We start from the raw sequence: 230,686 nt of genomic DNA, 5'->3' as shown, positions 1-230,686 counted from the left end.
GTGTCCTCGGCGGCATAGGCCTTGGAAAAGTCGTACTCTTCCATCTTCTCGGTGGGGAAGAGGTGGATGTGGGTGTGCGGCACATCGAAGCCGGCGATGACGTAGCCGGTGCGCGGGGTATCGTACGCGTTCTTGATGGCCTCACCGATTTCTAGGGCCACCTCGTTCAGGTGCGTCCAGGTCTGTGGATCCAGGTCGGTCCACTTATCTACTTCCTCTACGGGCACGACCAGGGTGTGGCCGTAGCGCAGCGGCTCGATGGATAAGAAAGCCACGCAGGTCTTATCGCGGTAGACAAAGCGGGCGGGTAGGTCACCAGTGATGATTTTGCTAAATACAGAAGCCATAGCTGCCAGGCTACCCCAGCTATGATGGTGGGCATGCGCATTCTCGTAATTGGTTCGGGCGGCCGTGAACACGCCCTCGTGAAAGGACTGCACGCTGATCCACAGGCTGCGGAGATCCACGTCGCGCCGGGCAGCGCGGCCATGGCACCGCTGGCTACCCTGCACCCGGAATACTCCCAGGTAGATGATCCAGAACGCATGGTGGAACTCGCCCGGGAGATCGCTGCCGAGCTCGTGGTCATCGGCCCCGAGGTGCCGCTGGTCGCCGGTGTGGCGGATGCGCTGCGGGCAGAAGGCATCGCCGTGTTCGGGCCGAATAAGGACGCGGCCCAAATTGAAGGCTCCAAGGCCTTTGCCAAGGAAGTCATGGAGGCCGCTGGGGTCAAGACGGCCCGCGCGCAGCAGCTGCGCCCAGGCGCTAGCGAGGCCGATATTGAGGCCGCGCTGGATAATTTCGGGCCGCAGTTCGTGGTCAAGGACGATGGCCTGGCAGGCGGCAAGGGCGTCGTGGTCACCGGCGAGCGCGCCGCCGCCCTCGCCCATGTGGATGCGGTCTTAGGTGCCGGCAACCCCGTGCTCTTGGAATCGTTCCTGGACGGGCCTGAGGTATCGCTATTTTGCCTTGTCGATGGCGAGACCGTCGTGCCGCTGTTGCCCGCCCAGGACCACAAACGCGCCTACGATAACGACGAGGGCCCCAATACCGGCGGCATGGGCGCGTACACACCGCTGCCGTGGCTTGGCAGGGACGACGTGCAGCGCATCGTCGACGAGGTATGTACCCCGGTTGCCAAGGAAATGGTGCGCCGTGGCACCCCCTATTCCGGCCTGCTCTATGCCGGGCTGGCTTGGGGCGAAGAGGGCCCGGCGGTGGTGGAATTTAACTGCCGCTTTGGTGACCCAGAGACCCAAGCGGTGCTCTCACTTCTTAAGTCCCCGCTGGCGCAGGCGCTCAACGCCACCGCCACCGGCACGCTGGCAGAACTCGAGCCGCTGCAGTGGGAGGACGGCTTTGCCATCACCGTGGTCATGGCGGCAGAGGGATACCCCGCTTCTCCCCGCAAGGGCGATGCCATTACGGGCGAGGGCCTCGAGGATCCAGAGCGCGTGCTGCACGCCGGCACGAAGCGCTCCAATGGGGTATTCCAGAGCAATGGTGGCCGCGTGCTCAACGTGCTGGGCAAGGGCGACACGCTAGACGCCGCGCGCGAGAATGCCTACGCCACCGCCCAGGGCATTGAGTTTGCGGGCGGGTTTGTTCGGGGGGACATCGGCAAGCGCGCGGCAGCCGGGGAAATTTCTATCTAGCAAGTAGCCACGGGGGAGGGCAGGCATGGAATAATGAGCCACGTGGCTGAGAAGAAGAATATCCCCAACGTCCTGTCCTCCCGTTATGCTTCTGCGGAGCTTGCCAATATCTGGAGCGCGGAGCATAAAATCATCCTCGAGCGCAAGCTATGGATCGCCGTGATGCACGCCCAGAAGAACCTGGGCGTGGACATCCCCGCCAAGGCCATTAGCGCGTATGAAGCCGTTATCGAGGACGTGAACCTCGAATCCATTGCTGAGCGCGAGCGCGTCACCCGCCACGATGTGAAGGCCCGCATCGAAGAATTCAATGCGCTGGCCGGCTACGAGCACATCCACAAGGGAATGACCAGCCGCGATCTCACCGAGAACGTGGAGCAGCTGCAGATCCACACCTCGCTGGAAATCATCCGCGATAAGGCCATCGCCGTGGTCTCGCGCATTGGCCGTCACGCCGCCGAGTACCAATCCCTAGTTATGGCTGGGCGCTCGCACAACGTGGCCGCGCAGGCCACCACGCTGGGCAAGCGCTTTGCCACCGCCGGTGATGAAATGCTGCTGGCCATCGAGCGCGTGGAAGACTTGCTGTCGCACTACCCGCTGCGCGGCATCAAGGGCCCCATGGGTACCTCGCAGGACATGCTCGATCTCATGGGTGGTTCCGAGGATAAGCTCGCCTCCCTAGAGACCAATATTGCGGATTACCTTGGCTTCCGCCGCATCTTCAACTCCGTGGGCCAGGTGTACCCGCGCTCGCTGGATTTCGATGCCATCTCCTGCCTCGTCTCCCTGGGCACCGCCCCGGCATCGCTTGCCACCACCATCCGCCTGATGGCCGGCAACGAGACCGTCACCGAGGGCTTCAAGGAAGGCCAGGTGGGCTCGTCCGCCATGCCGCACAAGATGAACGCCCGCTCCTGCGAGCGCGTGACCGGCCTGCAGGTCATCCTGCGCGGCTACCTCACCATGGCCGCAGACCTCGCCGGCAGCCAGTGGAACGAGGGCGATGTCTCCTGCTCTGTGGTGCGACGCGTGGCGCTTCCCGATGCCTTCTTTGCCATCGATGGACAATTCGAAACCTTCCTCACCGTGCTCGATGAATTCGGCGCCTTCCCGGCCATGATCGACCGCGAGCTGGAGCGCTACCTGCCCTTCCTCGCCACCACCCGCATTCTCATGGCGGCGGTGCGCGCCGGGGTGGGCCGCGAGACCGCCCACGAGGTCATCAAGGAAAACGCCGTGGCCGTGGCCCTGAACATGCGCGAAAACGGCGGCAACCAGGACCTGGTCCAGCGCCTCGCCGCGGACGACCGCCTGCCCATGGACGAGGCCGAGCTCGAAAGGGTCCTCGAGGATAAGCACGCCTTCATCGGCGCCGCCGAATCCCAGGTCTCCCAGGTCCTGCACCGCATCAAGGCCCTCGTGGGCGAGCACCCCAAGGCCGCCGCTTATACGCCGGGCGAAATCCTTTAGCGCTGTGCGCGGGCTTATGTGTCCGCGCGTTATGATGAGGACCATGCGTCCTGAGCTTTCTTCTTATACCCATGTAGCCTCTGGCAAGGTCCGCGATATTTACGATGTGGACGACACCACCCTGCTGATGGTGGTCTCTGACCGCATCTCCGCCTACGACTTTGCCTTGGAACCCGCCATCCCGGATAAGGGCCGGGTTCTCACGGCCACCTCGAAGTTTTTCTTCGATGCCATCGATTTTCCCAACCACCTCGCCGGACCGCTCGATGATGAGCGCATTCCGGAAGAGTGCTTGGGTCGCGCCATGGTAGTCAAGAAGCTGGATATGCTGCCCTTCGAGTGCGTGGCGCGCGGTTTCCTTACCGGCTCCGGCTTGAAGGAATACCAGGCAGACGGCACCGTGTGCGGCATCGAGCTGCCCGCAGGCCTTGTCGAGGCCTCCCGCCTGCCCGAGCCCATTTTCACCCCAGCCACCAAGGCTGAGCAGGGCGATCACGATGAGAACGTGTCCTTCGCGCACGTGGCGGACAAGCTCGGCCGCGAGCGCGCCGAAGAGCTGCGCGCGGCCACCTTGCGCATTTACGCCAAGGCCGCCCAGCTTGCAGAAGAGAAGGGCATCATCTTGGCCGATACCAAGTTCGAGTTCGGCCTTGATGAAGACGGCACGCTCGTGCTTGCCGATGAAGTCCTCACCCCCGATTCCTCCCGCTACTGGCCCGCCGATTCCTACGTGGAAGGCGAGGTACAGCCCTCCTTTGATAAGCAGTACGTGCGCGATTGGCTGACTTCTGCTGCCTCCGGCTGGGATAAGTCCTCTGAGACCACCCCGCCCGCGCTTCCCGATGACGTAGTTTCCGCCACCCGCCTGCGCTATATCGAGGCCTACGAACGGCTATCGGGCGAGCGCTTCGCGGACTTCCTCGCGCCAAGTTCCTAGCTGGGGGCTGGGGTTCTGGTCTTGCCCTGCTCGCCGCGGCCCCCTCGTCGCCTTCTGCTGGGGCAAGGCAGCTGACGCGTACAGTGGTAGGGCATGAGTGATGAAAAGACGACCGCACCGGTAGCCCCAGTCCACCCCGTCAAGCGCGAATTTCACGGCCGCGAGTTCGTGGATAATTACGAGTGGCTGCGCGATAAGCAATCGCAGGAAACCCTGGATTACCTCAACGCCGAAAACGATTACACCGCGGCGCATACCGGGCACTTGGATGCGATGACGGAAAATATCTTCCAAGAGATTAAATCCCGCATTAAACAAACCGATATGTCCGTACCGGCCCGCCGCGGTAAGTACTGGTACTACGGACGCTCCGAAGAGGGCAAGAACTACGGCTATTCCTGCCGCATCCCGGTAGAAGAGGGCAGCGATCCGTGGACCGCACCGGTGATTCCGGAAGAAGGCAGCCCAGAGGGCGAAGAAATTATCCTGGACGCCAACGCCCTGGCAGAGGGCAAGGACTTCTTCGCTCTTGGTGCAGCCTCCATCTCAGATTCCGGCCGCTACCTGGCCTATTCCGTGGATTTTGCCGGCGATGAGCGCTTTGAGCTGTCCATTAAGGACCTCGAAACGGGAGAGCTGCTGGAGGATCACCTCACCGGCATTTTCTACGGCGCTACCTGGGCAGGCGATGGCTACATCTTCTACACCACCGTGGATGATGCCTGGCGCCCGGATGCGGTGTGGCGCCATAAGGTAGGCACCGAGCAGTCCGCGGATGTGCGCGTCTTCCACGAGGAAGATGAGCACTTTAATGTGGGCATCGGCAGTGCTCGCTCCGATAAGTACCTCTTCATTGGCGTGGTCTCGAAGATTACCTCGGAAGCTTGGGTGCTGGATACAGAGGACCCCGAGGGCGAATTCCGCCCGCTGTGGACGCGCGAGACCGGCGTGGATTATGACGTAGACCATGCCGTAGTGGGCAGCGAGGACTATTGGATTGTCACCCACAACGCCACCGGCCCGAACTTCGCGGTGGGCTATGCCAAGGTCGGTGAGGAACTTCCCGCCCTGCGCGATCTGCCGGAGCTGCTGGCACACGATGACACCACCCGCATCGAGGGCGTGGATACCTACCGCGACCACATGGTGGTGGGCTATCGCCGCGGCGGCATCGGCAGGGCCGCCATTATGCGCGTGGGCGATGACTTCGGGGAATTCGAAGAACTCAACTTCAACGAGGAGCTTTTTACCGTCGCCGTGGCCGGTAACCCGGAATGGGACGCGCCGGTAGTCCGCGTGAATTACGTGTCCTATATCCAGCCCGCGCAGCTTTTCGATTACCGCGTGGATACCGGCGAGTACACGCTGCTGAAGGAACAAGAAGTCCCCGGCGGCTATGACCCGGATGATTATGTGGCCTACCGCATCTGGTCTACCGCTAATGATGGCACCAAGATCCCGGTCTCCGTGGTGCACCGTTCTGACCTGGACCGCACCAAGCCCAATCCGACGCTGCTGTATGGTTACGGCTCCTATGAGGCCAGCATGGACCCGTACTTCTCCGCGTCCCGGCTTTCGCTGATGGACCGCGGCATGATTTATGCGGTCGCCCACGTGCGCGGCGGCGGCGAGATGGGCCGTCAGTGGTACGACGACGGCAAGATGTTGCAGAAGAAAAATACCTTCACCGATTTCATCGCAGTGGCCGATGATCTCATCGAGCGCCGCGTGACCAACCCGGATCAAATGGTGGCCGAAGGCGGATCCGCCGGCGGTATGCTCATGGGTGCCGTGGCCAATATGGCACCTGACCGCTTTACCGCCATTCAGGCCGTGGTCCCCTTCGTGGATCCGCTGACCTCGATGCTCATGCCGGAGCTTCCCCTCACCGTTCCCGAGTGGGAAGAGTGGGGCGATCCGTACCACGATCCTGAGTACTACGACTACATGAAGTCCTACTCGCCCTACGAGAATGTCGAGGCCAAGGACTATCCGGATATCTTGGCTATCACCTCGCTGAACGATACCCGCGTGCTGTACGTGGAACCGGCAAAGTGGATTGCGCAGCTGCGCGCTACCGCCACCGGGGGCGAATTCCTGCTCAAGACCGAGATGGTGGCCGGCCATGGTGGCGTCTCTGGCCGTTACGATAAGTGGCGCCAAAACGCCTTCGAATACGCCTGGACCATCAATAAGGCCACCGGCCTTACGGAGTAACCACGCCGCACAGTCACGCGCTGGCCGGCACCCTGGCCAGCGTTCTGGCCAGCGCGCGGATCTGGCGGTACTGTGCGATAATTTGAGCTATGACTAGCCACCTTCTGGTTTCTATCTCCAGTATTTTTGAGGACACTCGGAAGCAGGCTACAAGCTTCCTGTCGGTTCTGGACCGGGAGGAAATTCCCGTCTCCCTCCTCATCGCCCCGCATATTGATGGCAATTGGCACCTGGCCAAGGACAAAGACACCCAACAGTGGCTGAAAGACCAGGCGGCCGCGGGCCGTCCGCTTATCCTCAATGGCTTTGATCAAGCAGTGCAAGGCCGCCGCGCGGAGTTTGCCAACCTCAATTCACATGAGGCGAAGCTGCGCCTAGCCGGTGCGACCCGGCAGATGGCGCAGATTGGTTTCGAACCCACCATCTTCGCGCCCCCGCGCTGGCGCATGTCTCCCGGAACTTTGCAGGTCCTGCCCAAATTCCCCTTTGAGGCGGCGGCTTCTACACGTGGCATCTTGGAGGTGCCCACCGGGAAATTCCACCAAGCCCGCAACCTTTCTTTTGGTGAGGGATTTGGTTCCGCCAAATGGTGGCGCAAAAACATTATCCGCGCGGCAGAGCGCTCCGCCCAGCGCGGCAATACCGTGCGCCTTTCCATCTCTGCCCGCAACCTGGATGACCGCAAGGTCATTAAGGACTTTGTCAAGGCAGCTCGCCGTGCCCTCGACGCGGGCGCTACTCCCGCTGATTACAGCATTTACCTTCCGCGTTAGTCCGGCGGAGGTTTTATAGTAGGTAGCATGAAACGAACAGATGAACTAACAACGCAACAGGCGGCAGACGAGCTCGTGGTGCTTTCTGACGAGATGGGCCTGTACGAGTAGGCGCTCCTACTTGCTTAGGCCGTTAATGAAGTCCTTAGCCTGCTGCGGGAGCAAGCCCCAGATTCCAGCGGGGATGATCTTCTGCAGGTTGCCGGTGGCCGCCATGAAACCGGGGATAGCGAGAAGGCCAGCTAGGATGGCGAAGCCGATAATGGCGCCGGTGCCAAGTGAGCTAGAGCCGAATCCGAAGCCTGGGCCATCGGTGTTGTCGTCGTCCTGGTCGTCGCCGCTTGGGGCGTCGGTGGATTCATCCTCGCCGAGCGTGAAACCGACCTTGACGGGGTCGTGGTCAGAGGCGCGGAAGGGGGAATCGTCGTAGAAATCCACGACATTGTAGTTGCGGCGGGAGTACTCAAAGGCGACGGGTTCGTCGGCGTTGATGTTCCACACTTGGGCATCGGCAAGCGCGCCCGAAGCAACCTCATTGGCCAGGACGTGGTCTAAGGTGCCGAGCAGGCCGCCGAACTGGTAGGAGGTATCGGCGCCGTACTTTTCGGCAGGCACGGTAAAGCCATCATTGCGGAAGACATCGAGCGCGGTTTCGTGGGTGTAGGTATTGAAATCACCCAGGGCGAATAGCGGCTTATCCTTCCAATCGTCCTGTTTGTGCAGGGCATCGAGTACGGCTTGGGCCTGGGCATTGCGGACGTTGGGGTTATTGCCCTGGCCATCGCCGGAATCTTCATCGCCCTTAGCCACCGAGCCCTTGGACTTGAAGTGGTTGGCCACGGCGACGAAGGACTCGTCATCGCTTTTGAGCGGTTGGAATTCCTGAGCCAACGGCTCGCGGGCGGTGCCGGAAAAGCGCGGATCCTGGAAGATGCGGGATTCGCCTACGGGCTTGACCACGTCCTTGTGATAGATAAACGCGGTGCGGATGACATCGGGGCGCTCAGGAACCTGATCCTTGGAAGGGGAGGGAACGAAGGCCCACTTTTCTGAGCCCGCGGCCTCGTTGAGTTTTTCGGTCAGGCGCTTCAGCGCCTTATCGCGCTGGTTAAAGTCCCCGGTGACGGCGTAGCCATCTTCGATTTCGGAAAGGCCAATGACATCGGCATCCAGGCCATTGATGGCGGCGACGATCTTGCGTTCTTGGTCCTGCAATGCGGATTCGGTGTAGGCGCCGCGGGTCTTGCCGCGGTTGACGGTGACCTTATTGCCTTCGCGGTCGGTATAAGCGCTGCCGCCGTATTCCTCGCCCAAGGAAGTAAAGTAGTTCAGCACGTTGAATGCGCCGATGGTGTATTCGCCCTTGACGTCATCGACGGCGTGCAGCTCGGCGGGGCGGGAATCCTCCCAGGAAATGGGGAGATCGGCTCCGGTCGTATTACCGGTGACCGGTTCTGTGGGTTGGAAGCGCCACTGATCGTGGGAATAGTCCACGATGACCGGATGCTGGAATTCGACCGTATCGGTGGTGCGCAGGGACTTGATGGTCTTTCCACCGTCTTGGGAGATATACGGCAGCGGGGTGTCCTTATCCGTCTTCAGGTAATCGCGGGTGCGGCCATCATCCAGGGTGACGAGCTTTTCTGCGTTATCCTTGGCCAGTTTTTGCAGCTCGGAATTGGGGTCGGTGGAAGGGGAGTGGACATCGGAAGGCTGGCGGAAGGCCTCATCGCCCGGGGCGAGGCCGACCTCGCCGTATTGGTTGAGCGAGTAGTTATTGGTCACGGTGTGCGTGCCGGGCTGGATGAGCATGTGCTCAAAGGGCTCGCGGGCGGAATCGCCTTGGGGCAGCTCGTCCACGGCGAGCGGGGTGACCTCCTCCAGCGCGGTATCGAGCTGCTTGAGGGAAGAAGCGCTGACCTGGGTAGCGCCGTAATACTCGGAGACCTGGCCGGTGACCTCGACGGAGTCGCCGATGCTGGGGTATTTATCGGCGCCCTTTTTACCCATGTGGATAAATAGCGCCTGGGAGGCATCGGTGGCTTCTTTGCCGGTGCCGCCGGTCTGGATGGTAAAGCCGTTTAAGCCGCCCTCGCTCCACACGCCGGTGACAACGCCCTGGGTAGCAACGTTTTGGCCCTCGAGCGGGGAGGTAGCGCCGGTGCCCTGGATTTCAGCAATCGGGGTTATGCCTTCGGGAGCAGGGAGGTTCTCGGAGCCACCCGAGCCATCCGGCTGTGGGGCCGGGGACTCGTTGCCGGAATTGGTAGGAGAAGGCGTGCCGACGGTGAAGTCCGCGGAGTTGTCATCGGTATCGGCGCCCGCCGCGTTGCGGGAAGCGGAGGTGTCATTGGATAGTGCGCCGGTGGCAGAGCCTTCAAATTTAGAGGCGGCGCCGTAACCTAGGAGGTCAATGGTGTTGCCGGTGGCATCGGCAAGCTGCACCGAGCCCTTCGTGCCGGACATATTGACCTTGCCTTCCGCATCCGGGGTGGGAAGAGCCTGGGCTTGGCCATTGCCGGCAGCGCCCTGCACCAGGTAATAACCGTGGGGAGCGATGGAGCCAGACAGGGTTATCTTGCCGCCGCTATTGCCGTTGGAGGCAAAGTACTCCACGGACCAGCCGGTGAGATCGATCGCGGCATCGGTGGGGTTATAAAGCTCGATGAAATCATTGGAAAAGCTCGCGCCCTTGTTTCCGCCACCGCCGTAGACCTCAGAGATGACCGCGGTTGAATTTTCCGGGGCGCCCATGGCGGTAGGCACCGCGACGGATAGGGAGAGGGTGGAAAAACCGGCAGCGAGGGCTACCCTGCCAAGGCGGCGAAGAGCCATAGAAGTCACCTTAATCATAGAGGAAGTTGTCATGGACGCCTTTTATATTTACTCGCTGAACAATTGGTGCACCCGTGGCCGCAAGGGGCGGGTTTCGCGCGAGCAGGCGGTGAAACCTGGGTGCCGCGCAAAATTCGTTTTCCTGTTGGTCGTAATTTACGCGGTGTTTGCTTTGCTGGGGTGAAAACCCTGCAGTGGGGGTATATCTAGGGATTGGGCGGGGGTATGACTACACTGAATCGGGCAGACCTAAGCCCCATACAGTAAGGCAAAAATTTCATGGCTCGTGTAGTTGTCAATGTCATGCCCAAGGCGGAAATTCTGGATCCGCAGGGCCAAGCTGTCGTCCGCGCATTGGGTCGCATCGGAGTATCCGGTGTCAGCGATGTGCGCCAAGGAAAGCGCTTCGAACTCGAGGTAGATGACTCCGTTACCGCGGAGGAACTGGATAAGGTGGCAGAAACGCTGCTGGCTAATACCGTCATCGAGGACTACGAGGTTACGCAGCTGGAGGTCAAGTAAGTGACCGCAAAAATCGGAGTAATTACCTTCCTCGGCACCCTGGATGATGTGGATGCCGCCCGCGCGGCCCGCACCGCCGGCGCCGAGGTCATTAACCTCTGGCACGCGGATGCTGACCTGCGCGGCGTGGACGCGGTAGTCGTGCCGGGCGGTTTTTCCTATGGTGACTACCTGCGCTCGGGCGCTATTTCGGCGCTCGCCCCCGTCATGCGCAGCGTCATCGACCGCGCCAAGGAGGGAATGCCGGTGCTCGGCATTTGCAATGGTTTCCAAATCTTGACTGAAGCAGGCCTCTTACCGGGCGCATTGACCCGGAATAAGGGCCTGCATTTTCATTGCACCGATACTTACCTGGAGGTGGAGCACTCCACCACGGCCTGGACCAGCGAGTTTGAAAAGGGCCAAAAGATTTTGGTGCCCGCCAAGCACGGTGAGGGCCGTTTCCAGGCAGGCGATGACGATATCGCCCGCATCGAGGGCGAAGGCCGCGTGGTCTTCCGCTATACCGATAATTACAACGGCTCCATCAATGGCATTGCCGGTGTGAGCGATGAGTCCGGCCGGATTGTTGGCCTCATGCCGCACCCCGAGCACGCCATTGACCCGCTGACCGGCCCATCCACCGACGGATTGGGACTTTTCGTATCCGCCATCAAGGCCGTCGCGGAAGCGCCGGCGGTTTAAGGAGGCCACCTACATGACCGTTTCTAATGACACCGTAGAAAAGGCACAGTCCACCCCGGATGAGCAGCAGCCTTACGTTGAGCTCGGCCTGAAGGATGACGAATACCAGCGCATCCACGATATTTTGGGCCGGCGCCCCACCGACGCGGAGCTGACCATGTACTCCGTGATGTGGTCCGAGCATTGCTCCTATAAGTCCTCCAAGACGCACCTGCGCTACTTTGGTGAGACCATGACGGAGGAGATGGGGGAGAAGATCCTCGCCGGCATTGGTGAAAACGCCGGCGTGGTGGACATCGGCGATGGCAATGCGGTGACCTTCCGCGTGGAATCGCACAACCACCCCTCCTACGTGGAGCCCTACCAAGGCGCGGCCACCGGCGTGGGCGGCATCGTCCGCGACATCATGGCCATGGGTGCGCGCCCGATTGCCGTGATGGATCAGCTGCGCTTTGGGCCTGCCGATGCCCCCGATACCAAGCGCGTGCTGCCCGGCGTCGTCTCCGGCGTGGGCGGCTACGGCAACTCCTTGGGTCTGCCCAATATTGGCGGAGAAACCGTCTTTGATGAAACTTATGCGGGAAACCCGCTGGTCAACGCCCTGTGTGTGGGTACGCTCAAGGTCGATGACCTGAAACTCGCCTTCGCCTCCGGCAAGGGTAACAAGGTCATGCTCTTCGGTTCCCGCACCGGCCTGGATGGCATCGGCGGCGTATCCGTGCTGGCCTCCGATACCTTTGAAGACGGCGCGGAGCGCAAGCTTCCTGCCGTGCAGGTGGGCGACCCCTTCGCGGAAAAGGTGCTCATCGAATGCTGCCTGGATCTCTACCACGCCGGCGTCGTGGTGGGCATCCAGGACTTGGGCGGTGCCGGCCTGGCGTGTGCCACCTCTGAGCTGGCTGCGTCCGGCGATGGTGGCATGGAGGTCAACCTCGATGCGGTGCCGCTGCGCGCGGAAAACATGACCGCCGCGGAAATCCTCGCCTCCGAGTCCCAGGAGCGCATGTGCGCCGTCGTGGCCCCGGAAAATGTGGAGAAGTTCCGCGAAATCTGTGAGCACTGGGAGGTCACCTGCGCCGAAATCGGTGAGGTTACTGAGGGTGACCACTTGGTCATCCGCCACCAGGGCGAGGTCGTCGTCGATGCGCCGGCCGGCACCATCGCGGATGAGGCTCCGGTGTACGAGCGCCCTTACGCCCGCCCCGAGTGGCAGGATGAGCTGCAGAAATACCAGGGTACGGACAAGCGCGGCCTGGTGGAATCCCTGCAGAAGCTCGTCTCTTCGCCCTCGCTGTGCTCGCGCGATTTCATCATGAACCAGTATGACCGCTACGTGCGCGGCAATACCGTCCAGTCCCACCACGCGGACGCGGGCGTGCTGCGCATCGATGAGGAGACCGGCCGCGGCGTTGCCGTTTCCGCCGATGCTTCCGGACGCTACACCAAGCTGGACCCGAACATGGGCGCGCGCCTGGCCTTGGCGGAGGCCTACCGCAACGTCGCGGTTACCGGCGCGAAGCCCGTTGCGATTACCAACTGCCTCAACTACGGTTCCCCGGAAAACCCGGACGTGATGTGGCAATTCCGCGAATCGGTGCATGGGCTTGCCGATGCCGCCGTCGAGCTCGCCATCCCCGTGTCCGGCGGCAACGTGTCCTTCTACAACCAGACCGGCTCCGAGCCGATTCTGCCCACCCCGGTCGTGGGTGTGCTCGGCGTTATCGACGATGTGCACAAGGCCATTGGCAATAACTTGGGCACCGTCAATGAGAAGGAGGTCCTCATCGCCTTGGGCGAGACCAAGGATGAGTTCGGCGGTTCCATCTGGCAGCTGGTGAGCGCCGAGGGTGCCGATAAGGACAACCTCAACGGCCTGCCGCCGCAGGTGGACATGGCCAATGAGAAGCGCCTTGCGGACTTCTTCCACGGCAACGATCTGCTCACCGCCGCACACGATGTCTCCGAGGGCGGCCTTGCCGTCGCCGCCTTTGAGATGGCCAAGCGCGCCGGTGCGCTTGCCGATGCCGCCGGCCTCGGCCTCGACCTCGATCTCACCGCCGTGCATGAGGATGCCTTTACCGCGGCCTTCTCCGAGTCCGCCTCCCGCGCGCTCGTGGCTACCACCGCCGACCGCGCCGATAAGGTGCTTGCCCGTGCGGCAGAGCTCGGCATCTCCGCGGCCATCGTGGGTGAGACCACCGAAACCGGTGCCCTTACCCTGGGCGGCGAATCCGTGGCCATCTCCCAGCTGGTTGAGGCATGGTCTGCCACCTTGCCTGACCTCTTCGGCCACGCCGTGGGCGCTAATTCCGTCGTGGAGTAAACCAGCCCCTGGCACTGCCTAGCACAAGCCCGGCTTCGGCCGGGCTTGAGTAGCGTTTAGGCAATCTTCGATTTTCCCGGCCGCCGCCTAATAAACAAAGCCTTTTCTCCCTGATTCGAATCATGATTTTTACAGTAGGAGTCCCATGAGTGCGCATTCCCGCCACCAAGCCTCCGCACCCGCATCAACAGTGCTGCGGTGGTGCCACCATGGTATTGGGCTGGTATTTGGCCTAGTGGTTGCCATAATTTCCGCCGGAAAAATGAATTACGATGACTGGGACGCGTTATGGGTAGCGGGATTGCTCGTACGCGATGGAAACCGGGATCACCTCTATAGCATCAATGAACATGATTTCGCACTACCCCGTGGTGATGTGTGGTTAGACACCATCGCCCACTCTGATGTCACAGGGTTCCCACACCCTTATGTTCACGCCCCATTTCTTGCCGATGTCATGAGCTTGGTCGTGCAAGTCATGAGTTTTGATGTCTCCGTGATAGTGCTCGCGATTGTTTCCGGTTGGGCGTTGGTGGTGCTGATAGCCTCCGCCTGGTTCTTGTGGTTTGAAGAAGAGATACCGACCATGACATTGCTTTTCGGCATACTCTTGGGCTGGGTATCGACGGCTTTTCAGTCATCGTTGATCCTTGGGCAGACGAGCCCGTTGATCTTTGCGGGGGTTGCATACGGCCTTGCTGCTTCTCGCGTGCATCCAGTGCGCGCGGGAATTGCACTGGGACTTGTATCTGCGGTGAAGCTAACCCCCATTGTCCTCGTACTCATCTGTGTGGCATTTCCGCGGGCGCGGAACACGGGAGTGGTGGCACTCGGGACAGGCGCCATCGCTGTGCTGTACTCAATCGTTGTTTCTGGCTGGAACGTATTTACCTCTTGGTGGGATACCCTTCAGGACATCATGGGGTCAGTAATGGTCGCTCCTGTGAACGGATCGATTGCCTCCCAGCTCAGCACCAACCGCGTTGAAGATGACAACCTTCTTGTCACCATTGTCGATGATCCTTCAACGGCTGCCAGCATTATTCCGCCACTTGTCACCCTGGCATTGGTTGCACTGGTTATTGTTACCGCTGTGCGGTCACAGGACCCGTGGCGCATTACTGCCGTCGGCATCTTTACGGTGCTTACAGCTACCAGCAGTATCTTGTGGGATCATTACGTCTTGTGTGCCGTAGTGCCACTGCTAGGCGTCCTGGCGCGCGGGCAGAATCGCATCATTTATGCCGTCCCAGTCTTGGGACTCTTCCTATTCCCGCCGCTGGCCAAGTCAGATTCTGATTTGTGGTTGCCGTGGTCCTCGTTCATCGCCTTGGCAGGCTTCGTAATCGCACTATGTATCGCGGAGCTAAGCCGGAAGGACGCCCTGCCCCTGCGGGACCGCCGCCTTTCCTTTAAAAACGCGAGCTAGCAGGCGGCTTTTCTCCACTAAAGCCGCCACCACGCATCTCCGGACACGAATACTTGAGGATCGTTGTCCGGCTGCTATCCGCCCAATGATGGTGGCACCCACTCAGTGATGGTGTATTTCCACGGCGGCCAGTTGGTGCTGAATGCGCTTGCCGATGCCGCCGGCCTCGACCGAGCTTTTTGCTTGGTTTACGCTACTATTTAAGACCTACGGATAGTGAAGGAGGATCGTCATGGCACCTGTACGAGTGACGATTCAACCTGCTGTGCTGGCTTGGGCGGTATCCCGCACAGGGCTCTCACAATCCGCGCTACTCAAGCAATTCCCCAAAATCCATGAATGGGAAACTGGTGAAGAGCGTCCCACTCTAAAACAAGCGAAAGACCTAGCGAAGAAAGCTCATATCCCTTTCGGCAGGCTGCTTCTCGATGTCCCCACAGGCGATGGAGTTGAGGTCGCGGATTTTAGAACCGTGCGCAATGAGCAGCTCGATACCGTCAGCCCAGAGCTGCAGGAAGTCATGTTCGCTTCCCAGAGTCGCCTCGATTGGTACGCCGAATACGCACGGGACATCGGAATTGAGCCGCCGGAGCTTTTCCGTACCGCGACGATTTCTGAGTCTGCAACAGCTGCTGCCAGCAGCGTTCGGGACGTACTCCGCCTCACTCAAGAAACACCTCTTCCCGGGCGTGACAAAGTTCGTGAATTGGTTTCATTGATGGAAGATGCCGGGATACTCGTCGCCCGAAACTCCATTGCCGAAAACTCCACCCGTAGGGCACTTAATGTAGAGGAATTTCGTGGATTCACCCTTGAAGAGGATGGCTACTGCCTAGTTTTCATCAATACCCGCGATACCAAGACGGCTCAGCTTTTCAGTCTTGCGCACGAATTGGCGCACGTTGTGCTTGGCAAACCCGGAATTTCTGATCACTCGGAGCGCCTAGAAACTGAGCAATGGTGTAATCAATTTGCTGCGGCTTTCTTGTGCCCGGGAGCTTCCCTAGGGGAGAAATTCCAGCCCACTGACGAGCTAGCAGAACAGGTTCCCGCACTATCCAAGACATACGGCATGAGCCGCGAAGCATTGTTGTGGCGGCTGGTAGGACTTGGAATGGTCTCACAAGAAGAAGCTATTCCACTTGCGGCACGGTTCCGGAAAGAACAGGCGCTAATGAAGACTTCGCGAGATGCTAAAGGTGCGCCTCCCCGCCATGTCTTGATTAAAGCAAGGGTGGGAGAGAATTTTTTTGAGACAGTATTAGGTGCCGCAGAATCAGGAGTCCTACCTGAAAAACAAGCTGCAAGTCTTCTGGGAACAACAACGTATGATTCCTTTGAAAAGCTTGTGTCGGCTGCACGATCTTCGGGCAGAAAAGCGGTATAAGCGATGTACGTCATCGATACGAATTTTCTAGGTGAGTTAACGACTACTTATCCAGAAGACATATTCCCCAGCCTGTGGAAAGAGCTTGAGGTGAAGCTTTTTGTTCCGGGGATTTGCTTCCATGATGAGGTCCACGAAGAAATGAAGAGCTGGGGGCATCCTCGTTTTGCGTGGTATGAAAACCTTGTCCGCCCCAGCCAGCGGTTGTCTCCTGATGGGGAAGAAATCCTAGCCTATGAAGCGATGACACGTTGGGTCAGTATGGAGCGCGAGCCTAAATACAAAGCAAACGCAGTAAATATATTTTTGGATGCTGCAGATTCTTGGTTAGTTGCCTCCGCGTATCGGCATAACGCGAAGATTGTGACCAACGAGAAACCCGCGCCAGATGGAAAAGCACGAGTGAAGATTCCGGATGTAGCACAGCACTTTGGCGTCGAGTGTTTGGATGGTATTGATTTCTTAAGAAAACTTAATATCAGTATTTAGTCTCCTGTATGTGGTATAGAAAATTGTGGAGCTAAAACCGTGTGTATGTAGGTGAATATCTCGTCCGCGAGAGCATCGCTATGGTACTTCGAAAACATCATCGTACCTTTTCGCATTTGTCCGAGCGCCAATTCACGAGACTTGGCTCTTTTGAACCGGAGACTATTCATTGCTTTCCCACTTTATTGTTCTGGTTTAATTAAATCAGGCTGTGGGCGTGCCTTCCACGTAGGTGCGCGGAAACATTCGCGTGTGACTCTGGTCCTCTTATTAAAGGCAAAATCTCCACCACGCATTTCCAGAAACGAGGACTAACGTTGCCGGTATGAAGATCGTTGCCCGGCTGCTCTCCGTCCCGCTTGCGCTTGTCGCTTTCCTCACGCTGTGGCTTGCGGTGGCACCGTTTACGCCGCATATTCCGTATTGGGGTGCCGGCGCGCTCATCGGCCCGCAGTATATCGGGCCGGTGATTATCTTTTCCCTTATTCTCCTGGTCCTTGCGGCGCTTGGAAGGCTCGGCTCCCGCAGCTTCTACGTGCCAGGCGCGTTCGCGGCGGTTGCGCTCATTGCAGGTATCGCGCTTTTTGGGACGCAGATTCATGCTGCGAAGGAGCAGGGGACCGACGTGGATATTCGCGCCGCGTTTAGTTGGGCTGGTGTGGAAAGCACCGACGAGGGCCCTGATCATACGGTGGCCTACGATTCCTTCCATGGCGAGGACCTAGACATGGATATTTATACGCCCAATGATGGCGGCACCCACCCGGTGATGATGTATGTCCACGGCGGCGGCTGGGATCAGATGAATAAGCATTCCCAGGCGTTCAACATGCGTCAGATGGCGCAGCGCGGCTATCTCGTATTATCCGTCGATTACACGCTGTCCAGTTGGGAGCAGCCCACGTGGAAGGTGGCAGCGGGGCATGTGGGGTGCGCGATGAATTGGGTCAATGCCCATGCAGCGGATTATGACGGCGACCCAGGGCGTTTCTTTACATACGGCGAATCCGCCGGCGGCCAGTTGGTGCTGAATGCGACTGCCGATGCCGCCGCGCACCCCAACCACTTACCTTCCGCCGATTGTCCCGGCACGCCGGCCGTTCCCCGCGCCGTGTATGCGGACTCACCGGCCCTCGATGTCCGCCACATCTATGATTCTGACGATCCTTATGCCGCGCAGGGTTCCCGCGATACCGTGCAGAAATACCTGGGTGGAACGCCCGAGGAATATCCCGACCGTGCAGATTTCGTCACCTCAGCTACGCATCTCACCACGGATATGCCACCCATCAAGATTGTCCGCAGCGACAACGATCGTCTCGTTCCGCCGGAAAGCTACGACGATTTTCGCCGCATAGCCCAAGAAAAGAATATCGACCTTAGCGAATACGTGCGCCCACATGCTGACCACGCATCTGCCCTTAGCGCACATGGAGTCTGGAACCAGCACCTGCTCCGGGCGATGCCCCAATTCTTCGCCGAGCACGATCCACAAGGTTCTTAACCTGCCGAAACCCCTGGAGCTATGCGTGACTCATTTGGCTGACCTTGAAATGCTCGGAAACGGTTTTGATGGCTCCGAAAGCAGCCCAAGTGACGTGGAGGAGGAGCAGAACCAGCAGGGCGGCGCTCACGGTATCCATCCAGCCCAGGCCCCATGCCAGCGCCGCGGGCTGCGTGGATAGGGTATGGGTGCCAAGGCAGCAGGTGCCCACGGGGAAGGTGCTGGCCCACCAGCTGGGGTTATAGGACATCGGGGTATTTCCCAGGGCTGCGCCCCAATGCTTGGCGATGGCATAGACCGACAGCGGCACACCCAAGCCCAGCATCGCCACACCGTAGACCATGGCGCGGAAGTGCCATTGGTCACCGGCGAGAAGCTGCGCCGCGGCGGTGGACTGGCCGACCAAGCCCATCGGGATCCAAGCGGTGGCAGCGAAGTTAATGGGAACCTTGGGAAAGGTGTGCAGGTAAATAAAGGTAAATATCGGCATTCCCGTCACCAAAGCCACTACGAAGCAGAAAACGCCAACGCCGTGGACAAGCGAGCTCCACTCACCGACCTGCGTTGCCAGCTGCGCCGAAGAGGTTGCGGAAACCATCGGTGCCACCAGCGGCAGACCCAATGCAAAGGCGGGATCAGCGGGGTGGTTGAAGAAAAGATACTTTAAATATTTGATGCAGGTCATGAGGCTGAGGACGGTACCCACGGCCCAACACACAGTGTGAATCAACCAGGCATCAAGGATGAGGGAGTAGGCGCTACCCAATGCGAGGATGCCCATGGAGACCATGCCCCATGCAGGCATATCGTCGGAATGAAACCCAGGATTCCGGTACTTAATGAATCCCGCCGAGAGCGCCAAGAAGACAAGAGTTGCCACGCCGAGCATGATTTCAGCTGGAAGGTGCCCCAACACCGGACTCAGGTGGGCATCAATAAGGGATGAGGAGATCGATAGTCCCATGAGTGCTCCCGCCCAGGCAGGCCCTAGCGGCGGAATTTTCATGTCATTCCGAACTTTAAACATTTCAGGTTATGTGCTTCCTCATGCGTGCGGGGAGTGTGTAATCCGAACAGGATTCCAATGAATAAATATACTCCTACGTGAGGGGATGACAGGGATCGGGCTTCTTCCCGTTCCAGGCCGCCATGTCATGACGACGCGGCCTGCGCAATGTCGCAGACATCGAGAAACCGCAACATTCATCAGGCATAATGTTCCTATGTCAAAGTTCTCTGAGGTCCTGGAACAGCTGCGCGAAAACCAACCAAAGGCGAAGTATGGTATCGCTTTTGAAAAGCTGATGGTCAATTATTTTCAGACTGATCCCACTCTCAAGGCACAGTTTGATGAGGTCAGCCGGTGGACTGACTGGCGCTATAACGGTGGCAAGGCCGATACCGGGATTGACTTGGTAGCTCGCCGCCGCGATGACGGGACCTGGACTGCGATCCAGTGCAAGTTCTATGCCTCCACCGCGAGCATCCAGAAATCGCACTTAGATTCCTTCTTTGAGGCCTCAGGGCATTCTTTTGAAACGGAGCACGGGCGCGAGCACTTCAGCAGCCGGATTATTATTTCCACTACGGATCGCTGGTCCTCGCATGCTGAGGAAGCATTAGCCAACCAGATCATCCCCACTAGCCGCATTGGTATTTCCTCCATTGCGGAATCGCCCATCAACTGGGACGTGGCCTTTCCGGGCTCTGAGGTGCAGGATAAGAATATCCAAATTAACCTCTCCCAGCGCGAGACCTTTGAACCACGCCCGCACCAGCAAGCGGCCATTGATAAAGCCATCGAGGGCTTTGACACCCACGACCGTGGCAAGCTCATCATGGCCTGCGGCACCGGTAAGACGTTTACCGCGCTGCGCCTGGCAGAGCGTGTAGCGGAAAATAACGGCGGCAAGGCACGCATTTTGTTCCTTGTGCCTTCTATTTCTTTGCTCTCGCAAACCTTGAAGGAATGGACTGCGCAAGGACGCCTAGACATGCGTACTTTTGCGGTGTGCTCTGACTCGAAGGTATCCAAAAAGGCCGAAGATATTGCCGTCTATGACTTGGAAGTTCCCGTCTCTACCGATGGGGCAGACATTGCAAAGCGTTTTGCCTCTGGCAAACGCGCCAAGGGCCTAAATATCGTCTTTTCCACCTATCAATCCTTGCCGGCAGTACATGATGCACAGCAGCAGGGGTTGGATGACTTTGATCTGGTCATTTGCGATGAAGCCCACCGCACCACGGGTATTACGTTGGCGGGGGAGGACTCCAGCAACTTCGTGCGCGTGCACGATACGGATTACATCAAGGCCGCAAAGCGTTTGTATATGACTGCAACGCCACGGCTTTTCGATGACGCCGTTAAAGGCAAAGCCGCAGAGCACTCCGCCGAACTGACCTCCATGGATGATGAGGGAATCTATGGACCGGAGTTCTATCGTTTGGGTTTCGGCGAGGCCGTGGACAAGGGCTTGCTTACGGACTACAAGGTCCTCGTGATGACCGTCGATGAATCCGTGGCTGCTAACGCCATGGCGCATAGTGAAAATAACCAGATCAACCTGACGCTGGCCTCGGCGATGATCGGTGCGTGGAATGGCCTGGCTAAACGCTCGGGCGAGTTGCAGGGAAAGAAGGGCGGCTTCGACGAAAACGCGCGGCCTATGCAGCGCGCGGTGGCCTTTGCCAAAGACATTAAGACTTCCGAGCAAATTGCGGAGAGCTTTCCCTCCCTGATTAGGACTCATCAGGAGTTGCTCAAGGATAAGGCGGCGCTTAGCGATGTCTCTTTAACCAACGTCGACCTGCACATTGCCGCTCAGCACGTCGATGGTGGCATGAACGCCATGGAGCGCGGCACCAAGTTGTCTTGGATTGAATCGCCCGCGGCCGAAAATGAAGCCCGGATACTTACCAATGCGCGCTGCCTTTCGGAGGGCGTGGATGTACCTGCACTGGATTCGGTGATCTTCTTCAACCCCCGCAATTCTATGGTGGATGTGGTCCAGTCCGTGGGCCGCGTGATGCGTAAATCGGCGCGCAAGGATTATGGCTACATCATCTTGCCGGTTGCTGTCGCACAGGACGTGTCACCCTCGCAAGCCCTGAATGACAACCAACGCTTCAAGGTGGTCTGGCAGATTCTGAACGCACTGCGTGCACACGATGATCGCTTCAATGCCAAGATCAATTCCATTGCGCTCAATGGTGCAAACGCGCAAGATGAATTGCCTATTGACGTCAACCACGTTGGCGGTGACGAGGAGAAAAGCGATAAAGAAAAGCTAGAAGAGGCAGATCGCACCAAGTCCCCTGAGGCCTTTGAAGATTCCTCGGCCATGACGCAGCAGATTGCGTTGTTCTCTCTAGAGCAATGGCAAGAGGCCATTTACACCAAGCTGGTGGACAAGGTCGGCACCCGCTCCTACTGGGAAGACTGGGCCGATGACGTTGCCACTATCGCGGAAAACCAAATCACCCGCATTACCGCACTGGTAGACAATGCCGATGAAGACTTGCGCCAAGAATTCGATGAGTTTGTCGAGGGCCTGCGCAATAATTTGAACGATGGCATTACCGCCGATGATGCCATCTCCATGCTCTCGCAACACCTGATTACTGCACCGGTGTTCAACGCGCTATTTGAAAACCATGACTTCATTACGCATAACCCCGTGGCGCAGGTCATGGAGAAAATGGTTGCGGCCCTATCGAAGGCGAACCTGGATACGGAGACCGAATCGCTGGAAAAGTTCTACGAGTCTGTGCGCGTGCGCGCTTCCGAGGTAACCTCTGCTTCCGGTAAGCAGCAGGTGATTAAGGAACTGTATGAGCGCTTCTTCCGCAAGGCTTTCAAGAAGCAAGCGGAAGCCCTCGGCATTGTCTATACTCCGGTGGAAATCGTGGACTTCATCCTGCGCGCTGCCGATGAGGTCTCCCGCAAGCACTTTGACAAGGGGCTCAGCGATGAGGGTGTAAGTATCCTTGACCCCTTCGCTGGGACCTCGACGTTTATGGTGCGCTTATTGCAGTCTGGGCTGATTAAGCCAGAAGACATGGCACGAAAATATGCCAACGAGCTGTTTGCCACCGAGATTATGCTGCTGGCGTATTACGTCTCTGCCGTCAATATCGAGACCACCTATAATGCCCTGCGTGAGGAAGCCGCGCAGCGCAACGGTGAACCAACACCGGACTACGTGCCGTTTACCAACATTGCCTTGGCGGATACCTTCCAGGTCCACGAAGACGGCGATATTCCAGACCTCAACATCTTCCGCGAAAACAACGCCACCATCGAGCGGCAGAAGAATGCGCCCATCAACGTGGTCATTGGTAATCCGCCATACTCCGCGGGTCAAAAGTCCGCGAATGACCTCAACGCCAACCAGAAGTACCCCGGCTTGGATAAGCGCATCGCGGAAACTTACGCAGCGAAGTCCACGGCTACAAATAAAAACTCGCTTTACGACTCCTACCTGCGCGCTTTCCGATGGGCTACCGACCGCATCGGCGACCAAGGCGTGGTGGCGTTCGTATCCAATGGCGGGTGGATTGATGGCAACACCGGTGACGGTGTGCGCTTGTCGATGGCCGAGGATTTCACCGACCTTTATATTTTTAACTTGCGCGGCAACCAACGTACCGCTGGTGAACAGTCACGAAAGGAGGGCGGAAAAGTCTTCGGTTCGGGGTCCCGCAATACTGTAGCCATCGCGATCGGCATCAAAGATCCCACAAAGTCTGGCTTTCAGCTGCACTACCGAGACATCGGTGACTATCTCACCGCGGAAGAGAAGCTTGGGATCGTCGACTCCTCCTCGACAGAAACTATTGACTGGCAGACCATCGAGCCGAACAAAGAGGGTGATTGGCTCAACCAGCGCTCTGAGGAGTTCGAAACGTGGCCGGTTATTGGCGAAAAGAAGGGGAATTCAACGCGGATTTTCACAACATTTTCTGCGGGGCTGAAAACTGGGCGTGATTCCTGGGCATATGCTCAGACTAAAGAACAATTGACTGAGCAACTGGGACTGCTAACGGATACGTATACAAAAGCAATCGAGGAGCTCCAGCACTGGCTAGGAGACAAAGGTGTAACCAAGGCTAAAGAAGCTGATGTGACGGATTTCTTAAAGGGAAATACAAAATTCGCCGATACCAAAAACATTTCTTGGAATCAAACCCTTAAGAACTATGCGGCTAAGAGCGCAGAAATTGTTGTCAATCCAGCTAGATTCTATCCTTCGTTGTACCGTCCATTCACCAAGCAACATGTCTATTTTGAGCAAAAGCTCAATGATAGGACTTACCAATTGCCATCAATCTTTCCTACTCCTACACACAGTAATTTGGGACTATTGATCTCTGCCCCCGCTGCATCCGCACCGTTTACATGTACTGCAACTGATCGAATACCAGATCTTGTAGCCGTTGCAGGAGCAGGCAACCCAGGCCAATTCTTTCCCCGCTTCACCTGGACCCCAGTTGATGCCGAAGATGGTGGTCTGTTCGGTGAAGGGAACGTCGTCAAGCAAGGTGAGACCAGTGCTTACGGCCAAGTCGGTGAGGTTGTTGATGGGTATGTGCGGGTGGACAACATCACGGATGAGATTAAGCAAATTTACCGGGATGCGTTGGGCGGTGACGTCTCGGGCGATGACATCTTCCACTTTGTCTATGGCAAGCTGCATGATCCGGGCTATCGCACGCAGTATGCGGCGGATTTGAAGAAGATGCTGCCGCATATTGAAACACCAAACTCGCGTGCGGAGTTCGATAAGTTTGTTGCGGCGGGTAAGGAACTCATGGCGTTGCACGTGGATTATGAGTCCGTGGAACCCTGGCCGCTGGATATTCAGGTCAAGGGTGATGAGTCCAACCGTGAGACGTGGCGCGTGCAGAAGATGAAGTGGGCCAAGCGCAAGGATCCGGAAACGGGCAAGAACGTCAATGATGTGACGAAGTTGATCTACAACAAGCAGGTGACCATCTCCGGTATTCCGGCAGAGGCGGATGAGTACATGCTGGGTTCGCGCTCAGCGGTGGCGTGGTTGATTGACCGGTACCAGGTGAAGAAGGACAAAGCCTCCGGGATTGTAAATGACCCGAATGATTGGGCCGATGAGGTATGCAATCCGCGCTACATCGTGGATCTGATTGGCAAGGTCACTCGCGTGGCGATGGAGACCGTGCGGATCGTGGATGACTTGGAGATTGAAGAATAAGGCGGGGAGACGATTGGCAAAGCAAAAAAGCTCCTTTGAAATAGAAAAGACTATCCACCTGACTCCAACTGAATCTATTCAGCATGCGCTGGGGGCTAATCATGATATTTGTTCGGGCATCGATGAGTTGGTGGATAACTCCATTGATGCGAAGGCAGAAAAAATCTGCATTGTTTTCCATGTGGAGGGAAACAGACTGACCCAAATTGCGGTCCATGATGATGGTCGCGGTATGGATACTGCAACTATGGAACGTGTATTGCGACTAGGCGGGCATGAATCGCAATCACATAGCAATATTGGTATCTACGGCATGGGGCTCAAGGAAGGCTCATATGCCAATGCCGATACGGTCACCGTGCTTTCCCGAGTGAAAGGGCAATTTCCAGCGGGGATTCGACTGCATAAGGAAAGCTTTACTGCGGATGTGTTGAAACAGCAGACAACGACTACCGCGTGGAATTTCAGAGATCGACTCGTAAATCTCAAACGCGGTACATCGATTCTCTGGAACGATCTGACGGGAATTTATGAAGGAAGCGATGAGGGAGAGGCAAACAGGTTTCTCTCCAAGACGAGTGAAAAGCTCCGCCGACATTTAGGGATCCGTTATCACCGTTTTCTCCAGGACAATCGCGTAGACATCAAAATGTTTATGCTTTATGACGAATTCAGTCCTGTACCTGCTCCAGATATTAAGCCCATTGATCCATGCGGTTACCGGAAGTCAGGGGATAGCCGCTACCCACTCCGTCTCACGGAGCATGGGGAAGAAGCGGGACTTGGCGTTACCGCACATATCTGGACCAATCGATCCAAAGCGGATGAGTTCGGATTGGAAGGAAAGGACGAACTTGGGCATCAAGGTTTTTACATCTATATCGCAGACCGTTTAATTACGCAGGGCGGCTGGTGCGGATTTCAGGAACCCCGAAAAGACTACAAATTGCTGCGTATTGTCATCGATGATCCACGAGTGGTTAACGAGTACATCACTATCAGCCCGCAAAAAGGTTCTGTGAGACTTGGAGAAGGGTTTCATCGATTTATTGAGCAATTGCGAGTATGCGGAGACCAGACAAAGAGTTTTGCTGACGTGTGCGACGATGCAATCGCAGTACTTCGCAATTCTAATAAGAAATCTGGTAACCCAGATGTCCTGGCAGAGGCCGGGCAGGGGATTGCTCCACCAATCAAAGAAGCAATCGAAGACGAGGCGGTTTTAAAGAAGGGCGACTCGGTCAATGTTGTGTGGGCGGATCTTGAAGGCGATACATTCGTAGAGGTTTCTCCGCGTGATAGCACGGTTAAGATCAATCGCCAGTATCGAAAGATGGTTAACCCTGGCAGAGGTGCCCTCAATGATGCGCCACTGTTAAAAACACTTCTGTATTTGCTCTTCAATGACATAGCTACGTCAAAACAAACCAGAAAATCGAAAGCTAATGCTTCTTTGTGGTCTGAGCTTCTTACTGTCGCGGCCAAAGAGCAGGAGCGTCAGGAAAAACTCCGCTAGGCCCAAATATAAACTCACCGATAGAACAGACGTTTGATTGTGGCCCGTTTCCTCCGCCAGATGTCTGTTGGCGCTGTAGTCTAGATCTCAATTGATGTGAGCCACCAAATTTCCAGTGCTAAACATCGATGGAGAAGTACAGATCAGAGGAGACAATATCTTGACCAGCAGTCACGACAGCCAGGCAACGAGTTTCCCATCGTTGAAGGAAGCTATCGGCAATGTTCTCAATCCGTCGGATTTAAAGCTCTTTGCGTCATTGCAAGACAGGCTTAAGCTGATGGAGGGGATGGAGGTCGATGCTTCTACGATTCTTAAGTACATCGAGGAAGCTGATGATAACGATATCCAGCCATTGATAACGTTCATCGTGGCAGCGAAGGATGCTGACGCCGCAGTTGTTAAACCTGAAACCCAAACGCCTCCAGATAGTGACGAACGATTTCAATGGGTGATCGCCCAACTTGGGCTAGGTGACTTTGCGGCAGCGGTGGAGAAACGTATGCCGGACCCTGAGCCCGCGGTTATTATCGAGGAAAATTTTACCGAGTGGTATACGCCGGAAAGGCAGCAAGAAAATACTCGCTACTGGGATGACTACCGGAGGGTCCTCAGTAGAAATAACTGGGACGCTGAGTCCATCGATACTGTTGGCACGCAGGCTACGGAGGTAATTCGCCGTTTAGAAGATCCGAAGAAGCCGCACTACCTTTCCTCAAGGGGGCTCGTGGTTGGCTATGTCCAGAGCGGCAAGACGGCCAACTTCACGGCTGTCACTGCGAAAGCTATTGACGCTGGTTACAGGTTTATTATCATCCTTGCCGGCACAATGGACAACCTGCGAGATCAAACACAACGTCGTTTAGACAAAGAGCTGTGCGGCAAAGAATCGGTGTTAAGTGGCCTCGATGAGGATAACCTTACCGCAAAAGAACGAAAAGATGAGACCTATTTCAATGGAGACGAAGAGTGGGATCGTGACTGGGACGAAGCAGGTAGCGCATTTGTCAGTCATGGTCCTGCCTTTGGAACCAAAGGGTTTCCACGTATTAAGCGCGTGACGACTTCGGTTCGCGACTACCGCAGAACCGGAACAAGTGCGATTGAAATTGAGCGCCCGGATAAGTCAAAGCCTGTTCATCATCCAGATAACCTGGACAACATGCCTTGCCTTGTTGCGGTGGTAAAGAAAAACTCCTCTGTGCTCAAAAACCTCAACTCGGATTTGCGTCGTGCTGCGCGGCTTAATGAGGATTTGAAGCATCTGCCGGTTTTGGTCATTGATGATGAGTCTGATCAAGCGTCCATTAACACGAAAAGGCAGAAGAAGGAAGACATCAAAGAGGAACGGGAACGTACTGCAGTTAATGATCAGATTACGCAGCTGCTTAGTAACTGCCCCCGGGCCCAGTACGTCGGTTATACAGCCACACCATTCGCCAACGTCTTTGTTGATCCTTCTGACCCGGTAGATCTATATCCGCGGCATTATGTGCTCATGCTCAACGAACCTCCTGCGTACCGTGGGGCAAAGTGGTTTCACGATCGCATGGATTTTGCAGATGCCCCAGAGGAAGCCACTCGCGAAAACTCCCAGAGCGAAGCGTTTATTCGTGACATCGTTGATTCCCGTGAATTAGACGATGATGCATTCGACCAAGAGCGCGCAGAGGAATTGGAAGAAGCGCTCGATATGTTTGTCCTTACCGGTGCGATTAAGAAATTCCGGGAAGCTAAGCACCCTGGGCTGACGTTCAAACATCACACCATGTTGGTCCATGAAGGTACCGGAACTGCAATCCATGAAGATGGCAAGAAAATCCTGGAAAGGATTTGGCGTAGCCGCGGATACAATCTGTCTCGGCCGATTCCAGACATGAAGCGGTTATTTGAAGAAGACCTTCTTGATGTCATGAATATCGAAAGATACAGGGAAGGTTTTGCCGTTCCGCAGACCTATGAGGAGCTCCTTCCCTACATCAATCAAGCTTATGCCGAAATGATGGTGGGCGTGCAGGCAGGGGATTCGCCGATTCTTCAAGTGGATACTCAAGGAAAGCAAAGTCCTAACTTTGAATCAGGGCGTGTGTGGAAGATTCTTGTCGGCGGGGCGAAGCTTTCTCGTGGCTACACGGTCGAGGGCCTGACTATTTCTTATTTCCGCCGGCGTGCCGGAAGCGCGGATACTTTGATGCAGACTGGTCGCTGGTTTGGATTCCGAAAGGGATACCAAGATCTTGTACGGCTTTATGCACCGCAGGATTTGGTGGAACTTTTTGAGGCAGCGATGCATGATGAAGAGGTTTTCCGGGACAACGTGAAGATTTATGCAGACAATCCTCAAGACTCTGATAAGCGTTTGACGCCGAGTCGTATTGCTCCTCTGGTGCGGCAATCTTTGCCGGACTTGAAGCCAACGAACTCAAATAAGATGTTTAATGCTTATATCCGCTCTACCGCGGCTGCGCCGAATGTTGTGGAGCTGAACTCAATTCCGGATCGCCAAAGCAGAAAAGATTTGGAGTGGAACTTCCAAGAAGTTGGAATTCCCCTGTTGAAGAGTCTTGACCCTAGCGTTGCGAAACTGGCTTACTTCCGCTTGGAGGGGATGCGGAGCGGCAAGCCCTTTGCACACGCTGGATATAAGGATTTCCACGTAGGAACTGTCGCTGCCGATTCGTTTGTGAACCTCCTTGAAGCTATGAAGTGGTATGAGGGGTCAAACTACAAGGAAAACATCGTCAATCCGCATGTCCGCTATCTTCGCGGGTTGATAGGGGATGGCAAGCATGCAAGTGTAGCGGGCTCTGACTTTCGCGAGGTTGCGGTTATGCTGCCGATTTTGTCCAAAAATCCTAAAACCGTCGAAGTCCCAGGTGTTCCGTTTCCCGTGCCACTAGTAAAGCGCAGTCGCCGTGAAGAACGTCATGACATCACCGGTACGGATCGAAAGAACACCTACATCATGCAAAGCGTAGCGAGCGGTCAGTCCGTATTGTCCCCGCGGGTTGATGACTTGATGGAATACTCGCAATTTCTCCGCAGCAGCTTCACCAAGATCAAGGGGGAAGAGCCATTTGAATTAACTTCGTTCGACGCGAAGAAGCGCGGGGCCGTTCTCGTGACCGTCTTCGACGATCGGAACCAAGACGCGGTAGCGAAGAGTGAAGTAGACGGCACCTACACTCCACCGCGTTGGGAGAAGGGGGAAGTAGGATTGGCCCTTGCCTTTAATTCACCACATGAAGCTGTGCGCGGTACCGGCAACGTAGTTGAATGGGGCGTACATTTGCGCGGCAACGGCGATGGAGAAGATGTCGTTATTGAAAGCATGGACGCCCAAAAATAGGTATTACGGGTAATCAGGTGGGGTTGCCCGCAAATCGTGGACACGTTGTTAAGCCGCTTAGGGGTTAAGCAGCGGCCTTCTTATTACCATTTTGATCAGCGAGCTGGGCTTCGAAATCGACGGGGCTTACCATCCCGATGGACGAGTGGCGACGGCGCCGGTTGTAGACAATCTCAATCCAGCGAGCCACCGCCTTCCGGGCTTCGTCACGGGTTCGCCATTTCCTCCGGTCATAGAATTCGGTCTTCAATGTCGACCAGAACGACTCGGCCATCGCATTGTCAAAGCAGACACCAGTACGGCCGACCGATTGAGCAATACCTAGTTGCTGGCAAACATTCCACAATTGTTCACTCGTGAACTGAGTGCCACGATCTGCGTGGAATACCACGCCATCGGGTACGTCACCACGCAGGGTATAAGCCATGCGCAGTGCACGTTCAACCAGGTAAGAATCCTGCACACTATCCATGGACCAGCCTAGGACTCGGCGGGAGTGTCCATCGCGGATAACGCATAGGTACAGCCAGCCCTCACTCGTGCGTAGATAGGTAATATCCGACATCCACACTCGATTAAGCTGCCCTTGATCAAATAGGCGTTTCACCAGGTCTGGAAGCGTGGACCTCCGCTTGGATTGAATCGTCGTTACGGGAACAAACGCCCTGGGCGAGATGCCCTCAATACCCATCATCCGCATGCGCTTGGCCACGGTTTTACGATTCACATAGACCCCACCCTCGGCGAGTTCTGCAGTAATCCGTGGGGCACCGTAGACTTCGTCAGAATCTTCCCAGATGTCATGAATTTTCCTGTCTAACTGGTCGAGGAATCTCTGACGCTGATTTTCACCACGAAGCCGTACTGCTTGAGCCTTGTGCCATTTATAGTAGCCAGAACGAGAAACCTCTAATAACCTGCTCATTCGTTTGATGCTGTAGTTCGCCTTGCTCTGGCTGCATTAGCTCAAATTTTTCCGATCGCGTTGCTTCGCAGCGAAGAAGGCGGTGGCTTTTGACAAGAACTCATTATCCATCTTGGCCTCAGCTAACTCACGACGCAGGCGAGCGTTTTCGGCTCGTATATCGGCATCACTGCGGCCATCTACCGAGCCTTGGCGTTCCCGCTCAAGTTTGACCCACCTGCCTAAAATTGTGGCCGATACGCCAATTTCCTTAGCCACATGAGCGATTGGGCGCCCAGACTCAATGACCAGTCTGGCGGCCTCCTGCCGGTACTCCGGGGTGTACTTCTTCCTTGACGAACTCACAATGAACATCCTCTCCTACGGACACAAGATCCGCACTAATCGGGTGTCCACTAAACGAGGGTAACCTCACAGGTTACTCGTATAGCCCTGAGGTCATCTTTCCTTGAAGCTTCCCGCCCACGCCCGTAGACTTACGGTATCGTAACTTAGCTTTAGTGGAAGAAAGAAGTATCGCTGTGGCTCAGATACATGCTGAAGGCAATCAAGAAGCGGGGAAGTATTCCTTGAGGGAAGGCTTGGTGCAGCGCACCTATTGGATGGCGGACCGCGGCGAGCGGCCGCTGACCCGTGGCTGGGGTCATGCGCTGGCGGCGTTGCTCTCTGTCATTGCCTCCACCGTGCTTATTACGTATGCGTGGATGACGCTGCAGTGGTGGCAGGGACTGGGAGTGACGGTCTACGGTTTGGGCTTGGTGGGTCTTTTTGGTGTGTCCGCGCTGTATCACCGCTACCCGTGGGCTAGTCCGCGGGTGGTGCAGTGGTGGCGCCGGGCGGATCATGCGACGATTGCAGTGTTTATTGCCGCGACTTACACGCCGTTGTGTTTGATTGCGTTATCCCCAGGGCAGGCTGCCTGGATGCTAGCCACTGCGTGGGCGGGCGCGATTTTGGGCGTGATATTGAGCCTCGTGTGGATTGAGCACCCTAGATGGTTGGACGTTGTGGTCTATTTGGCGCTGGGCTGGTTGGTGCTACCGCTGTTGCCCACGCTGTGGAGCCAGGCCGGTCCGGCGGTGGTCTGGCTACTGTTAGCCGGCGGCGTTGTCTACTCCGTGGGTGCGCTGGTCTATGGCTTTAAGTGGCCCGGGCGCAACGCGCGTTATTACGGCTATCACGAGCACTTCCACACCGCGACCATCGCGGCGGCGGTAGTGCACCTCGTGGCGGTGTGGCAGGTTGTCGTAGGGGCTAGCTAGACCACGTTCTTCATCGTAATCTGAAGCGCCTGAGTGATCGCGTTTACGAATCTCTTGTTTAAGCAAGACTATGCCGGTACCGTCCACTTTCTGGGGGTCGGGCCCTTCCGCATTGTTTGTTCACCTTGCATGCCACACGGACGAGGAAAGTGGCGACCTTTTCCTCGTCCGTTGGTGCTTCTTTATTAGATGGCATTCCTGTTTAGCGGTTTGCCAAAATCCGGAAAGTTTCCCACCAGTCGTGTTCGACTTGCTTGGCTTGTGGTGAAGCTAAAATCTGCTCCACGTCCCCGTCGAGTTCGACATTGGGTAAGAGAATTTCTGGTGATTGAAGGGGAGATTGAGGAGTGGGCTTGCGCGAGTCTAATGCTTGGGAAAACTCTTGAAGTATTGCCGTAGCTTGGAGAACCTCGTTCGATTTTTGATCTTTCGCAATGCCACGACGGGCCTTGTTCCAGGCAAGTCCATGACTCAAATCAGACAGCTTGGTGAAGTCAACGCCACCGTAGAAAGCAATAATGCTATCTACTACTTCGCGCTCGTATGCACTTAGATTTTCGGTAAGGCCCCCAGGCACGCAAGGAATCGGCCAAGGACGGTGGGAGCCCGCTACCTGCCATGTCCGAGCGTGTAGCTCACGGGAGACGGGGCCATGCCGCCAAGCCTGAAACTCTTCGCAAAACATTGGCCGCCCTGTCCACGCGAAATGCCAGCCTTGGGAAAAGTAGCACAGCTTGTACAGCTTAAGCTTATCTACATTGGGAATACGTTCAGTGATGTATTGTCCCGCATCTACAATGCTAGCCATGCTCTCCTCCTTTCAATGCTGCGACAAATTATACGGCCTCATTCGTTAGCAGGGAAGAGCTTCTGTGCATCGGTTCCGGTGGCCACGGCGGCGGCCAGCAGCATGCGGGATTGGGGCGCGCGGAGATCGCCGGAGGTGATAACGCCGGCATCGGCAAGCGTGGCGCCGCCACCGGCACCGCCGTAGATGCCGGCGACGGGGCCGTGATCCACGCGGGTGGAAAGCACGACTGGGACGGTCTTGGCGGCTTCCATGGCGGCGTTGGCCAGATCCGGGCCGATGTTGCCGGAACCCATGCCTTCAATCACAATGGCCTGTGCGCCCTTGGCCAGGGACTGCTCAATCAGATCGGCAGGGGCGCCGGGGTAGGCGGCGATGATGTCCACGCGGACATCGCGCAGCGGCGAGAGGTCGAGGGGGTCGGGGCGCTCCGGGAACTTCTCCTTGCTATTGGTGGCAAAGCCGTCGGCCTTTTCCGTGTCCGATTTAAACGCACCGCGAGCTGGGATAACCTTGCTGCCAAAGGCGATGAATGTGCCGTGGCCGGCATAGTCCGGGTTGGTGACGGTCTCTACTGCGGTGGCGAGGTTTTCTGGCCCATCCGGGTTGGAATCATCGAAGGGGCGCATCGCGCCGGTGAGTGCAACTGGCTTGTCGCTGTCGTGGAAGGTGTCGAGCGCAATGGCGGTTTCTTCCATGGAGTCCGTGCCGTGGGTGACGATGACACCATCGACGTCATCGCGCTGCAGCTGTTCGTGGACGGCGGTGACGATCTTATCGGTATCGGCCAAGGTCATCGCGGAGGAATCCAGGTTCGCAATGTCCTTGACCTCGAGGTCCAGCTTGTCTTTATCGAATTCGTCATACAGTGGCTCTACCAGGTCAGAGCCGGTGACGGTGGGAACCACCGCGCCCTTGTCATCATGGGTGCTGGCGATGGTGCCGCCGGTGGAAAGAACCACGACGTGGCCTTCAATGGAGGAGCGCTCCTTGGCCGCTGCGCCAGCGGCCTTGGAGGAGGTGGCGCTGCTGGAGCTCGAACTCGTAGCGGAGCTGCTGGCGCTACTGGAGCTGGTCGCGGAGCTGGAGCTCGACGCGGTCGTGGATGACTCCGAGGTTTCTTCCGTGGTGGACGCAGACGAGCTGGTCGTCTGCGTGGCGGAGGCATCGTCCTTGTCGGTCTGGTTAGCCGGGTTCTGGCAGGAGGCCAGCAGCAGCGCGGAGGCAACTAATGCGGCGGAGTACTGTACCCTGCGGCGCAGGCGTGGGTTAGACATATCAACTCATTTCTCTAGCGTGGTTTCTGTTACCTATTTAATACCACGCTAGGGTATAAGCGCCGCGCAATCGAAAATGTGTTGGAAATTTAATCCACGTGTTGGTGGTGCGGCGCCACAATGAGCGGCTTAGGGGTGTACTCGCCGCGCAGTTCGCGCAAGATATTGGCGTGTTCGGCCAAGCGGATGTCTTCCTCCGTCCGCGGGGTGAAGGTGCGCGCGGTCATCGGCTGCCCATCGCGGTCCATGCCAATATAGGCCACGGTGGCGTGGATGGCGGTCTTTAAATTGTCGCGGCCGCCGCGGGGATCGCCGGCGCGCACGTGCACTGACATCTGCATCGAACGGCGGTCGGTGCGCATCATGCGGGCATCGACCTCAATGAGATCCCCGATGGAAATGGGCTTATAAAAGCGGATGCCGCCGGCATAGACGGCCACGGTGCGCTCACCGGACCACTCCATGGTGCAGGCGGTGCCGGCCTCATCGATCCACTGCATCGCGGTGCCGCCGTGCACCTTGCCGCCCCAGTTGACGTCGGTGGGCTTGGCCAAAAAGCGGTTGACCATCCGTGGGGCATCGGAAGGCCCATCGTAGGTTTGCTTGTCCATCTCCAGCTCGATGGCCTTGCGCAGCTCGATGCGGGATTTCGCGGCCTCGGCCACGCGCAGGTGCTCATCGGTATCCGGCACGAAGGTGGGAACCGGGGTGGTCTTATCGCTTTCGGGATCCTTGGCCACGAAGATGACCAGGCAATCGCAGGCGCGGGTGAAAATTCCCTCGCGGGGATCGGCAGACAGCACCTCGTTGATGATGTGCATGGAAGACCGGCCGGTCATCGCGATGCGCGAGCGCACCTCCACGATGTGCCCGGAGGGAATGGGCCGGGTGAAGTGGATATGGCCCACATAGGCGGTCACGCAGTACTGCCCGGACCACTGCACGGCGCAGGCGTAGGCGGCCTTATCGATCCATTCCAGCACGCGCCCGCCATTGATGCCGGGGGCGCCGGCCATGGTGACATCGGTTGGCGATGCCATAAAGCGCAGCGTCAGGGTAGGGGACTTCTGGGTTTCCGCAGCAGCGTCAGTAGGTGACATAAACAATAAGATAACAGTAGCTATGCTGTGGCTATGCCTAAACCCGTAGATCCCGCCGCCACGCGCGCGGCCATAATCGCCATCAAGGATTGGATTCAGGACCCGGACGGGCAACAAAAGCCAGGCAGGGCCCTGCTTGCCGATGCCGTCCGCCGCACCGCCCGCACCCTCGAGGCCGACGCGCCGGGGCACTCGGTGGAGCTGCGCGTACCCCCATTTGTTGCGGTGCAGTGCATTGAAGGCCCCCGCCACACGCGCGGCACCCCACCCAATGTGGTGGAAATGGATGCGGAGAACTGGCTGCGTTTGGCCACCGGTGTCACGGACTGGGACGAGGTCAAAAACACAGGTCGCGTCGATGCTTCCGGGTCGCGTTCAGGGGAGATTGCACAGTGGCTTCCCATCATTCCGTTAGTTTTCGACGGCCCAACGCGCTAATATAAACGCCGTGGTAGAAGTACATACTCCTAGTATCACTGACCTTGACGATCATAACGAGGAGGAACCCCGCGAAGAGTGTGGCGTCTTTGGCGTCTGGGCTCCCGGGGAGGAAGTCTCCAAACTTACCTACTTTGGCCTTTTTGCTCTCCAGCACCGCGGCCAAGAAGCCGCCGGCATTGCGGTGGGCGATGATGACCGCATCGTCGTCTTCAAAGACATGGGCCTGGTGGCCAATATTTTCGATGAATCGACCCTTTCTGCCTTGACCGGCAACGTGGCGGTGGGCCACACGCGCTATTCCACGGCCGGCGGCAAGGAATGGTCCAATGTGCAGCCAATGTTTTCCACCTCTTCGACGGGCGTGGACATTGCCTTGGGCCACAATGGCAACCTGGTCAATTACCTCGAGCTGCGCGCTGAGGCCGTCGAGCGCGGCCTGATTAAGCCGCACGAGGAATCGGTTTCTGACTCGATGTGCTTGTCCATGCTGCTTGCCGATGGCGTCGATGAGACCACCTCCGTCTTCGACTCCGCCCGCGAGCTCCTGCCGCGGGTCAAGGGCGCATTCTGCTTGACCTTTACCGATGGCCACACCATGTACGCCGCGCGCGACCCGCAGGGCGTGCGCCCGCTGGTGCTGGGCCGGCTGGCCAAGGGCTGGGTCGTTGCTTCCGAAAGCTGCGCGCTGGATATCTGCGGCGCGCAATTTATTCGCGAGATCGAGCCGGGCGAGCTCGTCGCCATCGATGAGGCCGGCATCCGCTCTGAAAACTTCGCGCCCGCCAAGCGCAGCGGCTGCGTTTTCGAGTACGTGTACTTGGCCCGCCCGGATAGCGATATCAAGGGCCGCTCCGTCAACGCCTCCCGCGTGGAGATCGGCCGCCGCCTGGCCCGCGAATACCCGGTTGAGGATGCAGACCTGGTCATCCCCGTGCCGGAATCCGGCAACCCAGCCGCGGTGGGCTACGCCCGCGAATCCGGCCTCACCTTCGCCCACGGTTTGGTAAAAAATGCGTACGTGGGCCGCACTTTTATTCAGCCCACGCAGACGCTGCGTCAGCTGGGCATCCGGTTAAAGCTCAACCCACTGCGCGAGGTCATCGACGGCAAAAAGCTCGTCGTGGTGGATGATTCCATCGTGCGCGGCAATACCCAGCACGCGCTCATCCGCATGCTGCGCGAGGCCGGCGCCGCCGAGGTCCACGTGCGCATCGCCTCCCCGCCGGTAAAGTGGCCGTGTTTTTATGGCATCGACTTTGCCTCGCCCGGCGAGCTCATTGCCAACGCCAGCCCGTCCGATGATCCGGACGAGATTTGCTCTACCATCTGTGAGACCATCGGCGCTGACTCCTTGGGCTTTGTCTCCATCGATGAAATGGTTGCCGCCACCGAGCAGCCCCGTTCCGAGCTGTGCACCGCCTGCTTCTCCGGCGAATACCCCCTTGGCCTTCCCGCCGGAAACCCCAATGCCGATGCCGTGCGCACCCTGCTCGGAACCCGATAAAAACACTTAAGGAACTTTCAAAAACATGAGTGACAACACCTACGCCGCAGCCGGCGTCAATATCGAAGAGGGCGACCGCGCGGTTAGCCTGTTTGCCCCACACGCCAAGCGTGCCACCCGCCCAGAGGTCATGGGCGGCCTCGGCGGCTTTGCGGGGCTATTCAAACTGGGCGACTACAAGGAACCCATCCTCGCCGCCGGCTCCGATGGCGTGGGCACAAAGCTCGCCGTTGCGCAGGCCATGGATAAGCACGACACCATCGGCATCGATCTGGTGGCCATGTGCGTCGATGACTTAGTCGTCTGCGGCGCCGAGCCGCTATTCCTGCAGGACTACATCGCCGTGGGCAAGGTCGTGCCGGAAAAGGTGGTCGAGGTAGTCAAGGGCATTGCCGAGGGCTGCGTGCAGGCAGGCGCTGCGCTGCTCGGCGGCGAGACCGCGGAACACCCAGGCATGATGGGGGAGAACGAATACGATGTCTCCGCCACCGCCGTCGGCGTGGTCGAGGCCGATGGCGTGTTGGGCCCAGACAACGTGCGCGAGGGCGATGTGCTCATCGCCATGGGCTCGTCCGGACTGCACTCCAATGGCTACTCGCTCGCGCGCCACGTCCTGCTGGAGCAGGCAGGCATGCCGCTAGATGGTTATGTGGAAGAGCTCGGCCGCCCGCTAGGCGAGGAGCTCTTGGAACCCACCCGCATCTACGCCAAGGAATGCTTGGCGCTGGCGCAGGAATGCTCCGTATCCACCTTCTGCCACGTCACCGGCGGCGGGTTGGCCGGCAACCTGGAGCGCGTCATCCCAGAGGGATTGAGCGCTGAGGTTAACCGCTCCACGTGGAATCCGGGCCAAATCTTTAAGCTCATTTCTTCCATGGGCAAGGTCGAGCTGGCGGAGATGGAAAAGACCTTCAACATGGGCGTGGGCATGATTGCCGTCGTCAACCCGGAGGACCGCGACCGCGCGCTGGCCATGCTTACCGCCCGCCACATCGACGCGTGGGAGCTAGGCAGCGTCCGCGAGGCGGACGGCGAAGAACCGCGCGTTATCATGCACGGCGAGCACTCAAACTTCTAGGTACAAGAGGAAGGCCTTAGGTCAATAACCTAAGGCCTTTTTCGGATTTAGCCGGCGAGCGGAAGATTAGCGCTCGTCGTCGTTGTCCTCATCCCATTCGTCGACATACTCGGCGTAGGGATCATCCTCTTCGTAGTCGTGGGAGTCACCCTCCTGCTGAGCAGCGAGTTCCCGCTGAAGGGACTCGATATCCATCTCGGGTGAGTTGTACTTGAGCTGGCGTGCAACTTTGGTCTGCTTTGCCTTAGCGCGTCCGCGTCCCATGTGCATGACCCCCTTGGGCTAGTAGGGCGCTCCAGGGATTCTTGGGCGCCCCATCGGCTTGTCAATTGTGTATCTTCCTGTAAGACACAATAGCGCGTGTGACGAAAAAATTCCGCACCGGCCCCCCGATGAGTGGAAAATCTACCGCCCGCGCAGCCGGTTTACCGCCTCGCGCCCGGCCTTTGGGCCCTCATCTTCGGGGATGGAGGACTGATCGATCGACGCCGCGGTATCGCCGATATCCAATGTGCCTGCATCTAGCGCAGAACGCTTGACTAGACCTAAGGCGATGGGGCCGAAATCGCAGTCATCCACGATGGTGCCGATGCGACCTACCTTACGTCCATTAAATGAAATGTCATCGCCCACATTCGGCCGTTCCGGCGCGGATCCGTCGAGGTGGAGGAGCACCAAGAGGCGGGGAGAGCGGCCCAGGTTTTCCACGCGCGCCACGGTTTCTTGGCCGCGGTAGCAGCCCTTATTTAGGTGTACATGGGCGGGGTCGGCGTCGCTGCGGCTAATCCACTGCGGAACCTCGTGCGGGATGGATTTCTTATCCAAGTCGGCGGCAAGTTCCGGCTCGCGGGCGCGCACGCGCTCGGCAGTAAAGGCCATGAGTCCGGCCAGCCGCGCGCCCTCTGCCTCTAGGGCGGCCATGGATTCCACCAACTTTTCGCGCGGAACGGCTAGGTCAACGCGCTTGATTCCCGGCCATTGCACCTCGCGGGAAAAGACCACGGTGGGTGGGGTAGGAATATCGGCCTCACCCAGCAATGTCACGATGGCGATATCGGCTTCCTCGACCGTGACCTCGGACCAGAAGACCATCTTGGTCAAAAAGTCCTGGGCGGACTCGAACTGCGCGGCGGGCAGATCGAGGTAGAAGTCCTCACTCTCGCGGGTGATATCCATGTGGTGCAAAATGTGGCCCTGGATATCTAGGTCGAGGGCGCCGGCGGAGAAGCCGGAGGGGGCATCGTCAAGCTTCTGCGTGAGCAGGTTATTAAGAAAACCCGGCGCATCCGCACCGCTGACGCGCAGCACGCGGCGCTGCGAGCGGTCGATGGCGATGGTCCCAGTCTCGGCCGCACGCTGTTCCCCGAGGGGATTGCCATAGTGCCAGGCCACACCTTGGGCATCGAGTACAGTCGCGTCCTGGTGCTCGGCGGCACCGGCGCGTTGAAGAAGTGGCGAAGAATAACTCACATCTACCGATGGTAGGGCATAATCGAGTCTATGAAACCCTCCCCGCGAAAAGAGCCGGTCATCTACGTCGTGGAACCCTTTGGTGGGTCGGTGCGCAAGCATTCGCCCTCCCTGCCGCTGGTTTATGCCGATGATGCCGCCGTGACCCGCGGCGATGGCATCTTTGAATCGCTTCTGGTCCGCGGCGGCAAGGCGGCCAACCTCGCCCGCCACGCCCAGCGCTTTCGCGATTCGGCGCGGGCGCTCGATTTGCCGGAACCGCCGATGCACAAGTGGGAGGAGGCGACCCGGCTGGCGATCGCGGATTATTGCGGTACCGATGCTGAGCATCCCGATGCCAAATGCACCTGGACCTATACCCGCGGCCGCGCCTCAACCGGCGTGCCTACCGCGTGGGTGACGGTGCAGCCGCTTGGCGATGCCCCTCTTCGCCAACGCACCACCGGCGTTACCGTCCTGACGAGCCCGCGCCTGTGGCACGTGGCCGAAGAGCTACCGGCCAAGACGCTCAACTACGCCGCGACGATGGCGATGCTGCGCATGGCCAAGGACAAGGGTTACGACGATCTCATCCTGACGGATCCGGATACCGGCGAAATCTTAGAGGGCGCTACCTCTACCGTGGTGGCGGTGCGGGGAAGGAAGCTGCGCACTGCCGCCGGCCGCGGCATTTTGCCCGGCACCACGCAGGCAGCGCTCTTTGACTATGCCCAAGACCGCGGCTACCGCTGCAAGGCCAAGCCGCTGACGGTGGAGTACTTGGAAAAGTCCGACTCGGTGTGGCTGGTCTCTTCCGTGCGCGTGGCGGTGCGGGTGACCAAGCTGAATGAGAAAACGTTAAAAGCCCCGGATAACGAGGAAGAAATCCGGGGGCTTATCGATGCCGCGCTAGGGGCCTAGCCAGCTGCTTAGCCCGCGATGCGGGTGAGCTCGGCGGACATGTAGGGTCGCATCTCGCCATCGACCATGCGCTCATCTACCCAGCCCAGGTTGTTATTGGGCATGAGGCCGTACATGCGCTTGCCGGGGCCCAGGTTCTTCGGGCCGGTCTCGGTGACCATGGTGGAGGCGGATTCGAGCTGCCAAGCGCGCTCGTTGAAGGGCTCGCCGTAGAAGATTTCCACGATGCCGGTAGAAGAGGTGTAGGTGACCTCGATTTCATCCTTGGCGGAGATGCGCCAGAAACCGGTCTCGCGGGTAGACGGGCCCTGCGGCTTGCCCTCGGTATCGATCTTCCAGGTGCGCGAGCTAAAGGTCAGGTAATTCTCGCCGTCGTGGGCGACGACCAGCTGCTGGCCAAAGGTGTATTCGCTGCCATCGGTGTCGTGGGCCTGGCCCTCGCCCTGCCAGACGCCGACGAGGGGGAGGAGCCCCAGCAGGCCGTCGTGTAGCGACGGGCCTTGGCGCAGGTTGGCGGTATCGGCGGGAACGGGGGCATCGCCAAGCTCGATGGCGGGGATATTGTGGCTGGCCGCATCCTTCCATTGCTCGGCGGCCTGGTTGACCGCGTCATTGCCATTGAGCGCGCCGGAGGTGTTTTCCGGGTGGGACGCGGCGGCGGTCTCGACGTTCGGGGTATTGGTGTTCTCGGTATTTTCGCTCATGGGCGTCCAGCCTAGTCGTGCCGGGGCCGCTTTAACTACTAGACTGGTCCGTTGTGCATGCGCTGATGATTTCCAATCCCAATTCGACCTCGCAATCCAACGGGCTCTTTCGCCAAATCGTGCCCGCCCTGCGGGCAGTAGAAGGCATGCAGCTATTGGTGAAATTCACCCATTACCCAGGGCATGCAGAAGACATCGTCCGGGGGCTGACCAGGGATGATTATGATGTCATCATTGCCGTGGGCGGCGATGGCACCGTCAATGAGATCGTCAACGGCCTGCTGGGGCCGGCCGGTGGAGATCTCCCCAGCCCGCACGAGGTCCCGGCGCTCGCCGTCATTCCCACCGGATCCGCGAACGTCTTCGTCCGTGCCCTTGGCTTCCCCAATACGCCGGTCGAGGCTACCCACGTCTTGGCCCGCATGCTCGAGCGCGATCTGCGCCGCACCATTTACCTGGGTACCTGGAACGAACGCTGGTTTGCCGTCAACGCCGGCTTTGGCATGGATGCGGACGTCCTCGCGCGCGTGGACCGCGCCCGCGAACAAGGCTTTTCCGCCACGCCGCTGCGCTACTTGAACGTGGCCATTCGGGCCTGGCTGCGCGCGCGCCGCAACCCGCCGCAGATTACGGTGCACGCGGAATCCCGCTTGGGGCAGACGCTCCATAAAAAGGACTTCCCGCTCCTATTTACCTCTAATACCAACCCCTGGACCTTCTTGGGGCCCTTGCCGGTGGTGACCAACCCGCGCAATTCCTTCGATGAGGGCCTGGCCCTTTTCGGCCTGGAAAAGCTCAGCGGCGTGCGTGGGGTCATCGGCCTGCTGCACCTCTTTGGCGCCGATAAACACGGCTGGCTCAAACGCCTGGTGAAGGAAAAGACCCTGGGCTTTGATGATGCCAAGCGCGTCGAGCTCGATTGCCACACCCCGCAGCGCTTCCAAGCCGATGGCGAATCCGAGGGGACCTTCCGCCACGTGACGCTGACCTCTGTGGCCGATGCCATCGAGGTCTACGCCCCGCAAGACAGGCGGCAGGTGGCCCAGCGCTCCGTGCAGGAAGTGCTGCGGGACTTTATTCGCCTCCGCTAGGATTCGCCCTCTTGTGGTGCGGGGCCTACCTTATTGGCGGTATCGGCCGCCTTCTTTTCGGCCTCTTCCACGGCCCGTTGCTCCGAACCTTCGATTTCCAGCGGGGATAGCTGGGCCATCTGGACCTTGATATTGCGGCGCTGGACCTCAAAGTAAATGGTGCCGCCCTGCAGCCTCACCATGGTGGCCTGCGCCGGCAGTGGGAGCTCGCGCGTATCGAAGTTGAGGGAAAACGCCTCCTTGAGGCGCGGATCATCGGTGCCGTAGACCTCCATGCGGAACTCCGGGCCCACCAGGCGCAGTGTGACCATAGCGGTGGATTTTTCCTTATCGCCGGGCAGGGTGCCGGTAAGCTCAGCCTCGGCAGAAACGCCGCCAGAGGGAGAAATATCATCCGGGTTTGCAATGGAGAGATCGGTAATGCCCAAAAGGCGGCCCAATGCCACGCCGTCTAGGGAAATTCCGCGCGAATATGTGGATACGGGCGCGCCTTCAATATCGCCGCTTACTACCTGCTCAGGGGTGACGGTAATATCACGCAGCACGGTCGAGGCATTGACCATGCCCAGCTTGGGAACCTCCACATCGAGCGCCTTGACCTGCAGATAAGGAATTTCTTTGGAGCCTGCCGCCCATAGGTACGGGGTGCCGCCGATATACACCTGGGGCGAGTTTTCCAGCCTGGAGTTCTCCTTAACCTCCTGGGCAATCTTGTGTTCAGAATGCATGGCCACGCAGGCATCGGCCACCCATGCGGCAATGATCACGCCCACCACGATGAGGACGTGCACAATGCGCCGGTCGACTTTGACTACACTCACGCCTTCAAATTTAGCCTACGTATTATGGGCACCATGAATATCACCGAAGAAAACCTCCCCGCTTCCCCAGAGCTGGCGGGCACCCTGGAAGAACTAGCAGCGCACGCAGAAAAGGCCGACGGCATCGCCCCGCTGTCGGAGCAATTCCTCAACGGCCTGCGCGATGAGCGCCTGCACCACAAGCACTTGGTGGCCTGGCTGGATGGCGAGCCCATCGGCGTATCCAGCCGCGAAAATTCCACCGCGGAGCTTTTTATCGCCCCAGACTATCGTGGCAAGGGCTATGGCACCGCGCTTTACGATGCCACCGCTAACGCCACCACCAACCTCGAGACTTGGGCGCATGGCAACGGCAAGCCCGCTCAGGCCTTGGCTAATTCCCGCGACCTGAAGGTCACCCGCACCCTCGTGGTCATGGGCATCGAGGGCAGCGATCTGGATAGCGCAGCCCAAGTAGGCGAGCTTCCGCTGCAGGCCGCGAATTACGCCGAAGCAGTGGACAAGTGGGGCAAGGACACCGTGGAAAACGAGTGGCTGCGCGTAAATAACGAGGCCTTTAATTGGCACCCAGAACAAGGCGGCTGGGATTTAGAGCGCCTGCACCGCGGCATGGAGGCCGAATGGTTCGATCCTAAGGATGTCTTGTTCTTCTGGGACGAAAAAGAGCAGGGGCACCCGACGCTGGCTGGCTTCCACTGGACCAAGTGGCACGAGGAAGAAGATCCCGGCTTTGGTGAGGTCTACGTGGTGGGCCTTGCAGAGGCGTACCGCGGCCAAAAATTGGGCGGACCATTGCTACAAATTGGCCTGCGCCGCATGGTAAAAAAGGGAGCTCAACGGGTTATTTTGTACGTGGAAGCGGATAATGAGCCGGCGCTGAAGGCCTACAAGCGGCTGGGCTTTTCCGTTGATGAAGAGCACGTTGTCTGGGGCTAGTGAGATTAAAGTCATGTCAACTTCTTGGTATGTTCATTAAGTGTTTACCTCACGTCACCCTGCTGGTTAATTCCTCCGGTTAGCTTTACTGATTGTGAGAAAGCCGCGCCTGCGCACCTGCACCCCGCTGCCGAAAAGCGGACGTGGGATGTAGGTTCCCCTTTAACGGGGATGCGGTTTCCTCGGACAATCAATCTCTGATCTGCACCGGAAAGGGTTTTCCCGTGATTCGCAACTTCAAGCGCTCTGCCGCTATCTTCGGCCTCGTGGCCGCTACCTCTACCGCTCTCGTAGCGTGCTCTGAGGACACCTCCTCTTCCTCTGACTCCTCGGGATCCTCCGAGGGCAGCGGCGTCGCTGGCGAGCTTGTTGGTGAGGGCGCATCCTCCCAGCAGAACGCAATGTCCTACTTCGGCACCGTCTTCGCAGAGGACAACCCAGACGCAAACCTGTCCTACACCGCTTCCGGCTCCGGTAAGGGTGTTGAGGCATTCCTGAACGGCCAGGCAGACTTCGCTGGTTCTGACTCCCCGCTGAAGGAAGACGACGGCCAGATTGAGGCTGCCAAGGAGCGTTGCGATGGTAACGACGCATGGCACCTGCCTTCCACCATCGGCCCAGTTGCCATCGCTTATAACCTGGGCGACCAGGAGATCAACCTCTCCACCGATACCATTGCCAAGATCTTCAAGGGCGAGATCAAGAAGTGGAATGACGAGGCCATCGCCGCTGATAACGAGGGCGCAGACCTGCCGGACACCGACATCCACGTTATCTTCCGCTCTGACGAGTCCGGTACCTCCGATAACTTCCAGAAGTTCCTGAACGCCTCCACCGGCAACTGGGACGGCGAAGGCAAGCAGTTCCCTGACTCCGTTGGTGAAGGAGCAAACGGCTCCTCCGGCGTTGCTGACCAGGTAGCAAACATCGAGGGTGCTATCACCTACGTTGAGGCCGGCTTCGCTGACCAGAAGGAAGCTGACGGCGTCAAGAAGGCCAAGATCGACTTTGGCAACGGCCCGGTTGAGCTGAATGACGATACCGTCAACAAGGCGCTGGAGAACCTGGAGTTTAAGGACACCGCTTCCGAGAACGACATGGTCGTTGACTCCAAGGCCCTCTTCGCTTCCGATGCAGAGGGTGCATACCCGCTCATCCTGACCACCTACAACATCGTCTGCTCCGCTGGCTACGATGACGAGACCGCTGAACTGGTCAAGACCTTCTTCAACGACGTTCTGGACCACCAGGATGACCAGTTGGCAGAGCAGGGCTTCATCCCAGTTAAGGGTGACCACCTTGACCGCCTGAAGAGCGCCGTTGACGCACTGCAGTAAGGCGTAAACTGCGCTTTACCTCGCGAAATAACGCTCCGCCCGCCCCCACTGCCGCCCTCGAGACGCGCTTTGGGGGCGCAGGCATGTAACGCATGACCCTTTGTTCCACTTTAAATAAGGATTAGTACGTCTCATGGCAGACAATAATCTCACCAAGGCATCGACCTCGGAGACCCTTCCCGTCTCTGGCGTTGAACAGCCTCATACCCATGGCGATAACGAGAATGACTTGGCTACCTCCAGCTCCGGTAGCTCCGTCAAGCGCCCCGGTGACCGCATTTTCGAATTCCTCTCCACGGCCTCTGCCACGCTGATTACCGTGATGATCGCGGCGATTGCTGCCTTCCTCATCTGGCGCGCCGTGCCGGCGCTCAGCGTGAACGAGAATGGCCTGCTGGGCTTTTTCACCCACGGTGAGCGGTGGGAGACCACCGATACCTCCGCGATGAAGTTCGGTATCCCGACCATGTTCGGTACCACCGTCCTCATCTCGGTCTTCGCCCTGATCCTGGCCATGCCAGTGGCGCTTGCGATTGCCATCTTCTTGTCCAACTACGCCCCGGCACGCCTGGTTAAGCCGCTGGGTTTCTTGGTGGACATGCTGGCCGCCGTGCCGTCCATCGTTTACGGCCTGTGGGGTTGGCAGGTCCTCGGCCCGGCCCTGTCCGGCTTCTACACCTGGTTGGAATCCTGGGCCGGCGGGTTCTTTCTGTTTACCCATTACGATAATTCGCCCGCCTTTGCTACCGGCCGCAACCTCTTTACCGGTGGCATCGTGCTCGCCGTGATGATCCTGCCAATTATCGCCGCCACCGCCCGCGAGGTCTTCGTGCAAACCCCTCCCGGCCAGATCGAGTCCGCCCTGGCACTGGGCGCTACGCGCTGGGAAGTCATCCGCATGACCGTCCTGCCCTTCGGCATGTCCGGCTACGTCGCCGGCTCCATGCTGGGCTTGGGCCGCGCTTTGGGTGAAACCATGGCGCTGTACATGGTGGTCTCGCCGCTGGTGGACTTCCGCTTCTCGCTTTTCGATGGCGGTACTACCTTCGCCACGGCCATCGCCCTCGCAGCTGCCGAGTTCGGCAACGAGACGCGCGCCGGTGCGTATATCGCTGCCGGTTTGATGCTGTTCTTGCTGACGTTCGTGGTCAACGCCATTGCCCGCGCCATCGTGAAGAGCAAGTAAGGAAGGACAACAATGACTACTACGACAAATAACAAGCCTGCCTCCGCTGGTGGGGCAACCTTCCTGGAAATCTCCGGTTCCCGCAAGGCGGCCAATAGTATTGCCACCGTGGTTGTATGGGCCGCTATGGCCTTGGCGATGGTCCCTTTGATCTGGGTCCTCTGGGAGCTGATCTCGCGCGGTAGCGGCGTGATTTTCTCCGCTGACTGGTGGACGCTGTCCCAGCGCGGCGTGATGAATAGCGCCGAAGGCGGCGGTGCCGCCCACGCCATCGTCGGTACCTTTGTCCAGACCGCCCTAGCATCCATCCTATCCATCCCGATCGGCATCTTTACTGCCATCTACCTGGTGGAATACTCCAAGGGTGGCTGGCTGGGCCGCACCACGACCTTCATGGTGGACATCCTGTCCGGCGTGCCCTCCATCGTCGCGGCGCTGTTCATCTTCGCCATGTGGATCACACTCTTTGGCTTTGGCCGCTCCGGCTTTGCCGTCGCCCTGTCCCTGGTCCTGTTGATGATTCCCATCGTGGTGCGCAATACCGAAGAGATGCTGCGCGTGGTTCCCATGGACCTGCGCGAGGCTTCCTATGCGCTCGGCGTGCCCAAGTGGAAGACCATCGCACGCATCGTGCTGCCAACCGCCCTGTCCGGTATCGTGACCGGCATCATGCTGGCCATTGCCCGCGTGATGGGTGAATCCTCCCCAGTGCTGGTCTTGGTTGGTTCCTCCTCGGTCATCAACTGGGACGCGTTTAAGGGCTCGCAGTCTTCGTTGCCGCTGATGATGCTTGATATGTACAAGGCCGGCGCGCAGCCTGCCGTGCTGGATAAGCTGTGGGGCGCAGCGCTGACGCTGGTCATCCTCATCGCCATCCTCAATATCGCGGCGCGCGTAATTTCCGCGAAGTTCTCGGTCAAGAAATAGCCGCTCTCGATTCCGCCACTTATACACCCCTTAAGAGGAGAAACCTCCACAATGTCTAAGCTCGAGCTCAATGACGTCGATATTTTCTACGGCGATTTTCACGCCGTACAGAACGTAAATATGCAGATCCCGGCGCAGGCCGTGACCGCCTTCATCGGCCCCTCCGGCTGCGGTAAGTCCACCGTGCTGCGCACCTTGAACCGCATGCACGAGGTCATCCCTGGCGCATCCGTCAAGGGCGAGATCCTGCTCGATGGCACCAATATCTACGGCCCCAAGGTGGACCCTGTATCCGTGCGCAATACCATCGGCATGGTCTTCCAGAAGGCCAACCCATTTCCCACCATGTCCATCGAGGACAACGTGGTTGCCGGCCTGAAGCTATCCGGTGAAAAGAATAAGAAGAAGCTCAAGGAAGTCGCCGAACAGTCCCTGCGCGGCGCCAACCTCTGGGACGAGGTCAAGGACCGCCTGGATAAACCGGGCGGCGGCCTTTCTGGTGGTCAGCAACAGCGCCTGTGCATCGCCCGCGCGATCGCCGTGGAGCCAGAAGTCCTGCTGATGGACGAGCCCTGCTCCGCACTGGACCCAATTTCCACCCTGGCCGTGGAGGATCTTATCCACGAGCTGAAGGAAAACTTCACCATCGTCATCGTGACCCACAACATGCAGCAGGCCGCCCGCGTGTCCGATAAGACCGGTTTCTTCTCCTTGGAAGCTACCGGTAAGCCGGGCCACCTGGTGGAATTCGATGAAACCACCCGCATCTTTGAGAACCCTTCCCAGAAGGAGACCGAGGATTACATCTCCGGTCGCTTCGGCTAATACGTAGCCCCCTGATTGTCCGACAAGGGCGGTACCTCCAGCGCAGGGAGGTACCGCCCTTGTGGCAGTTTTAGGTCTATGGTCCTAGCGGCGGAATTGGCGTTCCAATTCGCTCATGCGGGCCTCGAACTCGGCGTCCTTTTGGTCCTCTTGGAGTTTTCTTTCAAACTCCTCTGGCAATAGGCCGGTGGCAAAGTAAATGATGCGCCCAGCCACGGAGACGCAGTGATCGGCGTAGCGCTCGTAGTAGCGGGTAATCTGCGCCGTCTCTACGGCCTGTCGCACCGTTCCTTCCCATTCGCGCTGGGTGAGGATTCGCAGCAGGTGGTGGTTAATATCGTCCACCGCATCATCATCGGAACGCAGGTTGACGGAGAGCTCGGCATCAGGGGTGACCAAAATATCGTGCACCACGGAACCCATTTCCTGGGTCAGGCGGAACATTTCTTCCATGAACCCGAGGTATTCAGCGGGCACGACGGCCTCTGGGTGGCGGCGGCGCGCGGCATCGGCAATGTGCTGGGCTAGCTGTCCCATGCGGAAGAGGTCTTCGACGATGTAAATGGAAGATACCACCTGGCGCAGATCCTGGGCCATGGGATTTTCTAGCGCTAAAAGCTTTACCGCGCGTTCGGAGCAGCGGGAGCGGATCTCATCGAGTTCCTCGGTGAGGCTAAGCGCTTCCTCCGCGGGTTCCAAGGCGCGATCGAGCAACGCCTGGGAGGCCTTATCCATGATGGTGCGGACGGTATCGCACATGACGATGAGGTCGTGCGAGAAGTTGTCCAGATGCTCACGGTAGGCAGTACGCATGCAGGAAATGATAGCTCACAAACCGCGCAAATGCTTGCTGAGTCACACCAGTGTGGGTTTAACCGCCAGAGTTATAAATATCGGCGCCAACCGGAACGAATTCGTCCTCGGGGTCATCAAGCCAGCCATCGGGAAGCGCGACCTTGGAGGGCGAGCCTTGGCGTCCCCGCGCACCATCGGCATCGGCAGCCAAGGCATCAGAATCCGCCCAGGGCGCCAGCAATTCGCGCAGGCTCTCTAGGGAATCCACCTTGGCCAAGCCAGCGCGGACCTGCCCGCCGACGGGGAAGCCGCGCAGGTACCAGCCAATGTGCTTGCGGATGTCCCTGGACGCGTGATCCTCGCCCTCGTGCTGGGCGAGCAGCTCTGCGTGGCGGAGAATGACCTGGGTGACCTCGCCCAAGGTTGGTTCGGCGGGAATAGACTCGCCGCGTAGGGCAGCGCCCAGCTCCGCGAAGAGCCACGGCCGGCCCAGGCAACCGCGGCCGACCTGCACGCCATCGCAGCCCGTAGCCTCCATCATGCGGCGGGCGTCATCGGCGCGGAAAATGTCGCCATTGCCCAGCACCGGAACGCCAGTATCCGCCAGGTGCTCCTTGAGCCGGGCGATCTCATCCCACCGAGCATCGCCGGAGTAGCGCTGCGCGGCCGTGCGCCCGTGCAAGGTCACGGCGGCGGCGCCGGAATCCACGGCGATGCGCCCGGCATCGAGGTGCGTGTGGTGCTCGTCATCGATGCCCACGCGCATCTTCACCGTGACGGGGATATTCGTGCCCTCGGTGGCCTTGACGGCGGCAGAGACGATATTGCCAAACAGGCGGCGCTTATAGGGAAGGGCAGAGCCGCCGCCACGCCTGGTCACCTTGGGGACGGGGCAACCGAAATTCATGTCGATATGGTCAGCCAAGTTCTCATCCACGATGATCTTGGCGGCCTTATAGGTGTATTCCGGGTCCACCGTATAAATCTGCAGGGACCGCGGATCCTCATTCGGGGCAAAGGTGGTCATGTGCATGGTTTTCTCGTTGCGCTCCACCAAGGCGCGCGCGGTGACCATCTCGCAGACATACAAGCCCGATACCGTCCCGGTGCGGGCCAGCTCCTGTTCCCGGCACAACGTGCGGAAGGCAACGTTGGTTACCCCCGCCATGGGGGCGAGGATGACGGGGGAGGAGAGGTCATAGTTTCCAATGCGCAAATTCACGCCCTAATTGTGCTCGTTAACGGCGGAATTTAGCAACTAACAGCAAGGTGGTGGTTACCGAGGATTCCCATGATTGGGGTGAAGATCACACAATGATGGTGGCAAAAACGTTAATTTTCGCTACTGTGGTCTGTGTAACTAAATTGGGTTGGCCGTAACCCCGGTCTACTCGCAGATAAAGGAGGATGACAGTTGTCCGATAGAATCGCATACGCCCCGTTTGAGAAGCTCGTAGTTTCTGCAGAAGAGGCTGCGAAGCACGTCAACAATGGTGACCGCGTAGGCATCTCCGGCTTCACCGGCGCCGGTTACCCCAAGGGGCTGCCTACCGCCATTGCAGATAAGGCGAAGGCGCTGCATGACAAGGGCGAAGAGTTCAAGATTGACCTCTTCTCCGGTGCTTCTACCGCCCCGGACTGCGACGGTGTTTTGGCAGAGGCGGAAGCCATTAACTTCCGCTCCCCGTACAACTCTGACCCGCTGCTGCGTAAGCAGTTCAACGATGGCACCGCACTCTACCAGGACATTCACCTGTCCCACCTGGGCCAGCAGGTAGAAGAAGGCTTCTACGGTGACTTCCAGGTAGCCATCATCGAGGCCGTACGCATTACCGAGGAAGGCAATATCGTGCCTTCTTCCGCAGTGGGCAATAACCTCGAGTTCGTCGAGGCTGCAGACAAGATCATCATCGAGATCAACGAGTGGCAGTCCGAGAACCTTGAGGGCATGCACGACATCTACCGCATCGACAAGCTGCCTAACCGCCAGCCCATCCCGATTAACAAGCCGGGCGACCGCATCGGTACCACCTACATGGAGATCCCAGAGGAGAAGGTCGTTGCAGTTGTTAAGACCAACTCGGCCGACCGTAACGCTCCATTCCGCGAGCCGGACGAGACCTCTGAGAAGATCGCCGCTAACTTCATCGAGTTCTTGGAGGGCGAGGTTGCCGCAGGCCGCCTTGAGTACGACAAGTTCATCATGCAGTCCGGCGTGGGTAACGTGCCGAACGCCGTGATGGCAGGCCTTTTGGACTCCAAGTTCGAAAACATCCAGGCATACACCGAGGTCATCCAGGACGGCATGCTCGATCTTATCGATGCCGGCAAGATGACCGTGGCTTCTGCAACCTCCTTCGCACTGTCGCCGGAGTACGCAGAAAAGATGAACGCGGAGGCAGACCGCTACCGCAACCACATCATCCTGCGCCCGCAGCAGATTTCCAACCACCCTGAGGTCATCCGCCGCGTCGGCCTGATTTCTTCCAACGGCATGATCGAGGGAGACATCTACGGCAACATCAACTCCACCAACGTGTCCGGTTCCCGCATCATGAACGGCACCGGTGGCTCTGGTGACTTCACCCGTAACGCGTACATCTCCACCTTCGTGTCCCCGTCCATCGCGAAGGATGGCGCCATCTCCGCCCTGGTTCCGTTTGTATCCCACACGGACCACACCGAGCACGACACCATGGTCATCATCACCGAATACGGTGTGGCTGACCTGCGTGGCCTGGCTCCAAAGCAGCGCGTAGAGAAGATTATCGCCGTGGCTCACCCGGACTACCGTCCGCTGTTGGAGGAGTACTACGAGCGTGCGAAGGAAAACAAGTTCCAGCACACCCCGCACGACTTGAAGTCCGCCTTCGACTTCCAGGTTAACTTCATGGAAAAGGGTGACATGCGCGGTTAATCTCCACCGCCATGGCAAAGGAGGGCCTCCCGGCTGGGAAGCCCTCCTTTTGCTGTGTGTGGATGCTTTCAGGCGAGGGGTGAATTAGGAGATCTAAAAGTCAACACGCTAATATAGAACGACGTTGGGCCTTTAGCTCAGTTGGTAGAGCTACGGACTTTTAATCCGCAGGTCGTGGGTTCGATCCCCACAGGGCCCACATCAGGAGCCGCCTTCGGGCGGCTCCTTTTCTAGTTTTTTACGAGCTTCTTAATGGCGTGCATAGCCTCCGCTAGCTTCTCCTTAGCCACCTCGCCGTCCTCGGCCGCCGCACCGGCCACGCAGTGCTCTATATGGTCCTCTAAGAGCGCCAGAGAGACGTTCTCTAGTGCGGAGGTCACCGCGGAGATTTGGGTGATGATATCGATGCAGTACTGGTCCTCATCGACCATGCGGTGAATCCCGCGCGCCTGGCCTTCGATGCGCTTTAGGCGCGCCAGATAACGCGCTTTGCTCTTACTATCGGCGTTGTATCCGTGTACATCCGGCTCGTGGCAGGAACAGGTTTTCTGCTGCTCAGACATGGTAAAAACTCCTTCTGGGGGAGCGATTTTGTTTCTTGGTGATGTCTCCAGTATATTTCTAGAAGTCGCCAAGAAGCGACTGGCCCCCATCGTCTAGCGGCCTAGGACACTGCCCTTTCACGGCAGCGGCACGGGTTCGAATCCCGTTGGGGGTACCAACACTTTCGTGTTGGTTCTAAATAATTTCTCATTTGGCCTTGTGGCGCAGTTGGTTAGCGCGCCGCCCTGTCACGGCGGAGGTCGCGGGTTCAAGTCCCGTCAAGGTCGCATTCTGAACAGTACACGCTTCGGCGGGTGCTGTTCTTTTTTGGTTTTAGGCCGCTGTGTGGTGGTGCCACCTTGATGCAGGGGCATCGGCAAGCGCGGGAAAACCGCCTTTGTAGTGCTGATTTGTGTTGTTTCTAGACTGCTGTGTAAAGTAACTACCCGTGCCCAAGAGGCATACAAAACTGAAAATGGCCTTGTGGCGCAGTTGGTTAGCGCGCCGCCCTGTCACGGCGGAGGTCGCGGGTTCAAGTCCCGTCAAGGTCGCGGAAACCTTCGGGTTTCTGGCCAGATAGCTCAGTCGGTAGAGCACACGCCTGAAAAGTGTGGGGTCGCCAGTTCGATCCTGGCTCTGGCCACAACTATGGTCCCTTCTTATTATCAAGGAGGGGCCATTTTTGGTTTAATGGGGGACATGGAAAAAGCAATTTCTCATCAGTCCGATTTGTCCCGTTTCGTGCTCACCGTTGATGGTGTGGAGGCAGGAATCTGCGAGTACGTAGATTCCGGTGATACCCGCGAATTTAATCACACGGTCATCGGGGATGACTTCCGCGGCCAGGGCTTATCCTCCCCGCTGATTAAGGCGGCCCTCGATGAAACCCGGGAGGCCGGCATGAAGGTCATCGCCACCTGTTCCGCAGTGGCGCACTTTATGGACAAGAACTCCGAATACCAGGATCTGCTGCGCGGTTAAGCACAGCAAAAAGCGGCCCACATAAGCCTGTGGGCCGCTTTTAGTCTATTTAGATGTAGTAGTCCGGATCCACGAGTTTGACCCGCTCATGCCTATTTGAAGGCCGGTTTTGGGCGGGGATACCCACGGCGATGTGATCGGCCGGGACGTCCTTCGTCACCACGGCATTGGCGCCGATGGCGGAACCAGCCCCGATGGTGATGGGGCCTAAGACCTTGGCGCCTGCGCCGATGGTGACGTTATCTTCCACCGTGGGGTGGCGCTTGGTCTGGGTGAGCACCTGACCGCCGAGCGTCACGCCGTGGTAGAGCATGACGCCATCGCCAATTTCCGCGGTTTCGCCGATGACAATGCCCATCCCGTGGTCGATAAAGAAGCGGCGACCGATGGTTGCACCAGGGTGGATCTCGATGCCGGTAAAGAAGCGGTTAATTTGGGCCAGGATGCGCGCAGGGCCCCGCAGGCCGCGCTTCCATAGCCAGTGGGAGACGCGGTGAGACCAGATGGCGTGCAGGCCGGAATAGACGATCGCGTTCTCAACGTCGCCGCGGGCAGCTGGGTCATGGTCGCGGGCATTGGCTAAATCTTCGCGGATATATTTAATAATGCTCATGCGGACTATAGTACTGGTCACAAAAAGGCACCCGCCAAGCTTGACGGGTGCCTTTTATTCATGGACTAGGTTGCGGGGCTAATTATGCCTCGCGAATGTCCTCAAAAAGAACGGTGGAAACGTAGCGCTCACCAAAGTCTGGCAGGACAACGACGATGGTCTTGCCCTCGAACTCGGGGCGCTCAGCCAGCTTCAGTGCGGCGGAGAGGTTTGCGCCGGCGGAAATACCAACCAGCAAGCCCTCTTCGGTAGCTAGGGCGCGGGAGAGCTTGATGGACTCCTCGAGGGAGGCGGTCAGTACCTCATCCAGCTGCTCGCGGTTGAGCACGTCCGGCACGAAGTTGGCACCCAGGCCCTGGATCTTGTGCGGGCCTGCCTGGCCTTCAGACAGGACAGGGGAGTCAGCCGGTTCAACGGCGGCGAGGTAGACGTCTGGGTTCTTGGACTTCAGGTAGCGGCCTGCACCGGTGATGGTGCCGCCGGTGCCGACGCCAGCGACGAAGGCATCGACATTGCCCTCGGCGTCTTCCCAGATCTCCGGGCCGGTGGTGGACTCGTGGATCTTGGGGTTGGCCTCGTTAGCGAACTGGGAAGCCAGGATGGCGTTGCCGCGCTCGGCGACGATCTCGTTGGCCTTGTCAACCGCACCCTGCATGCCGGCAGCGCCCGGGGTCAGGATGATTTCTGCACCGTATGCGCGCAGCAGCACCTTGCGCTCGTTGGACATGGTCTCTGGCATGGTGAGGACCACGTCATAGCCCAAGGTCGCACCAGCCAGTGCCAGGGCAATGCCGGTGTTACCGGAGGTAGCCTCAACGATGGTGCCGCCCGGCTTCAGGTCGCCGGACTCCTCGGCGGCCTTGATGATGGCCAGACCGATGCGGTCCTTCACGGAGTTACCAGGGTTAAAGGACTCTACCTTGGCCAGCACGGTGGCGCCCTTGCCCTCTGCTAGGCGGTTGATGCGGATGAGCGGGGTACCGCCGATGGTCTCCAGGACATTGTTATAAATAGCCATTTATTAAGACTCCTTTGGGAATCAGATTCGCGGTCAAATCAGGTACAAGCGTAAGGATACACTATTTAAGTAGACAGAGTGGTATATTTATTGCAGACAGCCTATTCGGGCATGGAATGTGGGATTCACCGCTGGGGAAACAAAGAGGCGATTTCGAATTACCCCCACTTGCTGTCTATAATTCCACGTAGTTACCCGCTGGTCCCCAAGTTTTCGGGGATATCGGGTGCACCTGCTTGGTTACCCCCGACGAGGAAAGAGTCTCATGGAGTCGCATCGCCTCAAAGATGATGAAGAATCCGTACGCGCGGCACTGTCGTCCCTCAAAACCGCCACCGGAATCCCGGTGACGATGTACGCGACATTATTGGCGGATAACCGCCTGCAAATTACCCAGTGGGTGGGCCTGCGTACGCCGGCGCTGCAGAATCTGCTTATCGATGCCGGCGTGGGCGTCGGCGGGCGCGTGATTACCACCCGCCGCGCGGTGGGCGTATCGGACTACACGCGGGCTACCACCATTTCCCACGAGAACGACAGCGTCATTCAAGACGAAGGCCTGCACTCGATCGTGGCCGTGCCCGTTACTGTGCAGCGTGAAATCCGCGGAGTGCTCTACGTTGGCGTGCACTCCCCGGTGCGCTTGGGAGATAAGGTCATCGAGGAAGTAACGATGACGGCCCGGACCCTGGAGCAAGACCTTGCGGTCAATTCCGCGATGCGCCGCGCCGATGGCGGAAAGGGAGGCGCTTCCCGCGGTCACGCCATGAACGGTGCGGAATGGGAACAGGTTCGTTCCACCCACTCCAAGCTGCGCATGCTAGCCAACCGCGTCGAGGACGAGGAATTGCGCAAGGAACTTGAGGCACTCTGCGATCAGATGGTTTCTCCGGTGCGCGTGAAGCAATCAACCAAGCTGTCCGCCCGCGAGCTCGATGTCCTTTCCTGCGTGGCGCTCGGCCACACCAATGTCGAAGCGGCAGAAGAAATGGGCATTGGCGCCGAAACCGTGAAATCCTACCTGCGCTCCGTGATGCGCAAGTTGGGGGCGCATACTCGCTACGAAGCCGTCAATGCAGCCCGCCGGATCGGCGCGTTGCCCTGATTACCGGTAGCGTAGAAACCTGTGAAAGATCAGTTTATTGTTTCCGGCGGTGCCCGCCTTGCAGGTACCGTCAAAGTAGATGGCGCCAAAAACAGCGTCCTTAAGCTCATGGCCGCCGCATTGTTGGCGGAGGGGACGACGACGCTGACCAATTGCCCAGAGATTCTGGACGTACCTTTGATGAAGAAGGTGCTCGAAGGTTTGGGCTGCGAGGTGACAATCGATGGCAGCACCGTTCGCATCACCACCCCCGCGAAGCCGCAATCGAACGCGGACTTTGATGCGGTTCGCCAATTCAGGGCATCGGTATGCGTCCTAGGCCCACTGACCTCGCGCTGCGGGCATGCCAAGGTAGCGCTGCCCGGCGGTGACGCCATTGGCTCCCGCCCGCTCGATATGCACCAGACCGGCTTGGAAAAGCTCGGCGCTACCACGCGCATTGAACACGGCGCCGTGGTGGCTGAGGCCTCCGAGCTTCGCGGCTCCACCATCCGCTTGGACTTTCCTTCCGTTGGTGCGACGGAAAACATTTTGACCGCCGCCGTCTTGGCCGAAGGCACCACCGTCCTCCACAATGCCGCCCGCGAGCCGGAGATCGTGGACCTGTGCGAGATGTTGAAATCCATGGGTGCCAATATCGAGGGCGAGGGCACCTCTGAGGTCACCATCCACGGAGTCGAGCGGCTCAATCCCACGGAGCACGAGGTCATCGGTGACCGCATCGTGGCCGGCACTTGGGCTTATGCCGCCGCCATGACGCAAGGCGATATCACCGTCGGCGGCATTGCCCCGCGCCACCTGCACCTTCCGCTGGAAAAGCTGAAGTCCGCCGGTGCGGATATTGAAACCTATGAAAACGGCTTCCGCGTGCGCATGGAAAAGCGCCCCACCGCGGTGGATTACCAGACGTTGCCTTTCCCAGGCTTTCCGACGGACCTCCAACCCATGGCCATCGGCATTTCCGCCATCGCCGAAGGAACCACCGTGATCACGGAGAACGTCTTTGAATCCCGGTTCCGCTTCGTTGACGAGATGCTGCGCCTGGGTGCCGATGCCCAAGTAGATGGCCACCACGTGGTGGTGCGCGGTAAGGAACATCTTTCTTCTACGCACGTGTGGAGCTCCGATATTCGCGCCGGAGCCGGCCTGGTCCTCTCCGCGCTGTGCGCAGACGAAGCCACGACCGTTCACGATGTCTTCCATATTGACCGCGGCTATCCCCACTTTGTGGAGAACCTTTCGCGGCTTGGAGCCACCATCGAAAGGACGCAGGAAGAAGAACTCTTCTAAATTAACCTCTCCCCAGTACGCATTTTTACGGTGTGTGCTGGGGATTTGTGTGTTTTTCGGGGTTGGGTGTAACTTTATCGAAGTCGCCGAGAGGTAGCCGGTTGGTTACTTGTTTGTGACTTTGTGTACTGACTTGGCTCGAGGATTTGACTTGGTTCAGGTTGTTGGGTAAGTTGGTACGAGCCGCCGCTGAGAGGTTAACGTTTGGTTAATTTTCTTGTGGTGTGTGGATGTTGTTTGAGAACTCAATAGTGTGCCAATGTACTTATTTTTTATTTTTGTGTGCATGGTTGTGTGTTGATTGGTCTGTTGGCCGGCAAGCCTAGTGTGCTTGTTGGTTGGTGTGTGCCGGTAAGGTGTTGGAATACGCATCTTTTTGAATACTGTTTAGTGTTTCGGCTGCATTGATGGATTGGTTGGCATGTGATTGTGTTCAACTTTTTTGTCTCCCTTTTTTGTGCCCCGTCGGGTTGGGGAGGCAGTTTATTTTTCTTTGTAGTAATTTTTGGACGCCAGCATGGGCCTGCTTTTGTGGGTTTGTGGTGGTTTGTTCTTTTGGTTAGGTTTGGGCTTTTCACGGCCTTTTCAGGATTTTGTTGTTCTGAAATTCTTTTTGTGGAGAGTTTGATCCTGGCTCAGGACGAACGCTGGCGGCGTGCTTAACACATGCAAGTCGAACGGAAAGGCCCTGCTTGCAGGGTACTCGAGTGGCGAACGGGTGAGTAACACGTGGGTGATCTGCCCTGCACTTCGGGATAAGCTTGGGAAACTGGGTCTAATACCGGATAGGAACCATCTTTAGTGTGGTGGTTGGAAAGTTTTTTCGGTGTAGGATGAGCTCGCGGCCTATCAGCTTGTTGGTGGGGTAATGGCCTACCAAGGCGGCGACGGGTAGCCGGCCTGAGAGGGTGTACGGCCACATTGGGACTGAGATACGGCCCAGACTCCTACGGGAGGCAGCAGTGGGGAATATTGCACAATGGGCGCAAGCCTGATGCAGCGACGCCGCGTGGGGGATGAAGGCCTTCGGGTTGTAAACTCCTTTCGCTAGGGACGAAGCTTTTTGTGACGGTACCTAGATAAGAAGCACCGGCTAACTACGTGCCAGCAGCCGCGGTAATACGTAGGGTGCGAGCGTTGTCCGGAATTACTGGGCGTAAAGGGCTCGTAGGTGGTTTGTCGCGTCGTCTGTGAAATTCTGGGGCTTAACTCCGGGCGTGCAGGCGATACGGGCATAACTTGAGTGCTGTAGGGGTAACTGGAATTCCTGGTGTAGCGGTGAAATGCGCAGATATCAGGAGGAACACCGATGGCGAAGGCAGGTTACTGGGCAGTTACTGACGCTGAGGAGCGAAAGCATGGGTAGCGAACAGGATTAGATACCCTGGTAGTCCATGCCGTAAACGGTGGGCGCTAGGTGTGAGGGTCTTTCTACGACTTTCGTGCCGTAGCTAACGCATTAAGCGCCCCGCCTGGGGAGTACGGCCGCAAGGCTAAAACTCAAAGGAATTGACGGGGGCCCGCACAAGCGGCGGAGCATGTGGATTAATTCGATGCAACGCGAAGAACCTTACCTGGGCTTGACATACACCAGATCGCTGCAGAGATGTAGTTTCCCTTTGTGGTTGGTGTACAGGTGGTGCATGGTTGTCGTCAGCTCGTGTCGTGAGATGTTGGGTTAAGTCCCGCAACGAGCGCAACCCTTGTCTTATGTTGCCAGCATTTGGTTGGGGACTCATGAGAGACTGCCGGGGTTAACTCGGAGGAAGGTGGGGATGACGTCAAATCATCATGCCCCTTATGTCCAGGGCTTCACACATGCTACAATGGTCGGTACAACGCGCTGCGACACTGTGAGGTGGAGCGAATCGCTGAAAGCCGGCCTTAGTTCGGATTGGGGTCTGCAACTCGACCCCATGAAGTCGGAGTCGCTAGTAATCGCAGATCAGCAATGCTGCGGTGAATACGTTCCCGGGCCTTGTACACACCGCCCGTCACGTCATGAAAGTTGGTAACACCCGAAGCCGGTGGCCTAAACGTGTTAGGGAGCCGTCGAAGGTGGGATCGGCGATTGGGACGAAGTCGTAACAAGGTACCCGTACCGGAAGGTGCGGGTGGATCACCTCCTTTCTAAGGAGCTTTTATTTTGGCTGCAGTTGCAGCCATGACCCACAGTTGTGGGTTGTCCACTGTTGTTTGATGGTGGGTTGGTGGTTGAGTAGGCGAGTGTTCTGCTGCCACCGATGTTTGGAAATTCCGGGTAGGACATACACCTTAATCAGCAGGGTCTAAGTGTTGAGACAGTGCTTTGTGACATGCGTAAAAGTGTCCATGCATACAGGAAGTAAAGTTGATTGGTAAGTCGTTGGTGCATTGTTGGGTGTCTGGGGCATTATCCCCCTTTTGTGTGTGCCTGACTAGTTGATGCATGCCGTGTGTTGTGTGGTGTGTGTTGCTGGTTGGGGTGTTGTGTGAGAACTGTATAGTGGACGCGAGCATCTCACATGATGCCGCCTGCTTTTGTGGGTGGTGTCTTGTGTGTGTGATGTGATTTTTCTTTTTGTTTATTTTGTCAAGTTCACTTGTTGCTGCCACATGCTGGCTGCATGGCTTCGTGTTGTGTGGTTTGTGTGTGGTGGTTGGTGTGTTCGTTATTTAGGGCGCATGGTGGATGCCTTGGCATGCTGAGCCGATGAAGGACGTGTAAGGCTGCGTTAAGCCTCGGGGAGTTGTCAATAAAGCGTTGATCCGAGGATGTCCGAATGGGGAAACCTGGCCCTGGTTATGTGGGGTTACCCTTCAGTGAATTCATAGCTGTTGTGGGGGTTACGCGGGGAAGTGAAACATCTCAGTACCCGTAGGAGGAGAAAATAATAATGATTCTGCTAGTAGTGGCGAACGAACGTGGATGAGGCTAAACCGTGTGCATGTGATACCTGGTAGGGGTTGTGTGTGCGGTGTTGTGGGGCCTGATTTTGTGTCATCTACCAGTGGCACGCCCTTTTTTGCATTGTTGTTAGGTGAAGTGGTTTGGAATGGCCCACCGGAGTAGGTGAGAGTCCTGTAGCTGAAGATGATGATGTGGGGGTTGTTGGGTTCCCGAGTAGCAACGGGCTCGTGGAATCTGTTGTGAATCTGCCGGGACCACCCGGTAAGCCTAAATACTCAGTGTGACCGATAGTGGATAGTACCGTGAGGGAATGGTGAAAAGTACCCCGGGAGGGGAGTGAAATAGTTCCTGAAACCATGTGCTTACAATCCGTCAGAGCACTTTTTATTGTGTGATGGCGTGCCTTTTGAAGAATGAGCCTGCGAGTCAGCGGCATGTCGCGAGGTTAACCCGTGTGGGGTAGCCGTAGGGAAACCGAATCCTAATGGGGTGATAAGTGGCATGTCCTGGACCCGAAGCGGGGTGATCTACCCATGGCCAGTGTGAAGCAGCTGTAAGAGGTTGTGGAGGCGCGAACCCACGTAGGTTGAAAACTGCGGGGATGAGCTGTGGGTAGGGGTGAAAGGCCAATCAAACTCCGTGATAGCTGGTTCTCCCCGAAATGCATTTAGGTGCAGCGTCGTATTAGCTTGGTGGAGGTAGAGCGACTGGTTGGTTGAGCGGGACTACAATCTTAGCAATGTCAGCCAAACTCCGAATGCCATCAATTGTGTTGTGCGGCAGTGAGACTGTGGGGGATAAGCTTCATAGTCGAGAGGGAAACAGCCCAGATCGCCGGTTAAGGCCCCTAAGGGTGTACTAAGTGGAAAAGGATGTGGGATCGCGAAGACAGCCAGGAGGTTGGCTTAGAAGCAGCCATCCTTGAAAGAGTGCGTAATAGCTCACTGGTCGAGTGGTTCTGCGCCGACAATGTAGTGGGGCTCAAGTACACCGCCGAAGCCGCGGCAAGCAACAATTTTTTGTTGTTTGGGTAGGGGAGCGTCGTGCATGGGTGGAAGCGTTACCGTGAGGAGGCGTGGACTGTGTGCGAGTGAGAATGCAGGCATGAGTAACGAATTGTAAGGTGAGAATCCTTACCGCCGGATGACTAAGGGTTCCTGGGTCAAGTTCGTCTTCCCAGGGTGAGTCGGGACCTAAGGCGAGGCCGACAGGCGTAGTCGATGGATAACCAGTTGATATTCTGGTACCCGTACATGTGCGCCCATGATAAAGCACGGATACTAACCACTGCGGATACGCTACCTTGGCACTTTTTTGAGTGTTGGTGGTGTTGATGTCGTGGGGCCTGATGTGTGGTTCAAGTGATGGGGTGACGCAGTGAGGTAGCCGCGCCACTTAGTGGATTGGTGGTGTAAGCGTGTAGGCCGTGTGGTAGGTAAATCCGCCACACATATAGGTTGAGGCGTGATGCGTAGACCCTATGAGGGTTGATGGTGGTGATCCTGTACTGTCGAGAAAAGCCTCTAGCGAGTGTGTGTATGGCCCGTACCCTAAACCGACACAGGTGGTCAGGTTGAAGATACTAAGGCGTTCGGGTGAACTGTGGTTAAGGAATTCGGCAAAATGCCCCCGTAACTTCGGGAGAAGGGGGGCCCTGTGATGTGAAGACCCTTGCGGTTGGAGTGTTGTGGGGTCGCAGAGAATAGAGGGAAGCGACTGTTTATCAAAAACACAGGTCCATGCGAAGACGTTAAGTTGATGTATATGGACTGACGCCTGCCCGGTGCTGGAAGGTTAAGAGGACCGGTTAGTAGTCTTTTGGCTGCGAAGCTGAGAATTTAAGCCCCAGTAAACGGCGGTGGTAACTATAACCATCCTAAGGTAGCGAAATTCCTTGTCGGGTAAGTTCCGACCTGCACGAATGGCGTAACGACTTCTCTGCTGTCTCGACCACAGGCCCGGTGAAATTGCATTACGAGTAAAGATGCTCGTTACGCGCGGCAGGACGAAAAGACCCCGGGACCTTCACTATAGCTTGGTATTGGTGTTTGGTTCGGTTTGTGTAGGATAGGTGGGAGACTGTGAAACCGTCACGCTAGTGGTGGTGGAGTCGTTGTTGAAATACCACTCTGATCGGATTGAGCATCTAACCTTGGCCCATGATCTGGGTTGGGGACAGTGCCTGGTGGGTAGTTTAACTGGGGCGGTTGCCTCCCAAAATGTAACGGAGGCGCCCAAAGGTTCCCTCAGCCTGGTTGGCAATCAGGTGGTGAGTGTAAGTGCACAAGGGAGCTTGACTGTGAGACAGACATGTCGAGCAGGGACGAAAGTCGGGACTAGTGATCCGGCACCTACTTGTGGATGTGGTGTCGCTCAACGGATAAAAGGTACCCCGGGGATAACAGGCTGATCTTCCCCAAGAGTCCATATCGACGGGATGGTTTGGCACCTCGATGTCGGCTCGTCGCATCCTGGGGCTGGAGTAGGTCCCAAGGGTTGGGCTGTTCGCCCATTAAAGCGGCACGCGAGCTGGGTTCAGAACGTCGTGAGACAGTTCGGTCTCTATCCGCCGCGCGCGTTGAAACTTGAAGAAGGCTGTCCCTAGTACGAGAGGACCGGGACGGACGTACCTCTAGTGTGCCAGTTATCCCGCCAGGGGTATCGCTGGTTGGCTACGTACGGAAGGGATAACCGCTGAAAGCATCTAAGCGGGAAGCCTGTTTTAAGATGAGGTTTCTTTTGAGGTCCCCTAAAGACTATGGGGTAGATAGGCCAGACTTGGAAGCACTGTAAGGTGTGAAGGCTACTGGTACTAATTGACCAAAACAAACACACCACAACAACCCAAACACCATGTGGTTTAAGGGAAGTTGAAGAGTGTTCTTGTTTAGCGAGTAAACAAACAAAAATACACATTATCGTGTGTGTCGCGTCCACTATGCAGTATCTGACACAACACCACACACAGTGGGTAGTGTTCTGATAGGTTTGTCGGTGGTTCATAGCTGCAGGGAAACGCCCGGTCCCATTCCGAACCCGGAAGCTAAGCCTGTACGCGCTGATGGTACTGCAACCGGGAGGTTGTGGGAGAGTAAGTCACCGCCGACACCAAACAACAAAACAACAAAATAGTGATTCTGGTAGTCCCCGAAACACCAACCACCCTGATTCGTTGGGGTGGTTGGTGTTTCGGGGACTACTTGGTGTTTTACCCCCGCTTGTATTTGCGACGTGTACACTGTCGAGCTGGGGGAATGCGTGGTAGGTGTCGTGGTTTTACCCCCTACTGTCAGGTGTGGTGGATAGGGTGAATGCGTGTTAGACGAAAACACATTCGACACTTTTGAGGGTGTAGTACACCCCGGGGGATACGGTTACGATGACAAGTAGCACACCACCAGCTACCACCAGGCACGAGCCAGTAGGCGACACCACGCCGGGGAATACCCGTAAAGCCGGCGAGCCACTGGACTACGACACCAACACTGATCCTGATACCAACACTGATCCTGATTACGACTCTGATGGTGAGGCTGAGGGGGAGGTACCGGTAGTCTTTTATGCCACCAACACCCCAGACAATCCTATTGCCGCAGCTGGAGCACACGCCCGGAAGAACTCCTGGTTTTTCTACCAGTCACTGTTGCCAGACCTCGACGACGACGTGGACTTGACACTGACCAGCCTGGCTAAAGACCTAGGCCTAACCCACAGCACCCTGTCGGGGATTATCAGGGCACACTTCCGCATGCAAGAACTACCGCTAGTGGCAGCCACGAATTCTGAGCAGTGGATCCTGGATACACCACGCCTGAGGGTTATCGACAGGGAAATAGAACGTATAGGCGACAACCACGACCACATAGGCCTAGTCGATGCCGCCCTGGCAGACTTCCTCACCCCGACAGCACCGTGCCAGCATGTACCCACAGTGGCAGAAATCCGCCGGTTTATCCGCGACTTCATCGACACCCACAATCTCACAGACGAAGACACCGACGAGGTCGAGCCCACCCTTAACGTGTCAGTGCATAACAACCGCGCCACTATCAGTCTGACGTGTGATAAAGCTACGGCCGCTATTATCGCCCGCCACATCGATTCCCAAGCCGACAATAATCAGTGTGGTGCCGGTGAGGCGCTTATCCAACTCATCCTGGATGACACGCATACGGGCCTGACCCCCGGAAAGTAGACACGACGGGGGTTAGCTATGCTGCTTGGGTCAGTGTAGCTGATGTGAGTGCTTCGAAGTCATCGGGGGCTAGAAGGTTGCACCAGGAATGCCGTCTGCGGGTGTTGTAGCGCATGCACCATCGAAAGACTTCCTGCCGGCAGATAATGGGATTATCAAAGACTTTCCGATCACGCAGAACTTCACGCTTTAAGGTGGCGTTAAATGACTCTGCCAGGGCATTATTGAAGCGTCCTGGGTTTAGTTCCTACCTCAGCTAAGGAAGGATTGAACTATGCCTAGAAAGTATTCCGTCGAGTTCAAGGAGAAGGCGGTCCATCAGATCATCGAAATGGTCCGCCTGGAGTCTTGCTCACTGCAACGCGCCTACACGGAGGTCGGTGAGCTGCTTGGAGTATCTCACCACACGTTGCGGGCTTGGTACCGTGACAGTGAGGTTACCCTCGTTTAGTGGACACCCGATTAGTGCGGATCTTGTGTCCGTAAGAGAGGATGTTCATTGTGAGTCAACAACGCCAGAAATACACGCCGGAGTACCGGCGTGAAGCCGCAAACCTAGTAATCGAGTCAGAACGCCCGATTGCTCATGTAGCGAAAGAAATTGGTGTCGCACCTGGCCTTTTAGGTCGGTGGGTGAAAAATGAGCGTCAACGCCGAGGATCCTCTGATGGGCTAAGCGAGGCTGATCTTCGTGCTGAGAACGCTCGTCTGCGTCGTGAGCTGGCAGAAGCCAAGATGGATAACGAGTTTTTGTCAAAAGCGACAGCCTTCTTCGCCGCAAAGCAACGCGATCAGAAAAGTTCGAATTAATGCAGCAGGAGAAGGCGAATTTCAGTATCAATCGCATGGCACGCCTTTTGAAGGTATCTCGGTCTGGATACTACAAATGGGCCCATATGCAGCAGCAACGCTTATCCGGTAAGGATGATCGTGCAGCATTTTACGATGATGTTGATCGCAAGATTCATCAGATCTGGAAAGACTCCAACGAGGTCTACGGTGCCCCGCGAATCACCGCAGAACTAGGTGAGCGCTACCAGATTGTTCTTAACCGCAAGACTGTGGCTAAGCGGATGCGCCTGATGGGAATTGAAGGAATTTCACCGCGTGCCTTCGTCCCAGCGACAACGATTCAATCTAAACGTAAGTCGAGTCTTCCTGACCTGGTAAAGCGCATGTTTGATACCGGCGAGCTCAATCGAGTATGGATGTCAGACATTACCTACCTGCGAACCGGCGAGGGTTGGTTGTACTTATGCGCAGTTCGCGATGGTCATTCCCGCAGGGTGCTGGGCTGGGCTATGGATAGCGTGCAAGATACATTCCTGGTCGAACGAGCACTGCGGATGGCACATACACTTCCGTGGTGACGTTCCTGACGGGCTGGTGTTTCACGCCGACCGGGGAACACAATTTACCAGCGAGCAGCTCTGGGAGGTGTGCCGCAACCTAGGTGTTGCTCAGTCTGTGGGGCGTACTGGGGTGTGTTTCGATAATGCGATGGCTGAGTCGTTCTGGTCGACGCTTAAGACCGAGTTCTACGACCGGAAGCGCTGGCCAACCCGCGATGCTGCGCGTCAGGCGAGAGTGTCTAATGGTTTGTGTGTGGGAACCTAACCCGCATGAGGAGATGAACCAGAATGACTACTATGGCGAGACGAGATCCGGCTGATAAGGCCAAGATTGATGCGATTGAAAAGAAGCTGCTTGCTAACCCAGAAATCGCGAAACTGATTGATGAGCTAGGCACGTCCACCACGGATGCCAACGACCTAGTTCGGGGCATGTTGCAAGCCTCAATTACCCGGGGTTTGAATGCTGAAATGGATGCCCACCTAGGCTATGAGCCCGGCGATAGAGCAGCTAAAGCTACTGCTGAAACAGACAATCACCGCAACGGCACCTACCCGAAAACCGTGGATTCTAACTACGGGCCAGTAAACATTGATGTTCCACGAGACAGAAACGGCACGTTTGTTCCTACTATGGTGCCCAAAGGCTCCAGGCGGCTAACAGATGTTGACGATATGATTGTCAGCTTATATGCCGGCGGAATGACCATTCGGGATATCCAGCACCATATGGCTACTGCGATGCGGGTTGATATCTCCCATGAGACGATTTCGGCGGTTACAGACGCAGTCTTGGATGAGGTCATGATCTGGCAAAACCGCCAGTTAGACGAGTTCTACCCCGTGATATTCCTGGATGCGTTGCGCATTAAAGTCCGCGACGGCGGCCGGGTAGTTAACAAGTCTGCGTACATGGCAATCGGGGTGGACCTCGACGGGATCAAGCACATCCTGGGATTGTGGATCGCCAAAGAAGAAGGCGCCTCCTTTTGGGCACACGTGTGCGCCAACTTATCTAACCGTGGGGTCAAAGACGTCTTTATCGTCTGCTGTGACGGGCTGAAAGGCCTACCAGAAGCAGTGGAGGCAACCTGGCCGAACTCTATGGTACAAACCTGTATCGTGCACCTGATTCGCGCCGCGAATCGGTGGGTGTCTTACGGGGATCGCCGGGCTGTATCAGCCGCGTTGAAGAAGGTTTATACGGCTACTGATGAATCCACGGCAGAAGCAGCGTTGAAGGAATTTTCCGATTCTGAACTGGGTGTGAAGTATCCTCAGTCGGTCAAGGTCTGGCAGGATGCATGGGATAGATTCGTGCCATTTTTGCAGTTCCCACCAGCAGCAAGAAAGGTCATCTATACGACGAATTCCATTGAGTCGTTTAACAACCAATTGCGTAAAGCCACCCGCAACAGGGTGCAGTTCACCAACGATGAATCCGCGCTCAAGACGCTGTGGTTGATGATCTGCAATATTGAAGACAAACGAGCCGCAAAGAGAGCAAAGCAGGGCAAACGAGTCTCCGCGACAGCCGGCAGACTCATGGAAGGAGCCCGAGTTTCCGGCTGGAAACAAGCCATCAACCAAATGGCCGTGGCCTTTCCCGACCGCTTCGACAAATACCTATAAACCTAGCCCCACACACAAACAACTTGACACGCTCCGTCAGGCCGTTGCCTACTGGATTGAAGCCGTCTACAACCGTCGGCGCCGGCACTCCGCACTCGGGATGGTCAGCCCCGTCGATTTCGAGAACCACACCAGCCTAACCACCAGCAGAAAAGAAATAGCTGCCTAACCACTAGGTAGCTCTACTACGTGTCCACGATTTGCGGGCAACCCCAACAGCGCTTCAGTACGTGATGACTCTGACGCTTCAGGCGGCGAAACAATGGAAGAAGAGCTCAAGCGTCTGCGCCGAGAAAACCGCGAACTGAAACGAGCAAACGGGATTCTTAAGACTGCTTCGGCTTTTTTCGCAGCGGAACTCGACCGACCCACGACCAAATGATCTCTTACATCGACGCGTATAAAGATCAGTTTGGGGTCCGGGTCCATCTGCAGAGTCCTTAAACAAGCAGATCGTGGATTCATCACCTCACGCGGCTACCGCAAAGCCACCACACGTGTTCCCAGCGCAAGAGCCTTAAGCGATAGCCTGCTCATCCCAGAGATACAGCGTGTGCATGCGGAAAACTTCTCGGTCTACGGCATCCGCAAAATGTGGCACGCCATGAACCGTGAAGGCTTTCATATCGGCCGCGACAAGACCGCACGTCTGATGAAACTCGCAGGTGTTTCCGGCCGCCGACGTGGACGAACCCCTGTGACAACGATTAGCCCGAAGGCACCGGATCATCGCCCAGACCTTGTACAGCGAGACTTCCGTGCGCAGGCGCCAGGCAGGTTGTGGGTTGCCGACATTACCTACGTTCGCACCCTGTCAGGATTCGCCTACACCGCATTTGTCGTGGATGTCTACAGCCACAAAATAGTCGGTGTTGCCACCCGCTCTACGATGCGCACCGACGCGCTGCCGATGGAGGCTTTGGAGCATGCGTTAACGACTGCAGGGCGAATTCATGGAAACCAGTTAATTCACCATAGCGATCGGGGCAGCCAGTACGTGTCGTGGAAGTATTCCACCGCGCTAGCTGAGTCAGGAATCCGCCCGAGTGTGGGAACAGTCGGCGATTCTTACGACAATGCGCTAGCCGAAACAGTCAACGGTCTCTACAAGGCTGAACTGATTCATGCCCAAGGCCCGTGGACGTCGGTCGGAGAAGTCGAACTGGCCACCTTGCGGTGGGTGCATTGGTGGAACACCAAGCGGCTTCATGAAGCTTTGGACTACGCCACCCCACAGGAAGTAGAAACCGAGTACTATCTCACCCAGCCCATCAACACAGGGCCGTAAAAGAAGCGGAACTAAACCCAGGACGCTTCATGCGAAAGACACCACAGATCCACGCGCGGATTTAATGCTAGGCATTTTAGGTTCGTTTGCGGAGTTTGAGCGGGCCATTATCCGCGAACGCCAAGCAGAGGGGATTGCGCTGGCGAAAAAGGCAGGAAAGTACAAAGGCCGCAAGCCTGCTCTTAGCCCGCAGCAAGTAGCGGAGATTAAGCAGCGCACAATGGCAGGGGAGTCGAAAGCAGCCTTGGCACGGGAATTCGGAGTCACTCGCCCTACTGTGTATCGGGCGTTGAAGAACGCATAGATGCGGCGATGGGGGCGGGTGAATATACGCCCCACGGCGCTTGCCACATGGCAGGACATTTACGGTTCCAGGCACGCCTACAGGTAGCCTTACGCACATTTCCCCTCGTGGGCGGCTTTTACAAGGGCTGGCGAAGGCACGCCCCCAGGTCTCGCTAGCGTGTGGTTTTACCTGCACTTTCTCCGCCTGGGCAACGTTCACCGAATAAAGAGAAAGGGCGCCCCCACCTTGAAGAATCGGAGCTGTCGACGCCGACGATAATCGGAGCTGGACCGGTGAGAAATGTCAAGTCAGGTTCCTTCCTAAAAGGTCATGTGGTGGGCGGACGAGGTATCAGCTTGGGCGGAGACTGCAGGATGTGGTTCCCTATCAGAGGTGGACGAGTTCGATGCCTGCAAGTGCGATGCCTGTGACGAGAATGGTTGAGGCTGCGGCCAGGATGAAGGGTCGGGCTCCGACCCGGATGAGGTTGCGGATCTTCACCCCACATCCCAGTCCAAACATTGCGGCGGACAACAAAGCCGTTTGCGCGAGGCTTCCTGCGTGGATGAGGCCCTCGGGCAGGTCCAGTGTGGAACGGAGCACGATCATGACCAGGAAGCCAATGATGAACAGTGGGACGATCGCAGGACGCTTTTCATCGGGTTTGACGTTTCCTGACCGGCGTTGGCGAATGCTCAAAATCGCGACGATCGGGGCGAGCAGCAGGACGCGGGCGAGTTTGACGATGACGGCGACAGCCAGCGCCCCGCCGCCGATTATTCCTCCGGCGGCGACAACCTGAGCGATCTCGTGGATGGAGCCACCGGCCCACATGCCGTTGAGTTCAGGCTCCATGCCCAGCAGCTGGCCGAGCAAGGGAATCGCCGGAATCATGAGTGTGCCGAAGATGACCACCAAGGCCACGGCGGTGACCACGTCCTCTTCGTCTGAGTCGGTGACCCCTTCGACTCCGGCCACAGCGGCGGCGCCGCAAATAGAGAAACCACATGCTATGAGCAGAACCTGGGCGGAACGCATCTTCATCAGCCGCCCGATCAGGATGGTTCCGAAAATGCCTCCGGCCACGATGCACACGATGACCACGAGCATGGGCGCACCGAGGGAGACAATGTCTGAGAGCACCAGTTGCAGGCCCAGGAAGACGATTCCCAATCGGAGCAGCTTCTTGGAAGCCAGCGTCAGTCCCGGTGCCGTGGACTCGGGTAGGCGAACCACGTTGGTCAGGGCGATGCCGAGCACGATCGCGACGATCAGTGGGCTGACACCGGGAAGGAAGACGTTAACGGTCATCGCGATTGCCACAGCGACCGCACACAAAAGCAACCCGGGGGAATATTTTTTCAGTGCGTAGGAGCCGCGGCGGGCTGTTATGGGATCTGTCTGTTGTATTTGCGTTGACATACTTCCATACTTCACTGATCCCCGTCAGCCCGCTAGACGGCAATTTCGCATCATGGTATATGCTTTTGATATGAGCGAAGCTTGGCCGAACCTTCAAGTACTGGAACTCTTCGTTGCCGTGGTGGACGAAGGCAGCGTGGGGGCAGGCGCACGGAAAGTGGGGATGGCGCAGCCCAACGCAAGCCGAGCCATCGCGGAGCTGGAGACGGGGATGAAAACGGCTTTGCTTGAGCGCAGCCCCCGCGGTTCGGAACCGACGGCACTGGGGTTGTTGCTGGCTGTTCAAGCCCGTGAACTACTTGATGCCGGGCAACGCTTCAACGATTGGTCACGGTCTAGCCGCAGCAACGAAACGTTGGAACTTCGTGTGGGGGCCAGCATGACCATCGCAGAAACCCTGCTACCGGTCTGGCTGACAGAGTTGAAACGTCGATTGCCGCCGGTCCGCATCGAGGTGCAGGTGCTGAATTCGGCGCAGGTTCTCCAAGAAGTGCAAAGGGGCATTCTTCAACTGGGTTTCGTTGAGACCCCGAACGTTCCCATGCGGTTGAATGCCCGGGTCGTCCAAGAGGATGAGTTGCTGGTAGTTGTCGCTCCCAACCATGAATGGGCGAACCGTACGAGCAGGATCGGTTTGCAAGAGCTGGCGGAAACCCCCTTGGTTGTCAGGGAGCCTGGCTCAGGTACCCGCGAGGCGCTGCAAGAGGTGTTGGCTGGGGCCGTCACTGTCGAGCCGATGCAGGTGCTTGCCAGCAACGCCGCGGTGCGCGTTGCTGTTGCTTCCGGGGCGGGTCCTGCTGTCCTGAGCGAACTCGCCCTTCGTAGCCAGCTCGAGAGCGGGGACCTGTTGCGCGTTCCCTTTGAGGGTCAAGGGATCAGCCGCCCCCTGACGGCCGTCTGGTCAGGACCTCGACGATTGACAGGAGTCGCGGCCGAACTGGTCGCTGTGGCCGCTGCCAAACCGTAGCCGGTGGCAGCAAGTCCCGTCTTCGAAGAAGTCATCAGCATCCGTACAAGATGCTCCCCCTGTAGTCCCGAGCCCCAAGCAGTGCCCGTGCCTTGGGCGGTCTGACATGCCAACCCTTCCGGCTCAACATCGTCCGCCTCTTACCCGCAAGCCATGAATTAAATACGGGGTAGAGAGTTGTAAATAACCCGGACCGGCTGAGAATTCGGCAAGGCAGCACCTTCTTGAATCCGCATGGTTCCTCGGCCATGTGCTTTACTCTCGTCTGAGCACGAGTTTGCCTCGAGCCCTCCGGGTCTGTACTTTCGCCAGGGCAGCCAGGGCATCTGCAAACGGATAAACCTGCTCAAGCTCCAAATGAATCTCCCCTGCGGCGATCTGCTCCATGAGTTGCACCAAATCATCGAGAACGTCCATTTGATAGGGGACCCCGTTATGTGTATGCCACGTTCGGAGATGTGTGCATCTCCGGAGATCGACACCAATGTTCCACCGTCCTTCACGACGGGCAAACTTTCCGCCGAGGTGCCCGGTTGCACCGCCAAGACAGCGTCGACGCCATTGGGCATCCACTCCAGGATCTGCTCGCGCCAATGGGGGTTGCCGTAGTCAACTACCTTGTGCGCGCCGAGCGAAAGCATGTAGTCGTGATTGGGTTTCGACGCGGATGCGGCAACGTGCCATCCGCGTTGGCGTGCAAGTTGGATGGCGACCGTGCCGATCGCCCCCGAGCCACCAGCAATGAAGAGCGACCCGTCAACGGGCGCTGAACTGCAGGTTTGGCTTCCAAACGAAAAGGACGCCCCACCCGCCAAAAATTGAACTGGCCCCCGAATCAGCCCATGGGATGATGGGACACTGCGACCAGGCGGGTTACTATGTAGAAAGGTAATTTCCCATTTACAAGGAGAACACGCTTTATGACTGATGCCGCGGCACGCGCCGTTGAATTGTTTAAGCAATACGGAAGCGATGACACGGCCGTTATCGCCCTTGATCACGTTTCCATTGAGTTTGGAAAGAACCAATTCACGGCCATTATGGGCCCTTCGGGTTCGGGCAAGTCCACGTTGATGCACACGATGGCAGGGTTGGACTCTGCTACCTCTGGCTCGGCGTTTATCGGAGATACCGATATGTCCCACCTCAATGACAAGGAAATTACGGCGCTGCGCCGAGACCGCCTGGGATTCATCTTCCAATCCTTCAACTTGGTTCCCACCTTGACGGCTGCGGAAAACATCACGCTGCCGACCGATATTGCGGGCAAGGACGTCGATAAGCAGTGGTTCGAAGAAGTCACGCGTCGCCTGGGGCTGGCGGAGCGCTTGGAGCACCGTCCGGCGGAGCTGTCTGGTGGTCAGCAGCAGCGTGTGGCCTGTGCTCGCGCCTTAGTGTCGCGGCCGGAGATTATTTTTGGCGATGAGCCTACGGGTAACTTGGACTCCAATTCTTCGGCCGAGGTATTGGATATTCTGCGCACTGCGGTGGACCAGGATAACCAGACTGTGGTCATTGTGACGCACGATGCTAAGGCGGCATCGTACGCCGATCGCGTTGTTTTCCTTGCTGATGGCAAGCTCGTTAACGAACTGCAGGATCCAACGATGGAGGCCATTCACAATGTAATGGCAGAGATTGAGGGTTAAATGGCACGCGGAAACGCAATGCGCAGGGTATCCGTGCGCAATATTTTGGCGCATAAATTGCGCCTTGGCCTGACAATTCTGGCGGTGGTTTTGGGCACCGCCTTTATTGCTGGCTCTTTCATGTTCACTAACTCATTGAAGGCCACTTTTGATTCTGCGGTGGATAACCAATTCCGCGGGGTAGACGCGGTGGTCAGTGAGAACGATGACAGCGACCAGAAGCTGGATGAAGGGCTGCGCAAGCAGCTGCTTGATGATGATGACGTTAAAAACATCAACGTCGCTGACTCGCAGACTGTGGTTGTTGCCGATGAAAACTCGGAGGCCTTCCAAACCCAAAGCGGTACTGCGAGCCTCGTGCCGTACTATTCCGCGGATAAAACCGTCGGTGGCGCGAGCGAACTCACGGAAGGCGATGAGCCAAAGGCCAAAGATGAGGTAACGATCAATTCGTCCGCTGCGGAGAAATACGATATCTCCGTTGGTCAGAAGCTTTTGGTGGTTCATCCGGATAGCCAGGATGAGGTTAAGGTTACGGGCATCGTGGAGCCGCCGGTGGAGCAGGGCGATAGCATCGAACTGCGCATGGACGAGTCGGATTACCTAGAACGCTTTGGTGATCCCTCCCAGCTGAAGGTCTCTGCCGCCGATGGTGTGGATGCGAATGCGCTTGTCGATGACCTCAATGACAAATTTGACATCAAAGCCGAGTCAGGTGAGCGCCTTGCAGAGCAGACCAGTGAGGCAATGACCGAGGCATTGAAGTTCGTGAACTACTTCCTCGTTGCCTTTGGTCTGATCGCCTTGTTGGTGGGCACGTTTATTATTGCCAATACGTTCTCCATGATCGTGGCCCAGCGCATCAAGGAGTTCGCGCTCTTGCGTGCTTTGGGCGCGTCGCGCCGCCAGATCACCAATTCTGTTGTGGTGGAATCCGTCATTGTGGGCGTTCTGGGATCCATCGTCGGTGTCGTTGCCGGCGTGGGATTGGTCGCCGTGATCAAGGCGGTTATGGGCGCCAACGGTATGGACATTGGCGGTGGCCTGGGCCTGAGCGTTTCCGCCGTGGTAGTTCCGATCATTTTGGGCACGATTGTCACTGTGGTCTCCGCATGGGCTCCGGCGCGGCGCGCGGGTGCCGTGGAGCCGGTTGAAGCGATGCGCACGACGGAATCGGCCTCCGGTTCTTCGCTGAAGGTCCGCACGATTTTCGGTGCGATCCTCATGATTGGCGGCATTATTGCGGCTTTTGCGGGCGTGCTTAGCGATGCCGAAACGAACGTCCGCGCCATCCTCGTCGGCCTCGGAGCCGTCGGGGTGATTATCGGTTTCTTCCTGGCAGGGCCGGCGCTCTCTTTGCCGCTGGTGCCAACGCTGGGTAAGGCAATTGGGGCGCCTTTCGGGTCCATCGGCAAACTGGCCGCTACCAACTCGCGGCGTAACCCGCGCCGCACTGCCGCCACGGCCTTTGCCCTGACCTTGGGCGTGGCATTGGTCACGAGCATCGGCATGCTGGGCCAGACAATGAAGGCTTCCATCTCGGATACGGTGGACCAAACTATTACGTCGGACTACATCTTGTCCGGTCCAAGCTCCGGAAGCTTCCCGACGCCGAAGGAAACCGGCGAGCGTGCCGCAGAGGCAGACGGTGTGGATAAGGTCATTACCGTTGGCTCGGCACCGGTTGCCGTGGACGGTCAGGCCTCCTTGGACTTTGCCGGTGGTTTGTTTACCGTGACGGTGGATGCTGACCCCACCTCGATGCTGGCGATGAACATGGTGGAAGGCGATGCCAATATTGAAGGTGGCTTTGCCGCCACGGAAGACTTTGCCAAAGAAAATGGCTGGAAGGTAGGAGAGACCTACGAGGTTACCGGCAGCAAGCCGGGCAAAACTGCGGAAGCCAAACTGGTCGGTACCTTTGAGCCCATCGAGACCATTCAAAATATGGTGGTTTCGCAGGACGTGGCAGAAGAAGTTGCCGCTGACGGAGAATTCTCTGTGCAGATGGTGGGCGTATTAGGTAAAGAAGGCTACGACAAGGAAGAGCTACGCCAGAACCTCGAGGATGCCGTCAAGGATCTCGTGGTGGTGCAGGTCAACACCGGTAAGGAATATGCGGGTCAGGCCGCTGGCTTCATCGACCAGATGCTGGCCATTCTCTACGGTCTTCTCGCACTCGCCGTGATCATTGCCGTGCTGGGCATTGTCAATACCTTGACCTTGGGTGTTATCGAGCGCCGCCAGGAGATTGGCATGTTGCGTGCGGTGGGTACGCAGCGCCGCCAAATCCGCCGGATGATCACGCTGGAGTCGGTGCAGATTTCGCTCTTTGGCGCAATCATGGGCATCCTCATCGGCCTCGGCTTGGGCTGGTCCTTCATCGAGATCCTGAATGACCAAGGCCTTGGCGGTGCCGAGGTTCCGTGGGGCATGCTGGTGATCATGCTGCTGGGATCCGCGGTTGTGGGCGTCATCGCAGCGGTATGGCCATCGCAACGCGCGGCAAAGACCCCGCCGCTGGAGGCGATTGCGGATTAATGCTTGGACATCCAGCCCTTGACCGATATTAGGAAGTTTCAGCTCGTCGTCATAGCACGGGAACCATGGGTGCTTTTCGGGCTGGAACTTCTTTTTGCTTGCCACCGGATCCAGGTACAGCCCTCTGCGTTCGTTCCATAACTTCGGCCAACGGCAGGTCCAGAAAGAAGTTCACACAGAGAAGTCGTAGGGGCACTGTAGCTAGGGGCGAGTTGGGAATTGCGTACCTAAATCCCGTGATAGATAAGCCCGGCCCACATCACCCCGCGCCATGCTAGGACCACTCCGATCCCGATGGTCCAAAATAGGTACTTACACAGCGGCCACCATTGCCGCTGCTTCACCATCTCCCCAAGCTCTTTCGCCATGGTGGACCACGTAGAAAGACCACCGGCGAGGCCGAGGGCGAAGAGGGGATGGGCAAAGGGGGCATCGGCAAGCTGCGCAAAGCCCACCGCCAGGCCGAAGACCAAGGAACCCAGGATATTGGATGCGAAGGTGCAATACGGCGAGGGCAGCAGGCGGGTAAAGCCGTAGCGCGCCGCGCCGCCGAAAAAGCCGCCGATAAGGACGAAGAGCAGGTTCATCGCAGCTTATCCCCAGCGAGGTAGGCGGCGGTGCAGCCCACGAGCGTGGCCGCGACATAGGCCAGGGCGATGCTCCAGTGTGAGTCTGCGGTGAAGAAAGCAAAACCGGCGAAACTGGTAAAACCGCCCAAGAATCCGGTGCCCCAGAAGGGGCTTGGGCGGGTATATCCCATCAGCGCGCTGCCGACGATATTAAGGATGAGGAGCGGGAGCATTCCGCCGCCGAGAGCGATGGTAAGCAGGTAGCGGGCACCGGCGCCGAGCGCGGCACCGGAACCGACGATGAGGGAGTGCGGCATGGGGTACATCATAGTGGGCGAAGTCTCAGGAAAAGCACAGGGGTTTGTGTCCGAAAAGGGGAGGTTAAACGCTAAACTAATCGGCGTGAACAATGCGTTTGATGTGGTGAGCTTTATCGCCCGCTTTGGCATGGCCGTGGTGTGGATCATCGCCGGCGTAGAAAAGATGGCGCACCCGCTGGATACCATGCAATCCATCAAGGCCTATGAGATTTTCACGCCGGAATGGTCTGGGTATCTGGCCCAGCTCATTGGCCCGTTGGAGCTAGTGGGCGGAATGCTGCTCTTGCTGGGGATTTTCCTTCGCGAGTCTTCCAAGGTGGCGGCCGTGGTCATGGTGCTTTTCATGGTCGGCATCCTGCAGGCATGGCTGCGTGGGCTGGATATCGATTGCGGGTGCTTTGGTGCTGGTGACGCTACTGCGGAGCCGGGCATGAACTATGGGCTGACGCTGCTTCGCGATGCCGCCTTCCTCGCCCTTACCGCATGGACCATCAAACGTCCGTTCACGAAATTTGCGCTCCACCCGTAGCGGTGGGCACAGTAGGTTGCAAGAGTCCGAAAGTATCAACAGGCAAGGTTTAAATGAGCAAAGTAAGTGACCCAAATGCCAAGTCTGGCAATGGTTTCATCTGGGGCGTCGGCGTCCTCCTCGTCATTATCGCCGTGGTCATTGGCTACATCGTGTGGAATGGCAAGCAGGCCAATGAAATCGAGGTGCAAGACGTCAACATGTCCATGGACTACAAGGACAACGCGATTACCCTGAAGTCCGATGCGGCCAATGACGATACTCCAGAAGTAGACCTGTACGAAGACTTCTCCTGCCCCCACTGCGCGGATCTGGCGGAAAACACCGATGAGGACATGAAGCAGGCGATTGAGGACGGCAAGCTAGTCGTCCACGTGCGCACGCTGAACTTCCTGGATGGCAAGGATGTCGAAAACGAGGACGGTTACTCCACCAAGGCCGTCGCAGCCATGTCAGAGCTGGCTAAGTCTGGCGACGTAAAGACCTACTGGAATTTGCGCGACTACATGATGAAGAACCAGCAGAGCATCGCCACTAAGTGGGATATCGAGGACATTGCTGACCAAGCCAAGGAACTCGGTGCCGAGGATGACGTGGTTGATTCCATCAAGAACGTGGATATCAAGCAGGGCAATAAGGTGGCCAAGGCCAATTATGACAAGTTGAATAAGGAAACCGGCTCTGTTTCCTCGCCGCGCATCGTCCAAGACGGCAAGGACATTCCGGACCGTGAATCCGGTGAATCCTTGAATGACTGGGTAGACATCGCCACCAAGTAGCAGGCGATTTGGTGAGTTAAATACTTGCCATGTATATTTATACGAGTTGCGGCCCACAGGGTTGCACCTCGTATATGGGGCTATGGCGCAGCTGGTAGCGCACCACACTGGCAGTGTGGGGGTCACGGGTTCGAATCCCGTTAGCTCCACAAATTAAGAGTCTCGAGAGGCTAGTTAGCTTCTCGAGACTCTTTTTCTTACTTCAGCGAGTGGCCGATGAGCTCGCCCAGCGCGTGGGTGCCGTTGGCGTTGAGGTGCAGCGGCAGGTTACCTGGCGCCGGTGGCAGCGGGTCTACTAGGTTGACCCACCAGCGGTCAGGAGAGCAGTTATCGTGGCCCGTGGATATCGGGTGGGCATCCAAGAAGGAAGCGCCGTTCTGCTCAGCTACCTCGCGCAGGGTGTTTTGCAGGCGCTCTTCGGTAGAAGCAACCCTGCTAGCCGGAATCGGGATGGTGGCAGAGGTCAGGCACGCGGAGTTGTTATTGGATACCCGCGGGTAGCCCACGATGGTTACCTTCGCATTCGGCGCAAAGTGGTGGGCGACATCGATGGCGCTGCGCATGCCGGTGCGCAGGAAGTGCTCGGAAGCTGCGATATTGTCCTTGTGCGGGTAGGTGTCATTTGCGCCGGCGTGGATGACAACATTCCTAGTCTCGGGGTTGAGATCCCCGTTGCGGGCGGCCGTGCGCAGGGTGTCATCGATGTGCTGGCCGCCGGTGCCGAAGGATGCGCCGGCGCACTGGTATTGATCCACATGCGCACCGGACACCCGCGTCATTTCGTTGGCGATGGAGTTATCGGTAATGCAACCGACTTTGGTGTTTTCTTTTACACCGGCGCGGTTTTGTACGTAGTCAAGGAAATTAGGGTTGGCGACGACGCTATCGCCAGTCAGGACCGTATTGCCAGGCACGGCCGCGGTAGCGACGGTGCTGCCTCCCACGAGTGCGGCAGTGCAAGCGGCAATCGCGGCAAGTTTACTGAAGTTTTTCATGGTGTACCTCAAGGCTTTCGCAGGGACGAAAGCCACACTGATAGGGGATGATTAAGGCCACGATGATCCTAAAGGTTTTCTGGGACAAGCAAAAATGGAGCAGCGAAGATCGTTATGCTGGCGGGTATGCAGACTTTCTCGAAGCGAGTACGCGATGAAGATCAAGCAGGCGCCGAAGCCGCCGGATTGCGGTGGCTGGCGGAAGCCACGGATGCGGTAGTCACCGTCGTGCGCGCGGACGGGAAGGAAATCGTAACCAAGCGCATTGACGAGGTAGCGCCCACCCCAGAGGCCGCGCGGAAGTTTGGTGCGGAGCTCGCGCGCATGCACCGCGCCGGGGCTGCGGCTTTTGGCAGCGCGCCGGAGGGGTGGGAAGGCAAAAACTTCATCGGCACCATTGAACAGGAGTGCACGCCCACCGATAACTGGGGTGAATTTTATACCCAGCAGCGCGTGCTGCCCTTTGCGGAGCCGGCCGGAATCAGCACCGCGCAGCGGGACCTGGTCAAGCGGGCCTGCGATGCCATTGCCGCCCGCAGCTGGGACGTGGTGCCCGCGCGCATCCACGGTGACCTGTGGGCGGGCAACCTGCTTTTCGATGCCCAGGGTGGCATCATGATCGACCCCGCCGCCCACGGCGGGCACCCGCACACTGATTTGGGCATGCTGGCGCTATTCGGCGCGCCCTATATAGAAGAAATCTTCCGCGGCTATGGGGCGCCGCAGGATATTGAGACCTGGATTCCCATGCACCAACTGCACCCGCTGGCCGTGCACGCGCTGACCCACGGCTCGGCGTATAACCGGCCGCTGGAGCGCGCGGCGCTCGCCACGCTGGAGGCGCTGGCCTAGGCGGTTGGCCCCTGGGGCATTTGGCGCTTGTGGATGCCGCGGTGCCACAGGGTCTCGATGCGCTCGCGGGCGGCATCGGGAACCGCCTTGCCCTCTAAGTAGTCATCGATGTGGGCGTAGGTAACGCCGAGCGCCTCTTCATCGGGAAGCTGCGGCTTATCGTCTTCCAAATCAGCGGTAGGGACCTTGGACCAGGTGGACTCCGGCGCGCCCAGGTGCTTGAGCAAAGCCGCGCCTTGGCGCTTATTCAGCCCGGCCAGGGGGAGTAGGTCTGCCGCGCCATCGCCCCACTTGGTGTAGAACGCGGTGACGTTTTCGGCGGCGTGGTCCGTGCCTACAACGAGGGCGCCCACCTCGCCGGCGATGGCATATTGCGCGGTCATGCGCAGGCGCGCCTTGGCATTGCCGCGATTGAAATCGTTCAAGGAATCCTGGCCCACCGCACGTGCCACCTCGTGGCTTAGCGCCGCGGTGGCCGGTTGAATATCAACGGTGAGCCGGCGATCGGGCTGGATGAAATCGAGGGCGATTTGGGCATCATCCTCATCCGCCTGCGTGCCGTGGGGCAGGCGCACGGCCCAGAATTCGGCGCCTTTTACCCGCTCTACCGCTAGCTGGGTGAGCTTTCCCGCCAAGGTGGAATCCTGGCCGCCGGAAATGCCTAGCACGTAGCCTTTGGCATGGGTCATTTCCAAGTATTCCACGAGGAAATCCACGCGACGGGCAATTTCCTCTTCTGGATCGATAAAGGGGCGTACATCCAGCTGTTTTATGATGGATTGTTGCAAGTTTTCGGCATCGGGTGACATGACGTTCATCGTAGTCTCCTGACACAATTGCGTGCTGTGAATAAAGAAAGTTATGTCAAGGTAGTTGCAGGAATTGCCGCCCTTGGCGGTTTATTATTTGGATACGACACCGGCGTGATGTCCGGTGCTTTGCTGTATATCACCCCGGAATTTAATATGACCGCCCACCAAGAGGGCTGGGTGACCTCCATGCTGCTGGTGGGTGCCGCGGTGGGCGCGTTGACCGCAGGCCGCATCGCGGACCGTTTTGGCCGCCGCTTTACGCTGATTGCCGGCGGCATCATTTTCGTTTTGGGCTCCATCTGGTGCGCGCTGGCTGGATCGGTGACCATGCTGGCCACGGCCCGTACCTTCCTGGGCTTTGCCGTTGGTGCGGTATCCATTGTTTCCCCGATGTATATCTCTGAAATGGTGCCGGCCAAGATCCGCGGGCGCATGGTCTCCCTGAATACCTTGCTGATCGTGGTGGGCCAGCTCTTGGCCTACCTTGTAAATTCGGCCCTCGCGCCCACGGAAAGCTGGGAATGGATGCTGGGGCTTGCAGCCGTACCGGGTGCCGCCCTCGCCGTCGGCATGCTCTTCTTGCCAGAGACCCCAGTCTGGCTCGCCACGCATAACAAGATGTCGCGGGCCCGTGAGGTCGCAGGCCGCGCCGGGATGGATCTGGCGGAGCTTACCTCCCAGGAAACGGCGCGCCGCTCCAGCGGCTCCGAGTGGAAGGCGCTGAAGGCCAATCGCTGGATGCAGGTGACGGTATTGCTCGCCATGCTGATGGGCCTGACCCAGCAGATCACCGGCGTTAATGCCATCGTCTACTTTGCGCCCACCATGATGAGCCAGGTGGGAATCTCTACCACCAACTCGGTCTATACCTCGATTGTCATTGGCGTGGTATCCGTTATTGCCTGCTGGGTGGGCCTCAAGGTGGTCGACCGCATCGGCCGCAAGCGCCTGCTGCTCATCGGCCTGACCGGCAACGTGATTTCGCTCTTCATCTTGTCCGTGGCGTACTCGCACGCCGCCGATTCCACCACGATGGCGATGGTCTCCCTGGTATTTATGGCCTCGTTCATTGCCTTCCAGCAAGCAGCGGTCTCGCCGACGACCTGGCTGCTCATCTCGGAGCTCGTGCCCCTGCAGGTGCGTGGCCTCGGCATGGGCATCGCCGGGCTCTCGCTGTGGGCCACCAACTGGGCCGTGGCCCAGTACTTCCTGCCGCTGGTGGAGTGGCTCACCGGCCCGGTAGCCTTTGGTGTCTTCGGCGTGCTGGGGCTCATTGCCATCGGCTACACCCGCATTTTGGTACCAGAGACCATGGGACGTAGCCTGGATGAGGTAGGCGAGGAGATGAAAACCCGCTACTCGCGGGAATCCGCACCCCGTTAAGCCCTAGTGTTTTGGTCTTAATGGCCGGGTGAGGTAAAATTATTCCTCGTGTCATGGCTGGGGATTCCCAGTCCGTGCTTTATTTACTCAACCGCATGTAGATTGCGCATAACGAAAGGAGCGCCCGATGAAGGTCCGTAAGTCCCTTCGGTCGCTGAAGAAGAAGCCGGGCGCCCAGGTTATTCGCCGCCACGGTAAGGTCTTCGTGATCAACAAGAAGGATCCCCGTTTCAAGGCTCGTCAGGGCTAATTGAAACTTAAGGAAGTCCGCCTCCTCCGAGAATTCGGAGCGAGGCGGATTTTTTCGTTGCTGGGGTTCGACGCCAGAATGTGAACTTTGCCACATGTTTAGGTGAACAGAAGGTAAACCCGCAGGAATGGCAGGCGTGTAGTTTTACGGTTGAGTGTCGGGGTGGTCAACATGTGGGGTCTTGCCCCTGGCCCTCCTGGGAATATCATGGGTGTAACTACTATATGTTGTGTCAGTTGCGGTCAATTCCCCCAAAGTATAGTGTCGTTGGTGTCGCTCAGAGCGGTGCAGGAAGTGGCCCGAAAAGGGGTCAGAACCTCCGCTTTCTACGAGCAAAAGCTATCTCGCAAAAGGATTTTAGGGAGTTATTATGTCTATCACCGTCTACACCAAGCCCGCTTGCGTTCAGTGCAACGCCACCAAGAAGGCCCTTGACCGCGCGGGTCTGGATTACAACGTGGTAGATGTCACCGTGGACGATGAAGCCCGTGACTACATTATGGCTCTGGGCTACGTCCAGGCGCCCGTCGTAGAAGCAAGCGGCGAGCACTGGTCCGGCTTCCGCCCTGACCGCATCAAGAACCTTGCAGCGCTAGCTGCCTCTGCGTAAGCAGCCGAGGAGGGAGGTGCCGTCATGTTGGTCGTGTATTTTTCCTCTACTACGGAAAATACGCACCGGTTCGTGCAGAAGCTAGGTTTCCCTAGCGCGCGAATCCCCCTGCGCCGCACCGATGAGCCGCTAGTGGTCAACGAGCCTTTCGTCTTGGTGTGCCCCACCTACGGCGGGGGAGCCTCCATTAGCCACCAAAACTCCCGGCCCGTACCGGTGCAGGTAATTAGATTCCTTAATAATGAGCACAACCGCAGTTTTATTCGGGCGGTTATCGCCGGAGGAAATAGCAACTTCGGCGCCGATTTTGGCAAGGCTGGTGACGTCATCAGCGCCAAATGTAAGGTGCCCTATGTATATCGTTTCGAATTGCTCGGCAACGATGAAGATATAAAAATTTGTCGCGAAGGCCTGCTGGCTAATGCTTCCCAGCTGGGACTGGATGAGGCCGCCTAGCCGCGGTGCGACACACCTAATAGAATCCTGATTTTAAGAAAGGCCGCGTCAGCTGTGAGTACGCAATTGGGAAAGACCGTAGCAGAGCCAGTATCGCAGGAAGAGCAGCTGGATTACCACGCGCTCAACGCCATGCTGAATCTCTACGACGGAGACGGCAAGATTCAATTTGATAAGGACCGCGAGGCCGCCAATCAGTTCTTCTTGCAGCACGTTAATCAGAACACGGTCTACTTCCACGACTTGGAAGAGAAGATCGATTACCTGGTGCGCAATAAGTACTATGACCCCGCGGTTATTGAGGCTTATGACTTCGAATTCATCAAGTCCCTATTCAAGCGCGCCTACTCTTATAAGTTCCGCTTCAAGTCCTTCCTTGGCGCCTATAAGTACTACACCAGCTATACGCTGAAGACCTTCGATGGCCGCCGGTACTTGGAGCGGTTTGAAGACCGCGTCTCCATGACGGCGCTTTTCCTTGGTGATGGTGATGGTGAGCTGGCAGAGCGCCTCGTCGATGAGATCATGACCGGCCGCTTCCAGCCGGCTACGCCAACCTTCCTGAATGCCGGCAAGCAGCAGCGCGGAGAATTGGTTTCCTGCTTCCTGCTCCGCATCGAAGACAATATGGAATCCATTGGCCGCTCCATCAACTCCGCGCTGCAGCTGTCCAAGCGTGGCGGCGGCGTGGCTCTCCTGCTGTCCAATATCCGCGAATCCGGCGCGCCAATTAAGCACATCGAGAACCAGTCTTCTGGCGTCATCCCTGTGATGAAGATGCTGGAGGATGCATTCTCCTACGCTAACCAGCTCGGTGCGCGCCAGGGCGCGGGCGCGGTCTACCTCAACGCCCACCACCCGGACATCATGAACTTCCTCGACACCAAGCGCGAGAACGCGGATGAAAAGATCCGCATTAAGACCCTGTCCTTGGGCGTGGTGATCCCGGATATCACCTTCGAGCTGGCCAAGAACAACGACGATATGTACCTGTTCTCGCCGTACGATGTTGAGCGCGTCTACGGCAAGGCCTTCGGCGATATCTCCGTTACCGAGCACTACGAAGAAATGGTCGAGGACCCGCGCATCCGGAAGAAGAAGATCAACGCGCGCCACTTTTTCCAAACCGTGGCGGAGCTGCAGTTCGAGTCCGGCTACCCGTACATCATGTATGAAGATACGGTAAACCGCGCCAACCCGGTCAAGACCTCCCGGATTAATATGTCCAACCTGTGCTCGGAGATCTTGCAGGTCAACTCCGCTTCCGAGCTCAACGCGGATCTTTCTTATGACCAGGTGGGCAACGATATTTCCTGCAACCTGGGTTCGCTGAATATCGCCATGACCATGGACTCGCCGGACTTCTCCCAAACGGTGGAGACCGCGATTCGCGGGCTGACCTCGGTGGCGGATAAGACCTCCATCGATTCCGTTCCATCCGTGCGCAAGGGCAACGATGACTCACACGCCATCGGCTTGGGCCAGATGAACCTGCACGGTTATTTGGGTCGCGAGCACATCAAGTACGGATCCGAGGAGGGCTTGGACTTTACCAACGCCTATTTCGCGGCCATCATGTATGCCGCCCTGCGCGCCTCCAATAAGATCGCCCGCGAGCGCGGCACGACCTTTACCGAGTTCCCCGAATCCGATTACGCCAGCGGCGAGTTCTTTGACTCCTACGATCCGGCGGAGTTCCAGCCGCGCACGGAGAAGGTCAAGGCTCTTTTCGATGCCTCCTCGATCTACACCCCCACCGCAGAGGACTGGGCGGAGCTGAAGGAGGACGTCGCCAAGCACGGCCTCTACAACCGCAACCTGCAGGCGGTGCCGCCGACGGGCTCGATTTCCTATATCAACAATTCCACCTCGTCCATCCACCCGATTGCCTCAAAGATTGAAATCCGCAAGGAGGGCAAGATCGGCCGCGTGTACTACCCGGCAGCGCATATGGATAACGACAACTTGGAGTACTTCAAGGACTCGTACGAGATTGGCTACGAGAAGATCGTTGATACCTACGCTGAGGCCACGAAGTACGTGGACCAGGGGCTATCGCTGACGCTGTTCTTCAAGGACACCGCCACCACCCGCGATGTGAATAAGGCGCAGATTTACGCTTGGCGCAAGGGCATTAAGACCTTGTACTACATCCGCGTGCGCCAGATGGCCCTGGAAGGCACCGAGATCGAGGGCTGCGTTTCCTGCATGCTCTAAGCGCGGGCGCGGTCCAGGATAGCGCGGGAGGTGCGCTCGGCGGCTTCGGCCTCGCCGGCGTCAATCTCCCGCGCTAAATCCATATGTAGCTGCGTCGTGCCGCGAATCGGATCCCGCTTGCGGGAACCAAAGACGGACTTGCCCTTCAAGATGGCCAGCAAGGCCGGCGCCAGCGCGGCAATCATCTCATTGCCGGAGGCCTCCAAGATGAGGGTATGAAATTGCAGGTCGGTTTCGAGTTCTTCGCCCACCCGTGGGGAAGGGGTGGTCTCGAGCTCGCTGAGCCTTCCTGCTAGCCGCAGCAATTCGCGGCGCTGCTGTGGGCTGGCATTGCGCGCGGCAAGCTGCGCCGCCACCGGTTCGATGCCAAGGCGCAGCTCGTTGAGGCGCGCGACCTGTTCCGCGCGCGTTCTATCGTGGCCCAGCCGCCACGAAATAACGGCGGGATCATAAACCGCCCAGCTGCTGCGCGGCAGCACCTTGAGGCCCACCCGGCGCCCAGAGGAAACCATCCCTAGATGCTCGAGGGTGCGCATGGCCTCGCGCGCCACGGTGCGGGAGATGCCAAAACGCTTTTCGATGTCCCCAAGGCGAAACCGCGTGCCCTCCGCCATGTCCCCGCTGACAATATCCGTGCCCAGTTGATCCACCACGGGTCCCAAGAGGGGAGTGGTGCCTGTCATTTCTTCCTCCATGGTTATACAGCGTTGATTCAGTATAAGCGGTGGCGAAAATCATGCCCTATGCGGCGGGCTTCGTGCGCGCCGAATTGGGTAAACTAGACATCAAAAATCAATCAGTTTCGAGTATTGGAGTGACGTCGCGTGTCGCATGAGTACGATGACTACCTTTCTAGTCACGACCAGCCAGTGAAGGCCATCAACTGGAATAATATCCCAGATGACAAGGACCTAGAGGTCTGGGAGCGGTTGACCGGTAATTTCTGGCTCCCGGAAAAGGTTCCGGTCTCTAATGATCTTCCTAGCTGGAAGACGCTGACGGAAAAAGAAAAAGAAACCACCATGCGGGTCTTTACCGGCCTGACGCTGCTGGATACTATCCAGGGCACGGTGGGCGCGATCTCCCTGCTGCCGGATTCGCAGACCCTGCACGAAGAGGCGGTGTATACCAATATCGCCTTCATGGAGTCGGTGCACGCCAAGTCCTATTCCAATATCTTTATGACCTTGGCCTCCACACCGATGATCAATGACGCCTTCCGTTGGTCCGAGGAAAATGAGAACCTACAGAAGAAGGCGAAGATCATCTTGTCCTACTACAACGGCGATGATCCGTTGAAGAAGAAGGTGGCCTCCACGCTGCTGGAGTCCTTCTTGTTCTACTCCGGCTTCTATCTGCCGATGTACTTCTCTTCCCGCGCGAAGCTGACCAATACCGCCGATATCATCCGGCTGATCATCCGCGATGAGGCCGTGCACGGCTACTACATTGGCTATAAATTCCAGCAGGAATACAAGAAGCTGGATGAAAAGCGCCAGGAAGAATTGAAGGACTACACCTTCGACCTGGCCTTTGAGCTCTATGACAACGAGATCGACTACACCGAGGATCTCTACGACGAGCTGGGCTGGACCGAAGACGTCAAGCGCTTCCTGCGCTACAACGCCAATAAGGCCCTGAATAACTTGGGCTTTGAAGGCCTCTTCCCAGCTGATGAGACCCGCGTCTCGCCGGCCATCTTGTCTTCTCTTTCGCCCAACGCCGATGAGAACCACGACTTCTTCTCCGGCTCGGGTTCGTCCTATGTCATCGGCAAGGCCGAGGACACCACGGATGACGACTGGGACTTCTAACCTTTCCCGCGCACCCTCGCTTTAACCTCAACCGAAAGGTTGATAACGAGCGGGGGTGCGTTTTTCGGTTTTTGACCTGCGTATCTGGCGCACGCTGTGACATGCGACACCACAACCTGGGCGAGAGAACGTAGGCCTTAAATGATGCCCGCCCCACGTGCAGGGGCTATGTGACGGTTGTGGTTATTGAGGGAATACCCCCAAGCTGGCAGACCTTTAAGGGAAGCTGGCAAGAACAGGGGAAAATGTCCTAATATAATCGAGGTAAACCTAGGTGTAGGTGGACCCAGTCCGCTGACACTTTGTTATTCAGGAGGATTCTATGACCGCTGTGGCGCCACGGGTCGACGATTACGTCGCTCCCACACGTCCAGAGCCAACCGGTAGGGAAAAGACCGGTTCAAAGGCTTGGGTATTTTTAACCACCACCGACCACAAGCAGCTGGGCATCATGTACTTGATCATGGCCTTCAGCTTCTTCTTCCTCGGTGGCTTTATGGCATTGCTGATCCGTGCGGAGCTTTTCACCCCGGGTCTGCAGTTCCTGTCCAATGAGCAGTTCAACCAGCTGTTCACCATGCACGGCACTGTGATGCTGCTGCTGTTTGCTACGCCAGTTGTCTGGGGCTTTGGTAACTACATCCTGCCTCTCCAGATCGGCGCGCCGGACGTGGCCTTCCCGCGTCTGAACGCCTTTGGTTTCTGGGTTACCCTGCTCGGCGGTGTCGTCATGCTGCTGGGCTTTATCACCCCTGGTGGTGCGGCTGACTTCGGCTGGACCATGTACATGCCGCTTGCCGATGGCGTACATACCCCCGGTATCGGCGCCGATATGTGGATCGTCGGTGTGGGTGCTACCGGTGTCGGTACCATTGCCTCCGCCATCAACATGATCACCACCATCCTGACCCTGCGCGCACCGGGCATGACCATGTTCCGCATGCCGGTCTTCTGCTGGGGTATCTTCACCGCCTCCGCCATCGTGCTGATGATCTTCCCGCTGCTGACCGCAGCCGCTCTGGGCGTGCTGTATGACCGCAAGCTAGGCGGCCACATCTACGATTCCGCTAACGGCGGTGCCATCCTGTGGCAGCACCTATTCTGGTTCTTCGGCCACCCTGAGGTCTACGTCCTCGCGCTGCCGTTCTTCGGCGTTGTCTCCGAGATCGTCCCGGTCTTCTCCCGCAAGCCGGTCTTCGGCTACATCGGCTTGGTCTTCGCCATCCTAGCCATCGGCTCGCTGTCCATGGCCGTGTGGGCACACCACCTGTTCGTCACCGGCGCCATCCTGCTGCCGTTCTTCTCGTTCATGACGTTCCTGATTGCAGTGCCTACCGGTGTGAAGTTCTTCAACTGGGTCGGCACCATGTGGAAGGGCCACATCACCTGGGATACCCCGATGATTTGGGCCATGGGCTTCATGGCTACCTTCCTCTTCGGCGGTATGACCGGTGTCATGCTCGCCGCTCCGGCGCTGGACTTCCACTTGGCTGAGTCCTACTTCCTGATTGCGCACTTCCACTACACCCTGTTCGGTACGGTTGTGTTCTCCGCATTCGGTGGCCTGTACTTCTGGTTCCCGAAGATGACCGGCCGCATGCTGGACGAGCGCCTGGGCAAGATTCACTTCTGGTTGACCTTCATCGGCTTCCACGGCACGTTCCTGATTCAGCACTGGGTTGGCAACATGGGTATGCCGCGTCGCTACGCCGACTACCTCGAGTCTGATGGCTTCACGGTCTTCAACCAGATTTCCACCATCTTCTCCTTCGTCCTCGGCGCTTCCGTTATCCCGTTGGTATGGAACGTCTTCAAGTCTTGGCGCTACGGTGAGGTCGTTACCGTGGATGACCCATGGGGCTACGGTAACTCCCTGGAGTGGGCAACCTCCTGCCCGCCTCCGGGCCACAACTTCACCTCCTTGCCACGTATCCGCTCTGAGCGTCCGGCATTCGAGCTGCACTACCCGCACATGGTTGAGCGCATGCGCGAGGAAGCTCACGTGGGCAAGCACTAAGCCCGCACTTTAACTCCTGACTACAGCCGCCTTCCCCAGCCTCTCAGAGGTAGGGAGGGCGGCTTTGGCGTCTGTGGGATAATGGCCGGTGTGAATACTCAAGCTGAAACCACGACCATTACTAGCTTCGGACCGGACGAGCCTGGGGCGGCCGCCGCTTTCTTTACCGCGTTGGCTGATTTCTCTGCCCCGCTTGCCGATGTCCACCTCGCCACCGCCTCCAACCACCTCACCCTCACCGCGCAGTGCGGTAACGCTGCCCTAGAGGAACGAGTGCGCGAGGCCATGGCGCCCTTCGGGCACGAGGTGTCCGTTGCACCAAGCTATGCCGTCGCGCTCATCGGCGCGGAGATTACCGCTGAGGACATTAGCGCGGTGCAGGAGACCGTGAAAGGGGAGACGTTTCGCATGCGCCGGATAGCATTGGATTCCCTTTCCGCGGTGGAACTTACCGTGACGCTCGAAGACGCGGACTCGGCGCGGCGGGCGCTGCGGGAGGTTGCCGAGGACCGCGGCATTGATATTTCCCTCGAGAGCCTGAGCAATCGGGGCAAGCGCTTGGTGTGCTTCGACTGCGATTCGACGCTGATTGAAGGCGAGGTTATCGAGATGCTCGCCGCCCACGCGGGCAAGGAAGCAGAGGTGGCCGCGGTGACCGAGCGCGCCATGCGCGGCGAATTGGACTTCGAGGAGTCCCTGCGCGAGCGCGTCGCGGTGCTTGAGAGTCTCGATGCCTCCATCCTCGATGAGGTCGCCCGCGATATAGAGCTCACGCCCGGCGCTAGGGAAGCGATCGGAACCCTCCACCGTCTGGGCCACCGCACCGCCGTGGTATCGGGTGGCTTTATTCAAGTTCTCGAGGGCTTGGCCACAGACCTCCAGCTCGACTACGTGCGGGCCAATACCCTCGAAATCCGCGATGGGAAGCTGACCGGCAAGGTCATTGGAAAGGTGGTCGACCGCCAGGCCAAGGAGGAATTCTTGCGCGAATTCGCCGCCGATTCCGGAATCGGCATGGAGTCCACCGTCGCTGTGGGCGATGGCGCCAATGACATCGCCATGGTCACCGCTGCCGGGTTGGGTATTGCCTTTGACGCGAAGCCTGCGCTGCGCGAGGCCGCTGATGCCTGCATCACCCCGCGCCGCCTCGACGCCGTCCTACCGATGCTGGGGATTGCCGATGACTAAGTTCGAGATAGCGCACCAACGCCTCGTTGCCGCCTGCACCGCCCGGGATTCCCACGAGGACCCCGCGGACCCGTCGACCGTGCAGGCGATGCAGATAGCCCTCCATCTTCCCAAGCAGGTTCCCCCGGCGCGCAGCGAGGTGCTTGCCGCGGCCGCCCGAGCTGTGGTGGCCACCTGCTTGGATGACCGCGCCGGCGAGGATGGCGCCTTCGCCGCGGCACTCGCGCAGTGGTACGGCCACCGCATCCGCAAAATCGCCCGCCGCGCCCGCAATAAGGCGTGGCGCGATGTCCAGCTGCTGCCCGGGGTGACCATTGATGACCGCGCGCGTGCCTTTGCACCCTCGGCGGTGGGGGAGGTGGACCCGTTGATTAGCAAGCTGCAGATTGGTCATACCGACCTCGCGATGGACGAACCAGGGCCTCCGCCTGTCGATACCCCCATTATCTACGTCGACCGCAGCCTCGCCATGACTGCGGGCAAGGCCGCCGCCCAGGTGGGGCATGGCTCGATGATGCTCGCCGCCGCTATGAGCCAAGAGGAAGCCGCTGCGTGGGCGGCAGATGGTTTTCCGCTCTTCGTCCGCGAGGTGGACCCTAAGATATTTCGCACCGCTTGCGCGGAGAAAGACGCGGTCGTCATCATTGATGCTGGGTTTACCGAGATCGCCCCAGATTCGGCTACCGTGTGTGCGCTGCGGCAACCAATCGCTTAAGCGCCCCGCGTACGGTCTCCGGGTTTGTGGTTTGCCAGAACCGCGGCATGGACGCCTTGAGGAACGAACCGTAGCGCTTGTATTCCAGCCGGTTATCCAGCACGGCGACGACGCCGCGGTCCGTGACGTGGCGTAAAAGCCGCCCGGATCCCTGTGCCATGAGGAGTGCCGCGTGATTGGCGGAGACCTCCATGAACCCGGAGCGCCCGGCGGCATCGGCTGCCTGGGATCGGGCCTGCAGCAGTGGGTTATCGGGCCGCGGGAAGGGGATGCGGTCAATGAGGACCAGCGAGCACGATGGCCCCGGCACGTCCACGCCCTGCCAGAGGGTTAACGTGCCAAACAGGCAGGAGTTTTCCTTCGTGGAGAACTTGTCCACCAGCGTGCCGATGGCATCTTCGCCCTGCACATACAAATCAAACGGCAATCGCGGCGCCAAGGCCTCCGCGGCTTCTTCTGCCGCCCTACGCGAGGAGAATAACCCCAGCGTGCGCCCGCCGGCGGCCATGATGAGCTCGTATATTTCCTCCAAGGTTTCGGCGGACAGGCCATCGCGCCCCGGCGCCGGAAGGTGTTTGGCGGTATATAAGATGCCGGATTTCGCCGGGTCAAAGGGCGTTCCTGCATCGAGCGTGTCATACGTGCCGGACGGCAGGCCCCATTGTGCCGCCATGGCGTCGAATCGCCCGCCCAGGGCCAGCGTGGCCGAGGTGAGCACCACCGTTTGCTCCCCAAATAGGTTCTCGCGCAGCATATGCGCGATAGACAGCGGCGCGACGGCGAGCGTATCGGTGCCCTCCAGCCACACGACATCGTCCTGCGCGGCAGGATCATCGGTGGCGAAGACCTCCAAGATTCGCCCGATCGCCTCGGCCAGGTCCGTGAGGTGATTGCTTAAGTTTTGGCGCTCGGCGTTCTTTTCTGGGTCATCGTTGGCCTCGCCTTCTGGGGCGCGGGAGATGAGGGATTTAACGCGCAAGAATTCATCGGCAAGCGCGCGCAAATGTGCCTGCGACGTCTCATCTAAATCCGTCCAGCGGCCGGGTTCCTGGACGCGCAGCAGATCATCGAATTCATCGGCCAACTCCGTGAGGTTCCCGGCATTGCCCAATGACTTAGCCCGGTTCGCCGCCATCTTAATGGCGCGGGAAGTAATCTCCGCCGTGGAAACGGAGGTAATGCGCCCATCGAGCTCGTGGGCCTCGTCGATGATCGCCACATCGTGTTCGGGCAGGATATTGGCCTCAGAGATGGCATCGATCGCGAGCATGGCGTGATTGGTGACGATGATATCGACATCGGCAGCCGCCCTGCGGGCCTCTTCGGCGAAGCAATCCGCACCGTGCGGGCAGCGCCCAGCCCCCAAGCACTCATTCGAGGTCACCGATACCGCCCGCCACACCAAATCCGGCACGCCGAAGTCTAAATCATCCCGGTCACCGGTTTCGGTCTCCTGCGCCCAGTCGTGGATGCGGCGCACGGCCTTGCCGCGGTAGGAGATATCGGACTCATCGATAAGAGCCTCCGGGTCATCCGGTGTGGCCGCGATCTTATTCAGGCATACGTAATTATTGCGGCCCTTCATGATGGCGAAGGTGGGGGTGCGCTCCATGACATCGGCTAGCGCCTCCGTCAGCCGCGGGAGGTCGCGCTCCACCAACTGGCGCTGCAGCGCCAGCGTGGCGGTGGAGACGACGACGGTGGAACCCGAGTTCATCGCATGCCGGATGGCCGGAACCAGGTAGGCCAAGGATTTACCCGTACCCGTGCCCGCCTGAACGGCGAGGTGGCGCTCGGATTCCAAGGCCTTGGATACCGCGTTAGCCATGCGAACCTGGCCCTCGCGGCGGGAGCCGCCGAGCGCATCCACCGCCGCGCCTAGCAGCGTTTCCGTGTCGTGGTTTAGGGGCTCATCTGCGGGGTCACTCACCCCACACAGTCTAGCGACCTAGTCCTCAAAGCCCACCATTCGCGTGGGCACGGCGGCGTCATCGCGCGAAAGCGCCAGTCCCTCCCACGGCAGGGTCTTGCGGGCCTCGTCCAAGTAGGTGCGGGAGGCCTCCAGATCGGGCAGGTCCTCTACGATGTGCCCATCGCGCATTAAAGGAATGGTCAACTCGCGGGTGGTGAGCTGGCCCGTATCCGGCGCGTCTGCGGCAAAGGGGTAGACGACCTCTTCTACCGCCACGCCGGAGGACCGGTAGGTGCGCAGCGCGCGCTTTGCCCCGCCCACCGATTGCTTGGACGACGAGCGCTTGGCCACCGGCACTCCGTCGACCTCGACGACCTTGTAGACCATGCCCGCGGTGGGGGCACCAGAGCCGGTGACTACGGAGGTGCCCACGCCGTAGACATCAACGGGATCACCGCGCAGGCCCGCGATGGCGAACTCATCCAAATCGGAGGAAACCACGATATTGGTATTGTGATTGCCCAGCTCATCGAGCTGCTTGCGCACGCGGCGGGTCACCGCGCCCAAGTCACCGGAATCGATGCGCACCCCGCCAAGCTCCGGGCCACCGACCTTGACGGCGGTGTCGACGCCCTTGGTGATGTCATAGGTATCCACCAGCAGGGTGGTATCGATGCCCAGGGTATCGATTTGCGCGCGGAAGGCCGCCTCCTCATTGCTCGTGCCATCCGGGTTCGTATGCGCCAAAGTCCAGGCGTGGGCGGCGGTGCCAGATGCCGGGATGCCGTAGCGGAAGCCGGCCTCCAGATTGGAGGTGGCGGTAAACCCGGCGAGGTACGCGGCACGGGCGGCGGTTACGGCCGCGTATTCGTGGGTGCGGCGGCTGCCCATCTCCAGAATGGGGCGGCCATCGGCGGCGGTGACCATGCGGGATGCGGCAGAGGCGACGGCGGAATCGGCATTCAAGATGGACAGCACGATGGTTTCTAGCACCACGCACTCGCCAAAGGTGCCGCGCACCGTCAAGATAGGAGAGTTGGGAAAATACAGCTCGCCCTCGCGGTAGCCATCGATCTGCCCGGAAAAGCGCCAGTCGCGCAGGTATTGTCGGGTATCTTCATCCAGGAAATCCATCTGTTCCAGCTGCTCGGGGGAGAAGCGGAAGTCCTCTACCGCGCGCAACACGCGGTCGGTGCCGGCGACGACGCCGTAGCGACGCTCATTGGGCAGGCGGCGGGAAAAGACCTCGCAGGTCACGTTGCGGTGGGCGGTGCCATCGCGAAGCGCAGCCTGCAGCATGGTGAGCTCGTATTTATCCGTGAGCAAAGCGGTGGAGCGATCGATAGAGCGTGCTATGTTATTCATGAGCCTGATACTACTCACAGGTTAAGAAGCTTTCAGCATACCCGGGCCACCACCCTGGTGAGCTGCGGGGAGACCCAATGCCCAAAATGCCAGCGAAAAATGATTAGGCTATAAGGCATGAAGCCGCAACACCCCGAAGTCCGTATGAGCTCTCCCATGGCCACGCCCGACTTGGATGAAGGAATCGAAGTTGATGTGGCCGCGAGCGAGAACCTGCCGTGGATGTGCATCGTCTGGGACGATCCCGTCAATTTGATGAGCTACGTGTCCTACGTATTCCAAACCGTTTTGGGCTACGACAAAAAGCGGGCCAACGAGCTGATGATGCAGGTCCACACGGAAGGCAAGGCCGCCGTGTCCAGCGGCGAAAAGGACAAGGTTGAGGCGGACGTGAAAAAGCTCCAGATCGCGGGTCTGTGGGCGACGATGCAACAGGCAGGGTAGATAGATGCAACCGTGGAAAAAGAAGAAATCGCTGATGCGCGGGCCCAAAATCACGGCGGTATTCGAGCCCATGGAGCGCGAGGTCATCGGCAACCTCACCGCCACCGTCTCTGAGGCGATCATCGGCCGCGCCCAGTCCGCGCCGAAAGACGAGCTCGCGGAAATGCTGGACATGCCCACCGGCCATACCGAGGCTCCAGAAGATCCTTCCCTGGCGCGGCTGTTCCCGGACTTCCAAAAGCCCGGCGATGAGGAATACGACGGCGATGCATCCCTTTTGCGCTCGCTGCACGAAAATGACATCGCACGGGCGAAGCTGCAGAACCTGCAGGTCATCGGCAATGCGCTCGGCCCCACCGGCGGGGTAGAGGTCTCCATTTCGGAGCAGGAAGCCCAAGCCTTCGTGGCCGGCCTCAATGACCTGCGCTTATACGTCGCGGCCGGGGACGCGACCGACGAAAACCTCATGACGGACCGCGATACCTTGGTGGAATGGCTGGCCTATTGCCAGGACTCCCTGCTGGAAGTGTTGATGGATTAATGATCGACGGAATTAGCATTGGCCATTTTTCCGGCGAAGATACCGGCGCCACCGTGCTGTACTGCGGGCCGAAGGGTGCGCTAGCCAGCGTGGATGTCCGCGGCGGCGGGCCCGGCACGCGCGAGACCGATCTCTTGCAGCCGCACAATACCGTTGAACGCGTCCACGCCATCGTGCTCGCGGGCGGGTCCGCCTTCGGCTTGGCCGCTGCGGATGGCGTCATGCGCGAATTGGAAGCGCACGGGGTGGGTTTCCCCGTCTTTGGCGAGGACAAGCCCGGCCCGCGCGTGCCCATCGTGCCGGCGGCGGTGATTTTCGATCTGCTGGCGGGCCCCTCCCGCCCGGGACCGGAGGATGGCGCGGCGGCGCTGCGAGCGGCGATGGCCGGACACGACGAGACGGTCGGCACGGTCGGCGCGGGCGTCGGCGCCACGGCGGGCAAGCTGCGCGGCGGCTTCGGCCTGGCCACCCGCAAGGTGGGAAACTACGAGGTCAGCGCCGCGATGGTGGCCAATCCCGTGGGCGAGGTCATCGACCCGCGCTCCGGCCACCTCTACGGCGCGCCGGGCCGCACGCCGGTCAACGCGGACACCTACCGCGACCTGCCGCACCCTGCGGCGAAGCTGAATACGACGATTGGCGCCGTGCTTACCGATGCCCCCGTCACCACCGCCCAAGCCCAACGCCTCGCCATGACGGCCCACGACGGTATTGCGCGCGCCGTTCGCCCCGCGCATTCGCCACTGGACGGAGATACCATTTTCGCCTTGTCGACGGCGCAGGAACCCGCTGAGGTGGACATGGTCCAGCTGTGCGCCGCGGCGGCTGACGTGGTGGAGGAGGCCATCGTCACCGCGGTCACCGCCGCACGCCCTGGCCTGGGGCTTCGCGCGTATCGCGACTTGCTCGGCTAAGATATTGCCCATTATGACTATGGGTGGAACTTCACGTAATCAGCCGGCGCCGACCAGCACGAACAACCGCGGCCGTGGCCGCATCAGCACCGGCCTATCCTTGGCCCTGGGGTTCCTTGCGGTGGAGTGGTCGGTCCACCTCATCAACGCCGTTGTCTTCGGCGGCGGGTTGTCCAATTACGGCATCCGCCCGCTCGACGTGGACGGCCTGTGGGGCATTATCACGGCGCCGCTGCTGCACGGCAGCCTGGAGCACTTGATGTCCAACTCGCTGCCGGGTGCCCTGTTCTGCTTCCTTATCGGCTTGTCTGGGCGCCGGGTGTGGTGGGAGGTCACCCTGATCACCACCGTGGTGGCGGGCCTTGGCACGTGGCTTTTGGGCGGGGCCGGTACCTCGCACATCGGCGCGTCCGGGCTGGTCTATGGCTGGCTGGCCTACCTCGTGGTGCGCGGCGTCTTCAATCGCTCCCTGCTGCAAATCATTTTGGGCATCATCCTGGGCTTTTCCTATTCCGGGCTGATTTGGGGCGTGCTGCCCGTCGCCGAGGGCATTAGCTGGCAAGGCCACCTCTTCGGCGCCCTGGGCGGTGTAGCGGCCGGCATGTTCATCACTTCCGATAACCCCGCAAAGGCAGGGAGGAAATAATGCCCAACGCGTCGTCTCCCATCGGCATCTTTGACTCGGGCGTCGGCGGGCTGACCGTGGCCCGCGCGGTAATGGAGCAGCTGCCGCAAGAATCCGTTATCTATAAGGGTGATACCGCCCACGGCCCCTACGGCCCGCGGCCCATCTCGCAGGTGCGGGCCTTTTCCCAGGATATCGCCGATGAGCTGGTAGAACGCGGCTGCAAGATGCTGGTCATCGCCTGCAATACCGCCACCGCGGCCTTCCTGCACGATGCCCGCGAGCGCTATGATATCCCCATCCTGGAGGTCATCCGCCCGGCCGTGCGCCGCGCCATGTCCACCACGCGCAATGGCAAGATCGGCGTCATCGGCACTGAGGGCACCATCAAATCCGGCGCGTACCAGGACCTGTTCGCGGTCAACCCCAATGTTGAGGCGGTAGCCGCGGCCTGCCCGGACTTCGTTCCCTTTGTCGAGCGCGGGATTACCGCGGGCCGCCAGATCCTCGGCGTCGCCGAGGGCTACCTTGCGCCCCTGCAGGCCCAGGGCGTGGACACCTTGGTCCTGGGATGCACGCACTACCCGCTGCTTACCGGCACCATCCAGCTCGCCATGGGCGAAAACGTGTCCCTGGTGACCTCCTCAGAGGAAACCACCAAGGACGTCATGCGCCTGCTCACGGAAACGGACATGCTCGCCCCCGAGGGCAACCAGACGGTCCATTCCTTCGAATCCACCGGTGATCCAGAGGTCTTCGCCCAGCTGGCCACGCGCTTTTTGGGCCCGCAGATCGGCTAATCCTCCCCCTTTTGCGCGCGGTACCAGCATTTGGGCCGGATTCATGGAACTATTGGTTCCATGAAGCTGACCATCCTAGGCTGCTCCGGTAGCGTACCCACCGCAGACAATCCTGCCTCCGGCTATGTCGTGTCCTTCGACAATGCACCGTCCATCATCCTGGATATGGGCTCGGGCACGCTGGGCCAGCTAGCTCAACTGCAGGATCCGTGCGATGCTCACGTGGCCTTTAGCCACCTGCACGCGGATCACTGCGCGGATTTTCCCTCCCTCATGGTGTGGCGCCGCTTCCATCCCACCGCCCCGGCGGCCTCGCGTAACTTCTGCTTCGGCCCCTCCGCCACGCCGACGCACCTAGGCCGCCTGTCCTCTGACGAGGTAAATGGGATGGACGATATGTCCGATACCTTGGCGTTTAGCCCGTGGGTGGCGGGGGAGCGCCAGCTTGTCGATGACGTCTTTATCACCCCCTTCCCCGTCAATCACCCGGTTGAGGCCTATGCGCTGCGCATCGAGCACGCCAAGACCGGCAAGACCATTACCTATTCCGGCGATACGTCTTATACGCCCGCGCTTGTCGATGCCGCCCGGGGCGCCGATCTCTTCCTCTGCGAGGCCACCTGGGGTGCTTCCTCCGAGGGCATGGCACCCGGCATGCACATGTCGGGCGCGGAAGCGGGGCGCGCGGCGCGGGAAGCGGGCGTTCGCACGCTGGTACTAATCCACATCCAGCCCTGGGGCGATGCTGAGGCCACCGTGGCGGCGGCACGAGAGGAATTCGACGGCGAAATCGTGCTGGGTACTGCGGGCATGCAGTTCTAAGTTACGCTGGAGGGCATGACTGAATTTACTCGTGCCGATGGGCGCGCGCTCGACCAAATGCGCAGCGTCCGCATTACCCGCAATTTCACCACCAACCCGGCTGGATCCGTCTTGGTGGAATTTGGCAATACCCGCGTGATGTGCACCGCCTCCGTCGAACTCGGGGTGCCGCGTTTCAAGCGCGATTCCGGCGAAGGCTGGCTGACCGCCGAGTACGCCATGCTGCCATCTGCTACCCACGACCGCATGCCGCGCGAGTCCATGCGCGGCAAGGTCAAGGGCCGTACCCACGAGATTTCCCGCCTGGTCGGCCGCTCCCTGCGCGCCGCCGTGGACCTGGAGGAGCTGGGCGAAAACACCATCCAACTCGATTGCGACGTGCTGCAGGCCGATGGCGGCACCCGCACCGCCTCCATCACGGGCGCCTACGTTGCGCTTGCCGATGCCATCGCCCACCTCAAGTCCGAAGGCGTCGTCCCCGGCGAGCCTCTGCTCGATCCCATCGCTGCGGTCTCCGTGGGCATCATCGACGGCGAAATCTGCCTGGATTTGCCCTATGAGGAAGATTCCCGCGCCGAGGTGGATCTTAACGTGGTGATGCAGGAATCCGGCGACTTCGTAGAAATCCAGGGCACCGGCGAGCACGGCCTCTTCGGCCGCGAGCAGCTCAACGGCATGCTGGATGTGGCCCAGAAGGGCTGCAGCGAGCTCATCGCGGCGCAGAAAGCGGCGCTGGGATGGTAATCCTCGTCGCCTCCGGCAATCCGAAGAAGCTGGCCGAGCTCGATCGTATCTTGTCCGAGGCGGGCATCGAGGGCGTGGAGCTGCGCCTGCTTTCCGAGGTCGAACCCTACCCAGAGCCCGTCGAAAATGGCCGCACCTTTGCCGATAACGCGCTCATTAAGGCCCGCGCTGGGGCCGCCGCCACGGGCCTGGTGACCATCGCGGATGATTCCGGGCTGGCCATCGAGGAGCTCAACGGCATGCCCGGGGTGCTCTCTGCCCGCTGGTCCGGCGAACATGGCAACGACCAGGCCAATAATGACCTAGTCTTGGCGCAGATGGCGGATGTGCCGGATGATCGGCGCGCCGCTGCCTTCGTCTCCGTGTGCGCCCTCGTGACCCCCGAAGGCACAGAGCGCGTGGCTGAGGGCCGCTGGGAGGGCAAGCTTTTGCGCGAGCCGCGCGGCGCTAATGGTTTTGGCTACGACCCGCTCTTCCAACCAGAAGGCGAGCCGCGTTCTGCGGCGGAAATGTCGCCTGCGGAAAAGAACGCGGTCTCGCACCGCGGCCGCGCCCTTTCCCAGCTAGCCCCGTTCATTGCGGAGCTGGCCGGCTAATTAAGCGTTGAGCTGGAATTGCTCCTCGATTTCCTTGCGGCGCTTGTGCTCCATCCAGAAGGACAGGAAAGGCACCACGCCGGCGAGCGCGGTGGTAATCAGCTTGCCGGCGGGCCACAGCGCGCGCGGGCCCAGAATCAGGATGGACAGCAGGTAGGTCATGTACGCGATGCCGTGCACGATGGCGATATAGGTCGCCCATTCCGGGATTTCTGCTCCCATGACGTACTGGAAGAACATGCGGATGACCAGGATGATCAGGAAGATACCGGTCACCGTGGCCGCGATGGAAAAGAACTTCAGCGGGCCGCGGATGCGCGCCTTGCGGTCTGGGTGTACCTGGTTTGTCATGATTTATTTTCTCCTTTTATCTGTCGGGCCTTCGCCGCGATCCTCTGCGGTGGACCCGCGGCGGCGCCGGGGCTGATTCAACGCATTAAACTCTTCCACATTTAGCTGCGGGCGCTGCGGCAAGAAATCCTCATCGATGGCGGTTTTCTCCGCCGAACCCCTCACCTCAGAACCATCGGACGAACTAGATTCTGCGTCGGCGTTTTCTGAGGCCTGCAGCGAATCCATCTCGCGGGCTTCGTTTTCCGCGGCGAGGCGCTCATTTTCATAGCGCAGCGTGGTGCGATAGGCATAGACCACGAACACGGCAAAAAGAGGCCACTGGAAGGCATAGCCCAAGTTCTGGAAAGTGCCCGAGCCGGAGCGGAAGCGCGTCCACTGCCAATAGGCGAGGAAGAGGAAAAGCACCACGAAAAAAATGACGAGGGCGATGTGCCACCACCGCACCTTCACGCGCCGTTTCTTCTGATCCTCGTGCATACTCACCTCACCCAGCCTACCTATCCGCCGCCGCAATACGGAATGCCCCTGGTTTCTTGTTTATCAGCCCGCCGTGTACACTATTCAACGTTGCTCGCGCCCGTGGCGGAATTGGCAGACGCGCTAGATTTAGGTTCTAGTGTCTTATGACGTGTGAGTTCAAGTCTCACCGGGCGCACAAGAAAAGCACCGCAGTACTTGCTTGAAGAACTGCGGTGCTTTTGCGGATCCTAATCTACCTCGGTGAACTTGCGGTCCCAGGAGGAGCGGACGGGGTTGGCATCGGCAAGCAGGATATCGAAGCGGTCATTGGCGATCTCGACGATTTCGCTGAGAGCAATGCGATATTCCTGCGCATCGGAATTGGCCAGGCGCCGCACGCCGGCATCGATGACGCGCTCCACCGTGTCATTGGTATCGAGGTACGCGACAAAGGGCATTCCAAAGCGCTCGCGGTAGGCGGCAGATAGCTCGGTAATGCGCTCGGTTTGCACGTCGTCAAGCTCGCTGAGTCCCAGCGAGCCGCGGTCGGCGGAAATATTCGCCGCCTCATCGGCAGAGGCCAAAAGCAGCTCGTCCATCGCGGGGTAGTCGTGGATGAGCGCATCGCGGCGTTCAGCATCCGCGGTCAGCACGGCAACCTGGATGGCGGCGCGCAGCTCGTTGACATCGCTAAACGGCCGGGACTGCCAGGCTAGCTCCAGCGGCCAGGTCTCATTATTAAAGAGCGGGCGCAGCGCGGCGGTGAACTCCTCGCGCGAGGCCTCGTTCAGCTCGTTGAGGCTCACGCCCTTGCCATCGGCGCGCGAGACCTGCGTGCTCGCGCTGCCGGTGTGGAAGAACAACAAGTTGAGCAGAATGGCGGTAATCGCGCCGATGGACATGCCAGAAGAAACGAAGGTCTGCGCCCACTCCGGGAAGGCAGTGGCAACCTCCGGCTTGAAGGTCACCAGCATGGCCAGGCCCAGCGCGGAGGTGACGATGACGGAGTTGCGGCCATCGCTGAGATCCGACTTTGCAATGGTCTGCAGGCCCACCCACGCCACGTTGGCAAAAAGCGCGAGCGATGCGCCGCCGAGCACCGGCGACGGAATCGCGGCGACCACCGCGCCGGCCTTCGGCAACAGGCCCAGCACGATCATGAACCCCGCGGCTGCTACGGCCACCCAGCGCGATTTCACATTGGTCAGGCGCACCAGGCCCACGTTTTGCGCAAAGCAGGTATAGGGGAAGGAATTCATGACGCCGCCCACTAGGGTAGAAACGCCATCGGCGCGGATGGCGCGCACCACATCATCGCGGCGGATGCGCTTTTTGACGATTTCGCCGGTGGCAAATACATCGCCAGTCGTTTCCACCATCGTGATGATCATGACGATAATCAGCGAGAAGATCGCCACGAGGTCGAATTTCGGCATGCCGAAATAAAACGGCGTCGTAATGCCGAGGGCGGGGGAGGAGGAGACTTCGCTAAAGGAGGCATCGCCAAGCGCGAGCGCCACGCCCGTGCCCAGGACCAAGCCGATGAGCACCGCCAACGTGCCCACGAAGCCGGAGGAAAAACGCTGCACCATAATGATGACCGCCAGCGTGCCAAAGCCATAGAGCAAATCGCGCGTGGCCGGCACGCCCTCGGCATAATTGACAAAGTCATTGGCCGATACCGCCAGCAGCGAGGTGCCCATCACCAGCAGCACCGAACCGGTAACCACCGGCGGGAAGAAGCGCAGCACCTTGCCAAAGACTGGCGCGGCGAAGAAGGTAAAAAGGCCCGCGACGATGATGGCGCCGTAAATCGTGGGCAGCGATGCCACCCCGCCCTCGCCGTCGGTGGCTCCCAGGCCAATCGCGATGATGGGCGATACCGCCGTCGTGGTCACGCCCTGCACGATGGGCAGGCGCACGCCAATATGCTTGCCGATGCCCACCGACTGAATGATCGTCGCAATGCCGCAGGTTAAAAGGTCGGCATTGATGAGGTGGATGGTAGTTTCCGCGTCCAGGTTCAACGAGCTGGCGATGAGCAGCGGGACGATGACCGCCCCGGCATAAAACGCGAGGACGTGCTGCAGCCCAAGGGCGGCGAGTTTCGGCGCGGGGGGAACGATGTCTACGGGGTGCTTGGGCTGGGACGCCACGAAGTCCTCCTTGTTACGGAAGCGAAGCTGACCGCCTTAACAGTAGAGGTACACGCAGGTCGGCGCCAAAGTGTACGTGAGCAAAGCCACGATCGGGGCTAGATTGCCCCCGAACAAAAACGTACGGGAGGTTTATATAAATCGGGCTACCAGCAAAGTATGATGACCGGTTTATAACTGGTGCTCACGGCGATGTTTATGGTTGTTAATTTCGCGAATCGGGCCGACAATGGAGAGGTGACGGGGCTTGATGCTGCGGGAAGAAAAAGGCGGCATGTGCCCCGGGAAATTTGACCCAGAAGAAGGGAATTATGACTACCGCAACTAAGCCCCAGCAGTATCAAGGGTGGGAAGGTTTTGCGCCCGGCCCTTGGACCGAGGGCATCAACGTCCGCGATTTCATCCAGCGCAACTACACGCCTTATGACGGCGATTCCAGCTTCCTCGCTGGCCCCACCGATAAGACGCTGCGCGTGTGGGACACCCTGGAAAAGGACTACCTGTCAGTCGAGCGCGAAAAGCGCATTTACGATGTCGATACGCACACCCCGACCGATATCGATGCCTTCCCGGCCGGCTACATCTCAGAAGACGATGACGTCATCGTCGGCCTACAAACCGATACGCCGCTCAAGCGCGCCATGATGCCGTTCGGTGGCTGGCGCATGGTTAAGCAGGCCATCGGCGAGGCAGGTAAAGAGGTAGACCCCGAGGTGGAGAAGATCTTCACCCGCTACCGCAAGACCCACAACGATGCGGTCTTCGATATCTACACCCCGCGCATCCGCGCCGCCCGTTCATCACACATCATCACCGGCCTGCCCGATGCCTATGGCCGCGGCCGCATCATCGGCGATTACCGCCGCGTGGCGCTGTACGGCGTGGACTTCCTCATCCAGGAAAAGATTGAGGCCCGCGATGCCATTGCCGATGCCGGCTTTTCCGAGCACTGGGCCCGCTACCGCGAGGAGCACTCCGAGCAGATCAAGGCCCTGAAGAAGCTCAAGGCGATGGCCGAGTCCTACGGTTTTGACATCTCCGAGCCGGCGCGCACCGCACACGAGGCCGTGCAGTGGACCTACTTTGGCTACCTCGCCTCCATCAAGTCCCAGGACGGCGCCGCCATGTCCATCGGCCGCCTGTCCGCGTTCTTCGACTGCTACTTCGAGCGCGACTTGGCCGCTGGCATCATCACCGAGGAGCAGGCACAGGAAATCATCGACGCGCTCGTGCTGAAGCTGCGCATTGTCCGCTTCCTGCGCACCATCGACTATGACCAGATTTTCTCCGGCGACCCGTACTGGGCCACCTGGTCCGATGCCGGCTTCGGCAGCGACGGCCGCCACATGGTCACCAAGACTTCCTTCCGCCTCCTGCAGACCCTGATCAACCTGGGGCCATCACCGGAGCCGAATATCACCATTTTCTGGGATCCGGAGCTGCCCGCAGGCTACAAGGAATTCTGCGCACACATCTCCATTGAAACCTCCTCCATCCAGTACGAGTCTGATCGCCAGATTCGCGATGAGTGGGGCGATGACGCGGCGATTGCCTGCTGCGTGTCCCCGATGGAAGTGGGCAAGCAGATGCAGTTCTTCGGCGCCCGCGTCAATGCCGCCAAGGCCCTGCTCTATGCCATGAACGGCGGCCGGGATGAGGTCTCCGGCAAGCAAATCGTCGAAGGCTACGAGCCGATTCAAGGCGATGGCCCGTTGGATTTCGACGAGGTCTGGCAAAAGTACGAGGAGATGCTGGACTGGGTGGTTGGCACCTACGTCGAGGCACTGAACATCATCCACTACTCGCACGATAAGTACGCCTACGAGGCCGTGGAAATGGCGCTGCATGATTCCAATATCATCCGCTCCATGGGCTGCGGCATCGCGGGACTTTCCATCGTCGCCGATTCGCTTTCTGCCATCAAGTACGCCAAGGTCACCCCGGTCCGGGATGAGACCGGCCTGATTACGGATTACATCACCGAAGGCGAATTCCCGTTCTACGGCAACGACGATGACCGCGCCGATGATATCGCCGCCACCATCGTGCACACCGTGATGGAAAAGATTAAGGCCATCCCGATGTACCGCAACGCCATCCCCACCCAGTCCGTGCTGACCATTACCTCCAACGTGGTCTACGGCAAGGCAACAGGTTCCTTCCCGTCGGGCCACAAGGCCGGCACCCCCTTCTCCCCGGGTGCTAACCCAGAAAACGGCGCGGATAACCACGGCATGGTCGCCTCCATGCTGTCGGTGGGCAAGTTGGATTACAAGGATGCCCTGGACGGCATCTCGCTGACCAATACCATCACCCCGTCCGGATTGGGCCGCACCCCAGAAGAGCGCATCACCAACCTGGTGGGCGTGCTGGATGCCGGCTTCATCATGGAACAATAAGAATCACGACAAGGAGAACCATCATGGCAACCCCAACCTATGCAGAACGCCTTTCAGACATGAAGGCCAGCCGCGACGAGCACAAGATGAACTCTGGCCTGTACCACGCCAACATCAACGTGCTGGACAAGTCCACGCTGGAAGATGCCGTCGAGCACCCAGAGAAGTACCCGAACCTCACCGTTCGCGTCTCTGGCTACGCGGTCAACTTTGTCAAGCTCACAAAGGAGCAGCAGCTTGACGTCATTTCCCGCACCTTCCACCAGGGTTCATAATCATGGCTGATGGCATTACTGGTGTGGTCACCCTGTCGCCGGAATCCGGCGAGCGCGTTCGCGGTGTTGCCGCGGGCCTGGGAACCGACCACGAACTCGATGAGATTACCCGCCCCGAGCTCATGGAGGCGCGCCGCACCGGCGATATCGCCCTCGTGCACTCTTGGGAGCTGGTAACCGCCGTCGACGGCCCGGGCACCCGCATGACCATGTTCATGTCCGGCTGCCCCCTGCGCTGCCAGTATTGCCATAACCCGGACACCATGGAGATGAAGACCGGCACCTTGGAGCGGGTCGACGATGTGGTCAAACGCATCAAGCGCTACAAGCCCATCTTCCAGGCCTCCGGTGGTGGCCTGACCATCTCCGGTGGTGAGCCCCTCTTCCAGATTGCGTTTACCCGCCGCGTGCTTAAGGAGGTCCACGACGCCGGCATCCACACCACCATCGATACCTCAGGCTTCTTAGGCTCGCGCCTGCGCGATGAGGACCTGGACAATATCGATCTTGTGCTGCTGGACGTGAAGTCGGGCGACGAGGAAACCTATCAGCGCGTAACGAGGCGCCAGCTGCAGCCCACGCTCGATTTTGGTGACCGCCTCAACGCGATAGGCAAGCCGGTGTGGATTCGCTTCGTCGTCGTGCCGGGCCTGACGGATTCGGCCGAGAACGTCGAAAACGTCGCCTCCATTGTGGCGCGGTGGAAGTCCAATGTGGAGCGCGTCGAGGTCTTGCCCTTCCACAATATGGGCAAGGACAAGTGGGAGGGGCTCGATATGACCTACCACTTGGCAGATACCAAGCCGCCGAAACCGGAGGACGTGGAAAAAGTCCGCGACGTTTTCCGCGCAAAGGGCCTGGAGGTCTACTAACCTGGGTGGGCATGACTCACTACCGCCGCTTCGGCCACGATATTATTGAACACACCCTTGAAGTCCCGTGGGATTATGACAATCCGCGCGGGACTTTTGATCTCTATGCCCGTGAAATCATCCCGCCAGGAGGCGAGGACCTGCCGGCGCTTTTGTACCTGCAGGGCGGCCCGGGTTTTCCGGCCCCGCGGCCGGTCAAGCCGACGGGGCTTATCGGCAAGGCGCTCGAGCGCTATCGCGTCATCCTCCTCGATCAGCGCGGCACGGGGCGCTCGCACCGCATCGATAGGCTAAGCCCCGCAGAAGAGCGCAGCGCTGAACACCTGGCCTTGCTACGCCAGGACAATATCGTGCGCGATGCCGAGCGCCTGCGCGAGCATCTGGGGCTGGAGACTTGGTCCCTGTTCGGCCAGTCCTTCGGCGGCTTTTGCATCACCGCGTACCTGTCCCAAGCTCCAGAGTCGGTCAAGCACGCGTTTTTCACCGGCGGTATCCCCACGCTGCAGGGCGCAGATCACCTCTACCGCGCGACCTTTAGCAAGCTCAAGGCCCGCCAGGAGCGCTTCTACCGCGAATTCCCCTGGGTGCAGCGCCGCATCGAGGAAATCATCGACCACCTCGATAATTCCGACGAGCGCCTGCACACCGGCGAGCGGCTGTCCTCGCTGCGTTTTCGCACCATTGGCACCGATTTGGGGCGGGGCACCGGCTTCGACGGCCTGGCCTACCTCCTGGAAGAGCCCTTCCGCACCGTGCGGGGAGAGAAGGCGCTGCGGGATGATTTCCTGTGGGGCATCGGCGAGCGCGTGAGCTTTGCGGAGGCCCCGCTTTATGCGGCGATCCACGAGTCCATTTATGCCGGCAGCGGCGGGCAGGCGTCGACGCAGTGGTCGGCACACCGCGTGCGCGAGGAGTTCCCGGAGTTTGCCGAGTCCGGCACCTGGCTGACCGGCGAGCATATTTTCCCGTGGCAGTTCGACGAGGACCCGGCGCTGCAGGCCTTCAAGGAGGGCGCGCACGGCTTGGCGGAGCGGGAATTTACTGCGCCTTATGCGCTTGCCGATGCCCCCACCACCGCCGCCGCCGCCATCTACCTCGACGATATCTTCGTTCCCCTGGAAGAATCCTTGGCCACCGCCGCGCACTTGGGCGATCTGCGCCCGTGGGTGACGAATGAGTACCAGCACAATGGCATCGGCGAGAACGGCGCGGAGGTGATGGGCAAGCTTTTCGCGCTTATCGATGACCACTAGCGAACGCTTTCCGCCTGTGCGAAAATTAATTTCACACACATAGTTAGGGAGAGGAAATGCTTAGCTTAATCATCATCGGCGTCATCATCTTGCTGATTCTCGGCACCGTATTCGATGGGTACTACATCGTGCGTACCCGCGAGGCGGCCATCTTGGAACGGTTGGGTAAATTCCAGACGGTCGCCCACGCGGGCTTGCACTTCAAAATGCCCTGGATCGACCGCGTGCGCGATAAGATTTCGCTGCAGGTGCGCCAGCTGGACGTGATGGTAGAAACCAAGACGAAGGATAATGTCTTCGTCCAAATTCCGGTCGCGGTGCAGTACGAGGTCGTAGAGGGCCGCGAGCGCGAGGCCTTTTATATGCTGTCCAACCACGAGCAGCAGATCGTGGCCTATGTGCAAGATAATGTGCGCTCGTCGGTGGCGAATATGGGCTTGGATGAGTCCTTTTCCTCCAAGGACACCATCGCGCAGAACGTGGCGGCCTCGCTGCGGGATAATATGGCCGAATACGGCTGGAACTTCGTCAATACGCTGGTAACCGATATCCGCCCGGATTCCCGCGTGCGCGAGTCCATGAACTCCATTAACGCGGCGCAGCGCGAGCGCGAGGCGGCCATCGCCCAGGCGGAGGCGGAAAAAATCCGCGTGGTCAAAGAAGCCGAGGGTGCCGCGGAGGCAAAGAAGCTACAGGGTAGGGGCGTTGCCGAGCAGCGCAAGGAGATTGTAGAGGGCATCGCCCAGCAATACGAGCTACTGCGCGATGCCGGGGTCCAGGAATCCCCCGAGGTCCTCATGCTGGTATCGCAGTACCTCGATGCGATGGTCGATGTCTCGAATAACGGCCAAGCCTCCGTGCTCTACATGCCGTCCAATCCGCAGGGCATGGGCGACCTATTCAGCGGCATGCGCGACGTGCTGATGGCCGACCGCGCGCTCGACGAGTCCGCCGGGCGATAGGAGCCTACCTGCGCCGCAGGAGGAGCACCAGCCCCAGGATGACGGGGACGCCGCCCATGATGAGAAGGTAGGTCGTTTCGGCGGATGCCGAGGTGGGATCGTATAGCTGCGACATCGAACCGGCCAGCGAGGTGCCGATGGCCATGGTGAGGAAGTACAGCGCGGAAAAGCGGGTGGCATAGGCCCGCGGCGCGTGGGCGGCGGATGCGGCCATGCCCACTGGGCCGATGAAGAGCTCGCCGAGAGACATCAAAAAGATGGTGCCCGCTAGCACGAGGAACGGCGTGGAATTTTCCCCGCCGCCGACAAAGGGCAGCAGGAGGAACATGCCTGCACCGGCGAAGATGATGCCGCAGCCCATGAGCGCGCGCCGCGAGTTGGCCCAGCGCGTCATGCCCGCCGCCAACGGCAGCGAGAGCAGCAGGATAAATAGCGGGTTGAGTGATTGCGTCCAAGCCGGTGGGATCTCGACACCGCCGATGGATCGGTTGAGGCGCTGATCTGAGTAGACCGCGAGGACGCCGTAGATTTGCGGTTGCAAGGTCCAGTAGGCCGTCGAACAGGCGAAGAGTGGAATGAAATCCAGGATGCGGCGCCGTTTGTCCGCTGAGACCTGCGGGGATCGCAGCATGCTGGCAAAAAGCCCCGCCGCGGCCGCTACCGTGGCGATAAGAAGCAGCACAGTCAGTGTTCCCGGGGAGACGGTGATAGCGAGCAGCACGCCAGCCAGAAGCGCCGCCAGTGCGACCAGCCCCGCTTTGCCCGGGGCTTGGGTGGGGTTAGGTGGGCGAGACGGTACGTCTATCTTTTTCCGCAGCGCGACGTAGGTGGCACAGCCGCAGCACATGAGCACCGCTGCGGCGAAGAATCCGGCGTGGTAGCCGTATTCTTCGGCTAGCCAGCCCGTGAGCATGGGGCCAAAAAGCGCGCCGATATTGATGCCGAGGTAGAAAATCTGAAAGGCCCCGTCGCGCGCGCCGGCCTCGGCGGGGAAGGCGGTGCCCAGAATCGTTATCGCGGCGGTCTTGAGCAGCCCCGAGCCGAGCGCGAGCGGCAAGAGCCCGATGATGAGCCCAGCGGTGCCGGGGACGAGCGAGAGGGCAAAGTGCCCGCACACCAACAGCCCGGCGCCGGTAAGCAGGGTGCGCTCGGCGCCCAAGAGGCGGTCGCTGACCCAGCCGCCCACAAACGTGAAAAGATAGAGCAGGCTGCCGTACGCGCCGACGAGCGCGGTGGCCTGCGTTTGCTCCATGCCGAGCCCGCCGGAGGTGGAGTAGAGGTAGTACGCGAGGATGGCTTGCATGCCATAAAAGCTGAAGCGCTCCCACATTTCGATGCCCGCAACCGCCGGCAAAACCACGGGTACGCGGCGAATTGAACGCCGTTCAAGAACTTTCATAAAAAGGACTATAGCGGCCGAGAGTGTGTGCTAGATCTAATTTGGTGGATATTTCTACTAACGACATAGCGACAATCGATGCCCACCACATCTGGCACCCCTACGCCGAGCCCGGCGCGCCCACGCGCGTCGTGGAGTCGGCCGCGGGCGTCCACCTCACGCTTGCCGATGGCACCCAGCTCATCGACGCCATGTCCTCCTGGTGGGCCGCCGCCCACGGGCACAGCCACCCGCGGCTTACCGCGGCCGCCAAGGAGCAGGTCGATCGCATGAGCCACGTGATGTTCGGCGGGCTCACGCACGAGCCGGCGGCGCGGCTGACGGCCAATCTTATGGAGCTTACGCGCCACGACTTCGCGCAGGTCTTTTATGCGGACTCGGGATCGGTTTCGGTGGAGGTAGCAATCAAGATGGCCCTGCAATATCAGCAGGGGATTGGCCACCCGGAGCGCACCAAGATGCTGACCTGGCGCTCGGGTTATCACGGCGATACTTTCGCCGCGATGAGCGTGTGTGATCCCGATGGCGGCATGCACTCGATGTGGACCGGCACCCTGGCGCAGCAGATTTTCGCCCCGGCACCGCCCACGCGCGGGGCGAGCGAGAAGATGCGCGCGGATTACCTGCGGGAGTTGGAAGGCTGCATTACGAACGAGGTCGCGGCCTTGATCATCGAGCCCGTCGTCCAAGGCGCCGGCGGCATGCGTTTCCACGATCACGAGTTGGTGCGCGGGGCGCGCGAAATCTGCGACCGCCATGGAATCGTGCTGATCGCGGATGAAATCGCCACGGGGTTTGGGCGCACCGGGGACCTCTTTACCACCCAGGCGGCGGGAGTGGTGCCAGATATCATGTGCGTGGGCAAGGCGATGACCGGTGGTTTCATGACGATGGCCGCCACGCTTGCCACCGCCCGGGTAGCCGAGGGTATGCACCCCCGCGCGCTTATGCACGGACCGACCTTTATGGCTAACCCGTTGGCTTGCGCGGTATCTGCCGAGGCGACCTCCATGATCCTGGAGGGAACGTGGCGGGGGCAGGTTGCGGGCATCGAGAAGCAGCTGCGCGCCGGGCTTTCCGGGCTAGAGGACGAGCCGGGCGTGGCGGACGTGCGGGTGCTGGGCGCTATCGGCGTGGTGGAGATGGAGCGTGACGTCGATATGGCAGGCGCCACGGATGCGGCGGTGGACCAGGGTGTGTGGCTGCGCCCGTTCGGCCGCCTCATCTACACCATGCCACCGTTTATCAGCACCGAGGACGAGGTCGCGCAGATTTGCCGCGGGGTGCGCGCTGCAGTAGCAGGAGGAAGGCGATGATTATCTTTGTCACTGGCACCAATACCGACGTGGGAAAAACGGTGGCCACGGCGGCGCTCGCCAGTGCCTTTGCCCAGAGCGGGTGCGAGGTTGTCTATGCCAAGCCCCTGCAGACCGGCGAGCCGGACAAGAGCGGCGACGCGGCGACGGTGCGGGACCTGGCCGGGGTCGAGGTCACGGAGATGGCGCGCTTTCCCGAACCGCTAGCACCGAACCTCTCGGCGCGCCGGGCGGGCATGACGCCGCCGAGCAAAGAGGAACTCCGGGACTGGATCGCAGGGTTGGACGCACCAGGCCGTGTGGTGCTGGTGGAAGGCGCCGGCGGTCTGCTGGTGCGTTTGGCAGACGACTACACGCTTGCCGATGTCGCCACCAACCTCCTCATCGTCACCTCCCTCGGCCTCGGCAGCCTCAACGCCGCCGAGCTCACCGTCCGCGAGGCGCAGCGGCGCGGGATTAACGTGATGGGGCTTATCGGCGGCAGTTTGCCCGCGAGGCCGGATCTGGCGACGCGGCTGAACGTGGACGAGCTGCCGGCGGTCACGGGCTGCCGGTTGTGGGGCAGAGTGCCAGAGGGGGCCGGAGCGCTGGGCCGGGAAGACTTCGCCCGGATGGCCAGAGAGCTCTTTCCCGGTGATGTGTGCGCGCAGTTGCTTGCGCACGCCGAGTAGCGCTACCTCGATGAGGCAGCGCTAGCGGACCCAGCGGACCTTGCCGTTTACCCGGGCAAGGCGGCCGCGCAGGGGAGGGGCATTGGGATCGTCTTGGTTCACCCCGTTGTGGTATGGGCAACACACCGTGAGGTTATCCGCGTTGGTCATCCCGCCGTGCTTCCACGCCTGCAGGTGATGGATCTGAGACTTATCCGCCGGGTGATTGCACGGCGGCCACGGGCAGGTGGGGTTTTCGGCGGCGGCCATCAGCCGCTGTTTTTCCGAGGCGAAGCGCGAGGTCCGATACAGGTTGACCGGGCCCTTCACCGGGTGGATTAGCGTGGCTAGCCCGTGCTCGCTGAAGGTGCGCTCTACGAGCTGCGCGCCGGTGATGGTAGAGCCGTTGGTGAGGCGAAGCGTGACCTCGTCGCCATCGCCTTCCAGTATTTGATCCAGCGCGTTGAGCGGGATAATCACGTTCGTCGTGGTCTGTACCGTGGCAGCGCCCTCGCTGCGGAGGAGTTCGCGGAAGGATGCGAGTGGGTTTTCGGGGTCGAGGGCGGAATCGAGATCCGCGAGGAAGGACGAGGGCGCGGTAATGCGCATCGTCCACGGTCCTTCCGGGCGGCGCAGGAGTTGTACGCCCTCGCGCGGCGGCCGGCGGCGCGGGCGCCATTCGCGCAGGCGCTTTTTAGCAAGCCGGGCGATCTCAGAAGCCGGTCCGTGCTGCCGGCACAGCTCTACACGCAGGTTCCACGCGGCGCGCTTGGTGGCCGCGCGGGTGGCGTACTTCTCGATGAGCTTGAGCGTCACCAAATCGTGGTGGCGCGCGCCTGCGGCGGCAAGGCGCTGCTTGCGGCTAAAGGAAGTGGTGCCGAAATAAACCTCCGCTAGGGCAAGCAGCTCGCGGGCCTCGACATCCGGTAGGCCGAGCTCAACGAGGTCGCTTTCAGGCATGCCGTGGGCCTCGGCGAGGATATCCATCGCCGAGGAAATCTGGGTGGCATAGGCCTGCAGTGCGTTCATGCCTGCAAATCTAGGCGCGCGCTACCACCGCGCCAATCGGGGGCGGCGCCGGCCTGTGGATAACTTGTATAAACGTCTACAAAATTATCCCGCGGCCACCGCAAAAAGATACGAAATCAGCATGCGCTTTAGCTCCATGACCACGGAATCGAACTTGTCTGGATCGCCCGAAATGGCGTAATTGAGCAGCGAAACTACGGTGTGGATAAGGAAGCGCGCCAGCTCAATGCGTTGCGCATCGCTGTGCTCGGTGGCCAGCGGGCGAAGGATCTCGGAGAGTGGCTCCAAGAGCTGCAGCTCGGTATCGGCGGCTGTGGCCCGCGTCGCCGGGGTGGATTGGATGGCGTGCCAAACAGCGCGCCGGGAAGGGTCCTCGCGCCACATCCGCGCGAGGTGGTCGATGAATTCATCCAAGACATCCGGCCACTGCGGGGCTGGAACGAGGCGCGAAAAGCGCTCGATTTCGGCCAGGCTGGTGGCGGTATCTTGCCGGTCGAGCTCGCAGATGAGCACGTATTTATTGGCAAAGAACTGATACAGCGTGCCGATGGGAACCTCGGCGCGGTGGGCGACTTCATCGAAGGTGAAGGATTCGAAGCCGACATCGACAAGCACGGCGCGCGCCGCCTGCACAATGCGCTCAAAGCGCTCCCGGCTGCGCGCCTGCGCTGGCCGACGCCGCGGGACGAGGATTTCCTCCACCGGCTTACTCGAGGCCCTTCATCACGCGCGCGACGTGCCCAGTGGCCTTCACGTTGTAGTGGGTCTGGCCGATGGTGCCATCCGGCTCCACGAGGAAGGTGGAACGGATAACGCCTTGGACCACCTTGCCGTAGTTCTTCTTCTCCCCGAAGGCGCCATACGCGGTCATGACGGACTTATCTGGATCAGAAAGCAGCGGGAAGTTGAGATCGTGATCATCGCGGAACTTCGCCAGCGCCTCGGGCTTATCGGGGGAGATGCCTACCACCGCGATATTGAGGTCATTGAGTTCCGCTAAGGAATCGCGAAAATCGCAGGCCTCCTTGGTGCAGCCTGGGGTATTAGCGCGCGGGTAGAAGTACACCAGTACGCGCTGGCCTGCGTAATCGGAAAGGGACACGGTGTTGCCGGTGGCATCGGCAAGCGCAAAAGCGGGGGCAGTATCTCCTACGTTCAAACGAGTTTCAGTCATGGACCCCACTTTACGTGCTCCCCGGCCTGCGCGGGGGAGGCCCTGCACGGTAAGATAAGCTCGTTAAGAGCGAAACTTAAGCTAAGAGGAGAATTCCGTGGCACGCAATATTGAAGATATTCAACGCGATATCGAACGCACCCGGCGTCAGCTGGCTAGCACCCTGGATGAAATTGCGGATCGCAGCAAGCCGCAAAACCTCGTCGATGACGCCAAGAACGCCGCCACCGAAAAGTTGCAGGACCGCAACGTGCAGTTGGTGCTCGGTGGCGTCGGCGCGGCCGTTGCTGGGCTGATTGCCTATTCCGTGTTCCGCTCGCGCCGCCGCAAGAGCGACCTGAAGGAATTGCAGCGCTTGCTGTCTGAGCGCCACTAATTTTCCCTGCCTTACCCCCACGCGCGCCGTGGGGGCTTTTTTCGTATGCTAAGTTGCGATGAAAACTCCAATTCCTTTTTATTTGCAGGAAATTTTGACCCAGGTGCGAGGAAACCGCAGCGGCGCGGTGGCGGACTATATTCCCGAGCTCGCGAAGGCGGAACCGGACTACCTCGGCGTGGCCATCTGCACCACGACGGGGCACGTATATTCCGCTGGCGATGCAGAGGTGGAATTTACCTTGCAGTCCGTGTCGAAGCCCTTTGCGTATGCTCTAGCGCTGCAGGAGCTCGGCTTGGATGCGGTGCGTGAGATCGTTGGTATGGAGCCATCTGGCGAGGCCTTCAACGAACTTTCGCTGAACCGCTATGACCACCGGCCGGTGAACCCGATGATCAATGCGGGCGCGATTGCGGTAACGCAGCTGATTAACGGCGTGGATTCGGATCCGGCCGAGCGCGTGGAGCAGCTGCGCAGCTACTTTTCGCGGCTGGCGGGCCGCGAGTTGAAGATTGATGAAAAGGTGCGCGATTCCGAGCTGCAGGTCTCCGATAGGAACCTGTCTTTGGCGCATATGCTGCGCAATTACGACATCATCCAGGACGAGGCCCACGATGCGGTCTCGACCTACGTGGAGCAGTGTTCGATTAAGGTCACGGTGCGCGACCTCGCCGTGATGTCTGCCACCCTGGCCAATGGTGGCACGCAGCCGGTGACGGGGGAGAAGATCCTTGATGCCGATGTCTGCCGCCTGACGCTTTCTGTCATGAGCTCTGCGGGCATGTACGACGGCGCTGGGCGCTGGATGGCCGAGGTCGGAATCCCAGCGAAGTCCGGCGTTTCGGGCGGCCTGCTGGGTACCCTGCCCGGCCAATTGGGGGTGGCGACCTTCTCGCCGCGGCTCAATAAGGAGGGCAACTCCGTCCGCGGCGTGGATGCCTTGACCTTGCTCTCGAAGGATATGGGACTGCACTTGATGTCCACCGATGAGCGCTACGGCGTGCACCCGGTGCGCAGGATGGAAACCGAGGACGACCTCACGGTGATCTTCCTGCAGGGGCTTATCAATTTCAACGCAGCGGAGACCATCTTGCATCAGCTCACCGAATGCGAATTCGGCGAGGGCACGGTGGTACTGGAACTATCCCATATCACCGGATCCAACCGGATGGGCCGGCGCATGCTGAAGGAAGGCCTCCGGCGTATCCGCGAGGCCGGCTTCGATATCGCCATCGTGGATCCGGACGGCGAATTGGAAGATCGCACCATGGCGGACGGCACCGAGGTGCCCAAGGGAGAGCCGGAAGATTACGCAATTGCCGAGGAAGCAGTTTAGGTTTGAGCCACCTTACTTGGTTAGGTTAGGATAAGTTCGCCCTTATCCTCGTATCGAGGATTCCGATCGACCAAGGACTCAAAATGGCATATAGATTCCCCAAGGTAATCGCCGTAGTGGCGGCCTCCGCCGCTGCATTGGCAGGCTGCAGCGCCGCCGAAGAAACTACCAACAACAGCAGCGGCAGCGACGATGCTGCCCTGTCCTTCACCGACCTCGCGGGCCGCGATGTAGAACTCGACAAGGCCCCCGAGCGCGTCTTGTTGGGCGAGGGCCGCTCCATTTTCGCCACCGGCATTCTCAACACTGAAGACCCGCTGGATAAAGTCGTGGGCATCGGATCCGATCTGAAGAAAAACGTGCCGGACTACTACAACGTCTTGGAAGAAAAGCTGCCCAAGGTCACTGAACTGCCGGAAGTTGGTGCTATCTCCAAGGGCGATGTCACCGTGGAAAACCTGGTGAGCCTGGACCCAGACCTCATCGTATTGTCCAAGGACCAGTATGACGCTTCGCAAGAGGCGGGCTTGACCGAAAAGATGGACCAGGCGGGCCTTAAGTACGCCGTGACCGATTTCCGCGCCAAGCCGCTGGAAAACACCACCAAGTCCATGGAAATCTTCGGTGAGATCTTCGGCAAAGAAGAGCGCGCCGAGGAATTCAACAAAGAGTGGCAAAAGACCGTGGACCTGGTCAAGGAGCGCGCGGACAAGGTAAAGGATAAGCCCAAGACCTTCGTCTGGCGCGCGGCCGGAGTCATGGACTGCTGTGGCTCCTGGAATAACTCCAATATCGCGCAGCTGGTCAACGAGGCCGGCGGTGAAAACGTGGCCGATGGCATCATCCCAGGCGAGGTCGGTGCCGTGACCCCAGAAAAGGTCCTCGAGGCGGACCCGGACATGGTGATTGCGACCGGCGGCGACTGGTCCGAGAAGAAGGACGATGAGGGCAACCCCGTCGGCTACGCCGCGGTGGGCTATGGCATCGGCGAAGATGAGGCAGAGGCAAGCATCGCTAAGCTGCCGAGCAACCAGCCAGGCTTTGAGAACCTGCGTGCGGTCAAGGAGCACAAGCTGCATGGCATGTGGCACCAGTTCTACAACTCGCCGTTCAACTACCTAGCGCTGCTGCAGATTGCGAAGTGGATCAACCCGGAGGCGTATGAGGATATGGACGTCGACAAGGAGTGGATGCAAGCGCAAGAAAAGTACTCGCCGGTTGCTGGCGAGGGAACCTTCTTTAGCACGAATTAATGGTAAGCGGGGAGGTAGCTGCCCTTACGCAGCAACACAAAAAGCTCACCTGGCAGCGCATTAGCATCGTCGCGGGCCTGTGCCTCATCGCGGCGGTGGCGTTTGTGGTCAGCAACTTCGTCGGCGCCATCGACATCAGCCCCGGCGAGGTCATCAGGGGCATTGTGAATCCCTCGAGCCTGGATGACCAGACGCATACGGTGCTGTGGAAGCTGCGCTTGCCGATGGCCGTCATGGCCCTGCTCATCGGCGTCAGCCTCTCGCTGGCCGGCGCGGAGATGCAGACCATCTTGAATAACCCGCTGGCGGAGCCATTTACCCTCGGCATTTCCGCCGCGGCGGCCTTCGGTGGCGCTAGCTCCATCGTGCTGAAGTGGCAGCTGTTAACCCAGCCGCAATTCAACTTGGCGTTGGTGGCGTGGCTGTCGGCGGCGGTGGCGACGGCGATCATCGTCGTGGCGGCCATCATCCGCGGCGCGAAGGCAGAAACCATGGTGCTGCTGGGCATTGGTTTGGTCTTTTTCTTCCAGGCCATGCTCGCGCTCATCCAATACCAGTCTTCGGCCGAGGCGCTGCAGCAGATCGTCTTTTGGTCCATGGGTTCGCTCACGCGCGCCAACTGGGTTGCCAACGGCGTGCTTGCGGGCGTGCTGCTGGTTGCCCTGCCCATTTTGTGGGCGCTGTCGTGGCGGCTTACGGCCTTGCGGCTTGGCGATGCCCGCGCTGCCGCCATGGGCATTAATACCGCCCGGCTGCGCGTGGTGGTGCTCATCGTGGTCTCCCTCGTGGCGGCAACGACGGTGGCCTTCGCCGGCATCATCGGCTTTATCGGTCTGGTAGGTCCGCACATCGCCCGCATGCTGGTGGGCGAGGACCAGCGCTATTTCGTGCCCGCCTCCATGGCCGCAGGTGCGGCCGTGATGTGCGCGGCTCACGCGGCGAGCCTGATGATTAAGCCTGGTCTGGCCATCCCGATCGGCATTGTGACCTCGCTTTTGGGCGTGCCGTTCTTTATCGCCATCGTGATGACTCGAAGGAGGGCGCTGTGGACGTAGAACTTACCCTGCGCGGTATAAGCGCGGCCTACGGCAAGCGCACCGTGCTCGAAGCGGTCGACGTGGATACGCTGGAAGGCGGCCAGTTGGTTGGCCTCTTAGGTCCCAACGCGTCCGGCAAGACCACGCTGATCAAGTCCCTTGCCGGCGTGCACCGCGGGTACAAGGGCGAGGTGGATTTTCTGGTGGATGGCGAAAGCCCGCGGGGCAAGCGCCGCCGCCAACTCATCGGCTACGTCCCGCAGGACCTGCCCAGCACCGCGGCGCTGCGGGCGTTTGAGACGGTGCTTATCGCGGCGCGTCGGGAAGCATGCGAGGATCCCATCACCCGCAGCGCCGAGGTGCTGCACGCGATGGGGCTGGATGCCATTGCCTCGCGCTACCTCAACGAGCTATCTGGCGGCCAGCGCCAGCTCGTGGCCGTGGCGCAGATGCTGGTGGGCAACCCGGGCCTGATGCTCTTGGACGAGCCGACGTCCGCGCTCGACCTGCATCGCCAGTTCTTCGTCCTCGAGGAGGTGCGCGAGAAGGCTAGGCGGGAAGGCAGCCTAGGGCTGGTGGCCATTCACGACATCAACCTGGCCGCGCGCATGTGTGACCAGCTGGTGGTGCTTAAATCGGGCCATATCCGCGCCCAGGGCGCGCCTGGAGACGTGCTCACGTGCGAGCTGGTGGAAAACGTCTATGGGGTAGAGGCAGACATCGTGGAGCACCGCGGTGTTCCCGTCGTCGCGCCCCAGCGCGTGAATAAGCAGTAAAACAAGCAAAGGCCGAGCGAGATGCTCGGCCTTTTTGCTAGCTTTGAAAGCGAACTTTGAAAACGAAAAAATCGCGAGGCATATACCTCGCGATTTCGCTGTTGTGCGCCATCAGGGAATCGAACCCCGAACCCACTGATTAAGAGTCAGTTGCTCTGCCAATTGAGCTAATGGCGCAGTGTTGACGTCCTGCCGTGCGGCTCTCTGTGCAACGAGTAGAAACTTTAGCACCCCGGTTGAAAAACTGTAAAATCGCCTGGTCATAGCGTGTTTTCGGGGGAGTATAACAGTTTGGACAATGGTGCGCTTGTTTCTGGTATTTGGGGTGGCAAGGCGATAATCTGGATTGGTCTTGAAAGAACTACTGTGTTTCTAAGGTCTACTTAGTGATTAACTCCCTCTCTAATTCCCGCCGCATTGCTGCTGCGAGCATTGCGTGCATTTCCCTGGTAGTAGCCTCGTGCTCCGTTGATTCCGCCGCCGAAAACCGCCCGGAGGAGCAGGAAACTACCTCGAGCTCAGCAGAGAAATCTGAGCAGAAAGAAAAGTCGAAGCTTTCGGCTTCCGTGAAGGATGGGGCAGAAGACGTCGATCCTTCCAAGCCCGTCACCGTGGAATCCACCACCGAGCTCAAGAGCGTGACTATGACCAATGAGCTGGGCGTGGAAGTAGAAGAAAAGCTCTCTGAGGACGGTAAGAAGTGGACTACGGCCGAGGATCTTGGCTATAACCACACCTATTCCATCGTCGCCTCCGATAAGGACGGCAATAAGAAGAACCTGAGCTTTTCTACGTCTCAGGCGGTGGGCGTCGCCCAGGTGGCGATGACGCCTATCCCGGGCTCCGAGGTGGGCGTGGGCCAGGTCATCGGCGTCAATTTCGGTACCTATATCACCGACCGCAAGGCGGCAGAGGACACGATTACGGTCAAGACCAACCCAGAGGTGGAAGGCGCGTTCTACTGGGTGAATAACCAAGAGGTGCGCTGGCGCCCCAAGGAGTATTGGGAGCCTGGCACCAAGGTCGAGGTCAAGGTCGATCAGTACGGCAAGGATCTCGGCGGCGGAATCTACGGCGGGGAAAATACGGGGACGGATTTCACCATTGGGGATCGCACCGTCGCGCTGGTGGATAACGCCACCAAGACCATGAAGGTCTACAAGAATAAGGAGCTCCTGCGCACCATTCCGGTATCGCTGGGCCGCGATTACCAATACGACACCCCGAACGGGCGCTATGTCATTGGCGATCAACACCAGTCGCTCTTGATGGATTCTGAGACCTTCGGGTTGCCGCACGATGCGGGCGGGTACAGCACCGAGGTGGACTGGGCTACCCAGATGTCTTATTCCGGCATCTACGTGCACTCTGCGCCGTGGTCCGTGTGGGCGCAGGGTAACTCCAATACCTCCCACGGCTGCATCAACGTCACGCCAGAGGCTGCGCAGTGGTTCCAGAACACCGTCAAGCGCGGCGATATCGTCCGAGTATTCAATACTTACGGCGAGACGCTCAATCCCATGGACGGCTTGGGCGACTGGAATATGTCCTGGGAGGAATGGTCCAAGGGCAACGCGGACGCTAATCAATAATCCGCACAACCTTTAGGCGCATGGCTACAGTGGTGGCCATGCGCTTTTCTATTTTGGACCGCGGGGCGGCGGGCAGACTCGATGGGGTAGCCGAGCATGCGCAGCATGTGGAGCGGCTGGGGTTTCATAGGTTTTTCCTCGCTGAGCACCACGGCGTGCCGGGCATCCCAGCGGGCCAGCCGGGCATGTTGGCCGCGCACGTAGCGGCGCGCACGCAGCGCATTCGCGTGGGCACCGCAGGCATCATGGTGCTCAACCACCCGCCGTTTCTTGTCGCGGAACAAATCAACCTTCTGGAGGCGCTGTACCCGGGCAGGATCGATATTGGGTTGGGCTCCTCGGTGGGCTTTACGGCGCCGGTGCGCAAGGCCCTGCGCCAGGGCGATCCGCTGGAGCTCAAGCCGCAGTTCGAGAACGAGGTCGAGACCCTGCTGCGCTACCTGCGCGGCGAGGAGGCGGTCACGGTGCGGCCCGAGTACGCGGGCACGCCCCTCTATATCCTCGCCGGCTTCCGGTCGGTTACGGTGGCCGCGCGGCTGGGATTGGGCGTCATCCTGGGCGGGCCCGTAGAGATGCAGGAAAAGGCGGCGCGGCTCTACCGCGAGCACGCGCTTGCCGATGCCCCACCTATCATCTCCTCCCTCAATATCGCCGTCGCCGATACCGCGGACCAAGCGCGCGACCTTTTGCTGCCTGAGTCCTATGCAAAGGTCATGGCCCAGTCCACCGGGGAATTCGCGCCGCTTCGCCCGGCCCGCGAATTGGACCTGGAGGGGCTAACGAGCCAGCAACAGCGCCGTATCGACGAGTCCCTGAGCCACGACGTCTGGGGGACGGTGGGGGAAGTGGGGGAGGAACTAAGGGGCATCGGCAAGCGGCTGGGCGTCGATGAGTTCCTGATTACCGGAGACATGCCGGATCTCGCGGGGAGGGCCCGCTCGGAGGAAATGGTGGTGGAGATATAAAAAATCCCGAGCGCGGGGCTCGGGAGTTTGGGGTGGCTGACGGGACTCGAACCCGCGACAACCAGGATCACAACCTGGTGCTCTACCAGCTGAACTACAGCCACCATCGTTGCGCGAAAGCAACGAGATATAGGTTAACTCACGCCGCGTAAATTACAAAAACGCCTGGTAATCGGCGGTGGTTTCGGCCTTGAGGGTCTCGGCTTCGGTAGAAGTTGGGCCCTCATCGGTGCGAAAGACGCTGCGGCGATAGAAATCCAGCTCGCGGATGGACTCGATGATGTCTTGCAGTGCGCGGTGGGCCATGCCCTTATCAGGCTGGTTGTAGTAGGCCCGCGGGTGCCAGCGCCGGGCGAGCTCCTTGATGGTGGAGACGTCGATCATGCGGTAGTGCAGCGCCTCATCCAGCCGCGGCATGTAGGCGCGGATGAAGGTGCGGTCGGTGGCGATGGAATTGCCGGCCAGGGGAGCGGGGTGCTCGCAGTGCTCGTTGATGAGCGCCAGCACCGCGTCCTCGGCCTCGCGGATGGTGGTGGCGGACTGGCGGATTTCCTTATCGAGGCCGGAGTTCGCGTGCATCTCGGTGACGAAGGAATCCATCTGGGATAGTTCCTCTTCGGTGGCGTGGACGACGAGATCGATGCCCTTGCCAAGGATGTTGAGGTTGCCATCCGTGATGACGGCGGCTACCTCGACGATGACGTGGCGCTCTGGGTCGAGGCCGGTCATTTCCAGGTCGATCCACACGAGGCGATCATATTTTGCGGCGATTTCGGGAGAAGACATGCGTTCCATTCTAACCCCGGCCGGCCGGGCCCTCCGCGCGCCCCGATCCGCACCTCGCAAAGCAAAAAGAAAAATTTACCTATCGTTTTACCGACACGGGGGAGTGATTTACGGCATACTTTCTATATCGTGCTTCACAAGGGAGGTGCGAATGACTAAGGAGTTTCTCGATGGCAAATTTTCTCGATGCCCTCAATTCCATAATTTGGTCGCCCGCCCTCGTGTTTTTGTGCTTGGGTGCGGGTGTTTATTTCACCGTGGTAACGCGGGGCCTGCAGGTCCGCTGCCTTCCGGATATGCTGCGGCAAATTTCTAAGGGCGAAAAATCCGATGACGGTGTTTCTTCCTTCCAATCGCTGATGGTCTCGCTATCTGGCCGTGTGGGCGTGGGTAATATCGCCGGCGTGTCCACGGCCATTGCTTTCGGTGGCCCGGGTGCGGTGTTCTGGATGTGGGCGGTGGCGCTTTTGGGCTCGTCCACCTCTTTCATTGAGTGCACCCTGGCGCAGATTTATAAAGAAAAGGACCAGGACACCGGCGAGTACCGCGGTGGCCCGGCTTACTACATCGAAAAAGCGTATAAGCACACCAAGGCCGCGCCGTTCATGATGGTCTATGGCATCCTCTTTGCCATCGCCATGATTTTGGCCACCAGCTACTTCCTGCCGGGCATTCAGGCCAATGCTGTGGCCGCAGCGGCCGATACCGCGTGGGGTATTAACTCCACCTGGGCCGCGGTGGTCCTGGCCGGCATTTTGGCCATCATCATTATCGGTGGTGTCAAGCGCATCGCTAACTTCGCCACCCTGGTCGTGCCGTTTATGGCCGTGATCTACATCGGCATCTCCATCGTCGTGATGCTCATCAACTACTCGCAGATCCCAGAGGTCTTTGGCCTTATCTTTAAGTCTGCCTTCAACCTCGAGGCCGGGTTCTCCGGCATGCTGGGTGTGGCCATCATGTGGGGCGTCAAGCGCGGTATTTACTCCAACGAGGCTGGCCAGGGTACCGGCCCGCAGTCCGCTGCCGCCGCGGAGGTCTCCCACCCGGCTAAGCAGGGTTTCGTGCAGTCCTTCGCCGTGTACATCGACACCCTCTTCGTGTGCTCCGCAACGGCGTTCATGATCATCTCCACGGATATGTACACCGTCTTCCGCGGCGAATCCGAGGACGGCGAGGTTGTCTACCAGGGCTCGCTTCCCGATGACGTCGCGGTCGGCCCCGGCTTCGTCCAATCCGGCCTCGATAGCGTCTTTGCCGGCTGGGGCCCGACGTTTATCGCCGTGTCCATTGCCTTCTTCGCCTTTACCACCGTGCTGGCGTACTACTACATGTCCGAGGTCAACCTGACCTACTTCAACCGTTGGGTCAAGTCTCGCCCGATTCGCCGCGGCCTGGTGTGGGCGCTGCGCATCCTGATTATCGTCTCGGTCATCGTGGGTGCTACCACGACTCCGGGCTCGGCCTGGGCGCTGGGCGATATCGGCGTGGGCACCACCGCATGGCTAAATATCATCGCCATCCTCTTCCTGCAGGTGCCGGCGCTGAAGGTCCTGAAGGACTACGAGAAGCAAAAGAAGGCGGGCAAGGATCCGGAATTCGACCCAGAAGCGGTGGGCATCAAGAACGCCGATTTCTGGGTGGACCGCAAAAACGCCCGCGCGGCGGCACAAGCCGCCAGCAAGCAAGCCGCCGGCGAGAATGCGGAAAGCTAGCCCATCTGGGAATAAAACCGCCCAATGAGCGGCGCGATGACTGGGGTCGGCAGCACCTTGCTGACCACGTTCATCGCCTTTGACAAGGGGCCAGGGACCACGCGTCGCTGGCCTTTTTGCATGGCCGCGATGGTCTCTTTGGAGCAGGACTCGTAGGTGGTCCACAGCGCATCGGGCACGACCTTATCCACGATGGTCTGGTCCTCTTCGGCGATGGTCGCTTCGCGCACCGGACCAGGAGCTAGCAGGGTACAGCTGATGCCAGAGCCCTTGAGCTCATAGTGCAGCGCCTCCGTAAACGCATTCACCCCGGCCTTGGTAAAGACGTAGGTCGCATTATTGGGGATGGGGATATTGCCGGCCGTTGAGCCCACATTGCAGATGGCGCCCGCACGCCGCGGGAGCATGTGCTCCAGCGCGGCGCGGGTCAGGCGGTGCACGGCGGTGCCATTTAAGGCGAATTGGGAGGTCTCGTAGCCCCAGTCCTGGTCCATGAAGGGCCCGAAGCTGGCGATGCCGGCGGAATTGACCAGGATGGAGACTTCCTTGGAGGAGATGGCGTCAATGACTACCTCGACCCCTTCATCGGTGGCCAAATCCGCGGGCAGGGCACTGGCCTCAATGTGGTGGCGGCGCTCAAGTTCTGCGGCTATGTCTTTCAGGATTTCGCCGCGCCGGGCAACGAGGATGACGTTATAGCCCATCGCCGCGAAATCGTGGGCCATCGCCTTGCCGATGCCCTGACTAGCGCCCGTAACCAGGGCATAGGAGGTACGAGATGGTGCCGGAAGTGACATGTCGAGCCTTTCGAAGGTGGCCAAGTACTGAAAGACCCAGCGTAGACAAAAAGCCGGCATGCTGCGAAAAAGTCTCGAGGCATCACAGGCATATAGAGCTTCGAGGGGCCTCCTAATAGGCCATCAGGCGGCCATTCAGCTCCCCGTGACTGCTACGCTCCGGAGAAATATCGGGAGTGTGACTGGCGGAGGTTTTCCTCACTCGCGCTAGCAACCGCCACAATTTCCATATCCGGGTCATTATTGGATCGGTCTAAACGCAATCGTTCACGCGTAGCTGCGGAGAGTGAATCGAACTTTTCACATCGGACAGTGCCCTTTTTGCGATGGTATTCAATCAAGAATGCTGGCATGGAGCTTGTCACTTTCCTTTCTGTGCGATATCTGACCGTACTTTAACTAATTCCGAAAGTCTATCTTCGAGTATGCCAAAAGCACGGCTCCTCAGCTGACGAATTTGCCGAGGTCAAGCCCGGGGTCAAGTCCGGTGGGCAAATCCTAGAGTGCTTCAGATGATATTTGGACACTCGAGCGTAACCATTACGAAGGACAGATACGGTCATCTTTATCCGGAAGATTTAAGCGCGTTCACTTCCGGTTGCGATACGTTATTTTCAAAGGATTGTGCCCATTGTGTGCCCAAAGGCCACTTTCTTCGCGGTGTTAATCCGTCAGAAAGTGGCCTTGAGCTGCGGTGCCCCCAGCAGGACTCGAACCCGCGACACATGGGGTAGAAACCCACTGCTCTAATCCGCTGAGCTATGGGGGCTGGACAGCACACTCATATTAGCCCACAGCCACGGCGATTCCTAAGCCAGGGGGCGGGCGGAATCGTGCGAGCGCAAAATGTCGACCAATTCTTGGGCGGCCGGGGTAAGTTCGCGGTCGGAGCGATAGGCCAAGATGGCATGGAAGCGCGGAAGATCCTCTTTGACCGTTAGTTTAGCGATGCCCTGCGGATGCAGCGCGGGGGCGCACCGGGGCATGAAGCTGATGCCAAAGCCACTGGAAATCATCGGGATGGCGGCATGCAGCGATGCGACGTCTTGAATGTGATCCGGCTTGTAGGAGGGGTGGTTCTCCCACAGGTCATCGTAAAGCTCCGCCATGCCTGGAAGCTCGCGGCAGTGGGGAGGCACCAGCCAGGTTTCCTCGCGCAAGTCCTGCAAGGAGACAGGGGAAGGAAGGTCTGCCATGGCCTCTGGCACCGCGAGGGAGTAGTCGAATTCGGCGACGTCGTGGATGGTGAGCTCGGGAGAGTAGCGGCGGATGAAGGCTTTGGGGTCGGACGTCGGCAAGAGCGCGAGGTCCACCTGGCCTTCCAAGAGCCGCTTGATAGCAGTGGCGGCGGTGGAATCATCCAGGCTGATGCGGGCTGAGGGGTGGATTTCGGTGAGCTCGGAGAGGACAGAAGGGGTAAATTCCCAGTTTAAGATGGGGCACGACGTCAGGGACACGGTATTGGCGTTATCGCCGGTGATTTCGCTGATGTGGCGTTGGGCATCGGCAAGCAGGGCATCGACCTTGAGGGCGGTGTCATAGACATAATCACCCGCCTCCGTGGTGGTTACGCCCGAGCGCCCGCGGGAGAGCAGCTGGGTATTGAGCTCCTTTTCCAATTTGCGGATGGAAAGGCTCAGGGAAGGCTGGGTCATTTCAAGGGCTGCGGCGGCATGGGTGAAGGACCCATTGTCTACAACGGCACGGAAATAAAGAAGTTGACGGGTGTCCATAGGCTCTATCATGGCACATCCGGGGGCAAAATATGCGTTCGCTTTGGATTAGGGTGGCCCTATAGAATGCGAGCTATGGTCAATACGCTGGTCAAAAGCACGCCGTCTGGAACGCAAAAACCCCGTCCTTCCTGGGGAATTTTTATTGCAGCAATGCTTTTTGCTGGCTTGGTCGCCGGGTTCATTTCCCTATTCTTATTGGCGGGTTCCTTGGCCGCCTTGGGCATTCCGGACCCAGGGCGGATTACCACCTTCGGCTTGCCGCTTTTCCGCGGTCTGGCGTGGCTGCTGATGGCGCTATCCGTGGGATCCTTTTTGGCCTCGTCGTTTCTCATCGCCCCGCGCGGGGACAACGATTCCCTCATCGAGGCGCCTTTATCGGTCGACGGCCATATCGCCGCCCGCACTGGCACGTGGTCGGCCTTCGGCGTTGCGGCCGTGGGGCTGGTAGAAATCCCGATGATCATGTCGGACCTGACCGGCACGCCATTTTTTAAGGTCTTCAACCTGACCATTTTGAAAATGGCCTTTACGGAGATTTCCTCCACCATCGTGTGGGGAATCGCGGTGCTTATCGCCCTTACCGTGGGAATTATTGGCAGCTTCAGCCGCACCTGGGCCATGCAGCCGGTCCTGCTTTTGCTGTCCATCCTGCAGGTGGTTCCCATCGGACTTGAGGGCCACTCCGCGACCGGCGGCGACCACGACTACGGCACGAACTCGCTGCTGTGGCACCTGGTATTTGTGATGCTGTGGGTGGGCGGCCTCATGGCGCTCATCGCGCACGGACGGCGCCTGGGCCCGAACCTCGCCTTCGCCGTCAAGCGCTATTCCGCCATCGCATTCATGGCCATCGTCGTGCTGGCCGTGTCTGGCCTGGTCAATACGCTCATCCGGATGGATATTTCGGACCTGCCGCAATCGCCCTACGGCATCATCCTGATCACCAAATTCGTGCTCACCATCCTGCTGGGCATTATGGGGCTTATCCACCGTGAACTCACCATTCCGCAGTTAGATAAAAACCCGCGGCTCTTTATCCGCATCGCCATCGTGGAGCTCGCGGTCATGGCGGGCACGATTGGCGTAGCCATCACCTTGGGGCGCACCGTGCCGCCGCCACCGCGGGATCCGAACTTGAGCTCCATGCAGATCCTCATGGGCTATAACCTGCATGAGGCGCCCACGGTATTCAATATCTGGACGATGTTCCGCTTTGACATCATGTTTGGCACGATTGGCCTGCTCTTGGCCGCGGCATATGGCTACTGCGTTTACCGCGTGCACAAGCGCGGATTGAGCTGGGACAAGGGGCGCACCGCGTGGTTTATGGTCGGTTCGCTGGGCCTTACGCTCGTCATGTCCACTGGCCTAGGCCTGTACATGCCAGCAATGTATTCCATCCACATGCTGGTGCACATGATTTTGTCCATGACCATTCCGCTGCTCATGGTGCTAGGCGCGCCCGTCACCTTGGTCATGGAGGCCTACGAACCGGGTCCGAAGGGCCAACCCAGCCCGCACGATTATGCCTTGGCGCTGACCCAATCTAAGTTCGTGCGGGTCATTACCAATCCCTTCGTGAACTTGGCGCAGTACCTCTTTTTCCTCTACGTGCTCTACCTTTTCCCGAGCCTGTACGAATTCGCCATTTCGGAGCACGCCGGCCACCTCATCATGAACTACGTGTTCCTCATTTCCGGCTACTTCTACTTCTGGGAGGTCATTGGCCCAGATCCCTTGCCTAGGCGCCATTCCACGCCTTTCCGGCTTGGCATGCTTTTTTTGTCGATGCCCTTTCACCTCTTCGCCGGCGTGTACCTGATGCAGCTGCAGACGGTGCTTGGCCTCGACTTCTATCAGTACCTCGAGCTGCCTTGGGATCAAGACTTGCTGCAGGACCAGCGCGTGGGCGGGGGCATCGCCTGGGGCTTTGGCCAATTCCCCTTGGTCATTGTCTTTGGCAAGCTCTTTTTGGATTGGCTGCGCGATGACCGCGCGACGGCGCGGCGCCACGATGTGCAGGCGGAGGCGGACGATGACGCTGAGCTCGCCCGCTATAACGCGATGCTGGAGGATATGAGCCACGGCGATGAAAGCGGGTTCCGCGGGCACTAATTTATTGCCCACCTGTGGATAACCCACCCGAAAGTGACCATCCTGGGGCCGTTTTGTTGAAGGGGACAACAAGTTATCCACAGTACTGGGCGGCATGGCATGGTGCTGGTTGCGCTGCGGCAGCAGGATGTGAAGGCGAGCGAGGGACATACCACTCGCGAACCCACAACCTAGTAAAGGAATTTCAGCACCATGTCTCAATATCCAGTGATGTTAACCGGCCGCCTTACCCAAGATCCCATCTTGACCAAGACCTCGACCGGCGCATATAAAACCAAGCTGCGCATCGCCTCCTCGCGGCGCGTGCCTGATCGCCCCGCCGATACCGGCACCGACGCGGAGAACCAACGCGGCCAGCAGCAGTGGCGCGATGTAGACCACCTCTTTATTGACGTGGAAATGTGGAACCAATTTGCCATCAACGTCAAGAAATCCCTGGCCAAGGGCATGCCGCTATTGGTCTGCGGCTCGATCGTCTCCGATCAGTGGCGCGATGATGAAGGCAAGGACCACTACCGCACCTTTATCAAGGCGCAGTATGTGGGCCTGGACCTAAACCGCCACGTCATCGGAGCAAAGCGCTTGGCGCCGCAATACAACCAGGAAAACATCGCCATCCCAGAGCTTGGCGAAAACGAAGTTGTGCCCGACGTGGATAACTCCGCGCCGGGAGATACCGCCGCCGATACAGCTGCAGACCGCATCCAAGCGGGAAATAGTGCGGCAGCCCAAGACGGCGAGGAAGTAGCAACGCAAGAGGAGGAGGCCGCCGAAACCGTGCATGCATAGCGCCAGCCATTCGCCTCGGGTTCGCCCGACCCGAGGCACCTAGGCGCGCATTCTGATGTAGTGTTTGTGTAGATAAATACGTCTCCCAAATTTTTGCAAAGGGGTAAAAAGTGGGCGAATTCATCTACACGATGAAAAACGTGCGCAAGGCAATTGGCGATAAGGTCATCCTTGATGATGTCACGATGGCGTTCTACCCGGGCGCCAAGATTGGTGTGGTCGGCCCCAACGGTGCCGGTAAGTCCTCCATTCTGAAGATCATGGCCGGCTTGGATCAGCCTTCCAATGGTGAGGCATTCCTCGACCCGGGCGCTACCGTGGGCATCCTGCAGCAGGAGCCGCCGCTGAATGAAGAAAAGACCGTGCGCGGCAACGTCGAGGAGGGCCTCGGCGATATCTTTGAAAAGAAGCAGCGCTTTGAGGAAATCGCCGAAGAAATGGCGACCAATTACAGCGATGAGCTCATGGCGGAAATGGGAAAGCTGCAAGAGGACTTGGACGCCGCCGATGCATGGGAGGTTGATTCCAAGATCGAGCAGGCGATGGAGGCATTGCGCTGCCCGCCTTCCGATGCCCCAGTGACCAACCTCTCCGGTGGTGAGCGCCGCCGCGTGGCTCTGGCTAAGCTCCTGTTGACGGAGCCAGACCTGCTGCTTTTGGACGAGCCCACCAACCACTTGGACGCCGAGTCCGTGGAGTGGCTGGAAAAGCACTTGGCGGATTACCCAGGTGCCGTCTTGGCCGTCACCCACGACCGCTACTTCCTGGACCACGTCGCGGGCTGGATCTGTGAGGTGGACCGCGGCAAGCTGTACCCGTACGAGGGCAACTACTCCACCTACCTGGATAAGAAGCAAGAGCGCCTCCAGGTTGCCGGCAAGAAGGACGCCAAGCTGCGCAAGCGCTTGAAGGACGAGCTGGAATGGGTACGCTCCGGTGCCAAGGCTCGCCAGGCCAAGAACAAGGCTCGTTTGGAGCGCTACGAAGAGATGGCTGCAGAGGCAGAGAAGTACAAGAAGCTGGACTTCGAGGAAATCCAGATTCCTACCCCGCCGCGCTTGGGCAATAAGGTCGTCGAGGCAAAGAACCTGGTCAAGGGCTTCGATGATCGCACCCTGATTAAGGACTTGTCCTTTACCCTGCCGCGCAACGGCATCGTCGGTGTCATCGGCCCGAACGGTGTGGGTAAGACGACGCTGTTCAAGACCATCGTCGGCTTGGAAGAGCCGGATGATGGCTCGGTTGAGGTCGGCGAGACCGTCAAGCTGTCCTACGTGGACCAGAACCGCGAGAATATCGACCCGGAGGCTACGGTGTGGGAGGTCGTCTCCGGCGGACTGGATTATATTCACGTTGGCCAAAACGAGATGCCATCGCGCGCGTACCTGTCCGCGTTCGGTTTCAAGGGCCCGGATCAGCAAAAGCCGTCGAAGGTGCTCTCCGGTGGTGAGCGCAACCGCCTGAACTTGGCGCTGACCTTGAAAGAGGGCGGCAACCTTATCCTTCTTGATGAGCCAACCAACGACTTGGACGTCGAAACCCTGGGTTCGCTAGAAAACGCCTTGGAGAAATTCCCTGGCTGCGCCGTTGTTATTTCCCATGACCGCTGGTTCTTGGACCGCACCTGTACCCATATTCTGGCGTGGGAAGGCAACGTTGCCGAGGGGCAATGGTTCTGGTTTGAGGGTAACTTTGGTGACTATGAGAAGAACAAGGTGGAGCGTCTGGGAGAAGACGCCGCCCGTCCTTCTCGCGTCACTCACCGCAAGCTCACCCGATAATCCTGAGGAGAATGATGGCGACCGATAACGCACATACCCACCAAGTGCCCACCCGTTGGGGCGATTTCGATATGTACGGCCACATGATGAACGCCAACTATATCGAGGTTGCCCAGGAGGCACGCTTGGCTTTTGCCAAGGAGAATATCTATGCCAAGGGCATCGATTTCATGGCCTTGGTGCGCCATCTCGACGTGGACTATATGCGCCCCATTCCCTTTGAGGGCAATGCCCACGTCATCGTGGAAACCACCGTTTCCCACATCGGCTCGTCGTCCTTTACCACTTCCCAGCAGGTCAAGACCGCTGCAGGGGAGGTAGCGGCCACGGTGAATTGTGTGCAGGTAGTCATTGACAAGAAGAAGCACACCCCGCGCCCGCTTACGGATGAGGAAAAAGATATTCTGCAGATGAGCGCCTCTTAAACGGCGCACAGTGCACATATAGAAAGGTAGGGCCCGCACGCCATGGTCACCGAGTCGCTTGAAATTCGCAGCGGAGGACCTGGCTTGCGGGCCCTTCTTGCGCGCGCAGTTGGGGTAGACGCGAATGCATCGGTGCGCCTGCGCCAGCTTGCCGATGACGTCGTTGACGCCTTCGTCACCACCCCCTTCGAGGTTGTCGCCTCCCGGCGGGTGCAGGGGAAAGTCTCCCGCGATGGGGCAGTGGTCTCCGCGGAGACGCTGGAGCAACAGCTCGCGGAACACGATGGTACCGGCGTTATGGAACTCGGCCCGTCCCGCGATGCGTCGTGGCCGGGCGCATTGCCCCCGGCGACCGGCTTTAGCGTGGTAGATACCCTGCCGGTGACGGTAGTGCGCGAGCTCTCGGACCAGGGACAGAAGCTGACCCGGGAGTTTTCCGGCCCCATGGGCCCGCCGCCCAGCCTGCTTAATCAGACCGTGGTCACGGTTGAGGGCAATGGGCAGACGGTGGAAATCCCGATGCGGATGATTTTTGCCTGCACCAACTTGGGGCTAATTCCGGGGTTCTCTGCCTCCATGGATATTCCGCGGCACCTGCGAGTGTCGAGTCTTGGCCGGTGGGTGCGCCTTGATGCACCGTTTGGCAGCATCTACCGTTCCACGCGGTTATCCGTGCTGTAAAACTCCCCGAATCTGGTATTTCGCCGCCCAAAACGGACAGCGAACAATATCTATAACCCAATAGTCGGGGGTGGTGGATATTTTCTGGGTATGCATTTCTAACCCTATACACTGCAGTATCGAGGAAATCGTGATTATTGTAGTCACCCCCGTTCGTGAAATACGCACAAACTAATATCCTCCTTCGTATTCTGCGTTAACCTGACAGCGAGAAGTAAATTTTCGCCTCTGTAACCAACACATGAAGGAGAACCTCCGTGCGCATTTCTGTACCCAAAGAAATCATGAATAATGAAAGCCGCGTCGCCCTCACCCCAACCGAGGTGCGGACCTTGGTTACTGATGGGCACGAGCTATTCATCGAATCGGGCGCGGGCGTAGGCGCGTCCTTTCCCGATGAGGAATACGTAGAGGCTGGCGCTACCATCGTTGATTCTGCGGACGAGACGTGGGCCAAGGCCGAGCTTCTGCTGAAGGTAAAGGAGCCGCTCGAGTCCGAGTACCAGTACCTGCGCTCTGATCTCACCGTCTTTACCTACCTCCACTTGGCGGCGGATCGCCCGTTGACGGAGGCGCTGACGGAAGCGAAGACAACCTCCATTGCCTATGAAACCGTGACGGACCGCCGCGGCACTCTGCCGCTTTTGACCCCCATGTCCCAGGTCGCCGGGCGCTTGGCTGTCATCGAGGGCTCGCACCACCTGCTGTCCACTCAGGGCGGCCGCGGCCTCCTGGTTTCTGGCATCCCGGGCACCCAGCCTGCGCGCGTGGTGGTCATCGGCGGCGGCCAGGTAGGCGCGTCCGCCGTGGCTATGGCGCACGGCCTGCGCGCGGAGGTTACGGTCTTGGACGTGGATCCACACGTTTTGCAGCGCTTTGATGACCAGTACGCCGGCGGCGTGCGGACCCTGATTTCTGACCCATCCACGCTGGATAAGGAGCTGGAGGAGGCCGATCTCGTCATTGGCGCCGTCCTGATTCCAGGCGCTGCGGCACCGAAGCTGGTGCGCGAGGAAACCGTGAAGAAGATGAAGGAGGGCGCGGTGCTTGTCGATGTCGCCATCGACCAAGGCGGCTGCTTCGAGAACTCGCGCAAGACCTCCCACGACGAGCCGACCTTCAAGGTGCACGACACCCTCTTCTACTGCGTGGCCAATATGCCCGGTGCGGTGGCCAATACCTCGGCCCGCGCCTTGGCCTCGGCGACGCTGCCGTATATCCGCGCGGTGGCCAACGACAACCTGGATGCCGCGATCGAGCGCTTCCCAGGCTTGCGCTCCGGCGTGATGACCCGCGGCGGCAAGCTGATATCTGAGCCGGTACGCCAGGCTTTCGACTGGAAAGACTAAGCATCCGGCAGCGCTAACTTGGCGCTAGCGCACAGTAAAAGAGGCCCGCGCACTTACCTAATGTAGAAGTGCGCGGGCCTCTTTGTACAGCCTGTAACGCCTTGCACAGGCAGCGCTACAAGCAGGTGAAACTTAAGGCGCTCTATTGATGAGCATGGCGGCGACGCGCTGCATGTGGTCCCAAATCATGGTGCGATACGCCGGCGGGATGGTGTCTTCCTCGATACTATCGAGGGATTTTCCCATCAGCTCGAGCCAGCGGTCGTGAGCTTCCATATCAATGGGAAAGGTTGCATGCCGCATGCGCAGGCGCGGGTGGCCGCGGTTTTCGGAGAAGTGTTGGGGACCGCCCCAGTACTGAATCAGGAACCAGGTAAGGCGCTGTTCCGCGCCTTCCCAATCCTGATCCGGGTACATGGGGCCAATCACGTCATCTTCTTTGACCTGGTCATAAAAGCCATGCACGAGACGCTCAAAGGTAGGGGTCCCACCGATGGCTTCATAAACGGAATTCATTTAGGCATCGTCTCCCTTATGCGGATTGGCAATGCCGATGCCGTGTGGGTAAGGGGTGCTGATGCCCTCTGCGTGCATGACGTTGAGGACGCGGGACTGGACAAAGCGCTGGACATCCCACTGGCGGCCCGGCAGCGTCTTGGTGGACACGCGGAAGGAGACGTAGTCCGGCTCGAACTTGGACATGCCGTCGATGCGCGGGGTGCTGAGCACCATCTTGCGGATCTTTTCGTCCTTGACGGCATCCTTGACGGCCTTGTCGATGACCTCCCCGGCAACCTCTGGGTCGTTGGATAGCCCGACGGGGATTTGGATGCGGGCAACGGAGTACTCATCGGAGTGGTTAGCCACCTGCAGGATTTCGCCGTTGCGGACGTACCACAGGGCACCGTCGATATCGCGGACGGTGGTAATGCGCAGGGAAATGGACTCGACGTCGCCAAAGACGCCGTTGCCCAGGTCAATGACATCGCCAATGCCGTATTGATCCTCAATGAGCATGAAGATACCGGAGAGGAAGTCTCGGACCAGTTCTTGTGCACCGAAGCCGAGGGCAACACCGATAACACCGGCAGAAGCGATCAGCGGGGCAACGTTGACTTCCAATTCATCCAGGATGGCAATGCCAGCCGAAACCCAGACCACGATGGCAACCGCCGATCGCCCCACGCCGGCGAGGGTCTTGATGCGCGAGGCGCGGCGCGCCTCCCTGGTTTCTCGCAGGGTGTCATCCGGTTGGCCGTCCTCCCCAGACCTGCTGCGGGTGCGGCTGGGCTTTTTGAGGGTGGAGGCCTTAATGCTGTTTTTCGCCAGCCGGTTGATGAGGTGGCGCAGCGCCCAGTGCGCAATGAAGGCCAAAATGATAATGAGGCCGATGCGGATGGGCCGCTCGATAAGCCAAAGTTGAACGTTCTCGTCGTTCCAGAAGCTGGATACGGACTCTACTGCATCGTCTTTTTTCTCTGCAGCGCCCTGAGCCATGGTAAATAGGTTCGTACTCATCATTCTTTCTTGATCGTGGACACAAACTAACCGCACCCATTCTAGAGGAGAATCCTGAAATCTCACTGACGGCGCCGAATCGGCAATGCGTGGAGAGGGCAGAATATAAATTGCCGAATGGCCGGTGTGGATGAACCGCTTAGTCTACGATTGGGAGGCATGACTGAACACAGCGCGCATAACTTGGCAAAAGGATTTTCATCCCGTTCCATTCACGCTGGATATCACCCGGATCCGCACATGGGATCCATCAACGTGCCGATCTACGCCTCGACTACGTTCGCCCAGGATGGCCTCGCGCAACTGCGCGGCGGCTTTGAATACGGGCGCGTGGCCAACCCGACGGTTCGCTCGCTTGAAAAGACCTTGGCCGCGCTGGAGGGCGCGGATTACGCCCGTGTCTTTGCCACCGGTATGGCCGCCGCCGATACGATGGTGCGCATTTTGGTGCGCCCCGGCGACCACGTCATTTTGGGCAATGACTCCTACGGCGGTTCCTACCGCCTGCTTAATGATTTCACGGAATGGGGTGTGGAGATGTCCATTATCAATACCTGCGATGTCGATGCCGTCGCCGCCGCGGTAAAGGACAATACCAAGCTCATCTGGCTAGAAACCCCGACCAACCCGGCGCTGAATATCACCGATATTGCGGCGGTGGCCAAGGTTAAGGGCAATGCGCAGGTGCTGGTGGATAATACCTTCGCCACGCCGTACCTCCAGAACCCCCTCGCGCTGGGTGCGGACCACGTCCTGCACTCCACCACGAAGTACTTAGGCGGGCATTCCGATGTCTTGGGCGGCGCCGTAGTTACCAATGACCCCGAGGTGGATGAGCAGCTGCTGTACTTCCAGGGCAACGTGGGCGCGGTCGCCTCTCCCTTCGATGCCTACCTGACTGCGCGTGGCATTAAGACCCTCGGCGTGCGCATGGATCGCCACTGCGCCAATGCGCAAAAGGTGGCGGAATTCTTACAGGCCTGCCCAGAGGTCAAACAGGTGCGCTACCCGGGATTGGCAGAGCACCCGGGCCACGAGCTGGCGGCACAGCAGATGCGTGGGTTCGGCGGCATGATGTCCGTGCGCTTCCACGACCCAGAGCACGCCAAGCAGATTTGTTTGAATACGCGCCTTATTTGCCTGGCGGAATCGCTGGGCGGGGTGGAATCGCTCATCGAGCACCCGCAGAATATGACCCACGTATCGGCCGAAGGCTCCGAATTGGTGCCGCCGGAGGACATGGTGCGCATCTCCATCGGCATCGAGGACATCGATGACCTGCTGGCGGATCTACAGCAGGCGCTCGACGCCCTTTAAAACGCGCTCTAAAACGCGTACTTAGTGGCCGCCGGCAACCTTGAGCAGGGAGCCAGCGGTCTTATCGGTTTCCTGCAGCATGAGCGGATCCGTTCCCGGCATGGGGGAAATCGTTGTATCCGGCCACTGCGCATAGGTGGGAATGCCCACGATATGCAGGCGTTCATCCAGGCTGCCATCTGGGTGGACGGTGCGCCGCGTGGCACCATCGGTTTCGGGGGAACCGGTGTCCTGCCCGTGATCGGCAAACGGGCGCACCCGGCCACCCTCGAGCAATCCACGGGTGAGCGGATCGCCGGCGACGCGGATATCGGGCTTGTGCATGAAGGCATCGACAAGCGTGGGCGCCGATGCCGAGCGCGGGCCAGAAGTCAGGGTGAAATGGTCTGACTCGATCGCGAGGGTGGGGTGATCGCCGAGGAAGTGGACCAGGTGGGCATCGACAAGCGCGAGCAGCTGGCGCACGCGGAACAGCGGAGGGCCCGAGCCCACCATCTGCCCAAAGGACATAAATTGCGCGTAGCGGCCTGTGCGGGACTCGCGGGTATAGCGGCCTTCCGCGCCCAGGATGGAGGCGGGCTTGCGCGACTGGGACAGCGACCACAGCGCGGCCTTCATGGGCGAATCGTGCCCGGCGGCAGCCTCCTGGATATCACCCGCCAGGCTATCCGCAATGTGGGCGGTCAACGCCGAAATATCGCCGGTAAAACCAGCGACCTGGTACATAAGATCTGTCATATCCCACGGCAGGGTGACCAAGGGAGCGAGGGCGGCGCCGAGATCATCCGGCGCGGTGGCATCGATGACCGCGAGGATCTCTTCGCGCGGGCGGAGCAGCGCCTCCGGATTCACCCGTTCCAGCGTGGTGATATACGCCTCGTAGCTATCGCGCGCGATGGCGGGCCAAACCTGGGCGTCAAAGTCGATATCCTCGGCGCCCTGGAGCTTATCGATGACCCCATGCAACCGCCGCCGCGGCATCGTGGGCGGCAGTTCGTTGTACTCGGACTTGGGGTGGAAGGGATAACCGCGGCCGGAGGCGACGATGAAACGCGGCTCCTTCCCGCTCGCCTCGTAGCGCAGGCCGGAGCGGGTGGTGGCATCCTCGACGAACCTGCCGCCGCGCTCGATGGTGGTCAGCGCCATGATGTCATAAAAGCCCATGCCAAGCCCGCGCACCAGCACGTCTTCGCTGGCGGGAATGGCTTCGTAGTCTTGTTCCACGGGGTTGCCTGGCGCGATCCAGCGCAGCCCAGACTCCGCCAAGCGCTGCTCCTCATCATTAAAGCGCGGCGCCATCCAGCCATAGGCTAGGACCGTAGCATCGGCGCGCACCTGCGAGCCGTCGTCCAAGTGCAGGATATCGGCCGCGCCGTCTGCGGTGATGGTCTCCACGCGGTGGTGGTGGTTGACCGTAGAAATGCTCTCCGGCAAGCGCGCCAGCACCACGTCATAGACCCAGCGCAGGTATTCGCCGTATAACGCGCGCGTGGGGTTGGACTCCGGGCGGGTAGCGGTCAGCTCCGCGCGGTACTCCGTGGCAACATGCGGGGCCGGAGGGTGCTGGGCAAACAGCTCGCGCTTGGCAGGAGCTACCTTATCGCCCTCGCCGCGCAGCAGCTGGATCCACTCGTATTGCGTCGGCCCCTCGAGCACCGGGGCATCCACCGTCGCGCCGGGCTCGGTAAAAAGCGTGACAGCCCCCGCGCGCGTATTCATGCACAGGGTCTTGGTTTGGGCGGTGTCCCAGACGCGGCCGGCGCCGTGCTGGGCCTCATCGATGAGGTGAACGGTAACGGGGGAGCTGGAATCATCCATGCGGGCGGCGAGGCGTTCCAGGATAGAGATGCCGCGCGGGCCCATGCCGACGATCGCGATTGCAGGAGTAGCCATAGCTCCTTATCGTTCCACATTTCGGAACGGGGACGGACGCCGCGCACCGCTAGCATCCATTTTCCCTATGATGGGGTGGCATGACTAATACCACGAATGTGCCAGAGAAAATCGCCGTCGTTACCGGTGCCACCGGGGGCATGGGGCGCGAGATTATCAAGGATCTCGCCCGCGATCACCACGTGTATGCGCTGGGTCGCAGCGCCGAAGAGCTGCCAGAGGCCGCGAATATCACGCCGGTTGCCAGCGACTTGGTCGCCGGCTTGGACGAGGGCATGCAGCTGCCCGAGCTAGAGCGGGTCGATGTCCTCGTGCACGGCGCGGCGCGCGCCACGAAGTTCTCGGTGGAAGAAGCCACCCCGAAAGATTGGCGCGCCCACATGGACCTCAACGTCCACGCGCCGGCGGAGGTCACCCGTGCGCTCTTGCCGCAGCTGCGCAAGGCAGAGGGCACCGTCGTCTTCATCAACTCTGGGGCGGGGCGCAAGAGCTACGGCGATAATGTGGTCTACGCTGCCACGAAGCACGCGCTGTATGCGCTTGCCGATGCCCTGCGTATCTCCGAACCCGGTATCCGCGTCTCCACCGTGGCGCCAGGCCCCACCGACACCCCGATGCTGGAGGGCCTGCAGGACTACAACCCGAGCGAGGTTATTGCGCCCGTGGAGGTGGCGCGCGCCATCCGGACCGTCGTGGAGGCTGGGCCCACCACCCAGCTCACGGAGATCCAGGTGCGCCCGCGCATCGAGCTGAATCTCCGCAAGAACTAGGCACTTAGTTGGCGTCGACCTCGCGGTTGCGCAGGGCGCGGGCCACGCGGTCGCGCTGCTCGGTAATCGCGCGGCGCAGGCCGCCTGCCAGATCCTTCTGTAGGAAGGCATCGGCGCGATCGAGGCCGTCTTGGGTGATATCCCAGGACGGGAATAGCCCGGTGACGGTGGTCAGGCCCACCTCGGAGGACTGGGAATCCCAGATCTTTTCGGCCACCTCGAAGAATTCCGCGGTGGGCAAGAGATCATCGGAGTGCGGGTAATTTAAGCCCTCCAGCTTGGAGGTGAGCTCGCGGTTGGTGAGATCCCCGGCGACGATCTCTTCCCATACCGCGCGCTTATTATCCGCGGTGGCAATCGCGGCGCGGGCGCGCAGGGAAGAGTAGTGGCCGGTAGCGGAATTATCGCGCTTGAGCTGGGCGGCGATGGCGGCCTCGGCATCGGCAAGCGCACCCGCGGCAGCAAGCGCTGCGACGGCGAACCAGCGCAGCCCGGCATCATCGGAATCCGCGAGGAGATCGTGCAGGTAGTCCCGGGCCGGCTCGTGCAGCCGAATCCGAGACAGGGCCTGCGTGCAGATGATGGAACGCTGCGCATCGGTGCTCCGGGCGCCATCGACAAGCGCCTGCGCCAAAACCGTGCTGTCTTTCGCCCACGCCGGATCGGCGTAGTTCTTCAGCGCGGTAGAAGCCTGCGAGACGATGCGCTCGAGGACGGCTAGCTCGGTCTCCGCCTTCATGCCGCGGGCCACCAAGCGGATGAAGTCGCGGGCGCGCATGGTGCCGGCGCGGGTCATCTCCCAGGCGGTGGACCAGCAGAGGGTGCGCGCCATGGGGTCGTCGAATTTCTCGATATTATCCAGCAGGAATTGCAGGGAACCTGCGTCCAAATCGATGAGGCAGTAGGTCAGATCGTCATCGTTGGGCAGGATGAAGTCGATGTCATTGAGGTCGCGGCCGACCAGCTCTAGGATCTCGGTGGATTTGCCCTCCACGTCCATCTCAAGGCGCTCGGTGCGCACGACCTTGCCGTCCTGCGTACTGTAAAGGCCGACCGCCACGCGGTGGGTGCGCAGGGTATCGCCGCGTTGGGTAAGGTGAGCCTGGGTGATGGTGCCGTCATCGTCGGCCGCCGTGGCAACCGCCAGGGTATTAATACCAGTGGTCCTCAGCCATTGCTGTGCCCAGAAGGAGAGATCGCGCCCGGATGCCTCTTCGAGGTGGCGGAGCAGATCATCGAAGGTGGCGTTACCCCACGCGTGGGCGGCGAAGTGGCGGCGCACGCCGGCGAGGAAGTTCTCGCGGCCAACGTAGGCCTGCAGCTGCTTGAGCACCGAGGCGCCCTTGGCGTAGGTAATACCGTCGAAGTTTTGCTCCACGGTTTCGATATCGCTGGCATCGGTGGAAATGGGGTGGGTGGTAGGTAGCTGATCCTGCTGGTAGGCCCAGGACTTTTCCACGTTGGCGAAGGTGACCCAGGCGGTATCGTATTCGGTTTCTTCCGCCTGCGAGATTGCTGCGGACCAGGTGGCAAAGGACTCGTTGAGCCACAAGTCATTCCACCACTGCATGGTCACGAGGTCACCGAACCACATGTGGGCAAGCTCGTGCAGGACGGTATCGGCGCGGCGCTCGTACTTGTAGTGCGTGGCCTGCGAGGTAAAGACGTATTCATCGCGGAGGGTTACGCAACCGGCGTTTTCCATCGCACCGGCGTTGAACTCGGGGACGAAAATCTGGTCGTACTTGCCAAAGGGGTAGGGGAAGCCGAAGTTGCGGTGGTAGAAGTCGAAGCCCTGCTTGGTCTCAGTAAAAAGGCGCTCGGCATCGAGGGAATCTGCCAGCGAGGCGCGGCAATAGATACCGAGTGGAACCTCGAGCTTTTGCGCCGGCTTGCCCTCGGGGTGCTCGGTCAGCTCGCCGCGCCAAGTGTCGGTGACCTCGTGGTAGGGGCCTGCGCACAGGGCGACCAGGTAGGTCGAGAGTGGGTAGTCGATCTCAGAATGGGAGGTATCGCCCTCGCGGGTGACCGGGCCATTGGTGATAATGGTCCACTCCTCTGGGGCCTTAAAGTGCAGGGAGTAGGTGGCCTTCAGATCCGGCTGGTCGAAGCAGGCAAACACGCGCTTGGCATCGGCGGTTTCAAACTGGGTGTAGAGGTAGACCTCGTTATCGGCAGGGTCCACGAAGCGGTGCAGGCCCTCGCCGGTGCGGGAGAAGGGGATCTCAGCGGTGACCTCGAGCGTGTAGTCCGCTACCTGCAGCCCGGAGAGTGGAATGCCGTAGGTGGGGTCATAGGACTGCGTGGGCAGCGGGTTTCCATTCAGGCGTACCTCGTGCAGCTTGTCCGCGCGCAGATCGATGAAGGTAGAACCGGCCTCCTGGGTGCTAAAACGCACCGTAGTGGTGGACAGGAAGTGGGTATCGGAATGCTTAAGGTCTAAAGTGACATCGTAATGGTCAACGTTGAGCATCTGGGAGCGATTTTTTGCTTCCTCCCACGTGAGGTTTACAGAGGTCATTGCCTAGATTCTCCTTTGCTAACGAAAATAGTGATGCATCAAGGTTAGCAGCGCGTTTACAGTGGTGGGGCAAACTGCACTTATTTCAAGGAGGAATAATGACTACCCCAGTTAAGTTTTGGTTCGACGCTTCCTGCCCGTTCGCATGGGCAACGTCCCGCTGGATCAAAGAGGTAGAAAAGGTCCGCGATATTGCCGTGGAATTCGAGCCGATGTCCCTGTCGGTGCTTAATGATGGCCGCGATCTTGATCCCGAATACATGGAAATGATGGAGGCCAACTGGGGCCCTGCCCGCGTATTTGCCAAGGTAAAGACCGAGCAGCCAGAAAAGGTAGATGAGCTTTATACCGCCATGGGCACCTTGATCCACGCCAAGGGCAACGGTGGCAAGAAGGGCGATGGCGGCTATGACAAGATCATCGCCCAGGCATTAGAGCAGGTTGGCCTCCCCGCAGACTTTGCGGAGGTGGCCCACACCGAGGAGTACGACGAGAAGCTGCGCGAATACCACCACAACGGTATTTCTTCCGTGGGCGATGAGGTAGGCACCCCGGTTATTAAGCTGGGCGATACCGCCTTCTTTGGCCCGGTTATTACCCGCGTTCCCAAGGGCGAGGAAGCCGGTGAGCTTTTCGATGCCTCCGTGCGCCTCGCCCAGTTCCCCTACTTCTTCGAGCTCAAACGCTCCCGCACGGAGATGCCACAAGTAAAAGAAGACTAGTTTCTAGTGCTGCGGGCTGTGCTTGCGGCGCACCGCCGCGGCGAGGCAGCAACCAGCGACTACCGGCGTTAAAATAAACGCTGGTAGCCCGGCGATATTGATGATGGGCAGATAGGCTTGCGCGTGGAATTCTTCCCATGCGGCGGCCACCCAGGTAGCCCATGAGGCCGCGGTGAGCAGGGATAAAATCCCTATCACCGCGGCCAGTTCGCCGAGGCGATTTTTCTTTATAGCCCTCTGCACCAGCCACCACAGCCCCACGACAAGGTGGGCGACTGTGAAGAGTACGGTATAAAAAAGCGGCAAGAGGAAGTTCTGAGTGGACAAGAACATATTCGCCGCAAATAGCAGCACCGCGACAGCAAGGATGCTGCCGTAATACGCGAGGACGCGAGGGGTCATATAGAGCCTTTCTGTGCGGCACGTAGTGGCGCTTTAGTTTATCAGCGCCGGACTATAAGCGAAATAGGTTGTACAAAGTGGTGCCCAGAAGGCGGCGGTGCCGGTACTGTAGGGGTTATGCGCGTATATCTTGGAGCTGACCACGCAGGTTTTGAAACCAAAAACCTGATTTCTGAACACCTCACCAAACAAGGCCATGACGTTATCGACTGCGGCGCCCATACCTATGACGCCGAGGATGACTACCCCGCATTCTGCATTGAAGCGGCCCTGTGTACCGTCAACGATCCAGGTTCCCTGGGAATCGTGCTGGGCGGATCCGGAAATGGCGAGCAGATTGCCGCCAATAAGGTCAAGGGCGCGCGCTGCGCGCTGGCATGGTCGCCAGAAACCGCGCGCCTGGCCCGCGAGCACAATAATGCGCAGCTCATCGGCATCGGCGGGCGCATGCACTCGCAAGAAGAGGCCCTAGAAATCGTGGATGCCTTCTTGGATCAAGAATGGTCCCGCGCCGAGCGTCACCAGCGCCGCATCGATATCCTCGCAGAATACGAGCGCACCAATATCCCACCTGAGCTGCCCAAGGACCCGCGCTAAAACTGCGGGGATCTGTGAATAGACATAAATGAACGCCGCGGGCCTTTTAGGCCACGCGGCGTTTCTATGTGGTGGTTACACCAAGCGCATTAGGCGTCGTTCATGTCATTGGGGTGGTGCCCACCGCGGCCGTCTTCGCCTTCCTCCAATGAGGTAATGGCGGCCATTTCTGCGTCCGTGAGCTCGAAGCCGAAGACATCGAAGTTTTCTGCGATGCGCGATGGCGTCGAGGACTTGGGGAAGAGGATGACCCCATTTTGCAGGTGCCAGCGGATAATGGCCTGGGCTGGGGAAACACCGTGCGCCTCGGCGGCTTCAGTAACCTCTGGTGCCTCCAAGATATCGCTCTTGCCCTGGCCCAGCGGTCCCCATGCCTCGATGGCGATGCCGTGGGCGCGGCCAGCGTCCAGTTCGCGCCAGCGCTGGAGGTAAGGGTGCAGCTCCACCTGGTTAATTGCGGGGACGACGTCCGTGTGCACCTCCAGCTGATCTAAGTGCTCCGGCTCAAAGTTGGATACGCCAATGGACTTCGCCTTGCCCTCTTTGCGCAGCTCAATGAGTTGCTTCCAAGCCTCCACGTACGTGCCCTTGGCCGGGGTAGGCCAGTGGATGAGGTACAGGTCAACGTAATCAAGGCCTAGCTTCTGTAGGGATTCATCCAGTGCGGCAGCGGCATCGGTGTGGCGGTCATTCCACAGCTTGGTGGTAATGAAAAGCTCCTCGCGCGGGATGCCGGAGTTGGCGATGGCCTTGCCCACGCCCTCCTCATTGCCGTAGATGGCCGCGGTATCGATGTGGCGGTAGCCCACGCGCAGCGCTTCGGCTACGTATTCCTCGGTCTTTTCCGGGTCCATCTGGAAGACGCCAAAGCCCAGCTGGGGGATTGTATTGCCATCGTTCAAAGTAATATTAGGTACGGTCATGGACACCAGATTACGCTTTTCTGGCCACCGCCCCAATGTGATGTATTTATAGCCGCGCTTGGCGGGAGATGGGCGGCGGGATGGAGGGAGGCATCGGCAAACTGGAGCCTCGATAAAGCTAAGGAACCAGCAAGGAGGCCTAACGGCGGAGCTGGCTGGGTGACCCCGGCCGGGACGCGTGCCAGCGCTTAATATCCTCAGCAAGCCACAATGCGCTACGGCCATCGAGCATGGCCACAGGGGCGGGTGTGCGCTCATTTGCGTAATAACTCGCCCACGTGCGTGTGGTGATGCTGCAGTACTCGGCGCACTCTGCAGTGCGCCACAGCTCTTTTCCTGTGTCCGCGTCAATGATTTTAGGCTGCACGGTTTTTCCTCCCTTGGGTAGTGGCTGTAGCTAGGTTGTAGCCGGATAGTGCCGCTAAGGCTATGACAATAAGCCAGATGGGCGAATCGGCAATTATCGAGTAGGCGGCGGCGACTACGATGCCTGAGACGGCGGGGCCTGTTTCAATGTCACTGTAACGTGTCCTTTCGGTATATTGGGAGGTGTGCCCCTAGAGGCTATTTGCGATGCCTACCCGATTTGGCGGGTGGTCGTTGCGGTACTGCTTTATCTGAATAGCTAGGCTACACAGTGAAATTATTAGCGCCGCGACCTCCATCACCTCTTCAGTTTTGTAAGTGCCGTGCAGACTTACATTTACTAGTATAACATATTAATGCGTTATTGGTAAACTGGAAGAACGAACATTTTAAGAATATTTCCCAAAACAGCCCAACCCCGCACCACACAAGCCGGATGGGGGCCGCCCGCCGTGGCCGCACCCTGGAAGAAACTCTAACCAAAGCTAAAACTATTCAAACCCCCACAGACTATACAATCCGTGAGGGTTTAAACATGCCAACCAAGATGGTTCTACCAATGGTTCCACTTACTGCCAATAACCAGCTACGATAGTCAATTATTGCAGTACAAACATGGAGGGAATGACGGGAATCGAACCCGCGTCTTCAGCTTGGAAGGCTGAGGTATTAGCCACTATACGACATTCCCACAGCGTCACCTCGAACGCTGTCGGCTACTTTAGCGCACGTGCGCCCCAAAACGAAAATAGGGAACACACGCAGTGGATAGGCCGTTAAAATAGATAGAACCAATTCCGGCAAAGAAAGCGATGATTGTTGTGGAACTCCTACTTCTTGTAGTCGTACTCGGTGGCGGCGCGTGGTATCTATCCTCGCGCAGCTCAAAAAAGAGCCGGGAGGAGCGAGAGGCGCAGCAGTTAGCGGATGCCCAGGCGGATGCGCGTCGGTGGATTGAGCGCCTGGGCGGCCAGGTCATGCAGATCTCCGGTACGGATACCGCCTCGCAGCAGGCAATGGCGGATGCATCAGAGCGCTTTACCGCGGCCAACTCTGCTATTTCGCGGGCCACTACGGTCAAGCAGGCCAACTTGGCCCGCGAATCGGCGCTTGAGGGCATGCATTACGTCAATGCGGCCCGCGAGATTATGGATATGAATCCGGGGCCGGAGTTGCCGCCGCTAGAAGGGCAGCGGGCCGCCGGTAAGGTCACCGAGAAGCGCACGGTGGATGCCAATGGCGAGCAGCTGACTGCGTCTCCGTACGCCTCCGAGGAAACCCCGAATTATTACCCAGGCGGAACCGTGGCCGGGCGCCCCGTTCCGGCCGGTTGGTACTCCCGCCCTTGGTGGGCGGATGCCCTGCAAACGGGCGTGTGGATGATGGGTTATTCCATGATGTTTAATGCCATGTTTGCCGGCATGTCCGGCGTGGGCTATTCCGCAGCCGCCGCAGAAAACGGCGACTGGGGCGGCGCCGAGGGTGGCGACGGCATGGACGGAGCTGACGGCGGCGCAGACGCGGGAGATGCCGGAGACGCCGGCGATATGGGCGGCGATGCCGGAGGGGGAGACGCCGGTGATGGAGGCGGCTTCTTCGACGGATTATCTGACGGCGATGGCGGCGGATTCTTTGATGGCATGTTTGATTTTGATTTCTAAGTCAAGCGGCCGGAAATTATGCCGCTAACCTGCGTCTACGCCCTTAACAGGGGGTTGATTTAGGAGATTTAAATCCAACACGCTAAACTGTCTCAGGTATGCAACGCAGCCAAGGCAACTTGGTGGCCTACATACGGGGCGTGGCGCAGTTTGGTAGCGCACCTGCTTTGGGAGCAGGGGGTCGCAGGTTCAAATCCTGTCGCCCCGACGTATGGGGGTCTGAAAATGCCCTAATAAGGTTTTTCAGACCCCCTTTAATTTTTATGTACGTAGAAAAACAATGAAGCCAGGGAGATTCACTCGTGAAGACCACCGTAGACAAGCTGAGCGATACCCGCGTTAAGCTCACCGTCAACGTTCCGTTTGCGGAGCTAGACCAGGAAATCGATCAAGCTTACGCGGCAATCGCGCAGCAGGTTTCTATTCCAGGTTTCCGTAAGGGCAAGGCCCCGCGCCAGCTGATCGACGCTCGCTTCGGCCGCGGCCCGATTCTGGAGCAGGTTGTCAATGACATGCTGCCTTCCCGCTACGAGCAGGCCGTTCAGTCCGAGGACCTGAAGGTCATCGGCCAGCCGGACGTAGACATTTCCAAGATCGAGGACAAGGACTTCGTCGAGTTCACCGCCGAAGTTGACGTTCGCCCTGAGTTCGAGGTTCCGAACTTCTCCGAAATCTCCGTCACCGTCCCAGCCATCAAGGCCGGCGAAGAAGACGTGGACAAGGCCCTCGAGGATCTTGCAGAACGCTTCGGTGAACTGAAGGACACCAAGCGCAAGATGAAGACCGGTGACTACGCCATCATTGACATCACCGCAGAGGTGGACGGCGAGAAGATCGAGGAGGCTTCCACCGAGGGCCTGTCTTACTCCATTGGTGATGACAACCTCATCAAGGGTCTGGACACCGCACTGCGCGGCATGAAGACCGGCGAGGATAACGAGTTCACCTCCACCATCCAGTCTGGCGAGCACAAGGACGAAGAGGCTACCTTTAAGGTCCACGTGCAGCAGACCAAGGAGCGCAAGCTGCCGGACATGGATGATGAGTTTGCCCAGATGGCCTCCGAGTACGACACCATCGAGGAGCTGCGCGAAGCCACCAAGACCGAGGTTGAGGAGTCCAAGAAGGCTGAGCAGGCCGGCCAGATCCGCGATGAGGTTCTGAAGGCTGCGCTTGCCGGTGTCGAATTTGAACTGCCCCAGTCCGTCGTCGACGAGCAGGCTCACGCCCAGCTGCACCAGATCCTGGGCCAGCTGGCACACGATGAGAAGGCGCTGGCACAGCTGCTCGAGGCACAGGGCACCTCCCGCGAAGAGTTTGATCAGCAGACCCGCGAGCAGGCCGAAGAGTCCGTGCGCACGCAGATCTTCTTGGATGCCGTGGCAGAAAAGGAAGAGCCGGAAGTATCCCAGCAGGAGCTCTCGGACCACATCCTGTTCACCGCGCAGTCCTACGGCATGGACCCGAACCAGTTCATCCAGCAGCTGCAGTCCAACGGGCAGATTGCCAACCTGTTCTCTGACGTACGCCGCGGCAAGGCACTGGCTGCCGCCATTTGCCGTACCACCGTAAAGGACGAAGAAGGCAACGACGTTGACGTTGAGCAGTACTTCGGTGAGGTAGAAGAAGACGAGAACGAAGCTACCGACGCGGAGTAAATCTTCTCCTTAAAAGCCCAGCTTGGCCCCTCGCACCGGCGAGGAAGTCTGGCTGGGCTTTTCTCATCGCCGGGTCGAAAAAGCAGACAAAGATCGGTGCAAACGCTGATAGCGAACAGACCCCACAATTATCGCCACATTAAGTAGTGTGGTGGCATTAGAGATTAACCGTCCTCAAGGAGACTTTTCGAATGTCTAAGAAATCTGACCAGCTTCAGATGACCACCCCAGCAGGCTCCGGCCTGAACTTGGGTGACAGCGTCTACGAGCGCCTGCTGCACGAGCGCATTATCTTTTTGGGCACCCAGGTAGACGATGAAATTGCCAATAAGTTGTGCGCGCAGATCCTGCTGCTTTCCGCAGAGGATCCCACGCGCGATATTTCGCTCTACATCAATTCCCCGGGTGGCTCCGTGACCGCGGGCATGGCCATTTATGACACGATGAAGTACTCGCCCTGCGATATCTCCACCTACGGCATGGGCTTGGCCGCTTCCATGGGCCAGTTCCTGCTCTCTGGTGGTACGAAGGGCAAGCGCTATGCACTGCCGCACGCTCGCATCATGATGCACCAGCCTTCCGCTGGCGTGGGCGGTACCGCTGCCGATATCGCCATCCAGGCGGAGCAATTCGCCCAGACGAAGCGCGAGATGGCCGAGCTCATTGCAGAGCACACCGGCCAAACCTTCGAGCAGATCACCAAGGACTCTGACCGCGACCGCTGGATGACGGCGCAGCAAGCCAAGGAATACGGCATTGTTGACCACGTTATCGAGTCCGTGAACGGCCCACTGAGCAACTAGGGAATAAGGAGAAAATCACTATGAATAAGTCGCAGATGCCAAGTTCCCGTTACGTACTGCCTTCTTTTATTGAGCAGTCCGCTCAGGGGACGAAGGAAACCAACCCGTACTCTAAGCTCTTTGAAGAGCGCATCATCTTCTTGGGCACCCAGGTCGATGACACCTCTGCCAATGACATCATGGCCCAGCTGCTGGTTCTTGAAAGCCAGGATCCGGACCGTGACATCACCATGTATATCAACTCGCCCGGTGGCTCCTTTACTGCCCTGATGGCAATTTATGACACCATGCGCTATGTGCGCCCCGATGTGCAGACCGTGTGCCTGGGCCAGGCGGCGTCCGCTGCCGCAGTGCTTTTGGCCGCTGGTGCTCCGGGCAAGCGCGCGGCGTTGCCGAACTCCCGCGTATTGATCCACCAGCCTGCAACCCAGGGCACCCAGGGCCAGGTCTCGGACTTGGAGATCCAGGCCGCAGAGATCGAGCGTATGCGCACCTTGATGGAAAATACCCTGGCGGAGCACACCGGCCGTACTGCCGAGCAAATCCGCATCGACACCGACCGCGATAAGATCCTCACCGCGGAAGACGCCGTGGAATACGGAATCATCGATACCGTCTTTGAGTACCGCAAGCTCAATTCTTAATACGGTGCTGGTGGGCTAACTCCATCAGCTAACACCCTGCGAGGCCGCTTCGAGAGGAGCCCTCGCAGGGTTTTATTATGTGCATATGAGTGCGCTCGATATATGCCTATGAGGGGCGTAGCAGGGGAGTGGTAGTGCGCGAGCGGCTACCCCAAATGGGGTGAATCTTTCAGAGAAATATCTGCAGGTCGTTAGGCAGATTTTTCAGTGCGATGTTTCACGTATAATGCCCGATTTGTGAATTAGACCTCTGAGTGGTCGTATTATGTTATGACAAATAAGGATCCAGAGGCGGAGGAGCAGACCTCCGCACCCGCTGCTTCGAGCGGGGAGCGCACATTCTTCGGTCACCCGTGGGGGCTGGCTAACCTGTTCGGCGTGGAGATGTGGGAGCGATTCAGCTTCTACGGCATGCAGTCCATCGTGCTGCTGTACATGTACTACGCCACGACCGATGGTGGCCTCGGCCTCGACCGCGGCGATGCAACATCGATCGTCGGCGCGTACGGCGGCTTGGTCTACATGGCCTGCCTGTTGGCATCCTTGGTAGCAGACCGCATCCTCGGTGCGGAGCGCACCCTGTTCTACTCCGCGATCATGGTAATGGCTGGACACCTCGTCTTGGCCTTCATCCCCGCCGTGACGGGTCTTGCCATCGGCCTGATCCTCATCGCCGTTGGTTCCGGTGGCGTGAAGACCACCGCGTCGGTGGTGCTGGGCTCGCTGTATAGCCGCGACGATCCTCGCCGTGACGGCGGCTTCTCCATCTTCTACATGGGCGTTAATATCGGCGCCCTCTTTGGTCCGCTTCTTACCACCGCAATGTGGGGCTGGAAGGGCTTCCACTGGGGCTTCGGCATCGCTGCCGTCGGTATGGCCTTGGGCCTTATCCAGTACACCATCATGCGTAAGACCACCATTAAGGACGCCGGACACGAAATCCCGAACCCGGCGGACTCCAAGCAGCGCATGATGGGCTTGGGCGCGATCGTCGTCGTCATCCTCGTCATGGTCATTGGCCTGGGTACTGGAATCATCAAGGTAGAGTGGCTGTCCAATATCGTCACCGCCGTTGCCCTTATCGCCGCCGTGTACTTCTGGATTCAGATGTACACCTCTGATTTGGTGACCCGGAAAGAAAAGAACCGCCTCTTGGGCTTTATTCCGATGTTCATCTCCGGTGTGCTGTTCTTCGGTATCTTCCAGCAGCAATTTACCGTGATGACCATTTACGCCGATGTGCGCTTGGATCGCCACATCTTCGGCCTCGAGATCCCGCCGTCACTGGTGCAGTCCATTAACCCGATCTTCATCGTTATCTTCTCCGCAATCTTCGCAGCGATGTGGACGAAGCTCGGTGACCGTCAGTGGTCCACGCCTGTAAAGTTCGGCGTAGCCAATATCATCATTGGTGTCTCGCTCTTCTTCTTCCTGCCGTTCTCCGGTTCGGGCGCAAACTCCACGCCAATGTATGTCATTATCTGGATCCTCTTCCTGTTCACCATGGGTGAGCTCATGCTGTCCCCGGTGGGCAACTCGCTGGCCACCAAGGTGGCTCCAGAGGCATTCCCATCGCGCATGATGGCCGTGTGGATGATGGCCGTGGCCATGGGTACCGCGCTTGCCGGCTCGCTGGCTAGCTTCTACAACCCAGAGGATGCGGCTGCGGAAAACACCTTCTTCATTTCCCTGGGTGTCGCTTCCATCGCGCTGGGCATCGTCCTGCTCGTGCTGAGCCGCTGGGTGGTCAAGAAGTTCGCTACCTTCCGTTAAAACGGGAAGTAAATACCCTATATTTTGAGAGGTGCGTTGGCGTTAAGCCGGCGCACCTCTCTTAGTGTTTTATACCACGGTATTAAAGGCTGAAGATAGATTAGATTTTTGAAAAAATACTGGTAGAACGCGGATTTTCGGTATGGGGCTGGTGCCAAGCTACGCGCGGAAGGTTAACACTAGGCAAAGTGCAGTTTACTTCTTAGAAACGCTATTGGCTCGCCTTATTATTGCGCGGTACGCTGCTCTTGGTGCGCGACGAATAACGGCGTCGCAAATGCACTTTCTCGTCATTTGTTGATTGCTTACAAGGGGCCAATGCTGTGACAGCGACTTTGATTATCTTGGGCATTGTGGTGGTTACCGCCCTAGCCTTTGACTTCACCAATGGTTTTCACGACACCGCTAATGCGATGGCAACCTCCATTGCTACCGGCGCGCTGAAGCCATTTACCGCGGTAGCGATTTCTGCCGCGCTCAACCTCGTCGGCGCATTCCTGTCCGTGAATGTCGCGGCAACGGTGGCTAAGGGCATCGTCAACCTCGATTCTTATGACCTGTCGGGCGCAGCCGCTGATTCCGATGGTCAGGCCCTTTTGATGGTGGTCTTTACCGGCCTTATCGGCGGTATTCTCTGGAACCTGTTCACTTGGTTGCTCGGACTGCCGTCCAGCTCTTCCCACGCCCTTTTCGGTGGCCTTATCGGCGCCGGTTTCGCAGCCATGGGCACTGGGGGAGTGGAGTGGACCTCCATCATGGCCAAGATCATCATTCCGGCTGTGGCCTCTCCGATTATCGCCGCCTTGGTATCTGCCTGCGCCACCTTCCTCGTGTATTGGGTAACCAACACCATTCCAAATAAGGAAAAGAACGAGCACTTCCGCCACGGCCAGATTGTGACCGCTTGCTTGGTATCGCTGGCGCACGGTGCCGGCGACGCTCAGAAGACCATGGGCGTTATCTTCCTCGCCCTCGTGGCCTCAGGCCATGCGGTTGCCGATGCCCGCATTCCCACCTGGGTCATTGTTGCCTGTGCGATTGCCATTGCGGCCGGTACGCTGTCCGGCGGCTGGCGCGTTATCCGCACCTTGGGCAAGGGGCTCGTGGAGATCGAATCCCCGCAAGGTATGGCAGCCGAGGCAACGTCTGCGGCCATCATCTTGACCTCCGCTACCGGCGGCATGGCGCTTTCTACGACCCACGTATCCACCGGTTCCATCCTTGGTACCGGTTTGGGCCGCCGCGGCGCGGAAGTTCGCTGGGGCGTGGCGATGCGCATGGTGGCTGCTTGGCTCATTACGCTGCCCTGTGCTGCTTTCGTTGGCTTCGCATCGTGGTGGCTGGCGCACGGCGTTTCCTCTGTCACGACGGTAGCTACCGGTGCCATCGTGGACTTCGTCCTGCTCCTGGCCATGACCGCGCTCATCGTTATCCGCTCCCGCATGAACCCGGTCGATGCCTCCAACGTCAATAATGACTGGGATGACAACGCTGAGTCCGTGGATTCCTCTTTGGAGCCACGCGTTGGCGCGAAAGAGTCCGTCGCAGCCGCAGGGGGTATGACCCCGGTAGCGGCGGTCGACGGGAGCACGAACCCCACCTCATCTACTCCGAACGAGGAGCGCTAGAACATGACTGCTGCAGAAATCTTCGAATCTATTCTCCGCGTCGCCGGACTGGCCCTCGTCTTCGGCGCCGGCATTCCCCTGCTCTTCGCCCTGGGCATGCGTTCCATGACGGGCGATCCCATTCGCGATGATAACGGCGTGGTGGTAGGAGATACTCCCGCGAGCCGGCAAATGAAGGTGCTGGGTTGGACCGTTTATGCCGTACTAGGTGCCATCATTGTGGTGGCAATCGCGTGGATTGCGCGCGATACCCTGAACCATTACTTCGGCTTCGCCCCGTTCGGCGACCTTTAAGAGTCACCCGCGGGCCGAGGGAACGAGCCCGTGACCATGTAATACGCCTCACAGCCACTTAAAGTTAACAAAAGGTTAACTTTAAGTGGCTTAGGGGTTGCTTAGTGGGTAAGTACCAAGTATATTCAACCCTATCAACAGTGCAACATTGAGAGGTGAGAGAGATGAACACGATGCGGACCTTCTTTGGTGGCATTAGCGATATGTTCAAGGACTCCACCACGGGTACGGGTTTGGATACGGTGTCGCAGACGCCGGTTTCTGCCCGCGTAGCGGAAAATCTCGTTGACGCGGGGCTGACCCCCGCGACGACCAAGGACGTCGCTGAGTCCTTCGCATTCGTTGCCGGCCACGCGCCAGATGAGTTGGAAATGCTCGATGTCGAGGCATTCTTGCTCGAATTCGGCTGGCTGCAATAAAAGCCGCACTAGATAACCCCGCCAGGCACCATCCTCGGTGTCGGCGGGGTTATCTGCGTTATAGGGCTGGGCATCGGCAAGCGCTAGCGCGGCGGCAGGATGGCCTCCGGGGTTTCGGGCAGGAGCTGGCCGCCATCAATAATGAGCGTTTGGCCGGTGATATATCCGGCCTCGGTGGAGGCGAGGAAGGCCGCGGCATTGCCAATATCGCGGGGGCTGCCAAGCCGGTGCAGCGGGATGGAGCGCGTCATTTCATCGAGGTAGTCCTGGCCCTGCGCTTCGAGGCCTTCGGTGAGGATATTTCCGGGCAAAACGCCATTGATGGTGATGCCATCGCGGGCGATTTCTAGGGCAACGGAGCGGATAAAGCCCTGTTGGGCCGCCTTGGAGGCGCCGTAATGTGCCCAACCGGGAAAGCCGGTGTGCGAGCCGGTAATGGAGGTGGTGATAACGATGCGCCCGTAGCCGCGCTCCTTCATATACGGCAGGGCTTCTTGCACGACCTTGAACGTGCCGTGGGTGTTGATTTCAAACATTGTCTCCCACTGTTTATCGGTCATCTCTTCCAGCGGGCAGTTGGGAAAGATCCCGGCATTGGAACAGACGATGTCGATCGCCCCGTGTGCGGCGTGGACCTTGGCAAACATTTCTTTGATGGAGGCCCTATCGGTGACATCGACGGGGTAGGCGGTCGCACCGAGCTCCGCGGCGGTGGCTTCGGCCTTATCGGTATCAATATCGGCAATGACGACGCTGGCGCCGGCTTCGCGCAAGGAGGCAACGATGCCCTTGCCGATGCCCGCAGCCCCGCCCGTGACAATCGCGGTACGGTTGGTGAGGTCAAACATGAAATGGCTCCTTCGGCGGTGGTGGAGGAAGTAGAGGATCCAATCTCAAGTTTAGTGATGTGGGCGGATAAAGATCTGCGAATTTCGCCACGCGGAGGGAATGAATAGGAGCCGTGTCGGGTTGATTTACTAAGGTAGATTTTTGAACAACCAACCGCGGGGACGGAAGTGAGCGAGCCTTCCTACCCACCTTTAAAAGCGGTAAACAAGAGCGAGTGTGAAAGTACTGAATGGCACGTATGCAAGAAAGCGCTGATCTCCTGAAGTGTTCCTTCTGCGGAAAGAGCCAAAAGCAGGTGAAAAAGCTTATCGCCGGTGGCGGGGTCTACATCTGCGATGAGTGCATCGAGCTCTGCAATGAGATTATTGAAGAAGAGCTCGGCCACGAGCAGGCCGAGGAGTCTTCCGAGGCGGAGGTGCGCCTGCCCAAGCCTTCGCAGATTTCTTCCTTTTTGGATAAGTACGTCATTGGCCAGGACAAGGCCAAGCGCGTGCTGTCGGTAGCGGTGTATAACCACTACAAGCGCATTAAGGCCGAAGAATCCGCCGCGCTAGATGCGCGCCGGAAGAAGGCCGAAGGCGAAGAGGTAGAGATCTCTAAGTCCAATATTTTGATGCTGGGGCCTACCGGTTCCGGTAAGACCTACCTGGCGCAGACCTTGGCGCGCCTGCTGGATGTGCCTTTCGCCATCGCGGATGCCACCAGCCTGACGGAGGCCGGTTATGTGGGTGAGGACGTCGAAAATATCCTCTTGAAGCTGCTGCAGGCAGCGGACTTTGACGTGGAGCGCGCCCAGCGCGGCATCATCTACGTCGACGAGGTGGATAAGATTTCCCGCAAATCCGAAAACCCCTCCATTACCCGCGATGTCTCCGGCGAGGGCGTGCAGCAGGCGCTGCTGAAGATCCTGGAGGGAACCGTGGCCGCCATCCCGCCGCAGGGCGGGCGCAAGCACCCCAACCAGGAATTTATCCAGCTAGATACCTCCAATATCCTCTTCATCGTCGCCGGCGCGTTTGCAGGCCTCGACCAGGTGATCGCGGATCGCGTGGGCAAGAAGGGCGTTGGCTTTGGCGCGAAGCTGGGCACCGAAGACGAGCGGGAAAAGGTGGACCTGTTTTCCCAGGTGCGCCCGGAAGACCTCGTGAAGTTCGGCTTGATCCCAGAATTTATCGGCCGCCTGCCCGTGGTGGCGACGGTGGATAACTTGGACCGCGAGGCCCTGGTCAAGGTGCTCACTGAGCCCAAGAACTCGCTGCTCAAGCAGTACAGCCGCCTATTTGAGATGGATGACTGCGAGCTGCACATGGATGACGGGGCGCTGGATGCTATCGCTGAGCTCGCCCTCGAGCGCAAAACCGGCGCGCGCGGCCTGCGCGCGATCCTGGAAGAACTGCTCGTTCCAGTGATGTTTGAGCTGCCAGACAGAGAAGATATTTCCGCCGTGCACATTACCGCAGACTGCGTCACCCAGGGCGCAGAGCCCGAATTCACCTACAAGGATGAGGCGAAGGAATCGGCTTAGTGAGAAGGGGGCACCGGCAAGCAGCCGGTGCCCCTACTTTTATGCCTCGCCGTAGATATCTTGCGGGGAGGCTTCATCGCCCTCGTCGGCATCAGAAGGCACCAAATAAGACTCGTGGCCGGAATCGGGGATATTGGCGGTGAGGAATGCCAGCACGGCATCGACGGTAAGCCGGTGCATGCCGTCGGTATTTGCCTGGCTGGACATATCCACGCCCAACAGGTTGTCCATCATCGCCCGGTTGGTCACGCGGTACGAGGTGAGCGAGGCGATGATGGTGAAAATATCGTTGGTGGAAATGCCCGGGCGGAAGGCGCCGGCGTCCTGGCCCAGCATGAGCAGGCGATCGAGGTGAAGGGCGACGCCGCTAAAATCCGCCACGGGATTGGTGGAAGAGCCCACGATGGACTGGGCGGTTTCCCAGGTCATCATGCGGATGGCCTCGGGGTGGTTGACGTACTGCCAAAAGATCCAGTCCACCAGCTTGCGCACGCCCTCGACTGGGACCGCGGAATCGAGTTCCAGGTCTTCTTCGTCAGGGCGGAGGCGCTCGGCGGCGGTGCTTAGAGCGCTTAAATACAGGCCCTGCTTATCGCCAAAGTGGTAGTGAATCATGCGCTTGGACATGCCGGATTCCGCGGCGATGGTATCCAGCTTGGTTTCAGAAAAACCCCACGCGGAAAACTGGGAAATGGCGATATCCACCACGGCATCGGTGCTGATGGAATCCGCAGCGTGAGTGTCGGAGTCCTCCGCCTGCTCCGCAGCGTGCAGCGGTTCGGTGTGCTCAGTGCTCATAGCATGTGTCCTATCTCTGCTTCGCGGCGCCGATGTGGCGATGGTGGGTAGTGTCTCGGGAACTGCACGGCCGGCCTCATGCTGGTTTGATGCGGCAGTGGTTGGCCACCGTGCAGCCGCCCACAGGCAGTGAATGCATCCCTGCAAGCGCGCTTCCCAGTGGGGTCTGTGCCGCTTCCATCATGCCCGATTAGCCCCACCCCGCGGGAGGTATGTGCCCATTGGGGGCGTTAATTTGGAGGTAAACGGGGGTAATATCCGGAAATTTGGCGGCGTTTTCCCTCCGAAAGAGGGGGATTTATTTCACAACACGCTACCTCCGTATAGCGCTAAGCTCGGGGGTGGATACATCCCGTGGAGGGTGGCGTGCATGAGGGACGCTTACAACTCCACGACATATGAGGAGGAATGAGCATGACCCAGCCAGTAAAAGTAACCGTTACCGGCGCCGCCGGAAATATCGCCTACTCCCTGCTGTGGCGGATTGCCGCAGGCGACGTATTTGGCAAGGACACCCCGGTAGACCTTGCCCTCTTGGAAATCCCCGCGGTAGTAGAAAAGGCCGAGGGCGTGGCCATGGAGCTGCGCGATTCCGCCCTGCCGCTGGTGAATTCGATTGCGGTGACCGATGACCTCAAGGTGGCCTTTGAGGATGCCTCCGCCGCATTCCTCGTCGGCTCCCGCCCACGCAGCAAGGGCATGGAGCGCGCTGACCTGCTCGAGGCCAACGGCGCCATCTTTACTGAGCAGGGCAAGGCCATCAATGACTACGCGGCGCGCGATGTCCGCGTGCTGGTGGTGGGCAACCCAGCCAATACCAACGCGCTGATTGCCGCGCATAGCGCGCCGGATCTGGATAACTCCCAGTTCAACGCGCTCATGCGCTTGGACCACAACCGCACCTTGGGCCAGCTGGCGGCCAAGACGGGCAAGGCCACCAAGGACTTTTCCAAGATTGCGGTCTGGGGCAACCACTCCGCCACCCAGTTCCCGGATATCGCTTTCTCCAACGCGGAGGTAGATGAGCAGTGGTACCGCGAGGAGATGATCCCCAAGGTGGCCAAGCGCGGCGCGGAGATCATTGAGGTGCGCGGTAGCTCGTCTGCGGCGTCGGCTGCATCTGCGGCCGTGGACCACATGCACGATTGGGTCCACGGCACCGAGGATTGGCGCACCGCCGCCGTGCCTTCGGATGGTTCCTACGGTGTAGACGAGGGCCTCATCTGCGGCTTTCCCACCATCTGCCGCGACGGCAAGTGGGAAATCGTCCAAGGCCTGGAGCTCAGCGATTTCCAGAAGGAGCGCATCGAGGCCTCCGTGCAGGAGCTGCGTGAGGAGCGCGAGGCCGTAGCCCACCTGCTGAAAGGTTAAGCCTCCAGCACCAAGTTATCGATAAGCCGCACCGGCCCCACATGCGCTGCTACCAGCGCCAAGGCGGGCCGGTGTTGTGCATCTACGGGCTCGAGCGTGGCCGGGTCCACCACGGTGAGGTAATCCACCGTCACGCCGGGGGAGGAAGCGAGCTGGGCCTCAGCTTCTTCACGTGAGGCGCCATCCTGCAGCGCGAAGAGTGCCTGGGATAAGGCGACCGCCTGCTCACGCTCGGCGGCACTGAGGCGCGCATTGCGGCTGGACTCGGCCACGCCGTCCGTTGCGCGCACGATGGGCACGCTGATGATGTCCAGCGGCAGGTCGAGGTCCGCCACCAGGCGGCGGATGATCGCTACTTGCTGCGCATCCTTTTGCCCAAAATAAGCGCGGTCTGGTGTGACAAGGTGAAACAGCTTGCTCACCACGGTGGCCACGCCGTCAAAGTGGCCGGGGCGCGAGGCACCTTCCAAGACCGAGCCCATCTCACCCGTGCGCACCCACACCCGCGGGGTGCCACCCGGGTACATTTCCTCCACGCTGGAGGCGAAGACCGCATCGACTCCCAACGAGTCCAGCAGTGCGGCATCCGCGTCGAGGGTGCGCGGGTAGGCGCGGTAGTCTTCGCAGTCGCCCAGGTCCGTGAACTGGAGGGGATTGACAAAGACCGAGCACACCACGGTGTCGTTGTCTTCGCGGGCGCGGCGAATGAGGGAAGCGTGGCCGTCGTGAAGCGCGCCCATCGTGGGCACCAAACCCACGGAACCGGACGCTGCCGCGCGGAAGGCACGGAGTTCGGATTTAGTTGTGAGGATCTGCATGGCTTAAGACCTTAGTCCTCGAAAGACTCCTCGGCGTTGGGGAAGGAACGTTCACCCACATCTGCGACATAGTCCTTCGCTCCTTCCAGCAGCGCGCCGCGCAGATTCGCGTAGCGGCGCACAAAACGCGGCGCCTTGGGACCTCCCAGGCCGAAGGCATCGGTCCACACCAGAATCTGACCGTCGGTCTGCGCGCCGGCGCCGATGCCGATGGTGGGGATGGGCAGCTCCTTGGTCACCTGCTCAGCAAGGGCTGCCGGGACCATCTCCAGCACCACGGCGAAGGCGCCGGCCTCGGCGAGGGCGCGGGCGTCGTCGTGAAGCTTCTCCGCACCGGCACCCCGGCCTTGGACCACGAAGCCGCCCAAGGCGTGGACCTGCTGGGGTGTAAAGCCAATGTGGGCGCAGACCGGGATGCCGGCGGCGACAAGCGCGGCAACAATGGGAGCGCGCTCCGCACCGCCCTCCAGCTTCACGGCCTGCGCGCCGGTTTCCTTCATGACGCGCACCGCGGTCTCCAGCGCCTGGGAGGGGCCGTCCTCATAGGAGCCGAAGGGAAGGTCCACCACCACGAAGGCGCGGGAGGTCGAAGCAACCACCGCGCGGGCCAGCGGGATCATCTCATCGAGGGTGAGCGAGAGCGTGGTTTCGCGGCCCAGCACCACGTTGGCCAGGGAATCGCCGACGAGCAGGAGATCGACCCCGGCTTCATCGAAGATTTCGGCGGTCAAGCAGTCGTAGCTCGTCAGGCACGCGAAGGCCTGAGAGTTGTCTTTGGCTTGGGTGAAGTAACGGGTGCGGAGGCGGGCGCGGTGGCCAGGGTTGTGAGACATGCCCTTACTCTAGACAGGCCGGTGGTGCCAGTTGACGCACAGGGTAGAGTTGGCCAGGTGACTGATCAGAATAAAGAGCAACTCGTTGGCACCAACCGCGCGGACCAGCTTCCCAAGTCCTGGGAGCCGCAGGCAGTAGAAAAAGACCTCTACGAAGGCTGGGTAAGCGCCGGTTACTTCACCCCGGATGCATCCTCGGAGGCGGAGCCCTATTCCATCGTGCTGCCGCCGCCGAACGTCACCGGCCAGCTGCACATGGGCCACGCCTTGGACCACACTCTGATCGACTCCATCATTCGCCGCAAGCGCATGCAGGGCTATGCCACCCTGTGGCTGCCGGGCGCTGACCACGCAGGCATCGCCACCCAGACCAAGGTGGAGGCCCGTCTGCGTGAGCAGGAGGGAAAGAAGCGCTGGGATTATGAGCGCGAGGAATTCATCGACAAGGTCTGGGAATGGAAGGAGCAATACGGCGGCACCATCCAGAACCAGATGCGCGCCATCGGTGACTCCGTGGACTGGACCCGCGAGCGCTTTACCCTGGATGAGGGCCTGTCGCGCGCGGTGCAGACCATTTTTAAGAACCTCTACGATGAGGGCATGATTTACCGGGCCAACCGCCTGGTCAATTGGTCGCCGGTGTTGGAGACCGCCGTTTCTGATATCGAGGTCGTCTACAAGGACGTCGAGGGCGAGCTGGTCTCCATCCGTTATGGCTCGCTCAATGACGATGAGCCGCACCTCATTGTTGCCACCACGCGTGTGGAAACCATGCTTGGCGATGTCGCCATTGCCGTCCACCCCGACGATGAGCGCTACGCCCACCTCGTGGGCCAAGAATTGGATCACCCCTTCCGCGATGACCTGAAGCTGAAGATCATCGCCGATGATTACGTGGACATGGATTTTGGTACCGGTGCGGTAAAGATCACCCCGGCCCACGATCCAAATGACTACGCCATGGGCACCCGCCATAACTTGGATATGCCGACGGTGATGGATACCACCGGCCACATCGCGCATACCGGCACCCGGTTTGATGGCATGACGCGCGAAGATGCGCGCGTGGAAATTAGGGAGGCGCTGCGGGAGCAGGGGCGCATCCTCAAAGAAATCCGCCCCTATGTTCACTCCGTGGGCCACTCGGAGCGCTCCGGCGAGCCCATCGAGCCGCGCCTATCGCTGCAGTGGTTCGTCGATGTCGCGCAGATGGCGAAGGCTTCCGGTGACGCCGTGCGTGAGGGCGATACCGTCTTGCACCCGCAGTCGCTGGAACCGCGCTATTTCGAGTGGGTCGATGACATGCACGATTGGTGCATTTCCCGCCAGCTGTGGTGGGGCCACCGCATCCCCATTTGGTACGGCCCGGAGCGCACGAACGAGTCCGGCGAGGTCGAACGCGACATCGTGTGCGTCGGCCCCGATGAGGAGCCGCCGGCAGGATACGAGCAGGATCCGGATGTCCTCGATACCTGGTTCTCTTCGGCGCTGTGGCCATTTTCCACCCTGGGCTGGCCCGATAAGACCCCGGATCTGGAGAAGTTCTATCCCACTAACGTGCTGGTCACGGCCTATGACATCTTGTTCTTCTGGGTCGCACGCATGATGATGTTTGGTACCTTCGCCGGCACCAAGACCCCAGAGCTTTTGGGTCAGGGCACCGATGGCCGCCCGCAGATTCCTTTCAAGGACCTCTACTTGCACGGACTTGTGCGCGATGAGCAGGGCCGCAAGATGTCCAAGTCCCTGGGCAATGGCATTGACCCGATGGACTGGGTGCGCGATTACGGCGCCGATGCGCTGCGCTTTACCCTGGCCCGCGGCGCCAACCCGGGCGTGGATTTGCCGCTGGGCTCTGACGCCGCTGCGGCATCGCGCAATTTCGCTACCAAGCTCTTTAATGCCACCAAGTTCGCGCTGATGAACGGCGCCGGCGTGGCACCGCTGCCAAAACGCACGGAGCTTTCCGATGCCGACCGCTGGATCCTCGACCGCGCCGAAGAGGTGCGCACTCAGGTCGATGCCTACTTGGACGATTATCAATTTGCCAAGGCCAACGAGCTGCTTTACCACTTCACCTGGGATGAGCTCTGTGACTGGTACCTGGAGATTGCCAAGACGCAGATCCCGCGTGATGGCGAAACGGTAGAAGGCCGCAATACCCAGATCGTTTTGGGCCGCGTCATCGACGTGGTGCTGCGCCTATTGCACCCCACCATGCCGTATGTGACCGAGGTGCTGTGGAAGGCATTGACCGGCGGGGAATCCATCGTCATCGCCCCATGGCCCACAGTGGCCGATACCAACGGCGGCGCCACCAAGGACGCGGTGGCCGCCCGCCGCATTGACGATGCCGATAAGCTCATCACCGAGCTGCGCCGCTTCCGCTCCGATCAGGGCGTCAAGCCATCGCAGAAGGTACCGGGCCGCCTCGACTTCGCCGCGGCAGACCTGCAGGGCCAAGAGGAATTGGTCCGCAACCTGGCCAATACCACCGCGCCGGACGAGGACTTTAACCCCTCGGCCTCCATTGAGGTGCGTCTGTCCCAGGCCACCGTGGAGGTCACGCTGGATACCCACGGTGCGGTCGACGTTGAAGCCGAGCGCAAGCGCCTGGAAAAGGATCTGGCCAAGGCCAATAAGGAACTGGAACAGACAGGCAAAAAGCTGGGCAATGAGAACTTCCTGGCCAAGGCGCCGGAAGACGTGGTCAATAAGATTCGGGCGCGCCAAGACATCGCGCGCGAGGAAGTCGAGCGCATTACCAGCCGTTTGGAGGGCCTTAAGTAGTGTCAGATCAGCGCTTCAATCACGACGCCAACGGCAATGGCGAGGCCGCCGGGGGAGAGGACGATTTTGAGATCGTCGACGCCCTCAAGGAGGGTACCGATGGCACCCCGGTGGAGATCACGGAATCGGGCCTGACCCTGAACCTGGGCATGGGCGAGGACGAAGAATATAATGACGCCGCGCCCCAAGAGGTATCCCCGGAGGAGCTGCAGGCGCTCGGTGAGGTGGAAGACGAGCTCAACCAGCGCTGGCCGGAGACCAAGATCGAGCCCACCCTGGAGCGCATCGAGATGCTCATGGATTTGCTCGGCCACCCCGAGCAATCCTTTGATGTCATCCACATCGCGGGCACCAACGGCAAGTCTTCTACCGCGCGCATGGTCGATTCGCTGCTGCGTTCCTTCCACCGCCGCGTGGGCCTGGTCACCAGCCCGCACCTGCAGCGGGTCACCGAGCGCATCGGCATCGATGGCCGGCCCATCCACCCGCGCGACTACGTGCGCCTGTGGCACGAAATCAAGCCGTATGTGGAGATGGTGGATGCGCGTTCCGATGTCCCCATGTCCAAGTTCGAGGTCCTGGTGGGCCTGTCCTATGCAGCGTTTGCCGATGCCCCCGTTGACGTCGCCGTCGTCGAGGTTGGCCTCGGCGGGCTGTGGGATGCCACGAACGTGGTCAATGCAGACGTCTCCGTAATCACCCCGGTGGGTCTTGACCACACGGATTACCTGGGCAGCGATATTCGGGAGATTGCGGGGGAGAAGGCGGGCATCATCAAGCGCCGCGCCGATGCCGAAGACCCGCTGACCCCGAACGAAAACATCGCCATTATTGCCGAGCAAGTCCCCGAGGCCATGCAGGTCATTCTGCAGCGCGCGGTGGATATGGATGCGGGCGTGGCGCGCTCCGGCGCAGAGTTCGCGGCCCTAGAATCCCGCATCGCGGTCGGTGGCCAGCAGGTCAATATCCAGGGCCTCGGCGGCATGTATGAGGATATTTTCTTGCCGCTGCACGGCGAGCACCAGGCCAAGAACGCGGCCGTTGCCCTTGCGGCGGTGGAAGCCTTCTTCGGTGCCGCTTCCGGGCATCCTCTGGATATTGCCTCTGTGCGCAATGGTTTTGCCAAGACGATTTCGCCCGGCCGCCTTGAGCGCGTGCGCACCTCGCCCACGACGTTTATCGATGCCGCCCATAACCCCCACGGCGCCAAGGCGCTCGGCGCGGCGCTCGACCGCGATTTCGACTTCGCGCGGCTTATCGGCGTAGTCTCCATCTTTGCCGATAAGGACGCCCAGGGAATCCTCGCCGCGCTGGAGCCGTATTTGAGCGAGGTAGTCATTTCCCAGAATTCCTCGCCGCGCGCGCTCGATGCCTATGAACTAGCGGAAACGGCCCGCGATATTTATGGCGAAGAGCGCGTCTATGTGGCCGATGATCTGCCCGGTGCCTACGCGCAAGCCGTGGAGCTGGCCGAGGAATCCGAGGTGCAATCCGGCTCCGGTATTGTCATTACCGGTTCGGTGGTCACCGCAGGTGAAGCCCGCGCGATGTTTGGAAAGGAGCCCGCATGACCAGCCCTGATCCCCGGTCCCGCCCGTCTCGTCCGCCTCGTCCGCCGCGCCGCGGCGATGAAGTCGCGGATAATGAAATCGGCCCATTGGGCTTGGGGCAGGACCCCGTCAAGGATCCGCTCAAGAGCTTTAATGGCATGGTCATCGCCAGCTCGCTCATCATGGAGTCGATCACGCTCGTTTTAGCCCTGCCTCTGTTGTACAAGCTGTATGACGGCACGCTGTGGACGCCGTTTAACTACGGTGTGGTCGTAGGTGCCCTGATATTCCACCTGGGCATGATCGCGTTTATGAATAAGAAGTGGGCGCTGACCGTCATCGTCTGGGCGCAGCTATTGGGGCTTATCCTGGGGTTTATGGCGCACTGGTCCATCGCCGCGATCTTCATCATCTTCGGCATGGAGTGGCTGCTCGCGGCGTATTTGCGCAGTAACTTAATCGCCCGCATGAAGCGCGGTTACTTAACTACCCAGCACCTCAACCAGAAGTAGGGGCCATGCGCACCGTCTATCTCGTCCTCGCGGCCCTGGCTTGCATTGCCGCGGTAGCTGCCCGCGCGGCCACGGGTGCGCCGTGGCTGCCGCTAGTAGCGCTTATCATTGCCGCCGTATTTTTGGCCCTGGCCCTGCGCGCTAATTTTCAGCGGGCAGAAGAAGCCACCATTGATGATTTGGATAAAGAGCAGCGCGCAGAGATTAAACGTTTGCTGGGCAACGGCCAGTTCGGCACGGCCGTCAACCAAGTGCGCCTGTGGTTTCGGGGTACCTCCCACGAGGGCGCGACGGAGATAGTCCAGCAGCTTACTTAATGCTTATTAAATGCCGACCACTACGCTGCCCCCACTTATAGCCCTCGGTCGTGGACGAGTTGTGGGTATTCGGTACAGTATGGGGCATGACTGAACGTACATTGATCCTCATTAAGCCGGACGGCGTAAAGAATGGCCACGTGGGCGAGATCATCGCCCGCATCGAGCGCAAGGGCCTCAAGCTGGCCGAGCTGGACCTGCGCGTGGCTGACCGCGAGACCGCAGAAAAGCACTACGAAGAGCACAAGGACAAGCCATTCTTCGGCGAGCTGGTGGACTTCATCACCTCCGCACCGCTGATTGCCGGCGTTGTTGAAGGCGAGCGCGCCATCGAGGCATGGCGCCAGCTGGCCGGTGGCACCGACCCCGTTTCCAAGGCCGCACCGGGTTCCATCCGCGGTGACTTCGCACTCAGCGTGGGCGAGAACATCGTGCACGGCTCCGACTCCCCAGAGTCCGCAGAGCGCGAGATCGGAATTTGGTTCCCGAATCTCTAAGTACTGAAGCTACCTAGATTTCAAGGAAGCCCGAGCGTTAAGCTCGGGCCTTTTCCTTTATAAAGGGATTTATTAAGGGTCTAAAAACGTTGATTGGCTCACAGAATTGCGGGCATATTAGCTCAAAGTTTTATAGTTAGTGGCTCTTTAATCGAAGGAGAGTAACTTGCACAGTGCGGTGAAAGCTTGTTTTTGCACTTCATGGGTGACGGTGCGGCCAGTTTGCCGTTTGGCTAAGAGGCCAGCATCCCGCAATTTTGCAAGATGGTGAGACACCGTCGGCTGGCTGAGACCGGATAATGTGGTCAGTTCGGAAACGCTCATCGGGCCGCAGCCTTCATCGCACAAGATGGATAAAAGACGAAGTCGGGCGGGATCTGCAAGTACCTTGAATTGCTGGGCAAGATGCACGGAATCGGCCTGGTCTATGGGGCCGTTGCTGAGTGAACAACATTCGTTGATGTGGGGATTTTTGGTCGTGCCGTGCGAAGAAACCATGCCTTTAGTATATGGGCGTTTGCCTCATCTATTCATATTGACGAGCATCGATATGAACGGTTACAGTAGTGCAGAATACAGTGCTACTTGGGTCAATAGAGGAGACGGTTATGGCTACATCACAGCAGCCGCGTTTGGCTTTTCTCGATCGCTTTCTTCCCGTGTGGATCATCATAGCTATGATTCTTGGCCTGCTTATAGGCCATTTTCTTCCGGGAATTGGAAGAGCGCTCTCAGCTTTGGAAATTGGAGGTATTTCCCTTCCAATCGCTTTAGGGCTGCTGGTGATGATGTATCCACCGCTTGCTAAAGTGCGCTATGAAAAGACCCGGGAGATTGCCACTGACAGACGGCTGATGACCGTGTCGATCGTCTTGAATTGGCTCGTAGGGCCAGCATTCATGTTCGTACTGGCCTGGATATTTTTGGCGGATCAACCAGAATTGCGCACGGGTCTTATTATTGTCGGCCTTGCCCGCTGCATCGCTATGGTCTTGGTATGGTCAGACCTATCCTGCGGTGACCGGGAAGCCACGGCAGTACTAGTAGCAATCAACTCCGTTTTCCAGGTTGCGATGTTCGGAGTCCTGGGTTGGTTTTATTTGCAGATACTGCCGGGGTGGCTGGGCCTTGATACCACATCTGTCGAATTTTCTTTTTGGTCCATTGTTACTTCGGTGCTCGTGTTCCTAGGTATTCCGCTTTTGCTCGGGGTCATCTCCCGAGTATGGGCAGAGAAAACTAAAGGGCGTGAGTGGTTTGAAAACCGCTACCTTCCCGCCGTGTCTCCTTTAGCAATGATCGGTTTGTTGTACACAATCGTCTTACTGTTCTCCCTGCAGGGAGAACAGCTCGTGGAGCAGCCGATAGCGGTGGTTAGGGTAGCGGTGCCTCTGATGCTGTACTTTGTCGGGATGTTCTTTCTGGCTTTGGGCGTAGCTAAAGCTGCCGGAATGAATTATGCACAGTCTGCCTCAGTGGCCTTTACCGCAGCGGGAAATAATTTTGAGTTAGCCATCGCGGTGTCCATCGGTACCTTTGGTGCCACCTCTGCTCAAGCGTTAGCCGGTACCATTGGGCCTCTTGTTGAAATTCCGGTTTTGGTTGGCTTGGTATACGTAATGCTCTGGATTGGTCCCAAGTTATTTCCAGGAGACCCGAGTCTGCCGAATTAGCGTCTGCCAAGTTGATACAGGCACCGCACTCCAGTAGGGGTGAGGGTGATGCGCCAGCTTTCTATTTTCGAGCGCAGGCCAATATTTTCTACCTTCACTAGCCCATGCTTTTTTAGTTCCTGGAGCGCATCGGACAGGGGATCTAGCTCCACCTGCATCAGGCGGGACAAAGCCTTAGTGGTGGTCGTATTGCCCTGGACGGCCCCGGCGGTGACGAGGGCGGTGAGGATATCGAGGTGGGCATCGGCAAGCTGCATGGCACTATCCGTGACCCCTTCTAAGGGATCTTCAGCCACGATGCGCTGCATGCGGCGGCGGCCAATGCGGAAGGACTGGGAAAACATGGCCCACAAGCCCAGCGGGAGTGCGAACGCCGACACCGCGCCGGTTAAGATACCTTCCACGGGTGGGGCCAGGGAAATGTCCGGCAACCAGCCAGCCGCGGATAGCGGGGCCATGGCTAGCGGTAGAGCAATTGGAATTACTGGCGCCCAATAAGCAATGGCGGGGTAATCGCCCTCGAGGTAGATATCCTGGCTAGCCCCAATGGAGCGGGGATAGTGGCGGATGAGGGGCACTAATCCGATGACTGCAAAGACCGCAAAAACGGCGGCGCCTATCAGCATGTAGCTGGCCCCCGTTTGAGCAAAACCGAGGGCAAAGCCGGCCGGAACGCCGCATAAGCACGCCTCTTTCGGCGTAATCTCATTGCGCTGCCGGTACTGCGATAATGTTCGGGCGGGACGTGGTGCCAGTTCTGCCATAAGTTCAAACGTATCATCGCCCACAGCCTGCTCGCCCCGCCAAGATTCTGTGACACAATGGAACTCACGCGCAGCGCGCGCATAATTTCATAATCCTACAAGCTTTAACGCAGTGCGTTTATCGTGGCTATTCGTGCGGCAGCGGCGCGGTCCTTTTTGGGGCTGTGCCTGCGCCCGAGTGGCCGACGCACCATACAATCGAAGTACAGGAGTAAGCCCAACTAATGGCGGCACAGAACTCTCAAGAAACAACTGAAAACCTCCAGGCAGCCGCGGCTTTGGCCCAGCGCATAGACCCGAGCGAGCTCAAAGATAAAACCCGCGTGTATGCCTTGGCCAAAAAGCTCGGCTTATCGTCACGCCAGCTGGTGGCCCAGCTTAAGGACATGGGCCTGAACAAGACCGCGCAGAGCTCCATTACCCGCGCGGAAGCAGGCGACCTTTTTGCTGCTCTAGCCCGCCATGAAGGGGGCTCGGATGCGGAGCAGCCTGCAATCGCGGACGAGAGCCCGGCAGAAGCAAAGCCTGAGAGCAAGACCAAGACCACCAAGCGGGCTCGGCGCACCCGCAAGGCCACGAAGAAGTCCGCGCCCGCGGCAAAGAAAAAACCAGCGCAGGCAGATGCCGCGGAGGCAGATAGCGCCCCGGCTGACAACACCGCAGCCGATGCGGAAGAGGAAAAGAACCTGCGCTACCGCGTGCGAAAGAACGTGGACAATGAAATCTCCCAGATTGAGGAAAAGGTCGATGCATCGCTGGTAAAAAGCGCATTGCCGGATGTAAAGCAGGCGCCGGACCGTCTGCCGGATCCTGAGCCGGCGAACGCGCCCGCGCGCGCTGAAGATGATGCCCCTGCCGACGCTGATGCTGCTGGTGCGAGCGAAGCGACCGGGACCGTGGATCCAGCGAAGCTGCATGAGGTGCTGGCAGAGGCTGGCGAAGACTTCGACGATGATTACTATGCACCGCGCATAGTCCCGCGCGCGGAGACGGACGACGATTCCGCCGCATATGACTTCGCGCCGCTGTTTATGCCGCCGCAACAGCAGGATGCCGCCGAGCTTGGCGAGGACGATGCCGCGGACATGGCGGCGATCGCTGAAGCCGCTGATGTGGCGGAGCCTAGCGACGACGCCGAACCCGACGAGGCCGAGGCAGGCAATAAGGCAGCGCGCGGGGGTTCTGACAAGCGCCGCCGCGGCCGCCGCGGTACCTCCCGCGGGCGCGGCGGGAACGAGAGCTCCAAGAAGGAGGCGGCGGATAAGGAGCCGGAGCTTATCGATGAGCCCAAGGCTATCCGTGGCTCCACCCGCATCGAGGCACAGAAGCGCCGCCGCGCAGAATTGCGCGAGAAGGGCCGCGAGCGCCAGCACATCGTCTCCCAGGCGGAATTTTTGGCGCGGCGCGAGGCCGTGGAGCGCACCATGGTGGTGCGCGATAAGCAGCGCGAGGACGGCGCGGGCGTCGTCACGCAGGTTGGCGTGCTTGAAGATGACCTCTTGGTCGAGCACTTCGTTACCACCGAGTCCCAGGCCTCCCTCATTGGCAATATTTACTTAGGCCGCGTGCAAAACGTCTTGCCGTCTATGGAGGCGGCATTTGTGGACATCGGCCAAGGCCGCAATGGTGTGCTCTATGCCGGCGAGATTGACTGGCGCAAGACCAAATTGCACGGGCGCTCCCGGAAGGTAGAAAATACCCTGAAATCCGGCGACCAGATTTTGGTGCAGGTGGCAAAGGATCCGATTGGCCACAAGGGTGCGCGACTGACCACCCGGATTTCCTTGGCCGGGCGCTACCTCGTCTACGTTCCAGGCGGGCGCAGCGCCGGAATCTCACGCAAGCTGCCGGCACCGGAGCGCAAGCGCCTGAAAGACATCTTGGGCCGCGTGGTGCCAGGCGATGGCGGCGCCATCATCCGCACCGCTGCCGAAAACGTTCCCGAAGAGGCCATCGCAACCGACGTGCAGCGCCTGCATAACCGGTGGGAAGATATTTCCGCCCAGGCCAAGAAGGAAAAATCCTCTAAGGGCGCTAAACCGGTCACGCTTTATGAAGAGCCGAATATGCTCATCAAGGTTGTCCGTGACCTCTTCAACGAAGATTTCCACCGCCTGATCGTGGACGGGAAGCGGTCCTTTAATACGGTCAATGCCTACGTGGAATCCATGGCCCCGGATCTTGCGGACCGCGTGGTGCGCTATAAGCCGAAGGACCACGGCGGCCAAGACGCCTTTGCCGCCTACCGCATTGATGAGCAGCTGCATAAGGCGCTCTCGCGCAAGGTGTGGCTGCCCTCTGGCGGCACCTTGGTCATCGACCGCACCGAGGCCATGACCGTCATCGACGTCAACACCGGCAAGTTCACCGGCTCCGGCGGCAACCTGGAAGAGACCGTGACCCGCAATAACCTGGAGGCTGCCGAGGAAATCGTGCGCCAAATGCGCCTGCGCGATCTGGGCGGCATGATTGTGGTGGACTTTATTGACATGGTGCTGCCGGAAAACCAGGATCTGGTTTTGCGGCGCCTGAAGGAGGCCTTGGGCCGTGACCGCACGCGCCACCAGGTGTCCGAGGTTACTTCCCTGGGCTTGGTGCAAATGACGCGCAAGCGTTTGGGCACCGGCCTGGTAGAGACCTTTTCCACCGAATGCGAGCACTGCCATGGCCGCGGCATCATCATCCACGAGTACCCGGTCGATGAAGCAGAAGACAACCACTCCGGCCACCACTCGCACGGTTCCTCCAAGGCTCACAAGAAGCCTGAGCACGATCCCCAGCAGCATCCGGCTGCCGTGGTCATGCACGAGCACGACGATGAGGACGAGCGCGCGGAGAAGAAGGGGCAGAAGGGACGCAAGGGCCGCAGGAATGCCACGTCCCAGCCGCAGAAGTACCAGAAGACGGACGCCCCGCTCTACGGCAACGAGGACGAGCAGTCACCGTCGCTGGAAGAGCTGGTGGCCAATGTCGTCGTAGACGATGAGACCGGTGACTCCGAGCAGAAGGATTCCCAGAAGCGTGCCGATAACGCCCGCGGACACCGCGACGACCGAGGCCGCAGCGAGGGCAAGCAGAAGAAGCGCCGCCGGGCGCAGAAGAAGTCTGAGGTCTCTGAAATCGAGGCCATCGCCTATGCCGCGGCGGACAACGCCGCCGAAAGCGATGAGGTACAGGAATTTAATTCCTATGTGCCCGATGGCCGAGAAGCACCGGCGAAGGAGAAGAAGCGCACCCAGCGGGGCAAGAAGCCGCGCCGGGCAACGCGGACCTCGCCTGCGACCCGTCGCGCGCAGGAGCAGCCGAACAAGCGCCAGCAGGCCGCTGAAGGAAAGGCTGAGGAAAAGAAGGCAGAAGTTGCCGATGCGCCGGAGAAGACCTACGAGGAGGCAGTAGCCGAGTTTGAGGCCTCTCCGCGCCGCAAGCACCGCACACGCGGGAATTCGCGTTCCGATAATCGCCCGCGCCCAGAGGATTTTGCCCAGCCACAACAGGCGGAATCCGCGAGTTCCTCCGATAAGGCCCGCGGTGACGATGTGGCCCAGCAGGAAGGCGAGCAGCAGCAGTCCCGGGGCAAGGCACGCGGGCGCGGCCGGCGCCGCAGTGTTCGCACCCAGCCGAACTCTCGCCGGGCTACCGTGCAGGCTTCGCACCGGGCCAACGCCCAGGAGGCGCAGCACGGCGATAAGGGCGAGGACTCCTCGCGGACGGCGGAGCAGCGCCACGAAAATATCAGTGGCGGGAAGAAGAATTCCCCGGCACAGGGAGGCCGTCGCGGCAAGCGCCGCGTGGTGCGTACCAACCCGAGGGATAAAGCCACCTCGCACAACGCGGGTACGCCTTCGGCTACACCTGTTCAAGGGGAGAAGGATTCCCAGAAGGCTAGCGCCCCGCAGACCGAGACCAAGGTTATTCGCCGTGGGAAGAAGCGCGCGGTGAAAAAGACGGGGGCGCCGGCAGCAGCTGCGCGACAGGAACGTGCTGGGGAAAAGGCGTCTACAAACGCGCCGGAGACCCCGCAGACTGGAGCTAAGGATGCGGGCCGGCGGCAGCGCCGCGTAGCACGGCGGTCTACGTCCTAGCGCACCGCCACGCGGGGACGAAGTGCGTGGTTTGTATTTTGTACCCGCGGCGGGGTAGTCTTTGACAGTCGCTGTTTAGAACTCTCGGCGCTGGATCAGCCCACAATTGCCGCCCGGTGATTGCGGACATGTTCGCGCGAGGTCTGAACGCAATATGTAAGTGTCCATTCGGATGACGGCCTGGATGCCGTGTCCGAGCGAGTTTAGATAAGGGGTAACCCTCTATGTACGCGATCGTCAAGACCGGCGGCAAGCAGTACAAGGTTGCTGAAGGTGACCTCGTCAAGGTCGAGAAGATCGAGGGTGAGCCAGGCTCTGCCGTGGCTCTCACCCCGGTTCTGCTCGTCGATGGCGCCGCTGTGAAGTCCAAGGCTTCCGACTTGGAGAAGGTTTCTGTTTCCGCGGAAATCGTTGAACAGGGTAAAGGTCCAAAGATTGATATCCTGAAGTACAAGAACAAGACTGGTTACAAGAGGCGTCTGGGTCACCGCCAGCCTCTGACCACCTTGAAGATCACCGGTATCAAGTAAGCCTTAACCGGGCTGTAAATCATCCCCGAAGGAGGGAAACGACATGGCACACAAGAAGGGTGCTTCCAGCTCCAGCAACGGTCGCGATTCCGAGTCCAAGCGCCTCGGCGTCAAGCGCTTCGGTGGTCAGCAGGTTAACGCCGGCGAGATCATCGTGCGTCAGCGCGGCACCAAGTTCCACCCAGGTGAGAACGTTGGTCGCGGCGGCGACGACACCTTGTTCGCACTTGCTGCTGGCTCCGTAAAGTTTGGCATCAAGCGCGGTCGCCGGATGGTCAACATCATCCCGGCTGAAGAGGTTGCAGCAGAAGCTACTGCTTAACTTCTGCTCAAAGAACTTAATCCTCGAGCCACTGTCACAAAACGTGAGAGTGGATCGAGGATTTTTCTTTGTCTTGGGCTCCTTGAGTTCAGAGGGGTCAATGTAGAGAGGCCCAGATGAATGGGGCGGGGTTGCGCGCGTATGGTGTGCTACCAGTCCTACGCTTGGGAATGAATCTTCTGAGGTCGACAATAAGGCCTTTAACCAGAAGAAAATTAAAGAAAATAGTTTCCTTTCCAGTGCAGGTGATTCATCCGCTCAACAATGTGCGATGCGGCAGATTTTTGCATATTCAATCTTTGTGAGTCCTGTATTGCCCACTTTGGGGGAGTGGGACCTAGCAAGAGGGGGCTTTTGATGGCTTTGAACGTATCAGTTAGTTAATAGGTTAAGCGAACTAGATGCTTCTCGACTGCATAATATGTGTCAGAGGGGTTGAGCACAGTGTTTACGATGTTGACTCCTTTTATATTCTGGCGGTAAAATCAACAAAGCAACGACGCGCCGTATTGCTAGGCGAAGCATGATTTTCCCTCGCCCGTGAAGGGTATGGGTGCCGCCACCAGGCGTGTTCGTGATCAGGGCAATCAGCCCTTATTGCATCACTACTTTTCCTATGAGGAGCACCCCTATGTCTGAATCTCAAAAGCGCACCCGCAAGGGTTGGGTCCTTCCCGCCTCCGTCGCCTCTGTTGCTTTAATCGCCTCTCTTGCCGCTGGAACCTTGGGCGCCTACTCCGCCCAGATTACAAACGATGGGAACACTGCTGGCACGGGTAAGCTGACCATGTCGGAATCCGAGATCGTTGATGGTCAACCCACCAAGACCCAAGATACTGCCTCCGGAAATAACAACACCATCGCCGTTTCAGACATCAATAAATACGGTGGCAATATGAAGATGGTGCCAGGGGATTCTCAGACTACGACTGTACAGTTTAAGAACACTGGCTCGGTTGACGCCTCCGCCTTCACTCTGAACTTCGGTGATTGCACGGCAACTGGAAAGAATGAGTCCGCCAATTCGCTTTGTGATGCTTTGCAGGTGACTGTCACCTCTGGTGATCAGACTTTGGCCAACCAGCAGTCACCGTCAGCATTGTCCGGTCAAACTATAAATATCGAATCCCCTATGAAGGTCGATGCGACCAAGGATTTCGAAATCACCGTGACCTTGCCAGAGGGGACTACGGACACTTCGCTTATGGGGCAGCAAATCTCGCAGAATCTGGTCTGGACGCTGTCCGCCTAAAAGCATTTACCTCTTGTAATTCAGGGTAAAGGGAGATAGTCCCCGCACGATACATTTTGAAACATCGCCACAACGCCGGAGTTAATGATATGCAGGCACGCCGCCGTATTCTCACGACCGTTGTGGCGGTTGTCGTTTTAGTGCTCTCCATAATCGGTGCAGGATTTTTCTTGGCGGGGTACCGTGCTCATTTCGTAACAACCCCCTCGATGGGCACCGAACTCCCCGTAGGCTCCTTGGCTGTGACCAAACCGGTACCGATACGTGATGTGGAAACGGGCGATACGGTTACCGTCCGGGGCGCTAATGACACTACGCATACGCACAATGTTGTGGAAATGATGGACCAATCTGCCATAACGCAAGGCGTTCTTAACGGTGCGCCAGATGCCGCGGCGGCTACTGATGACAACCTTGAAGGTAAGGTTATTTTTTCGAGCCCAGCATTGGGTTGGGGACTTCGAATTCTCGGCATCATGGCCGTTGGCTGGCTCCTAATGTTCGTAGCGTCATTACGCGTAGAAGATGAATTGCATCGCAGGCGCTACAGGCACACCGGCGTGTTTTTGGGGTTAGCCATTGGAATCATCATCATTCGCCCATTGCTCGGAGCTAGCCTGCTCGGCATGCACATCAATGGCAGCGGTGAGGATGCCTACGCGGAAGCGCATGTTGTATCTACTGGGCTTTTACCAGTCAAGGTCGTACCACTGGGCGATGGTGGGGGAGAAGATTCAGACGTAATGACCCCTACCGGTTCGGATGCAACGGCGATAGATTACGAACCCAATGACAAAGGTGACTTTGTTTTTCAGCCCCGGCCTGTTCTGACTTGGCCATGGGCTGTGGGCCTACTTGGTTTGGTTATTTCTCCATTTATCTGGTTCTACCTACAATATCGTCGCGCGTTAAGAGAAGAAGCTCAGCAAGATTCTACTTCGACCACGACAGAATTCTCGGCGGTGGGTCGAGATGCTTAGAAGAGAGCGAATCCCAGTGCTGATGACCGCAGCACTAACGATCATGATTATGGTTTTGGCCCTTGGTCTGCGTCCGACGATGGGCAGCTGGAGCGCTAGGATTTCTAATGAAGCCAATACAGTAGGCACTGCTCAAGGCGTGAGCGGGCTTAATTGCTATGCAGAGATGCAAGAAACCACCAAAAAATATGGTGGGTATCTGTACCACTTTCATACTGATTATTCTGAAGCCACCAATGATTCGCTGAACAACCGGGTGTGGAAGCAAGATAATGGTCAAGCAATTCAACCAAATAGAAATTGGGACTACAACGGTACCGTTCAAGCGAGCAGTGAGCCGTGCGTGGGGGTAAATAAACATTCCTACTTCCCCGGCGGGAATAGCCCTGGTGGTGGTTCTTCAGTAAGGAACACGATCACTGCTAATTACCCGGTCACCATGCCGCAGCAATTCACCACCGAAACCTGGATAAATACCCAGCGTCCACAGGGAACCATTGTCGTTGACTCGCTACACGGCAATTCCACAAATCCGTCGTGGCGAGTCCAAGTATTGCACGATGGAACTGTGGCCTTTCAAGTAAGGGAATCGCAATCAGCAAATACAAGTACAGACCAGTTGGCAAGTCTCTCCCGTGTAGACGATGGTCAGTGGCATCAAGTAGTAACAACGTGGAATTCCCGTACCCGTGAAATGGGAATCTATTTAGATGGCAAACCAGAGGTGTTTTCCACATCTACCTCTGGGCTTTATCAGATGCCGCGTAATAGGGGCTATATCCGTTACGGTTATAGTGGCGGTAATTACGCATGGCCGGAGCCTAGCTTTGATGACAACTTTTTAGGGTTTATGGCTTTCGCAGCCGTATATCCAACAACACTAACGGCAGCAGATGTAAAGCGGCATTGGGATGCTCGAAATGGAGCAACTAGTTGGCCAGAGTCCACCATAGGCTGATGGGTTGGAGTCCAGGCTTAGATACGCACTACACTGGCGCAGAGAAAGTTTGCGCGAACGAAGGGTTTGACCATGGCACGTTTTATTGACCGCGTCGTCTTGCACTTGCAGGCTGGCGACGGTGGGCATGGCTGCGTGTCTGTCCACCGTGAGAAATTCAAGCCTCTGGGTGGACCGGATGGCGGCAATGGCGGCCACGGTGGCGACATCATCTTGGAGGTCTCGGAGCAGATCCATACCTTGATGGATTTCCACTACCGGCCGCATATTAAGGCCGAGCGTGGCGGCAACGGCGCCGGCGATATGCGCAATGGCGCGCGCGGTGAGGACCTGATTTTGGAGGTTCCCGCGGGTACGGTCGTGCGCACGGAAAAGGGCGAGACCCTAGCGGATCTTACCGTGCCGGGCACGCGCTTCGTCGCGGCTGAGGGCGGTTTCGGTGGCCTGGGCAACGCGGCGCTGGCGTCCAAGAACCGCAAGGCGCCGGGCTTTGCACTGCAGGGCGAGCCGGGGCAGGCCCATGATTTGGTACTCGAGCTGAAATCCATGGCGGATGTGGGGCTCGTCGGATTCCCTTCGGCGGGCAAGTCCTCGTTGATTTCGGTGCTCTCTGCTGCCAAGCCGAAGATCGGTGATTACCCGTTTACCACCCTGCAGCCTAATTTGGGCGTGGTGGATATGGGCGATAGCTCCTTTACCATTGCCGATGTCCCCGGCCTTATCCCTGGCGCTGCCGATGGCAAGGGCTTGGGGCTGGACTTCCTGCGCCACATCGAGCGCACGGCGGTGCTAGCCCACGTGGTTGATACCGCGTCCATCGAGCCGGGCCGCGATCCGGAATCCGATATTGAGGCGCTGGAAAATGAGCTGGCTAAATATCAGGAGGCGCTAGAAAGCGATACCGGCTTGGGGGATCTGCGCGAGCGCCCGCGCGTCATCATCCTGAATAAGGCGGATGTCCCGGAGGCGGAAGAACTGGCGGAGTTCGTCAAGGATGACCTCAAGGAAAAGTTTGGCTGGCCGGTGTTTATCATCTCTGCGGCGGCGCGCAAGGGCTTGGATCCGCTGAAATTCAAGCTTATGGAAATGGTCACCGAGCACCACAAGGCACAGCCCAAGCCCAAGCGGGATGCTTCCCATACCGTGATTCACCCCAAGGCCCAGGCGCATAAGAAAAACACCGGCAGCTTCGCGGACTTTAATGTGCGCCCGGATCCAGAGGTGCAGGGCGGATTCATCGTGGAAGGCGAAAAGATCGAACGCTGGATTACCCAGACCGACTTTGAAAACGATGAAGCCGTGGGCTACCTGGCGGACCGCCTGGCCAAGGCCGGCGTGGAAGACGAGCTGCACAAGCAAGGCGCGGTGGAAGGCTGCCCCGTGACCATTGGCGGGATTACCTTCGAGTGGGAGCCGATGACCGGCGGCGATCCCACCATGGCCAGCCGCGGCGAGGATGCCCGCCTGAAGGGCACCAACCGCGTCTCCGCGGCGGAGCGCAAGCGCGCCTCCCAGGCCCGGCGTGGCTTGGTCGATGAATTCGACTACGGAGACGAGGAAGAGGTCACCCGCGAGGGCGCCAACCGCGACCGCTGGCAGGGTTAGCCACCGCGCGAGTGGGGAAGTGGGGCCTCGTCCGCTGGGGCGAGTGCCCCCACCCCGGGCATAATGTGCTGCGCACATGGGGGAAATACGCCCCAATGAAGGGGACTCGTGCCGGAAGCTTTGTACACTATTGAGTTATGTCTTCTGATCAACAGAAAGAGCCCATTCTTCCGCTCCCCGTAGAGCCTTTTGATGGCCCTACCGCTGATACCCCGTTCCCTGAAGCCCTTGATGAAAACCCGATAGCCTCCGGGTTTGAATCCGAATTGCGCAACTCCATCGCTGAGGCCAAGCGCGTCGTTGTCAAGATTGGTTCCTCGTCGCTCACGGATGATAACTTCCGCGTCTCGCAGGAAAAGATCGATCACATCGTGGATGCCGTCCACGCGCGCATGGGGCGCTCCGATGTCATCATCGTTTCCTCCGGTGCGGTTGCCGCCGGCATGGGCCCGCTCGGCCTGCACCAGCGCCCCACCGACCTGGCTACCAAGCAGGCCTCGGCGTCTGTGGGCCAGGTGCACCTGGCCTATGAGTGGGGCCGCTCCTTTGCGCGTTACCAGCGCACCATCGGTCAGGTGCTGCTCACGGCTTCCGATGCCGGGCACCGCGACCGCGCCCGCAACGCGCAGCGCACCATTGATCGCCTGCGCCAGCTGCGCACCATTCCCATCGTGAACGAAAACGACGCCGTGGCTACCTCTGAGATGCACTTTGGCGATAACGACCGCCTGTCGGCCTTGGTCGCCAACTTGGTGGGCGCGGACGCGCTCTTCTTGTTCTCTGACGTCGATGGCCTCTATGACAAGAACCCGGCCGAGCCGGATGCGAAGTTCATCGATGAGGTGCGCACCGGTAAGGATCTCAAGGGCGTTGTTGCCGGCGATGGCGGCAAGGTCGGCACCGGCGGCATGGCCACGAAGGTCTCCGCCGCCCGCCTGGCTACCCGCGGCGGCATTCCAGTGCTGCTCACCTCTACCGATAATATTGGGCCCGCGCTTTCCGATGCCTCCGTGGGCACCGTCTTCCACACCCGCGAGGAACGCCAGCTTTCGGCCTGGAAGTTCTGGGCACTCTACTGCGCCGATACCGGCGGAGCCGTCCGCTTGGACGAGGGCGCCAAGGAAGCAGTGACCAAGGGCGGCACCTCCTTGCTCGCGGTGGGTATTACCGATGTCCGCGGTGAATTCAACAAGGGCGAAATCATCGATATCTTGGGCCCGAAGGGCGAGGTTATCGGCCGCGGCGAGGTCCGCTTCGATTCTGAGGAATTGAACGCCATCAAGGGCATGCAGATGAGCGAGCTGCCAGAAGATAAGCGCCGCTCGGTCGTGCACGCGGATTACCTGTCTAACTTCGCCTCGCGCATCTAGCCGCGTGCCGTACGCTGGTTCCCATGAAGTATTTTATGGGACCAGAAACCTGGCAGCCGACGGTCGATGATTTGAGCGCTGCCGGCCACGAGCGCGTAGAGAACCTCGAAGACGCAGAGGTCTATGTCAATACCACACCCAGCCCGCGCCGCATCCCAGAGATGCCGGACAATATCGGCTGGGTGCAGCATTGTTTTACCGGCGTCAACCAACTCATCGATGCCGGATTGATTACCCCTGAGGGATTGCCGTGGTGCAATTCCGCCGGCGCCTTTGCTAAGCCTGTGGCCGAATGCGCCCTGGGCCTGCTGCTCTCCCAGGCGCACCAGCACAAGGCCTTTGCGCAGGCCGGCACGTGGTCGGTGGCCAAGGAGCTGGATGAGGCACAGGAGTGGATTTATGACCAGCAGGGGCCGAAAAAGGTGGCGATTTTGGGTGCTGGGGGCATCGGCAAGCAGCTCATTACCCTGCTCAAGCCCTTTGGGGTGCACATTACCGCCGTGAATCGCTCCGGCCGTCCAGTGGAGGGTGCGGACGAGGTAGTGGCCATGGCTGATGCCGCACACGTGTGGGGCGAGGCCGATGTCATTTTCTGCATCCTGCCCGCCACGCAGGAAACGGAGGGGCTAATCGATGCCGGAAAGTTCCGCGCCATGAAGTCGTCCGCTCTGTTTATCAACGTCGGGCGTGGCAGCACCGTGGTTACTGATGACTTGGTGGATGCCCTGCGCGAGGGCGAGATTGCAGGTGCGGGCTTGGAGGTCGTGGACCCAGAGCCGCTTCCCGATGACCACCCGCTGCTCTCCCTGCCCAATTGCACCATGACCCCGCACATCGGGGCGACAAAGCACGTGGCGCAGTACCACATGGGCGATATTTTCAATGCGAATGCCGCCGCGTGGGAGAAGGGCGAGCCCATGCCCACCCAGGTGGATCCGGAGGCGGGATACTAGAAAGATCAAAAGCCACGGACAGCGATGGCTGGGTGCGTCGTGTGTGTACCGAAGAAAGGACGTACCGCCCACTGCCCGTGGCAAGTGAAAATAAAAGTTCAACTCGTTGAACTACTGCTAAACTAACACTTATCCAAGGACGACGCAAGCACGATTATGAAGATGGTGGATATGCACCTAGAAGAACTGCCTACCCGCAGCCAGGATTACCTCAAGGTTCTGTGGGACTTATCGGAACACTCCGGTGGCACCCCGGTAGCGCTGAAGGATGTGGCAGGGCGCCTGGAGCAAAAGGTGCCTACCGCCTCCGAGGCGATTAAAAAGCTCGCGGCCCAAGGGCTCGTGGAACACGAGCGCTATCAGGGCGTCTCATTGAGCCCTGCGGGCCGTAAGCTGGCGATGCAGATGGTGCGCCGCCACCGCCTATTAGAAACCTTCTTGGTAGAGACCCTGGACTATTCCTGGGACGAGGTGCACGAGGACGCTGATCGCCTCGAGCACGCCTGCTCCGATCGCTTTATCGGCCGCATCGATGCGCTGCTGGGATCCCCCGACCGCGATCCACACGGCGATCCCATTCCCGATGTCGGCGGGGGGATCGAGGATCTTGGCACGCTCACGCTCGCCAGCGCACCGCTCGATGCGCCCGTGACCGTGGAGCGCGTTTGCGATGAGGATCCAGGCCTGCTGCGCTACCTCGACCGCTTTGGGGTAGAGCTGGGCAACGAGCTGCGCGTAAGCGATAGCGTGGCCGGCTTATTGACGGTGCAGACCCAAGGCGGCGAGATGTCGCTAGCGGAGGTGGCCGCCCGCGAGATCACAGTCCGCCTCGCCTCGACTAAATAACGCGGCGCAGCGCTGTGTTGCCGCGCGGCAGCGTGCGGTGCCATGCAGCGCCATGCTGCGCCGCACGTTAGGAGACCGCCTTATAGGCCGTCATGCTGGCTAGGTAGAACACGCCGGCCACAATGGCGATGGTGCCGCCGGCCGAAAGGCTCAAGTGTGCGGCGATAAAAAGCCCGGCAACCGCGATGGTGATGCCAATGATGCCCGCCCCGATAAGCAGCGCCTCCGGGCGCGATACCCACGGGCGCAGACCCGCGGCCGGGGCCACGAGCAAGGCGATGGACAAGATGGTGCCGACGGCGGGGATGACGGCGGCCATCGTCAAGCAGATAAGGCCGAGCGTCAGGGCATCGTAAAGCCCGCTATGCGGGGACGTGGTGGGGTCGAAATACGCCTGGAAGAGGCGGCGCCGGCAGGCTAGTACCGCCAGCAGGCAGATAATGACCAAGCCGGCCGCGACGGCGACATCGCGGTGGTTGACCGTGGTGAGCGAGCCCACCAGGAAGCTATCGACGTGCAGCGGCAGCGGCTGGAACCAGCGCAGCAGCAAGATGCCCAGCGCAAAGCCTAGGGTGAGCGTGGTGCCCGCCGCGGCGGTGGAGGATACGCCGTGCACCTTGCCCAGGTAATGCATGAAAACCGCCAGCGGAATGCAGACCGCCACGGAGCCGAGCATGAGTCCATCGCTCAAGTTGGCGCCCAGCGCATTGGCCACGACGACGCCGAGGACTGCGCCGGGAAAGGTGCCGTGGGAGAGGCTCTCAGCAAAAAAGACGCGGTTGCCCAGCACCATGAGCGTGCCCACCAGCCCGGAGAGGCAGCCCACCGCGATGGCCTCGAGGAATGGCAATGTTAAGACACCCATATGCGCCTGCCTAAAAGTGCGAGCGGAACGGTCAGGGACAGCGACAGCGCGACGATGGCCTGCGGGGAAATCTGGTGGGAGGTCACCGAAAGCATGAGCCACAGGCCCACGCATACGGCGACTACCGCGCCCACCAGCGCCCACAGGAGCATCTGCAGTGGGGTGCTAGCCAGGACGCGCCCGACCAGGCCAGGTACCACCACGAAACCCAGAACGAGCAATACACCAATGGCGGAGCTCGCGGCGACTACGATTAGGCCCACCGCTACGTTGGCAGTGACATCGATTACCCCCACGCGGATGCCGGTGGCGCGCGCGGATTCGCGGTCAAAGGCGACGGCTACTTGCGAGCGCCAGGTGGCCAGGATGAGCAGGGCGGCAACCACGCACAAGATGATCGAGGGGATCATGCGGTCAGTGGTGATATCGAGCAAGCGGCCAAACATAAGGGCCTCCAGCTGGCCGGAGCGATCCCCCACGGCGAGGCTGATGACCACGCCGATGCCATACATCAAGGTCAGTACCACCGCGGTACCGGATTCATGATCGTGGCCATCGCTGCCGGAATTCAGGCGCGCCAAAATGAGCACGGCGACACCCGCGGCGACGGCGGCACCGGGCAAGATGCCGGGAAAGCCCGCCACGGCCAGGCCGATGACGATGCCCGGGAATACCGAGTGGACCAGCGCCTCGACGCTAAATTCCATGCGGCGCAGGTTAACCATCACGCTGACCACTGCGCCGGTCAAGGCCACGCACAACAAGAACAGGGCGGCGCGCTGCATATAGGGAGCAGTAAGCAGAAGCGTCACATGTCCCCCTGCAATACCGACGTGGCCTCCAGGTAGCGCTCGACTGCATCCTCGGTATCAAGGACCTCGCTGTGGCCGTCCACGATGAGCATTCCGGCATCGCAGGCGCGCTGCGCCAAAATGGGATCGTGGGTGGAAATGAGCAGGGCAACCCCGCTTTCCTTGAGCTTGGCGATGATCCCTAAAAGCACCTGCCTGCTATCTTGGTCCAGGCCATTGAAGGGCTCGTCCATGAGCACCAGGTCCGGGTGGGCAGCGAGTGCGCGGGCGATAAAGATGCGCTGGCGCTGCCCACCCGATAGCTTATCCCAGCGGGTCTTCGCCTTATCCGCCATGCCGACGAGCTCTAGCGCTTGGTCGATCTGCGGGCGCAGGCGGCGCATGCTGCCCATGCGCTCCCACCACGAGGCCTTATTGAGCAGGCCCATTTCCACGACCCGGCCGGCGGTGACGGGAAAGGTGGGATCGCAGGTGTGGTGCTGGGGAACATACCCCAGCGTCGCCGTGCGCTGATGCTCGCCGCGCAGCGTAGCAAGGCCCGCGATGGCCTTTAAAAGCGTGGATTTACCAGCGCCATTAGCCCCCAGCAGCGCGATGGCCTCACCTTCGTGGATGGTCAAGGAGACATCGTCCACGATGGTGGTGGTGCCATAGCCACAGGAGGCATGGGAAAGCTTTAGAAGCGGTGTACTCATCGTGCGTTATCCAGGCTTTCGGGCAGATCGGCTGCTTCACCGTCCCAGGCTTCTACCAGGGTGGTGACGTTGTGGATGATGGAGCCGATGTAGGTGGCGCCGTCGCTATTCGGCACGCCCAAGGAGTCGCCGTACAGGGCGTCATCATCCATAATGGCCTTGACGCCTGCGGCGCGGGCGATGGCCTCGATGGACTTAGAGTTATTGGAGTTTTCCGCGAAGATGGCCTTGGCGCCGGAATCGCGGACCTCCTTGGCGGCATCCTCGATGTGCGAGGAGGTGGCGTCCTGCTGGTTATTGAAGTCCGTGAGCGCGGAGCCGATGAACTTCACGTCATAGTCGTTGGAGAAGTAGCCAAAGGCATCGTGCGAGGTAAACAGCGCGCGATCCTGCTCAGGGACGGTCTCTAGGGACTCGGTGACCCACTTATCCAGCTCGTCGAGCTGCTTGGTGTACTTTTCGCCGACTTCCTTCACGGATGGCTCCTTATCGGCCAAGGCATCCACGATGTTTTCTACCTGGATCTTGGCGTTCTTGGGGGAGGTCCACACGTGCGGATCGTGGGTGAATTCTGGTTCCTCGCCGTCCTCGCCGGGGAACGGCCACTCGCGCAGGTCTACCTTGTGCTTGGAGTTGTCATCGCCGGCGGTGACGATGGTCTCGCCGTCAAAACCGGAGGACTCTACGGCGTTATCGAGGAAGTGCTCGAGGTCGACGCCGTTTTTAAAGAGGAAGTCCGCATCCGCCATGGCACTCATCTGCTGCGGGGTCATCTCGTGCTCGTGAGCGCTGGCATTCGGTGCCAACAGGCAGGTGAGATCGAGCGTGGTCTCGCCATCGCCCTCGGTGGTTTCCTTGCCGCTGGAATCCACCTTGTGCAGCGTCATGCCACCCTGGGCAATCTGGGTGAGGTAATCGCAGATCTGCGTGGTGGTGGCAACGGCCTTGATGGTCTGATCGTCGCCCGAACCGGAGCCCGCGTCGGAACCGTTGCCGCCGTCATTCGTGCTGCAGGCGGCGAGGGCGACCCCGCTCAGGGTCAGCATCAGGCCCAGCTTGGCCACGTTCTTTTTCATGAGTGCTCCTTTTTTGCAGTGAAACCTATCAAGCAAAGAATAAACATACCCAAGTAACTATTTCAAGGAATTGAACAATTGGATTTGCAGTTGTGAGCTTTACCGCACTCTCGGGTGCGGGTAGAGGGGGTGGTTTTCTCTGCGTGGCCTGCCTAATTTAGGCAAAGCGTGAGGTATACGGCGGGCGGCTGAAAAACTCGGGCGGGTACGTTACTCTGGTATGACATGAGCAACACTGAACGCGAAGAAGTTCTGTCCAAAGCCCGTGCTGCAAAGGACGTTGCGCCCGTCGTGGCGCAGCTGTCCACGCCGCGCAAGAATGAAATCTTGCAGCGCGCAGCCGAAAATCTCATTGCCCACACCGATGACATCCTTGATGCTAACCAGCAGGATATTGAGGCCGGCCGCGAGCGCGGCATGTCCGATTCCCTGATTGACCGCCTGACCTTGGACGCCGCCCGCGTTGAGGGCATTGCCGATGGCCTGCGCCAGGTCGCTGGCCTGCAGGACCCGGTAGGCGAGATCCTGCAGGGCCGCACCATGGATAACGGCATCCAGATGAAGCAGGTGCGCGTCCCGCTCGGCGTGATGGGCATGGTCTACGAGGCCCGCCCGAACGTCACCGTCGATGCCTTTGGCCTGGCGCTGAAGTCCGGCAATGTGCCGCTGCTGCGCGGTTCCAAGTCCGCGCGCAACTCCAATACCAAGCTGGTGGAGCTCCTGCAGGATACCCTCGCGGAGTTCGACTTGCCGCGCGAGGTAGTCCAGCTCCTGCCGTGCGAGACCCACGATTCCGTCCAGGACTTGATTACCGCCCGTGGCCTGGTGGATCTGGTCATCCCGCGCGGTGGTGCCAAGCTCATCGAGGCCGTGGTTACCGGCGCTACCGTTCCGGCTATTGAGACCGGTACCGGCAACTGCCACTTCTACATCGACGCTTCGGCCGACATGGACAAGGCCATCGATATGGTCGTCAACGGCAAGACCCGCCGCACCTCGGTCTGCAACTCTACGGAGTGCGTGCTTATCGATGCCGCGCTTGATGATGCCACCAAGCTGCGCATCGTCCGCGCCCTTCAGGATGCAGACGTCACCGTCCACGGTGATGTAGACGAGCTCGAGGGCTTCGGCGCCACGGACGTCGTCCAGGCCACCGAGGAGGACTGGCGCGAAGAGTCGCTGTCCATGGATATCTGCGCCAAGGTAGTCGATGGCGTTGACGGCGCCATCGCGCACATCGCGGAATTTACCACCGGCCACACCGAGGGCATCGCGGCCCAGGATGCGGACGTATTGGTCAAGTTCGGCAACGAGGTTGATGCCGCAGCCGTGATGTTGAACGCCTCCACCGCCTTTACCGATGGTGAGGTCTACGGCATGGGTGCAGAGATCGGCATTTCCACCCAGAAGCTGCACGCCCGCGGCCCAATGGCCCTGCCGGAGCTGACCTCTTCCAAGTGGGTCCTCCAAGGCACCGGCCACGTGCGCCCATAAGAACGTGCGCCTTTTAACTCGCTTTCGCGCCGCCGCTGGTGTCGTCACCATTGCCGCCACGGCGGCGCTTGGCGCGTCTATGATCACCCCTGTTGCGGCGGCGGGGGAGAACCACCCGCAGGCCGAGACCTGCCCCGATTACGTCTTCCTTGCCGCGCGCGGCTCGGACCAAAACGAGGAGCACGGCGAGTACTTCGGACCGCAGCGCTACTCGGAACAGGGCGCGGAATCCAATGGCTATGAAGGCCCCAACCTTGCCGCGCTTTTCCACTTGGTAGAACAACGCCACCCCGGTGCGATGGATAATGCCTACGTGCTGGCGCTGGATGCGGATGCGTATCCAGCCTCGATGAACCTGCCACCGCTGGCTCAAGAAGGCGAAAACCTGCGCCCGCTGCAGCTGATGCGCCGCCTTGGTGGGGTGTTGCTGGAACACCCCTTGCACGAGCTGGTCTATCAGGTCACCGTCGGGTTTGTGCAGAGCCTGCGCAGCGGCATGAACAACGCGCCGCGCGTGGTGGAGAAGTACGAAGAAGAAACGGGATGCAGCCCGCGCTATATCACCGCCGGCTATTCGCAAGGGGCCATCATCGCCACCAGCGCGGAGCGCTACCTCGCGTCCCAGGACAAGCTCGCCGGGGCGATCTACCTGGGCAATCCCCTGCGGCGTCCAGGCGGCATGGCCGGGCCGATTCCGCGGATCCTCGTGCCCCACAGCGCCGCACTGCCAGCCGATCGCCGCATCGATTACTGCCTCGCCGGCGATTTCGTCTGCGATCTCAGCCTGCGCAATGCCAAAGACGCCTTGGCCACAAAGGCCGCCCACCACGCTTCGTATTTCCGCGATAGCGAGGGCGATGCGGCAGTGGAACAGGACAATGCCCGCGTGGCCGATACCGTGGCTGGCTGGCTTAACGCCCCAGCAGGGTAGCGGCTATACTCTCCAGCCATGACCAATTCCCAGCGCATTGGGATCATGGGCGGCACCTTTGATCCAATCCACAATGGCCACTTGGTCGCCGCCAGCGAGGCGGCGCACCGCTTTGCCCTCGATACCGTAGTCTTTGTTCCCACCGGCCAGCCGTGGCAGAAGGCCTCCCGCGAGGTCACGGCCGCGGAGCATCGGTATTTGATGACCATGGTGGCAACGGCCTCCAACCCGCGTTTTACCGTCTCCCGCGTGGACATCGACCGCAAGGGCCCTACCTATACCATCGATACCCTGCGCGATCTGCGCGAGCTTTTCCCGGGCGCCGAGTTCTACTTCATCACCGGTGCGGATTCCCTACAATCCATCATGAGCTGGCATAATTGGGAAGAGATGCTGGACATGGCGCACTTCGTGGGCGTTACACGCCCGGGCTACGAGCTGAGCACGGATATGCTGCCGGCCGGCTCGCGGGAAGATATCAACCTCATCGATATCCCTGCTATGGCCATTTCTTCTACGGATTGCCGCGAGCGCGCCGCCCAAAACCGCCCGGTGTGGTACCTGGTTCCGGATGGGGTGGTGCAATACATCACCAAAAATAACCTGTACTCTGCGCAGCCGGATAAACCTTTATAGTTCAAGTTTGGGCACAATCGCGCCGAACGTGCAAGAATAGACAGCTAAAAGACACTTCCTCACCAGACGCGAAAAGGGAATTTTTATACATTGTCTATTTCTGATCTCGCCCGCCGCATGGCGGCAACCGCGGCGCACGCCGCACAGGACAAGCTAGCAAGCAATATCGCGGCAATTGATGTCTCCGATGTCCTTGCCATCACCGAGGTTTTCGTGCTGGCTTCTGCCGATAATGAGCGCCAGGTCGGCTCCATCGTGGATGAGGTGGAGGACCAGATGACGGCCCAGGGCTTCGAGCCGCAGCGCCGCGAGGGCAACCGCGAAAACCGCTGGGTGCTTCTGGATTATGGCAATATCGTCATCCACGTGCAGCGCACGGACCAGCGCGAGCACTATGGGCTCGACCGCCTCTACCACGATTGCCCCTTGGTGGAGATCGAGGGCATTGAGCCGCCCGAGCGCCCCGGCGATTGGACCAATGGCGTCAATCCGCGCACCGTGGATTCCATTGATGAGCTGCCATTGGCGCAAAAGGCCCCTGGCGAGGACGAGGAGCTTTAACCCCACCATGAGCCGCCGCCTGATTCTGATCCGCCACGGACAAACCACCTACAATGCCTCCGGCCGCATGCAGGGCCACTTGGATACTGAGCTTTCCGATGTCGGCTATGAACAGGCCCGCGCCGCCGCGCGCCTGCTCCGGGATCAGGGCGTGGTAAAAATCGTCGCCTCCGATTTGCAGCGCGCGCGAGAAACCGCGCGGGTGGTGGCAGAATCGCTCGGCTTAGACTTTTCTACGGACCCTCGCCTGCGCGAGACCAATCTGGGGCAGTGGCAGGGCAAGAGCTCGGCCGAAGTGGATGCGGAATTTCCCGGCGCCCGCGCCATCTGGCGCCACGATCCCACTTGGGCCCCGCCGGAGGGCGAGTCCCGCGTAGATGTGGCGCGGCGGGCTCGTCCGGTCATCGACGAGCTCATGCAGGAATTTTCCGGCTGGGATGACGGCGCCGTGCTCATCGTCGCCCACGGTGGTGCAATCTCCGCGCTCACGTGCCACCTGTTGGGCTTGGATCACGGCCAGTACGGCATTTTATCCGGCCTGAAAAATACCCACTGGTCGCAGCTGACCGCCCGCCCGGATTTCAACCCGGAAACCCCCGTGACCTCCCTGGAATTCACGCCAGAGACGGTGGCGAGCGCGCAGTGGTACTTCGACGGGTGGAATATGGGGGGCGAGGTCACCGGTGATGGAGGGGCAGATACCTAGTGACCGTTCGCGTCATTACTGACTCCGCGGCCAGCCTGCCCCCAGAGATTGCTGCAGAACTCGATATCACCGTCATTGACCTGCACGTGATGGATAGCGAGGACAAGGGCGGAAAACTGCGCACCACCTCGGGTCTGTCCTCCCTCGAATTGGCCGCGGCCTACGGCCGGGAAATGGAAAAGGCACAGGATGATGGCGTGATCGCCATCCACCTGTCCAAGGAGCTTTCATCTACGTGGTCGGCGGCGGTGGCTGCGGCAGGGGTTTTTCCTGATACGGTGCGCGTTATCGATTCCGGCTCGGCCGGCATGGTCATGGGTGCGGCGGCGATGGCGGCTGCCACCAAGGCGGCACACGGCGCAGCGCTGGAAGAATGCCACGCGGCGGCGCTAGATAGCATCGAGCGCGCGGCTACCTGGGTGTACCTGCATTCCACGGAGGACATGCGTCGCTCGGGCCGCATGTCCGCGGCCACCGCCATGCTGTCCACCGCGCTTTTAGCCACCAAGCCGATTATGTCCATCGTGGACGGCAAGCTGGAGCTGGTGGGAAAAACCCGCACGCAAACCAAGGCTTTCACCAAGGTGGTAGAGATCATCGCCGCCCGCGCTACCGGGGAGCCCGCCTTCATCGCCATTCAGTACAACCAGGCTGGCGAGGCGGCGGACAAGCTGCAGGGCCTCTTGCGCGATGCCCTGCCAGAAGGCACGTCCTTTATCACCACGCCCCTAACTGAGGTGCTCGCTGTGCACGCCGGCCCCTCCGCCATTGGGGTATCTGCCGTATTTAGCTCCTAGGCCCTCGCACGCACGCGCGAAGCTGGCCGGCCTGTGGGCCCCTGATTGTGGATAACCGCCCCGCCTCAGCCCGTTTGGTTGCGTCCCGCAACGACTTATCCACAGCGCCTCCGCCCACATCCCCGCACCGCACGCGGGGGCTTCCTAGCCTGTGAGCTATGGCGTCTCCCAAAATCAGCGAACGACTCCGCGAATTTACCCAACCCACCGGCGAGGAAGAACTCCTCCGCGTCGATTACCCGCGCCCGCGCGTGCGCATCAGCCGCTGGCAGGCGTGCGCGGTAGCCATCATGGTGGTGGTGGGCGTCATTATTTGGCTGGGCCTGAGCTCCCGTAATTCGGATGAGTCCGGCATGCCCGAGCCCGCAGCGATGGGCAGTACCACCGCCGAGCCCAGCGCGGAGGCGAGCGAAATCGTCGTATCCGTCGTCGGCGAGGTTGCAGCGCCCGGCCTGAAGACCCTCGAGCCCGGCGCCCGCGTCGCCGATGCCCTCGCCGCAGCCACACCCCTGCCGGAGGCGGAGACCATGACGCTCAACCAAGCGCAGCGGCTTGCCGATGGCCAGCAGCTCCACGTCCTGCCCCAAGGCGCCCCGCCCGACCCCGCGCTTGCCGATGCCCCCAGCGCAGCACCCTCCGGCGGCGATAAAGTCAGCCTGAATTCCGCCACGGCCGCCGAACTCACGGATCTCAGCGGGGTAGGGGAGGTCACCGCGGAAGCCATCGTCTCCTTCCGCGAAGAGCGCGGGGGATTTAAGGACGTCGAGGAACTCCTCGAGGTCAGCGGGATTGGGCCTGCCAAGTTTGCCAAGCTCAAAGATGACGTGCAGCTGTAGGCAGAAGAGGCCACGCCGCGATGAAAGAACTCCGTCTGCTGCCCGGCGCCCTGACCGCATGGGTGGCGGTCATCGCGGTGCTGGTTTTCGGGCAGGGGTGGGCCGTGGCGTGCATCGGCAGTGTCGTAGGAATATGCCTGCTCGCTCGGCACTGGGGCCAAGCTATTTTTTGCGGCGTGCTCGCCAGCGCCGCCGCCTTCGTAGCCGCCGTGCGGCAGGCGCGAGCGGCCGCCTTCGATTTCGGCCGCGAGATTACCGGCCGCGTGGTCACCGCGCCGACCCAAACGAGCACCGGCGGTTGGTTCATCCGGCTCGATGTCCCAGGCTACCCCGCGCAGCTTCCGGTCTTTAGCCCCGAGCCGCTTAGCGCACCCGCAGGAACGCAGGTCACGGCCGCGGTACAGCTTTCCGAGTCCGACCAACCCGGAGTGGGAACCGTGATAGCCAACGCCTCCCATCTGCGTATCGACGCGCCCCCTTCGGGCTTGGCCGGCTGGGCCGCCCAGGTGGCTGATAACTTCCGCGCGGTCGTACTAGAGGCGGTAGGCCCGAGTAGCCAGGGGCTCATCCCAGGCATGGTGCTTGGCGATACCTCCCTGCAAAGCCCCGCCGAGCGCGAACTCTACATCGATACCGGGCTATCGCACCTCAGCGCAGTGTCTGGTGCCAATGTGGCCATCGTCTGTTCCTTCGCCGCCATCGTTTGCGCCGCGTGTGCCGCCGGACCGCGCACTAGGGTGGCGGTGTCCTTGGCCGCGCTAGCCACCTATGTCATCTTGGTGGGACTTGAACCGTCGGTGCAGCGCGCAGCCGTCGCCGGGGTAGTAGGCCTGCTCGCGGTGCTGCACTCTTCCACCATGGAACCCATCCACGCGCTCAGCCTCGGCATCCTCACCCTCCTTTTCGTGGATTCGGACCTCGCGGTGCATTTTGGCTTCGCGCTATCGTGCGCGGCGACCTTCGGCATCGTCATGCTAAGCCCGCTTATTTATTCCCATCTAGCGGTCACCGGCTGGCCCGCCATCTTTCTGCGCGCTATCGCGGTGGCGATTGCCGCCGATATCCTCACTCTGCCGCTTATCGCCCTCATGTCCGGCGAGGTATCCGTCGTCTCGGTCCTCGCCAATGTCCTAGTAGCGCCCGCCACCGCACCCATTACCGTGGTAGGGCTGCTCGCGGCCATCGCCGCGCAGCTAGGCCCCTTGAGCATTATCGCCGCGGGATTATTAAAACTCATCGAACCCGCAGCGTGGTGGATCAATACCATCGCCCACGGCGTGGCCAGCCTGCCCGTGGTCACCATCACCGCCCACCCGCTATTTACGCTTCTCGCATATGGATGGGTCATCGCCGGGCTGCTCTATCACCGGCCATGGCTGACCTTGGCGGGGGTTATCGCTTGTCTGGGTCTGCTTGCCGCCTAGCGCTAAAATGATGGACATGCCTCCCGTACACCTCATTCTCGGCGACGATGAATTCCTCACCGAACGCGCCCGCCACACTATCCACAAGGCCGCGACCGAAGGCGAAGGCAATCGCCCCGAATTGATGACTCTCAAGGCTTCCGAGGTATCCGAGGGCGAAATCTTAGAGGCCACCAGCCCGTCGCTGTTTGGCGATAACCGCGTCATCGTCATCACGGACTGTGAACGCGCCGGGAAAGAGGTGGTCGATATCATCTTGCGCGCCTGCGCCAATCCCGCGCCGGGCATGACCATGGTGGTGGTCTATTCCGTGGCCGCAAAGACTCTGAAGAAAAAGAAGAAGGCGCCGGAGCTGGTGGCGAAACTCCGCAAGATTGCGGAGGTGCACGAGGTCTTTTCGCTCTACCCCAATGAGTTGGGCCAATGGGCCACCCGCGAGTTTGCTTCCCACGGTGTTCGCCCCACTCCGGACGTCGTGCACGCTGTTCTCGACGGCGTCGGCTCCGACCTCCGCGAACTTGCCTCCGCCATTTCCCAGCTCGTGGCCGATACGGGTGGCAATGTCACGCAGGAAGCGGTGCGCAATTATTATGTCGGCGTGGCCGAGGTAGCCAACTGGGACATTGCCGATGCCGCCGTCGCCGGCCGCGTCGAGGCTGCCGTTTCCACCTGTCGGCGCGCCCTCCAGCTCGGAGCCAGCCCCGTGGCCATCGCTGCGGCTTTGGCCAATAAGGTCGGGGCCGTCGCGCGCCTGTATTCCGCCCGCGGGGACCAGTACACACTTTCCAGCCAAACAGGGCTTGCCCCGTATGTGGTGAAAATGACCCAGCCGGTGGCTAGGCGCTGGACAGCTGATGCCATCACCGCCGCCGTCATCCTCGTCTCCGAACTGGACGCCGCCGTTAAAGGCCAAGGTGGTGAGCCCGAATTCGCCGTTGAGGCGGCCGTAAAACGAGTCGCGGAATTGGCACGTTAAGCTAGAGTCCATGTCTGAGGAACAAGTGCAAGAATTCGCCGGTCGGCTCTTTGACATGGCGCGGGAGGGAAACCCGGATCTGCTGGACTATATTAATCAAGGCGTCAATATCAATCTGGTCAACCAAGACGGCCAGTCTTTTCTCATGCTTGCCGCCTACCACGGCCACGCAGATCTCGTTGCCGCGCTAGCAGAGGCCGGTGCCGACGTAAACTTGCTCAATGATCGCGGCCAATCGCCCCTGGCAGGTGCGATCTTCAAAAAAGAAGACGCGGTTATTGATGCCCTCCTAAACGCCGGCGCCTCCGCTACCGCCGGGCAACCAACCGCCATCGATTCAGCCCGCATGTTTGGCCGCGAGGATCTCCTCGGGCGCTTGGAAGGCGAGTCCGCGCAGTGAGCTGGACTTCTTTTTTCACTATCCTTCTGATGAACCTGGTGGGCGTAGCCTCCCCAGGCCCAGATATCATTCTGGTCACTCGCTACGCCACCAAGTCGCGCCGCCATGCCATCGCTGCGGCCGCGGGCATTCAAATCGGCGTGTTGTTTTGGTGCGGTGCTACGGTCTTTGGCGCAGCCGCCCTCCTGACCGCCTTCCCCGGAATTTTAGGCGCGGTCCAGGCCATCGGCGGCAGCTTCCTCGTTTTCATGGGGTGGCGGGCGCTGCGCAGTGGCCTCGAACAGCGCACCAACCCACCCGTTGATCTGGAGGACGCCGAGGCCAAGCTAGGCCGGCTGCGCCACTCGTTCAAAATGGGGCTGGCAACGAACCTGTCTAACCCGAAGATCGTGCTTTTCCTCGCCGCTATGATTGCCCCGCAGCTGCCGGCATCTCCACCGTTGTGGCTGGCCATCGCGCTGACCCTGGCGTTGGCATTATCGGCTTTCGCCTTCTTCCTGGTGGTGGCCACGGTGATTTCCACGAATGCGGTGCGCCGCAAGCTCATCGCCGCGGGCCCGTGGATCGATATCGGATCGGGCCTGTTCTTCATCGTTGCCGGCCTCGCGCTCGTGGTCGCCGGCGTCCAGCAACTCGTGGCTTAAAGCCCCGGCAGGGTTTCCGGATCGCCCTCTGCCACCACATCCAGTGCCCACTGTATCCATCGCGCCACCGTCGAGGCCCGCCGCCTCGCCGTGGCAGCGCCCAGGCCGAGCCCTTCTATCGCCGCCGCAATTTCGTGCGTCTCGGCCACCGTCCCGCGCTGCAGGCTCATTTCCAGCGCCTGCCGGAATACTTGCCGCGCCGCCAACGCGCGCAGCAGGGCAGCGTTGCGCCCATCGCGTCGCGGCTGCGCGATAGCCTTTTCGCCGCGAGGGGTGAGCTGATAGTGGGCATCGGCAAGCTCCAGCAGCCCGAGGTAGCACGCCGCATTGGCGTAATAGTCTGCCTGGCGCAGATGGAAGTCGTATACCTCAGCGATTTCCTCCTTGCTCATCGGCTGTTGCGCAATGAGTTCCACCAGGTTGACCACGCGCTCAAAACTATTGGCTTGCGGGAAAGGAATCCCCACCGGTTCCGGTTCGGTATCGACGGAGGCAATGATGCCCAGCGCATCCTCCACGCTGAGGTGCGAAGCGCTCAAGGCGTAGCGGGCGTGGTCTACCAGCGCGATGCTGCGAAAATCCGCGGGATCACTGAAATCGTACCGATACAGGTGGAAGATGCCATTCGAGTAGACCAAAAACACGGGCACCACGGCTTTAGATAGCCACTGCTGGAAGCGCCGGTACGGAAAATACAATTGCCGGATATTGAAATCTTCGGAGATGTGATTTTTCGCCTCCACCAGCACCAAATGCTCGAGCGATTCGAAGCCGCCGTCGATTTCCATTTGCGCGCGGTCGACCTTGACTGTCAGCCCCAGATCCGGCACTGGAATCGTCATTTCCAGCGACGACATGCGCCCGGCGACGGTGGCCTGCAATGGTTCGCATCCCAAGAAGTGCTCGAGCATGCCGCTTGCCGATGCCACATTCAACGCCATCGATTCCGAGTTCACGCTTTCGATATCGAGGGTGTCAAGGCCCGCGGGCATGTCCAACGTGCGCACAGAACTCGGCCCGGCGTGGGTCGGGTCCGGGAACCGTTCGTACAGGTCCAACGGCCCAACGAAGTATTCGCTGCGGCTAACCGGAAGGATCCCAAGCCCCAATTCCTTGAAAATCCACGGCCGCGAGGTAGAAAAGTCGTGCTTGGCCATCAGCCGCGGCTCCCGGCCGGAAAGCTCCTTTAGCTCTTTGGCCGTGAGGTAGAAGTACCCTTTTTCTTCCAGCTGCTCGCCACACCCCGAGGCTAGAATGCGCAGCCATCCCCAATCATCGAGGCCAAGCTTTTCGCCCTCAGGGACACCGAACAGCGCGCGAAGCTCCCGCTGTTCCTGTGCGCTCGGTGCTTTACTCATGGCCCACCTCGTAGTTGCGCACGAGCACTTCATCTACTTTGCCGCGGCGCGATCCCACGGAATTGATGGCGCGGGTGGCCGCCACGGTGTCGATGGAAAAATCCGCGTAGAGCTCGCGGATGAACTCCGTGGCGGAATTGGACAGGAGGAACTTCACCCCGCGGGCATCGAGATCATCGCACACCGCCTTCAAGCGCTCTTGCTCCGCGCGGTCAAAACCGCCTTTTTGATAACCGGTAAAGGAACTGGTGACGTTGACCGGGTCATAGGGCGGATCGAAATAGACAAAGTCTCCTTCACCAGCACCTGCCACCGCCGTGGTGAAATCGCCCTGCGTGAAGGTAACGTCATTGTCCCGAAAATACTCGTGGACCCCGCGCAGCGTATCCGCATCACAAATTGTGGGGTTCTTATAACGGCCAAAAGGCGCATTGAATTGCCCCGCGGAATTTACCCGGTACAGGCCGTTATAGCAGGTCTTATTCAGATACAGCGTCCGCGCGGCGCGCTCGGTGGCAGAAAGCGCCGCGAACCGTTCCGCATCCCGGTCCACCGCGCGCAGCTGGTAGAAAAAGTCCGCGTCGTTCGGATACGTCGAAACCAGGCTGATGAGCTCGTCGACGCCTTCGCGCACTACCTCATATAAATTAATCAGCTCCGAGTTGAGGTCATTGACCCGCGCAGAGGCCGGGGTGAGCGAAAATAAAACCGCGCCGCCGCCGATGAAGGGTTCATAATAACGCCGCGGCGTCCCAGCGGGCAGGGCGGCGTGAATATGCGGCAAGAGCTGGCGTTTCCCGCCGGCCCATTTCACCAGAGGCTTGACGTTGTTCATTGGTGACTTATCTTAGCCGCCCCCGCAGACACGAACACCATCGCCCTTTCGAACATATTAGCCCATAAAGGTGCAATTCGGCGTGCTGAAGAGTATCGGCCTGCATGGGGAGAGCTGCCTGGGCCCTGCTTCCGGCGCTAGCACCCGCGCGGGAGAAGCCCAGCGCCCCTGCCTTCCTGTGCCGCGCGTCCTGCGTGCTCACATGTACCGGCGCTCCGGCGCAAAATATCCCCGCGGTTGACTGTCTACGGGCCGAGAATTCCGCGTTGACATGCGGGAACCTCAGCGCTTTGTGGTGGTTAGGGAAGCCTAGCAAGGGTCGGTTTTTCTTGGCGGGGAGAAAGACTATAAGGTGAAGAAAAATCTCATGTTTAAGGGGATTGAATAGTTGGGTTTCCCACGGGGTCGTGGGAAAGAGGGGAGAGAGTATGCCGCGCATTTCAGAAATCCGCGTCGCAGCACTGCGGCTCGTCATTGACCACGGGTATGACGGGTTCACCATGGAAACGCTTGCACAAGACGTAGGGATATCGCGGCGCACCCTTTTTAACTACGTCAAGGATAAGGAATCGGCGGTTCTGGGCCCGGAGGTTTCGGAAAAGTTCGACCAGCAATTGCAGAACTTCGCCGCTGGCCTGCCCACGGGTAGCCTGCGGGAGGATTCTGCGATCATGGCGAATGCGGAATTTGATCACGCCGTGGGCAACGATCATTTCCCGGAGATTTCCCAATTGACCGCCCAGGCGCTTTCCCAAGACGGGAAGTTGTTGTCCATGTATTGGCGCCGAAACGAGCGCGTCATGATGCACATCCGCCGGGCATTGCAAGCGCGCGAAGGGTGGAAGGCCTCGGATCCGAGGCTCATTCCGACGGTCAATATCATCCACACGCAGTTTCAAACCGCCATCCAGACTTTCGTGGAAACCCATGGCCGGACATCCTTATCGGTGGCCTACGCGGATGCGGGCAAGATCTTCGAGGCCTACTTCGACGATGACCTAGCCTAGGTCCATCCGACGCAACAAAACCGGCGCAATAAAAATCCCCCAAACAAGCCGCTGCACACAGGCAGCGCTTTGCTCGGGGGAGACAAGAAGGCTAGTTACTAGTCCATCTTGTTGAAGGCGGTGGCCAAACCGGACTTCTTGTTAGCAGCAGCGTTGCGGTGGAAGACGCCCTTGGAAACGGACTTATCCAGTGCACGGGAAGCAACGCGCAGCTGCTTTTCTGCTGCAGCCTTGTCGCCCGCCTCTACGGCCGCACGGAACTTGCGGATCTCGGTGCGAACCGCGGAACGCACGCTCTTGTTGCGTTGACGAGACTTCTCGTTGGTCAGAACGCGCTTCTGCTTGGACTTGATATTAGCCATGAAAATACCTCTTGATAATCGAAGATGATTGATTCAGAAACAAACCCGCCGGACGTGTCCCGCGAATCCCCTCGCTAAGAACGAGGAGAGCGCTCGGCGCTGGTATTCGAAGAGCGAACCCAAGGTCCTGCCCGCCCCGACCAACGCGCCCGGAAAGTAAGTAACTTGCACATAGTAGCAGCGCAACCGCGCACCAGCCAAGTCTGCGGGCGCCGCGCCGCAGAACTACGCCCAGTGATAGCGCGAGCGCAAGCGGTTGGCAATCCTTTCGAACCTGCGTTCTGGGAAAAGGATGCCCTGGCGGCGCACCTGCTCCTCGGAAACCTCCAATAAACGGTCCAAGCGCACCCAGCAATTGCGCCCAGAGGCGTCCCACTCGCCGCAGCCGATTTCGAGCCAGGCATCGTCAAGCGCATGCTCCGGGTTGGCGGAAATGAGCAGGCCCGTCACCGTGGTGCGGGTGCGCCCGACCACCAAGATGGCGCGCTCGCGGGGAGGGGACTGCTTGCCTTCCGAAGGCGTCCACACCCACACCACCTCGCCGGAATCGGCCTGGCCATCCATATCGGGGGAGAAGAAGATGGAACGGGGGTGCGCCGCGGTGGCCTCGACCTGGATGGAGGCGGCCTTGCGCGGCTCGTGGCTGTGGGTGGACCTGTCCAGCCCTAACTGGGAGTTGATGCGGTTGAGGCCGGAGTCCACGGGCTCGCGCTCGCTGATTCCGAGCGCCTCGCGCAGACGGGTGAGCATGCCGGAATTCATGTCGACTATTGTAGACGTATGTCTGAAAACTTTGCGGCCACGACGTTTACGGATCCCTCCCGGATCCGTAACTTCTGCATTATTGCTCACATCGACCACGGAAAGTCGACGCTGGCAGACCGCATCCTGCAGCTATCTAAGGTGGTTGCGGAGCGCGATATGCGTGACCAGTTCCTCGATAATATGGATATCGAGCGTGAACGCGGCATTACTATTAAGGCGCAGAACGTGCGCCTGCCGTGGGTGCCGCAATCGGGGGCATCGGCAGGCGAGCAGATTGTCATGCAGATGATCGATACGCCCGGCCACGTGGACTTTACCTACGAGGTCTCCCGCGCGCTCGAGGCGTGTGAGGGAGCCATCCTGCTTGTCGATGCCGCCCAGGGCATCGAAGCCCAAACCCTCGCCAACCTGTACTTGGCGATGGAAAATGACCTGGAAATCATCCCGGTGCTCAATAAGATCGACCTGCCCGCGGCGGACCCAGATAAGTACGCGCTGGAAATCGCCAATATCATCGGCTGCGAGCCCGAGGAAGTGCTGAAGGTATCGGGCAAGACCGGTGAAGGCGTGGTTGAGCTGCTCGATAAGGTCTGCGAGTTGGTGCCGCCGCCGTCCTCGGAGTACGAGCCCGATGCGCCCGCGCGCGCGATGATTTTTGACTCCGTCTATGACACTTACCGCGGCGTGGTGACCTATATCCGCATGGTGGACGGCAAACTCACTCCGCGCCAGAAGGTGACGATGATGTCCACCAACGTCAACCACGAGCTGCTGGAAATCGGCATCGTCTCGCCCACGATGCAAAAGTGCGATGGCCTGGGCCCCGGCGAGGTGGGCTACCTCATTACTGGCGTGAAGGACGTGCGCGAGACTAAGGTGGGCGATACCGTTACCTGGTCCCATGGCGGCGCCGAAACCCCGCTCAAGGGCTACAAGGACCCTGAACCGATGGTCTATTCCGGGCTTTTCCCCATCTCCCAGGCCGATTTCCCCGACCTGCGTGATGCGCTGGAAAAGCTGCAGCTTAACGATGCCTCCTTGACCTTCGAGCCCGAGACCTCCGTCGCCCTTGGCTTCGGCTTCCGCTGTGGTTTCTTGGGCCTGCTGCACATGGAAATCACCCGCGACCGTCTGGAGCGCGAGTTCGGTCTCGACCTGATTTCTACCGCCCCGTCCGTGACCTACCGCGTGGTGGCAGAAGATGGCGAGGAAAGCTGGGTTCACAACCCTTCGGACTGGCCGGAAGGCAAGCTCAATGAGGTCTACGAGCCCATTGTTTCCATGACCGTCATCGTGCCCGAGCAGTTCGTCGGCCCGACCATGGAGCTATGCCAATCCAAGCGCGGCCAGATGGGTGGGATGGATTACCTGTCCGAAGACCGCGTGGAGCTGCGCTACACCATGCCCTTGGGTGAGATCATCTTCGACTTCTTCGACATGTTGAAATCCCGCACCAAGGGTTACGCCTCGCTCAACTACGAGGAGGCCGGCGAGCAACAATCGGACCTCGTCAAGGTGGATATCCTCCTCAACGGCGACCCGGTCGATGCCTTCTCCGCTATTATCCACCGCGATTCCGCCCAGTGGTACGGCAATAAGATGACCAAGAAGCTAAAGGAATTGATTCCACGCCAGCAATTCGAGGTCCCCGTCCAGGCGGCCATTGGTACCAAAGTCATCGCCCGCGAAAACATCCGCGCCATGCGCAAGGACGTGCTGGCCAAGTGCTACGGCGGCGATATCTCGCGTAAGCGCAAGCTGCTGGAAAAGCAGAAGGCGGGTAAAAAGCGCATGAAGACCTTGGGCTCCGTGTCGGTGCCGCAGGAGGCCTTCGTGGCGGCGCTGTCGACCGATGGGGACGACTAGGCACTGGAAAGTGCAGCGTAATAGTACCTTAACTTTCAGTTAACAATCTCCGCGGTGGCCGCCGCCTAAAAGCGAGGTTGAGCTGCACCTATAGGGCATTCCTGAGACCAGGAATGCCCTTTTTGAGTATTTGCGGTTTATAGGTGGGCGGCGTTTAATTTCGATTCGAAAGCGACCGATGACTCTTCGGCGAGCCACAGCCACTTTCTCCCTCTTTGTTTCACTCGACTTAAGGCGGAAAATAAGATGAAGCTTCGCTCTCGCGCTGTGGCAGTGTGCGCCGCAGCTGCTGCTACAACCTCTCTGGTTCCCGGCATCGCGCAGGCCGAAACCAAGACCCCCATCGATCACGTCGTGGTCATTTACTCCGAAAACATTTCCTTCGACCACTACTTTGGCACCTACCCACACGCCGCAAATAACGACGACGAGAAACTCCAGGGCAGCGAGAAGCCCGCCCCCAAATTCACCGCCAAGGACGATACCCCGCGGGCAGAAAACCTCGAAAATACTGACCTGCTGGGGGAGAAGAACCCCAACTCCATCAAGCCCTTCCGCATCGCTCCCGAACACGCCGTGACCACGGACCAGAACCACCATTACGCCGATGAGCAGGAAGCCTACAACGGCGGCAAGATGGACAAGTTCCCGGAGACGGTGTCCACGGACATCGATAAGTATGGCGAAGGCTCGTACGCCACCCCCGGCATGACCATGGGATACTACGACGGCAATACCGTGACCGGCCTGTGGAACTACGCGCAGAACTTCGCGCTGAATGACAACAGCTTTTCCACTATCTTCGGACCCTCCACCCCGGGCGCGCTGAACCTGATTTCCGGCACCGTCGCGGATGCCACCATGCACGACCCAGCCACGGGCGACCAGCAGAAAATCGAGGATGGCAAGAACCACGCCCTGGCCGGCGTATCCGAGGACGGCAGCACCGCCACCGTCGTGGGCGACCCAGACCCGCTTTTCGATGACTGCTCCAATAAGTCCTCCGCCGGTACCAACCAAGTCACCGCGATGCACTCCAAGAACATCGGTGACCAGCTCAACGATAAGGACGTCACCTGGGGCTGGTTCCAAGGCGGATTCCGCCCCACCGATGAGGCGACGAAGGACTCCCGCGCCCGCTGCGGTTCTTCGCACACCACGCTGACCGGCCAGAACCAGACGGATTACAACCCGCACCACGAGCCGTTCCAGTACTACGCCTCTACCGCCAACCCGCACCACCTGGCCCCGTCCAGCGATGACATGATTGGCAAGACCGACCAGGCAAACCACCAGTACGACCTCGCGGACTTCGATACCGCCATCGAGCAGGGCAACCTGCCCTCCGTGTCCTTCCTCAAGGCCGCCAACTACCAGGATGGCCACGCCGGTTACTCCAACCCGCTGGATGAGCAGGCGTTTATCACCCACTACATCAACGAGCTGCAGAACTCCCCGGAGTGGGATTCCACCGCAGTCGTCATCGCCTACGACGATTCCGATGGCTGGTACGACCACAAGGCGCCGGAAATCCTTAATGGTTCCGCCGACCCGCACCAAGATAAAGAAATCTGCACCGCCGCTGCCGCAAAGGTAGGCATCAAGGGCGATAAGAACGGCCAGTGCGGCCCCGGCACCCGCCAGCCGCTGCTAGTTGTATCCCCCTACGCCAAGACCAACCACATCGATTCCACCTATACCGAGCAGACCTCGGTGACCAAGTTCATCCAGGACAACTGGGGCCTCGGCCGCTTGGGCGGGGATGCCTTCGATGACCGCGCGGGTGAACTCACCGGCATGTTCGACTTCGCCGCCGCGGAGAAAGCCCCGAAGCTCTTCCTCAACGAAACCGATGGCACGGTGGCGGAGGATTACAGCTCCGTCGAGCGCGTCGACGACACCTCGCGCGCTGGCACCAACCTGAAGCCGGTTGTCGATGGTATGAATGACACCAAGGTTACCGAGCAGGGCGTTCCCGCCGTGACCACGCTGGATAAAGCCCAGCAGCCGGACACCAACCACGCCGCATCCGGTTCCTCCAAGGCAGGCATCATCGGCATCCTCGCCGCACTGGGCATCGCCGCCGGTATCATCGGCTGGTTCATGAGCGGCCACCCCGGCCTTGATTTGAAGAACCTGCCATTCTAATTTATGAAGATTTCCCGTTTCGCCACTGCATTCGCGCTCGCCGTTGGGCTTTCCATCCCGCAAACGGCTGCCCAGGCGAGGCTCGCCGGGCACAGCGACGAGCAACCCACGCGCGAGCTCGCCGTGCGCGATGTGTATTCCTGCCCGGCGCCTGAGGACGTGCAGGGTGAGGCGAAATGGAAGATCAATAACACCACCGGGCTTGCCCTCACGGTCTACGTTTCCGATGACAAGGGCAATGCCTACCAGGTTCTCGAGCGCATCGGCACCCCTGCCGTGCGCGAGTGGAACCCGCAGCTGGAGGACGGAACCTACCACCTGACCTGCGTATTTCACAACGACTCCGCCGTGGAGTCGGACGCCTTCACGGTAACGGGGTCCACGGTGAGCAACGCGCCCAAGATGGTTCCCATTACGGATCACGAGGTTGCCGCGGTGTCCATCAAGCAGGCAGAAAACCAGAAAGAGCGCGTGCCGGAGCTGCAAAAGCGCGCGCATGCGCTTGCCGATGCCACCTCCTCCTCCCGCTCCGCCGCCAAAGCCGCCTACCTCGACTACCTGGAGTATTACCGTTCCTTCGACGATTCCAGCGCGGAGTGGCCGGGCCCGGATTTGGAGGGTTACGAAGACATCGAGCGCATCCTGTGGTCCAATCGCCCGCCTAGCGATGCCGCCCTGCCCGCCACCGCGCTTGCCGATGCCACCGACAAAACCGCCCACGCCCTCGATACCGCCCATTTCGCCATCCCCGCCCCGGATTATGGGCTGCGCGCGCATGAGGTGATGGAGGAGTTCGAGCGCTTTGACCTGCGCGGCGAGCGCGATTTCGGCGCCCATGCCCTGCCTGCCGCCCTGCGCGGGGTTATTACATCGACGCGGGTGACGTTGGATCCCGTGCGCTCCTTGGTCGAGGATCGCGGTTTAGACACCGCTCCCATCTATGATCAGCTCGCGGATTTGGACTCCCTTGCTGAGGAATTCGACGATAAATACGGTGGTGCGTCTAGCGTCGCTTTTGCGGACTGGCCGCAGGAGGACCGCTTGCGCTTGCAGGCGGGCGTCGCCAAGGCGAATGAGCTGCTCGCCCCGGTTGCCACCATGACCGTTATCCGGAGGATGAACTAGTGCCGTGCCCGTTTAACTTTTCCCGCCGCTCCTTTTTGTCTGGCCTCGCCGCCTCCGCGGCCGTCGGCGCAGCCCCGGGAGCAGGAGCCGAGCCCACCTCGCTTCCGCTGGAATCCACCGATTCACTGGATCGCCCGGGCGCGCTGGATTTTCACGGCGAACACCAGCAAGGCATCATCAATCCCCCGCAGAAGTACTCGGAAATAGTGGCGCTGGACGTGCAGGTGAAGACAAAAGCCCGTTTGGACAAGCTCCTGCGCACACTAAGTGAAAGGGCGCGCATCTTAACCGCTGGTGGCACGCCCGCGCCCGATGGCATTGCTTACCCGGCGATGGATTCGGGCGAGCTGGGCCCAGAGCTGCCGGCCGATCACTTATCCATCACCCTCGCAGTGGGCGATTCGCTTTTCGATGACCGCTTCGGCCTTGCCGCCCACAAGCCCGCCCACCTGCGCGCGATGGAAGCATTTGCCGATGACTCCCTGCAAGAAGAAATGTGCCACGGTGACTTAGCCTTGCAGATTTGCGCCGATGAACGCGATACCGTTCTCCACGCGCTGCGCGATATCTTGCGACATACGCGCGGCGATGTGGCGGTGCGCTGGCGGCAAAATGGTTATATGAATTCCCCGCGGCCATCGGGCACGCAGCGCAATCACCTGGGGTTTAAGGATGGCATCGTCAATCCTGGCCCCGATGACTACGATTCGCTCGTATGGGCCGGTTCGGATGAGCCTGCCTGGGCCGCGGGCGGTAGCTATATGGCGGTGCGGCTTATTGCCATGTACACCGAGTTTTGGGACCGCATTTCCATCGCCGAGCAGGAGCAAATCTTCGGCCGCGACCGCGTAACCGGCGGCCCGCTATCGGGCGGCGATGAACACGCCGAACCAGATTACCTCGATGATGCCACCGGCGATGTCATTCCCACCGATGCCCACATCCGCCTGGCCAACCCCCGCACCCCAGAAACCGCTGACCAACTTATGCTGCGCCGCGCTTATAATTACGACAACGGCGTGCGCGATAATGGCACCCTCGACGTGGGGCTGGTCTTCATCTCCTTCCAGCAGGACCTGGAACGACAATTCGTTACGGTGCAAAAACGCCTCGAAGGCGAACCGCTGGCTGATTATATCCGCCCCTACGGCGGCGGCTACTTCTATGCGCTTCCCGGCATCACCGATGAATCCGATTATTTCGGCCGCAGCCTCCTCGAAGCCTAAAACCTCCTACCCAGCTAGCCACTGGTCGCTCGTGAACATCTATCACCGCGCCAAGGCCCTGACTTAGCACCCAGCGATGGAGGCACACCACAACGCACCGTCGGCACAGGGTCTCCCGGTGCACCGTTCTCCCGGCACAAAGATCCCACGGCGCCCGGATCCCAGGGCGCCCTGTCTTCTGGCACACGGTTCCCACGACGCACGAGCCTTACGGCGCACGGGTCTCACAGCATACGGGCCGCAGGGTAGATGGCTTATGGCATGCCAAACCGGCAACCGCTAAACCAGCGGTTGCTATCGGCGGCAATGAGAAGAGCAACGGTAGGAAAAGGCGCCACTTACTTAGGAACCCCAGAACTGCTCGGGGCCGGCTCATTCGAATCAAGTAAAGGCGGCACCTAGCCGGGCGGCGAGGCCCAGGGCGGAAGCCATTCGATGCGGCCGCGGTGTCGATGCAGGCGGCCGCGCACCGGCGGGGCGTGCGGGTCATCGTCGTTGACGCCGTTGTGATAGGGGCAAGCAATGGTCAGGTTGTCCATATTCGTCTCGCCGCCGTGCTTCCACGCCTGGAGATGGTGGACTTGGCATTTATCGGCCGGATAATTGCACTCCGCCCACGGGCAGGAGGGGTTTTCGGCAGCGGCCATCAGCCGCTGCTTTTCAGAGGCGAACCGCGAGGTCCTATAGAGGTTGACCGGGCCCTCGAAGGGATGGATGAGGGTGACAAGTCCAACCTCGGCAAGCTTTTTCTCCACCAACTTGGCCCCGGAAATTTCGGCACCGTTGGTCATCTGCAGCGTGACCTCTTCGCCGCCACCATTTAATATCTCATCCAGCTCATCGAGGTGGATGACGATATTGGTGCTAGCCACCGGGCGCGTGGCACCACCGCGGAAGAAGATGCGGTCGACGGCCTCGAGCGGGGAATCCTCCCCAATGGTGGAGTGCAGGTCGGCGATGAAATCGGAATCTCCAGTAATAGACAGCGTGGAGGGCCCGCCTTTGCGCCGGGTCATGCGCACCCCGCGCTGGGGCTGGCGGGGAGGATACATTTCCTTGAGCCGAGTGCGCGCCAGCTTGTCGATGTCCCCCGAAGTTCCACACAACTCTGCCCGCAGCGCCCACGCATCCCGCTTCGTCTTGGTGCGGGAGACGTATTTTTCAATCAACTTGAGCGTGGTTAAGCAGTGCTTCGTCGCCCGGCACGTGCGCTGGCGGCGGGTAAAGGAGGTGGGGCCGAAGTAGGCATCGGCAAGCAGCAGCAATTCGCGCGATTCCTGCCGGGAAATGCCAAGCCGCCGCAGGTCCGCCTCGGCAAGGCCGAAGACCTCGCCGAGAAGCTCCATCGGCGAGGTTAATTGGCGGGCGTAGTCTTGCAAGCGGGTCATGCCTGCGAGGTTAAGCCACCGTCCACCCGCGGGAAAGCCTGCGTCGCCCCGCCTGTGGATAACTCGCCCCACGCGTCACACCTGACGCCTCGACGCCCATTCACCCTGTGGATAACCTGCGGTATTGTCGAATACGACAGCGAGTAAAGGAGCCCACATGACTGATCCCACGAAAATTGTCCGCCCCAACCACCCCGGCCGTAAGTCCGTCCCGCGCCAGGCGCAGGAGTTGCCGCCGCTGCCGGTGACAAGGGCGCGCATCGGCAAGCAGCCGGCGACGGAGATTTTTCAGGACATGGGCGAAAACATGGTGGAGGACCTGCAGGACATTCGGCGCGATTTGCACCGCCACCCGGAAATCGGGCTGCACCTGCCGCGTACACAGCAAAAGGTCCTCGAGGCGCTCGAGGGACTGCCGCTCGAGATTCATGTGGGGCAGGACCTTAGCTCCGTGGTGGCGGTGCTGCGCGGCGGCAAGCGCGGCGAGCGGCCGGTTTCGGTGCTGTTGCGCGCGGACATGGACGCGTTGGAGGTGCATGAGCAGACCGGCAGCCCCTTTGCGTCGATCAATGAATACATGCACGCCTGCGGCCACGACCTGCATACGGCGGGGCTGATTGGGGCCGCGCGCATGCTCTGTGAGCACCGCGAGGAGCTGCATGGCGATGTCACCTTTATGTTCCAGCCCGGCGAGGAAGGCCCGGGCGGTGCGCAGCCGATGATCGAAGAGGGCGTGCTCGATGCCGCTGGCCGACGCCCAATCGCCGCCTACGGCCTGCACGTGGGCCCGCAGGACCGGGGTACGTTCCACTATGTTCCCGGGCCGATGATGGCAAGCTCGTCCAACCTGACCATTACGGTGCTGGGCAAGGGCGGGCACGGGTCCCGCCCGCACGATGCCATCGACCCCGTCGCGGCGCTGGCGGAAATCCAGATGGCACTGCAGACCGCGCTGACGCGCCGCTTCGACGCGCTGGAGCCCATCGTGATCACCGTGACCAACCTATGGGCGGGCAATGGTGCGTATAACGCCATTCCGGATCGCGCGGCGCTGGGGGCGACGGTGCGCGTGCTTCGCGATGAAAAGATCGACGCCGTCCGCCAAATGATCACCGAGGTCTCTAGCTCGGTGGCTGCCTCACACCGGTGCACCGCGCAGGTGGATTTCGAGGTGTTGTATCCCACGACCAAGACGAACCCGCGGGAGAACCAATTCGCTGCCACGCTGTGGGGGCAGATGTTTGGCGCGGAAAACATGCAGCCCTTCGAGGCCCCTATGATGGCGTCCGAGGACTTCGGCTATGTCCTTTCCCAAGTGCCGGGCACGTTTATGTGGATGGGCACGGCCAACCCTTCGACGCCCGAAAACCAGCGCGAGTGGAATCACTCGCCGATGATGCGTTTTGATGACTCCGTGCTCGGCATGCAAGCGGCGGCGCTCGCCGCCGTGGCTTTCGAGCGACTGGCCACCGAAAACGAGCACCCTTCCGCGCAGACCAAGGCCATGCGCGAGGCCGCCGGCGTGCAGAAATAATGTTAATGTCGGCGGATAACGGCAGAGCCGAGGCCGATGAGCGCGATGGCGCCGACAATGATGGAGGCTACCGGCCAGTACTGCGGGAAGTACTTGAGCGTATAGCCGAAGACCTGGCCGTCATCGAAGCGCCGCGCCAAGGCGAAGGGCATCCACCATAGCTTGCTGACCGTGAGCACCGCGCCCAGTACACCGGCGATGACCCGCCCGCGCCCGCGTAGAAATATGCTGGAGGCCACGAGTACGATGCCGGCGATGGTGAGTGCGAAGAGCAGGGGAGTGTTGGTGCTAAGCGGCGAGCCGCGCAATAAGAATTCGTGGTCAATCTCGTGCTGCTCTATGAGGGTGTAGCCGTCGAGGACGACGTCGCTGGGAAGACCCATTACTTCTCCTCCTCTGGGTCGTAGCCATCGGACCATTCGCCGGTTTCGAAGTCATAATCGACGTTTCGACCTTCTTCGTCCGTGCGCTGGTACCACTCAGTGTAGCGGTCTGCGGCGGAATCGAAGTCATGGCCGGCCCCGCGGCCGTCTTCGGCGTGCTGGACGGAGAACTCGAACTCATCGCCATGCTCTGCGATGCCGCGCATGACCGCATTGTCCATTGCCGAACGGGCATAGGTGCGGCGGATAAACATTGGATCAGACCGCAGATCCTTGATGAACGCCACCATCATGGTTAGCAGCACGAGGCAGAAGGGCAAGGCGGCTAGGATGGTGAGGTTTTGCAGGCCCGTGAGCACGTCTTCGCCGCCGGTCAACAGCATGACGATGGCAATTCCCATCATGCACAGGCCCCAAAAGATGACGATGAGCTTATTCGGGGTTGGATCGCCCTTGGAGGACATGGTGCCCATGACCACGGATGCGGAGTCAGCCGAGGTGACAAAGAAGACCGCGAGGATGACCAAAAGGATAAAGGGGGTGATGGTGCCAAGGGGAAGATCCTGGAACATCGAAAAGAGCACCTGTTCATTGGAGGATTCACCGTCGATGCCCTCTACGCCGTCTTGGTTAAAGGTGATGGCGGTGCCGCCAAAGATGGTAAAGGCCAGCGCCAAGATGGCGGTGGGGGGCGAAGATGGTCACGGCGGCGAATTCGCGAATGGTGCGGCCGCGGGAGACGCGGGCGACGAACATGCCCACAAACGGCGTCCACGCAATCCACCAGGCCCAGTAAAACGCCGTCCAGTAAGACTGGAATTCAATGGTCTCATCGCCCCAGGATAGCCCCTTGGCCATCATGGGCAGGAATTGATCGATATAGGTCACGATGCCCGAAGGAATCAGGTTCAGCAGCAATAGGGTGGGCCCGACCAAGAAGACGAAGGCTACAAGCCCCAAGGTCAAGGTGATATTGATATTGGACAGGTAGCGCACGCCACGCGCGACGCCGGAGACCGCGGAGATAATAAACGCGCAGCCTAACACGGCGATGACGATGATGAGCGCGGAATTGGTCATGGGGCCCGCGCCGCGAATGATACTGACACCCTGGCCGATTTGAATAGCAGAAAGCCCCAAGGTAGCGGCGGTGCCGAAGAGGGTGGCGATAAGCGCCATGACATCGATAAGCTTGCCCAGCGGGCCGTCCGTGGCACGGGAGCCGAAGAGCGGCTGGAAGATGGAAGAAATGAGGGGAACGCGCCCGCGCCGGTAGGAGGAATAGGCAATGGCCGCGCCGACTAAGGCGTAGGCCGCCCATGGGGAAATGCCCCAGTGGAAGTGCGACTGGGCCATTGCCTGGTGCAGTGCCTCGACGGAGCTGCCATTATCCACGGTGTGCGGGGGAGGGCTGAGGTAGTGCGATAGCGGCTCGGATGGGCCGTAGAAGAAGATGCCGACGCCGATGCCGGCGCCAAACATCATCGCTACCCAGCTGAAGTAGCTGAATTCGGGCGTTTCCGTATCCGTGCCAAGCTTGATGCGGCCGAGGCGGGAGAACCCGATATAGGCCATGGTCACGGTGGCTAGCAGCATCGTGATATTGAGCAACCATCCGGTATTGGTGATGGCCCAGTTAAAGGCAGTGGAGGAGGCGGCGGCCAGGTTATCGGGCATGGTAATGCCCCACATAATGAAGGCCACGATGAGGAAGGCGGTGATGGAAAATAACGATTTATCCAGGCCGAAGCGGTTGCGTTGGTCCTCAACGCTGATGCCAGGCACCAGCCCGGGGTGCATATTGTGCGGGTAGAGCCCGACGGCGCTGCCCTTATCGTGCGGTTCGAGGGAGCGCTTGTAGGCGCGGGAGGAAGAAGTCACGGTGTCCTTAGATCGGCGGGGTCCGACCTAATTGTTCAGCACCACAGCGCATTCCACAAGCTAGCGCGGTTGGGCATGCGCGGCGTGAATCTGCTTGACGATGCCATCTAGCTCCTCCCTGCTTGCCATCCTGAACGGGTGCGTGGAGCAATAGTCGAGTAAGAAATACCCCGCGTGCTGGATGGCGATGTGCCGCGGCCACAATTCTCGCGCGGTGGCGGGGTTATCGGCGGCGAGGGATTGGATGGCGCGGCGCTCGGATAACAACTCGTATTGCAGGTCGCGGCGGCTGGTTAGGACCTCTTCGGGGGTATTGATAAACAGCAACCCGAGCAGGGTGGACATGGATTCCATGGCGCGGGTTTGCAGGCGGTGCTGGTTCCGGACGGGCGCGGAGCGCTGCCAGAGCCACAGCACGATGGTGGCCACGATGATGGAGATTAGGACCTCGCTGATGCGCGCCTGGATAGTGGGCCAGAGGGGGCGCTGCGCGGAATTGCCCATCAGGAGCGCGAGCGGGGTGGAGAAGATGACGCAGATGGCGTAGTTCTTGGCCACGAAAATCTCCGCGCAGAATTGGCAGGCGGCGAGGGCTAGCAGCAGGCTCCACCCGGACACGCCGAAGTAGTGGAAGATAGAAAACAGCATGACGCCGACGATGGAACCGGCCATGCGGTGGATGCCGCGGACGGTGCCGGCAACGTGGTCTGGTCCCCACTGCAGCATGAGGAAGGCGGAGACCACGCCCCAGTCGGGGCGGTCAAAACCTAAAGACAGGCTGACCACCGTGGTGATAGCGGCGGAGACCACAATCTTCTGCGTGGTCACCATGGCATGCGAATCCCGCACCGCGGCGCGGTAGATGCGGTAGCGCCCGGTGGGGCGGGTGTGCGGGATGGCGGTGCGGTGCGGATCCACATCGGTGGCGTAATCGGTCAGCAGATCCGAAGAAGATCCCAAATCCAGCGCGCGGTTATGCGCGACGATGCGCCTTTGGGCCTGCAAGGTGCGATCCACCAGGCCCGCGGCGGCGGAGTTGATGATGCGGCCACCGCGGATAATGCCGGCATCGGCAAGCGCTTGCCAGGCCGTCGACAGCGCCGTTTGGGCCTGGTGGTGGCGCGCGAGGGAATCGTCCTCGCCGGAGACAAACGCCGCGGTGGCCTTTTCCAAGCCGGCGACGGCGCGGCGCTCGGGGCCGTGCACATCAATGAGCGCGGGCGCCATGCCCAGAATCAGGCTGGCCAGCACGCCCGTTAGGGACCAGAAGAACAGCTGGCCGACGCTCGTATCCGTCCGCGCCAGCATCACCGAACCGCCGCCGACCAAGACGAGGAAGAAGGCGCCCGGCGGCGGCAGGCGCAGCGCGTTCTGGGTAAAGCCGCAGAGCGCGGCGAGCAAGAGGGAATAGAATCCGGCGAGCAGCAGCCACCAGTGCCCGTGCCCGGGGACGAAAATGAGGTGGCCGACCAGCACGCCCACGGTCGCCACGGTGGTCAGGGCCAGGCCCGCGGTGAGGATGACGCGGGGCCGGGTGCGAAAGGGGTGGCCCTCGCCGAAAATCACGGCAAAGGCGCCGGTGGCCAGCAGCAGGATGGCGTAGTCGTGGCCGGTGAGCAGGGCGAAGGCGCCGGGAAGCAGCAGCGCCAAGGCCGCGCGCAGGGCACCGGGCCAGCGCACGGAGGCGGTATTAAAAGCGGTCAGCAACTGGGTGGTGCTGGGGCGTTGCGGGATAGGGTGGTCGGTGCTCACGAGCCTGCGGGACTCCTTTCGTTAGAAACTTCTACCGCAACCACCCTACGCTGCGCGAGCTTATTGCCCAGCGGCGGCGATGAGCCGGCGGGTGTAGTCGCTCTTGGGCTTCGACCACACGCGCTCGGTGGGCCCGTGTTCGACGAGCTCGCCGCGGTTGAGCACGGCGACCCTATCGCAGAGCCCGCGCACCACGGAGAGGTCGTGGGTGACAAAAAGCAGGGTCAGCCCGCGGTCCTCGATGAGGCGGGCGAGCAATTCCAGCACCTGGGCTTGCACGGACATGTCGAGGGCGGAGACGGCTTCATCGGCAAGCAGGATATCCGGCTCGCCGCACAGCGCGCGGGCGATGGAGATGCGTTGGCGCTGCCCGCCGGAAAACTCGTGGGGAAAGCGGTCGAGCGCCTTGCCGGACATGCCCACCTCTTCCAACGCGGCGGCGGCGCGCTCGCGCTGCTCGGACTTGGGCAGGCGCCCGGGCATGGCCTCGGCGATGGATTTCCATATCTTCAGCCGCGGGTTCAGCGAACCTTGCGGGTCTTGGAAGACCATTTGCACGCGCCCGTCCACGGTGCTAGTTCCAGAGGTGGGGGCATCTAGCCCCGCCACGATCTTCAGCAGGCTGGTTTTGCCGGAACCGGAGCCACCGACGATGCCGAGCCGCTCGCCGCGGCGCACGCGGAGATCGATTCCCGCCAGCGCGGCCTGGGAGCTATGCTGCTTGCCGATGCCCTCCAGCACCACCACTTCCTTCTCCCCACCCGCCGGGGTGAGGGCGAAGTCTGGCGGCTGCGAGGCCGAAACCAGTTCTTGGGTATAGGCGTGGCGCGGCTGAGTGAGCACGCGCTCGGTGCGGCCTTCCTCCACGATGTAACCATCGCGCATGACCAGCACCCGCGGGCACATGCGCTGGATGACGTTGAGGTCGTGGGTGATAAAAAGCAGGGCGGTGCCGCGTTGTTCGGTCACGCGCTCGATGACGCGGAGGACCCCGTCCTGCGTGGTGGCATCGAGGGCGGTGGTGGGCTCGTCGCAGATGAGCACGTCGGGGCTGCCTGCCATCGCCATGGCTAAGAGCACGCGCTGGCGCTGCCCGCCGGAGAGCTGGTGGGGAAAGCGGGAGGCGAGGTTGGCGTCGAGGTCGACCTCTTCTAGGGCCGCGGCGATATCGTGCGCACCGGCGTGGGTGAGCTGGGCGCTAATGCGCATCAAGGGATCCAGCGCGCTCATGGGTTCTTGAAAGACCATGGCCATGGTCTTTCCCCGCAGTGGGCGGATGGCGGAATCCCGCGCGCCGATGATCTGATGATCGGCCACGGTGACCTCGCCGGTGGCGGAAATCCCCGTGGGCAGCAGGCCCATGATGGATAGCGCGGTCAGTGATTTACCGGAGCCGGATTCGCCGATGATCCCGAGTTTTTCGCCAGCCTCGAGATCGAAGCTAAGCGGGCCGACGAGGGAGGATTCGGAGGCGCTGAGGCTGAGATCGCGCACGCTTAAAAGGCTCATCGCGTGGCTCCTTTCATACGGGGGTCGAGGGCGTCACGGAGGGCATCGCCAAGCAGGTTAAAGCCCAAGACCGTGGCGGCGATGGCGAGGCCCGGCCACAGGGCCTGGAGGGGATCGGTGCTCAGCAGCGACTGGGCATCCTGCAGCATGCGGCCCCACGAGGCAGCAGGGGGAGGGGTGCCCAAACCGAGGTAGGACAGGCCCGCCTCCGCGAGGATGGCGAGGGCAAAATACACCGAAGCCTGGACGATGATAAGGCCCGCGATATTCGGCAGCACGTGGCGCACCGCAACCTTCCATCCCGGCACAGCGGAGATGCGGGCGGAGGCGATATAGTCCTGCGTGACCACCTGCAGCGTGCCAGAGCGCGCCACTCGGGCAAAGGACGGGATGCCGGAAATACCGATGGCAATCATGGCAGTCAACGTCGATGGGCCCCAGACCGCGCCGGCGATGATGGCGAGCAAGAGCGCCGGGAAGGCGATGACGACGTCGGCGCCGCGCATGACCACCGCTTCTACCCAGGTGCCGCGGCGCATGCCCGCGAGAATTCCCAGCGGGATGCCGATAAGACCTGCGATGCCGACGGCGATGAGCCCCACGAAGACGGTGATTTTCGCGCCCGCCATGATGCGCGAGGCGGTATCGCGCCCGAAGCGGTCCGTGCCCAGGATATGATCCGCGGTGGGGCCGGATAGCCGGCTACCCGGCTGGGCGAGGGTGGGATCGTACGGCGTCCACACCAGCGATACGAGGGCGATTACGACGACCGCGCCGACGAGCACGGCACCTAGCCAACCAGAAAAACGCATTTTCATCGCGCGTCACCTGCCTTGATTCGGGGGTCGATGAGGCGGTAGGCGACATCGGTAAGCATGTTTACTGCCAGCGCGAAGGTGACCAGCAGCATGACGAGGGTCTGCACCGTGGTCAGATCGCGCACGGAGACCGCATCGAGCAGCATGGATCCCACGCCGGGGATGACGAAGACGGATTCAATGACCACGGCGCCTACCACCATCGAGGTCAATTGCAGGCCAGAGACCGTGAGCACCGGCAGGGCGGCATTGCGCAGTCCGTGGCGGTGCAGGGCCTCCCGCGGGGAATCGCCCAGGGCGCGGGCGGTGCGGATATAGTCCTGGTCCATAACGTCGATCACCGAGGAGCGCATATAGCGCGTGAGCATGGCGCCCTGGACCAGGGCCAAGGCGATGACCGGCAGGATCAGGTGGCGCAGGAAATCGCCCACGCCGCGATTCGGCGGAACCCAACCATTGGCCGGTAGCCAGCCCAGGTGGACTGCAAAGATGGCCACCAAGATGATGCCGACCAAGAAGCTTGGCACGGCGATGCCCAACTGCGTTCCCGCGGAGACCAGGCCGGCAACCCGCGAATTGCGGTTATGCGCCAGCCACATGCCGATGGGAATCGCGCAGGCCAGCGCCAAGGCCATGGCTAGGACGATGAGGATGAGCGTGACCTGCAGGCGGTCCACAACCAGCGGGGTGATGTCCTGTTGCGAGGACAGCGACTTGCCAAAATCGCCGGTGGCAAGGCCCTTCATCCACTCGCCGTATTGCGCGATGAGCGGCCGGTCGAGGCCGAGATCTGCGCTGAGCTCGGCGATGGCGTCCTCAGTGGCATTAACGCCCAACGCGACGCGCGCCGGGTTGCCGGGCACGGCGCGCATGAGCGCGAAGATGATGAGGGAGGCGATAAAAAGCGTGAGAACGAAGCGTAGCAGCGGCCGGATTATGGCCTGTGCCCGAGAGGTACTCATTGGTCCTCCTTGTCGTCGGTGAGATCGCGCAACACGATGGCGTCGGTGACCTGATTGGTGTGCAAGCCGCTGATGCCGTGGCGCGTTAGAACGACATTCGGCATATTCATCACGGTAAGCGCGCCGGCATCGGCCATGATTTGGTCCACGACCTGCGTCATGCGGCGGGGATAGTCTTCAGGTGCTGCGGTATCGGCCTTTTCGAGCAGCTCGCGCGTGCGGGCGGAATCGTAATTCAGGTAGTAATCCGGGTTGCCAAAAAGCGCCGGAATATCGCGGGCCTCCACGTGGGAGATAATCGACATCTGGTAGTCCTTGGCGCCGTGAACCTGGCCCAGCCACACGGCGGGGAACTCGGCGGTTTCGAGGGTGACGTCGAAGCCGACATCGGAAAGCTGCGAGTACAGCAGCTCGGAGATGGCCTGGGCATAGTAGAGCGTAGGCACGGTGATGGTGAGTGGGGTGCCCTCAGCGTCGGCATCGGCAAGCAGCGAGCGGGCCTTATCCGGGTTGAAGTCGTAATAGTTCTTGCCCTCGAACCAAGGATCGGTGGGCGCCATGGGCGCGCCGCCGGTATCGGTGGCCATGCCAGACCACACGATGTCATTGGCCGCTTGACGGTCGACGGCGTAAGAAACGGCCTGGCGCACCCGCGGATCGTCGAAGGGGGCGCGGTCATTATTCATCGATAGCAAGACCTCACCATTGGTGGTGCCAACGTTGGTATCGATGGAATCATCTAGGGAATCGAGGATTTCGGGGTTGCCCACGCCCCAGACGACGTCCACGCCGCCCGAGCGCAGCGCGGTGACCGAGGAAATGGCATCGGGGAAGTAGCGCACCGTGACATCGTGTTCAGACGGTGTGCCCCAGTAATCATCGCGCTTGTGCAAGGAGACGAATTCCGAGGGGGAAAATCCCGCCACCTCATAGGGGCCGGTGCCGATAGGTTGGGCTGCGAGGTCGTCCATACTCTTAGGTGACATCATCGCACCGATGGTGGTGCCCATGGACCACAGCCAGCGGTTCGACGGCTTGTCCAGCCGCACCTTGAGGGTGTGGTCATCTACCGCGGTGGCGCTATCGACGGGATCCATGGCGGAGGAAATGCCGTTGGCCCAGTCATTTTTGACGTAATTAATGGAAAAGGCGGCGGTCTGTGCGGTGAAGGGATCGCCGTTGGAAAAAGTTACGTCATTGCGCAGGTGGAAAGTATAGGTCTTCGAATCTTCACTGATGTCCCAGTCCTTGGCCAAGCCTGGGGTGATGGACCCGTCTTCATCGATGCGCACCAGGGTCTCATAGACGTTATCCATCAGCACCGAGGGCGCGGCGGCCCCACTGGTAGTGGTGAAGTCGAGCGAGGTGGCCCCCGAACTAGACGCCACCGTTAGGGCGGCTTCGTTGCCGGAGGTATCTACCACCGCCGTATGGCCCGCTGAACAAGCTGTTACTGTACCCAGCGCTGTCGCCATCGCGAGACAGCCAAGCGCTGAGCGCGCACGTAATACTTTCATGGATGAAGAATAACGTGTGCGTTATGCAACACATAAACTCCCTAAAACCATTCGGGGGTGGGCTTATTTTACCATTAATTAGGGCAATCTCAGCGGCTGTTGTGCGGCGAATCCGGTGGTGCTGAGCAGCCAGAATGGTGCGGCTGAGGGCTGCCCCGCTCGGTGCAGCCCGGCGCCGTTTAGCGCAGCGAGGCGGGGGCTTAGCGCGGGGTGCCCGCCACGTTGGCTGGATCGAGCTGCCAGCCCTCGGCAAGCACGTGCATGTTCTTAATAACATTCTCGTGTGAGCTGGACTGCAGGGAAATCATGAGCTCATCGGCCTTGGCGTGCTCTTGGAACTTCTCCAGGTATTCGGTGACTTCCTTGGTGGTGCCAACCGCGGAGTAGCGCAGCATGTCCAGGATTTGCTGGCCTTGGTAAGACTCGATGATCTGCTCTACCTGCTGGTCGGTCAAGTACTTGCCGCGGCCGGCGAAAGACTTCACGCGGTTAAAGCACACGCGCTCGTACTCAGCTTCTGCCTCTTGCATAGTATCGGCGGCGGTGACGTTGACACCGGCGATGACGTAGGGCTTGCTAAACCGCTCGGAAGGCTGGAAGTTCTCCCGGTAGTAGGTCGTTGCTTCCTCGAGGTGCTGCGGGGCGAAGTGGGAGGCAAAGGCGTAGGGCAGGCCGAGCTTTGCCGCGAGCGAAGCGCCGAACATGGACGAGCCCAGAATATAGATAGGAACGTTCGTATTGGCACCGGGAACCGCGCTGACCCCAGGAATATAGGCCTTGCCCTCCAGATAAGCGTTGAGCTCTTTGACGTCTTCTGGAAAACGCTCGGCGGATTGACCATCGCGGCGCAGCGCACGGCCCAAGGTATTCATGTCCGTGCCGGGGGCGCGGCCGACGCCCAAGTCGATGCGCTCCGGGTACATCTCCTCTAGGGTGCCGAATTGCTCGGCGATGACGTACGGCGAGTGGTTGGGCAGCATCACGCCGCCAGAGCCCAACCGGATGCGCTCCGTCTTCGCGCCGATGTGCGCGATGAGGACGGCGGGCGCGGAGGACATAATGGACTTCATATTGTGGTGTTCGGTGTACCACATGCGGGAATACCCCAGCTTTTCGGCTTCTTGGGCCAATTCCACCGACCGGTTAATGGATTGGGCGGGGGTTTCACCGTCATAGATGGTGCAAAAGTCCAATACGGAAAGCGGCGCGTGATCAGTCATGGGAAAATAATCCTTTTTCTCGCGGGAATAGTACCTATAGTGCAACGGTACGCGGGGCAGCGCTATTCCGTGCTTCTTGCGCGTGGAGTACGCCCGCAGACAGAAACCCCGCCGCAGAACCCGAGGAATGCGGGCCAACGGCGGGGCAGAGAAGGAGGGAGGGAGCTTAGCTCTTTGGCGATGCCGCTGCATCGAGCGGCGAGTCAACGACGGCATCGCCATCGGCATCGGCAGCCGCGGTCACGGAGTTGGAGTGCTTCTCGCCGGCCTTGGTGGAGATATCCACAATCAGGCCAATGACGGCCGCGATGACGGTGGGCATAATCCAGCCCAGATCCACCGCTTGGCCAGGCGCCAAAGACAAGATGGGATCCAAGGCGGCAGTGCCCCAACCCTGCGCGGAAATGACGGTCAGGGCGGACCAGATGACCGATACCCACAGGGCAAGGCGGTAGGTCCAGTAGAACACGACGGAATTCTTGACCGCCGGCTGGATAAGCGTGAGCAGGATAAGGGAGATAGCCGGTGGGTACAGGAAGGTGATAAACGGCACCGCAATGGACAACACGGTGTCGAGGCCCTGGAAGGCGAAGAGGATGGACATCGCGGTAAAGATGCAGGCCCACAGGTGGTAGGTCGTCTTAGGCACCAGCATCTCGAAGAACGCGGAGGTCGCGGTGATAAGGCCCACCGCGGTGGTCAGGCAGGCGAGGACGACGATGGCGGAGAAGAGGGCCTGGCCGAAGGTACCCATGGTGAGATTGGCGGCCTCGGCAAGCAGCGGCGCACCTGAATCATAGGACTGGCCATCGGGCAGGGTCTGGCCCACCCAGGCCAACCCCAAGTAGATGGCGGCAAGCAGGGCGCCGGCGACAAGCGCCGCGGTGATGGTGCCCTTCACCAGGGACTTTTGGGTCTTAAAGCCCTTAGAGCGCAGGGAACCCACGATGACGATGGAAAAGGCCAGGCCGGCAATCGCGTCCATGGTGTTATAGCCCTCGAAAAGGCCGGTGACCATGGGGGAAGAAACGTAATCGTCGGTCGGCATCTGGGGATCGCGCGGGTGATTCAGCGCGGCCAAGGTAATGAGGATGACCAGCAGCGCAACCAGGGCCGGGGTGAGGAATTTGCCCAGCGTATCGATGATGGAATTGGGCTTCCACGCAAGGCCTAACGCGATGAGGAAGAAGACAGTATTGAATAAACCGCTGGCCAGGGTGCCTTCCCAACCCAACAGGGGAGTAATCGCCGTTTCCATGGAGACCGCGCCGGTGCGCGGGAGCGCGTAGAAAGCGCCGATAGACAGGTAGGCCATGGCGGAAAAGACGACGCCGAAGATAGCGCCGCCATTCGCGCCCAGGTCGCGCACGGAGCGGCCGGAAATCGCGACCGCGATGATGGCCAGGACGGGCAAGAGTACGCCGGCGGCGAGGAAGCCCAGCACGGCGGGCCAGAAGTTGGTACCGGCGGATACGCCCACCATGGGCGGGAAAATGAGGTTGCCGGCGCCGAAGAACATCGAAAAGAGCATGAGCGAGGCAATGACAACGGTGGCCTTGCTCTTGGGGGTGCCTGAGGCAGTGGTGGTAGCCATCCTGGCTCCTTAACATTGCGTACTAAAACCATCAGCCGCGCCGAGAGCCGTGGTGGCAGGCGACGCGAACGAGAATGCGAATTCTGTAGCCCTATAGGGGCTATTCGTGTAATGAGATATTACTGCCCACCTGTTGAGAAATCAAAGCATGGTGAAAATGCAATAAAAGCCCCATCGCGGGTGCGATGGGGCGGGGGAGAAAGGTAAGAACTAGTCGAGCTCGGCGAAGGTTTTTTCCATGCGGTCGAGTGCCTCGCCCAAGATTTCGCGGGAGGTAGCGAAGTTCAACCGCGCGTGGCCGGGGCCGCCGGTGCCGAAGGTATCGCCCTCGTTGAGCGCGACGCGGGCATTCTCGCGGAGCCACTTAGCAGGCTGGGGATTGCCGGCGATAGCGGTATCGGAAAAGTCCAGCCACAACAGGTAGGTGGCCTGCGGCTGCGAGGTCTTCAGCCCGGGGATGCGCTGCGGCAGTTCTTCTACCAGCCAGTCGCGGGTCTCGCGTAGGTATTCAATTTCCTCGTCCAGGAAGTCCCCACCGTGGCGGTAGGCGGCCTCGGCTGCAAGCACACCTAAGGTGCCGGTACCGTCTTTGGCCACACCGGTCAGCCCGTTCCACTTTTGGGCATCGGCGGCATTGGAAAAGATGATCTGCGCGCACTTAAGTCCCGCGGTATTAAAGGCCTTGGAGGTGGCGGTGACGGTGATGGTGCGCTGCGCTGCTTCCTCGCTTAGCGATGCCACCGGGATATGCTTTCCTTCATAGACCAGCGGGGCATGGATTTCATCGGCCAAGATGCGGGCATCGTATTTCTCCGCCAACTCCACCAGCCCGCGGAGGTAGTCCTCCGACAAGACGTGGCCGTGCGGGTTATAGGGGTTGGCCAAGAGAATAGAACCGGCACCGTCCTTGAAGGCCTGCTCGATTTCCTCTAGCTCGAGGCTGGTTTCGATCTTTTCGCGCCCAGCCGTGCGGGGAAGTTCCAGCAGCGGTGGGTAGGAGGGCACGGGCACGATGACGGGGGAATCATCGCGGGTAAAGTACTGCACGCCGAGCAAGAGGCCGCGGACGACATCGCCTATCCAGAAGATGTGATCGGCATTGGGGCGCCAGTCGTAGCGCTCCGCATAGAAATCCGCGACGGCCTCGCGCAGCCCCGAGGCCTTGGGGGAGGGGGTATAGCCGAAGGTTTCATTATCCACCATCTCCTGCAGCGCCTTCTTGACGGCGGGGGCGGTGGGGAAATCGGACTCCGCGATCCACAGCGGGAGGACGTCTTCATCGAAGACGGTCCACTTGCGGGTTCCGCGGGCTTGCAACTCTTCTAGGCTAGGAAACTGCATGCACACAAGCTTAACGCTTTAAGCGCAGCAGTCCCAGTGGATTTATTCACTTTCTTCGCCGTGCTCGCTGCGGGAATTGGCCCCGGTGACAAAGCCGTACTTTTTCAGCCGGCGGCGGTCCGCCGCGGAGCTGGATTGGGTGAGCTTGAGTAGCTCGGCATAGATACCGCCGGATTGCGCGAGCTCAGCGGGCGAGCCCATTTCATCAATCCTTCCTGCCTCGAGGGTGATGATGGTATCGACATCCGCGATGGTGGATAGGCGGTGCGCGATAATCAGCGTGGTCCGATCCTTCATCAGCTCATCCAGGCCGGCTTGGACGGCGCGCTCGGCCTTGGTATCAAGCGCGGAGGTGGCTTCATCGAGCACTAAGATAGGGGCATCTTTCAACATGGCGCGCGCGACGGATACGCGCTGTTTCTGCCCGCCGGAAAGTTTTAGCCCGCGCTCACCGATGACCGTGTCATAACCATCCGGGAAGGCCTCAATGAAGTCATGGGCATTGGCGCGCTTGGCGACGTCTACGATTTCTTCCTCCGTGGCCCCAGGCTTGCCATAGGCAATATTGTCGCGGATGGTGCCCGAAAAGAGGTAAGACTCTTGGAAAACCACGCCAACAGAGGCGCGCAAGCGAGACGCAGTGAGGTCATCGACGCGGTGGCCCAACACATCGAGGTGACCAGCCGAGGGGTGATACAGGCCCAGCAGCAGGTTGACCAGGGTGGATTTACCGCCGCCCGATTCACCCACGAGCGCGACCTTCTGGCCCTCGTGCGCGCTAAAGGAGATATTTGTAACGACGGGCTTTCCTTCTTCATAGGCAAAGGAAACATCATCAAAGGCAAAGACCGGCGCGCCGGGCGTGGGCTCCAATGGGGTAATAGGGGTGAGGTTGAGCTCGGGGGTGCCGGAGTCCGTGATGGCGGCGACCAGCTCGCGCGAGGCGGTGGGCTCTAGGTCTTCTTCCATGACCTTGAAGTAGTCGCGCGAGCCGGCGATAGCGCGCTGGGCCGTATCGATCATCCAGCTCATCATGAATACGGGCTGTTTGGCCATGGTGACCATTTGCAAGAGCATGACCATATCGCCGATGGAAAAGTGGCCTTCGAGGGTGCGCCAGAAAATGACCGCGTAGATGCCCAAAAAGATTATGGCCATGGCGATGCCGCGGAAGGTATCCATCATGTGCCACCAGCGCGACTGCGGCCGCGTGGTATCGACCACGGTGTCATAGCGCTGGGCAAAATGGTCCAACTCGCGGGATTCGGCGACGAAGGACTTGGTGACCTTGACCTGGCCTATGACCTCAGCAAACCGGCCATTGGCTTGGTCGATGTTTTCGTTTTTAATGGCCTCAAATTTTTGCCAGCGCTTCGAGGTCAGCGCGGTTAGCCACATATAAATGGGGAAAAGCAGCGCCAATAAGATGGTCAGCGGCCAGTAGTACCAGGCGGTAATGGCCAATACCGCGATGGTCTGGATGATCATCGTGAAGAAGTTATTGGCAAAGGACTGGATAAACTGCGTGATATTCGCAATGGAGCGATCCAGCCGGGCGATGATGGTGCCGGTGACCTGATTATCGTAATAGCCCTGCGGCAGCGCCAAGAGCTTGGCAAAGTAGCGGTTGGATAAAATCTGGCGCAAGCGCGAGACCATGACATCGCCGATGTAGCTGCCGACATTGCGGAATAAGGCATTGGCGGCATCGGCAAGGAAGAGGGCGAGGGTGAGGAAGAGGACGGCACGCAGGGCATCGCCAAGCGGCTCGCTTGTTTGGAGCGCCTCAACGATGATGTCGGTGGCTTCCCTGGTGAAAAAGGGTGAAATCAACGCAAGGACGGCGGTGACCGTCGCTGCGAGCAACACGCCGAGATAATAGGGCCACAGGGCAGAAGCGCTGCGGGTAATGCGTACGAGGGATTTCATAGAGGGTTGCTCAATTCAAAGACGCGTGGAGGGAGAGTACCTAAAAGAGACAGTCCAGTATGCCACACGCCACGGCGCGCAGCCCAGATGCATACCTTGGGCGGGCTTTCGGCTAAGGTATCTGTGCAGAAATAAAGTTATCTTCGCGTGCAAAGGATCCATCCACGGTGAAAATTTCTCACACTTTAGGCGCAGGCGTGGTCAGCCTTCTCGCCGTGACCCTGGCCGGATGCAGCATTCTCCAGCCGGAAGAGACCGGTTTGGGGGACAATATCACCGTCTCCAGCTCGGAAGAAAAGCCTTATCAGGCAGAAGACACCGACGATAAGGAAGTTACTTCCAACCTGGCGAGCCCTGTCAAGGATGCCGGCCTCGGTGTTAGCTGGGAGCTGCAGGGAGTGTATACGGATAGTAATTCCGGCGGCTCCGTGGTGACCATCTTGCTCAAGAATGAAAACGAAATGGCCCTGCCTACCGATGCCTTCGACGACCCCGTCCTCGAGCGCGCCGACGGCAATGGCGGCTGGTCTAAGGTGCAAGCCCTGCCCTATGACGAAAACTCCGCGCCCGGCGTAGAACCACCGGGGCTGGATCACCCGCTGGGTGCGGGCGCCTCGGTTAACCTGCAATACCGCTACGATGTCGCGCCGGGCAACCTCTGGAATGCCCGCCTGCACATTGGAAACGTCACCTGGGTGGGGGATCTAAACCTATGACGGAACGGGTAGTCCTGGCGGGTGCCGATGGAAAGGCCATTGGTACTGCCCTCAAATCCGAGGTGCATACTACCGACACCGCCTTGCACTTCGCCTTTTCCGCGTGGGTTACCTGCCAAGGAAAGGTGCTCATCACCCGCCGGGCGCTGGGCAAGCAAACCTGGCCTGGCGTGTGGACCAATTCCTTCTGCGGGCATCCTGGTCCGGGGGAGGCGACTGCCGATGCCGTTATGCGCCGCGCCGAATTCGAGCTAGGCATTCCCGCGGATGCGTTATCCAACTTGCGCGTGGTGCTGCCGAACTTTTCCTACCGTGCGGTGGATTCTTCCGGCTTGGTGGAAAACGAAATCTGCCCCGTCTACTGCGTAGAGCTCGACTCCCAAGCGCAGTGGCAGCCGAACCCGGACGAGGTCGACTCCTGGGAATGGGTCGATCCCGCCCAACTTATCGCCGCGGCCGATGCCGTGCCAGCGGTATTTAGCCCGTGGATGTGCGAGGAACTGGCGGAAGCCGAATTGCGCACGGCGCTTCAGTCTTTAGCGCAGTAGCAATTAGTCCTCCTCATAAAACGCCGCCGCCACGTAATCCAAGGTGGCATAGGCGATGCGCCGATCCCCGGTATCCAAATCAAATTCGAGCACGCGGTGGTCGCTGCCATAGTTGGGGAAACCCGGCTCGCCTGTGGTGGCGAAGTGGCAGAGCCACTCGTTCAGCTCGCAGTCTGTACCGAAGAGCGGGTAGAGCTCATCGCAGTGCAGCGCCGGCTTAAGCTTCCTCGTAAATTCCATCATCCAGGTCGGCCCCGGTGCGCCAGAGGCCACCTGCGCCGTCCAGCGGCGAACGAGGGAATCGCCGATCATCCGGCCCATGAGGCGGTCCGGGTCCACGTACTGCGCGAGCTGGCGCCATTGCGTGTAGCGCCCGTGCGGGAAGCCGAAGCGCTGGGACAGGTAGTTACAAATGAACTTGCCCAGGGCCATATTATCGATGCGCTTGCCGGCCGGGAGATCGTAAAATTCATCCCGGGTGGAGCTCACCACGATGGGGATATCCGCCAATTCGGATGCCTGCATCGGCGCCGGGCCGAGGGCCAAGTCATAGCGGTGCTTCTTGCGGAACTTTTTATAGCCCTTTTCCAATGCCTCGGGCGAGAGCGATTCCAAAGCGCTTTGTTCGATGGGCACTGAGAGGTACCTGTGCAATCCCGCCACGCGCTGCTCAAAGGTATCGCGCGGATAGGCAGGCGATAGGGCGAGGACGCGCCGGAAAGCGCCGCGGTAGTGATCGCGCCGGGCAAGCCACAGGCTTATCGCTGCACCGGCGGATTGGCCCACCAGGGTGATATTCGTTTTATCCCCGCCAAAGGACTCGATATTGTCCTGCAACCATTCCAAAGCCAGCACGCAGTCATCGATGCCGCGGTAGCGGTCCGCTTCATCGTCGGCAAAGCGGGCGAACCCGGCCAGGCCCACGCGGTAGCCCACCTGGACCTGGATGATGCCCTTGCGGGCCGTTACCGTGCCTGGCACCCGCTCGTCCTCATGCGAGCCGCCTTCAAAGCTTCCACCATGGATATAGACCACCACGGGGCAATCCGCCGCGTTTTCCGGGGCAGTGATGCTGAGCGCTACCTCATCCGGTTTTGGTGTGCGCGCATCCTGGTCGAGGGGCTCATCCAGCGGCCGCGCCGGGGAAAAGCGGCTAGGGATTTCGCAAAAGCGCAGCGAATGAAAGTAGGAGAGGCCATCGCGGCTAAAGCCGGTGATGCGTCCAGATGGGGTGGCAATGGTGACGGGTATCTGTGCGCTCGACATACCTGCCAGATTACCGTGGGGCAGTAATATAAGGACCCATGGAGTGGTTGACTGACGTGAGCAGCGCATTTTCGCAGTTCCTGGTGCAGGCGCCCGTGTGGGTACAGATGATCATCGTGGTCATCATCGTGGTTCCCATCATGATTGGCCTGGCCTGGTGCCTGATGTGGGCCGTGGACCGCAGTGCCGTCCTAATTTCCCAGTTTCGCAATCGCGGCACTACAGTAAAAGACCATGGCTGAACAACATTCGGAGGGCGCGGGCGATAACGCAGCGAGCGGCGACGTGCCCAGCGCCAGCTCGGATAGGATCCAGCCGGTCGATCCCCGCGAAGGCCTGTGGGATCCAGAGCGCAAAAAGGATGAGCGCGCTGCAAACCCGCCGGTTGTCGGCGCCTCTCAGCCCGTTCGCCGCAAGCGCGCCCTGCCCAAATCCCGGGTCTCGCTCACGCTGTGGTCCATGATTGCGCTAGTTCTCATCGTTGCGCTCATCGGCAGCCTGTGGCCCTAGTGCGGATTGGTGGTTTGCTCCAATAAATGGGGCACTGTGGTGTTATAAACCCTGAACAATTACAGCTTCGATCGTGGGTAAAACGCGTTGATACACCAACCGGTTGGTACAGTAGGCAGAGATTATTATTAGCTGTGCGAAAGGATATCGCGTGACCCTGCAACAAGTGCACACCCCGGCGGAATTTACCATTGAGCCGGGGGAGACCTGCCTCACCGCCCTGATGGATACCGCGAAGAAGCGCCCGCACGGCGTCATGTTTACCCGCCCAGCTAATTATGAGTGGGTCAATGTCACCGGTAAAGAGTTTATCGATGAGGTCTTTGAAGTAGCCCAAGGCTTAATCGCGCTAGGCGTGGAGCAGGGAGATCGCATCGCCCTGATTTCTGCTACCCGTTACGAATGGTCCCTGCTGGACTATGCCATCTGGGCCGCCGGTGCGGCATCGGTTCCGGTTTATCCTTCCTCGTCTGCCTCCCAGGTGCGCTGGATTATCGAGGATTCCGGGGCGGTGCTGGCGATTACCGAAACCCGTGAGCACTCCGAATTAGTAGAAAACTTGGTCCTGCAAGACGATGGGGAACCGAATTTGAAGGGCTCACCATCGCAGCTGCGGCGCGTATTAGAGATTAATTCCTCCGCCATCGATACCTTGAAATTCGAAGGCCGCAGCGTTGGCACCGACGAGGTGTCTGCCCGCATCGCCGCCACCAATACCGATGACCTGGCCTCCTTGGTTTATACCTCCGGCACCACCGGCCGCCCGAAGGGCTGCATCCTGACGCACCGGAACTGGCTCTCGGAAGCTAGGGCGCTGACCACCAACCCTATCGGTGTCTTCGCCGTGCCGGGCAGCCATACGCTGACATTTTTGCCCTTGGCCCACGTCTTTTCCCGCGCCGTATCGATTGCCGTGGCCCTTCGCGGTGCCTCGCAGAACCACTGGTCCGATTTTTCCACCATCTCCATCGAGTTCGCCCGCTCTCGACCCAACGTCATTTTGGGCGTGCCGCGCGTATTTGAAAAGGTCCGCAACTCCGCGGCCTCGAAGGCGGCGGATTCTGGCATCAAGAGCTTCCTTTTTGAGCAATCCGAAAAGATCGCCATCGAATACTCCAAGGCACTCGATACGCCGGACGGCCCAGACCGCCTGCTGAAAATTAAGCACAAGCTCTTTGACAAGCTGGTGTATTCCACCATTCGCCAGGGCGTGGGCGGCAATGTTCGGTACTGCATTACCGGCGGCTCCGCGATGGGCCACGATCTGTTGCACTGGTTCCGCGGCATCGGCGTGCCCATCTATGAAGGCTACGGCCTGACTGAGACCGCCGCGGCCGCTGCCGTGGACTACGTGGACCAATCTATTGGTACCGTCGGCCCGCCTCTTGGCGGGGTTACCCTGCGCATCAACGATGACGGCGAAGTCTGCATCAAGGGAGGCATGGTCTTCGAAGGGTACTGGAATGACCCCGAGGCCACGGAGGAAGCCTTTGAAGACGGCTGGTACAACACCGGTGACTTGGGCGAAATCGACGATGATGGCAAGCTCACGATCACCGGCCGCAAGAAGGACCTGATTGTTACCGCGGGTGGCAAGAATGTCTCGCCAGGCCCGATGGAGGACATCCTGCGCGGCCACCCGCTGATTTCGCAGGCCATGGTCGTAGGCGATGGCAAGCCGTTCGTGGGAGCGCTTATCACCCTGGACCCGGACATCCTCAAGCGGTGGAAGCTGGACCACAATATCCCAGAAAACCGCTCCATGGACGATATCGCTACCGATGCCACCTTGCGCGCCGAGGTGCAAGACGCCGTCAACAAGGTCAACTCCACGGTGTCCCACGCGGAGGGCATTAAGAAGTTCTACATCCTAGAAAGCGACCTCACCGAGGATGAAAATGAGCTCACGCCAACGATGAAGGTCAAGCGCAACGTGGTGGCGCAGCGCTATGCCAGCGCCATCGAGCACATCTACAAGCGCTAGAAAACGGCGAAACGGGTACACCCGGGGATTTTATTCCTCGGGTGTTTAGTTTCTTGCAGGTCACAATGGCGCAAGCGCGAACCTGCCATAAACCTGTGAAACGCTTCGGAGTGTCGCACTCTCGCGGTAGACGATCTGGCATAGAGTCATGAGTCGTCGCCGAAAACCTCAACCTCTACTAGAGGTTAGAAAATGAAAACCGCGGAAGGAGTGGCTCGAAGCCTATGCAGAAGATCGCCGCCGAGCTGCGTCACCGCGAGCTCACCCAGGAGATTTACAATATCGGCGACGAAGTCGCGGAATACCTCGAGCACCTCATCGAAGCAATCGAGGATTGGGATGAGGAACTGTCCATGGATTGCCTGGCAGAACTCGGCGATATCGTCGACGATGCCCGCGTGGACTCGGGGCGCTGCGTGGGTGAGCTAATTGGGCTTCGCCAAGCGCTAGTATCCGGCGTGCGTTCGGGAACCATTTCTGCCGCTCCTTCTGGAGCAAATGATGCGGAGGAGCCGGAGCAGCTCACCCCGCGCCTGTTAGATGAGCGCTATCCCATTGCCAAGCCCATCGTCGTGCATGAATTGGCAGAAGCACTGCGCCAACGCACGCAGGCGGTAGCAGATTACCTGCGTGAAGTCGTGGACTACGTGCTGGCGCAAACCGATGCCGTCGCCCGCAACCTCGACATGGTCTCCCTGCCGCACCTGTATAAGTGCACAGGGGAATCCGCGCTCATCGCCGTGCAGGCGTGGAAGCACACCGTGCTCGATACGCACCCGGCGTACGTGCGCTCCATGCGCGGCCATAATCCGCCGCAATTCCTAGAAGAACGCGCCCGCATTGCCGCGGTCGTAGAAAAAGTCCGCGCCAAGCGCGAGGCAGCCCGCCGGGCCACAACTGCATAGATCCTTTAGACTTCCTTGCTTAAAGCAAGGGAATTTTAGCGGCCACCGAGATTCCCTCTCTCGGTGGCCGTCGCATTTTTAGATGGCCACCCTGCGTGGACTAGAACCTTGCGTGGGTTCATCTTTAGCGTTGGATGGCTCAGTTGTGGGACTGCTGGGAGCGTATAGCGTTCTGGCGCGCGGAGATAGTGGCCGTGACCTCAGAAATAAAGCGCTCCGGGTGCTGAACTAACTGCGGCGGGCAGCACCGTATGACGGTAAAGCCGGCATCGCGCAGGCGCTTGTCGCGGGACCGCTCAGCGTGGTCCCGCGGCTTCGTTGGTGCCGCGGTGGATGGGGCATCGGCAAGCGGCTGTATGGAGGTGGTAGTGTCATTGCCCGGTTCGGTGATGTCGATGACGTAGGTCTTATTGATGCACAGCTGCGCGGTGATGCCGGGCAGGGCGGTGTAGTGGACCTCGAAAAACATCGGCCAGGGAAAATCCGCCTGGATGAGGAGGGCACGGGCAAAGGAAGCATAGGGGGAAGGGGAGGCGGCGCAGCTGTGGTGGATAACTTCTCGCACGATGGCGCTATTGCGCACCCTGCCCATCTGGGCGAATTCCTGCCTAAGAGCTTTCTTCGTAATTCCTGCGCGCAGGGCGGAGTCAGCAGCAATGAGACCTTCGCGAAAACCGTGGAACCGGGCAATATCGATCACCGCCCGGGCCGGAGAAACGGTGCGGGCGCCGTGTACCAGCAATGGCTCGGGTAATTTCGTTTTGCGGTACATGCGTTCTGGATGGCGCCGGTCCTTATGAGGCAAAGAGTTATGGGGAAGGGCCATTTCCACCTTTTCTTCGGCGGAGGCAAGCACCCATAGCCCGTGGAGGCGGGCGGCGGATTTGGAAATGAGTACTGCGGTATAAGCACTGCGGGCGGCGGCAATGGCACGCAGACGCAGCTGGGCAGGTAGGGGTAGGCTGCGGTAATGATCACGGTGCACCGCGATGCGGGGTGCGAGTTTAAGATAGGTGCCGTTATTGAGGTCGTGCCAGAAGGTGGGATGGTTGTTCCGGATGGACGGAATATTAGTTAGTGCTTGGTTCATGCCTTCGAGCACATACGAGGAGCACGATGCCCGCTACCGAAACGCGTGCCGACTGTGGAGTTCTTGTTGAATCTTCACTAAGTGTGAATCATGATGCCCCAGTGGCGCCACGAGCTTAAGTTATCCACACCCGCGCTAAGGATGGGTTGCGTGACTGAACTCGATTAGTACGAATCGATGACCAAGCTAGCTGCATGCTCGCGCAAGTAGTCTCGAAGGTAGGGCAAGGCAAAGTCTACTTGGCCACTGGCTGGTATTTCGATTAGTTCCGAGTCAAGCAAGCGGCGCCGGTAGTTGGATGCATATTGCGAGCTTTTTCCTAGGCGGGCCGTGATATCACTCATGGATGAGGGGCCATTGTCTTGAGCCATATGGAGCAGGAATGTCCGATCGATGGGGGAAAGCTCCGCTAGGGCGGGCTCATGGACGAGCTGCCCTAGCTTTCGTCGCGCTTTGGAAATGCCTTCCTGCGCAGCTTCCACCGAAATCGTATTGTTTGTTCGGTGGCGGAAAGCCCATAGGCCGACAAGCTGAATCATAAAGGGGTATCCCTGGCAAGCGGTTACGGCAGAATTCAGCGCGTCCGAGTCCCAATTAACCTCTGTTTCTTCTACGGGAGCATTGAGTGCCTTCCGCACGTCCGTATCCGGCACTCGGTCCAATTCAATGCGGTTCGCACGGCGAAGAAAAGTGACAGGGTTAGAGCCATCTTGGCTGGCCAAAAGTGTTTTGATCGAGGAGGGATTCCCCGCCATGGCTACGGCGATATTTTCCCCTTCTCGCACGAGGTGCTGGATGGTAGCGCCAAAATCAATTACTTCATTGCTGCGCTGGTGGTGCATTTCATCCAAAGTAATGAGCATCCCGGTGGGATCGCTGTGGGAAATGCGGTCTAGTTCCCGCTGCGCATGGAGGAGGTCTTTCAAGGCCCTTCTTAAGGGGTAGGTTTCCGCGGATAGTGTTCTTGGATCCCATTCCATGCCGATGTCCAATTGGAAAAGGTGCAGGTTGAAACCTTTTAGCGCTGTCCAGTTGAGGTGAAGGGTATTAATAATTTCAGCACGGAGCCGTTCCGCAAAACCGGCAGATGCCGTGTCATTAAGGATGCGCCACCCGCGATCTGACGCGGTGTTTTTGAAGGCATTGAGCAATACCGTCTTGCCGATACCGCGCGGACCCACGACGAGGGAAATGCGTTCATGGGATCCGGGGCCATCGTCCAAAGCATAAGCAAACTCCTCGATGGAGTCTTTACGGCCAGCCAGGTAGGGAGGCGTGGCCCCAAGCGTAGCGGTAAACGGATTCTTCCGGTTGGTCATAGCCTTAGTGTAAACACCGCGCTTGTGTACGCTTGTTTATCTTTTGAATTTTGTTTATAAAACTACTAGGCGCCGAACCAAGGGGTTGGTTGGTTCGGCGAGACAGTTATACCGCTGGGGGAGGGGTGACCTTGTCCAGCTGCTCGGTAATCTGCGGCCACAGCTGGCCCATGATGTCATCCCAGGTAAGGATCCACACGGCCTTGTCCTTATCCGCCTTGCCCACGACGACGAGCTGTTCATTGCGGGAGCGCATGTGATCCAGCGTCTTTTGCACGGTGGTGGCAGAAGAGACGGAAATCGGGGCGCGGGAGAATTCGAGGACTGGGGTATCGGGATCCGCCATGAGGGTATCGCGCACGTGCACCACGCGGGGGACGCGGGAATCCTTGGGGA

At 59.6% G+C, this 230,686-nt stretch carries 202 protein-coding genes, 12 tRNA genes, 3 rRNA genes and 6 pseudogenes (2 of these 223 only partly in view); 146 read left to right on the top strand and 77 right to left on the bottom strand.

All coding sequences use genetic code 11. The features are described from left to right. Positions 1-347: the 5' portion of an HIT family protein gene (locus tag CACC_RS09870; RefSeq protein WP_005279571.1), read on the bottom strand. Its footprint begins 82 nt before the window's first position; 347 of the gene's 429 nt are visible here — the first part of the coding sequence; its start codon is at positions 345-347; its stop codon lies beyond the left edge, outside the window. Positions 348-380: 33 nt separating this feature from the next. On the opposite strand from CACC_RS09870, the gene purD reads away from it, so the two are divergent. From purD to CACC_RS09845, 5 genes are all read left to right on the top strand, one after another. Further along, positions 381-1,655, top strand: a complete 1,275-nt coding sequence (gene purD, locus CACC_RS09865; RefSeq protein ID WP_035108563.1) for a phosphoribosylamine--glycine ligase — start codon at positions 381-383, stop codon at positions 1,653-1,655. A gap of 33 nt (positions 1,656-1,688) precedes the next feature. Continuing rightward, positions 1,689-3,128, top strand: a complete 1,440-nt coding sequence (gene purB / locus CACC_RS09860) for an adenylosuccinate lyase (protein ID WP_005279575.1) — start codon at positions 1,689-1,691, stop codon at positions 3,126-3,128. Between the two features lie 43 nt (positions 3,129-3,171). After that, positions 3,172-4,065 (top strand): phosphoribosylaminoimidazolesuccinocarboxamide synthase, encoded by an 894-nt coding sequence (locus CACC_RS09855; protein ID WP_023017940.1) that lies wholly within the window; start codon positions 3,172-3,174, stop codon positions 4,063-4,065. A gap of 93 nt (positions 4,066-4,158) precedes the next feature. After that, a complete protein-coding gene (locus CACC_RS09850; protein ID WP_005279577.1) occupies positions 4,159-6,282 on the top strand; it encodes a S9 family peptidase in 2,124 nt (707 codons plus the stop codon). Positions 6,283-6,371: 89 nt separating this feature from the next. Then, positions 6,372-7,055 (top strand): DUF2334 domain-containing protein, encoded by a 684-nt coding sequence (locus tag CACC_RS09845; RefSeq protein ID WP_005279578.1) that lies wholly within the window; start codon positions 6,372-6,374, stop codon positions 7,053-7,055. A 117-nt stretch (positions 7,056-7,172) separates the two neighbouring features. Here the strand turns inward: CACC_RS09845 and CACC_RS09840 are convergent, their stop codons facing one another. Beyond that, positions 7,173-9,890 carry an ExeM/NucH family extracellular endonuclease gene (locus tag CACC_RS09840; protein WP_005279579.1) on the bottom strand — a complete coding sequence of 906 codons (2,718 nt, stop codon included), beginning with the start codon at positions 9,888-9,890 and terminating at the stop codon, positions 7,173-7,175. Between the two features lie 279 nt (positions 9,891-10,169). Here CACC_RS09840 and purS point away from each other — a divergent pair, with 279 nt between their 5' ends. The 7 genes from purS to CACC_RS09805 all read left to right on the top strand — a co-directional run bounded on the left by purS (position 10,170) and on the right by CACC_RS09805 (position 18,228). Further along, a complete protein-coding gene (gene purS / locus CACC_RS09835) occupies positions 10,170-10,412 on the top strand; it encodes a phosphoribosylformylglycinamidine synthase subunit PurS (RefSeq protein WP_005279580.1) in 243 nt (80 codons plus the stop codon). Continuing rightward, on the top strand, positions 10,413-11,096 hold the full coding sequence (purQ, locus tag CACC_RS09830; protein ID WP_005279581.1) for a phosphoribosylformylglycinamidine synthase subunit PurQ: 684 nt from the start codon (positions 10,413-10,415) through the stop codon (positions 11,094-11,096). It begins immediately after the preceding gene. 13 nt (positions 11,097-11,109) lie between these two features. Further along, complete coding sequence (gene purL / locus CACC_RS09825; RefSeq protein ID WP_005279582.1) at positions 11,110-13,419, top strand: phosphoribosylformylglycinamidine synthase subunit PurL; 2,310 nt, start codon at positions 11,110-11,112, stop codon at positions 13,417-13,419. A gap of 145 nt (positions 13,420-13,564) precedes the next feature. Further along, the gene (locus tag CACC_RS09820) at positions 13,565-14,848 is read left to right on the top strand and encodes a glycosyltransferase family 87 protein (RefSeq protein ID WP_035108539.1); all 1,284 of its coding nucleotides are present in this window, start codon (positions 13,565-13,567) and stop codon (positions 14,846-14,848) included. 232 nt (positions 14,849-15,080) lie between these two features. After that, a complete protein-coding gene (locus CACC_RS09815) occupies positions 15,081-16,235 on the top strand; it encodes an ImmA/IrrE family metallo-endopeptidase (RefSeq protein ID WP_005279586.1) in 1,155 nt (384 codons plus the stop codon). Positions 16,236-16,238: 3 nt separating this feature from the next. Beyond that, positions 16,239-16,724, top strand: coding sequence for a DUF4411 family protein (locus CACC_RS09810; protein ID WP_005279588.1), 486 nt, complete (start codon positions 16,239-16,241; stop codon positions 16,722-16,724). A gap of 325 nt (positions 16,725-17,049) precedes the next feature. Then, entirely contained in the window at positions 17,050-18,228 is a 1,179-nt protein-coding gene (locus CACC_RS09805) for an alpha/beta hydrolase family protein (protein ID WP_005279589.1), read from the top strand. A 19-nt stretch (positions 18,229-18,247) separates the two neighbouring features. Here CACC_RS09805 and CACC_RS09800 read toward each other — a convergent pair whose 3' ends face one another. Continuing rightward, positions 18,248-19,234 (bottom strand): TDT family transporter, encoded by a 987-nt coding sequence (locus CACC_RS09800; protein WP_283939274.1) that lies wholly within the window; start codon positions 19,232-19,234, stop codon positions 18,248-18,250. 217 nt (positions 19,235-19,451) lie between these two features. On the opposite strand from CACC_RS09800, the gene CACC_RS09795 reads away from it, so the two are divergent. From CACC_RS09795 to CACC_RS09785, 3 genes are all read left to right on the top strand, one after another. After that, on the top strand, positions 19,452-24,458 hold the full coding sequence (locus CACC_RS09795; protein WP_005279593.1) for a DEAD/DEAH box helicase: 5,007 nt from the start codon (positions 19,452-19,454) through the stop codon (positions 24,456-24,458). Positions 24,459-24,471: 13 nt separating this feature from the next. Continuing rightward, positions 24,472-25,974: an ATP-binding protein gene (locus CACC_RS09790; protein ID WP_005279594.1), complete on the top strand. Its 1,503-nt coding sequence runs from the start codon at positions 24,472-24,474 to the stop codon at positions 25,972-25,974. A 160-nt stretch (positions 25,975-26,134) separates the two neighbouring features. Then, entirely contained in the window at positions 26,135-29,323 is a 3,189-nt protein-coding gene (locus tag CACC_RS09785; protein WP_244262163.1) for a Z1 domain-containing protein, read from the top strand. A gap of 64 nt (positions 29,324-29,387) precedes the next feature. Here the strand turns inward: CACC_RS09785 and CACC_RS09780 are convergent. Beyond that, a pseudogene (locus CACC_RS09780) lies at positions 29,388-30,602 on the bottom strand (IS3 family transposase). Positions 30,603-30,850: 248 nt separating this feature from the next. On the opposite strand from CACC_RS09780, the gene trhA reads away from it, so the two are divergent. Next, positions 30,851-31,510 carry a PAQR family membrane homeostasis protein TrhA gene (gene trhA / locus CACC_RS09775; RefSeq protein ID WP_244262164.1) on the top strand — a complete coding sequence of 220 codons (660 nt, stop codon included), beginning with the start codon at positions 30,851-30,853 and terminating at the stop codon, positions 31,508-31,510. Positions 31,511-31,712: 202 nt separating this feature from the next. On the opposite strand, the gene CACC_RS09770 is transcribed toward trhA, so the two are convergent. From CACC_RS09770 to CACC_RS09760, 3 genes are all read right to left on the bottom strand, one after another. Further along, entirely contained in the window at positions 31,713-32,318 is a 606-nt protein-coding gene (locus CACC_RS09770) for a Panacea domain-containing protein (RefSeq protein WP_005279603.1), read from the bottom strand. A 38-nt stretch (positions 32,319-32,356) separates the two neighbouring features. After that, a complete protein-coding gene (locus CACC_RS09765; RefSeq protein WP_035108540.1) occupies positions 32,357-33,595 on the bottom strand; it encodes an asparaginase in 1,239 nt (412 codons plus the stop codon). Positions 33,596-33,684: 89 nt separating this feature from the next. Next, entirely contained in the window at positions 33,685-34,695 is a 1,011-nt protein-coding gene (locus CACC_RS09760; RefSeq protein ID WP_005279607.1) for an acyl-CoA thioesterase, read from the bottom strand. A 33-nt stretch (positions 34,696-34,728) separates the two neighbouring features. Here CACC_RS09760 and CACC_RS09755 point away from each other — a divergent pair, with 33 nt between their 5' ends. Genes CACC_RS09755 through purM form a run of 3 tightly spaced genes read left to right on the top strand, consistent with a single transcriptional unit; the run spans position 34,729 to position 37,718 of the window. Next, the gene (locus tag CACC_RS09755) at positions 34,729-35,133 is read left to right on the top strand and encodes a sterol carrier family protein (protein ID WP_005279608.1); all 405 of its coding nucleotides are present in this window, start codon (positions 34,729-34,731) and stop codon (positions 35,131-35,133) included. A 10-nt stretch (positions 35,134-35,143) separates the two neighbouring features. Then, a complete protein-coding gene (purF, locus tag CACC_RS09750) occupies positions 35,144-36,640 on the top strand; it encodes an amidophosphoribosyltransferase (protein ID WP_005279609.1) in 1,497 nt (498 codons plus the stop codon). Positions 36,641-36,665: 25 nt separating this feature from the next. Next, positions 36,666-37,718, top strand: coding sequence for a phosphoribosylformylglycinamidine cyclo-ligase (purM, locus tag CACC_RS09745; protein ID WP_005279610.1), 1,053 nt, complete (start codon positions 36,666-36,668; stop codon positions 37,716-37,718). A 66-nt stretch (positions 37,719-37,784) separates the two neighbouring features. Here purM and CACC_RS09740 read toward each other — a convergent pair whose 3' ends face one another. Together CACC_RS09740 and ygfZ are read right to left on the bottom strand one after the other, a co-directional pair. Next, a complete protein-coding gene (locus tag CACC_RS09740; RefSeq protein ID WP_023023830.1) occupies positions 37,785-37,982 on the bottom strand; it encodes a DUF3073 domain-containing protein in 198 nt (65 codons plus the stop codon). Positions 37,983-38,123: 141 nt separating this feature from the next. Then, complete coding sequence (gene ygfZ, locus CACC_RS09735) at positions 38,124-39,188, bottom strand: CAF17-like 4Fe-4S cluster assembly/insertion protein YgfZ (RefSeq protein ID WP_035108541.1); 1,065 nt, start codon at positions 39,186-39,188, stop codon at positions 38,124-38,126. A 30-nt stretch (positions 39,189-39,218) separates the two neighbouring features. On the opposite strand from ygfZ, the gene CACC_RS09730 reads away from it, so the two are divergent. Next, positions 39,219-40,088 carry an aminodeoxychorismate lyase gene (locus CACC_RS09730; RefSeq protein ID WP_035108542.1) on the top strand — a complete coding sequence of 290 codons (870 nt, stop codon included), beginning with the start codon at positions 39,219-39,221 and terminating at the stop codon, positions 40,086-40,088. Between the two features lie 8 nt (positions 40,089-40,096). On the opposite strand, the gene CACC_RS09725 is transcribed toward CACC_RS09730, so the two are convergent. After that, positions 40,097-40,792, bottom strand: coding sequence for a heme-binding beta-barrel domain-containing protein (locus CACC_RS09725; protein WP_005279614.1), 696 nt, complete (start codon positions 40,790-40,792; stop codon positions 40,097-40,099). A 65-nt stretch (positions 40,793-40,857) separates the two neighbouring features. On the opposite strand from CACC_RS09725, the gene CACC_RS09720 reads away from it, so the two are divergent. Beyond that, a complete protein-coding gene (locus tag CACC_RS09720) occupies positions 40,858-41,883 on the top strand; it encodes a diacylglycerol/lipid kinase family protein (protein ID WP_005279615.1) in 1,026 nt (341 codons plus the stop codon). Here the strand turns inward: CACC_RS09720 and CACC_RS09715 are convergent. After that, positions 41,880-42,704 carry an LmeA family phospholipid-binding protein gene (locus tag CACC_RS09715; protein WP_035108544.1) on the bottom strand — a complete coding sequence of 275 codons (825 nt, stop codon included), beginning with the start codon at positions 42,702-42,704 and terminating at the stop codon, positions 41,880-41,882. The genes CACC_RS09720 and CACC_RS09715 overlap by 4 nt on opposite strands. 33 nt (positions 42,705-42,737) lie before the next feature. Between CACC_RS09715 and mshD the strand changes: the two genes are divergently transcribed. The 5 genes from mshD (at position 42,738) to pstB (ending at position 47,915) form a co-directional block, all read left to right on the top strand. Beyond that, positions 42,738-43,640, top strand: coding sequence for a mycothiol synthase (gene mshD / locus CACC_RS09710; RefSeq protein WP_035108545.1), 903 nt, complete (start codon positions 42,738-42,740; stop codon positions 43,638-43,640). Positions 43,641-43,864: 224 nt separating this feature from the next. After that, positions 43,865-44,977: a phosphate ABC transporter substrate-binding protein PstS gene (gene pstS, locus CACC_RS09705; RefSeq protein ID WP_005279620.1), complete on the top strand. Its 1,113-nt coding sequence runs from the start codon at positions 43,865-43,867 to the stop codon at positions 44,975-44,977. Positions 44,978-45,110: 133 nt separating this feature from the next. After that, complete coding sequence (pstC, locus tag CACC_RS09700; RefSeq protein WP_005279622.1) at positions 45,111-46,163, top strand: phosphate ABC transporter permease subunit PstC; 1,053 nt, start codon at positions 45,111-45,113, stop codon at positions 46,161-46,163. A 12-nt stretch (positions 46,164-46,175) separates the two neighbouring features. Continuing rightward, positions 46,176-47,090, top strand: coding sequence for a phosphate ABC transporter permease PstA (gene pstA, locus CACC_RS09695; RefSeq protein ID WP_005279624.1), 915 nt, complete (start codon positions 46,176-46,178; stop codon positions 47,088-47,090). A gap of 51 nt (positions 47,091-47,141) precedes the next feature. Then, positions 47,142-47,915 (top strand): phosphate ABC transporter ATP-binding protein PstB, encoded by a 774-nt coding sequence (gene pstB / locus CACC_RS09690; protein ID WP_005279626.1) that lies wholly within the window; start codon positions 47,142-47,144, stop codon positions 47,913-47,915. Between the two features lie 84 nt (positions 47,916-47,999). On the opposite strand, the gene phoU is transcribed toward pstB, so the two are convergent. Together phoU and dusB are read right to left on the bottom strand one after the other, a co-directional pair. Next, positions 48,000-48,728, bottom strand: a complete 729-nt coding sequence (gene phoU, locus CACC_RS09685; RefSeq protein ID WP_005279628.1) for a phosphate signaling complex protein PhoU — start codon at positions 48,726-48,728, stop codon at positions 48,000-48,002. A gap of 58 nt (positions 48,729-48,786) precedes the next feature. After that, the gene (gene dusB / locus CACC_RS09680) at positions 48,787-49,932 is read right to left on the bottom strand and encodes a tRNA dihydrouridine synthase DusB (protein ID WP_005279629.1); all 1,146 of its coding nucleotides are present in this window, start codon (positions 49,930-49,932) and stop codon (positions 48,787-48,789) included. A gap of 192 nt (positions 49,933-50,124) precedes the next feature. Between dusB and scpC the strand changes: the two genes are divergently transcribed. Both scpC and CACC_RS09670 read left to right on the top strand, forming a co-directional pair. After that, positions 50,125-51,627 carry a succinyl-CoA:acetate CoA-transferase ScpC gene (scpC, locus tag CACC_RS09675; protein ID WP_005279631.1) on the top strand — a complete coding sequence of 501 codons (1,503 nt, stop codon included), beginning with the start codon at positions 50,125-50,127 and terminating at the stop codon, positions 51,625-51,627. Positions 51,628-51,753: 126 nt separating this feature from the next. Beyond that, a tRNA-Lys gene (locus CACC_RS09670) sits at positions 51,754-51,826 on the top strand. Between the two features lie 31 nt (positions 51,827-51,857). On the opposite strand, the gene CACC_RS09665 is transcribed toward CACC_RS09670, so the two are convergent. After that, positions 51,858-52,190: a metal-sensitive transcriptional regulator gene (locus tag CACC_RS09665; protein WP_005279633.1), complete on the bottom strand. Its 333-nt coding sequence runs from the start codon at positions 52,188-52,190 to the stop codon at positions 51,858-51,860. An 82-nt stretch (positions 52,191-52,272) separates the two neighbouring features. Between CACC_RS09665 and CACC_RS09660 the strand changes: the two genes are divergently transcribed. From CACC_RS09660 to CACC_RS09640, 5 genes are all read left to right on the top strand, one after another. Further along, positions 52,273-52,348, top strand: a tRNA-Glu gene (locus tag CACC_RS09660). A gap of 35 nt (positions 52,349-52,383) precedes the next feature. Further along, a tRNA-Asp gene (locus CACC_RS09655) sits at positions 52,384-52,457 on the top strand. 190 nt (positions 52,458-52,647) lie between these two features. Next, positions 52,648-52,721 (top strand) — tRNA-Asp (locus CACC_RS09650). A 19-nt stretch (positions 52,722-52,740) separates the two neighbouring features. After that, positions 52,741-52,813: transfer RNA gene (locus CACC_RS09645), tRNA-Phe, on the top strand. A 56-nt stretch (positions 52,814-52,869) separates the two neighbouring features. Then, positions 52,870-53,151, top strand: coding sequence for a GNAT family N-acetyltransferase (locus tag CACC_RS09640; RefSeq protein ID WP_167530828.1), 282 nt, complete (start codon positions 52,870-52,872; stop codon positions 53,149-53,151). Positions 53,152-53,200: 49 nt separating this feature from the next. On the opposite strand, the gene epsC is transcribed toward CACC_RS09640, so the two are convergent. Then, positions 53,201-53,764: a serine O-acetyltransferase EpsC gene (gene epsC / locus CACC_RS09635; RefSeq protein ID WP_005279637.1), complete on the bottom strand. Its 564-nt coding sequence runs from the start codon at positions 53,762-53,764 to the stop codon at positions 53,201-53,203. 82 nt (positions 53,765-53,846) lie between these two features. Then, entirely contained in the window at positions 53,847-54,782 is a 936-nt protein-coding gene (cysK, locus tag CACC_RS09630; protein ID WP_005279639.1) for a cysteine synthase A, read from the bottom strand. Positions 54,783-55,047: 265 nt separating this feature from the next. Between cysK and ramA the strand changes: the two genes are divergently transcribed. From ramA to CACC_RS09600, 6 genes are all read left to right on the top strand, one after another. Beyond that, a complete protein-coding gene (gene ramA / locus CACC_RS09625) occupies positions 55,048-55,887 on the top strand; it encodes an acetate metabolism transcriptional regulator RamA (protein ID WP_005279642.1) in 840 nt (279 codons plus the stop codon). Positions 55,888-55,908: 21 nt separating this feature from the next. Next, a complete protein-coding gene (murA, locus tag CACC_RS09620; RefSeq protein WP_005279643.1) occupies positions 55,909-57,177 on the top strand; it encodes a UDP-N-acetylglucosamine 1-carboxyvinyltransferase in 1,269 nt (422 codons plus the stop codon). A 612-nt stretch (positions 57,178-57,789) separates the two neighbouring features. Further along, positions 57,790-59,307: ribosomal RNA gene (locus tag CACC_RS09615) — 16S ribosomal RNA — on the top strand. Between the two features lie 514 nt (positions 59,308-59,821). Continuing rightward, positions 59,822-62,902: ribosomal RNA gene (locus CACC_RS09610) — 23S ribosomal RNA — on the top strand. Between the two features lie 155 nt (positions 62,903-63,057). After that, positions 63,058-63,175 (top strand): 5S ribosomal RNA (gene rrf / locus CACC_RS09605). Together the 16S, 23S and 5S rRNA genes form the textbook arrangement of a ribosomal RNA operon. Positions 63,176-63,446: 271 nt before the next feature. Beyond that, positions 63,447-64,262 (top strand): hypothetical protein, encoded by an 816-nt coding sequence (locus tag CACC_RS09600; protein WP_005280352.1) that lies wholly within the window; start codon positions 63,447-63,449, stop codon positions 64,260-64,262. A 16-nt stretch (positions 64,263-64,278) separates the two neighbouring features. Here the strand turns inward: CACC_RS09600 and CACC_RS09595 are convergent. After that, positions 64,279-64,488 (bottom strand): annotated as a pseudogene (locus CACC_RS09595) (integrase core domain-containing protein); the annotation flags it as partial. Positions 64,489-64,536: 48 nt separating this feature from the next. Between CACC_RS09595 and CACC_RS09590 the strand changes: the two are divergent. The 7 genes and pseudogenes from CACC_RS09590 to CACC_RS09565 all read left to right on the top strand — a co-directional run. Next, a pseudogene (locus tag CACC_RS09590) lies at positions 64,537-64,695 on the top strand (transposase); the annotation flags it as partial. A 68-nt stretch (positions 64,696-64,763) separates the two neighbouring features. Beyond that, a complete protein-coding gene (locus CACC_RS09585) occupies positions 64,764-65,072 on the top strand; it encodes a transposase (protein ID WP_023023793.1) in 309 nt (102 codons plus the stop codon). Further along, entirely contained in the window at positions 65,072-65,632 is a 561-nt protein-coding gene (locus CACC_RS09580) for an IS3 family transposase (RefSeq protein ID WP_005280359.1), read from the top strand. Before CACC_RS09585 ends, CACC_RS09580 begins: the two co-directional genes overlap by 1 nt. Beyond that, on the top strand, positions 65,532-65,879 hold the full coding sequence (locus CACC_RS11755) for an integrase core domain-containing protein (RefSeq protein ID WP_430733302.1): 348 nt from the start codon (positions 65,532-65,534) through the stop codon (positions 65,877-65,879). The genes CACC_RS09580 and CACC_RS11755 overlap by 101 nt, the downstream gene beginning before the upstream one ends. 32 nt (positions 65,880-65,911) lie before the next feature. Continuing rightward, positions 65,912-67,246, top strand: a complete 1,335-nt coding sequence (locus CACC_RS09575) for an IS256 family transposase (protein ID WP_249852936.1) — start codon at positions 65,912-65,914, stop codon at positions 67,244-67,246. 247 nt (positions 67,247-67,493) lie between these two features. Further along, positions 67,494-68,534 (top strand): annotated as a pseudogene (locus tag CACC_RS09570) (IS3 family transposase); the annotation flags it as partial. After that, entirely contained in the window at positions 68,503-68,838 is a 336-nt protein-coding gene (locus CACC_RS09565) for a recombinase family protein (protein WP_255342555.1), read from the top strand. The pseudogene CACC_RS09570 and the gene CACC_RS09565, both read left to right, overlap by 32 nt. 369 nt (positions 68,839-69,207) lie before the next feature. Here the strand turns inward: CACC_RS09565 and CACC_RS09560 are convergent, their stop codons facing one another. Next, positions 69,208-70,242 carry a YeiH family protein gene (locus CACC_RS09560; RefSeq protein WP_005277667.1) on the bottom strand — a complete coding sequence of 345 codons (1,035 nt, stop codon included), beginning with the start codon at positions 70,240-70,242 and terminating at the stop codon, positions 69,208-69,210. 70 nt (positions 70,243-70,312) lie between these two features. Here CACC_RS09560 and CACC_RS09555 point away from each other — a divergent pair, with 70 nt between their 5' ends. Then, positions 70,313-71,209, top strand: a complete 897-nt coding sequence (locus CACC_RS09555) for a LysR family transcriptional regulator (RefSeq protein ID WP_034654218.1) — start codon at positions 70,313-70,315, stop codon at positions 71,207-71,209. 255 nt (positions 71,210-71,464) lie between these two features. Here the strand turns inward: CACC_RS09555 and CACC_RS09550 are convergent, their stop codons facing one another. Beyond that, positions 71,465-71,626, bottom strand: a complete 162-nt coding sequence (locus CACC_RS09550) for a zinc-binding dehydrogenase (protein WP_023023751.1) — start codon at positions 71,624-71,626, stop codon at positions 71,465-71,467. A gap of 62 nt (positions 71,627-71,688) precedes the next feature. Beyond that, positions 71,689-72,210: pseudogene (locus CACC_RS09545) on the bottom strand (zinc-binding dehydrogenase); the annotation flags it as partial. Between CACC_RS09545 and CACC_RS09540 the strand changes: the two are divergent. Then, entirely contained in the window at positions 72,130-72,858 is a 729-nt protein-coding gene (locus CACC_RS09540; RefSeq protein WP_005277682.1) for an ABC transporter ATP-binding protein, read from the top strand. The pseudogene CACC_RS09545 and the gene CACC_RS09540 overlap by 81 nt on opposite strands. Then, positions 72,859-75,399 (top strand): ABC transporter permease, encoded by a 2,541-nt coding sequence (locus CACC_RS09535; RefSeq protein WP_005277684.1) that lies wholly within the window; start codon positions 72,859-72,861, stop codon positions 75,397-75,399. A 227-nt stretch (positions 75,400-75,626) separates the two neighbouring features. Here the strand turns inward: CACC_RS09535 and CACC_RS09530 are convergent, their stop codons facing one another. Both CACC_RS09530 and CACC_RS09525 read right to left on the bottom strand, forming a co-directional pair. After that, a complete protein-coding gene (locus CACC_RS09530; protein WP_005277686.1) occupies positions 75,627-75,986 on the bottom strand; it encodes a fluoride efflux transporter FluC in 360 nt (119 codons plus the stop codon). Continuing rightward, on the bottom strand, positions 75,983-76,285 hold the full coding sequence (locus tag CACC_RS09525; protein WP_050755820.1) for a fluoride efflux transporter family protein: 303 nt from the start codon (positions 76,283-76,285) through the stop codon (positions 75,983-75,985). Before CACC_RS09525 ends, CACC_RS09530 begins: the two co-directional genes overlap by 4 nt. An 85-nt stretch (positions 76,286-76,370) precedes the next feature. Between CACC_RS09525 and CACC_RS09520 the strand changes: the two genes are divergently transcribed. The 3 genes from CACC_RS09520 to CACC_RS09510 all read left to right on the top strand — a co-directional run bounded on the left by CACC_RS09520 (position 76,371) and on the right by CACC_RS09510 (position 77,745). Then, on the top strand, positions 76,371-76,817 hold the full coding sequence (locus CACC_RS09520; protein ID WP_023023739.1) for a MauE/DoxX family redox-associated membrane protein: 447 nt from the start codon (positions 76,371-76,373) through the stop codon (positions 76,815-76,817). 53 nt (positions 76,818-76,870) lie between these two features. After that, positions 76,871-77,596: a DsbA family protein gene (locus tag CACC_RS09515; RefSeq protein WP_005277691.1), complete on the top strand. Its 726-nt coding sequence runs from the start codon at positions 76,871-76,873 to the stop codon at positions 77,594-77,596. A 76-nt stretch (positions 77,597-77,672) separates the two neighbouring features. Beyond that, positions 77,673-77,745 (top strand) — tRNA-Ala (locus CACC_RS09510). A 48-nt stretch (positions 77,746-77,793) separates the two neighbouring features. On the opposite strand, the gene CACC_RS09505 is transcribed toward CACC_RS09510, so the two are convergent. Further along, positions 77,794-78,591, bottom strand: a complete 798-nt coding sequence (locus tag CACC_RS09505; RefSeq protein ID WP_244262136.1) for a GDSL-type esterase/lipase family protein — start codon at positions 78,589-78,591, stop codon at positions 77,794-77,796. Between the two features lie 114 nt (positions 78,592-78,705). Here CACC_RS09505 and CACC_RS09500 point away from each other — a divergent pair, with 114 nt between their 5' ends. Continuing rightward, positions 78,706-79,443: a fructosamine kinase family protein gene (locus CACC_RS09500; protein WP_005277695.1), complete on the top strand. Its 738-nt coding sequence runs from the start codon at positions 78,706-78,708 to the stop codon at positions 79,441-79,443. Here CACC_RS09500 and nadE read toward each other — a convergent pair. Then, positions 79,440-80,261: an NAD(+) synthase gene (nadE, locus tag CACC_RS09495; protein ID WP_005277697.1), complete on the bottom strand. Its 822-nt coding sequence runs from the start codon at positions 80,259-80,261 to the stop codon at positions 79,440-79,442. The two genes, CACC_RS09500 and nadE, sit on opposite strands and share 4 nt — an antisense overlap. Positions 80,262-80,288: 27 nt before the next feature. Here nadE and CACC_RS09490 point away from each other — a divergent pair, with 27 nt between their 5' ends. The 5 genes from CACC_RS09490 to nrdE all read left to right on the top strand — a co-directional run bounded on the left by CACC_RS09490 (position 80,289) and on the right by nrdE (position 85,171). Continuing rightward, positions 80,289-81,638, top strand: coding sequence for a sugar porter family MFS transporter (locus CACC_RS09490; protein ID WP_035108387.1), 1,350 nt, complete (start codon positions 80,289-80,291; stop codon positions 81,636-81,638). Positions 81,639-81,765: 127 nt separating this feature from the next. After that, positions 81,766-81,888 (top strand): type B 50S ribosomal protein L36, encoded by a 123-nt coding sequence (gene ykgO / locus CACC_RS09485; RefSeq protein WP_003847162.1) that lies wholly within the window; start codon positions 81,766-81,768, stop codon positions 81,886-81,888. Between the two features lie 370 nt (positions 81,889-82,258). After that, positions 82,259-82,498 carry a glutaredoxin-like protein NrdH gene (nrdH, locus tag CACC_RS09480; RefSeq protein WP_005277732.1) on the top strand — a complete coding sequence of 80 codons (240 nt, stop codon included), beginning with the start codon at positions 82,259-82,261 and terminating at the stop codon, positions 82,496-82,498. A gap of 24 nt (positions 82,499-82,522) precedes the next feature. After that, the gene (gene nrdI / locus CACC_RS09475) at positions 82,523-82,954 is read left to right on the top strand and encodes a class Ib ribonucleoside-diphosphate reductase assembly flavoprotein NrdI (protein ID WP_005277734.1); all 432 of its coding nucleotides are present in this window, start codon (positions 82,523-82,525) and stop codon (positions 82,952-82,954) included. Positions 82,955-83,008: 54 nt separating this feature from the next. Beyond that, positions 83,009-85,171, top strand: a complete 2,163-nt coding sequence (gene nrdE, locus CACC_RS09470; protein ID WP_005277736.1) for a class 1b ribonucleoside-diphosphate reductase subunit alpha — start codon at positions 83,009-83,011, stop codon at positions 85,169-85,171. On the opposite strand, the gene CACC_RS09465 is transcribed toward nrdE, so the two are convergent. Next, positions 85,168-85,854, bottom strand: a complete 687-nt coding sequence (locus CACC_RS09465) for a FadR/GntR family transcriptional regulator (protein WP_035108389.1) — start codon at positions 85,852-85,854, stop codon at positions 85,168-85,170. The genes nrdE and CACC_RS09465 overlap by 4 nt on opposite strands. 141 nt (positions 85,855-85,995) lie before the next feature. Here CACC_RS09465 and nrdF point away from each other — a divergent pair, with 141 nt between their 5' ends. From nrdF to CACC_RS09445, 4 genes are all read left to right on the top strand, one after another. Continuing rightward, positions 85,996-86,985, top strand: coding sequence for a class 1b ribonucleoside-diphosphate reductase subunit beta (gene nrdF / locus CACC_RS09460; protein WP_005277742.1), 990 nt, complete (start codon positions 85,996-85,998; stop codon positions 86,983-86,985). Positions 86,986-87,307: 322 nt separating this feature from the next. Beyond that, a complete protein-coding gene (gene ctaD / locus CACC_RS09455; protein WP_005277744.1) occupies positions 87,308-89,002 on the top strand; it encodes an aa3-type cytochrome oxidase subunit I in 1,695 nt (564 codons plus the stop codon). A gap of 81 nt (positions 89,003-89,083) precedes the next feature. Further along, positions 89,084-90,190 (top strand): phosphoserine phosphatase SerB, encoded by a 1,107-nt coding sequence (gene serB / locus CACC_RS09450; protein WP_005277747.1) that lies wholly within the window; start codon positions 89,084-89,086, stop codon positions 90,188-90,190. After that, positions 90,183-90,905, top strand: coding sequence for an aminoacyl-tRNA hydrolase (locus tag CACC_RS09445; protein ID WP_005277750.1), 723 nt, complete (start codon positions 90,183-90,185; stop codon positions 90,903-90,905). Before serB ends, CACC_RS09445 begins: the two co-directional genes overlap by 8 nt. Here CACC_RS09445 and CACC_RS09440 read toward each other — a convergent pair. Both CACC_RS09440 and CACC_RS09435 read right to left on the bottom strand, forming a co-directional pair. Further along, a complete protein-coding gene (locus CACC_RS09440) occupies positions 90,871-92,835 on the bottom strand; it encodes an ATP-dependent DNA helicase (RefSeq protein ID WP_005277751.1) in 1,965 nt (654 codons plus the stop codon). The genes CACC_RS09445 and CACC_RS09440 overlap by 35 nt on opposite strands. 18 nt (positions 92,836-92,853) lie before the next feature. After that, complete coding sequence (locus CACC_RS09435) at positions 92,854-94,182, bottom strand: nicotinate phosphoribosyltransferase (RefSeq protein WP_005277754.1); 1,329 nt, start codon at positions 94,180-94,182, stop codon at positions 92,854-92,856. 117 nt (positions 94,183-94,299) lie between these two features. On the opposite strand from CACC_RS09435, the gene clpS reads away from it, so the two are divergent. The 8 genes from clpS to rdgB are packed head-to-tail and all read left to right on the top strand — an operon-like array spanning position 94,300 to position 99,668. After that, entirely contained in the window at positions 94,300-94,626 is a 327-nt protein-coding gene (gene clpS, locus CACC_RS09430; protein WP_005277757.1) for an ATP-dependent Clp protease adapter ClpS, read from the top strand. A gap of 4 nt (positions 94,627-94,630) precedes the next feature. Then, positions 94,631-95,167 carry a DUF2017 domain-containing protein gene (locus CACC_RS09425; protein ID WP_005277760.1) on the top strand — a complete coding sequence of 179 codons (537 nt, stop codon included), beginning with the start codon at positions 94,631-94,633 and terminating at the stop codon, positions 95,165-95,167. Next, entirely contained in the window at positions 95,167-96,081 is a 915-nt protein-coding gene (locus CACC_RS09420) for a P1 family peptidase (RefSeq protein WP_005277765.1), read from the top strand. The genes CACC_RS09425 and CACC_RS09420 overlap by 1 nt, the downstream gene beginning before the upstream one ends. 13 nt (positions 96,082-96,094) lie before the next feature. After that, positions 96,095-96,727: a rhomboid family intramembrane serine protease gene (locus tag CACC_RS09415; protein WP_005277768.1), complete on the top strand. Its 633-nt coding sequence runs from the start codon at positions 96,095-96,097 to the stop codon at positions 96,725-96,727. Next, positions 96,727-97,506 (top strand): glutamate racemase, encoded by a 780-nt coding sequence (murI, locus tag CACC_RS09410; RefSeq protein ID WP_005277770.1) that lies wholly within the window; start codon positions 96,727-96,729, stop codon positions 97,504-97,506. The genes CACC_RS09415 and murI overlap by 1 nt, the downstream gene beginning before the upstream one ends. Before the next feature lie 60 nt (positions 97,507-97,566). Continuing rightward, complete coding sequence (locus tag CACC_RS09405) at positions 97,567-98,328, top strand: MBL fold metallo-hydrolase (protein ID WP_005277771.1); 762 nt, start codon at positions 97,567-97,569, stop codon at positions 98,326-98,328. A gap of 15 nt (positions 98,329-98,343) precedes the next feature. After that, positions 98,344-99,072 (top strand): ribonuclease PH, encoded by a 729-nt coding sequence (gene rph, locus CACC_RS09400; protein WP_005277773.1) that lies wholly within the window; start codon positions 98,344-98,346, stop codon positions 99,070-99,072. Further along, positions 99,066-99,668 (top strand): RdgB/HAM1 family non-canonical purine NTP pyrophosphatase, encoded by a 603-nt coding sequence (gene rdgB / locus CACC_RS09395; protein ID WP_005277776.1) that lies wholly within the window; start codon positions 99,066-99,068, stop codon positions 99,666-99,668. Before rph ends, rdgB begins: the two co-directional genes overlap by 7 nt. Here rdgB and CACC_RS09390 read toward each other — a convergent pair whose 3' ends face one another. Both CACC_RS09390 and CACC_RS09385 read right to left on the bottom strand, forming a co-directional pair. Then, positions 99,669-100,019: a DUF3817 domain-containing protein gene (locus CACC_RS09390; RefSeq protein WP_005277777.1), complete on the bottom strand. Its 351-nt coding sequence runs from the start codon at positions 100,017-100,019 to the stop codon at positions 99,669-99,671. It abuts the gene before it with no gap. 3 nt (positions 100,020-100,022) lie between these two features. After that, a complete protein-coding gene (locus CACC_RS09385; protein ID WP_005277779.1) occupies positions 100,023-100,499 on the bottom strand; it encodes an MreC domain-containing protein in 477 nt (158 codons plus the stop codon). A 96-nt stretch (positions 100,500-100,595) separates the two neighbouring features. On the opposite strand from CACC_RS09385, the gene CACC_RS09380 reads away from it, so the two are divergent. Further along, positions 100,596-100,677: transfer RNA gene (locus CACC_RS09380), tRNA-Leu, on the top strand. Between the two features lie 52 nt (positions 100,678-100,729). Here CACC_RS09380 and CACC_RS09375 read toward each other — a convergent pair. Next, positions 100,730-102,637 carry a solute carrier family 23 protein gene (locus tag CACC_RS09375; protein WP_005277780.1) on the bottom strand — a complete coding sequence of 636 codons (1,908 nt, stop codon included), beginning with the start codon at positions 102,635-102,637 and terminating at the stop codon, positions 100,730-100,732. A 311-nt stretch (positions 102,638-102,948) separates the two neighbouring features. Between CACC_RS09375 and pflB the strand changes: the two genes are divergently transcribed. The 5 genes from pflB to CACC_RS09355 are packed head-to-tail and all read left to right on the top strand — an operon-like array spanning position 102,949 to position 108,398. After that, positions 102,949-105,036, top strand: a complete 2,088-nt coding sequence (gene pflB, locus CACC_RS09370) for a formate C-acetyltransferase (protein ID WP_005277782.1) — start codon at positions 102,949-102,951, stop codon at positions 105,034-105,036. A gap of 23 nt (positions 105,037-105,059) precedes the next feature. Then, on the top strand, positions 105,060-105,311 hold the full coding sequence (grcA2, locus tag CACC_RS11635) for an autonomous glycyl radical cofactor GrcA2 (RefSeq protein WP_005284503.1): 252 nt from the start codon (positions 105,060-105,062) through the stop codon (positions 105,309-105,311). A 2-nt stretch (positions 105,312-105,313) separates the two neighbouring features. Then, complete coding sequence (gene pflA / locus CACC_RS09365; protein ID WP_005277788.1) at positions 105,314-106,183, top strand: pyruvate formate-lyase-activating protein; 870 nt, start codon at positions 105,314-105,316, stop codon at positions 106,181-106,183. A gap of 11 nt (positions 106,184-106,194) precedes the next feature. Continuing rightward, a complete protein-coding gene (locus CACC_RS09360; RefSeq protein WP_005277791.1) occupies positions 106,195-107,436 on the top strand; it encodes an alpha/beta fold hydrolase in 1,242 nt (413 codons plus the stop codon). Between the two features lie 56 nt (positions 107,437-107,492). After that, positions 107,493-108,398, top strand: a complete 906-nt coding sequence (locus CACC_RS09355) for an SPFH domain-containing protein (protein ID WP_005277794.1) — start codon at positions 107,493-107,495, stop codon at positions 108,396-108,398. A gap of 4 nt (positions 108,399-108,402) precedes the next feature. Here CACC_RS09355 and CACC_RS09350 read toward each other — a convergent pair whose 3' ends face one another. Beyond that, positions 108,403-109,797, bottom strand: coding sequence for a peptide MFS transporter (locus tag CACC_RS09350; RefSeq protein WP_005277796.1), 1,395 nt, complete (start codon positions 109,795-109,797; stop codon positions 108,403-108,405). Between the two features lie 41 nt (positions 109,798-109,838). Between CACC_RS09350 and CACC_RS09345 the strand changes: the two genes are divergently transcribed. Together CACC_RS09345 and bioD are read left to right on the top strand one after the other, a co-directional pair. Then, positions 109,839-111,113 (top strand): adenosylmethionine--8-amino-7-oxononanoate transaminase, encoded by a 1,275-nt coding sequence (locus CACC_RS09345; protein ID WP_005277798.1) that lies wholly within the window; start codon positions 109,839-109,841, stop codon positions 111,111-111,113. Further along, the gene (bioD, locus tag CACC_RS09340; RefSeq protein WP_005277803.1) at positions 111,110-111,784 is read left to right on the top strand and encodes a dethiobiotin synthase; all 675 of its coding nucleotides are present in this window, start codon (positions 111,110-111,112) and stop codon (positions 111,782-111,784) included. Before CACC_RS09345 ends, bioD begins: the two co-directional genes overlap by 4 nt. 21 nt (positions 111,785-111,805) lie before the next feature. Here the strand turns inward: bioD and CACC_RS09335 are convergent, their stop codons facing one another. The 3 genes from CACC_RS09335 to bcp form a co-directional block, all read right to left on the bottom strand. Next, entirely contained in the window at positions 111,806-112,792 is a 987-nt protein-coding gene (locus tag CACC_RS09335) for an HNH endonuclease signature motif containing protein (RefSeq protein WP_005277806.1), read from the bottom strand. An 84-nt stretch (positions 112,793-112,876) separates the two neighbouring features. Then, a complete protein-coding gene (locus CACC_RS09330; RefSeq protein ID WP_005277809.1) occupies positions 112,877-113,494 on the bottom strand; it encodes a TetR/AcrR family transcriptional regulator in 618 nt (205 codons plus the stop codon). A gap of 4 nt (positions 113,495-113,498) precedes the next feature. After that, a complete protein-coding gene (gene bcp / locus CACC_RS09325; RefSeq protein WP_023023676.1) occupies positions 113,499-113,966 on the bottom strand; it encodes a thioredoxin-dependent thiol peroxidase in 468 nt (155 codons plus the stop codon). Positions 113,967-114,063: 97 nt separating this feature from the next. Here bcp and CACC_RS09320 point away from each other — a divergent pair, with 97 nt between their 5' ends. The 5 genes from CACC_RS09320 (at position 114,064) to CACC_RS09300 (ending at position 118,744) form a co-directional block, all read left to right on the top strand. Continuing rightward, a complete protein-coding gene (locus CACC_RS09320) occupies positions 114,064-114,342 on the top strand; it encodes a DUF3618 domain-containing protein (protein ID WP_005277817.1) in 279 nt (92 codons plus the stop codon). 58 nt (positions 114,343-114,400) lie between these two features. Continuing rightward, positions 114,401-115,678, top strand: a complete 1,278-nt coding sequence (locus CACC_RS09315; protein ID WP_005277820.1) for a glutaminase — start codon at positions 114,401-114,403, stop codon at positions 115,676-115,678. 83 nt (positions 115,679-115,761) lie between these two features. Continuing rightward, entirely contained in the window at positions 115,762-116,931 is a 1,170-nt protein-coding gene (locus CACC_RS09310) for an ABC transporter substrate-binding protein (RefSeq protein WP_005277823.1), read from the top strand. After that, positions 116,931-117,986: a FecCD family ABC transporter permease gene (locus CACC_RS09305; RefSeq protein WP_005277826.1), complete on the top strand. Its 1,056-nt coding sequence runs from the start codon at positions 116,931-116,933 to the stop codon at positions 117,984-117,986. Before CACC_RS09310 ends, CACC_RS09305 begins: the two co-directional genes overlap by 1 nt. Continuing rightward, positions 117,977-118,744 (top strand): ABC transporter ATP-binding protein, encoded by a 768-nt coding sequence (locus CACC_RS09300; RefSeq protein WP_005277829.1) that lies wholly within the window; start codon positions 117,977-117,979, stop codon positions 118,742-118,744. The genes CACC_RS09305 and CACC_RS09300 overlap by 10 nt, the downstream gene beginning before the upstream one ends. Before the next feature lie 104 nt (positions 118,745-118,848). Here CACC_RS09300 and CACC_RS09295 read toward each other — a convergent pair. After that, positions 118,849-118,921, bottom strand: a tRNA-Lys gene (locus CACC_RS09295). 209 nt (positions 118,922-119,130) lie between these two features. Here CACC_RS09295 and CACC_RS09290 point away from each other — a divergent pair. Beyond that, on the top strand, positions 119,131-120,336 hold the full coding sequence (locus CACC_RS09290; RefSeq protein WP_005277831.1) for a L,D-transpeptidase: 1,206 nt from the start codon (positions 119,131-119,133) through the stop codon (positions 120,334-120,336). Between the two features lie 20 nt (positions 120,337-120,356). Then, on the top strand, positions 120,357-121,301 hold the full coding sequence (locus CACC_RS09285) for an MsnO8 family LLM class oxidoreductase (protein ID WP_005277834.1): 945 nt from the start codon (positions 120,357-120,359) through the stop codon (positions 121,299-121,301). A gap of 28 nt (positions 121,302-121,329) precedes the next feature. Here CACC_RS09285 and CACC_RS09280 read toward each other — a convergent pair. Together CACC_RS09280 and orn are read right to left on the bottom strand one after the other, a co-directional pair. Further along, positions 121,330-121,405, bottom strand: a tRNA-His gene (locus CACC_RS09280). Between the two features lie 49 nt (positions 121,406-121,454). After that, positions 121,455-122,096, bottom strand: a complete 642-nt coding sequence (gene orn, locus CACC_RS09275) for an oligoribonuclease (RefSeq protein WP_005277836.1) — start codon at positions 122,094-122,096, stop codon at positions 121,455-121,457. Positions 122,097-122,257: 161 nt separating this feature from the next. Here orn and CACC_RS09270 point away from each other — a divergent pair, with 161 nt between their 5' ends. Beyond that, complete coding sequence (locus CACC_RS09270; RefSeq protein ID WP_005277839.1) at positions 122,258-123,802, top strand: alanine/glycine:cation symporter family protein; 1,545 nt, start codon at positions 122,258-122,260, stop codon at positions 123,800-123,802. On the opposite strand, the gene cmrA is transcribed toward CACC_RS09270, so the two are convergent. From cmrA to CACC_RS09255, 3 genes are all read right to left on the bottom strand, one after another. Beyond that, on the bottom strand, positions 123,799-124,599 hold the full coding sequence (gene cmrA, locus CACC_RS09265; RefSeq protein WP_035108396.1) for a mycolate reductase: 801 nt from the start codon (positions 124,597-124,599) through the stop codon (positions 123,799-123,801). The genes CACC_RS09270 and cmrA overlap by 4 nt on opposite strands. A gap of 695 nt (positions 124,600-125,294) precedes the next feature. After that, positions 125,295-125,368 (bottom strand) — tRNA-Arg (locus CACC_RS09260). Between the two features lie 40 nt (positions 125,369-125,408). Next, a complete protein-coding gene (locus tag CACC_RS09255) occupies positions 125,409-126,332 on the bottom strand; it encodes a LysR family transcriptional regulator (RefSeq protein WP_034654201.1) in 924 nt (307 codons plus the stop codon). Between the two features lie 66 nt (positions 126,333-126,398). Here CACC_RS09255 and CACC_RS09250 point away from each other — a divergent pair, with 66 nt between their 5' ends. The 6 genes from CACC_RS09250 (at position 126,399) to ald (ending at position 133,475) form a co-directional block, all read left to right on the top strand. Further along, positions 126,399-128,450 carry a bifunctional copper resistance protein CopD/cytochrome c oxidase assembly protein gene (locus CACC_RS09250; protein WP_035108398.1) on the top strand — a complete coding sequence of 684 codons (2,052 nt, stop codon included), beginning with the start codon at positions 126,399-126,401 and terminating at the stop codon, positions 128,448-128,450. A 192-nt stretch (positions 128,451-128,642) separates the two neighbouring features. Continuing rightward, positions 128,643-129,239 carry a single-stranded DNA-binding protein gene (locus CACC_RS09245; protein ID WP_035108400.1) on the top strand — a complete coding sequence of 199 codons (597 nt, stop codon included), beginning with the start codon at positions 128,643-128,645 and terminating at the stop codon, positions 129,237-129,239. Positions 129,240-129,349: 110 nt separating this feature from the next. Next, positions 129,350-131,020, top strand: a complete 1,671-nt coding sequence (gene ettA, locus CACC_RS09240; protein ID WP_005277855.1) for an energy-dependent translational throttle protein EttA — start codon at positions 129,350-129,352, stop codon at positions 131,018-131,020. An 11-nt stretch (positions 131,021-131,031) separates the two neighbouring features. Then, a complete protein-coding gene (locus tag CACC_RS09235; protein ID WP_005277857.1) occupies positions 131,032-131,445 on the top strand; it encodes an acyl-CoA thioesterase in 414 nt (137 codons plus the stop codon). 42 nt (positions 131,446-131,487) lie between these two features. After that, entirely contained in the window at positions 131,488-132,126 is a 639-nt protein-coding gene (locus CACC_RS09230) for a DUF8185 domain-containing protein (protein ID WP_005277859.1), read from the top strand. Positions 132,127-132,383: 257 nt separating this feature from the next. After that, a complete protein-coding gene (gene ald / locus CACC_RS09225) occupies positions 132,384-133,475 on the top strand; it encodes an alanine dehydrogenase (RefSeq protein ID WP_023030326.1) in 1,092 nt (363 codons plus the stop codon). A gap of 132 nt (positions 133,476-133,607) precedes the next feature. On the opposite strand, the gene CACC_RS09220 is transcribed toward ald, so the two are convergent. Together CACC_RS09220 and CACC_RS09215 are read right to left on the bottom strand one after the other, a co-directional pair. Then, the gene (locus tag CACC_RS09220; RefSeq protein WP_005277863.1) at positions 133,608-133,991 is read right to left on the bottom strand and encodes a globin; all 384 of its coding nucleotides are present in this window, start codon (positions 133,989-133,991) and stop codon (positions 133,608-133,610) included. Next, entirely contained in the window at positions 133,992-134,996 is a 1,005-nt protein-coding gene (locus CACC_RS09215) for a mechanosensitive ion channel family protein (protein ID WP_005277866.1), read from the bottom strand. 156 nt (positions 134,997-135,152) lie between these two features. On the opposite strand from CACC_RS09215, the gene CACC_RS09210 reads away from it, so the two are divergent. Continuing rightward, a complete protein-coding gene (locus CACC_RS09210; protein WP_035108403.1) occupies positions 135,153-136,310 on the top strand; it encodes a cystathionine gamma-synthase in 1,158 nt (385 codons plus the stop codon). A 21-nt stretch (positions 136,311-136,331) separates the two neighbouring features. Here the strand turns inward: CACC_RS09210 and CACC_RS09205 are convergent, their stop codons facing one another. After that, a complete protein-coding gene (locus tag CACC_RS09205) occupies positions 136,332-138,203 on the bottom strand; it encodes an FAD/NAD(P)-binding protein (RefSeq protein WP_005277870.1) in 1,872 nt (623 codons plus the stop codon). 80 nt (positions 138,204-138,283) lie between these two features. On the opposite strand from CACC_RS09205, the gene CACC_RS09200 reads away from it, so the two are divergent. Continuing rightward, the gene (locus CACC_RS09200; protein ID WP_005277871.1) at positions 138,284-138,973 is read left to right on the top strand and encodes an SDR family oxidoreductase; all 690 of its coding nucleotides are present in this window, start codon (positions 138,284-138,286) and stop codon (positions 138,971-138,973) included. 4 nt (positions 138,974-138,977) lie between these two features. Here CACC_RS09200 and pepN read toward each other — a convergent pair whose 3' ends face one another. Then, positions 138,978-141,494 (bottom strand): aminopeptidase N, encoded by a 2,517-nt coding sequence (pepN, locus tag CACC_RS09195; protein WP_005277873.1) that lies wholly within the window; start codon positions 141,492-141,494, stop codon positions 138,978-138,980. 98 nt (positions 141,495-141,592) lie between these two features. Here pepN and CACC_RS09190 point away from each other — a divergent pair, with 98 nt between their 5' ends. Then, positions 141,593-142,216 (top strand): mycothiol-dependent nitroreductase Rv2466c family protein, encoded by a 624-nt coding sequence (locus CACC_RS09190; protein ID WP_005277874.1) that lies wholly within the window; start codon positions 141,593-141,595, stop codon positions 142,214-142,216. Positions 142,217-142,219: 3 nt separating this feature from the next. Here the strand turns inward: CACC_RS09190 and CACC_RS09185 are convergent, their stop codons facing one another. Beyond that, on the bottom strand, positions 142,220-142,618 hold the full coding sequence (locus CACC_RS09185; RefSeq protein ID WP_005277876.1) for a hypothetical protein: 399 nt from the start codon (positions 142,616-142,618) through the stop codon (positions 142,220-142,222). A 117-nt stretch (positions 142,619-142,735) separates the two neighbouring features. On the opposite strand from CACC_RS09185, the gene CACC_RS09180 reads away from it, so the two are divergent. Next, on the top strand, positions 142,736-143,215 hold the full coding sequence (locus tag CACC_RS09180) for a ribose-5-phosphate isomerase (protein ID WP_005277878.1): 480 nt from the start codon (positions 142,736-142,738) through the stop codon (positions 143,213-143,215). Between the two features lie 89 nt (positions 143,216-143,304). Here the strand turns inward: CACC_RS09180 and CACC_RS09175 are convergent, their stop codons facing one another. Together CACC_RS09175 and CACC_RS09165 are read right to left on the bottom strand one after the other, a co-directional pair. Beyond that, a complete protein-coding gene (locus tag CACC_RS09175) occupies positions 143,305-144,138 on the bottom strand; it encodes an aldo/keto reductase (RefSeq protein ID WP_175279186.1) in 834 nt (277 codons plus the stop codon). 982 nt (positions 144,139-145,120) lie between these two features. Continuing rightward, positions 145,121-145,195 (bottom strand) — tRNA-Gly (locus tag CACC_RS09165). A gap of 121 nt (positions 145,196-145,316) precedes the next feature. Between CACC_RS09165 and CACC_RS09160 the strand changes: the two genes are divergently transcribed. From CACC_RS09160 to CACC_RS09120, 9 genes are all read left to right on the top strand, one after another. Continuing rightward, on the top strand, positions 145,317-146,165 hold the full coding sequence (locus tag CACC_RS09160; protein WP_005277887.1) for a hypothetical protein: 849 nt from the start codon (positions 145,317-145,319) through the stop codon (positions 146,163-146,165). 134 nt (positions 146,166-146,299) lie between these two features. Continuing rightward, a tRNA-Pro gene (locus tag CACC_RS09155) sits at positions 146,300-146,373 on the top strand. A gap of 94 nt (positions 146,374-146,467) precedes the next feature. Next, entirely contained in the window at positions 146,468-147,823 is a 1,356-nt protein-coding gene (gene tig / locus CACC_RS09150) for a trigger factor (RefSeq protein WP_005277889.1), read from the top strand. A gap of 191 nt (positions 147,824-148,014) precedes the next feature. After that, positions 148,015-148,626 (top strand): ATP-dependent Clp protease proteolytic subunit, encoded by a 612-nt coding sequence (locus CACC_RS09145; RefSeq protein ID WP_005277891.1) that lies wholly within the window; start codon positions 148,015-148,017, stop codon positions 148,624-148,626. Positions 148,627-148,646: 20 nt separating this feature from the next. After that, entirely contained in the window at positions 148,647-149,270 is a 624-nt protein-coding gene (locus tag CACC_RS09140) for an ATP-dependent Clp protease proteolytic subunit (protein WP_005277894.1), read from the top strand. A gap of 270 nt (positions 149,271-149,540) precedes the next feature. Further along, entirely contained in the window at positions 149,541-151,043 is a 1,503-nt protein-coding gene (locus CACC_RS09135) for a peptide MFS transporter (RefSeq protein ID WP_005277899.1), read from the top strand. A 323-nt stretch (positions 151,044-151,366) separates the two neighbouring features. Further along, positions 151,367-152,671, top strand: coding sequence for an inorganic phosphate transporter (locus tag CACC_RS09130; RefSeq protein ID WP_005277901.1), 1,305 nt, complete (start codon positions 151,367-151,369; stop codon positions 152,669-152,671). Between the two features lie 3 nt (positions 152,672-152,674). Beyond that, complete coding sequence (locus tag CACC_RS09125) at positions 152,675-152,965, top strand: hypothetical protein (RefSeq protein WP_005277904.1); 291 nt, start codon at positions 152,675-152,677, stop codon at positions 152,963-152,965. A 164-nt stretch (positions 152,966-153,129) separates the two neighbouring features. Beyond that, a complete protein-coding gene (locus CACC_RS09120) occupies positions 153,130-153,384 on the top strand; it encodes a hypothetical protein (RefSeq protein ID WP_005277906.1) in 255 nt (84 codons plus the stop codon). An 83-nt stretch (positions 153,385-153,467) separates the two neighbouring features. Here the strand turns inward: CACC_RS09120 and fabG are convergent, their stop codons facing one another. After that, positions 153,468-154,232 carry a 3-oxoacyl-ACP reductase FabG gene (gene fabG / locus CACC_RS09115; protein WP_005277910.1) on the bottom strand — a complete coding sequence of 255 codons (765 nt, stop codon included), beginning with the start codon at positions 154,230-154,232 and terminating at the stop codon, positions 153,468-153,470. A gap of 230 nt (positions 154,233-154,462) precedes the next feature. On the opposite strand from fabG, the gene clpX reads away from it, so the two are divergent. Then, positions 154,463-155,758 carry an ATP-dependent Clp protease ATP-binding subunit ClpX gene (gene clpX, locus CACC_RS09110; RefSeq protein ID WP_023029150.1) on the top strand — a complete coding sequence of 432 codons (1,296 nt, stop codon included), beginning with the start codon at positions 154,463-154,465 and terminating at the stop codon, positions 155,756-155,758. Between the two features lie 39 nt (positions 155,759-155,797). Here clpX and CACC_RS09105 read toward each other — a convergent pair whose 3' ends face one another. Beyond that, on the bottom strand, positions 155,798-156,556 hold the full coding sequence (locus tag CACC_RS09105; protein ID WP_005277915.1) for a TetR/AcrR family transcriptional regulator: 759 nt from the start codon (positions 156,554-156,556) through the stop codon (positions 155,798-155,800). 408 nt (positions 156,557-156,964) lie between these two features. On the opposite strand from CACC_RS09105, the gene CACC_RS09100 reads away from it, so the two are divergent. Continuing rightward, the gene (locus CACC_RS09100) at positions 156,965-157,927 is read left to right on the top strand and encodes a malate dehydrogenase (RefSeq protein ID WP_005277917.1); all 963 of its coding nucleotides are present in this window, start codon (positions 156,965-156,967) and stop codon (positions 157,925-157,927) included. On the opposite strand, the gene panC is transcribed toward CACC_RS09100, so the two are convergent. Together panC and panB are read right to left on the bottom strand one after the other, a co-directional pair. Then, on the bottom strand, positions 157,924-158,745 hold the full coding sequence (panC, locus tag CACC_RS09095) for a pantoate--beta-alanine ligase (protein WP_005277919.1): 822 nt from the start codon (positions 158,743-158,745) through the stop codon (positions 157,924-157,926). The genes CACC_RS09100 and panC overlap by 4 nt on opposite strands. Before the next feature lie 11 nt (positions 158,746-158,756). After that, positions 158,757-159,578: a 3-methyl-2-oxobutanoate hydroxymethyltransferase gene (panB, locus tag CACC_RS09090; RefSeq protein WP_005277923.1), complete on the bottom strand. Its 822-nt coding sequence runs from the start codon at positions 159,576-159,578 to the stop codon at positions 158,757-158,759. A gap of 57 nt (positions 159,579-159,635) precedes the next feature. Here panB and CACC_RS09085 point away from each other — a divergent pair, with 57 nt between their 5' ends. The 5 genes from CACC_RS09085 (at position 159,636) to ndk (ending at position 165,244) form a co-directional block, all read left to right on the top strand. Further along, complete coding sequence (locus tag CACC_RS09085) at positions 159,636-162,368, top strand: valine--tRNA ligase (protein WP_035108406.1); 2,733 nt, start codon at positions 159,636-159,638, stop codon at positions 162,366-162,368. Next, a complete protein-coding gene (gene folC / locus CACC_RS09080; protein ID WP_005277926.1) occupies positions 162,368-163,939 on the top strand; it encodes a bifunctional tetrahydrofolate synthase/dihydrofolate synthase in 1,572 nt (523 codons plus the stop codon). The genes CACC_RS09085 and folC overlap by 1 nt, the downstream gene beginning before the upstream one ends. After that, positions 163,936-164,430 (top strand): DUF4233 domain-containing protein, encoded by a 495-nt coding sequence (locus CACC_RS09075; RefSeq protein WP_005284398.1) that lies wholly within the window; start codon positions 163,936-163,938, stop codon positions 164,428-164,430. The genes folC and CACC_RS09075 overlap by 4 nt, the downstream gene beginning before the upstream one ends. A gap of 5 nt (positions 164,431-164,435) precedes the next feature. After that, positions 164,436-164,747, top strand: coding sequence for a hypothetical protein (locus tag CACC_RS09070; RefSeq protein WP_005277932.1), 312 nt, complete (start codon positions 164,436-164,438; stop codon positions 164,745-164,747). A gap of 86 nt (positions 164,748-164,833) precedes the next feature. Beyond that, the gene (ndk, locus tag CACC_RS09065) at positions 164,834-165,244 is read left to right on the top strand and encodes a nucleoside-diphosphate kinase (protein ID WP_005277934.1); all 411 of its coding nucleotides are present in this window, start codon (positions 164,834-164,836) and stop codon (positions 165,242-165,244) included. 147 nt (positions 165,245-165,391) lie between these two features. Here the strand turns inward: ndk and CACC_RS09060 are convergent, their stop codons facing one another. Continuing rightward, positions 165,392-165,742, bottom strand: coding sequence for an ArsR/SmtB family transcription factor (locus CACC_RS09060; RefSeq protein WP_023017078.1), 351 nt, complete (start codon positions 165,740-165,742; stop codon positions 165,392-165,394). A 110-nt stretch (positions 165,743-165,852) separates the two neighbouring features. Here CACC_RS09060 and arsB point away from each other — a divergent pair, with 110 nt between their 5' ends. After that, positions 165,853-166,917: an ACR3 family arsenite efflux transporter gene (arsB, locus tag CACC_RS09055; RefSeq protein ID WP_005277940.1), complete on the top strand. Its 1,065-nt coding sequence runs from the start codon at positions 165,853-165,855 to the stop codon at positions 166,915-166,917. On the opposite strand, the gene CACC_RS09050 is transcribed toward arsB, so the two are convergent. Next, positions 166,914-167,681, bottom strand: a complete 768-nt coding sequence (locus CACC_RS09050) for a hypothetical protein (RefSeq protein WP_005277943.1) — start codon at positions 167,679-167,681, stop codon at positions 166,914-166,916. The two genes, arsB and CACC_RS09050, sit on opposite strands and share 4 nt — an antisense overlap. A gap of 224 nt (positions 167,682-167,905) precedes the next feature. On the opposite strand from CACC_RS09050, the gene CACC_RS09045 reads away from it, so the two are divergent. The 10 genes from CACC_RS09045 to CACC_RS09000 all read left to right on the top strand — a co-directional run bounded on the left by CACC_RS09045 (position 167,906) and on the right by CACC_RS09000 (position 180,579). Continuing rightward, a complete protein-coding gene (locus CACC_RS09045; protein WP_005277947.1) occupies positions 167,906-171,763 on the top strand; it encodes a translation initiation factor IF-2 N-terminal domain-containing protein in 3,858 nt (1,285 codons plus the stop codon). Positions 171,764-171,987: 224 nt separating this feature from the next. Then, positions 171,988-172,293: a 50S ribosomal protein L21 gene (rplU, locus tag CACC_RS09040; RefSeq protein ID WP_005277949.1), complete on the top strand. Its 306-nt coding sequence runs from the start codon at positions 171,988-171,990 to the stop codon at positions 172,291-172,293. A gap of 43 nt (positions 172,294-172,336) precedes the next feature. Then, on the top strand, positions 172,337-172,615 hold the full coding sequence (rpmA, locus tag CACC_RS09035) for a 50S ribosomal protein L27 (RefSeq protein ID WP_005277951.1): 279 nt from the start codon (positions 172,337-172,339) through the stop codon (positions 172,613-172,615). A gap of 631 nt (positions 172,616-173,246) precedes the next feature. After that, positions 173,247-173,867: a hypothetical protein gene (locus CACC_RS09030; protein ID WP_244262138.1), complete on the top strand. Its 621-nt coding sequence runs from the start codon at positions 173,247-173,249 to the stop codon at positions 173,865-173,867. 242 nt (positions 173,868-174,109) lie between these two features. Then, complete coding sequence (locus CACC_RS09025; RefSeq protein ID WP_244262139.1) at positions 174,110-174,847, top strand: hypothetical protein; 738 nt, start codon at positions 174,110-174,112, stop codon at positions 174,845-174,847. Between the two features lie 22 nt (positions 174,848-174,869). Beyond that, a complete protein-coding gene (locus CACC_RS09020) occupies positions 174,870-175,805 on the top strand; it encodes a LamG domain-containing protein (RefSeq protein WP_005277956.1) in 936 nt (311 codons plus the stop codon). A 72-nt stretch (positions 175,806-175,877) separates the two neighbouring features. Beyond that, entirely contained in the window at positions 175,878-177,410 is a 1,533-nt protein-coding gene (obgE, locus tag CACC_RS09015) for a GTPase ObgE (RefSeq protein WP_005277958.1), read from the top strand. Positions 177,411-177,547: 137 nt separating this feature from the next. Then, entirely contained in the window at positions 177,548-178,780 is a 1,233-nt protein-coding gene (gene proB, locus CACC_RS09010; RefSeq protein ID WP_005277962.1) for a glutamate 5-kinase, read from the top strand. Between the two features lie 23 nt (positions 178,781-178,803). After that, positions 178,804-179,733: a D-isomer specific 2-hydroxyacid dehydrogenase family protein gene (locus CACC_RS09005; RefSeq protein ID WP_005277964.1), complete on the top strand. Its 930-nt coding sequence runs from the start codon at positions 178,804-178,806 to the stop codon at positions 179,731-179,733. Positions 179,734-179,889: 156 nt separating this feature from the next. Then, positions 179,890-180,579, top strand: a complete 690-nt coding sequence (locus tag CACC_RS09000) for a metal-dependent transcriptional regulator (RefSeq protein WP_005277967.1) — start codon at positions 179,890-179,892, stop codon at positions 180,577-180,579. Between the two features lie 67 nt (positions 180,580-180,646). Here the strand turns inward: CACC_RS09000 and CACC_RS08995 are convergent, their stop codons facing one another. The 4 genes from CACC_RS08995 to CACC_RS08980 are packed head-to-tail and all read right to left on the bottom strand — an operon-like array spanning position 180,647 to position 184,027. Beyond that, a complete protein-coding gene (locus tag CACC_RS08995; RefSeq protein WP_005277970.1) occupies positions 180,647-181,444 on the bottom strand; it encodes a metal ABC transporter permease in 798 nt (265 codons plus the stop codon). Further along, positions 181,432-182,256 (bottom strand): metal ABC transporter permease, encoded by an 825-nt coding sequence (locus tag CACC_RS08990; protein ID WP_005277974.1) that lies wholly within the window; start codon positions 182,254-182,256, stop codon positions 181,432-181,434. Before CACC_RS08990 ends, CACC_RS08995 begins: the two co-directional genes overlap by 13 nt. Next, positions 182,253-182,951 carry a metal ABC transporter ATP-binding protein gene (locus tag CACC_RS08985; RefSeq protein ID WP_005277977.1) on the bottom strand — a complete coding sequence of 233 codons (699 nt, stop codon included), beginning with the start codon at positions 182,949-182,951 and terminating at the stop codon, positions 182,253-182,255. The genes CACC_RS08990 and CACC_RS08985 overlap by 4 nt, the downstream gene beginning before the upstream one ends. Continuing rightward, entirely contained in the window at positions 182,948-184,027 is a 1,080-nt protein-coding gene (locus tag CACC_RS08980; RefSeq protein WP_005277979.1) for a metal ABC transporter substrate-binding protein, read from the bottom strand. The genes CACC_RS08985 and CACC_RS08980 overlap by 4 nt, the downstream gene beginning before the upstream one ends. Positions 184,028-184,252: 225 nt before the next feature. Here CACC_RS08980 and CACC_RS08975 point away from each other — a divergent pair, with 225 nt between their 5' ends. The 11 genes from CACC_RS08975 (at position 184,253) to CACC_RS08925 (ending at position 193,432) form a co-directional block, all read left to right on the top strand. Next, positions 184,253-185,521, top strand: coding sequence for a glutamate-5-semialdehyde dehydrogenase (locus tag CACC_RS08975; protein ID WP_005277983.1), 1,269 nt, complete (start codon positions 184,253-184,255; stop codon positions 185,519-185,521). A 4-nt stretch (positions 185,522-185,525) separates the two neighbouring features. After that, complete coding sequence (locus CACC_RS08970; RefSeq protein ID WP_005277985.1) at positions 185,526-186,452, top strand: cutinase family protein; 927 nt, start codon at positions 185,526-185,528, stop codon at positions 186,450-186,452. Between the two features lie 18 nt (positions 186,453-186,470). Continuing rightward, on the top strand, positions 186,471-187,088 hold the full coding sequence (nadD, locus tag CACC_RS08965) for a nicotinate-nucleotide adenylyltransferase (protein WP_005277988.1): 618 nt from the start codon (positions 186,471-186,473) through the stop codon (positions 187,086-187,088). 117 nt (positions 187,089-187,205) lie between these two features. Further along, the gene (rsfS, locus tag CACC_RS08960) at positions 187,206-187,649 is read left to right on the top strand and encodes a ribosome silencing factor (protein WP_005277990.1); all 444 of its coding nucleotides are present in this window, start codon (positions 187,206-187,208) and stop codon (positions 187,647-187,649) included. Positions 187,650-187,656: 7 nt separating this feature from the next. After that, a complete protein-coding gene (locus tag CACC_RS08955) occupies positions 187,657-188,355 on the top strand; it encodes a histidine phosphatase family protein (RefSeq protein ID WP_005277992.1) in 699 nt (232 codons plus the stop codon). After that, a complete protein-coding gene (locus CACC_RS08950) occupies positions 188,355-189,152 on the top strand; it encodes a DegV family protein (RefSeq protein ID WP_005277994.1) in 798 nt (265 codons plus the stop codon). The genes CACC_RS08955 and CACC_RS08950 overlap by 1 nt, the downstream gene beginning before the upstream one ends. 158 nt (positions 189,153-189,310) lie before the next feature. Then, entirely contained in the window at positions 189,311-189,988 is a 678-nt protein-coding gene (locus CACC_RS08945) for a ComEA family DNA-binding protein (RefSeq protein ID WP_005277997.1), read from the top strand. Between the two features lie 20 nt (positions 189,989-190,008). Next, positions 190,009-191,412, top strand: a complete 1,404-nt coding sequence (locus CACC_RS08940; protein WP_005277999.1) for a ComEC/Rec2 family competence protein — start codon at positions 190,009-190,011, stop codon at positions 191,410-191,412. 7 nt (positions 191,413-191,419) lie between these two features. Next, complete coding sequence (holA, locus tag CACC_RS08935) at positions 191,420-192,388, top strand: DNA polymerase III subunit delta (RefSeq protein ID WP_005278001.1); 969 nt, start codon at positions 191,420-191,422, stop codon at positions 192,386-192,388. A 10-nt stretch (positions 192,389-192,398) separates the two neighbouring features. Next, on the top strand, positions 192,399-192,788 hold the full coding sequence (locus tag CACC_RS08930) for an ankyrin repeat domain-containing protein (RefSeq protein WP_005278003.1): 390 nt from the start codon (positions 192,399-192,401) through the stop codon (positions 192,786-192,788). Further along, positions 192,785-193,432: a LysE family translocator gene (locus CACC_RS08925; protein ID WP_005278005.1), complete on the top strand. Its 648-nt coding sequence runs from the start codon at positions 192,785-192,787 to the stop codon at positions 193,430-193,432. The genes CACC_RS08930 and CACC_RS08925 overlap by 4 nt, the downstream gene beginning before the upstream one ends. Here CACC_RS08925 and CACC_RS08920 read toward each other — a convergent pair. Beyond that, positions 193,429-194,790, bottom strand: a complete 1,362-nt coding sequence (locus CACC_RS08920; protein ID WP_005278007.1) for a type II restriction enzyme — start codon at positions 194,788-194,790, stop codon at positions 193,429-193,431. The genes CACC_RS08925 and CACC_RS08920 overlap by 4 nt on opposite strands. Continuing rightward, on the bottom strand, positions 194,783-195,625 hold the full coding sequence (locus CACC_RS08915) for a DNA adenine methylase (RefSeq protein WP_005278011.1): 843 nt from the start codon (positions 195,623-195,625) through the stop codon (positions 194,783-194,785). Before CACC_RS08915 ends, CACC_RS08920 begins: the two co-directional genes overlap by 8 nt. A 428-nt stretch (positions 195,626-196,053) precedes the next feature. Between CACC_RS08915 and CACC_RS08910 the strand changes: the two genes are divergently transcribed. After that, a complete protein-coding gene (locus tag CACC_RS08910; protein WP_005278014.1) occupies positions 196,054-196,632 on the top strand; it encodes a TetR/AcrR family transcriptional regulator in 579 nt (192 codons plus the stop codon). A gap of 98 nt (positions 196,633-196,730) precedes the next feature. Here CACC_RS08910 and rpsT read toward each other — a convergent pair whose 3' ends face one another. Continuing rightward, positions 196,731-196,994 carry a 30S ribosomal protein S20 gene (gene rpsT, locus CACC_RS08905; RefSeq protein ID WP_005278016.1) on the bottom strand — a complete coding sequence of 88 codons (264 nt, stop codon included), beginning with the start codon at positions 196,992-196,994 and terminating at the stop codon, positions 196,731-196,733. 225 nt (positions 196,995-197,219) lie between these two features. Continuing rightward, positions 197,220-197,756, bottom strand: coding sequence for a type II toxin-antitoxin system PemK/MazF family toxin (locus tag CACC_RS08900; protein WP_005278018.1), 537 nt, complete (start codon positions 197,754-197,756; stop codon positions 197,220-197,222). Between the two features lie 18 nt (positions 197,757-197,774). Between CACC_RS08900 and lepA the strand changes: the two genes are divergently transcribed. From lepA to efeB, 4 genes are all read left to right on the top strand, one after another. After that, positions 197,775-199,625 carry a translation elongation factor 4 gene (gene lepA / locus CACC_RS08895; RefSeq protein ID WP_005278019.1) on the top strand — a complete coding sequence of 617 codons (1,851 nt, stop codon included), beginning with the start codon at positions 197,775-197,777 and terminating at the stop codon, positions 199,623-199,625. Positions 199,626-199,871: 246 nt separating this feature from the next. Continuing rightward, positions 199,872-201,773: a phospholipase C gene (locus CACC_RS08890; protein ID WP_005278024.1), complete on the top strand. Its 1,902-nt coding sequence runs from the start codon at positions 199,872-199,874 to the stop codon at positions 201,771-201,773. A 3-nt stretch (positions 201,774-201,776) separates the two neighbouring features. Then, the gene (locus tag CACC_RS08885) at positions 201,777-202,898 is read left to right on the top strand and encodes an EfeM/EfeO family lipoprotein (protein WP_005278025.1); all 1,122 of its coding nucleotides are present in this window, start codon (positions 201,777-201,779) and stop codon (positions 202,896-202,898) included. Further along, positions 202,898-204,124: an iron uptake transporter deferrochelatase/peroxidase subunit gene (gene efeB, locus CACC_RS08880; protein ID WP_005278027.1), complete on the top strand. Its 1,227-nt coding sequence runs from the start codon at positions 202,898-202,900 to the stop codon at positions 204,122-204,124. Before CACC_RS08885 ends, efeB begins: the two co-directional genes overlap by 1 nt. Before the next feature lie 398 nt (positions 204,125-204,522). Here the strand turns inward: efeB and CACC_RS08875 are convergent, their stop codons facing one another. Then, complete coding sequence (locus CACC_RS08875; RefSeq protein WP_005278029.1) at positions 204,523-205,512, bottom strand: HNH endonuclease signature motif containing protein; 990 nt, start codon at positions 205,510-205,512, stop codon at positions 204,523-204,525. Positions 205,513-205,669: 157 nt separating this feature from the next. Between CACC_RS08875 and CACC_RS08870 the strand changes: the two genes are divergently transcribed. Continuing rightward, positions 205,670-207,046 (top strand): M20 metallopeptidase family protein, encoded by a 1,377-nt coding sequence (locus CACC_RS08870; protein WP_005278031.1) that lies wholly within the window; start codon positions 205,670-205,672, stop codon positions 207,044-207,046. A gap of 2 nt (positions 207,047-207,048) precedes the next feature. Here the strand turns inward: CACC_RS08870 and CACC_RS08865 are convergent, their stop codons facing one another. From CACC_RS08865 to CACC_RS08815, 11 genes and pseudogenes are all read right to left on the bottom strand, one after another. Beyond that, positions 207,049-207,429, bottom strand: a complete 381-nt coding sequence (locus CACC_RS08865; RefSeq protein ID WP_005278033.1) for a hypothetical protein — start codon at positions 207,427-207,429, stop codon at positions 207,049-207,051. Continuing rightward, positions 207,429-209,229: pseudogene (locus CACC_RS08860) on the bottom strand (BCCT family transporter). Before CACC_RS08860 ends, CACC_RS08865 begins: the two are co-directional and overlap by 1 nt. A gap of 141 nt (positions 209,230-209,370) precedes the next feature. Continuing rightward, positions 209,371-211,062 carry an FUSC family protein gene (locus tag CACC_RS08855; RefSeq protein ID WP_005278038.1) on the bottom strand — a complete coding sequence of 564 codons (1,692 nt, stop codon included), beginning with the start codon at positions 211,060-211,062 and terminating at the stop codon, positions 209,371-209,373. Positions 211,063-211,122: 60 nt separating this feature from the next. Then, complete coding sequence (locus CACC_RS08850) at positions 211,123-212,571, bottom strand: ATP-binding cassette domain-containing protein (protein WP_005278041.1); 1,449 nt, start codon at positions 212,569-212,571, stop codon at positions 211,123-211,125. After that, positions 212,568-213,389 (bottom strand): ABC transporter permease, encoded by an 822-nt coding sequence (locus CACC_RS08845; protein WP_005278043.1) that lies wholly within the window; start codon positions 213,387-213,389, stop codon positions 212,568-212,570. Before CACC_RS08845 ends, CACC_RS08850 begins: the two co-directional genes overlap by 4 nt. Continuing rightward, the gene (locus CACC_RS08840) at positions 213,386-214,351 is read right to left on the bottom strand and encodes an ABC transporter permease (RefSeq protein ID WP_005278045.1); all 966 of its coding nucleotides are present in this window, start codon (positions 214,349-214,351) and stop codon (positions 213,386-213,388) included. The genes CACC_RS08845 and CACC_RS08840 overlap by 4 nt, the downstream gene beginning before the upstream one ends. After that, entirely contained in the window at positions 214,348-215,868 is a 1,521-nt protein-coding gene (locus tag CACC_RS08835) for an ABC transporter substrate-binding protein (RefSeq protein ID WP_035108411.1), read from the bottom strand. The genes CACC_RS08840 and CACC_RS08835 overlap by 4 nt, the downstream gene beginning before the upstream one ends. Positions 215,869-216,068: 200 nt before the next feature. Then, positions 216,069-217,088 carry an LLM class flavin-dependent oxidoreductase gene (locus CACC_RS08830; RefSeq protein WP_005278049.1) on the bottom strand — a complete coding sequence of 340 codons (1,020 nt, stop codon included), beginning with the start codon at positions 217,086-217,088 and terminating at the stop codon, positions 216,069-216,071. Between the two features lie 166 nt (positions 217,089-217,254). Continuing rightward, positions 217,255-218,682 (bottom strand): branched-chain amino acid transport system II carrier protein, encoded by a 1,428-nt coding sequence (gene brnQ, locus CACC_RS08825; RefSeq protein WP_005278051.1) that lies wholly within the window; start codon positions 218,680-218,682, stop codon positions 217,255-217,257. Positions 218,683-218,892: 210 nt separating this feature from the next. Continuing rightward, positions 218,893-220,023 carry a MalY/PatB family protein gene (locus CACC_RS08820; protein WP_005278058.1) on the bottom strand — a complete coding sequence of 377 codons (1,131 nt, stop codon included), beginning with the start codon at positions 220,021-220,023 and terminating at the stop codon, positions 218,893-218,895. Positions 220,024-220,065: 42 nt separating this feature from the next. Next, on the bottom strand, positions 220,066-221,952 hold the full coding sequence (locus tag CACC_RS08815; RefSeq protein WP_005278060.1) for an ABC transporter ATP-binding protein: 1,887 nt from the start codon (positions 221,950-221,952) through the stop codon (positions 220,066-220,068). A 167-nt stretch (positions 221,953-222,119) separates the two neighbouring features. Here CACC_RS08815 and CACC_RS08810 point away from each other — a divergent pair, with 167 nt between their 5' ends. Together CACC_RS08810 and idi are read left to right on the top strand one after the other, a co-directional pair. Next, a complete protein-coding gene (locus CACC_RS08810) occupies positions 222,120-222,668 on the top strand; it encodes a hypothetical protein (RefSeq protein WP_050755821.1) in 549 nt (182 codons plus the stop codon). Continuing rightward, the gene (gene idi / locus CACC_RS08805) at positions 222,665-223,216 is read left to right on the top strand and encodes an isopentenyl-diphosphate Delta-isomerase (protein ID WP_005278064.1); all 552 of its coding nucleotides are present in this window, start codon (positions 222,665-222,667) and stop codon (positions 223,214-223,216) included. The genes CACC_RS08810 and idi overlap by 4 nt, the downstream gene beginning before the upstream one ends. Positions 223,217-223,219: 3 nt before the next feature. Here idi and CACC_RS08800 read toward each other — a convergent pair whose 3' ends face one another. Then, positions 223,220-224,482, bottom strand: coding sequence for a carboxylesterase family protein (locus tag CACC_RS08800; protein ID WP_005278066.1), 1,263 nt, complete (start codon positions 224,480-224,482; stop codon positions 223,220-223,222). Between the two features lie 38 nt (positions 224,483-224,520). Between CACC_RS08800 and CACC_RS08795 the strand changes: the two genes are divergently transcribed. The 4 genes from CACC_RS08795 to CACC_RS08780 all read left to right on the top strand — a co-directional run bounded on the left by CACC_RS08795 (position 224,521) and on the right by CACC_RS08780 (position 227,881). Then, positions 224,521-224,724, top strand: coding sequence for a hypothetical protein (locus CACC_RS08795; RefSeq protein WP_005278067.1), 204 nt, complete (start codon positions 224,521-224,523; stop codon positions 224,722-224,724). Further along, the gene (locus CACC_RS08790) at positions 224,717-224,992 is read left to right on the top strand and encodes a hypothetical protein (protein WP_005278068.1); all 276 of its coding nucleotides are present in this window, start codon (positions 224,717-224,719) and stop codon (positions 224,990-224,992) included. The genes CACC_RS08795 and CACC_RS08790 overlap by 8 nt, the downstream gene beginning before the upstream one ends. 151 nt (positions 224,993-225,143) lie before the next feature. Continuing rightward, positions 225,144-226,976, top strand: coding sequence for an AMP-dependent synthetase/ligase (locus tag CACC_RS08785; protein ID WP_005278069.1), 1,833 nt, complete (start codon positions 225,144-225,146; stop codon positions 226,974-226,976). Positions 226,977-227,200: 224 nt separating this feature from the next. Next, positions 227,201-227,881, top strand: a complete 681-nt coding sequence (locus CACC_RS08780; protein WP_005278077.1) for a hypothetical protein — start codon at positions 227,201-227,203, stop codon at positions 227,879-227,881. Between the two features lie 139 nt (positions 227,882-228,020). Here the strand turns inward: CACC_RS08780 and CACC_RS08775 are convergent, their stop codons facing one another. The 3 genes from CACC_RS08775 to CACC_RS08765 all read right to left on the bottom strand — a co-directional run. Beyond that, complete coding sequence (locus tag CACC_RS08775) at positions 228,021-228,971, bottom strand: hypothetical protein (protein ID WP_005278079.1); 951 nt, start codon at positions 228,969-228,971, stop codon at positions 228,021-228,023. Positions 228,972-229,135: 164 nt separating this feature from the next. Beyond that, on the bottom strand, positions 229,136-230,290 hold the full coding sequence (locus CACC_RS08770) for an ATP-binding protein (protein ID WP_005278081.1): 1,155 nt from the start codon (positions 230,288-230,290) through the stop codon (positions 229,136-229,138). Positions 230,291-230,396: 106 nt separating this feature from the next. Beyond that, positions 230,397-230,686: the final stretch of a CNNM domain-containing protein gene (locus tag CACC_RS08765; protein WP_005278083.1), read on the bottom strand. 769 nt of this gene lie beyond the right edge of the window; the window shows 290 of its 1,059 coding nt (coding positions 770-1,059); the start codon falls outside the window, past its right edge; it ends in the stop codon at positions 230,397-230,399.

Origin of the sequence: Corynebacterium accolens, from assembly GCF_023520795.1 — a bacterium.
In the GTDB taxonomy this organism is placed as follows: Bacteria; Actinomycetota; Actinomycetes; order Mycobacteriales; family Mycobacteriaceae; genus Corynebacterium; species Corynebacterium accolens.
This window is presented reverse-complemented; position numbering and strand designations above follow the sequence as displayed.

Coding starts and splice junctions, on each gene's coding strand:
- purD (WP_035108563.1), top strand. CDS start 381: ATGCGCATTCTCGTAATTGGTTCGGGCGGCCGTGAACACGCCCTCGTG.
- purB (WP_005279575.1), top strand. CDS start 1,689: ATGAGCCACGTGGCTGAGAAGAAGAATATCCCCAACGTCCTGTCCTCC.
- CACC_RS09855 (WP_023017940.1), top strand. CDS start 3,172: ATGCGTCCTGAGCTTTCTTCTTATACCCATGTAGCCTCTGGCAAGGTC.
- CACC_RS09850 (WP_005279577.1), top strand. CDS start 4,159: ATGAGTGATGAAAAGACGACCGCACCGGTAGCCCCAGTCCACCCCGTC.
- CACC_RS09845 (WP_005279578.1), top strand. CDS start 6,372: ATGACTAGCCACCTTCTGGTTTCTATCTCCAGTATTTTTGAGGACACT.
- CACC_RS09840 (WP_005279579.1), bottom strand. CDS start 9,890: ATGGCTCTTCGCCGCCTTGGCAGGGTAGCCCTCGCTGCCGGTTTTTCC.
- purS (WP_005279580.1), top strand. CDS start 10,170: ATGGCTCGTGTAGTTGTCAATGTCATGCCCAAGGCGGAAATTCTGGAT.
- purL (WP_005279582.1), top strand. CDS start 11,110: ATGACCGTTTCTAATGACACCGTAGAAAAGGCACAGTCCACCCCGGAT.
- CACC_RS09820 (WP_035108539.1), top strand. CDS start 13,565: ATGAGTGCGCATTCCCGCCACCAAGCCTCCGCACCCGCATCAACAGTG.
- CACC_RS09815 (WP_005279586.1), top strand. CDS start 15,081: ATGGCACCTGTACGAGTGACGATTCAACCTGCTGTGCTGGCTTGGGCG.
- CACC_RS09810 (WP_005279588.1), top strand. CDS start 16,239: ATGTACGTCATCGATACGAATTTTCTAGGTGAGTTAACGACTACTTAT.
- CACC_RS09805 (WP_005279589.1), top strand. CDS start 17,050: ATGAAGATCGTTGCCCGGCTGCTCTCCGTCCCGCTTGCGCTTGTCGCT.
- CACC_RS09800 (WP_283939274.1), bottom strand. CDS start 19,234: ATGAAAATTCCGCCGCTAGGGCCTGCCTGGGCGGGAGCACTCATGGGA.
- CACC_RS09795 (WP_005279593.1), top strand. CDS start 19,452: ATGTCAAAGTTCTCTGAGGTCCTGGAACAGCTGCGCGAAAACCAACCA.
- trhA (WP_244262164.1), top strand. CDS start 30,851: ATGGCGGACCGCGGCGAGCGGCCGCTGACCCGTGGCTGGGGTCATGCG.
- CACC_RS09770 (WP_005279603.1), bottom strand. CDS start 32,318: ATGGCTAGCATTGTAGATGCGGGACAATACATCACTGAACGTATTCCC.
- CACC_RS09765 (WP_035108540.1), bottom strand. CDS start 33,595: ATGTCTAACCCACGCCTGCGCCGCAGGGTACAGTACTCCGCCGCATTA.
- CACC_RS09760 (WP_005279607.1), bottom strand. CDS start 34,695: ATGTCACCTACTGACGCTGCTGCGGAAACCCAGAAGTCCCCTACCCTG.
- CACC_RS09755 (WP_005279608.1), top strand. CDS start 34,729: ATGCCTAAACCCGTAGATCCCGCCGCCACGCGCGCGGCCATAATCGCC.
- purM (WP_005279610.1), top strand. CDS start 36,666: ATGAGTGACAACACCTACGCCGCAGCCGGCGTCAATATCGAAGAGGGC.
- CACC_RS09740 (WP_023023830.1), bottom strand. CDS start 37,982: ATGGGACGCGGACGCGCTAAGGCAAAGCAGACCAAAGTTGCACGCCAG.
- CACC_RS09730 (WP_035108542.1), top strand. CDS start 39,219: ATGAAACCCTCCCCGCGAAAAGAGCCGGTCATCTACGTCGTGGAACCC.
- CACC_RS09725 (WP_005279614.1), bottom strand. CDS start 40,792: ATGAGCGAAAATACCGAGAACACCAATACCCCGAACGTCGAGACCGCC.
- CACC_RS09720 (WP_005279615.1), top strand. CDS start 40,858: ATGATTTCCAATCCCAATTCGACCTCGCAATCCAACGGGCTCTTTCGC.
- mshD (WP_035108545.1), top strand. CDS start 42,738: ATGAATATCACCGAAGAAAACCTCCCCGCTTCCCCAGAGCTGGCGGGC.
- pstC (WP_005279622.1), top strand. CDS start 45,111: ATGGCAGACAATAATCTCACCAAGGCATCGACCTCGGAGACCCTTCCC.
- pstA (WP_005279624.1), top strand. CDS start 46,176: ATGACTACTACGACAAATAACAAGCCTGCCTCCGCTGGTGGGGCAACC.
- pstB (WP_005279626.1), top strand. CDS start 47,142: ATGTCTAAGCTCGAGCTCAATGACGTCGATATTTTCTACGGCGATTTT.
- phoU (WP_005279628.1), bottom strand. CDS start 48,728: ATGCGTACTGCCTACCGTGAGCATCTGGACAACTTCTCGCACGACCTC.
- CACC_RS09665 (WP_005279633.1), bottom strand. CDS start 52,190: ATGTCTGAGCAGCAGAAAACCTGTTCCTGCCACGAGCCGGATGTACAC.
- CACC_RS09640 (WP_167530828.1), top strand. CDS start 52,870: ATGGAAAAAGCAATTTCTCATCAGTCCGATTTGTCCCGTTTCGTGCTC.
- epsC (WP_005279637.1), bottom strand. CDS start 53,764: ATGAGCATTATTAAATATATCCGCGAAGATTTAGCCAATGCCCGCGAC.
- cysK (WP_005279639.1), bottom strand. CDS start 54,782: ATGGCTATTTATAACAATGTCCTGGAGACCATCGGCGGTACCCCGCTC.
- ramA (WP_005279642.1), top strand. CDS start 55,048: ATGGAGTCGCATCGCCTCAAAGATGATGAAGAATCCGTACGCGCGGCA.
- CACC_RS09600 (WP_005280352.1), top strand. CDS start 63,447: ATGACAAGTAGCACACCACCAGCTACCACCAGGCACGAGCCAGTAGGC.
- CACC_RS09580 (WP_005280359.1), top strand. CDS start 65,072: ATGCAGCAGGAGAAGGCGAATTTCAGTATCAATCGCATGGCACGCCTT.
- CACC_RS11755 (WP_430733302.1), top strand. CDS start 65,532: ATGGTCATTCCCGCAGGGTGCTGGGCTGGGCTATGGATAGCGTGCAAG.
- CACC_RS09575 (WP_249852936.1), top strand. CDS start 65,912: ATGGCGAGACGAGATCCGGCTGATAAGGCCAAGATTGATGCGATTGAA.
- CACC_RS09560 (WP_005277667.1), bottom strand. CDS start 70,242: ATGTCAACGCAAATACAACAGACAGATCCCATAACAGCCCGCCGCGGC.
- CACC_RS09555 (WP_034654218.1), top strand. CDS start 70,313: ATGAGCGAAGCTTGGCCGAACCTTCAAGTACTGGAACTCTTCGTTGCC.
- CACC_RS09550 (WP_023023751.1), bottom strand. CDS start 71,626: ATGGACGTTCTCGATGATTTGGTGCAACTCATGGAGCAGATCGCCGCA.
- CACC_RS09540 (WP_005277682.1), top strand. CDS start 72,130: ATGACTGATGCCGCGGCACGCGCCGTTGAATTGTTTAAGCAATACGGA.
- CACC_RS09535 (WP_005277684.1), top strand. CDS start 72,859: ATGGCACGCGGAAACGCAATGCGCAGGGTATCCGTGCGCAATATTTTG.
- CACC_RS09530 (WP_005277686.1), bottom strand. CDS start 75,986: ATGAACCTGCTCTTCGTCCTTATCGGCGGCTTTTTCGGCGGCGCGGCG.
- CACC_RS09525 (WP_050755820.1), bottom strand. CDS start 76,285: ATGCCGCACTCCCTCATCGTCGGTTCCGGTGCCGCGCTCGGCGCCGGT.
- CACC_RS09515 (WP_005277691.1), top strand. CDS start 76,871: ATGAGCAAAGTAAGTGACCCAAATGCCAAGTCTGGCAATGGTTTCATC.
- CACC_RS09505 (WP_244262136.1), bottom strand. CDS start 78,591: ATGAAAAACTTCAGTAAACTTGCCGCGATTGCCGCTTGCACTGCCGCA.
- CACC_RS09500 (WP_005277695.1), top strand. CDS start 78,706: ATGCTGGCGGGTATGCAGACTTTCTCGAAGCGAGTACGCGATGAAGAT.
- nadE (WP_005277697.1), bottom strand. CDS start 80,261: ATGAACGTCATGTCACCCGATGCCGAAAACTTGCAACAATCCATCATA.
- ykgO (WP_003847162.1), top strand. CDS start 81,766: ATGAAGGTCCGTAAGTCCCTTCGGTCGCTGAAGAAGAAGCCGGGCGCC.
- nrdH (WP_005277732.1), top strand. CDS start 82,259: ATGTCTATCACCGTCTACACCAAGCCCGCTTGCGTTCAGTGCAACGCC.
- nrdI (WP_005277734.1), top strand. CDS start 82,523: ATGTTGGTCGTGTATTTTTCCTCTACTACGGAAAATACGCACCGGTTC.
- CACC_RS09465 (WP_035108389.1), bottom strand. CDS start 85,854: ATGACAGGCACCACTCCCCTCTTGGGACCCGTGGTGGATCAACTGGGC.
- ctaD (WP_005277744.1), top strand. CDS start 87,308: ATGACCGCTGTGGCGCCACGGGTCGACGATTACGTCGCTCCCACACGT.
- serB (WP_005277747.1), top strand. CDS start 89,084: ATGGCCGGTGTGAATACTCAAGCTGAAACCACGACCATTACTAGCTTC.
- CACC_RS09445 (WP_005277750.1), top strand. CDS start 90,183: ATGACTAAGTTCGAGATAGCGCACCAACGCCTCGTTGCCGCCTGCACC.
- CACC_RS09435 (WP_005277754.1), bottom strand. CDS start 94,182: ATGAATAACATAGCACGCTCTATCGATCGCTCCACCGCTTTGCTCACG.
- clpS (WP_005277757.1), top strand. CDS start 94,300: ATGAAGCCGCAACACCCCGAAGTCCGTATGAGCTCTCCCATGGCCACG.
- CACC_RS09425 (WP_005277760.1), top strand. CDS start 94,631: ATGCAACCGTGGAAAAAGAAGAAATCGCTGATGCGCGGGCCCAAAATC.
- CACC_RS09420 (WP_005277765.1), top strand. CDS start 95,167: ATGATCGACGGAATTAGCATTGGCCATTTTTCCGGCGAAGATACCGGC.
- CACC_RS09415 (WP_005277768.1), top strand. CDS start 96,095: ATGACTATGGGTGGAACTTCACGTAATCAGCCGGCGCCGACCAGCACG.
- murI (WP_005277770.1), top strand. CDS start 96,727: ATGCCCAACGCGTCGTCTCCCATCGGCATCTTTGACTCGGGCGTCGGC.
- CACC_RS09405 (WP_005277771.1), top strand. CDS start 97,567: ATGAAGCTGACCATCCTAGGCTGCTCCGGTAGCGTACCCACCGCAGAC.
- rph (WP_005277773.1), top strand. CDS start 98,344: ATGACTGAATTTACTCGTGCCGATGGGCGCGCGCTCGACCAAATGCGC.
- rdgB (WP_005277776.1), top strand. CDS start 99,066: ATGGTAATCCTCGTCGCCTCCGGCAATCCGAAGAAGCTGGCCGAGCTC.
- CACC_RS09390 (WP_005277777.1), bottom strand. CDS start 100,019: ATGACAAACCAGGTACACCCAGACCGCAAGGCGCGCATCCGCGGCCCG.
- CACC_RS09385 (WP_005277779.1), bottom strand. CDS start 100,499: ATGCACGAGGATCAGAAGAAACGGCGCGTGAAGGTGCGGTGGTGGCAC.
- pflB (WP_005277782.1), top strand. CDS start 102,949: ATGACTACCGCAACTAAGCCCCAGCAGTATCAAGGGTGGGAAGGTTTT.
- grcA2 (WP_005284503.1), top strand. CDS start 105,060: ATGGCAACCCCAACCTATGCAGAACGCCTTTCAGACATGAAGGCCAGC.
- pflA (WP_005277788.1), top strand. CDS start 105,314: ATGGCTGATGGCATTACTGGTGTGGTCACCCTGTCGCCGGAATCCGGC.
- CACC_RS09360 (WP_005277791.1), top strand. CDS start 106,195: ATGACTCACTACCGCCGCTTCGGCCACGATATTATTGAACACACCCTT.
- CACC_RS09355 (WP_005277794.1), top strand. CDS start 107,493: ATGCTTAGCTTAATCATCATCGGCGTCATCATCTTGCTGATTCTCGGC.
- CACC_RS09350 (WP_005277796.1), bottom strand. CDS start 109,797: ATGAAAGTTCTTGAACGGCGTTCAATTCGCCGCGTACCCGTGGTTTTG.
- bioD (WP_005277803.1), top strand. CDS start 111,110: ATGATTATCTTTGTCACTGGCACCAATACCGACGTGGGAAAAACGGTG.
- CACC_RS09335 (WP_005277806.1), bottom strand. CDS start 112,792: ATGAACGCACTGCAGGCCTATGCCACCCAGATTTCCTCGGCGATGGAT.
- bcp (WP_023023676.1), bottom strand. CDS start 113,966: ATGACTGAAACTCGTTTGAACGTAGGAGATACTGCCCCCGCTTTTGCG.
- CACC_RS09315 (WP_005277820.1), top strand. CDS start 114,401: ATGAAAACTCCAATTCCTTTTTATTTGCAGGAAATTTTGACCCAGGTG.
- CACC_RS09310 (WP_005277823.1), top strand. CDS start 115,762: ATGGCATATAGATTCCCCAAGGTAATCGCCGTAGTGGCGGCCTCCGCC.
- CACC_RS09305 (WP_005277826.1), top strand. CDS start 116,931: ATGGTAAGCGGGGAGGTAGCTGCCCTTACGCAGCAACACAAAAAGCTC.
- CACC_RS09285 (WP_005277834.1), top strand. CDS start 120,357: ATGGCTACAGTGGTGGCCATGCGCTTTTCTATTTTGGACCGCGGGGCG.
- orn (WP_005277836.1), bottom strand. CDS start 122,096: ATGGAACGCATGTCTTCTCCCGAAATCGCCGCAAAATATGATCGCCTC.
- CACC_RS09270 (WP_005277839.1), top strand. CDS start 122,258: ATGGCAAATTTTCTCGATGCCCTCAATTCCATAATTTGGTCGCCCGCC.
- cmrA (WP_035108396.1), bottom strand. CDS start 124,599: ATGTCACTTCCGGCACCATCTCGTACCTCCTATGCCCTGGTTACGGGC.
- CACC_RS09255 (WP_034654201.1), bottom strand. CDS start 126,332: ATGGACACCCGTCAACTTCTTTATTTCCGTGCCGTTGTAGACAATGGG.
- CACC_RS09250 (WP_035108398.1), top strand. CDS start 126,399: ATGCGAGCTATGGTCAATACGCTGGTCAAAAGCACGCCGTCTGGAACG.
- CACC_RS09245 (WP_035108400.1), top strand. CDS start 128,643: ATGTCTCAATATCCAGTGATGTTAACCGGCCGCCTTACCCAAGATCCC.
- CACC_RS09235 (WP_005277857.1), top strand. CDS start 131,032: ATGATGGCGACCGATAACGCACATACCCACCAAGTGCCCACCCGTTGG.
- CACC_RS09230 (WP_005277859.1), top strand. CDS start 131,488: ATGGTCACCGAGTCGCTTGAAATTCGCAGCGGAGGACCTGGCTTGCGG.
- CACC_RS09220 (WP_005277863.1), bottom strand. CDS start 133,991: ATGAATTCCGTTTATGAAGCCATCGGTGGGACCCCTACCTTTGAGCGT.
- CACC_RS09215 (WP_005277866.1), bottom strand. CDS start 134,996: ATGATGAGTACGAACCTATTTACCATGGCTCAGGGCGCTGCAGAGAAA.
- CACC_RS09210 (WP_035108403.1), top strand. CDS start 135,153: ATGACTGAACACAGCGCGCATAACTTGGCAAAAGGATTTTCATCCCGT.
- CACC_RS09205 (WP_005277870.1), bottom strand. CDS start 138,203: ATGGCTACTCCTGCAATCGCGATCGTCGGCATGGGCCCGCGCGGCATC.
- CACC_RS09200 (WP_005277871.1), top strand. CDS start 138,284: ATGACTAATACCACGAATGTGCCAGAGAAAATCGCCGTCGTTACCGGT.
- pepN (WP_005277873.1), bottom strand. CDS start 141,494: ATGACCTCTGTAAACCTCACGTGGGAGGAAGCAAAAAATCGCTCCCAG.
- CACC_RS09190 (WP_005277874.1), top strand. CDS start 141,593: ATGACTACCCCAGTTAAGTTTTGGTTCGACGCTTCCTGCCCGTTCGCA.
- CACC_RS09185 (WP_005277876.1), bottom strand. CDS start 142,618: ATGACCCCTCGCGTCCTCGCGTATTACGGCAGCATCCTTGCTGTCGCG.
- CACC_RS09180 (WP_005277878.1), top strand. CDS start 142,736: ATGCGCGTATATCTTGGAGCTGACCACGCAGGTTTTGAAACCAAAAAC.
- CACC_RS09175 (WP_175279186.1), bottom strand. CDS start 144,138: ATGACCGTACCTAATATTACTTTGAACGATGGCAATACAATCCCCCAG.
- CACC_RS09160 (WP_005277887.1), top strand. CDS start 145,317: ATGATTGTTGTGGAACTCCTACTTCTTGTAGTCGTACTCGGTGGCGGC.
- CACC_RS09145 (WP_005277891.1), top strand. CDS start 148,015: ATGTCTAAGAAATCTGACCAGCTTCAGATGACCACCCCAGCAGGCTCC.
- CACC_RS09140 (WP_005277894.1), top strand. CDS start 148,647: ATGAATAAGTCGCAGATGCCAAGTTCCCGTTACGTACTGCCTTCTTTT.
- CACC_RS09135 (WP_005277899.1), top strand. CDS start 149,541: ATGACAAATAAGGATCCAGAGGCGGAGGAGCAGACCTCCGCACCCGCT.
- CACC_RS09125 (WP_005277904.1), top strand. CDS start 152,675: ATGACTGCTGCAGAAATCTTCGAATCTATTCTCCGCGTCGCCGGACTG.
- CACC_RS09120 (WP_005277906.1), top strand. CDS start 153,130: ATGAACACGATGCGGACCTTCTTTGGTGGCATTAGCGATATGTTCAAG.
- fabG (WP_005277910.1), bottom strand. CDS start 154,232: ATGTTTGACCTCACCAACCGTACCGCGATTGTCACGGGCGGGGCTGCG.
- clpX (WP_023029150.1), top strand. CDS start 154,463: ATGGCACGTATGCAAGAAAGCGCTGATCTCCTGAAGTGTTCCTTCTGC.
- CACC_RS09105 (WP_005277915.1), bottom strand. CDS start 156,556: ATGAGCACTGAGCACACCGAACCGCTGCACGCTGCGGAGCAGGCGGAG.
- CACC_RS09100 (WP_005277917.1), top strand. CDS start 156,965: ATGAGCATGACCCAGCCAGTAAAAGTAACCGTTACCGGCGCCGCCGGA.
- panC (WP_005277919.1), bottom strand. CDS start 158,745: ATGCAGATCCTCACAACTAAATCCGAACTCCGTGCCTTCCGCGCGGCA.
- panB (WP_005277923.1), bottom strand. CDS start 159,578: ATGTCTCACAACCCTGGCCACCGCGCCCGCCTCCGCACCCGTTACTTC.
- CACC_RS09075 (WP_005284398.1), top strand. CDS start 163,936: ATGACCAGCCCTGATCCCCGGTCCCGCCCGTCTCGTCCGCCTCGTCCG.
- CACC_RS09070 (WP_005277932.1), top strand. CDS start 164,436: ATGCGCACCGTCTATCTCGTCCTCGCGGCCCTGGCTTGCATTGCCGCG.
- ndk (WP_005277934.1), top strand. CDS start 164,834: ATGACTGAACGTACATTGATCCTCATTAAGCCGGACGGCGTAAAGAAT.
- CACC_RS09060 (WP_023017078.1), bottom strand. CDS start 165,742: ATGGTTTCTTCGCACGGCACGACCAAAAATCCCCACATCAACGAATGT.
- arsB (WP_005277940.1), top strand. CDS start 165,853: ATGGCTACATCACAGCAGCCGCGTTTGGCTTTTCTCGATCGCTTTCTT.
- CACC_RS09050 (WP_005277943.1), bottom strand. CDS start 167,681: ATGGCAGAACTGGCACCACGTCCCGCCCGAACATTATCGCAGTACCGG.
- CACC_RS09045 (WP_005277947.1), top strand. CDS start 167,906: ATGGCGGCACAGAACTCTCAAGAAACAACTGAAAACCTCCAGGCAGCC.
- rplU (WP_005277949.1), top strand. CDS start 171,988: ATGTACGCGATCGTCAAGACCGGCGGCAAGCAGTACAAGGTTGCTGAA.
- rpmA (WP_005277951.1), top strand. CDS start 172,337: ATGGCACACAAGAAGGGTGCTTCCAGCTCCAGCAACGGTCGCGATTCC.
- CACC_RS09030 (WP_244262138.1), top strand. CDS start 173,247: ATGTCTGAATCTCAAAAGCGCACCCGCAAGGGTTGGGTCCTTCCCGCC.
- CACC_RS09020 (WP_005277956.1), top strand. CDS start 174,870: ATGACCGCAGCACTAACGATCATGATTATGGTTTTGGCCCTTGGTCTG.
- obgE (WP_005277958.1), top strand. CDS start 175,878: ATGGCACGTTTTATTGACCGCGTCGTCTTGCACTTGCAGGCTGGCGAC.
- proB (WP_005277962.1), top strand. CDS start 177,548: ATGTCTTCTGATCAACAGAAAGAGCCCATTCTTCCGCTCCCCGTAGAG.
- CACC_RS09005 (WP_005277964.1), top strand. CDS start 178,804: ATGAAGTATTTTATGGGACCAGAAACCTGGCAGCCGACGGTCGATGAT.
- CACC_RS09000 (WP_005277967.1), top strand. CDS start 179,890: ATGAAGATGGTGGATATGCACCTAGAAGAACTGCCTACCCGCAGCCAG.
- CACC_RS08995 (WP_005277970.1), bottom strand. CDS start 181,444: ATGGGTGTCTTAACATTGCCATTCCTCGAGGCCATCGCGGTGGGCTGC.
- CACC_RS08985 (WP_005277977.1), bottom strand. CDS start 182,951: ATGAGTACACCGCTTCTAAAGCTTTCCCATGCCTCCTGTGGCTATGGC.
- CACC_RS08980 (WP_005277979.1), bottom strand. CDS start 184,027: ATGAAAAAGAACGTGGCCAAGCTGGGCCTGATGCTGACCCTGAGCGGG.
- CACC_RS08975 (WP_005277983.1), top strand. CDS start 184,253: ATGAGCAACACTGAACGCGAAGAAGTTCTGTCCAAAGCCCGTGCTGCA.
- nadD (WP_005277988.1), top strand. CDS start 186,471: ATGACCAATTCCCAGCGCATTGGGATCATGGGCGGCACCTTTGATCCA.
- rsfS (WP_005277990.1), top strand. CDS start 187,206: ATGGCGGCAACCGCGGCGCACGCCGCACAGGACAAGCTAGCAAGCAAT.
- CACC_RS08955 (WP_005277992.1), top strand. CDS start 187,657: ATGAGCCGCCGCCTGATTCTGATCCGCCACGGACAAACCACCTACAAT.
- CACC_RS08945 (WP_005277997.1), top strand. CDS start 189,311: ATGGCGTCTCCCAAAATCAGCGAACGACTCCGCGAATTTACCCAACCC.
- CACC_RS08940 (WP_005277999.1), top strand. CDS start 190,009: ATGAAAGAACTCCGTCTGCTGCCCGGCGCCCTGACCGCATGGGTGGCG.
- holA (WP_005278001.1), top strand. CDS start 191,420: ATGATGGACATGCCTCCCGTACACCTCATTCTCGGCGACGATGAATTC.
- CACC_RS08930 (WP_005278003.1), top strand. CDS start 192,399: ATGTCTGAGGAACAAGTGCAAGAATTCGCCGGTCGGCTCTTTGACATG.
- CACC_RS08920 (WP_005278007.1), bottom strand. CDS start 194,790: ATGAGTAAAGCACCGAGCGCACAGGAACAGCGGGAGCTTCGCGCGCTG.
- CACC_RS08915 (WP_005278011.1), bottom strand. CDS start 195,625: ATGAACAACGTCAAGCCTCTGGTGAAATGGGCCGGCGGGAAACGCCAG.
- CACC_RS08910 (WP_005278014.1), top strand. CDS start 196,054: ATGCCGCGCATTTCAGAAATCCGCGTCGCAGCACTGCGGCTCGTCATT.
- rpsT (WP_005278016.1), bottom strand. CDS start 196,994: ATGGCTAATATCAAGTCCAAGCAGAAGCGCGTTCTGACCAACGAGAAG.
- CACC_RS08900 (WP_005278018.1), bottom strand. CDS start 197,756: ATGAATTCCGGCATGCTCACCCGTCTGCGCGAGGCGCTCGGAATCAGC.
- lepA (WP_005278019.1), top strand. CDS start 197,775: ATGTCTGAAAACTTTGCGGCCACGACGTTTACGGATCCCTCCCGGATC.
- CACC_RS08890 (WP_005278024.1), top strand. CDS start 199,872: ATGAAGCTTCGCTCTCGCGCTGTGGCAGTGTGCGCCGCAGCTGCTGCT.
- CACC_RS08885 (WP_005278025.1), top strand. CDS start 201,777: ATGAAGATTTCCCGTTTCGCCACTGCATTCGCGCTCGCCGTTGGGCTT.
- CACC_RS08875 (WP_005278029.1), bottom strand. CDS start 205,512: ATGACCCGCTTGCAAGACTACGCCCGCCAATTAACCTCGCCGATGGAG.
- CACC_RS08870 (WP_005278031.1), top strand. CDS start 205,670: ATGACTGATCCCACGAAAATTGTCCGCCCCAACCACCCCGGCCGTAAG.
- CACC_RS08865 (WP_005278033.1), bottom strand. CDS start 207,429: ATGGGTCTTCCCAGCGACGTCGTCCTCGACGGCTACACCCTCATAGAG.
- CACC_RS08850 (WP_005278041.1), bottom strand. CDS start 212,571: ATGAGCCTTTTAAGCGTGCGCGATCTCAGCCTCAGCGCCTCCGAATCC.
- CACC_RS08845 (WP_005278043.1), bottom strand. CDS start 213,389: ATGAAAATGCGTTTTTCTGGTTGGCTAGGTGCCGTGCTCGTCGGCGCG.
- CACC_RS08840 (WP_005278045.1), bottom strand. CDS start 214,351: ATGAGTACCTCTCGGGCACAGGCCATAATCCGGCCGCTGCTACGCTTC.
- CACC_RS08835 (WP_035108411.1), bottom strand. CDS start 215,868: ATGAAAGTATTACGTGCGCGCTCAGCGCTTGGCTGTCTCGCGATGGCG.
- CACC_RS08830 (WP_005278049.1), bottom strand. CDS start 217,088: ATGACTGATCACGCGCCGCTTTCCGTATTGGACTTTTGCACCATCTAT.
- brnQ (WP_005278051.1), bottom strand. CDS start 218,682: ATGGCTACCACCACTGCCTCAGGCACCCCCAAGAGCAAGGCCACCGTT.
- CACC_RS08820 (WP_005278058.1), bottom strand. CDS start 220,023: ATGCAGTTTCCTAGCCTAGAAGAGTTGCAAGCCCGCGGAACCCGCAAG.
- CACC_RS08815 (WP_005278060.1), bottom strand. CDS start 221,952: ATGAAATCCCTCGTACGCATTACCCGCAGCGCTTCTGCCCTGTGGCCC.
- idi (WP_005278064.1), top strand. CDS start 222,665: ATGACGGAACGGGTAGTCCTGGCGGGTGCCGATGGAAAGGCCATTGGT.
- CACC_RS08800 (WP_005278066.1), bottom strand. CDS start 224,482: ATGTCGAGCGCACAGATACCCGTCACCATTGCCACCCCATCTGGACGC.
- CACC_RS08795 (WP_005278067.1), top strand. CDS start 224,521: ATGGAGTGGTTGACTGACGTGAGCAGCGCATTTTCGCAGTTCCTGGTG.
- CACC_RS08790 (WP_005278068.1), top strand. CDS start 224,717: ATGGCTGAACAACATTCGGAGGGCGCGGGCGATAACGCAGCGAGCGGC.
- CACC_RS08780 (WP_005278077.1), top strand. CDS start 227,201: ATGCAGAAGATCGCCGCCGAGCTGCGTCACCGCGAGCTCACCCAGGAG.
- CACC_RS08775 (WP_005278079.1), bottom strand. CDS start 228,971: ATGAACCAAGCACTAACTAATATTCCGTCCATCCGGAACAACCATCCC.
- CACC_RS08770 (WP_005278081.1), bottom strand. CDS start 230,290: ATGACCAACCGGAAGAATCCGTTTACCGCTACGCTTGGGGCCACGCCT.